This is a genomic window from Margalitia sp. FSL K6-0131 (assembly GCF_038008735.1).
Taxonomy (GTDB): Bacteria; Bacillota; Bacilli; order Bacillales; family Bacillaceae_C; genus Margalitia; species Margalitia shackletonii.
This window is the reverse complement of record NZ_JBBOZS010000001.1, coordinates 4151414-4382099: the sequence shown is the minus strand read 5'-3', so window position 1 is coordinate 4382099 and position 230686 is coordinate 4151414. Positions and strand designations below refer to the sequence as shown.

At 37.0% G+C, this 230686-nt stretch carries 214 protein-coding genes, 15 tRNA genes, 3 rRNA genes, 5 pseudogenes, 1 riboswitch and 3 other annotated features (2 of these 241 cut by a window edge); of the genes and pseudogenes, 165 read left to right on the top strand and 72 right to left on the bottom strand.

What is annotated here, in order from left to right; genetic code table 11:
• Positions 1 to 2: pseudogene (locus tag NSQ59_RS21460) on the bottom strand (IS110 family transposase); it reaches 1140 nt to the left of the window's first position.
• Between the two features lie 397 nt (positions 3 to 399).
• On the opposite strand from NSQ59_RS21460, the gene NSQ59_RS21455 reads away from it, so the two are divergent.
• Positions 400 to 555: a hypothetical protein gene (locus NSQ59_RS21455; RefSeq protein WP_340832705.1), complete on the top strand. Its 156-nt coding sequence runs from the start codon at positions 400 to 402 to the stop codon at positions 553 to 555.
• A gap of 130 nt (positions 556 to 685) precedes the next feature.
• Positions 686 to 814, top strand: a complete 129-nt coding sequence (locus NSQ59_RS21450; RefSeq protein ID WP_268888305.1) for a hypothetical protein — start codon at positions 686 to 688, stop codon at positions 812 to 814.
• A gap of 29 nt (positions 815 to 843) precedes the next feature.
• Here NSQ59_RS21450 and NSQ59_RS21445 read toward each other — a convergent pair whose 3' ends face one another.
• Positions 844 to 1203 (bottom strand): darcynin family protein, encoded by a 360-nt coding sequence (locus NSQ59_RS21445; protein ID WP_055742113.1) that lies wholly within the window; start codon positions 1201 to 1203, stop codon positions 844 to 846.
• Between the two features lie 174 nt (positions 1204 to 1377).
• On the opposite strand from NSQ59_RS21445, the gene NSQ59_RS21440 reads away from it, so the two are divergent.
• The 3 genes from NSQ59_RS21440 (at position 1378) to NSQ59_RS21430 (ending at position 3939) form a co-directional block, all read left to right on the top strand.
• A complete protein-coding gene (locus tag NSQ59_RS21440; protein ID WP_055742112.1) occupies positions 1378 to 1671 on the top strand; it encodes an antibiotic biosynthesis monooxygenase family protein in 294 nt (97 codons plus the stop codon).
• 168 nt (positions 1672 to 1839) lie between these two features.
• Positions 1840 to 2388, top strand: a complete 549-nt coding sequence (locus NSQ59_RS21435; RefSeq protein WP_126650083.1) for a GrpB family protein — start codon at positions 1840 to 1842, stop codon at positions 2386 to 2388.
• A 282-nt stretch (positions 2389 to 2670) separates the two neighbouring features.
• A complete protein-coding gene (locus tag NSQ59_RS21430; RefSeq protein ID WP_340832702.1) occupies positions 2671 to 3939 on the top strand; it encodes an acyl-CoA thioesterase/bile acid-CoA:amino acid N-acyltransferase family protein in 1269 nt (422 codons plus the stop codon).
• Between the two features lie 897 nt (positions 3940 to 4836).
• Here the strand turns inward: NSQ59_RS21430 and NSQ59_RS21425 are convergent.
• Positions 4837 to 5184: pseudogene (locus NSQ59_RS21425) on the bottom strand (hypothetical protein); the annotation flags it as partial.
• 71 nt (positions 5185 to 5255) lie between these two features.
• On the opposite strand from NSQ59_RS21425, the pseudogene NSQ59_RS21420 reads away from it, so the two are divergent.
• Positions 5256 to 6838, top strand: a pseudogene (locus tag NSQ59_RS21420) (IS3 family transposase).
• Between the two features lie 101 nt (positions 6839 to 6939).
• Here NSQ59_RS21420 and NSQ59_RS21415 read toward each other — a convergent pair.
• A complete protein-coding gene (locus tag NSQ59_RS21415) occupies positions 6940 to 7155 on the bottom strand; it encodes a hypothetical protein (protein WP_340833208.1) in 216 nt (71 codons plus the stop codon).
• 382 nt (positions 7156 to 7537) lie between these two features.
• On the opposite strand from NSQ59_RS21415, the gene NSQ59_RS21410 reads away from it, so the two are divergent.
• The 7 genes from NSQ59_RS21410 to NSQ59_RS21380 all read left to right on the top strand — a co-directional run bounded on the left by NSQ59_RS21410 (position 7538) and on the right by NSQ59_RS21380 (position 15516).
• A complete protein-coding gene (locus NSQ59_RS21410; RefSeq protein ID WP_340832700.1) occupies positions 7538 to 8572 on the top strand; it encodes a threonine aldolase family protein in 1035 nt (344 codons plus the stop codon).
• A gap of 41 nt (positions 8573 to 8613) precedes the next feature.
• Complete coding sequence (locus NSQ59_RS21405) at positions 8614 to 10218, top strand: PucR family transcriptional regulator (protein ID WP_445669219.1); 1605 nt, start codon at positions 8614 to 8616, stop codon at positions 10216 to 10218.
• Positions 10219 to 10337: 119 nt separating this feature from the next.
• Positions 10338 to 11606: a cytosine permease gene (locus tag NSQ59_RS21400; RefSeq protein WP_340832698.1), complete on the top strand. Its 1269-nt coding sequence runs from the start codon at positions 10338 to 10340 to the stop codon at positions 11604 to 11606.
• Positions 11603 to 12706 carry a DUF917 domain-containing protein gene (locus tag NSQ59_RS21395; RefSeq protein ID WP_340832697.1) on the top strand — a complete coding sequence of 368 codons (1104 nt, stop codon included), beginning with the start codon at positions 11603 to 11605 and terminating at the stop codon, positions 12704 to 12706. The genes NSQ59_RS21400 and NSQ59_RS21395 overlap by 4 nt, the downstream gene beginning before the upstream one ends.
• Complete coding sequence (locus NSQ59_RS21390) at positions 12699 to 14249, top strand: hydantoinase/oxoprolinase N-terminal domain-containing protein (protein WP_055742084.1); 1551 nt, start codon at positions 12699 to 12701, stop codon at positions 14247 to 14249. Before NSQ59_RS21395 ends, NSQ59_RS21390 begins: the two co-directional genes overlap by 8 nt.
• Before the next feature lie 119 nt (positions 14250 to 14368).
• Positions 14369 to 14911, top strand: a complete 543-nt coding sequence (locus NSQ59_RS21385) for a GNAT family N-acetyltransferase (protein WP_055742083.1) — start codon at positions 14369 to 14371, stop codon at positions 14909 to 14911.
• A gap of 167 nt (positions 14912 to 15078) precedes the next feature.
• Positions 15079 to 15516, top strand: a complete 438-nt coding sequence (locus tag NSQ59_RS21380; RefSeq protein ID WP_340832695.1) for an MMPL family transporter — start codon at positions 15079 to 15081, stop codon at positions 15514 to 15516.
• A gap of 293 nt (positions 15517 to 15809) precedes the next feature.
• On the opposite strand, the gene NSQ59_RS21375 is transcribed toward NSQ59_RS21380, so the two are convergent.
• A complete protein-coding gene (locus NSQ59_RS21375; RefSeq protein ID WP_055741904.1) occupies positions 15810 to 17384 on the bottom strand; it encodes an IS1182 family transposase in 1575 nt (524 codons plus the stop codon).
• Positions 17385 to 17727: 343 nt separating this feature from the next.
• On the opposite strand from NSQ59_RS21375, the gene NSQ59_RS21370 reads away from it, so the two are divergent.
• Together NSQ59_RS21370 and NSQ59_RS21365 are read left to right on the top strand one after the other, a co-directional pair.
• Positions 17728 to 18078 carry a PadR family transcriptional regulator gene (locus NSQ59_RS21370; protein WP_055742081.1) on the top strand — a complete coding sequence of 117 codons (351 nt, stop codon included), beginning with the start codon at positions 17728 to 17730 and terminating at the stop codon, positions 18076 to 18078.
• On the top strand, positions 18065 to 18796 hold the full coding sequence (locus NSQ59_RS21365; RefSeq protein ID WP_055742080.1) for a permease prefix domain 1-containing protein: 732 nt from the start codon (positions 18065 to 18067) through the stop codon (positions 18794 to 18796). The genes NSQ59_RS21370 and NSQ59_RS21365 overlap by 14 nt, the downstream gene beginning before the upstream one ends.
• Before the next feature lie 162 nt (positions 18797 to 18958).
• On the opposite strand, the gene NSQ59_RS21360 is transcribed toward NSQ59_RS21365, so the two are convergent.
• On the bottom strand, positions 18959 to 20896 hold the full coding sequence (locus tag NSQ59_RS21360) for a hypothetical protein (RefSeq protein WP_055742079.1): 1938 nt from the start codon (positions 20894 to 20896) through the stop codon (positions 18959 to 18961).
• The gene (locus NSQ59_RS21355) at positions 20889 to 21119 is read right to left on the bottom strand and encodes a hypothetical protein (protein WP_152982454.1); all 231 of its coding nucleotides are present in this window, start codon (positions 21117 to 21119) and stop codon (positions 20889 to 20891) included. Before NSQ59_RS21355 ends, NSQ59_RS21360 begins: the two co-directional genes overlap by 8 nt.
• Before the next feature lie 690 nt (positions 21120 to 21809).
• On the opposite strand from NSQ59_RS21355, the gene NSQ59_RS21350 reads away from it, so the two are divergent.
• The 8 genes from NSQ59_RS21350 to pepF all read left to right on the top strand — a co-directional run bounded on the left by NSQ59_RS21350 (position 21810) and on the right by pepF (position 31404).
• Positions 21810 to 22166 carry a PadR family transcriptional regulator gene (locus tag NSQ59_RS21350; protein ID WP_055742077.1) on the top strand — a complete coding sequence of 119 codons (357 nt, stop codon included), beginning with the start codon at positions 21810 to 21812 and terminating at the stop codon, positions 22164 to 22166.
• Entirely contained in the window at positions 22150 to 22710 is a 561-nt protein-coding gene (locus NSQ59_RS21345) for a DUF2812 domain-containing protein (RefSeq protein ID WP_055742076.1), read from the top strand. The genes NSQ59_RS21350 and NSQ59_RS21345 overlap by 17 nt, the downstream gene beginning before the upstream one ends.
• 42 nt (positions 22711 to 22752) lie before the next feature.
• Positions 22753 to 23637 carry an ABC transporter ATP-binding protein gene (locus NSQ59_RS21340; RefSeq protein ID WP_055742075.1) on the top strand — a complete coding sequence of 295 codons (885 nt, stop codon included), beginning with the start codon at positions 22753 to 22755 and terminating at the stop codon, positions 23635 to 23637.
• Between the two features lies 1 nt (position 23638).
• Positions 23639 to 24850 (top strand): ABC transporter permease, encoded by a 1212-nt coding sequence (locus NSQ59_RS21335; protein ID WP_055742074.1) that lies wholly within the window; start codon positions 23639 to 23641, stop codon positions 24848 to 24850.
• Positions 24851 to 25289: 439 nt separating this feature from the next.
• On the top strand, positions 25290 to 26051 hold the full coding sequence (locus NSQ59_RS21330; protein WP_055742073.1) for a MurR/RpiR family transcriptional regulator: 762 nt from the start codon (positions 25290 to 25292) through the stop codon (positions 26049 to 26051).
• Positions 26052 to 26361: 310 nt separating this feature from the next.
• Entirely contained in the window at positions 26362 to 27924 is a 1563-nt protein-coding gene (gene malX / locus NSQ59_RS21325; protein WP_055742072.1) for a maltose/glucose-specific PTS transporter subunit IIBC, read from the top strand.
• 16 nt (positions 27925 to 27940) lie between these two features.
• The gene (locus tag NSQ59_RS21320) at positions 27941 to 29122 is read left to right on the top strand and encodes a MalY/PatB family protein (RefSeq protein WP_055742071.1); all 1182 of its coding nucleotides are present in this window, start codon (positions 27941 to 27943) and stop codon (positions 29120 to 29122) included.
• Positions 29123 to 29595: 473 nt separating this feature from the next.
• Positions 29596 to 31404, top strand: coding sequence for an oligoendopeptidase F (gene pepF, locus NSQ59_RS21315; RefSeq protein ID WP_055742070.1), 1809 nt, complete (start codon positions 29596 to 29598; stop codon positions 31402 to 31404).
• Positions 31405 to 31722: 318 nt separating this feature from the next.
• Here the strand turns inward: pepF and NSQ59_RS21310 are convergent, their stop codons facing one another.
• Complete coding sequence (locus NSQ59_RS21310) at positions 31723 to 31932, bottom strand: hypothetical protein (RefSeq protein ID WP_055742069.1); 210 nt, start codon at positions 31930 to 31932, stop codon at positions 31723 to 31725.
• A 283-nt stretch (positions 31933 to 32215) separates the two neighbouring features.
• Between NSQ59_RS21310 and NSQ59_RS21305 the strand changes: the two genes are divergently transcribed.
• Both NSQ59_RS21305 and NSQ59_RS21300 read left to right on the top strand, forming a co-directional pair.
• Positions 32216 to 33184, top strand: coding sequence for a hypothetical protein (locus NSQ59_RS21305; RefSeq protein ID WP_055742068.1), 969 nt, complete (start codon positions 32216 to 32218; stop codon positions 33182 to 33184).
• Positions 33185 to 33372: 188 nt separating this feature from the next.
• The gene (locus tag NSQ59_RS21300; protein WP_055742067.1) at positions 33373 to 33906 is read left to right on the top strand and encodes a ClbS/DfsB family four-helix bundle protein; all 534 of its coding nucleotides are present in this window, start codon (positions 33373 to 33375) and stop codon (positions 33904 to 33906) included.
• A 212-nt stretch (positions 33907 to 34118) separates the two neighbouring features.
• Here the strand turns inward: NSQ59_RS21300 and NSQ59_RS21295 are convergent, their stop codons facing one another.
• Positions 34119 to 34538, bottom strand: a complete 420-nt coding sequence (locus NSQ59_RS21295) for a VOC family protein (RefSeq protein ID WP_055742066.1) — start codon at positions 34536 to 34538, stop codon at positions 34119 to 34121.
• 248 nt (positions 34539 to 34786) lie between these two features.
• On the opposite strand from NSQ59_RS21295, the gene NSQ59_RS21290 reads away from it, so the two are divergent.
• Together NSQ59_RS21290 and lepB are read left to right on the top strand one after the other, a co-directional pair.
• Positions 34787 to 35665, top strand: coding sequence for a sigma-70 family RNA polymerase sigma factor (locus tag NSQ59_RS21290; protein ID WP_055742065.1), 879 nt, complete (start codon positions 34787 to 34789; stop codon positions 35663 to 35665).
• A gap of 338 nt (positions 35666 to 36003) precedes the next feature.
• Positions 36004 to 36543, top strand: a complete 540-nt coding sequence (gene lepB, locus NSQ59_RS21285) for a signal peptidase I (RefSeq protein ID WP_055742064.1) — start codon at positions 36004 to 36006, stop codon at positions 36541 to 36543.
• A 130-nt stretch (positions 36544 to 36673) separates the two neighbouring features.
• On the opposite strand, the gene NSQ59_RS21280 is transcribed toward lepB, so the two are convergent.
• The gene (locus NSQ59_RS21280; protein ID WP_055742063.1) at positions 36674 to 37369 is read right to left on the bottom strand and encodes a LuxR C-terminal-related transcriptional regulator; all 696 of its coding nucleotides are present in this window, start codon (positions 37367 to 37369) and stop codon (positions 36674 to 36676) included.
• 183 nt (positions 37370 to 37552) lie between these two features.
• Between NSQ59_RS21280 and NSQ59_RS21275 the strand changes: the two genes are divergently transcribed.
• From NSQ59_RS21275 to ltrA, 12 genes are all read left to right on the top strand, one after another.
• Positions 37553 to 39178 carry a flavin-containing monooxygenase gene (locus tag NSQ59_RS21275; protein ID WP_055742062.1) on the top strand — a complete coding sequence of 542 codons (1626 nt, stop codon included), beginning with the start codon at positions 37553 to 37555 and terminating at the stop codon, positions 39176 to 39178.
• 44 nt (positions 39179 to 39222) lie between these two features.
• Positions 39223 to 39957, top strand: a complete 735-nt coding sequence (locus NSQ59_RS21270; protein ID WP_340832688.1) for an SDR family NAD(P)-dependent oxidoreductase — start codon at positions 39223 to 39225, stop codon at positions 39955 to 39957.
• A gap of 131 nt (positions 39958 to 40088) precedes the next feature.
• Positions 40089 to 41060 carry an alpha/beta hydrolase gene (locus tag NSQ59_RS21265; RefSeq protein ID WP_055742060.1) on the top strand — a complete coding sequence of 324 codons (972 nt, stop codon included), beginning with the start codon at positions 40089 to 40091 and terminating at the stop codon, positions 41058 to 41060.
• A gap of 250 nt (positions 41061 to 41310) precedes the next feature.
• Positions 41311 to 41934, top strand: a complete 624-nt coding sequence (locus NSQ59_RS21260) for a TetR/AcrR family transcriptional regulator (RefSeq protein ID WP_055742059.1) — start codon at positions 41311 to 41313, stop codon at positions 41932 to 41934.
• Entirely contained in the window at positions 41931 to 42065 is a 135-nt protein-coding gene (locus tag NSQ59_RS21255) for a hypothetical protein (protein WP_340832685.1), read from the top strand. The genes NSQ59_RS21260 and NSQ59_RS21255 overlap by 4 nt, the downstream gene beginning before the upstream one ends.
• A gap of 52 nt (positions 42066 to 42117) precedes the next feature.
• Positions 42118 to 43629 (top strand): DHA2 family efflux MFS transporter permease subunit, encoded by a 1512-nt coding sequence (locus tag NSQ59_RS21250; protein ID WP_055742058.1) that lies wholly within the window; start codon positions 42118 to 42120, stop codon positions 43627 to 43629.
• 357 nt (positions 43630 to 43986) lie between these two features.
• Positions 43987 to 44946 (top strand): LacI family DNA-binding transcriptional regulator, encoded by a 960-nt coding sequence (locus tag NSQ59_RS21245; protein WP_055742057.1) that lies wholly within the window; start codon positions 43987 to 43989, stop codon positions 44944 to 44946.
• 50 nt (positions 44947 to 44996) lie between these two features.
• Positions 44997 to 45323 (top strand): YnfA family protein, encoded by a 327-nt coding sequence (locus tag NSQ59_RS21240; protein ID WP_055742056.1) that lies wholly within the window; start codon positions 44997 to 44999, stop codon positions 45321 to 45323.
• Between the two features lie 86 nt (positions 45324 to 45409).
• The gene (locus NSQ59_RS21235) at positions 45410 to 45781 is read left to right on the top strand and encodes a hypothetical protein (RefSeq protein ID WP_055742055.1); all 372 of its coding nucleotides are present in this window, start codon (positions 45410 to 45412) and stop codon (positions 45779 to 45781) included.
• 171 nt (positions 45782 to 45952) lie between these two features.
• Entirely contained in the window at positions 45953 to 46450 is a 498-nt protein-coding gene (locus NSQ59_RS21230) for a hypothetical protein (protein WP_055742054.1), read from the top strand.
• 195 nt (positions 46451 to 46645) lie between these two features.
• Positions 46646 to 47515, top strand: coding sequence for a putative RNA methyltransferase (locus NSQ59_RS21225; RefSeq protein WP_235950776.1), 870 nt, complete (start codon positions 46646 to 46648; stop codon positions 47513 to 47515).
• Between the two features lie 603 nt (positions 47516 to 48118).
• Positions 48119 to 49378: a group II intron reverse transcriptase/maturase gene (ltrA, locus tag NSQ59_RS21220; RefSeq protein WP_055737770.1), complete on the top strand. Its 1260-nt coding sequence runs from the start codon at positions 48119 to 48121 to the stop codon at positions 49376 to 49378.
• 52 nt (positions 49379 to 49430) lie between these two features.
• Here ltrA and NSQ59_RS21215 read toward each other — a convergent pair whose 3' ends face one another.
• The gene (locus tag NSQ59_RS21215) at positions 49431 to 50156 is read right to left on the bottom strand and encodes a MerR family DNA-binding transcriptional regulator (RefSeq protein WP_055742053.1); all 726 of its coding nucleotides are present in this window, start codon (positions 50154 to 50156) and stop codon (positions 49431 to 49433) included.
• A gap of 163 nt (positions 50157 to 50319) precedes the next feature.
• On the opposite strand from NSQ59_RS21215, the gene NSQ59_RS21210 reads away from it, so the two are divergent.
• From NSQ59_RS21210 to ant(6), 3 genes are all read left to right on the top strand, one after another.
• A complete protein-coding gene (locus tag NSQ59_RS21210; protein WP_055742052.1) occupies positions 50320 to 51198 on the top strand; it encodes an alpha/beta fold hydrolase in 879 nt (292 codons plus the stop codon).
• A gap of 414 nt (positions 51199 to 51612) precedes the next feature.
• The gene (locus NSQ59_RS21205) at positions 51613 to 52026 is read left to right on the top strand and encodes a YjdF family protein (RefSeq protein WP_055742051.1); all 414 of its coding nucleotides are present in this window, start codon (positions 51613 to 51615) and stop codon (positions 52024 to 52026) included.
• A gap of 871 nt (positions 52027 to 52897) precedes the next feature.
• The gene (ant(6), locus tag NSQ59_RS21200) at positions 52898 to 53761 is read left to right on the top strand and encodes an aminoglycoside 6-adenylyltransferase (protein ID WP_055742050.1); all 864 of its coding nucleotides are present in this window, start codon (positions 52898 to 52900) and stop codon (positions 53759 to 53761) included.
• 133 nt (positions 53762 to 53894) lie between these two features.
• On the opposite strand, the gene NSQ59_RS21195 is transcribed toward ant(6), so the two are convergent.
• From NSQ59_RS21195 to uvsE (NSQ59_RS21185), 3 genes are all read right to left on the bottom strand, one after another.
• Entirely contained in the window at positions 53895 to 54710 is an 816-nt protein-coding gene (locus NSQ59_RS21195) for a class I SAM-dependent methyltransferase (RefSeq protein WP_235950823.1), read from the bottom strand.
• Between the two features lie 13 nt (positions 54711 to 54723).
• Positions 54724 to 55158, bottom strand: coding sequence for a MarR family winged helix-turn-helix transcriptional regulator (locus NSQ59_RS21190; protein WP_055742048.1), 435 nt, complete (start codon positions 55156 to 55158; stop codon positions 54724 to 54726).
• 220 nt (positions 55159 to 55378) lie between these two features.
• Entirely contained in the window at positions 55379 to 56344 is a 966-nt protein-coding gene (gene uvsE / locus NSQ59_RS21185) for a UV DNA damage repair endonuclease UvsE (RefSeq protein ID WP_055742047.1), read from the bottom strand.
• Between the two features lie 133 nt (positions 56345 to 56477).
• Here uvsE (NSQ59_RS21185) and NSQ59_RS21180 point away from each other — a divergent pair, with 133 nt between their 5' ends.
• Complete coding sequence (locus tag NSQ59_RS21180) at positions 56478 to 56663, top strand: hypothetical protein (protein WP_055742046.1); 186 nt, start codon at positions 56478 to 56480, stop codon at positions 56661 to 56663.
• Between the two features lie 7 nt (positions 56664 to 56670).
• Here NSQ59_RS21180 and NSQ59_RS21175 read toward each other — a convergent pair whose 3' ends face one another.
• Positions 56671 to 57036, bottom strand: coding sequence for a carboxymuconolactone decarboxylase family protein (locus NSQ59_RS21175; RefSeq protein ID WP_055742045.1), 366 nt, complete (start codon positions 57034 to 57036; stop codon positions 56671 to 56673).
• A gap of 155 nt (positions 57037 to 57191) precedes the next feature.
• Between NSQ59_RS21175 and NSQ59_RS21170 the strand changes: the two genes are divergently transcribed.
• The gene (locus NSQ59_RS21170; protein ID WP_055742044.1) at positions 57192 to 57482 is read left to right on the top strand and encodes a hypothetical protein; all 291 of its coding nucleotides are present in this window, start codon (positions 57192 to 57194) and stop codon (positions 57480 to 57482) included.
• A 39-nt stretch (positions 57483 to 57521) separates the two neighbouring features.
• Here the strand turns inward: NSQ59_RS21170 and NSQ59_RS21165 are convergent, their stop codons facing one another.
• Complete coding sequence (locus tag NSQ59_RS21165) at positions 57522 to 58103, bottom strand: M15 family metallopeptidase (protein WP_083489519.1); 582 nt, start codon at positions 58101 to 58103, stop codon at positions 57522 to 57524.
• 219 nt (positions 58104 to 58322) lie between these two features.
• Here NSQ59_RS21165 and NSQ59_RS21160 point away from each other — a divergent pair, with 219 nt between their 5' ends.
• On the top strand, positions 58323 to 58799 hold the full coding sequence (locus tag NSQ59_RS21160; RefSeq protein WP_055742042.1) for a hypothetical protein: 477 nt from the start codon (positions 58323 to 58325) through the stop codon (positions 58797 to 58799).
• An 85-nt stretch (positions 58800 to 58884) separates the two neighbouring features.
• Here the strand turns inward: NSQ59_RS21160 and NSQ59_RS21155 are convergent, their stop codons facing one another.
• Positions 58885 to 60129, bottom strand: coding sequence for an aminopeptidase (locus NSQ59_RS21155; RefSeq protein WP_055742041.1), 1245 nt, complete (start codon positions 60127 to 60129; stop codon positions 58885 to 58887).
• A 269-nt stretch (positions 60130 to 60398) separates the two neighbouring features.
• Between NSQ59_RS21155 and NSQ59_RS21150 the strand changes: the two genes are divergently transcribed.
• The 7 genes from NSQ59_RS21150 to NSQ59_RS21120 all read left to right on the top strand — a co-directional run bounded on the left by NSQ59_RS21150 (position 60399) and on the right by NSQ59_RS21120 (position 68013).
• Positions 60399 to 62021, top strand: coding sequence for a catalase (locus NSQ59_RS21150; protein ID WP_445669218.1), 1623 nt, complete (start codon positions 60399 to 60401; stop codon positions 62019 to 62021).
• Positions 62022 to 62302: 281 nt separating this feature from the next.
• Entirely contained in the window at positions 62303 to 62782 is a 480-nt protein-coding gene (locus tag NSQ59_RS21145; RefSeq protein ID WP_055742040.1) for a GNAT family N-acetyltransferase, read from the top strand.
• A gap of 73 nt (positions 62783 to 62855) precedes the next feature.
• A complete protein-coding gene (locus NSQ59_RS21140) occupies positions 62856 to 63440 on the top strand; it encodes a histidine phosphatase family protein (RefSeq protein WP_340832672.1) in 585 nt (194 codons plus the stop codon).
• Complete coding sequence (locus tag NSQ59_RS21135) at positions 63430 to 63885, top strand: GNAT family N-acetyltransferase (protein WP_055742038.1); 456 nt, start codon at positions 63430 to 63432, stop codon at positions 63883 to 63885. Before NSQ59_RS21140 ends, NSQ59_RS21135 begins: the two co-directional genes overlap by 11 nt.
• 164 nt (positions 63886 to 64049) lie before the next feature.
• Positions 64050 to 64805: an SDR family NAD(P)-dependent oxidoreductase gene (locus NSQ59_RS21130; RefSeq protein ID WP_340832669.1), complete on the top strand. Its 756-nt coding sequence runs from the start codon at positions 64050 to 64052 to the stop codon at positions 64803 to 64805.
• A 28-nt stretch (positions 64806 to 64833) separates the two neighbouring features.
• Positions 64834 to 65265 (top strand): MarR family winged helix-turn-helix transcriptional regulator, encoded by a 432-nt coding sequence (locus NSQ59_RS21125; RefSeq protein WP_055742036.1) that lies wholly within the window; start codon positions 64834 to 64836, stop codon positions 65263 to 65265.
• A 1455-nt stretch (positions 65266 to 66720) separates the two neighbouring features.
• Positions 66721 to 68013: an MFS transporter gene (locus NSQ59_RS21120; RefSeq protein WP_340832667.1), complete on the top strand. Its 1293-nt coding sequence runs from the start codon at positions 66721 to 66723 to the stop codon at positions 68011 to 68013.
• 476 nt (positions 68014 to 68489) lie between these two features.
• Here the strand turns inward: NSQ59_RS21120 and NSQ59_RS21115 are convergent, their stop codons facing one another.
• Both NSQ59_RS21115 and NSQ59_RS21110 read right to left on the bottom strand, forming a co-directional pair.
• Positions 68490 to 69029, bottom strand: coding sequence for a hypothetical protein (locus NSQ59_RS21115; protein WP_055742034.1), 540 nt, complete (start codon positions 69027 to 69029; stop codon positions 68490 to 68492).
• Between the two features lie 163 nt (positions 69030 to 69192).
• Positions 69193 to 69558, bottom strand: coding sequence for a hypothetical protein (locus NSQ59_RS21110; RefSeq protein WP_340832665.1), 366 nt, complete (start codon positions 69556 to 69558; stop codon positions 69193 to 69195).
• A gap of 307 nt (positions 69559 to 69865) precedes the next feature.
• On the opposite strand from NSQ59_RS21110, the gene NSQ59_RS21105 reads away from it, so the two are divergent.
• Positions 69866 to 70051: a hypothetical protein gene (locus NSQ59_RS21105; protein ID WP_055742032.1), complete on the top strand. Its 186-nt coding sequence runs from the start codon at positions 69866 to 69868 to the stop codon at positions 70049 to 70051.
• 183 nt (positions 70052 to 70234) lie between these two features.
• On the opposite strand, the gene NSQ59_RS21100 is transcribed toward NSQ59_RS21105, so the two are convergent.
• Positions 70235 to 70846 carry a sterol desaturase family protein gene (locus NSQ59_RS21100; RefSeq protein ID WP_340832663.1) on the bottom strand — a complete coding sequence of 204 codons (612 nt, stop codon included), beginning with the start codon at positions 70844 to 70846 and terminating at the stop codon, positions 70235 to 70237.
• 150 nt (positions 70847 to 70996) lie between these two features.
• Here NSQ59_RS21100 and NSQ59_RS21095 point away from each other — a divergent pair, with 150 nt between their 5' ends.
• Positions 70997 to 73213, top strand: a complete 2217-nt coding sequence (locus NSQ59_RS21095) for an ATP-dependent helicase (protein WP_340832662.1) — start codon at positions 70997 to 70999, stop codon at positions 73211 to 73213.
• A gap of 253 nt (positions 73214 to 73466) precedes the next feature.
• Positions 73467 to 74876 (top strand): S-layer protein, encoded by a 1410-nt coding sequence (locus NSQ59_RS21090; RefSeq protein WP_340832660.1) that lies wholly within the window; start codon positions 73467 to 73469, stop codon positions 74874 to 74876.
• Positions 74877 to 75120: 244 nt separating this feature from the next.
• On the opposite strand, the gene NSQ59_RS21085 is transcribed toward NSQ59_RS21090, so the two are convergent.
• Positions 75121 to 76365 carry an ATP-binding protein gene (locus tag NSQ59_RS21085; RefSeq protein WP_055742028.1) on the bottom strand — a complete coding sequence of 415 codons (1245 nt, stop codon included), beginning with the start codon at positions 76363 to 76365 and terminating at the stop codon, positions 75121 to 75123.
• Positions 76366 to 76632: 267 nt separating this feature from the next.
• Here NSQ59_RS21085 and NSQ59_RS21080 point away from each other — a divergent pair, with 267 nt between their 5' ends.
• The 18 genes from NSQ59_RS21080 (at position 76633) to NSQ59_RS21000 (ending at position 90611) form a co-directional block, all read left to right on the top strand.
• Positions 76633 to 76782: a hypothetical protein gene (locus tag NSQ59_RS21080; RefSeq protein ID WP_340832657.1), complete on the top strand. Its 150-nt coding sequence runs from the start codon at positions 76633 to 76635 to the stop codon at positions 76780 to 76782.
• Positions 76783 to 76787: 5 nt separating this feature from the next.
• Positions 76788 to 76988 (top strand): hypothetical protein, encoded by a 201-nt coding sequence (locus tag NSQ59_RS21075; RefSeq protein WP_055742026.1) that lies wholly within the window; start codon positions 76788 to 76790, stop codon positions 76986 to 76988.
• 26 nt (positions 76989 to 77014) lie between these two features.
• Positions 77015 to 77458: an ASCH domain-containing protein gene (locus NSQ59_RS21070; protein WP_055742025.1), complete on the top strand. Its 444-nt coding sequence runs from the start codon at positions 77015 to 77017 to the stop codon at positions 77456 to 77458.
• A 17-nt stretch (positions 77459 to 77475) separates the two neighbouring features.
• Positions 77476 to 78477 (top strand): phosphotransferase, encoded by a 1002-nt coding sequence (locus tag NSQ59_RS21065; RefSeq protein ID WP_340832654.1) that lies wholly within the window; start codon positions 77476 to 77478, stop codon positions 78475 to 78477.
• 40 nt (positions 78478 to 78517) lie between these two features.
• The gene (locus NSQ59_RS21060; RefSeq protein ID WP_340832652.1) at positions 78518 to 79141 is read left to right on the top strand and encodes a histidine phosphatase family protein; all 624 of its coding nucleotides are present in this window, start codon (positions 78518 to 78520) and stop codon (positions 79139 to 79141) included.
• Between the two features lie 703 nt (positions 79142 to 79844).
• Positions 79845 to 81470, top strand: a complete 1626-nt coding sequence (locus tag NSQ59_RS21055; protein ID WP_340832650.1) for a peptide ABC transporter substrate-binding protein — start codon at positions 79845 to 79847, stop codon at positions 81468 to 81470.
• A 130-nt stretch (positions 81471 to 81600) separates the two neighbouring features.
• Positions 81601 to 82536, top strand: a complete 936-nt coding sequence (locus NSQ59_RS21050; RefSeq protein ID WP_340832648.1) for an ABC transporter permease — start codon at positions 81601 to 81603, stop codon at positions 82534 to 82536.
• Positions 82537 to 82541: 5 nt separating this feature from the next.
• On the top strand, positions 82542 to 83480 hold the full coding sequence (locus NSQ59_RS21045) for an ABC transporter permease (RefSeq protein WP_340832646.1): 939 nt from the start codon (positions 82542 to 82544) through the stop codon (positions 83478 to 83480).
• Positions 83481 to 83525: 45 nt separating this feature from the next.
• Complete coding sequence (locus NSQ59_RS21040) at positions 83526 to 85559, top strand: ABC transporter ATP-binding protein (RefSeq protein WP_340832644.1); 2034 nt, start codon at positions 83526 to 83528, stop codon at positions 85557 to 85559.
• Positions 85560 to 85789: 230 nt separating this feature from the next.
• A complete protein-coding gene (locus NSQ59_RS21035) occupies positions 85790 to 86329 on the top strand; it encodes a hypothetical protein (RefSeq protein WP_340832643.1) in 540 nt (179 codons plus the stop codon).
• 366 nt (positions 86330 to 86695) lie between these two features.
• Positions 86696 to 87556 carry a GNAT family N-acetyltransferase gene (locus NSQ59_RS21030; RefSeq protein WP_055742015.1) on the top strand — a complete coding sequence of 287 codons (861 nt, stop codon included), beginning with the start codon at positions 86696 to 86698 and terminating at the stop codon, positions 87554 to 87556.
• A gap of 121 nt (positions 87557 to 87677) precedes the next feature.
• Positions 87678 to 88289, top strand: coding sequence for a TetR/AcrR family transcriptional regulator (locus NSQ59_RS21025; protein WP_340832642.1), 612 nt, complete (start codon positions 87678 to 87680; stop codon positions 88287 to 88289).
• A 267-nt stretch (positions 88290 to 88556) separates the two neighbouring features.
• The gene (locus tag NSQ59_RS21020) at positions 88557 to 88832 is read left to right on the top strand and encodes a GNAT family N-acetyltransferase (RefSeq protein ID WP_340833184.1); all 276 of its coding nucleotides are present in this window, start codon (positions 88557 to 88559) and stop codon (positions 88830 to 88832) included.
• A 62-nt stretch (positions 88833 to 88894) separates the two neighbouring features.
• On the top strand, positions 88895 to 89173 hold the full coding sequence (locus NSQ59_RS21015) for a hypothetical protein (RefSeq protein ID WP_055742012.1): 279 nt from the start codon (positions 88895 to 88897) through the stop codon (positions 89171 to 89173).
• A 5-nt stretch (positions 89174 to 89178) separates the two neighbouring features.
• The gene (locus NSQ59_RS28010) at positions 89179 to 89370 is read left to right on the top strand and encodes a GNAT family N-acetyltransferase (protein WP_126649979.1); all 192 of its coding nucleotides are present in this window, start codon (positions 89179 to 89181) and stop codon (positions 89368 to 89370) included.
• Positions 89371 to 89414: 44 nt separating this feature from the next.
• Complete coding sequence (locus NSQ59_RS21010) at positions 89415 to 89876, top strand: ParB N-terminal domain-containing protein (RefSeq protein ID WP_126649974.1); 462 nt, start codon at positions 89415 to 89417, stop codon at positions 89874 to 89876.
• A gap of 249 nt (positions 89877 to 90125) precedes the next feature.
• Positions 90126 to 90365, top strand: a complete 240-nt coding sequence (locus NSQ59_RS21005) for a hypothetical protein (protein WP_055742010.1) — start codon at positions 90126 to 90128, stop codon at positions 90363 to 90365.
• A 69-nt stretch (positions 90366 to 90434) separates the two neighbouring features.
• Positions 90435 to 90611 (top strand): DUF4083 domain-containing protein, encoded by a 177-nt coding sequence (locus NSQ59_RS21000; protein ID WP_340832638.1) that lies wholly within the window; start codon positions 90435 to 90437, stop codon positions 90609 to 90611.
• Between the two features lie 149 nt (positions 90612 to 90760).
• Here NSQ59_RS21000 and fabF read toward each other — a convergent pair whose 3' ends face one another.
• On the bottom strand, positions 90761 to 91996 hold the full coding sequence (gene fabF / locus NSQ59_RS20995; RefSeq protein WP_340832637.1) for a beta-ketoacyl-ACP synthase II: 1236 nt from the start codon (positions 91994 to 91996) through the stop codon (positions 90761 to 90763).
• A 111-nt stretch (positions 91997 to 92107) separates the two neighbouring features.
• On the opposite strand from fabF, the gene NSQ59_RS20990 reads away from it, so the two are divergent.
• Positions 92108 to 92989 carry a helix-turn-helix transcriptional regulator gene (locus tag NSQ59_RS20990; RefSeq protein ID WP_055742008.1) on the top strand — a complete coding sequence of 294 codons (882 nt, stop codon included), beginning with the start codon at positions 92108 to 92110 and terminating at the stop codon, positions 92987 to 92989.
• A gap of 356 nt (positions 92990 to 93345) precedes the next feature.
• Here the strand turns inward: NSQ59_RS20990 and NSQ59_RS20985 are convergent, their stop codons facing one another.
• The 3 genes from NSQ59_RS20985 to NSQ59_RS20980 form a co-directional block, all read right to left on the bottom strand.
• Positions 93346 to 93858, bottom strand: coding sequence for a CBO0543 family protein (locus tag NSQ59_RS20985; RefSeq protein WP_055742007.1), 513 nt, complete (start codon positions 93856 to 93858; stop codon positions 93346 to 93348).
• Positions 93859 to 94024: 166 nt separating this feature from the next.
• Positions 94025 to 94333, bottom strand: coding sequence for a TIGR04104 family putative zinc finger protein (locus tag NSQ59_RS28005; protein WP_445669217.1), 309 nt, complete (start codon positions 94331 to 94333; stop codon positions 94025 to 94027).
• A gap of 243 nt (positions 94334 to 94576) precedes the next feature.
• A complete protein-coding gene (locus NSQ59_RS20980) occupies positions 94577 to 95173 on the bottom strand; it encodes a hypothetical protein (RefSeq protein ID WP_340832634.1) in 597 nt (198 codons plus the stop codon).
• A gap of 393 nt (positions 95174 to 95566) precedes the next feature.
• On the opposite strand from NSQ59_RS20980, the gene NSQ59_RS20975 reads away from it, so the two are divergent.
• The 3 genes and pseudogenes from NSQ59_RS20975 to uvsE (NSQ59_RS20965) all read left to right on the top strand — a co-directional run bounded on the left by NSQ59_RS20975 (position 95567) and on the right by uvsE (NSQ59_RS20965) (position 97876).
• Positions 95567 to 96421 (top strand): DUF6612 family protein, encoded by an 855-nt coding sequence (locus NSQ59_RS20975; RefSeq protein WP_055742004.1) that lies wholly within the window; start codon positions 95567 to 95569, stop codon positions 96419 to 96421.
• Between the two features lie 58 nt (positions 96422 to 96479).
• Positions 96480 to 96764 (top strand): annotated as a pseudogene (locus NSQ59_RS20970) (FtsW/RodA/SpoVE family cell cycle protein); the annotation flags it as partial.
• Positions 96765 to 96922: 158 nt separating this feature from the next.
• The gene (uvsE, locus tag NSQ59_RS20965; RefSeq protein WP_126647403.1) at positions 96923 to 97876 is read left to right on the top strand and encodes a UV DNA damage repair endonuclease UvsE; all 954 of its coding nucleotides are present in this window, start codon (positions 96923 to 96925) and stop codon (positions 97874 to 97876) included.
• Between the two features lie 33 nt (positions 97877 to 97909).
• Here the strand turns inward: uvsE (NSQ59_RS20965) and splB are convergent, their stop codons facing one another.
• Both splB and NSQ59_RS20955 read right to left on the bottom strand, forming a co-directional pair.
• Positions 97910 to 98938 (bottom strand): spore photoproduct lyase, encoded by a 1029-nt coding sequence (gene splB / locus NSQ59_RS20960; RefSeq protein ID WP_340832630.1) that lies wholly within the window; start codon positions 98936 to 98938, stop codon positions 97910 to 97912.
• The gene (locus NSQ59_RS20955) at positions 98931 to 99212 is read right to left on the bottom strand and encodes a transcriptional regulator SplA domain-containing protein (RefSeq protein ID WP_235950753.1); all 282 of its coding nucleotides are present in this window, start codon (positions 99210 to 99212) and stop codon (positions 98931 to 98933) included. The genes splB and NSQ59_RS20955 overlap by 8 nt, the downstream gene beginning before the upstream one ends.
• A gap of 97 nt (positions 99213 to 99309) precedes the next feature.
• Between NSQ59_RS20955 and NSQ59_RS20950 the strand changes: the two genes are divergently transcribed.
• The gene (locus NSQ59_RS20950) at positions 99310 to 99468 is read left to right on the top strand and encodes a hypothetical protein (protein ID WP_161809307.1); all 159 of its coding nucleotides are present in this window, start codon (positions 99310 to 99312) and stop codon (positions 99466 to 99468) included.
• A 304-nt stretch (positions 99469 to 99772) separates the two neighbouring features.
• Positions 99773 to 100519 (top strand): polysaccharide deacetylase family protein, encoded by a 747-nt coding sequence (locus NSQ59_RS20945; protein ID WP_055742000.1) that lies wholly within the window; start codon positions 99773 to 99775, stop codon positions 100517 to 100519.
• Positions 100520 to 100625: 106 nt separating this feature from the next.
• On the opposite strand, the gene NSQ59_RS20940 is transcribed toward NSQ59_RS20945, so the two are convergent.
• The 3 genes from NSQ59_RS20940 to NSQ59_RS20930 all read right to left on the bottom strand — a co-directional run bounded on the left by NSQ59_RS20940 (position 100626) and on the right by NSQ59_RS20930 (position 105316).
• The gene (locus tag NSQ59_RS20940) at positions 100626 to 100973 is read right to left on the bottom strand and encodes a potassium channel family protein (protein ID WP_055741999.1); all 348 of its coding nucleotides are present in this window, start codon (positions 100971 to 100973) and stop codon (positions 100626 to 100628) included.
• Between the two features lie 667 nt (positions 100974 to 101640).
• Positions 101641 to 103992, bottom strand: a complete 2352-nt coding sequence (locus tag NSQ59_RS20935) for an FdhF/YdeP family oxidoreductase (protein WP_055741997.1) — start codon at positions 103990 to 103992, stop codon at positions 101641 to 101643.
• A 49-nt stretch (positions 103993 to 104041) separates the two neighbouring features.
• Positions 104042 to 105316 carry an L-lactate MFS transporter gene (locus NSQ59_RS20930; protein WP_055741996.1) on the bottom strand — a complete coding sequence of 425 codons (1275 nt, stop codon included), beginning with the start codon at positions 105314 to 105316 and terminating at the stop codon, positions 104042 to 104044.
• 405 nt (positions 105317 to 105721) lie between these two features.
• On the opposite strand from NSQ59_RS20930, the gene NSQ59_RS20925 reads away from it, so the two are divergent.
• The 3 genes from NSQ59_RS20925 (at position 105722) to NSQ59_RS20915 (ending at position 108780) form a co-directional block, all read left to right on the top strand.
• A complete protein-coding gene (locus tag NSQ59_RS20925; protein ID WP_055741995.1) occupies positions 105722 to 107113 on the top strand; it encodes an MATE family efflux transporter in 1392 nt (463 codons plus the stop codon).
• Positions 107114 to 107171: 58 nt separating this feature from the next.
• Positions 107172 to 107993 carry a GNAT family N-acetyltransferase gene (locus NSQ59_RS20920; protein WP_340832624.1) on the top strand — a complete coding sequence of 274 codons (822 nt, stop codon included), beginning with the start codon at positions 107172 to 107174 and terminating at the stop codon, positions 107991 to 107993.
• A 259-nt stretch (positions 107994 to 108252) separates the two neighbouring features.
• Positions 108253 to 108780 (top strand): CBO0543 family protein, encoded by a 528-nt coding sequence (locus NSQ59_RS20915; RefSeq protein ID WP_126647398.1) that lies wholly within the window; start codon positions 108253 to 108255, stop codon positions 108778 to 108780.
• A 360-nt stretch (positions 108781 to 109140) separates the two neighbouring features.
• On the opposite strand, the gene NSQ59_RS20910 is transcribed toward NSQ59_RS20915, so the two are convergent.
• The 4 genes and pseudogenes from NSQ59_RS20910 to NSQ59_RS20895 all read right to left on the bottom strand — a co-directional run.
• Positions 109141 to 109767 carry an isochorismatase family cysteine hydrolase gene (locus NSQ59_RS20910; RefSeq protein WP_055741992.1) on the bottom strand — a complete coding sequence of 209 codons (627 nt, stop codon included), beginning with the start codon at positions 109765 to 109767 and terminating at the stop codon, positions 109141 to 109143.
• 381 nt (positions 109768 to 110148) lie between these two features.
• On the bottom strand, positions 110149 to 110517 hold the full coding sequence (locus NSQ59_RS20905) for a DoxX family protein (protein WP_126647397.1): 369 nt from the start codon (positions 110515 to 110517) through the stop codon (positions 110149 to 110151).
• A 34-nt stretch (positions 110518 to 110551) separates the two neighbouring features.
• Complete coding sequence (locus tag NSQ59_RS20900) at positions 110552 to 110950, bottom strand: SRPBCC family protein (protein ID WP_340833183.1); 399 nt, start codon at positions 110948 to 110950, stop codon at positions 110552 to 110554.
• Positions 110951 to 111043: 93 nt separating this feature from the next.
• Positions 111044 to 111277: pseudogene (locus tag NSQ59_RS20895) on the bottom strand (ArsR/SmtB family transcription factor); the annotation flags it as partial.
• A gap of 356 nt (positions 111278 to 111633) precedes the next feature.
• Here NSQ59_RS20895 and NSQ59_RS20890 point away from each other — a divergent pair.
• Positions 111634 to 111972, top strand: a complete 339-nt coding sequence (locus tag NSQ59_RS20890; RefSeq protein WP_126647395.1) for an ASCH domain-containing protein — start codon at positions 111634 to 111636, stop codon at positions 111970 to 111972.
• Positions 111973 to 112417: 445 nt separating this feature from the next.
• On the opposite strand, the gene NSQ59_RS20885 is transcribed toward NSQ59_RS20890, so the two are convergent.
• The gene (locus NSQ59_RS20885; protein ID WP_340832620.1) at positions 112418 to 112624 is read right to left on the bottom strand and encodes a hypothetical protein; all 207 of its coding nucleotides are present in this window, start codon (positions 112622 to 112624) and stop codon (positions 112418 to 112420) included.
• A 586-nt stretch (positions 112625 to 113210) separates the two neighbouring features.
• Between NSQ59_RS20885 and NSQ59_RS20880 the strand changes: the two genes are divergently transcribed.
• From NSQ59_RS20880 to NSQ59_RS20865, 4 genes are all read left to right on the top strand, one after another.
• Positions 113211 to 113615, top strand: coding sequence for a hypothetical protein (locus NSQ59_RS20880; protein WP_340832618.1), 405 nt, complete (start codon positions 113211 to 113213; stop codon positions 113613 to 113615).
• Positions 113616 to 114117: 502 nt separating this feature from the next.
• Entirely contained in the window at positions 114118 to 114870 is a 753-nt protein-coding gene (locus NSQ59_RS20875; protein ID WP_340832616.1) for a peptidoglycan-binding protein, read from the top strand.
• A 306-nt stretch (positions 114871 to 115176) separates the two neighbouring features.
• Positions 115177 to 115569, top strand: a complete 393-nt coding sequence (locus tag NSQ59_RS20870) for a globin domain-containing protein (protein ID WP_340832614.1) — start codon at positions 115177 to 115179, stop codon at positions 115567 to 115569.
• 87 nt (positions 115570 to 115656) lie between these two features.
• Positions 115657 to 116112, top strand: coding sequence for a DUF2269 family protein (locus NSQ59_RS20865; RefSeq protein ID WP_126647392.1), 456 nt, complete (start codon positions 115657 to 115659; stop codon positions 116110 to 116112).
• A 230-nt stretch (positions 116113 to 116342) separates the two neighbouring features.
• Here the strand turns inward: NSQ59_RS20865 and NSQ59_RS20860 are convergent, their stop codons facing one another.
• The 6 genes from NSQ59_RS20860 to NSQ59_RS20835 form a co-directional block, all read right to left on the bottom strand.
• Positions 116343 to 116810 carry a CBS domain-containing protein gene (locus NSQ59_RS20860; protein WP_126647391.1) on the bottom strand — a complete coding sequence of 156 codons (468 nt, stop codon included), beginning with the start codon at positions 116808 to 116810 and terminating at the stop codon, positions 116343 to 116345.
• A gap of 79 nt (positions 116811 to 116889) precedes the next feature.
• Positions 116890 to 117180, bottom strand: a complete 291-nt coding sequence (locus tag NSQ59_RS20855) for a putative quinol monooxygenase (RefSeq protein WP_340832611.1) — start codon at positions 117178 to 117180, stop codon at positions 116890 to 116892.
• Between the two features lie 76 nt (positions 117181 to 117256).
• Complete coding sequence (locus NSQ59_RS20850) at positions 117257 to 117664, bottom strand: hypothetical protein (protein ID WP_340832609.1); 408 nt, start codon at positions 117662 to 117664, stop codon at positions 117257 to 117259.
• A gap of 434 nt (positions 117665 to 118098) precedes the next feature.
• Positions 118099 to 119214 carry a hypothetical protein gene (locus tag NSQ59_RS20845; protein ID WP_055741979.1) on the bottom strand — a complete coding sequence of 372 codons (1116 nt, stop codon included), beginning with the start codon at positions 119212 to 119214 and terminating at the stop codon, positions 118099 to 118101.
• Between the two features lie 72 nt (positions 119215 to 119286).
• A complete protein-coding gene (locus tag NSQ59_RS20840) occupies positions 119287 to 120129 on the bottom strand; it encodes a hypothetical protein (RefSeq protein WP_340832606.1) in 843 nt (280 codons plus the stop codon).
• Positions 120130 to 120418: 289 nt separating this feature from the next.
• A complete protein-coding gene (locus NSQ59_RS20835; protein ID WP_340832604.1) occupies positions 120419 to 121942 on the bottom strand; it encodes an ATP-binding protein in 1524 nt (507 codons plus the stop codon).
• A 213-nt stretch (positions 121943 to 122155) separates the two neighbouring features.
• Positions 122156 to 122265, top strand: a riboswitch (TPP riboswitch).
• Positions 122266 to 122369: 104 nt separating this feature from the next.
• On the opposite strand from NSQ59_RS20835, the gene thiM reads away from it, so the two are divergent.
• The 4 genes from thiM to NSQ59_RS20815 all read left to right on the top strand — a co-directional run bounded on the left by thiM (position 122370) and on the right by NSQ59_RS20815 (position 125205).
• Positions 122370 to 123182 (top strand): hydroxyethylthiazole kinase, encoded by an 813-nt coding sequence (thiM, locus tag NSQ59_RS20830; protein ID WP_340832602.1) that lies wholly within the window; start codon positions 122370 to 122372, stop codon positions 123180 to 123182.
• 10 nt (positions 123183 to 123192) lie between these two features.
• Complete coding sequence (gene thiD / locus NSQ59_RS20825) at positions 123193 to 123999, top strand: bifunctional hydroxymethylpyrimidine kinase/phosphomethylpyrimidine kinase (protein WP_055741975.1); 807 nt, start codon at positions 123193 to 123195, stop codon at positions 123997 to 123999.
• Complete coding sequence (gene thiE / locus NSQ59_RS20820; RefSeq protein WP_340832601.1) at positions 123996 to 124649, top strand: thiamine phosphate synthase; 654 nt, start codon at positions 123996 to 123998, stop codon at positions 124647 to 124649. The genes thiD and thiE overlap by 4 nt, the downstream gene beginning before the upstream one ends.
• 67 nt (positions 124650 to 124716) lie before the next feature.
• Complete coding sequence (locus NSQ59_RS20815; protein WP_340832600.1) at positions 124717 to 125205, top strand: NUDIX hydrolase; 489 nt, start codon at positions 124717 to 124719, stop codon at positions 125203 to 125205.
• Between the two features lie 22 nt (positions 125206 to 125227).
• Here NSQ59_RS20815 and NSQ59_RS20810 read toward each other — a convergent pair whose 3' ends face one another.
• Positions 125228 to 126616 carry a protoporphyrinogen oxidase gene (locus NSQ59_RS20810; protein WP_340832597.1) on the bottom strand — a complete coding sequence of 463 codons (1389 nt, stop codon included), beginning with the start codon at positions 126614 to 126616 and terminating at the stop codon, positions 125228 to 125230.
• 373 nt (positions 126617 to 126989) lie between these two features.
• Here NSQ59_RS20810 and NSQ59_RS20805 point away from each other — a divergent pair, with 373 nt between their 5' ends.
• Both NSQ59_RS20805 and NSQ59_RS20800 read left to right on the top strand, forming a co-directional pair.
• Positions 126990 to 129206: an alpha-galactosidase gene (locus NSQ59_RS20805; RefSeq protein WP_055741972.1), complete on the top strand. Its 2217-nt coding sequence runs from the start codon at positions 126990 to 126992 to the stop codon at positions 129204 to 129206.
• A gap of 519 nt (positions 129207 to 129725) precedes the next feature.
• On the top strand, positions 129726 to 131693 hold the full coding sequence (locus NSQ59_RS20800; protein ID WP_340832595.1) for an acetate--CoA ligase: 1968 nt from the start codon (positions 129726 to 129728) through the stop codon (positions 131691 to 131693).
• Between the two features lie 91 nt (positions 131694 to 131784).
• Here the strand turns inward: NSQ59_RS20800 and NSQ59_RS20795 are convergent, their stop codons facing one another.
• From NSQ59_RS20795 to NSQ59_RS20780, 4 genes are all read right to left on the bottom strand, one after another.
• Positions 131785 to 132339: an IseA DL-endopeptidase inhibitor family protein gene (locus tag NSQ59_RS20795; RefSeq protein ID WP_340832593.1), complete on the bottom strand. Its 555-nt coding sequence runs from the start codon at positions 132337 to 132339 to the stop codon at positions 131785 to 131787.
• A gap of 117 nt (positions 132340 to 132456) precedes the next feature.
• Positions 132457 to 132996 carry a hypothetical protein gene (locus tag NSQ59_RS20790; protein WP_340832591.1) on the bottom strand — a complete coding sequence of 180 codons (540 nt, stop codon included), beginning with the start codon at positions 132994 to 132996 and terminating at the stop codon, positions 132457 to 132459.
• A 15-nt stretch (positions 132997 to 133011) separates the two neighbouring features.
• Positions 133012 to 134286: a TolB family protein gene (locus NSQ59_RS20785; RefSeq protein WP_055741968.1), complete on the bottom strand. Its 1275-nt coding sequence runs from the start codon at positions 134284 to 134286 to the stop codon at positions 133012 to 133014.
• Positions 134283 to 134786 carry an RNA polymerase sigma factor gene (locus tag NSQ59_RS20780; RefSeq protein ID WP_126647379.1) on the bottom strand — a complete coding sequence of 168 codons (504 nt, stop codon included), beginning with the start codon at positions 134784 to 134786 and terminating at the stop codon, positions 134283 to 134285. Before NSQ59_RS20780 ends, NSQ59_RS20785 begins: the two co-directional genes overlap by 4 nt.
• A 345-nt stretch (positions 134787 to 135131) precedes the next feature.
• On the opposite strand from NSQ59_RS20780, the gene NSQ59_RS20775 reads away from it, so the two are divergent.
• From NSQ59_RS20775 to NSQ59_RS20760, 4 genes are all read left to right on the top strand, one after another.
• A complete protein-coding gene (locus tag NSQ59_RS20775) occupies positions 135132 to 136538 on the top strand; it encodes an amino acid permease (RefSeq protein ID WP_340832588.1) in 1407 nt (468 codons plus the stop codon).
• A gap of 140 nt (positions 136539 to 136678) precedes the next feature.
• Complete coding sequence (locus NSQ59_RS20770) at positions 136679 to 138223, top strand: MDR family MFS transporter (RefSeq protein ID WP_055741965.1); 1545 nt, start codon at positions 136679 to 136681, stop codon at positions 138221 to 138223.
• Between the two features lie 151 nt (positions 138224 to 138374).
• On the top strand, positions 138375 to 138686 hold the full coding sequence (locus NSQ59_RS20765) for a helix-turn-helix domain-containing protein (RefSeq protein WP_055741498.1): 312 nt from the start codon (positions 138375 to 138377) through the stop codon (positions 138684 to 138686).
• 74 nt (positions 138687 to 138760) lie between these two features.
• A complete protein-coding gene (locus NSQ59_RS20760) occupies positions 138761 to 139639 on the top strand; it encodes an IS3 family transposase (protein ID WP_244885895.1) in 879 nt (292 codons plus the stop codon).
• A gap of 387 nt (positions 139640 to 140026) precedes the next feature.
• On the opposite strand, the gene thrB is transcribed toward NSQ59_RS20760, so the two are convergent.
• Genes thrB through NSQ59_RS20745 form a run of 3 tightly spaced genes read right to left on the bottom strand, consistent with a single transcriptional unit; the run spans position 140027 to position 143303 of the window.
• Entirely contained in the window at positions 140027 to 140959 is a 933-nt protein-coding gene (thrB, locus tag NSQ59_RS20755; RefSeq protein ID WP_055741964.1) for a homoserine kinase, read from the bottom strand.
• The gene (gene thrC, locus NSQ59_RS20750) at positions 140956 to 142011 is read right to left on the bottom strand and encodes a threonine synthase (RefSeq protein ID WP_055741963.1); all 1056 of its coding nucleotides are present in this window, start codon (positions 142009 to 142011) and stop codon (positions 140956 to 140958) included. The genes thrB and thrC overlap by 4 nt, the downstream gene beginning before the upstream one ends.
• A 5-nt stretch (positions 142012 to 142016) precedes the next feature.
• Positions 142017 to 143303 carry a homoserine dehydrogenase gene (locus tag NSQ59_RS20745; RefSeq protein WP_055741962.1) on the bottom strand — a complete coding sequence of 429 codons (1287 nt, stop codon included), beginning with the start codon at positions 143301 to 143303 and terminating at the stop codon, positions 142017 to 142019.
• Positions 143304 to 143652: 349 nt separating this feature from the next.
• Here NSQ59_RS20745 and ilvE point away from each other — a divergent pair, with 349 nt between their 5' ends.
• From ilvE to NSQ59_RS20690, 11 genes are all read left to right on the top strand, one after another.
• Positions 143653 to 144555, top strand: coding sequence for a branched-chain-amino-acid transaminase (gene ilvE, locus NSQ59_RS20740; protein ID WP_055741961.1), 903 nt, complete (start codon positions 143653 to 143655; stop codon positions 144553 to 144555).
• A gap of 146 nt (positions 144556 to 144701) precedes the next feature.
• Positions 144702 to 146402, top strand: a complete 1701-nt coding sequence (ilvD, locus tag NSQ59_RS20735) for a dihydroxy-acid dehydratase (RefSeq protein WP_055741960.1) — start codon at positions 144702 to 144704, stop codon at positions 146400 to 146402.
• A gap of 482 nt (positions 146403 to 146884) precedes the next feature.
• A complete protein-coding gene (ilvB, locus tag NSQ59_RS20730; protein WP_340832581.1) occupies positions 146885 to 148600 on the top strand; it encodes an acetolactate synthase large subunit in 1716 nt (571 codons plus the stop codon).
• Positions 148597 to 149118 carry an acetolactate synthase small subunit gene (gene ilvN, locus NSQ59_RS20725; protein ID WP_055741958.1) on the top strand — a complete coding sequence of 174 codons (522 nt, stop codon included), beginning with the start codon at positions 148597 to 148599 and terminating at the stop codon, positions 149116 to 149118. Before ilvB ends, ilvN begins: the two co-directional genes overlap by 4 nt.
• A gap of 293 nt (positions 149119 to 149411) precedes the next feature.
• The gene (gene ilvC / locus NSQ59_RS20720) at positions 149412 to 150440 is read left to right on the top strand and encodes a ketol-acid reductoisomerase (protein ID WP_055741957.1); all 1029 of its coding nucleotides are present in this window, start codon (positions 149412 to 149414) and stop codon (positions 150438 to 150440) included.
• Positions 150427 to 151974 (top strand): 2-isopropylmalate synthase, encoded by a 1548-nt coding sequence (locus NSQ59_RS20715; RefSeq protein ID WP_055741956.1) that lies wholly within the window; start codon positions 150427 to 150429, stop codon positions 151972 to 151974. The genes ilvC and NSQ59_RS20715 overlap by 14 nt, the downstream gene beginning before the upstream one ends.
• A gap of 208 nt (positions 151975 to 152182) precedes the next feature.
• Complete coding sequence (leuB, locus tag NSQ59_RS20710; RefSeq protein ID WP_055742495.1) at positions 152183 to 153292, top strand: 3-isopropylmalate dehydrogenase; 1110 nt, start codon at positions 152183 to 152185, stop codon at positions 153290 to 153292.
• Positions 153293 to 153330: 38 nt separating this feature from the next.
• Entirely contained in the window at positions 153331 to 154740 is a 1410-nt protein-coding gene (gene leuC, locus NSQ59_RS20705) for a 3-isopropylmalate dehydratase large subunit (protein WP_055741955.1), read from the top strand.
• A gap of 26 nt (positions 154741 to 154766) precedes the next feature.
• Positions 154767 to 155351, top strand: coding sequence for a 3-isopropylmalate dehydratase small subunit (gene leuD, locus NSQ59_RS20700; RefSeq protein WP_055741954.1), 585 nt, complete (start codon positions 154767 to 154769; stop codon positions 155349 to 155351).
• A 55-nt stretch (positions 155352 to 155406) separates the two neighbouring features.
• Entirely contained in the window at positions 155407 to 156351 is a 945-nt protein-coding gene (gene ilvA, locus NSQ59_RS20695) for a threonine ammonia-lyase (RefSeq protein WP_445669246.1), read from the top strand.
• 133 nt (positions 156352 to 156484) lie between these two features.
• The gene (locus tag NSQ59_RS20690) at positions 156485 to 157630 is read left to right on the top strand and encodes an HAD family hydrolase (RefSeq protein ID WP_340832574.1); all 1146 of its coding nucleotides are present in this window, start codon (positions 156485 to 156487) and stop codon (positions 157628 to 157630) included.
• Between the two features lie 47 nt (positions 157631 to 157677).
• Here NSQ59_RS20690 and serA read toward each other — a convergent pair whose 3' ends face one another.
• Both serA and NSQ59_RS20680 read right to left on the bottom strand, forming a co-directional pair.
• Positions 157678 to 159294 (bottom strand): phosphoglycerate dehydrogenase, encoded by a 1617-nt coding sequence (gene serA / locus NSQ59_RS20685; protein WP_340832572.1) that lies wholly within the window; start codon positions 159292 to 159294, stop codon positions 157678 to 157680.
• The gene (locus NSQ59_RS20680) at positions 159287 to 160444 is read right to left on the bottom strand and encodes a pyridoxal-phosphate-dependent aminotransferase family protein (RefSeq protein ID WP_055741951.1); all 1158 of its coding nucleotides are present in this window, start codon (positions 160442 to 160444) and stop codon (positions 159287 to 159289) included. The genes serA and NSQ59_RS20680 overlap by 8 nt, the downstream gene beginning before the upstream one ends.
• A gap of 61 nt (positions 160445 to 160505) precedes the next feature.
• Positions 160506 to 160720 (bottom strand) — a binding site (T-box leader).
• Positions 160721 to 160946: 226 nt separating this feature from the next.
• On the opposite strand from NSQ59_RS20680, the gene NSQ59_RS20675 reads away from it, so the two are divergent.
• The 4 genes from NSQ59_RS20675 (at position 160947) to NSQ59_RS20660 (ending at position 162892) form a co-directional block, all read left to right on the top strand.
• Positions 160947 to 161399, top strand: coding sequence for an AraC family transcriptional regulator (locus tag NSQ59_RS20675; protein ID WP_055741950.1), 453 nt, complete (start codon positions 160947 to 160949; stop codon positions 161397 to 161399).
• A gap of 371 nt (positions 161400 to 161770) precedes the next feature.
• Positions 161771 to 162115: a PadR family transcriptional regulator gene (locus tag NSQ59_RS20670; protein ID WP_055741949.1), complete on the top strand. Its 345-nt coding sequence runs from the start codon at positions 161771 to 161773 to the stop codon at positions 162113 to 162115.
• Positions 162112 to 162633 carry a DUF2812 domain-containing protein gene (locus tag NSQ59_RS20665; protein ID WP_055741948.1) on the top strand — a complete coding sequence of 174 codons (522 nt, stop codon included), beginning with the start codon at positions 162112 to 162114 and terminating at the stop codon, positions 162631 to 162633. The genes NSQ59_RS20670 and NSQ59_RS20665 overlap by 4 nt, the downstream gene beginning before the upstream one ends.
• Positions 162634 to 162655: 22 nt before the next feature.
• Positions 162656 to 162892: a MarR family transcriptional regulator gene (locus tag NSQ59_RS20660; RefSeq protein ID WP_055741947.1), complete on the top strand. Its 237-nt coding sequence runs from the start codon at positions 162656 to 162658 to the stop codon at positions 162890 to 162892.
• Positions 162893 to 162941: 49 nt separating this feature from the next.
• Here the strand turns inward: NSQ59_RS20660 and NSQ59_RS20655 are convergent, their stop codons facing one another.
• A complete protein-coding gene (locus NSQ59_RS20655; protein WP_055741946.1) occupies positions 162942 to 164096 on the bottom strand; it encodes an MFS transporter in 1155 nt (384 codons plus the stop codon).
• Between the two features lie 437 nt (positions 164097 to 164533).
• Between NSQ59_RS20655 and NSQ59_RS20650 the strand changes: the two genes are divergently transcribed.
• Positions 164534 to 165298 carry a MerR family transcriptional regulator gene (locus NSQ59_RS20650; protein WP_340832568.1) on the top strand — a complete coding sequence of 255 codons (765 nt, stop codon included), beginning with the start codon at positions 164534 to 164536 and terminating at the stop codon, positions 165296 to 165298.
• A gap of 43 nt (positions 165299 to 165341) precedes the next feature.
• On the opposite strand, the gene NSQ59_RS20645 is transcribed toward NSQ59_RS20650, so the two are convergent.
• Complete coding sequence (locus NSQ59_RS20645) at positions 165342 to 166211, bottom strand: DUF2268 domain-containing protein (RefSeq protein WP_055741944.1); 870 nt, start codon at positions 166209 to 166211, stop codon at positions 165342 to 165344.
• Between the two features lie 431 nt (positions 166212 to 166642).
• Between NSQ59_RS20645 and NSQ59_RS20640 the strand changes: the two genes are divergently transcribed.
• From NSQ59_RS20640 to NSQ59_RS20630, 3 genes are read left to right on the top strand one after another with little or no spacing between them, the layout of a single operon-like run.
• Positions 166643 to 167974 (top strand): spore germination protein, encoded by a 1332-nt coding sequence (locus NSQ59_RS20640; protein WP_055741943.1) that lies wholly within the window; start codon positions 166643 to 166645, stop codon positions 167972 to 167974.
• Positions 167975 to 167990: 16 nt separating this feature from the next.
• Positions 167991 to 169079, top strand: coding sequence for a GerAB/ArcD/ProY family transporter (locus NSQ59_RS20635; protein ID WP_055741942.1), 1089 nt, complete (start codon positions 167991 to 167993; stop codon positions 169077 to 169079).
• On the top strand, positions 169072 to 170163 hold the full coding sequence (locus NSQ59_RS20630) for a Ger(x)C family spore germination protein (protein ID WP_055741941.1): 1092 nt from the start codon (positions 169072 to 169074) through the stop codon (positions 170161 to 170163). Before NSQ59_RS20635 ends, NSQ59_RS20630 begins: the two co-directional genes overlap by 8 nt.
• Positions 170164 to 170172: 9 nt before the next feature.
• On the opposite strand, the gene NSQ59_RS20625 is transcribed toward NSQ59_RS20630, so the two are convergent.
• From NSQ59_RS20625 to murB, 3 genes are all read right to left on the bottom strand, one after another.
• A complete protein-coding gene (locus NSQ59_RS20625; RefSeq protein WP_055741940.1) occupies positions 170173 to 170835 on the bottom strand; it encodes a DNA alkylation repair protein in 663 nt (220 codons plus the stop codon).
• A 64-nt stretch (positions 170836 to 170899) separates the two neighbouring features.
• Positions 170900 to 172369 (bottom strand): thiamine pyrophosphate-binding protein, encoded by a 1470-nt coding sequence (locus NSQ59_RS20620; RefSeq protein ID WP_340832564.1) that lies wholly within the window; start codon positions 172367 to 172369, stop codon positions 170900 to 170902.
• Between the two features lie 227 nt (positions 172370 to 172596).
• Positions 172597 to 173511: a UDP-N-acetylmuramate dehydrogenase gene (gene murB, locus NSQ59_RS20615; RefSeq protein WP_055741938.1), complete on the bottom strand. Its 915-nt coding sequence runs from the start codon at positions 173509 to 173511 to the stop codon at positions 172597 to 172599.
• 316 nt (positions 173512 to 173827) lie between these two features.
• Positions 173828 to 174086: a binding site (T-box leader), on the top strand.
• A 44-nt stretch (positions 174087 to 174130) separates the two neighbouring features.
• Positions 174131 to 174565: a binding site (T-box leader), on the top strand.
• 48 nt (positions 174566 to 174613) lie between these two features.
• On the opposite strand from murB, the gene trpE reads away from it, so the two are divergent.
• Genes trpE through trpA form a run of 7 tightly spaced genes read left to right on the top strand, consistent with a single transcriptional unit; the run spans position 174614 to position 181024 of the window.
• Positions 174614 to 176050, top strand: a complete 1437-nt coding sequence (gene trpE / locus NSQ59_RS20610) for an anthranilate synthase component I (RefSeq protein WP_055741936.1) — start codon at positions 174614 to 174616, stop codon at positions 176048 to 176050.
• Positions 176031 to 176627, top strand: coding sequence for an anthranilate synthase component II (locus NSQ59_RS20605; RefSeq protein ID WP_055741935.1), 597 nt, complete (start codon positions 176031 to 176033; stop codon positions 176625 to 176627). The genes trpE and NSQ59_RS20605 overlap by 20 nt, the downstream gene beginning before the upstream one ends.
• The gene (gene trpD / locus NSQ59_RS20600) at positions 176611 to 177636 is read left to right on the top strand and encodes an anthranilate phosphoribosyltransferase (protein ID WP_055741934.1); all 1026 of its coding nucleotides are present in this window, start codon (positions 176611 to 176613) and stop codon (positions 177634 to 177636) included. Before NSQ59_RS20605 ends, trpD begins: the two co-directional genes overlap by 17 nt.
• Entirely contained in the window at positions 177637 to 178413 is a 777-nt protein-coding gene (gene trpC / locus NSQ59_RS20595) for an indole-3-glycerol phosphate synthase TrpC (protein ID WP_055741933.1), read from the top strand.
• A 19-nt stretch (positions 178414 to 178432) separates the two neighbouring features.
• Complete coding sequence (locus tag NSQ59_RS20590; protein ID WP_340833181.1) at positions 178433 to 179038, top strand: phosphoribosylanthranilate isomerase; 606 nt, start codon at positions 178433 to 178435, stop codon at positions 179036 to 179038.
• Complete coding sequence (gene trpB, locus NSQ59_RS20585; protein ID WP_055741932.1) at positions 179035 to 180231, top strand: tryptophan synthase subunit beta; 1197 nt, start codon at positions 179035 to 179037, stop codon at positions 180229 to 180231. The genes NSQ59_RS20590 and trpB overlap by 4 nt, the downstream gene beginning before the upstream one ends.
• Before the next feature lies 1 nt (position 180232).
• The gene (gene trpA, locus NSQ59_RS20580; protein WP_055741931.1) at positions 180233 to 181024 is read left to right on the top strand and encodes a tryptophan synthase subunit alpha; all 792 of its coding nucleotides are present in this window, start codon (positions 180233 to 180235) and stop codon (positions 181022 to 181024) included.
• A 140-nt stretch (positions 181025 to 181164) separates the two neighbouring features.
• Here trpA and NSQ59_RS20575 read toward each other — a convergent pair whose 3' ends face one another.
• From NSQ59_RS20575 to NSQ59_RS20555, 5 genes are all read right to left on the bottom strand, one after another.
• Positions 181165 to 181371, bottom strand: coding sequence for a hypothetical protein (locus tag NSQ59_RS20575; protein ID WP_055741930.1), 207 nt, complete (start codon positions 181369 to 181371; stop codon positions 181165 to 181167).
• A gap of 12 nt (positions 181372 to 181383) precedes the next feature.
• On the bottom strand, positions 181384 to 182658 hold the full coding sequence (locus NSQ59_RS20570) for a helix-turn-helix transcriptional regulator (RefSeq protein WP_055741929.1): 1275 nt from the start codon (positions 182656 to 182658) through the stop codon (positions 181384 to 181386).
• Positions 182659 to 183099: 441 nt separating this feature from the next.
• On the bottom strand, positions 183100 to 184380 hold the full coding sequence (locus NSQ59_RS20565; protein WP_055741928.1) for a histidine--tRNA ligase: 1281 nt from the start codon (positions 184378 to 184380) through the stop codon (positions 183100 to 183102).
• 1460 nt (positions 184381 to 185840) lie between these two features.
• Entirely contained in the window at positions 185841 to 186035 is a 195-nt protein-coding gene (locus tag NSQ59_RS20560; protein WP_055741927.1) for a YfhD family protein, read from the bottom strand.
• Positions 186036 to 186121: 86 nt separating this feature from the next.
• Complete coding sequence (locus NSQ59_RS20555) at positions 186122 to 186241, bottom strand: YfhE family protein (RefSeq protein WP_083489512.1); 120 nt, start codon at positions 186239 to 186241, stop codon at positions 186122 to 186124.
• Between the two features lie 142 nt (positions 186242 to 186383).
• On the opposite strand from NSQ59_RS20555, the gene recX reads away from it, so the two are divergent.
• Both recX and NSQ59_RS20545 read left to right on the top strand, forming a co-directional pair.
• The gene (gene recX, locus NSQ59_RS20550; protein WP_055741926.1) at positions 186384 to 187178 is read left to right on the top strand and encodes a recombination regulator RecX; all 795 of its coding nucleotides are present in this window, start codon (positions 186384 to 186386) and stop codon (positions 187176 to 187178) included.
• A 101-nt stretch (positions 187179 to 187279) separates the two neighbouring features.
• Positions 187280 to 187603, top strand: a complete 324-nt coding sequence (locus NSQ59_RS20545; protein ID WP_055741925.1) for a YfhH family protein — start codon at positions 187280 to 187282, stop codon at positions 187601 to 187603.
• 28 nt (positions 187604 to 187631) lie between these two features.
• Here NSQ59_RS20545 and NSQ59_RS20540 read toward each other — a convergent pair whose 3' ends face one another.
• The 3 genes from NSQ59_RS20540 to NSQ59_RS20530 form a co-directional block, all read right to left on the bottom strand.
• Positions 187632 to 187787, bottom strand: a complete 156-nt coding sequence (locus NSQ59_RS20540; RefSeq protein WP_083489511.1) for a YpzG family protein — start codon at positions 187785 to 187787, stop codon at positions 187632 to 187634.
• Between the two features lie 255 nt (positions 187788 to 188042).
• Positions 188043 to 188207, bottom strand: coding sequence for a small, acid-soluble spore protein K (locus NSQ59_RS20535; protein WP_055741924.1), 165 nt, complete (start codon positions 188205 to 188207; stop codon positions 188043 to 188045).
• A 113-nt stretch (positions 188208 to 188320) separates the two neighbouring features.
• Complete coding sequence (locus NSQ59_RS20530) at positions 188321 to 189304, bottom strand: metal-dependent hydrolase (RefSeq protein ID WP_055741923.1); 984 nt, start codon at positions 189302 to 189304, stop codon at positions 188321 to 188323.
• Positions 189305 to 189889: 585 nt separating this feature from the next.
• Here NSQ59_RS20530 and mutY point away from each other — a divergent pair.
• Complete coding sequence (gene mutY / locus NSQ59_RS20525; protein ID WP_055741922.1) at positions 189890 to 190990, top strand: A/G-specific adenine glycosylase; 1101 nt, start codon at positions 189890 to 189892, stop codon at positions 190988 to 190990.
• Positions 190991 to 191258: 268 nt separating this feature from the next.
• On the top strand, positions 191259 to 191891 hold the full coding sequence (locus NSQ59_RS20520; protein WP_340832553.1) for a Vat family streptogramin A O-acetyltransferase: 633 nt from the start codon (positions 191259 to 191261) through the stop codon (positions 191889 to 191891).
• A 64-nt stretch (positions 191892 to 191955) separates the two neighbouring features.
• Here NSQ59_RS20520 and NSQ59_RS20515 read toward each other — a convergent pair whose 3' ends face one another.
• Complete coding sequence (locus NSQ59_RS20515; protein ID WP_055741920.1) at positions 191956 to 193374, bottom strand: glutamate synthase subunit beta; 1419 nt, start codon at positions 193372 to 193374, stop codon at positions 191956 to 191958.
• A 157-nt stretch (positions 193375 to 193531) separates the two neighbouring features.
• Positions 193532 to 198088, bottom strand: coding sequence for a glutamate synthase large subunit (gene gltB, locus NSQ59_RS20510; RefSeq protein WP_055741919.1), 4557 nt, complete (start codon positions 198086 to 198088; stop codon positions 193532 to 193534).
• A 131-nt stretch (positions 198089 to 198219) separates the two neighbouring features.
• On the opposite strand from gltB, the gene NSQ59_RS20505 reads away from it, so the two are divergent.
• A complete protein-coding gene (locus NSQ59_RS20505; protein ID WP_055742492.1) occupies positions 198220 to 199125 on the top strand; it encodes a LysR family transcriptional regulator in 906 nt (301 codons plus the stop codon).
• Between the two features lie 236 nt (positions 199126 to 199361).
• Here NSQ59_RS20505 and NSQ59_RS20500 read toward each other — a convergent pair whose 3' ends face one another.
• Positions 199362 to 199532: a hypothetical protein gene (locus tag NSQ59_RS20500; protein ID WP_163258600.1), complete on the bottom strand. Its 171-nt coding sequence runs from the start codon at positions 199530 to 199532 to the stop codon at positions 199362 to 199364.
• A gap of 480 nt (positions 199533 to 200012) precedes the next feature.
• Here NSQ59_RS20500 and NSQ59_RS20495 point away from each other — a divergent pair, with 480 nt between their 5' ends.
• The 4 genes from NSQ59_RS20495 to NSQ59_RS20480 all read left to right on the top strand — a co-directional run bounded on the left by NSQ59_RS20495 (position 200013) and on the right by NSQ59_RS20480 (position 203618).
• Positions 200013 to 200213 (top strand): gamma-type small acid-soluble spore protein, encoded by a 201-nt coding sequence (locus NSQ59_RS20495; RefSeq protein ID WP_055741918.1) that lies wholly within the window; start codon positions 200013 to 200015, stop codon positions 200211 to 200213.
• A 515-nt stretch (positions 200214 to 200728) separates the two neighbouring features.
• Entirely contained in the window at positions 200729 to 200980 is a 252-nt protein-coding gene (locus NSQ59_RS20490; RefSeq protein WP_055742491.1) for a YgaB family protein, read from the top strand.
• 196 nt (positions 200981 to 201176) lie between these two features.
• Positions 201177 to 201707 carry a nucleoside tri-diphosphate phosphatase gene (gene ntdP, locus NSQ59_RS20485; protein ID WP_340832549.1) on the top strand — a complete coding sequence of 177 codons (531 nt, stop codon included), beginning with the start codon at positions 201177 to 201179 and terminating at the stop codon, positions 201705 to 201707.
• Positions 201708 to 201869: 162 nt separating this feature from the next.
• The gene (locus tag NSQ59_RS20480) at positions 201870 to 203618 is read left to right on the top strand and encodes an ABC transporter ATP-binding protein (RefSeq protein WP_055741916.1); all 1749 of its coding nucleotides are present in this window, start codon (positions 201870 to 201872) and stop codon (positions 203616 to 203618) included.
• Positions 203619 to 203690: 72 nt separating this feature from the next.
• Here NSQ59_RS20480 and NSQ59_RS20475 read toward each other — a convergent pair whose 3' ends face one another.
• Together NSQ59_RS20475 and NSQ59_RS20470 are read right to left on the bottom strand one after the other, a co-directional pair.
• Entirely contained in the window at positions 203691 to 204776 is a 1086-nt protein-coding gene (locus NSQ59_RS20475) for an FUSC family protein (protein WP_055741915.1), read from the bottom strand.
• 334 nt (positions 204777 to 205110) lie between these two features.
• Complete coding sequence (locus tag NSQ59_RS20470; RefSeq protein WP_055741914.1) at positions 205111 to 206397, bottom strand: glutamate-1-semialdehyde 2,1-aminomutase; 1287 nt, start codon at positions 206395 to 206397, stop codon at positions 205111 to 205113.
• A gap of 189 nt (positions 206398 to 206586) precedes the next feature.
• Here NSQ59_RS20470 and NSQ59_RS20465 point away from each other — a divergent pair, with 189 nt between their 5' ends.
• The 5 genes from NSQ59_RS20465 (at position 206587) to perR (ending at position 209969) form a co-directional block, all read left to right on the top strand.
• Entirely contained in the window at positions 206587 to 207006 is a 420-nt protein-coding gene (locus NSQ59_RS20465) for a potassium channel family protein (protein ID WP_055741913.1), read from the top strand.
• 117 nt (positions 207007 to 207123) lie between these two features.
• Positions 207124 to 207597, top strand: a complete 474-nt coding sequence (gene bcp, locus NSQ59_RS20460) for a thioredoxin-dependent thiol peroxidase (RefSeq protein WP_126647338.1) — start codon at positions 207124 to 207126, stop codon at positions 207595 to 207597.
• Positions 207598 to 207936: 339 nt separating this feature from the next.
• A complete protein-coding gene (locus tag NSQ59_RS20455; protein WP_340832543.1) occupies positions 207937 to 208887 on the top strand; it encodes a D-2-hydroxyacid dehydrogenase in 951 nt (316 codons plus the stop codon).
• Position 208888: 1 nt separating this feature from the next.
• Positions 208889 to 209437, top strand: coding sequence for a cob(I)yrinic acid a,c-diamide adenosyltransferase (locus NSQ59_RS20450; protein ID WP_340832541.1), 549 nt, complete (start codon positions 208889 to 208891; stop codon positions 209435 to 209437).
• 85 nt (positions 209438 to 209522) lie between these two features.
• Positions 209523 to 209969, top strand: coding sequence for a peroxide-responsive transcriptional repressor PerR (perR, locus tag NSQ59_RS20445; protein WP_055741909.1), 447 nt, complete (start codon positions 209523 to 209525; stop codon positions 209967 to 209969).
• An 84-nt stretch (positions 209970 to 210053) separates the two neighbouring features.
• Here the strand turns inward: perR and NSQ59_RS20440 are convergent, their stop codons facing one another.
• The gene (locus NSQ59_RS20440; protein WP_055741908.1) at positions 210054 to 210413 is read right to left on the bottom strand and encodes a YgzB family protein; all 360 of its coding nucleotides are present in this window, start codon (positions 210411 to 210413) and stop codon (positions 210054 to 210056) included.
• A 290-nt stretch (positions 210414 to 210703) separates the two neighbouring features.
• Here NSQ59_RS20440 and NSQ59_RS20435 point away from each other — a divergent pair, with 290 nt between their 5' ends.
• The 19 genes from NSQ59_RS20435 to NSQ59_RS20345 all read left to right on the top strand — a co-directional run bounded on the left by NSQ59_RS20435 (position 210704) and on the right by NSQ59_RS20345 (position 218197).
• On the top strand, positions 210704 to 211579 hold the full coding sequence (locus tag NSQ59_RS20435; protein ID WP_340832539.1) for a nucleotidyltransferase-like protein: 876 nt from the start codon (positions 210704 to 210706) through the stop codon (positions 211577 to 211579).
• 231 nt (positions 211580 to 211810) lie between these two features.
• Positions 211811 to 213361 (top strand): 16S ribosomal RNA (locus NSQ59_RS20430).
• A 187-nt stretch (positions 213362 to 213548) separates the two neighbouring features.
• Positions 213549 to 216483: ribosomal RNA gene (locus NSQ59_RS20425) — 23S ribosomal RNA — on the top strand.
• Positions 216484 to 216596: 113 nt separating this feature from the next.
• A 5S ribosomal RNA gene (gene rrf / locus NSQ59_RS20420) occupies positions 216597 to 216713 on the top strand.
• Together the 16S, 23S and 5S rRNA genes with 15 tRNA genes alongside form the textbook arrangement of a ribosomal RNA operon.
• Positions 216714 to 216722: 9 nt before the next feature.
• Positions 216723 to 216797, top strand: a tRNA-Asn gene (locus NSQ59_RS20415).
• A gap of 3 nt (positions 216798 to 216800) precedes the next feature.
• Positions 216801 to 216893, top strand: a tRNA-Ser gene (locus tag NSQ59_RS20410).
• Between the two features lie 9 nt (positions 216894 to 216902).
• Positions 216903 to 216977, top strand: a tRNA-Glu gene (locus tag NSQ59_RS20405).
• 21 nt (positions 216978 to 216998) lie between these two features.
• A tRNA-Val gene (locus NSQ59_RS20400) sits at positions 216999 to 217074 on the top strand.
• Between the two features lie 18 nt (positions 217075 to 217092).
• Positions 217093 to 217166: transfer RNA gene (locus tag NSQ59_RS20395), tRNA-Met, on the top strand.
• A gap of 4 nt (positions 217167 to 217170) precedes the next feature.
• Positions 217171 to 217247, top strand: a tRNA-Asp gene (locus tag NSQ59_RS20390).
• Positions 217248 to 217270: 23 nt separating this feature from the next.
• Positions 217271 to 217346: transfer RNA gene (locus tag NSQ59_RS20385), tRNA-Phe, on the top strand.
• A 162-nt stretch (positions 217347 to 217508) separates the two neighbouring features.
• Positions 217509 to 217584: transfer RNA gene (locus NSQ59_RS20380), tRNA-Thr, on the top strand.
• Between the two features lie 9 nt (positions 217585 to 217593).
• Positions 217594 to 217677 (top strand) — tRNA-Tyr (locus NSQ59_RS20375).
• Between the two features lie 7 nt (positions 217678 to 217684).
• Positions 217685 to 217758 (top strand) — tRNA-Trp (locus tag NSQ59_RS20370).
• A gap of 11 nt (positions 217759 to 217769) precedes the next feature.
• Positions 217770 to 217845: transfer RNA gene (locus NSQ59_RS20365), tRNA-His, on the top strand.
• A 26-nt stretch (positions 217846 to 217871) separates the two neighbouring features.
• A tRNA-Gln gene (locus NSQ59_RS20360) sits at positions 217872 to 217943 on the top strand.
• A 6-nt stretch (positions 217944 to 217949) separates the two neighbouring features.
• A tRNA-Gly gene (locus NSQ59_RS20355) sits at positions 217950 to 218024 on the top strand.
• 8 nt (positions 218025 to 218032) lie between these two features.
• A tRNA-Cys gene (locus tag NSQ59_RS20350) sits at positions 218033 to 218106 on the top strand.
• 9 nt (positions 218107 to 218115) lie between these two features.
• Positions 218116 to 218197 (top strand) — tRNA-Leu (locus tag NSQ59_RS20345).
• 323 nt (positions 218198 to 218520) lie between these two features.
• Here the strand turns inward: NSQ59_RS20345 and NSQ59_RS20340 are convergent.
• Positions 218521 to 219111 carry a transposase gene (locus NSQ59_RS20340; RefSeq protein WP_340832537.1) on the bottom strand — a complete coding sequence of 197 codons (591 nt, stop codon included), beginning with the start codon at positions 219109 to 219111 and terminating at the stop codon, positions 218521 to 218523.
• Positions 219033 to 219959 carry a hypothetical protein gene (locus tag NSQ59_RS20335; RefSeq protein WP_340832535.1) on the bottom strand — a complete coding sequence of 309 codons (927 nt, stop codon included), beginning with the start codon at positions 219957 to 219959 and terminating at the stop codon, positions 219033 to 219035. The genes NSQ59_RS20340 and NSQ59_RS20335 overlap by 79 nt, the downstream gene beginning before the upstream one ends.
• A gap of 345 nt (positions 219960 to 220304) precedes the next feature.
• Between NSQ59_RS20335 and NSQ59_RS20330 the strand changes: the two genes are divergently transcribed.
• The 9 genes from NSQ59_RS20330 to NSQ59_RS20290 all read left to right on the top strand — a co-directional run.
• The gene (locus tag NSQ59_RS20330; protein ID WP_340832533.1) at positions 220305 to 221333 is read left to right on the top strand and encodes a hypothetical protein; all 1029 of its coding nucleotides are present in this window, start codon (positions 220305 to 220307) and stop codon (positions 221331 to 221333) included.
• Positions 221333 to 222946, top strand: coding sequence for a hypothetical protein (locus NSQ59_RS20325; RefSeq protein ID WP_340832532.1), 1614 nt, complete (start codon positions 221333 to 221335; stop codon positions 222944 to 222946). Before NSQ59_RS20330 ends, NSQ59_RS20325 begins: the two co-directional genes overlap by 1 nt.
• A 958-nt stretch (positions 222947 to 223904) precedes the next feature.
• On the top strand, positions 223905 to 225881 hold the full coding sequence (locus NSQ59_RS20320) for a S9 family peptidase (RefSeq protein ID WP_340832531.1): 1977 nt from the start codon (positions 223905 to 223907) through the stop codon (positions 225879 to 225881).
• Positions 225882 to 226096: 215 nt separating this feature from the next.
• Positions 226097 to 226501: a GNAT family N-acetyltransferase gene (locus tag NSQ59_RS20315; protein ID WP_340832529.1), complete on the top strand. Its 405-nt coding sequence runs from the start codon at positions 226097 to 226099 to the stop codon at positions 226499 to 226501.
• Positions 226502 to 227118: 617 nt separating this feature from the next.
• Positions 227119 to 227391: a hypothetical protein gene (locus NSQ59_RS20310; RefSeq protein ID WP_055741067.1), complete on the top strand. Its 273-nt coding sequence runs from the start codon at positions 227119 to 227121 to the stop codon at positions 227389 to 227391.
• Between the two features lie 79 nt (positions 227392 to 227470).
• Entirely contained in the window at positions 227471 to 229405 is a 1935-nt protein-coding gene (locus tag NSQ59_RS20305) for a DUF2075 domain-containing protein (protein WP_340832527.1), read from the top strand.
• Between the two features lie 263 nt (positions 229406 to 229668).
• Positions 229669 to 229830, top strand: coding sequence for a hypothetical protein (locus tag NSQ59_RS20300; protein ID WP_163258581.1), 162 nt, complete (start codon positions 229669 to 229671; stop codon positions 229828 to 229830).
• Positions 229823 to 230137, top strand: coding sequence for a type II toxin-antitoxin system PemK/MazF family toxin (locus tag NSQ59_RS20295; protein ID WP_055741065.1), 315 nt, complete (start codon positions 229823 to 229825; stop codon positions 230135 to 230137). Before NSQ59_RS20300 ends, NSQ59_RS20295 begins: the two co-directional genes overlap by 8 nt.
• Before the next feature lie 183 nt (positions 230138 to 230320).
• Positions 230321 to 230686: the beginning of a DUF2399 domain-containing protein gene (locus tag NSQ59_RS20290; RefSeq protein ID WP_126649592.1), read on the top strand. It continues 912 nt past the right edge of the window; the window shows 366 of its 1278 coding nt (coding positions 1-366); it begins with the start codon at positions 230321 to 230323; its stop codon lies off the right edge, out of view.

Sequence of the window (230686 nt, the reverse complement as noted above, 5' to 3'; positions counted from 1 at the left end):
ATAAGGAAAAACCTCCAAAATAATGTCTATGGAAAGTGGAATAAGCTTGGTCAAACAGCATTTTTCTGTACGTGATCATCTTCAAGAGTTGAAGAGTCGACATAGGGGTGTACACAAGGCAAATTCCAAACAGTTTCTTATACAGGGTTGAACCACCACAAAAAGCCACGTAAAGATTACTTTCCATAGCATTAACCAGTATGGAAAAATGGACAAAAATAAAAACCCCAGCATTGAAATAATTTTCATGCCGGGGTGTGAGTGTAAAATCATGTATGTTTCTTATTCAGCTAACGAAAAAGTTTACTATATTTCCATTTGCACCCAATAAAGGGGTTGTTATGTTAAAATTAAAAAAGACATTGGATAATCCTAATAGGTGGGAGGAGGAATTTAATTATGGTTGTTGGCTTAATTGTCTTGGGAATTATTCTATTACTTTTAGGATTTTTAACGCCTATTGCTTCGGGAACAACAATTTTAATTTCTGTAATTTTATTTGTTATTGCAATTGTGCTCTCATTCAAACAAAGACGGGGGCAAATACCTGATTAAACCAAACTGTGTTTTCGTTTAACAGATGGTTGCTAGGGCAGCCATTTTTTTATTGAACTTAAAGGAAAGGTTACTTGAAGAAGAATGGTAATATAAAAAGTAATGAAAATTTATATAACGGGGTGAGAAGATGAGCCTTGGAATGGTACTAACTGGTACAAGGGTTAAAGATCCAGCTGCAGCTGCCAATTCGAATAACGAGGCAGGATACTATAAGAACAATGATACCTTTAGATTAACAAAAAAGGGAATGAAATGATTCATCCCTTTTGTTGCAGCTAGACATTATTATTCTGAATCCATTTCTAAAACTTCTTCCTCAAATTTTTGATAGGCATTTTGGACACCCATAATAACTTTTTTAATTTTAAAGTAACCATTAGAATAGGCATATGTATCTCGTATTTCTTCCCACATAAAATGATACATTTTTAAATCTGATGTTTCACATAGAATAAAATCGGTGTAGGTACCGTCTCCAAATGCATCAGCGTCAAAAAATTTTACCTTAACGTGTTCGTTGTATTTTCTAATTATTGAATATAAATCCTCTGCAAGCTCTCTTCTTTTTTCACGAGGTAAAGCTAACCAAGATGGATAAAACTCTAATAAAACTATAATACCGTGATTTAAATTGGTTTTAGTCATTCCGTTGCCTCCTTTTAATTTACTTAAACACCATTCGATTATACTAATTTTCGGTAATTTTTGATAATAAGGCATTCCTTTAACAATGGATGTATTTTTTTATTGTAGTGGATAGTTGAATAAAAGCGGATAAATAACGTAGTAATGTTATACTTTCAAAAAGGGGGAATTTCGTTGATTTTGGAAGCTGTTTTACTGCAAGTTAAAAAAGGTATGGAAACAGAATATGAAGAAGCATTCCGTGGTGCATCGAAAATTATATCCTCTATGAAAGGTTACATATCTCACGAATTACAGCGTTGTATTGAGGTTGAGGGGAAATATTTACTACTGGTAAAGTGGGAAACATTAGAAGACCATACAGTTGGATTTAGACAATCTAACGAGTATCAAGAGTGGAAAAAACAATTACATCATTTTTATAACCCCTTTCCTACAGTTGAACATTTTGAGAAAGTGAAGCTTTAATATTGTTCTTAAACTGTCTTGTACGCTTCTTCAATAACGAAGGGTCGTTTTTTTCTTATTGAAGTAAAGGGCAGTTTAGTGGAGGAAGGATTTCGTTTTTTATTTGACGAAGTATACTTTTTCAAGGTATAAATCTAAAATCTGAAAGAATTTGGGGGTTATATCTAGATGTCAGTGAAAAAGAATAATCAGTCTGGTATTGAAATATTTCCTTACGAAGAAAAATGGGAAAAAACATTTTTATCAATAAAAGATGTTCTGAAAAATAATTTAGGCGATTTAATAATATGCGTGGAACACGTTGGAAGTACATCAGTTAAAGGACTTGGGGCGAAACCAATTCTAGATATAGACGTTGTAATAGAAGATTATAGCGTTCTTCCTACTGTTATAAATAGACTCGAAAAGATAGGATATTATCATCAAGAAAATTGGAGTTTTGAGGGAAGAGAAGCCTTTGGAAGAAAAGATCAATTAGTTCCTTGGGATGGAAAAAATACACATTGGATGGAACAACACTTATATGTGTGTAATAAAGATAGTACAGAGTTAGCTAGACATTTGTTATTTCGAAATTATCTCCGTAACAATCCAGAGGCAGTTTCTGAATATGAACAGTTAAAAAATCTCTTGGCGAAAACCGCAAGTGACCGAGCTACTTATACCGAGGGTAAAACTAAATTTGTAACTATGATATTGGAGAAAGCAATAAGGTAATGTAAATGGATAGAATTGTTATGATTGTTTTTTCTCACCTATGTTTGGTTTTGAAATATTGTACTTTAACTTTCAAAAGCGTTAATCCAAGAAGGATTAATACCTTTTTATGTTAAAGTTTCTTCTTGTGCTAAAGGGGCAGGTTACTTAAAAAATTGTAACTCTTTTATTGGATAAATTAAAGAATTTTGTTAATTATTCAAGGAATATTTTTAACTAATTTAGAATTTATATATTATGGTATTGATATATTCAAACCATTTGAAAGGAGGAGAAGTATTAATGTCATTAACACATAAACCAAGAATAAGCGTAAGTAATTTATCATCTCTAATTGATGAGCCTATAAATATTAAAATTTTAGGGGTTCCACCAAGAAAAGAAGTTACAATTAAAGCTAAAAGAGTTTCTAATGGAGAAAAGACATTCCATTTTTCTTCGTATGCTACTTTTCTTTCAGATGAACAGGGTACTATTGATTTAAATGAACAAATTCCATTAAATGGGTCATATTCAGTTAAAGACGGAATGGGATTATTTTGGTCCCTTGAAATTATTAAGATAGAAGATAATACAAATAAAAAATCTATAAATCCACCAGTTTTGCCTCCCCAATCATTTACACTATCACTTGAAATTGATAATGAAATAGTTGATGAAATAACAATTAAAAGGCTTTGGAAAGCAGAAAATATTTCAAGAGAATCTATTAGAGAAAATGGAATAGTCGGGACCTTTTTTCATAACGAAGATGGTAAACCTTATCCAGCAATAATTATTTTAGGTGGTTCTGAGGGGGGATTAAATGAATTTTTGGGAAGTTTATTAGCGTCCCGCGGTTTTACAGTTTTAGTTCTAGCTTACTTCGGGTTAGAGCATTTACCAAAGCGTCTTGTTGAGATTCCTCTTGAATATATTGAAAAAGCAATTGATTGGTTAAAGGAGCGTCCTGAGACTCAAAAGGGTTGGTTAGGAATTCACGGAGTCTCAAGAGGTAGCGAACTAGCTTTATTGTCGGCAAGTTTATTTCAAGATATTAAAGCTGTTGTTTCTTTAAATGGTTCTGCAATTCTATTTAGCGGAATTGTACCTTGGTCAGATGAAGAAACATTGCCGCCAGCTTGGGTATACAAAGGAGAACCATTTCCATATGCATCAGCTCAAAACCCTACTAAAATAGCACTTGAATGTCTAGAAATGTACAAAGAAAGAAAAGGGAATCCTCTTGTTAAATGGTATAAAGCATTAACTTCGGACTCTGAAGTTGTACGACAAGCAACTATTAAAGTTGAAAAAATTAACGGTCCTATTTTATTAATATCAGGTAAAGAAGATATAACTGTTGAATTTTCTCGTAAAGCAATTGAGAGATTAAAGGAATTTCATTTTAACCATCAATTTGAACATCTCATTTATCCAGGTGCAAATCATTCATTAGGGATTCCTTACGTATATTATGGTAATGGTAAGAAAAAAGAAACAGCATTTGCAAGTGCCGATTCTTGGAAAAAAACTATTAAATTTTTTGCGGAAAGTTCATCAAAAAGATAAATAACCTTCTAATTGTTTTAACGGGAGCTAGGGCTGGTGATTAATGTGAAATCAGCAGCTTTTTTGTTGCTCAACTAAAGGGGCAGCATTCCTGTAATAAGAGAGATTTGGTTTAAAGTTTGTGAAAGAATGTACTTAAACAATAGGGTGCTTTAGTTAAACAAGAATAAATAATAAAGACATACAAAAAACACCGTACTAATTTCGGTGTTTTTTGTATGAGATTTAACTTGTTATTACCCCATATAAATTTAGTTTTATACTTCAAAACTGAACTCGTTAACATGACTGTGGCTTTATCTATCGCCTCTAATTTAGTTTTCAAAGGCTATAAATTAGGAGCTTGTAATAAGGTTTTAAATTAAAAATAAACTTGAAATATTAAAGCCATCCTTAGGGGCTTTTTAAATATATGAATTAATTAGGGGGCAATGGACAGATGTTAACGGATATTTTTGTACAGCAATTTTTCAATGATATTAAATGATTAGAGTTAGTGGACTCATGCTACCCGGATCAAAGCCACCAAATCTCGAAGTTTATAAACTACGTTTAGGTAATCTAAGGTGAATTAAATATAGATTGTTAAAAATTGTACTTACGCTAACGGGAGTTTAGTTTAATAAGTATCCTTAAACTAGAACATTTTCTATAACGATTAATTACAGAAAAAAATCCTCCATCCAATATGGATGAAGGATTCATAGAAGGAGATTTAATAACTATTTGGAGGAATTGGTCATCGACCGTCCATTACTAAAGATGGTTATCGGTAACAGGTAAAAATGTAATTGGTAATTGGATTATTGGTTTTACCGTTTGCAATTACAATTGTACTTGAGTACACAAAAACATCTCCTTCTATGCCTTGAAGTGGAGTCTCACCGCTTCAAGGTTTTAGAAATATTTTTCACTATCAAAATTTAATTCTATGGAATAGTTTTTGGCATTAATTAAATTAGACAGTCGATTAGCTTGGCGTTCAATTTCTAAACCTTGTAACCGATACATTTCTGGATCAAACATCGCAACTTTAAGAAGAGATACACCCTCACCATAAGAATAAGGAAACTCCTCTTTAGGTGCTGTGCCGTATACCTTATATTTCCGAGCTTTAGCACGTAACTGGGTAGCGAGTTCTATTGCTTCAACAATCGTAAATGATTGATCATTAAAAGCAATTTCGTTTTCGATATTCGCTTTGTACATGAGTTTGTCAAGTATACGAAAATCTTTTCGGACTTCCCCCTCTGTTAGGATAGATGTCGTAGACAACTTTAGTGTATAGTTTAATTAACACACGGAGGTTGATCGACATGAAAAGTAATAATGGGAAACGATATACGGAGGAAATGAAAGAGTCCATTCTTAAGAGAATGATGCCCCCCAATAATGAATCTGTAAGTCAGATAAGTAAAGAACTCGGAATTACTGAACCCACTCTATATAAGTGGAGGAAAGAGGCTAGAATAGCTGGAAACCCCACTCCGGGTGATGGAAAAGTCTCTGAACAGTGGAGCAGTGAAGATAAATTTTTGATTGTCATGGAAACATACGCAATGAGCCAGGCAGATTTAGCAGAGTATTGTAGAAAAAAAGGACTATATAAAGAACAAATTGAAGCATGGCGTGATTCTTGTCTAAACGCAAACGGTCGGGAATCTAATCAATCAAAGCAGTTGAATCAAGAATTAAAGGAAGAGAAAAAACGTGCAAAAACGTTAGAAAAAGATTTGCGTAAAAAGGAAAAAGCATTGGCAGAAGCCGCAGCCCTATTACTTCTCAGAAAAAAGGCCCAAGCGATCTGGGGGGACCAAGAGGACGAATGATTAACCCGTCAGATCGCGCACTAGCAGTAGAACTCATCCAAGAAGCTAACCAAAATGGTGCGCGATTAGCCTTGGCGTGCAAAGAATTGAACATTAGTGTACGTACGTATGAACGGTGGATTTCAGAAGGAGGAATTAAGGAAGATGGGCGTCCGATTGCATCACGTCCAGAACCGAAAAATAAACTAACAAAGGAGGAAAAACAAGAGATATTAGAGGTTGTCAAAAAAGAGGAATTTGTGGATTTACCACCCACTCAAATTGTGCCGAAATTAGCCGATCAGAGTATTTATATTGCCTCTGAATCTAGTTTCTATCGAGTGCTTCGTAAGCAAAATATGCAAAATCATAGAGGAAGAAGTAAAAGACCTGAACGAAGACTACCAGAAAGCCATTTGGCAACAGCACCTAACCAGGTTTGGACATGGGATATTACATGGTTAAAAGGGCCGGTGAAAGGCATGTTTTACCGACTCTATTTAATTATCGATATTTTTAGTAGAAAAATAGTAGGTTGGGAGATTTGGGAAACAGAGGAGTCACAATACGCTGAGGAGTTAATGAAAAAGACGGTAATTAGCGAGAAAATTCAAGGAAGGCCACTGGTGTTACATTCCGACAATGGGAGCCCTATGAAAGCCGCAACATTCCAGGTCCTACTTGAAAAACTGGGGATCCAAAGCTCCTATTCAAGACCTAGGGTAAGTAATGATAATCCCTATTCTGAAGCGATGTTCCGGACTCTAAAATATCGACCTGAATTCCCGTACAAGGGATTTGAAACCCTTAAAGCTGCACGTGAATGGGCATTAAAATTTGTGAATTGGTATAACTGTGTACATTTGCACAGTGGAATTAATTTTGTGACGCCAGAGCAATGCCACACAGGTGCCCATACGGAGATACTAAAAAAGCGCAAAAACGTTTACGAATTAGCGAAGCAAAAGCACCCAGAGCGTTGGTCACGCTCAACTAGAGACTGGAGTGCACATAATTCGGTGGCTCTAAATCCTATGAAAGAAAAAATAGAAAAGGAAGAAACAAAATCGCCTCACTGCGGACAAGCTTGAAAATACCCTTTTCCTTCTCATCAAAGAACAGAATGAATTCTGTTCTTTGATGAGAAGGCCACCAAGCGAAGCGCGGTAGTAAAACCCCAAACGTTCTTACACTAGCAAACAAGTGAAATGCGACAACTATCTTGACAAACACCGACTTCTTCTAAATCTAGTTCGACATCAGTTAAAGTACGAACTTGTTTCGGAACTTTACTTCCTTTTTCAATTTCTATAAAAGCTACACGATCCATTTCTTCTTCTAATTCATGTATTCTTTTGGATAATAAGCTCTTTAATTTTACAGCTTCAGCAAGAGAAATATTAGGCATGGCATTAGCTCCTTATATAAATATACATATACTGTGTTTTGAGATTATCATTCTATCAAAAATCTTTCAACAGTAAGAAAAGAAGGACATAACATATTAGTCATATAAAATATGTTATGTCCTTTATTGATTTACCTTTTTTGCATTTAAGTCTTGGTTTTATTTTTCTTATCTAAAGTGGATATCTCCTTTACTTTATATTTTCTAACTTCTTACATTTAACAATATTAAACTCCCCAGGAAGCATAAAAATTTTCCTGCAATTCGATGATGTTGTATTAATGATAAAAAAGTAATTTTTGATTTTGGCACATTACAGTAGTAAAATTTGATAATCAATACTTGAAATTTTCAGGATATATAATGTCTAGGGGTGAATGTAATGATTAATTTCCAGAGTGACTATTTAGAAGGATGCCATCCGAAAATTTTAGATAAATTAATAGATACAAATTTTAAGCAATCTTCTGGATATGGGAATGATGAGTATTCTAAGAATGCCATTCAAAAAATAAAAAAAGCTTGTAAAAAAGAGGATATAGATGTTCATTTTCTTGTAGGTGGAACGCAAACCAATTCTATTGTTATTGCATCCGTTTTGCGGCCGCATCAAGGGGTAGTAAGTGCAACTTCCGGGCATATAGCTACGCATGAAGCAGGCGCAATAGAGGCTACTGGACATCAAGTACTGACACTTCCTAGTGAAGATGGGAAAATTCTGGCCGAACAGGTAAAAGAAATGTACGATGAGCATTGGAATAATCCAATGCATGAATCAGCTGTCCAACCAGGGATGGTATATATCTCTAATTCTACCGAAAATGGTACTTTTTATTCGAAAGCAGAACTTGAATCATTAAGCAAGGTTTGTCGGGAACTAGGCCTTCCATTATTTTTAGATGGAGCAAGATTGGGGTATGCTTTGACAAGCCCAAATAATGATTTGACACTTGAGGATATTGCAAATTTATGTGATGTCTTTTATATTGGAGGCACAAAATGTGGAGCTCTGTTTGGAGAAGCAGTTGTCATATGTTCGGATCCATTAAAAAGAGATTTTAGGTACATCATGAAACAACGTGGTGGGTTGCTTGCAAAAGGCAGACTATTAGGTATCCAGTTTGATGTCCTCTTTGAAGACGATTTATATTTTGACATTTGCGGAAGCGCAGTAAACTATGCATTACAATTAAAACATGCATTTGAGGAAAAAGGGATCAAATTATATGGAGAGTCGCTTACGAATCAGCAATTTCCGATCCTAACTAATACACAACTGGACTATTTAAGTAAGAAATATGGTTTTGAAGTTTGGAGTAAGATAAATGAAGATAATACGGTAGTTAGATTCTGTACAAGCTGGGCAACAAAAAAAGAAGATATCGATGCACTAATTGATGATATAGGGTTAATGTGAAGGGGAATTGATACATATTAACATAAAATAGTACAGAAGAGGTGGTGAATGAAAATGGGGTAACGGTAAAAGATTTGCTGCAATTGCCATCCCTTAGGGGTGCAGAGGTGCTGACCGGTAAAAATAATCTTAATCGAACCGTGTCATCTTTATCTGTGTTAGAAGTTTCGAATGTAGATTTTTTCTCTAACATCATCCAAACGGTTCAAGAAGAGTGGTATGCAGAAGAGCTTGTCATTAGCTCTTTTTATTCCATTAGAGATAGTGTACAAAAACAATGCGAGACCATTCAGCACTTACATGATTTAGGGGAATTAGGTCTCATTTTATATTATGTGGGAATTGTTTTGCCAGAGATACCAGAGGAGGTACTACAATTAGCAGACTCTCAAGACTTTATTATTATTTGTATGCCTAAAAACGATTATTCTCTTCGTTATAATGAAGTGATCTATGAAGTGATGGAAGCGATTGTGAGTAATCAGACCGTTAATGATAGCTTTGTTAAGGAGACGCTAGAAAAGGTTTCCTTATTGCCAGAACATCTGCAGAGTGTGGAAATTACTCTTAAAATGTTATCTGATCGCCTGAAAGCAAATATTCTTTTGACGAATACACATTACGAGATTGTGAACCAAGTAATGTGGCCACGCAATTCATCTTTAGATGTTTCGAAAGTTATTGAGGAATTTTTGCAATCCAATCTGAATAATAGAAAGGAGTACCAAAAATTAGATAAAAGTGTTCCAGCTTGTTTCATTGAGTACAAGAGTATTCACCAAAAAAACGGAGAGCTCCTTTATTTGTTTCTGATTAAGGAGAATTCAAAATTGCCTGCTAAGACCATTGAAAAAGTTAGTGAAGTAGTACAAGTCGCGATTAATCTATGGGGAGACAAGCATGATGAAGTAAGCGAATATGCTTTAGTAAAAGCGATAATCAATGATGAAAGTGAAAAAATGCGCAGATTAGGTAATTTGCTTCACATCGATGTCTCTGCTATTCAAATGATGTGGATGGTTTATATTAACGATCTCTCAGAAGAAAAGGCTATAAGAGAAGAATTAGAAGAGCAGCTTTCGAAGTATTACAACACTAGAGTGATTCAAATCATTGATGATTGTATTATTGTTCTTTTAGGGAATTGTTTATATAAATACCACGAGTTTGAAATAGCTACCGAGTTTATTGAAACGACGAATTATATCTCTCAAATATCCGAAATTGTTTATTCTCCGAAAATGAAAAACACGCAAGATGTACGTCGCATGTATCAATTGGTCAATAATGTAGGGAAGAAAGTCCACCTAATCTATCCAATGCGTAAATTATATACGGCAGCTGAAATTAGGTCGATGAAGCGCGCCATTGATTTGAGTAAACAAGGAGAAGAAATGATTGAAGAATGCTTTTCCGTCATTGCTCCCATTTTAAATGATAAAGAGTCATTAAAGACTTTAATGACTTTTCTCTTGGATGCGAATGGGGATTTCGACAAGTGTGGGAAACTCCTTTTTATTCACAAAAATACCGTGAAGTATCGAATCAATAAGATTAGTGAATTAATTGGAAATGATGTAACGATTTTTTCTGAATTCTACGATGTGTATATAGCTTGTATGATTTATCGATTAATTACTGGTTAGAATCATCCGCTGTTTTGTCGGAAATGACAAAATTGCGGATTTTTTTTTCATTTTAGAAAAAGACTTGCGTCCATACCTTCTTTTATAATAAGGAAAATCAAGAACTAAGGAGGGGCAATATGAGAAAAAATGGAGAGAATCAGTCGTGGTATAGTCTGGGGATTATCTGGGCTGGAGCGATGATTTGCATACCGAGTCTTTTAGTAGGGAATACGCTTATTTCTGGTATGAGCCTATCTAAGTCATTATTCGTAGCTTTTGTAGGGTATTCCATAGTAGTACTCCTCATGATTTTGCAAGGGATTCAAAGCAGTGATTTAGGAAAGCCAACCGTTCAAGTTGCAGGACAAGTGTTTGGTAACAAAGGATCTCGGACGATAATATCGATTATTCTGGCGGTTGCTTGCTTAGGCTGGTTTGGAATTCAGGCCAATGTTTGTGGTGCTGCGGTAGCAAATTTGTTAGCCGTGTACCACATGAATATGCCCGTTCCGTTAGCTTCTTTCTTAAGTGGCTTGGTGATGGTTATTTCAGCAATTTACGGTATTAAAGTGCTGCGTGTATTAAGTTATATTGCCGTTCCTTTATTAGTTGTAATTTGTGCATTTGGGTTAATTCAAACATTGACTGGAGATCATTTACAAATTATCCAGAACTACAAGCCTAAAGGGAATATGAGTTTTATGAATGGGCTGGCAGTAACGATTGGATCATTTGCATTAGGTGCAGTTATAGCGGGTGATTATTCACAATTTTCCAACAAGCGTTCAGATGTTTTGAAGGCAGCAATCTTTGGAATTATACCAGCTGGTGTATTTATGATTGGCATCGGTGCTGTTTTATCAATCGCCTATAAAACAAGTGATATTACTGCTGTCTTTATGGATATAGCCACACCATTTATTGGTGGTATTGCTTTGATTTTAGCTACATGGAAAACAAATTTGGTGAATGCGATCTCAGGTGGATTTGCGCTCATAAATGTTTTTAACATTTCCAAGCAAAAAGAAAAAATGGCGGTTGGAATTGCAGGTATGGTTGGGACATTGCTTGCTGTAGTAGGTATATTAAATTACTTTACACCGATTATGTCGATTTTATCAGCGATGATTCCACCAGTCGCAGGTGTCATGATTGCCTCTTATTGGGTGATGAACAAAGGGGATAAAAATAGTTGGAGAGAAGTGGAAGGCGTAAACCGCTTAGGTATTTATTCTTGGCTTGTTGGTGCTGTTATTGCAAGTATTCCAGTTGTTTTCTCTTTATTCCCTGGTTTGCCGCAAATACCTAACCAGCCCTTGATTGGGATTATCATTTCATTTGTTATTTATTATTTCGGACATCGTATATCTGTACAAAAAACAATTATGTTGGAGGAAAATAGATGAGATATTTAGATAAAGAAGCTATAGAAAATATTGCGATAGGAGCAGCCTTCCTAGGGACAGGCGGAGGAGGAGATCCTTATATAGGAAAGTTGATGGCTCTTTCTGCCATTGAAAAAAATGGACCAGTTAAATTGTATTCAGTAGATGAAATAGAAGATGAAGACTTTTTTATTCCAGCTGCAATGATGGGGGCACCTTCTGTATTAATAGAAAAATTCCCACGTGGAGACGAGTTTGTTAAAGTTTTTCAAAAGCTGGCTAAGTATTTAGGAAAAGAAAAGATCACAGGAACGTACCCAATGGAAGCTGGCGGGGTTAATTCGATGATTCCGATTGTGGTAGCGGCCCAACTGGATTTACCACTCATTGACTGTGACGGTATGGGAAGAGCCTTCCCGGAATTACAAATGGTGACATTCAACTTGGATGGTATTTCGGCAACACCGATGGCGATTACGGATGAAAAAGGCAACATCGGGATTTTCGAAACGATTGATAATAAATGGACGGAACGCTTAGCCAGGACAGCAACGGTTGAGATGGGGGCCAGTTCTTTAGTTAGTTTGTATCCTACAACCGGCGCACAGATCAAGAAGAGTGGAGTCCATAATATCATTACACTTTCTGAAAAAATCGGTAAAATTATTGCATCAAAAGATAAAGACGCGAACGAGAAACTTCAAGAATTACTAAATTTAGTTTCTGGATATGAATTATTCCAAGGGAAAATTGTCGATGTTATTCGAGAAACGAGGGGTGGATTTAACCTTGGGAAAATGAATCTGGAAGGAATTGAAATAAATAAAGACGAAAATATGAAGGTCCATTTTCAAAATGAAAATCTTATCGCAGAAAAAAATGATCAAGTTGTCGGTATGACCCCGGATTTGCTTTGTCTAGTAGATTATGAAACTTTATTACCTGTTACAACAGAAAGTTTAAAATATGGAAAACGCGTTCGAGTGCTAGGATTGCCAGCTCATGAAAAATGGAGAACGGACAAAGGAATCGAAACAGCAGGTCCAAAATACTTTGGGTATGATTATGATTATGTTCCAATTGAGGAATTGGTTAAAAAGGTGGTAGTTGAAAATGTATAAGATTGGAATTGACGTTGGTGGAACGAATACAGATGCGATTATTTTAGATGAAAATCACAATCTGATTCATAATGTTAAATCACCAACAAGTTTAGATATTAAAACGGGCATTGAAACAGCTTTACGAAACTTATTAAAAGAAGCAGATATCGATAAGACGAAAATCACTCATGCGATGTTAGGGACAACTCAGTGTACAAACGCTATAGTAGAACGTAAAAAACTAGCTCAAGTTGGTGTGATCCGTCTAGGATATCCTGCTACTGCTTCTGTTCTTCCATATACAGCTTGGCCGAAAGATATGATTGAAAAGTTATCAGGGAATTATGCTCTGGTACATGGCGGGTATGAGTACGATGGGCAAATATTGAGTGAACTTGACGAACAGGAAATTAAAACAATTCTAGGTGAATGGCAAGATAAAGTGGAATCGATAGCTATCGTCGGAGTGTTTTCCTCCATCAAAAATGATCAAGAACTCATGGTTCGAGATATGATACATGAAGTATATGGAGAAGAATTTCCGGTATCTTGTTCTTCATTAATTGGTTCTGTTGGTTTAATTGAACGTGAAAATGCGACTATATTAAATGCGGCCTTATGCAAGGTAATTGAAACGACAACAAATGGGTTTGTGCAGGCGTTAGAAGAAGAAGGAATTTTTGATGCGGAAGTATATTTATGCCAGAACGATGGCACCTTGATGTCCATCGAATATGCTAAACAATTTCCTATTTTAACGATTGCATGCGGTCCAACTAATAGTATACGTGGTGCTTCCTATTTAGCATCAATCAAAAATACCATGGTTCTTGATGTTGGTGGTACGACCTCCGATATTGGAGTCTTACAAGACGGTTTTCCAAGAGAGTCATCTGTAGCAGTTGAAGTCGGCGATATTCGCACAAATTTTAGAATGCCGGATATTATTTCTGTTGGTCTAGGCGGCGGAAGCATTGTTCGAGCAGATAATGGCAGGATCACGGTTGGCCCAGATAGCGTTGGATACATGATTGGGCAGGAAGCGCTTGTCTTTGGTGGGAAAACCCTTACTACAACAGATATTGCTGTTCGTTTAGGCATGGCTGATGTAGGGGATAAGAGTTTAGTATCACATATAGAAGAACAGTTCGCCAAAGATGTACTATCAGTAATTTCTTCTTTAGTGGAGCAAGCCATTGATAAAATGAAAACTTCATCAGAAGACATTCAGCTCGTTCTAGTAGGTGGCGGAAGTATCATCATTCCGGATACTATACGCGGAGTATCCCAAATTATTAAACCTGAAAATGGGGATGTAGCAAATGCAATTGGTGCATCCATTGCTCAAATCAGCGGGCAATATGAACAGATTTATATCTATTCTAAAGAACCACGCGAGGATTCATTAAAAGACGCTCAAGACAAAGCGGTGAAACAATCCGTATTAGCTGGAGCGGTTTCTGAAACGATTGAATTAGTGGAAGTGGAAGAAACTCCGCTTGCCTATCATCCGGAAAATGCAACAAGATTAAGAGTGAAAGTAGTAGGGAAAATGAAATAAAACAAAGGGACGTTCCTTGTGTTTTCAAAAAACACAAGGAACGTCCCTTTGTTTATCTGTTTGGAGTAAAATGAATTTAGTAATAGGTTGCAAACAAATCTTTTTCAAGGAGGATAAAGATGAATACTAAATTATTTCATTCATTAGAAGGGGAAAAGATTTATTTCAAAGCTTTAAGCACAGAGGATGCACAAGAGATACATAGCTATGCATCAGATCCTGAAGTGTCTATATTTATCGGTTGGAATTTAATGAATTCATTGGATGAAACTCGCGAGTACATTGAATTAATGTTAAATCGTGAAGCGGAAGGTACCCATCTGTATGCATCTATTGTTCTAAAATCCACTAATGAAATTATCGGAACAGCCATGATCTTCAATTTTGACAAAGAAGCAAACAAAGCCGAAATCGGTTATATGCTTCACAGAGATCATTGGGGGAAGGGGTATGGGACAGAAATTGTTGCATTGATGACTGATTTTGCATTTCAATCACTTCATCTTCACAAGCTATATGCATATGTAGTGGATGCAAATATTGGTTCAGCTCGTATTCTTGAAAAGAACGGATATGAGTTAGAAGGTAGATTAAAAGATAACTATTTTATAGAAGATAAATATTACGATGCTCTGTTCTTTGGAAAAATTACAAATCAGTAAAAACAAAGGGACAACCATCTTGTTTCTAAATTGACAATTTAGGAATTTATCGATGATAATAACGCTTTAGGTAACAGTTACACCAATTCTGGTAGTGATCCTAATTATCAAGCATTGAAGCAAACGATTAATCAATTATCCACTTCATTAAACCAGATAACACCTCAATGGATACACGAGTAGACTACAGCATATTCTTAATGATGCGCTTTAAGGAATATCCGCATCTCTCACCTAAAGAGGCAATTGTGTTAGCATCTAAGCACACAGGTGGAGTCATTATATCAGCAGTCATCATACTGGGCGGTACCTTTGCGACCCTGATGCCTGCTGGAATAGTACCTTTATCTGAATTGTCTATAGCTGTCATTACTGGTCTGATAGTCCTTTGCTTTGTACTGCTTCCTATCTTTATTCCGGCATTAATTGCACTTCCGGATGCATTGGCAAATGTAATGACTAGAAAAAAAGGAAGAAGTTTTAAAAGTGGCGGAAGAATAATTAGTTTTCTTACCTCAAGGAATAAAATGTCCTTGGGGTTTTTTTATTGCTTTATTGTGCTTGATGTTTCAAACATAAAGGATAAAAAAGTAACGAGTAATTAGATAAACACAGTTTACTTGTGAGGTGGAAAACGGTAAATCGAATCAAATAAATTTCACACTCCAATTCATTGTTATTGCACAGTCTAAAAAAGACTTATCTCTAAGTAACGGGTTCTGTTTTGAAGTACAAAAACATAATTCGCACCTTATTTCACACGTTAAATAACATTGAAAATCGCAGTAAAATAATATTAGAAGAAGAGGCTGGGACATAACTAGCTTCAAATAGTGAGAAAGGTGAATTTGAGGGAACTCAAATTCACCTTTCTCTATTTTTGCGTTTAAATTTTCTATTACCTTAGTTGTTTGGCAGTGAATTTTCTTAAATTCACTGCCATTAACGCAAGGCCCATTTCGTTTTCTACCTTCGATTTTCCTCGTACAGAAAATCGAGCGAAACGCAAATTAGCCTTCAAGAATCCAAAAACTGGTTCCACATCGATTTTGCGTTTTCGATAGATGGCACTCGTTTTCTCTTCTGAAAGCTTCGCTCTTACATATTCTTTTTGCTGTTCCCATTTTTCATTCACCATTAGTTTTCGATTGTTGCCTTCTTTTGCTTTTGTACAGGATGAACGGAATGGGCATCCCGAACAGTCTTCGCACTCGTAGATTTTGAACTTCCGTTGGAAGCCTGTACGGTCATTTCGGACTGAATGATATTGATATTCAAGACGTTTCTGATTAGGGCATGTATAGGTATCTGTTTCTTTATCATACTTCCAGTTGTCGGGATTAAAAGTGTTTTGTTTGTACTTTTTCTTTTGTTCCTTCAAATACATATTATATGTAATAAGTGCTTCTCGTTTTCTTTTCAAAAGGATATCATTAAAGTTTTGTTCACTACCATAACCTGCATCTGCGACAATGTGTTTCGGTAACTCGAAATAATGCTGCTCGATCTCATCTAAAAATGGAATTAACGTACGCGTATCTGTTGGGTTTGAAAATAAACTATAGGCAAGCGCGTATTGGCCCTCCGTTGCGATTTGTACATTGTAACCAGCTTTCAATTGTCCGTTTTGCATATAATCATCTTTCATTCGCATAAATGTCGCATCTGGATCTGTTTTAGAATAGCTATTACGCGTGCCAAAGATTTCAATGTCTTGTTGGTATTTCTGTTTTCGCAGGACAAAATCAATCAACTGTTTTCGCACTTGTTTTGGGTATTTCCGTTCATTTCTTAAAGCTTTTCGTTCTGGAACGTCTGATGATGCTTCTATTTGTTTATCATACTCGGTTACGACATCGTCCACTTTTTGAACCAATTGAGCGAGTTCTTCCAATGATAACTGTTCATCGCTTTCACGTTCCATTTCAGGTATAATTTCATTTTCAAGCAGTTCATTGTATAGCTGGTTTGACTTTTCAATTAAACTTTGATGATATTTCTCAATCGATTTCTTCCAGACAAACGTAAATTTATTCGCATTCGCTTCAATCTTTGTACCATCGATAAAAACCGCTTCTTGATCGATAAGTTTTTCTTCGATCAATTGGCAACGAAATTGGACGAAACATTGGCGAATTAAATCTTTCACTTCTGATTGAACACGGAATCGGTTGATGGTGCGGTAGCTTGGTTGATAACCTTGAGCTAACCACATCATACGGATACTGTCTTTTAATAGGGCTTCCATTTTGCGTCCTGAAAAGATAGATTGCGTGTAAGCACATAAGATAATTTTAAGCATCATGCGTGGATGGTAGGCAGGGCAGCCATTATTTCGCAGAAATGGTTCGAACGCTTCAAGAGGGATGCTTTCAACTAAATGATGGACATGGAAGGCAATATCATTTTTTTGTAATTTTACTTCTAAATCTAAAGGCAAAACTAATTGATTCATGGTATAATTTTTAAACATAAGGATCCTTCTTTCTGTATAATTTTGTTGTGGTGACTTAATTTTATCAGAAGCGGTCCTTATTTTTATTCAAAAAATAATCAAAGCCGGTGAAATTTTACTTGTCGTAAAATTTCACCGGCTTTTTCATCTCAGAGGCGGGTTTTGTCCCAGCCTCTCTTTATATGGGGGTTTGAATTTTTAGAATGTTTTATGGAGATTTGTATTGAACTTGAAACAAGAAGTTGGTGAAGATTTACACTTAACGGAGGTTAATTAAACAAGGAATAATAAATTTATATAAATAATACCTTGTATTATAGAGTACATTGTAATATATTTTATTTATATGGAGGTGTAAATTTTGGAAGTTAATAAAGAGGTTTTAAAAGGGCATATAGATACTTTGATTTTATCCCTTTTACATAAAAAAGATATGTACGGTTATGAGCTAGCTAAATTTGTTAGGGATAAAAGTGAAGAACAATTCGAAATAAAGGAAGGCACACTCTATCTTTCTTTGAAAAGATTGGAAAAAAACGAATGGATTGAATCATATTGGGGTGCTGAACAAGGACCAGGGGGGAGAAGAAAATATTATAAACTTACCTCACTTGGAGAAACGTGTTTTGAAGAAAAACGTTCAGAATGGCGTTTTGTAAAAAAAATAATGGATTCTTTTTTGGAAGGAGGAACCGAAATTGAGACAAATTGATGTATTTATAGATTCAGTTTATCAAAATTTTGACGGAAATAAAGAAGATATAAACGAATTAAAAATAGAAATGAAGAACCATTTATTAGAGGCTGTACACGAATTAAAATTAGAAGGCAAAACAGAAACAGACGCAGTGAAGATTGCGATTGAACGTTTCGGTGGAGAAAAAGAAATTCAAACAGTTATTGGTCAATTATTTGTTGCACAAAAACTATTTGCAAGAAGATTACTCTATTGTGCATTATTTTTTCTTGTTTTGAGCCTCCTTATATTTGGTACCATTATGTCTATTGAAAAAATCAATCAGAATGAACGACATAAAATAAACAATGATATTTCTATGATTTTAAGCGACGTTAACAGTACCATTTCAAAGGAAAAGCAAGATAAAATTAAGTCTTTGATTCAAGGAACAGACCAGGTTTCGAAAGTTGAAATTTACAATATAGAGAATATAGCAGACAGATTTAATTATCCCGGTACAGCAAAACCAGAGTTTAAATACGAAAGAAAAATATGGGCACCAAAAACCCGGTTCATTGACTTAAATCGAGAAGGTAATGGGGATGATAAATGGTTTATCTTTATTACTTATAGGAGTATTGATAATTTAGCAGTTTTATCCCTATTGGGTATTGTTTTTTCTATTCCTTTATTTTTAATATGGGGAATTATAAATGTTTATCATAGAAGGAGTGTCATATTTAAATCGTAAAAGTCGTTGTTGAACGAACGGGTTGCTTTAGTTGAAGATGACATAAATTAGAAAACCGGCTCGAACTAAAATTTGAGTCGGTCTTGTTTGTTAATCCAGATTCAGTTCAGTTGTTTGCCAGTGTTTTTTTTCTATCCACCTAGATATTCTTTTGTGTCCCTTTTATCGTTTGTATATAATGTCTTCCCACTTATATACCTTGTTTGCGATTCCTAAATGTTGTGCCGGAGTCTTTTCCAAATTTCCGATTTTAACGGGTTGACAAAAGTTATAAAAGGTACGGAGAATCGTAATGCTCATTTGTGCATACTTTGGATTGAAGTTACTGTAAATATAGGATTTCCCGTCACCACGAGAAGTCACTAATGGTCTTTCTAATACAGACAGGCACCTTCTTATTTCCTGCAAAAAGGCATTAACGGAGTTGTCGTTAACTTTATCAACAAACTGTGCAAGGATTCGAGTTGGTAAATGTGTCATATCAGTTAAGCAATCGATTATTCTTTTCCCTCTATCTTTCATACCAAGTGGATGTTCAATCGGATTTTTGATGTAACAGTTGTAGGTATCACCATTTGAAGTGAAATTCTCCTTATGGAATTTGTGTGTCTTAAGTTGTTCCTCTAAGAAGTAATATGCTAAAAGCTGTACATCTTTTTCTTCAATACCTTTTAATTTTCCCCATTCCCTTAAGTCTCTAATTGATTGAATATATTCAGTAAACGCGTCAGTTCGTGAAAGAGTCTTATTTACTCTGCAAATAAATAAATAAGCATATTTTTTCTTTATTTCTTCCGTAAAGATACGATTTATAGAAGTAATCAATGAATTATCGTCATCCGTAATAAAACGCCACTTCGGAGAATTAATTATTTGTTTAATTAGCCAGAGGTGTCCCATTGTTGTATAAGTCTGATTAACGTGTAATCCATCAACATATACAAACCTCTTATTGTATTCCTCTAGCTGCCGGAAATACTCTTGCGTTGTTTGAGTATCATTTTGAGTAGGCTTTATTGGATGTATCCCATATTGATTAAAACGAGCATTTTTACTTAAAAAGTCATTTAAATGATCGTCTTTGTAAAATAAGGTATCGTCTAAAATTTGTTGTTTTGTGATTTCCCAATCAAAACCAACATCGGCTCTAAAAACATACCGTGAATGATGTTCACTACTAATCACGACTTGGGTTGGCAATTGTTTTTCCGCTGAAGAAGGCTTGGATTTAATGGATTCGCCCTTTTTTCTAACATTGTTTAATACATACATCATCTTATCTGTATTTACCCATATTTCATCGAACGCCTTCTTCTCAAAAGCTCTCTTTTCTCTGGTCTCTAAGAATTCTAGGCAACATCGATATAACCACTCAAGTTTAGAATAATAAGTACCTCGACCCATCTTTAATAAATGGCAAGTTCTTGATACAGCAACGTGATTAACCAAGTGATCTGCAAATTTAACTAATACATCATTTCTTTGCTGGTGATACCCTGTATTACGTTTCTTATCTGGTAATACATTAGTTAATTTTTTACAAGTTTTACACTGATATCGTTGTGAATTCGAGGTACTGGTTCCCCTTTTGTAAAAGTCTTTTGGATTTGAAAAAGGCGTTGTCTTTAAAGGGCAAGTTTCTTTATGAAAAACATAGTCAGGTTCAATTGGTACAACATTGTTAATTCTGTTTAATCGTTCAATTTCAGTAGCCACTGACCAATTTGACATAGTACGTGTTGTACAATTCAGTGACGGAATTCCACCTGGATCTCGATTATCATTTCCGCAAATGATAACCTTATCAGCATCGTTACCCGACAATTTATACCTCTTAGCTTTTCCTTTGTAATTCATTTGTTCCAAGCCATAATGTTTGCAAAATGGATTCGCACAGTGATTCACTTGTATTGTGTATGTCTTCCCATTTAACTCGAGTTTAACAGGTTGAAAAATTCCTTTACTAAAGCGTGCTCTGAATTGTTTCGGTGACAGTTCATCATATAAACTGTTTCTGTCGTATAATTCATCTTCCGAAAAAGGGCTATCAATCTGCAATAGTGCATCATTTGCAGTGGCCAATCTCTTCATCTTACTCATTAGCTAAACCAAACTCCTTCTTAATTCGGATATTGTTTCTTAAAGAATTAATGTGTTCAATAAATCCTTCATCCTCCAATAAATTTTGAAGGAATTCTTCTAACACTTGGCTATCTGTCAGGCCGGTATAAATTGCATAGTAATTAACGAGTTTACGGGTTTTTTCAGATAGCCTATATTCAATGGGTTCTACTTTAGAGTATTTAGGTTCTATAAATTTCACTGATTTCACTTCCTTTAAAAGTAAATTAACACAACGGTCAATTCGAGTGGAAAAAAGATAATGTATTAGCAGCGTTACAGAACTTTCTGTAACATCCATTTTTTATGTGCGATTTGGTATACCAAATCGCACCCCAATTATTAAAAAATCCATTTATATCAATAAAAAAAGGGTATCCAAATCGTTGCGATTTGATACCCTTTTTCATATACTTTTTAGGATTTTGTACTCGAAAACAGAACCCGTTAATCTCTAAGCCTTTTTTTTTATTTTTTTTACTAAAGCAACCGTAAGTTGTACAAGTTCATTAGACGCTAAAGCGAGTTTGATAAATAAGCGGAGAAATTTCTCTTATTGAGGAAATAACACTGAAAATACCTTAAATAGACGGAAGGATTCCGATTATTGACTCGAAAAATGTGAAAATGGGTGATTTTGCTTTGCTTAATCGGAAAACCTCCGCTTATTTATCCCGAACCGAGTTCTATTCTGCAGTCTAACCGGAAAATTTCCGCTTATTTTAAATATCTCTCACCTCTAAAGTAAACCGTTATAAATAGATACGATTCTTTTTTTGTTTAAACCAATTTTGATGAAAAGGATTGACAAATAAAATGGTAAATTTTATTATATCAATTAATGATATATCCATTATGGATATAAACTAAAAAGTACGGAAGGTGTTTTTTTTTGTCCAGAACAAATTCGATGGAAATGAACCAGTTAACCGATCCGGCTTATTACATTATGCTATCAGTGCTGGAGGCAAAGCATGGATATGCCATTATGAAATATATAGAAGAACTTACAAATGGTGATTTTACGATTGGGCCGGCAACTCTATATACCTTACTGAAGAAACTTCAAAACGCCGGTTTCATTGTCCAGGATGAAACGGACGATGACCGTCGAAAAACATATACAGCAACGGAAAAAGGAAAGGCACTTTTGTGCAGCGAGATTAAAAGGAGAAAGCAAATGGTGGAACATGGTATAGAAGCGTTTAAATCTTTAAAGGGGGCTGGTGAACATGATATGGAAAGATAAACGTTTCATTATTGGAAGAGGGTTAGCCTTTTCCGAAACAAAGGAAATGCAACATCTAAGTAAACTGGCAGAGGAAGGTTGGTTTCTGGAATCTCCAGCATTTTGCGGTTTTGGGTATAAATTATGCAGAGGAGAAAAACAAGAGCTTCAATATTGCATCGATTATCAAAAACTGACAAAAGAAGAAAGTATTGATTATTTTGATATGTTTGCAGCAGCTGGGTGGAATCATGTTATGACAGTAGGGAATGTTATTCACTATTTTACTGCTGCTCCTGGGACGAAACCTATTTATTCCGACCAGACAACTTTATTGGAAAAGTATAAACAAGGGAAAGTGAATTTAGGTTTTACAAGCATTATCTTTGTCTTTCTTACGATTCTCATGAACCTGATGGGGCGATTGGTTGAGATAGAAAAGGTTCAGCAGATATTCCAGGGCTTGTTTCATATTTTCCTTGTAGTCACGATTCCGGTATTGATGACGTACTCTGCTTTCCTATTAAAATTATGGAGATTAAGACAGTCAAATTATCATTACTGAAATCTAGTTTTTAAGAAATAAATAAAGGGGAGAATCAATTAAATGGGGTTAAACATTTATCAATTAAGTAAATCCTTCGGGGAAACAAAAGCAGTTCAAAACTTAAACATTTCCTTAGAGAAAGGGCATGTACTCGGTCTTCTTGGAAGAAATGGTGCAGGAAAAACAACTACTATAAAAATGCTGCTAGGTTTGTTAACGCCAGATCAAGGTGAGATTACATGGGAAGATGGGCGACTTGACCGATCCAAGGTTTCCATCGGCTATCTTCCTGAAGAGCGTGGACTGTATTTAAAAAGTAAAATAAACGAACAACTTCGCTATTTTGGTGAACTTGAAGGAATGAGCCGTAAACAAGCCGATGATGCAATTGACTATTGGCTGGATAAACTTGATATAGCTAAATATAAAACCAAAAAGGCTAGTGAATTATCAAAAGGGAACCAACAAAAAATTCAATTAATCGCAACATTAATGCATAATCCGGAATTGATAATTTTAGATGAACCATTTAGTGGGTTAGATCCTGTGAATGCTAATTTATTGTCTTCCATCATAGAAGAGCAAATCACAGCTGGAAAAACAGTGATCCTGTCCAGTCATCGCATGGAGCAAATTGAAAGTTTTTGTGAACAAATTTGTTTAATGAAAGAGGGAGAGGTCATCGTTAAAGGGCGATTGGATGACATTAAACAAAATTATGGGTATCGCAATCTATCACTATCAAGCAATAAAACTATTGAAACTGCACTTAATGAATGGAATATACCTTTTGAAACAAAACAAGCAGATATCGTTATTAGAGTTAGGAATGATAAAGAAGCAATTCAGCTTTTGAACCGATTCGAAGTTCATTCGATTCCAATTCGTAACTTTAAAATGCTGGAGCCTACATTAAACGAAATCTTTATTGAGAGGGTGGGGTAATATGGGGAAATTTATGACGGTTTTTAAGTTTCACTTGAGAGAGGCCATAACATCAAAGTCTTTTATCATTGGCAATCTAATTACGCTGATTATCATAGTTGGTATTTTCGGCTTTAGCCATTTCTCCTCGAAGGAGTCAAAGGATAAAGTGGCGTTCATCAATTCAACTACCTATCAAACTAATATTAAACAGTTAAACAAAGGATTGGATTCTGTAAAACTTGTTTCTGGGGAAAAAAGTAGTATCGGGAAATTAAAGCAACAAGTGAAAGCTGGAGACCTTGATGGCATTGTGGAAGTAAAAGAAAAGAACGGTTCACCTGCCCTCTCGTATACGTATAAATCTTTTGCTGATCAGGAATTAGTTGCGATTTTAACACAGAAAGTCCAGCATATCGGCATCAATAAAACAATTACAGATTCAAAGGTAGACCCAAATGTTGCAACAAAACTCCTAGCACCAATTCCTGTAGAAAGTATTGCCTTAAAAGATACGACTGGAACGGTTGGAATTGTTTATATTTTTGTGTTCCTAATGTACTTGCTAATCCTTGGCAGAGGTCAAATGATTGCCAATACTATTACCGCGGAGAAAGCTTCTCGTGTTATGGAGATCATGATTCCGAAAGTGAAGCCTATCTACATGATGTATGGAAAAATATTGGTGCAGTTAGTGATCGGATTAGCGGACATTGTTGTGATGATCCTTGGGTTTCTTATTAGTTACTCTTTAGGTTGGTTTAACGGAAAACAATTTTCATTGCTAGGCTTTCATATCGATTTAAGTAATTTAACGCCATTTATCATCGTATGCTTTATTATTTACTTCATATTAGGATTTTTACTGTATGCGATTGGCTATGCCGCAGTTGGAGCGGTTGTAAGCAGAACGGAAGACTTAAGCTCGGTTTCTTTCCCGATTATTTTATGTATTATGGCAGCTTTTTTTGTCGGAATGACGTCCATCTTTTCTCCGGAATCGACACTTGTTACTGTATGTTCCTACATTCCGATTACATCACCGATTGTAACATTTTCAAGAATATTATCAGGTGAAGCAGGCTACATGGAGATGGGCATTACCATTGTAATTCTTTTAGCCAGCATTGCACTCCTTAACTACGCAGCAAATCGAATTTACTTGAATGGGGTTATGAATTACAGTGGAAAAGTAAAATTTAAGGATGTTGTCCAAATGGCGCAAAAACATTAGATGAAAGTGCTTGACCCCCGGTGCGTAAATACTTTTATTACCGGGAACCAAGCACTTTTTTTAGTTTTTTATGAAAAATTTTGGATGTTATTAAAACTATTAGTCTATCTTTTACGAATATATAACTGAGAGGATAAATCTACTAGGATGAGGATCAGAGATATGAGTAATGAAGGGAAATGGATAAAACAGATTCAAAAGAAATTGGATGAGAGTGCCTCCAATAATCTAGTTGCATTGATAATTTGAGGTAAATTACATCAGAAATTAACAGAGAATAAACTTCACCGAGATTTGGACCGTGTCATTATGTCGCCTTTCATGAACTTTCAATTCTGAAAATGATATATAATAAAAGAAAAGACAAAGGGAGAGTAACTATTATAACGTACTATATCATAGGGGTGGTACTCTTAATCGTAAAGTGTGGTGGAGAACAGTGAAAACTTTCTTAAAGCGTTTATCACAACGAAGAGATCAATTAAGTCAATTAGAGAAACAAGTTTTGGACTATATTTTAGTCAATCCCAATCGTGTCGTTCAGTCCAATGTAAATGAGCTTGCAAAAGAATTGTTTGTTTCTACTGCAACAATTAGTAGAACCTGTAAGCAATTAGGTTACGATGGTTTTCAAGATTTAAAATATACATTGAGTAGATATGTAGAACAGGATACAGAAGATGAAAATTATGTTGCGTCCAATTCGTTATTAACTCATATAGACCGTGTGAGAAAGGAAATGGAGCAAACACTGAATCATCTAAGTGAAGAAAAAATACAAAGAGCGTCAGTTTTAATAAAAGAAAGTCGATTTGTTGAGTTTTTTGGAGTGGGAGCTTCACTTCCAGTTTGTGTCGAGGCTGCTAGAAAGCTCACCTTTTCAGGACGAATTTCCAGTGCACGCGAGGATTGGGATGAGCTCAGAAGTGTGGCCCATGCCTTATCCTCCAATGATTTAGCTATTTTAGTATCCTACAGTGGTGAAACCTTACATATCCTCGAGTATGCAAATATTTTAAAAGAGCGAAACGTAAAAACCATTGCTGTGGTAGGAAGACAAAATAGTAGGTTACAACAAGAAGTAGATCTTACCTTTCATGCATTCATTGCAAATGGATATTATGGAGAGTTAGATATGAGTTCTAGATTTCCATTAAGTATTATCTTGGATTTTATTATTTTGGCCTATATGCAACAATAGTAGAAAAGAGGTTCTGGTTAAACTAGAACCTCTTTTTTTCTGGAAATCAGGGTGGAAATCTCGAATTACTTGGTTATGAATGTAAGCACGGTACAAAAAATGTAGGCGTATACAATAAGTATGAAAGCGATTGCTCCTGCATTTTAATCAAGTTATGCTATTCCTATAAGTTGATAGAATACGAACAGACAAGAATACGATGGAAATGATACGTTCCACTTTCTAGATAGTTAATCATGAATGTGGTGCATACGGGAATGAATCAATAGAAGACAACCCACATTTCCATAAAAAAGGAGAGTAGAACGGCATGAATAAGAAAAGCAAGAAATCACATTTTTGGGAGTTTTTTCAAGGATTGGGGAAAACTTTTATGCTCCCAGTAGCGTTATTAGCATTCATGGGCTTACTTTTAGGAATTGGAAGTGCTTTTACAAGTCCCTCAACGATTGAAGTTATCCCCTTTTTAGGAAATCCTGTTTTACAAATTATCTTTAGTTTTATGTCTACTATTGGTGGCTTTGCCTTTACCTATTTACCTGTAATGTTCGCAATAGCTATTCCGCTGGGACTTGTCAGATTTGAAAAAGGTGTGGCTGCCTTTTCTGGATTTGTTGGTTATGTAGTTATGCAATTATCAATTAATTTTTATTTAACACAAACGCATCAACTTGCTCCAGCGGATAAATTACGTGAGGCTGGACAAGGAATGGTCATGGGGATTCAAACCTTAGAAATGGGTGTCCTTGGTGGTATTATTGTTGGGATTATTGTTTATCTATTGCATAATAAATTTTACGACATTCAGTTACCAGATGCTTTCGCCTTCTTTGGTGGAGCACGATTCGTCCCGATTATTTCTGCGATCACCCTATCGATTGTGGGGATTCTCATACCTATAATTTGGCCAATTTTTGCATTAGCAATAGCTGGAATTGGAACAATCATTCAAAAATCGGGCGCATTTGGCCCCTTCCTGTTCGGTGCCGGAGAGCGATTGTTACTACCATTCGGGTTACACCATATTCTTGTTGCCATGATTCGTTTTACACAAGCGGGAGGAACACAAGTGGTAGATGGTCAAACCGTATCCGGTGCATTGAATATATTCTACGCACAATTAAAAAGTGGGGGGCAAATTAGCCCTTCCGTAACAGCCTTTTTATCGCAAGGTAAAATGCCATCGTTTATGTTTGGATTACCCGCAGTTGCATTAGCAATCTATCATACAGCACGACCTGAAAATCGTAAGAAAATAAAGGGTCTCTTAATTTCTGGTGTAATTGCTTCTGCTGTAACTGGAATTACCGAACCGATAGAGTTTCTATTTTTGTTTATATCTCCAGTGTTATACGGAATCCATGTTGTATTGACAGGATTAGGTTTTATGGTGATGTCTTTACTTGGAGTCACGATTGGAAATACAGATGGAGGTGTGTTAGACTTTATCATCTTTGGGGTTCTACAAGGAGCCTATACAAAATGGTATCTTGTTCTTCTAGTAGGGGTGATCTGGTTTGCCATCTACTACAGTGTTTTCCGGTTTGCAATTACCAAATTTAATTTGAAAACACCTGGACGTGAAAAAATTGCTGAAGATATCGGTGAGGGAGAAATCGCCTACAAGAAAAAAGGAAAATATGATGTGGAAAGAATTTTAGGCGCAATAGGCGGAAAAGAAAATATCGAATCATTAGATAACTGTGTTACACGCCTACGTCTTGTTGTGGATGATATGAGTAAGGTAAATCAACCTGTCTTAAAAGAGTGCGGAGCCCTTGGAGTAGTTGTACTTGATGAACACAATGTACAAGTCATTATTGGAACGCAGGTAGCTTCTGTTAAAACTCAATTAGACAAATTGGTATTATAAAGAAGGTTTGAATAACATGAAATATATATTTGATGAAGTAGTAAATCGGCTAGATACCTATTGTACGCAATGGGATTATATTGAGGATCGATTTGGAGAAAAGGATCTTTTACCATTCTCGATATCAGATACGGATTTTCTCTGCCCCCCCGAAATACTTTCAGCATTAAAGAAACGTATTGAACATGGAATCTTTGGATATACAAGGTGGAATCATAAGGAGTTTAAGGGTGCCATTCAACAATGGTATCGAAACAGATTTTCTACATCGATTCACGATAATTGGATTGTCTATAGTCCAACAGTTATTTATACTGTTTCAAAGCTTATTGAACAGTTATCAGAAGAGGGAGATCATGTTGTTATCCATACTCCTGCATATGATGCTTTTTATAAAGTGGTAATGGATAATAACCGTGTTTTTTCAGAAAGTAAGCTACTATATGAAAATCACGCCTACTCTATTGATTTTGAGGATTTAGAGGAAAAGCTGGCACATCCTCGTTCCAAAGTTTTTCTATTATGCAGTCCTCATAATCCGACCGGGCGTGTTTGGACGAAAGCAGAATTGAAAGAAATGATTACTCTATGTAAAAAACATCAGGTCTATGTGATTTCGGATGAAATTCATATGGATATTGTTCGCAAACCTCATGTGCATGTTCCGATAGTGAAGGTTGCAGAAGATCTAGATTTTGTATGCATTTGCACGTCAGCTAGTAAAACATTTAATGTTCCAGGATTAGGAGGATCGTATGCGATTATTCCAAATCAAAATATAAAGGAGAAGTTCTTAATTACCTTAAAGAACAAAGATGGACTTTCTTCAACAAGTACTTTAGGTGCTATTGCATTGATGACTGCTTATCAGGAAAATAGTCAATGGGTGGATGAAATGAATCAATATATTGAAAAAAACATGGAATTGATAAAGGAATTCCTAGATAGGTATATCCCTGCAGCACATTTAAAGATTCCAGAATCTACCTACTTAGCGTGGATTGACATTTCCCAGCTCCCCTATACTGATGAACAACTACAAGATGCACTGATTCACCATGGTAAAGTAGCGATTATGCCGGGGGAAGTATACGGAACAGAAGGGAAAGGTTTCCTGCGAATGAATGTAGGCTGTCCATCATCAAAGGTTATCGACGGACTCCAACGATTCAAAATGGCAATTGATTTTCTTGGGTAAAATAAAGCATGTTGAAGCAAGGGGACAATTCTCTTGCTTCTTTTGTGATATCTGGGGGAGAAATTTCGTAAAATAGTGAGATCCATGTTTAATGGTGACGAGATGATTCCGGTAAAAAAAATAGCAGCTAGTCCTACAGAAAACTGGCCAAAAAAATATTCATAAATCCCTAGAAAATATAGAAACCAGCCGGTTAGCGTTGAAACCATAATAGAGATTTTTCTACTCATCCCTTGTTGTTTATTCTTCCATAGAAAATGTCCAATAACAGGCACACATGCTGTGAAAAATGAACCAAATAAAAAATAAGTCAAGTTTGGAAAAGGAACTTTGAGTTTAAAAAAGGTTGTCAGTAATATGAAGGATATTTTTCAAGCGGAACTTTTCAAACATTCAGTTTTCTTGTACAATGTAAATATTAGTTTCGGAATACGAAATATTTTTCGGTAGCCAATTTGAAAAGGGGTATGTATATGACAGCTGTAAAAAACAAAACGTTGACTCGTTCTGAGGTTCCTTTGGAAAAAACCTGGGACTTGAGTGATTTATTTAAAACGGATGAGGATTGGAAAAAGGAATTAGAATCGATAGAAAACGATATCCACACAGTTACTCGATACAAAGGACGTCTTGCAGAAAATGCAAAAACTTTATTAGATTGTCTGCTTGCTAGAGATTCGTTATTAGAGCGGATGGTTCGTGTGATGACTTTTGCCAGCTTGCGTCAATCAGCAGATGGAACTGATTCTATGAATCAAGCAAATGCTGCACTTGCTGCCTCGATGTCTTCTAACGTTAGTGCAAGTATGTCATTCATTAATTCAGAAATTCTTGCAATATCGGAAGAAACGATAAAAGAGTATATAGAGCAAGAGGAAGGGTTAAAGGAATTTACCAAAACATTAATGGATTTATTGGAATTAAAAGACCATATGTTATCTCCTGATACGGAGGAAGTTTTAGCTGCTTTTGGAGAAGTATTGGATTCCCCGTATATGATTTATGAAAGAAGCAAAACATCTGATATGAAGTTCTCCTCCTTTAAGACAGATACTGGAGAGGAATACCCTTTAACTTTTAATTCTTACCCAAAATTTGAGGAATCATCTAATACAGAGCTCCGCAGAAAAGCATATGAGTCTTTTGTGAATACCCTTAATCAATACAAAAATACATATGCAGCTACGTATGCAACTGAGATAAAGAGACAAGTAATTGAAGCGAGATTGCGTAAATATGAATCCGTTACAGATATGCTATTGCATAGTCAACAAGTGACAAAAGAAATGTATCACAATCAATTAAATACGATACTAGAAGAACTTGCACCGCATATGCGCCGTTTCGCAAAGTTAAAACAGCGAGTATTAGGCTTGGATAAATTTTATTATAGTGATTTAAAAGCACCGCTTGATCCGGAATATGACCCTGAAATTACCTATGAAGAAGCATCTAAGCTCGTATTGGAAGCATTGGAAGTAATGGGGCCAGAATATATAGAAATTATGGAGCAGGGCTTGCGGAATCGCTGGGTTGATCGTGCAGACAATGTGGGAAAAAGATCCGGAGCATTTTGCTCAAGTCCTTACGGGGCACATCCATATATTATGATGACTTGGAGCAATTCCATGCGAAACGTGTTTACTCTCGCCCATGAATTAGGTCATGCTGGTCACTTCGTATTGGCTGGTCGAAACCAAACGATTTCCAATACTCGTCCTTCCAGATACTTTGTGGAAGCACCATCGACAATGAATGAAATGCTATTAAGCAAACATATTTTAAAACAGTCTGATGATGAAAATATGCGTCGTTGGGTTATTCTTCAATCATTAGGTACTTACTATCATAATTTCGTAACTCATTTACTAGAAGGAGAACTGCAACGCCGAGTGTATGATTTAGCTGAAAAAGGAACTCCGATAACAGCGAAAATTCTCTGCGAACAGAATCTAGAACTGTTAGCAAATTTCTGGGGAGATAGTGTCGAACTGGATGAAGGTGCAGGATTAACTTGGATGCGTCAGCCACATTATTATATGGGTCTATATCCATATACGTATTCAGCTGGTTTAACGGCATCTACTGCTGCAGCACAAATGATAGAGGAAGAAGGTCAGCCTGCAGTGGATCGTTGGATTTCCGTATTAAAAGCCGGTGGAACATTAAAACCGCTGGAGCTGATGAAATTAGCAAATGTGGATATGTCCACACCTGATCCGATTCGAAAAGCTGTCGCATATGTTGGATCTTTAATTGATGAATTGGAAAGAGCATTCTAATTGTATAAATCCAAGGAACATTTTCTAGTTTGGTGTTCGTTTTATAAAAAATATTGATAATATAAAGTTAGATTAAAATCCTGTTTTTGCAGGATTTTTTTTGTAACTATAGGGGGAGTATAGCTTCATAATGTGGACCAGTTTTACTTCGCAATTGCACCATGATGTGAAATTAATAGTGATAAATGTAGATGGATATTTTCTAATTCATATAGAGAAATTTTCTACCAATAAAAAGCATGTTTGAAATTTTCAAAATCAGCTTTTTTAACACCTATGAAAATAGCTAACTCCTAAGATTTTTACGCTCTCGTTTTTCTATGCTTTCTCTCTTTTTAGGATGAGGATTCCTCGTATAATTGCAAGTATTCCATTAATTATGGCACAAATAAGAATTATATAAGTAGTTGGTGCAATTTTTCCATCACCAATTGGACCAACTTTTGGAACAAAGAAAGTATAATAGCTACATCCTAGAGCAAATAATATAAGCGCGCTGCCAAGGATAATTAAAGCTTTTGCTTGCAAATATTTTCCCCCGTTCTTTAAAATTATTATTAATAATACTTACTCTATTACAAATTTTCTATTCAAAAAGTTTCAACTTACTCAGTTATTTCCTTAAAAAGTTCAGTATCTTGGATGTATAAACAAATAAAGGAACCTAAAATACTGCGTGTTAGAAGAAAATGCATAATAATAGATTCACATTTGATATACATTGCGAAGATACTGCAATTAACCCCGTTCTTGCACCAAAGGGGCAGGTTACAGAAGGATAACGTCGAAAGTAGACTTGGAGGCGGATTGTGTGTTTCAAATGAACCTAATAAAGAATTTAAAAGTTTCTTATGAAATAGTGCTATCGAATGACAAGAAGTTATTATGTCATACAATGGGGGGAAAAACAGTCATATTTGATACAGAAACTTGGGAAAAAGTTATAGAATTGAAAAAACCAAACAATCCGAGCCATCTTCGCTTTTCCCAAAATGATGAAATGTTGTACATAAAAAACACTGTCGGAACATTTTGTGTTTATGACACTAAGGAGTTTCAACTTATTAAGACAATTAAATCTGGAAAGTCTTTTCAAATAGTGGAAGGGAACTTTGCACTGCTTGAAAATCCATTTACTGTTCTTGATGTTCTTAAAATCAATGAGAAGAAACAGATTTGTACACTTAACATTGAAACAGGGAATTATCAGATATTAACTGAACTTGAAGGGACGCATATTGAATTTAATCAGTTTATCCCATACGATAATTCCTATTTATTTACGTTAAGTTATTTGGAAGGGGTAAAAGGTTATTTACGATATAATTTAATTAAGGTTGTAGACCCTTTAGTAAAACCATCTTATTCTATTGTAGAAAATTTAGGAATAACAAATTGGGTTTTGGTTTGTTATGTGCCCGTTCATCAAGTTTACATTTTTGTTCATCAAGACTATGAATTAACCATTATGGACGCTGAATTAAAAACCGTCTTAAAGAAATCAAATTTAACCGAAAATGGAGTTCAAAGTACCGATGAGTATTTTGTCCATCTAGCTGCTTCTTACGATGGCAGTTACATTGTTCTCACTTCAAGTAATAGGGTCTTTATATTAGGATTTGAAGACTTAACTCCTATTCAAATTGAAGAACTGGAATACGCCTGTTTTGCAGAATTTAGCAAAGATGATACTTATTTTCTTGTTGGTACTTGGTCAAAAGGCTTTGTATTAGAGAATAATCTTAAGGAATTAAACTTTAACACATCCTTATTTAACTAAAGGGTGCAAGAGTAAAAGAAGATGAGGTCGCTGCGGCGATCTATTTTGTTCTACTAAAGTGGAGTTTAATTAAAGGAATGGAATTAACTCCAATCAATAATATGGTAACTTCACCTCTGAATTTTTCGAATATTAATACAAGAGTATATACACTCGTGTTAATATATAGTAAAAAGTGAGGGAAATACATGATAGCGAAAAGTGACAAAGAACTTTTATTACATAATAGCGATAAAAATTTTAAATCATTGTTTGAAATAATTGAATCTGTACCAAGCAGAAAAAGGGGTATTTCTACTGAAACTGGGGAAAGAGATAAGAATTTTCGGGATGTATTAATGCATCTGTATGAATGGCATGCAATGCTTGAGAGATGGTATAGAGAAGGTATGGATGGAGATATTCCTTTTATGCCAGCACCTGGTTATAAATGGAGTACTATCAAGCTACTTAATATGCAGATTTGGGAAAACTATCAAGATGTAACATTAAATCAAGCCATAAAAAAATTGAAGTTAAGTCATGAAAGAGTAATGGAGCTAATTAAATTACACACCGATGAAGAACTCATAACAAAAAAATACTATAAATGGACAAAAACAAGTAATTTATATAGCTATTTCGCAGCAAACACTTCACATCATTACATTTGGGCAATAAAAAAATGTGAAGTAATTGCAAAGTATATACAGGACGGCGAAAAAGACAAGTATGTGAAATAATATCAGGTGCAGTAGTTGACCGCCACCTACATAATGTATAACTTGCGTGAATACAGTTTTGGTAAAAGAGTCGGTATTCTCACGCTAAGGATTACCGACTCTTTATGGTTTTTATATTCAGCTATCGTTTTCCGTTAGCCCACGGGTCTGCATGGTACAGATGATGCGAATAAGTTAACAGGTTTACTGCTAGTTATACTTACAGTAACGGATCATTGGCGTCCTTTGGCCAGGATTCGGAACGTAACACCGAATTTATCCGTAATATTACCGTAAGCGGGGCTAAAAAAGCTTGCTTGCATCGGATTGTTCACTTGACCGCCCTGCTTCAATGCTTCAAAATATTGGGTTGCCTTGGCTTTGTCATTCGTTTGAACAACGATGGTCACTTGCGTTCCCTTTTGGTAGCTGCTGCCGGTAACATTGTCGGTCAAATGAAGCTCTGATTCACCGATTTTCAAAACTGCGAAGCTTACCAAATCTCTTTTTTCCGGAGACAGCTCCTGATTTCCAGGTGAATCACCGAATCGCAGCGTATAAACAACCTTGGCATCCAGCGCTTTCACGTAAAAATCTATCGCTTCATTAGCGTTTCCGTTCATTTCAAGAAAAGGTATCAAACTCGTACTCATAACAAACATCTCCTTAGATTTAAATATTTTTTCTTGCTGGACAATGGTATCCACTTCTTTCTTTGTGGTCGGTTTTCCCTTGTCACTAACTATGTCGGAAGTCAACGAGGAAACGTGACCGATTGGTGAAAAAATTTTTTAGGATAAGAAACTTAAGAAAAGAATAATAGTTTACCTACTTGTGGTCACATCTGCTTAGTTTAGCTCGACATATAAGTAAAGAGGAAACGAAAGAAGGTATATGACATATGAACGATAATAATTGGCTTGTGGAACAATTCGAGGAATATCGGCAACACCTTCAGGCGGTGGCATACCGGATGCTCGGATCTCTGAGCGAAGCTGATGATGCTGTACAGGAGTCATGGATACGATTTAGCCGCTCCGATATTAGTGGAGTTGAAAATATAGGCGGATGGTTGACAACGATAGTCTCGAGGGTGTGTCTTGATATGCTGCGATCTCGCAAAACGCGGCGTGAGGAGCTTACAATGGAGAGTTTACCCGAGCCGGTAACTAGTCGCCAAGATGGAAGTGACCCTGAGCATGAAGCGCTGTTGGCCGATTCTGTTGGTCTTGCAATGCTCGTCGTCTTGAATAATTTAAATCCCGCCGAACGTATTTCATTTGTGCTGCATGATATTTTTGCCCTGTCCTTTTCGGAGATCGCTCCTATTATAGGGCGTAACGAGGTCGCAGCAAGAAAGCTTGCCAGCCGCGCACGCCGTCGGGTTCATGGTGCAAAAAAGACTGTGGATTCAGAAGAGCTGGATAGAAAGCGGAAACTTGTTGATGCTTTCCTGACTGCGTCGCGTACAGGAGACTTTGATAAACTTCTCGCGGTATTAGCCCCCGATGTCGTACTCAGAAACGACCCAGCATTTGCACCCGTTTCCACATCTACGTTGGTTCACGGTTCGCAAGCAGTCGCCAAACAATTCGCTGGTCGTGCTCAGGGTGCACGACCGATGCTTGTAAACGGATCTATAGGCGTTGTCGTAGCTCCTCTAGGTCGATTACTTTTCGTACTCGAACTGACGGTTGCGGATGGCAAAATCACCGAGATCGACATGATTGCCGATCAAGAGCGCATTAACCAGCTAGACTTAGCTGTTTTGAACAATTGAACAAAAGTATAAGAAATGCATTGTTGCTGTAGAGGATAATGCGTTTTATTCAAAAGATATGAGATATGATTTATTCGGTCTCAAAGGTATCCCTTTCGCGAACGGGCAGGTAACGGAGTCTATACAGAAATATTTTGAATGTAGTTATATGGGTTGATGATTTTAAAAAAAGATTGTTAATTGATAATAAAGTTTGATTAAAATCCTGTTTTGCAGGATTTTTTTCTTTAACTATGGGATGTTGAATAATATGGAAAAATCATACATTTAGGAGGGTTTTCAATAATAAAGAGAGAGTAGATAATTATTAGGATAATAACTGGGAGTTGATTTAACGAATGAAATCTAATTCAAAAGGTGAATGGAAGAGTTGGGGTAAAGCGTTGTTTCTTGCTTTAGGAATTGCTATTGTTGTAAGAACATTTCTATTTTCACCTTATGTAGTAGACGGTGAGTCTATGGAACCAACACTACATGATCACGAAAAAATGTTCGTAAACAAATTAAATTTAACCAATAGATTAAGTAGGGGAGAAATCGTAGTTATAAAAGGTAAAGAAGAATATTATGTTAAAAGAATTATTGGTCTACCTGGGGATACAATTTTAATGAAAAATGATAATTTATTTATTAATGGTGTTTTGGTTAAAGAACCTTATCTTTCTCATAATCTTAAATTAGCTAAACAAATGGGAAGTAAATTAACAGATGATTTTGGACCAATTACAGTTCCTAAAGATAAGTACTTTGTTATGGGTAATAACAGACTATATAGTAAAGATAGTCGTAATGGATTAGGGTATTTCTCTAAAGAACAAATAGTAGGTGAAAGCGAATTTGTTTTTTACCCTTTCTCACAATTAAGAAATACTAAGTAATTTCTATTCATTATTTAATTAGCGTGGGACAAGAGCTGGAGTTCATTTGACTATCAACTCTTGTTTGTATTGGAGTTAATCTCTTATGATAATTTTTTTGATAGTATATAATTTTGGAGAAACTAGTGGGCTAAGAAATTATTCCTTTTCGAAATAGCTCCCCTACCGCATGTGAGCGATTCTTAGCGCCAAGTTTTTTGATAGCTGACTTTACATACTGATTAACCGTTAAGTCACTAATGTCCATATAGTCAGCCATTTCCTTCGTGCTTTCTCCTGATGCGATTCTCCTCATCACTTCTAGCTCTCTTTTACTAAGTTGGTGTGTAACATCCTCTTTCCCTGCAAAGTTTATGACTTTTCCAACTAATTTTCCATACAAGGTAAAGGCAGAGAGCAGTTGTTCATCGATGATGGCATCCTCTTCGAATTCCGTACTGCATATATATCCAAAAACAAATGAATCAAAACATAAAGGTACAATGACAATAGAATTGTTGTCAGAAGGGATGGAATATTTGCTGCTCATTTGTTTAAGATATTCAAGGCCTGTACAATATTTAGCTTTCTTTTCGCTAATGGCGGAAAAGATAATGGGAAATGAACGAATATCGTCTCGAATTTCTCCAATATGAACCCCACCGGAAGAATGAAGGGAAATTACCCCTTCTGCAACAAAGCCAATTGGAGAGTATCTTAACAAAAAAGAATTAAGGACGGGGAAGATACTCAAATAAACCTCTAAAATATTTAATAGTTGCTCCTCATGACTTAAACTGGACTTCAGTCTTTGAATGGATCGTTCTATGGTATAGTTAGAGATCATTCTTTTACCCCTTTTTTAGGTATATAATACTCTAAAAATATGGAATATTCAAATCATTCCAAAGGGTCTATTCTTTAATTAGGAACATGAAACAACTGTTTCATGAAAGGAGGGAGATTCCTAATCGATGAAGTTGAATAGAATAGATTCATTATTATCCTAATTAAGGGAGGTATCAAGAAGATGACATCCAATCAAAAAGATAGCTTGGATGCAGTTGTCGTAGGTGCAGGATTTGCTGGATTATATATGCTTTATCGGTTGCGTGAGGCAGGGTTCACCACTCGTGTGTATGAAGCTGGGGAAAGTGTCGGCGGTGTTTGGTATTGGAATCGTTACCCTGGTGCCCGCTGTGATATAGAAAGTATCTATTATAATTACACCTTTTCAAAAGAACTCTATCAAGAATGGACTTGGACATCTAAATACCCGGAACAACCTGAAATATTGAGATACCTTAATTTTGTAGCAGATAAGTTCCATTTGCGTCAGGATATTCAGTTTAATACACGAATAACCGCTGCACACTATGAATCGGAAAGTAATAGATGGAAGATTTATATGAACGATGATGAAACCGTGTATGCAAAGTATTTTATCACTGGGATTGGCTGTCTGTCCGCTACTAATATTCCACATTTTAAAGGGCTGGATAGCTTTGAAGGTGAATGGTATCATACCGGACGATGGCCTCATGAAAAGGTGGATTTTAAAGGGAAGAAAGTTGGAATCATCGGTACTGGTTCAAGCGGTGTTCAGGCAATTCCTGTTATTGCAAAAGAAGCGGAACATCTAACTGTTTTTCAAAGAACACCACAATATACGGTACCAGCGAGAAATCATCTTTACGATCCTGAATATATAAAGCGGTCAAAAGAAAACTTCGAAATGATTCGAAAACAAATGCGAGAATCTACAAGCGGAAACGGATTTATATCTCGGGATCGTTCAGCATTGGATGATTCGCAGGAACAACGTTATCAAGTATATGAAAATGCTTGGAACGAAGGAGGATATGCATTCACGTCGACGTATAAAGACCTTTTTGTTAATGAAGAAGCAAATAAAACAGCGGCTGAATTTATCCGTACAAAAATTAAGGAGATCGTTTGTGACCCTAAGGTAGCGGAAAAATTATTGCCAAATTACTATTATGGTACGAAACGTCCAATCTTAGATACCAATTATTATGAGACTTTTAACCGAAAGAACGTTACTTTAATTGATGTAAAAAATGCACCGATTGAAAAGCTCACCCCAAAGGGACTTCGAACAGCGGACGCAGAATATGAGTTAGATATTCTTGTTTTTGCCACTGGCTATGATGGAATGACTGGTCCATTATTTAATATTGATATTCGTGGTAAGAATGGAGTCAAGCTGAAAGAAAAATGGGAAGATGGTTCAAAAGTAAGAACTTATCTTGGTCTTTCCACTGCAGGCTTCCCAAACTTTTTTACGATTACAGGTCCGGAGAGTCCTTCCGTATTGGTAAATATGCCTGCAGCAATTGAGCAGCATGTGGAATGGATAGCGGATTGTATCAGCTACCTCCAAGAGAATAACGTAGAAACAATTGAAGCAACAATCGAAGCAGAACAGAAATGGAGCAATCATTGCAGGGAAGTCGCGGAAATGACACTTTATGTTAAAACGGATTCCTGGTACACCGGTGCGAATATCGTCGGTAAACCACGCAGTTTTCTTATTTATCTTGGAGGGTTTGACGTATACAGAAAAATATGTGATGAGGTTGCATCGAATGGTTATAATGGGTTTCATTTATCTTCTTTAAAGATACAACATTAATGAAAATAGAAATTCAAAAAACTAGCAATTAATGGAGGGGTAAAATGTCTTTAACGCATGATGTAGCAGTAATTACTGGTGCTGGCAGTGGAATAGGAAGAGCTGTCTCATTAAAATTGGCGGATGGTGGAATGCATGTTGTAATGGTAGATTTAGATGAAAAAGGGGGAGAAGAAACACTGCGTCTTGTTAAAGAAAGAGGCGGGGAAGGTATATTTGTACAAGCAAATGTTTCGAGTAATTCGGATGTGGAGAAATACGTAGCAACTGCCATGGATGTGTTTGGAAGAATCGATGTATTTTTTAATAATGCCGGCATTTTAGGTGCGCCGGCTCGTTTAGCAGATTATAGTGAAGAGAATTTCGACCGGATTATCTCCGTTAATTTAAAAGGAGCATTTTTGGGACTTAAACATGTTTTAAAGGTAATGGAAAAACAGAAATCAGGGGTTATTATTAATACGGCTTCATCTGCTGGAGTTCATAGCACGCCATTTTTAGGAGGGTATTCTGCGAGCAAGCATGGTATCGTGGGGCTGACCAAAACTGCTGCGGTAGAATATGGACCAGAAGGAATACGGATCAATGCAATATGTCCAGGAGGGGTAACTACAAATATGACGAAAGGTATGGAAATGAATAACCCAGAGCAGAATGGCCCTCTGCAAAGACCAGCATCTCCTGAAGAGATTGCGAATGTGGTAAGTTTCCTGGCATCAAATGAGGCAAGCTACATGAATGGTTCTATTGTGACCATTGACGGTGGGTTAACAGCATAACAACTATTAACAGGATTAGTAACGTTTAAGCTAGATTATATGGGTGCAACAAAATGGAAACGCATACAATTCTAAATAGGATAATAGAATAGTAAAAAATAATGAATAAACTTGGTGAAGGAGAATGGATTGTGAAAAATAGAATTAATCCTGAATTGAAAGAAACACTAGAATTATTTCCACCACTTGATTTAGACAATGTCGAGGCTACCAGAAAAGCAATGGCTGAAAGCGCCGAAGCTTTTCCTATCCCCATAGATGAATCTGTTGCTATTTCAAACAGAATGGTACCCGGACCAGAAGACAATCCCTTTGTTCGCGTACGAATCTATGAACCGAAGAAAAAAAGAGAAACCTTACCGGGGTTACTATGGATTCACGGTGGGGGCTATGTCCTTGGAAATCCGGAAGGGGATGATGTATTATGTCAACGCTTTGTGAAAGAGGCGAATTGTGTCGTTGTTTCGGTTGATTACCGCCTTGCCCCGGAACACCGCTATCCAGCAGCGATAGAGGATTGTTATGCGGTGCTTAAATGGTTTTCCGAACATGCAGCAGAAGAATTAGGAGTAGACTCATCCAGAATTGGGGTTGGCGGGCAAAGCGCTGGAGGTGGCTTAACAGCGGCACTTGCATTATTAGCCAGGGATAGGAAAGGTCCGAATCTATGTTTCCAAATGCCGCTATACCCAATGATTGATGATCGCAATCAAACACCTTCAAGTTTGGAAATAACAGGACATATGATTTGGAATCATGATTTAAATCAAAAGGGATGGACCATGTACTTGGATGGGAAAAATGGAACAGAAGATGTATCCCAGTATGCTGCTCCAGCACGAGCGACAGATTTATCAAGCCTTCCTTACACCTATACATGTATAGGACAATTAGATCCATTTCGCGATGAAACACTGGAATACGTAACGCGCCTTTGCCGTGCAGGTGTTGATGTGGAATTCCATCTTTATCCTGGCTGTTACCATGGGTTTGAAGGTGTTGCACCTACTGCAGCAATTAGTCAGCGAGCTATTTCGGAATATGTTAATGCTGTTAAATATGTATTACATCATGCTCAGCCTGTTGGAAATAGTGCAGGTTAAAAAAAACATGACCTGATAAAGCAATTTAGCAAAATCCCACAAACAATTGTTTGTGGGATTTTGCTTTGAAAGTTCGTGCAACCTAAGATACAAGAAGAATATTGTGGAGCTTTAACATGGTGAAAATATTTATGTGAAAAAAATATGACACATTGTCATTTTAAGATTGACATGTGACATCGTGTCATATATAATTTTAATTTGTAATCACACATGACACGCTGTCACAAATCGAGGTGAGAGAGTAACGATGCCAAAACAAACGTTTTTTCATTTACCTAAAGATAAACAGGACACATTAATTCAATCTGCTAAAGAGGAATTTTCCAGAGTTCCATTACATGAGGCTTCTATCGCAAATATAATCAAGAATGCCTGTATTCCAAGAGGAAGCTTCTATCAATATTTTGAGGATAAAGAGGATCTATATTTTTACTTGTTAAATCAACTTTCACAAAAAAATGCGGAAAGATTCATTTCCGTTTTAAAGGAAAAGAATGGTGATATTTTTGAGACATTTTTTGAGTCCTTTCAATTCTCGATAAAGGTTCATAAAAACCCTGAACATAAAAGCTTTTTTAAAAATACCTTTTTAAATATGAATTATAAGCTTGAAAACACATTAGTGAATAATGTTTACGAGCAGAGTCAAAAAAAGCAGTATTTCGATATCATTAACTTAATCAATACCAAAAATTTAAACATAAAGGACGAAAAGGATCTGCACAATGTAATGAAAATTATGTTGGCAGTAACCTTCCATAATCTTGTTCAAATGTTCGGCAAGGAATTATCGGATGAAGAAGCATTAAAAAATTATATTGATCAAATGGAACTTATAAAAAGAGGCTTGTATAAGGAAGAGAACGAATGACCCTTGAAGAAAAGAAAAAGAAGAAAATGAATTTAAAAAAGATTGCAGAAAAACTTCAAGAAAAAGGTATCAACGTTCAGATTTGCAAACGACCTAGTTTTAAATGGATTAGCACGAAAATGCCTAGGTAGACTCAAAAGCAATATCCATTAAAAAAATGACAGAATAAGGAGATACAAAAATATGGATTCAGCAATACAACAAAAAAAACCACCGTATTTAATGCTTGCGATTTTATTTGTAGGAGCATTTGTTTCTTTTTTAAATAACTCGCTCTTAAATGTCGCACTGCCGTCTATTATGGTGGACTTAAAAATTAAAGATTATTCAACCGTACAGTGGCTTGCTACAGGTTATATGCTTGTCAGCGGTGTTTTAATTCCAGCGTCGGCCTATTTGATTACACGCTTTTCAAACCGCAGTTTATTTATTACAGCAATGACGATTTTTACATTAGGTACTGCAACAGCAGCTTTTGCTCCAAACTTTGGGGTACTGCTTACTGGACGTATGATCCAAGCTGCAGGCTCTTCTGTAATGGGACCTTTGTTAATGAATATCATGTTAGTTAGCTTCCCGCGTGAAAAACGTGGTACAGCAATGGGTGTTTTCGGACTAGTAATGATCACAGCTCCTGCAATTGGACCAACATTATCTGGTTATATTGTAGAGTATTATGATTGGCGTTTGCTTTTTGAAATGATTTTACCGTTAGCAGTGATTAGTTTAGTGTTAGGAATTTGGAAATCGAAGAATGTAATGGCACAAAATAAAAATGCAACGATTGATTATTTATCTGTTATTTTGTCATGTATCGGATTTGGCGGGCTCCTATATGGTTTCAGTTCTGCAAGTTCAGATGGCTGGACAGATAAAATTGTCTTGATAACATTAATTGTAGGAGCTATTGCCTTAGTTGCATTTATCGTTCGTCAATTAAAAATGAAAGAACCACTTTTAGATTTACGTGTATATAAGTACCCAATGTTTGCACTTGCATCTATCATTGCGATTGTAAACGCAGTAGCCATGTTCTCAGGTATGATTCTAACACCAGCATATGTACAAAGCGTCAGAGGTATCTCACCGCTTCATTCAGGTTTAATGATGCTTCCAGGTGCTATTATCATGGGGATTATGTCGCCGATTACAGGAAAACTGTTTGATAAATTTGGTCCGCGTATGCTTGCCGTGGTAGGACTTCTGGTAACAGCAGTTTCAACATTCATGTTAGCACACTTACAAGTTGACTCAAGTTACACCTATATTATACTTGTTTACACTCTTCGTATGTTTGGTATGTCCATGGTAATGATGCCAATTATGACAAACGGTCTAAATCAATTGCCAAACCGTTTAAATCCACACGGTACAGCAATTAACAATACAGCTCAACAAGTATCCGGTTCCATTGGTACAGCAGTTCTTGTAACAATCATGAACTCTGTTACAAAATCAAAAGCGGAAGACTTATTGGCAGCTGTTGACCCAGCAACCTTTACGAAAGCTACACAGGCATTGTTAACACAAAAAGCTTTATTAGCTGGAATTCAATACTCATTCTATGTAGCACTTGGCATTAATATTGTTGCTCTAATTTTAGCTTTATTTGTGAAACGTGTTGATGTAAGTAAGGAGGCTGTCAATAAGTTAAATCAACAAGAAAATACGAAAATGAAGCCAGAGACAATTTAATGAGAATTTATTAGTTTAATAGAAGTTATTGTGTGTGAGAGGGGAAAATTTCCTCTCTTTTTTTAATATATTCAAGAAGTTTCGGAAAAATAGTATAACAGGTAATACTTTAGGGGTTGCGTAGATTACTCTTTTTTTGTATAAAAAGAAGTGCTCTTAAACTTTAAGAACACTTCCGACAAAGAATTGTTACGCCGCAGATATGCGTTACGCCAATCCTATAAATAGGTTAAATTATGAAACTGGTTTCAGAGCAAGAAAAAGTTAATATCTTTTTTTATACTGAAAGTGCTCTTTACTAATTTTGGGAATGTTACAATGAATAATGAGATATATAAGTTTTTTAAAGGTGATAGCATGACAAATATTAAAGAACTGGCAAAAATGGCTGGCGTATCGGTCACGACCGTTTCCCGAGTATTGAATAATCACCCATATGTGAGTATAGAAAAACGGAAGGCCGTGTTAGAAGCAATTGAGAAAAGCAATTATCAAAAAAATATTAATGCTGTTCATTTAAGCACAGGAAGAACACAGCTTATAGGTGTTGTTTTACCATTCTCTGATCACCCATATTTCGCTCTGTTATTAAAGGGAATAGCCAAAAAAGCATTGGAAAACAATTATAAATTGGTCTTATTTCAAACGGAATATTTGGAAAGCAGGGAACTGGAAGCTTTACAAATGTTGAAACAAAAGCAAATCGATTCCTTAATCATTTGCTCGAGAGCTTGTGATTTATCTGTGATTGAAGAGCATTTACTATTCGGTCCAATTGTTCTTTGCGAAAATATTAAAAGTGAAAAGATTTCTACTACCTTTGTTAACCACTATAAAATTTTTCAAGAGGCATTAGAATATTTATATCAAAAGGGTCATAGGGAAATTGGTTACTGCATTGGCAGATTGACAGGAACTAGCAGCTATAAACGGGAAAGGGCATACAGAGATTTCCTTGAAAAATATGGCTTACCGTATCACTCTGAATATATTATGGATAAATGCCTCTATTTCGAGGATGGAGAAAAAGTCATCAATCAAATAAAACAAATGGATACTCCTCCTACAGCACTTTTGGTCACAAATGATCAGGTTGCTGCCGGAATTGTGATTTGTTGTCAAAAACAGCATATCTCCATTCCGGATGAAATTTCTATTATTGGTTTTGATAATGAACCAATAGCAAAAATGATGAATATTACTTCCATTGAAATTCCTCTTGTTGAAATGGGAATGAATCTATTTTTACAAGCAGTTAGCAGTGATATATCCAATAAGGAGTGGTCTGTTAAACTAATGGAAAGAGAGACAGTTTGATTTCATTTCGAGTTATAATATATGTTACATTACGCTAGAAAAGGTGAATTATGATTTATACTATCGTTTTATTTATCCTTGCCGGAATCGCAGAAATCGGTGGCGGGTACTTGATATGGCAATGGTTGCGCGAAGAAAAGCCATATTGGTACGGAATCATTGGCGGTATCATTTTGGTGCTTTACGGAATCATCCCTACCCTGCAAAAATTTCCTTCATTCGGAAGAGTATATGCAGCTTATGGCGGAGTTTTTATTATTTTGTCTGTTTTATGGGGATGGGGAGTGGATCGAAAAGCACCGGATACCTACGATTGGATAGGAGCAATCATTTGTTTAATCGGGGTATCCATTATGCTTTGGGGACCGCGGCATTGATTTATAAAGTTAAAGTGATGTTGGTGTTCGTGAATGGATAAAAACAGGAAAGATAAACGCATAAGTACTTATACTGGATTTTACTATTGGGATGGTATTTGCTTGTTAATATTATTGCTACAACATACTGGAAGCATTTTGGCTGGTGGTTTTTAGTAGTATGCTTTGTCGCGCTGATTATAGGACTTGGCCCAATTGAAAAAAGATTATCACGACTAGAGGAAAAGCGGTCACAGGAGAAGATTTTAAGCAGATATCCATTCGTCAAAGAATTACAAAATGGCCAAGTAATGACCATTGAAATGAAGAATGGAGAGAGGTTAGAAAATGTTGTTCTGCTCACTCGTGTGGAATCTGAATTATTGATAGTATCAAAAAGTGAAAAGGATCGAGATGTTGATGAAAAGAAAATTCAGACAATAAAGCTTAAACGTGTAAAGTCAATAAAGGTGCATTAATGTCAAAACCCATAGAATCTTTTCAGATCTTATGGGTTTTTTGATTTTTCTTTCGGTATATCGGATGAAACACTTCGAATCTGGAAAAAAATTCAAAATACATATAAGGAAAGTTATTGGATATTTTAACAAGAAAGAGAAGCTAGTTAAAGTGAAAAGGATGTCCAATTTATGTCAATGAAAATGCGAATATTCCTGAATATTGCGATGGTATTATTATCATGGTCAACACTGCCCTTTTATGGGTTACAAAATATGAAAAGATTTTTCCCAGTTTCCCTCCTAATAGGAGTTATAGAAGCAGTAAATGTTTTAATCGGGAAAAAGCGTAAATGGTGGGTTTTCTATCATAAACCAAACTCTTACTTGTTTAATGAATTCCCTTTTAATATTGGTCCTTTTTTAATCGGGTCCATGTGGATTCTGAAGTGGACATATGGGAAATTCTTTCGCTTTGTCTTACTAAATGCGATTGTTAATGCGTTCTTTGCATTTCCGTTTTCTGTTTTATCAAAGAAGATACGATATTATACATTGGTCCGTTTTAACCACTTTCAATTTTTTCTTTATTTCTTTTTAAAAGCATTTGTATTTTATTGGCTGCAATATCTTTATGAGAAAAAAACCACCAAACTCAGAGTAATTGCGATTACAAAAAAGACTTGTTAGAATAGTTAAAGGGAAGTATACTCCCTTTTTTAAATTCAAAGGAGTCCTTTTCTATGATTATTCAATTCATTCGTTATAGATAAAGAGAGGTATAGACATTCACGAGCCCGATTCATATTTTTTTGAGCATGATGATGAGGGTTTATTTGTCTATGCCTTTTTCATTTATCAAAACGAATGAATGAGGTGTCTTCTTTGAATCAATTGAATAAAAGAATACTAAGCGCAAAGCATGTAAGCAATTTTGAAAACATGTTCAAATGTCCAATATGTGGTTCTTCGATAAAGGTATTTGAATATAGAAGTTTGGTTTGTATTAATCGTCATACATTTGATTTTACTAAATATGGATATATCAATTTATTTCCTCGTCCAATCAAGACAAAATACAGTAAAGAGCTTTTCGAGGCTAGAAAACGAATTACTGAAAATGGTTTTTTTGGTCTTCTAACAGAAACCGTTGCTGAAAGTATAAAAAATCATGTTAAGAAAAAAGACGTGACAATACTTGATATGGGATGTGGGGAAGGGTCTCATCTTTCTCAACTTTGTGACAATATTGGTTCACACGTAACAGGATTTGGAATTGATATTGCGAAAGAGGGAGTTTTAATAGCATCAAAGTATCATTCGAATCAAATTTGGGCAGTCGCTGATTTAGCGAATACCCCGTTTCAGGATAAGCAGTTTGACGTTGTATTGAATATACTATCGCCATCCAATTATGCGGAATTTAAAAGAATAATAAAATGTGATGGTTTGGTAGTAAAGGTTGTTCCTCAAAATAACTATTTAAAGGAACTAAGAGAATTTTATTTTGATGATCCTGAAAAACAGTCTTATTCAAATACAGAAACAATCGATCGGTTCTGTGAGAGTTTTCAGCTCATTAACCGATCAAGGTTATGTTATTCGGTAAAACTAGAAAAGCCATTCCTGCCATCATTAATTCAAATGACACCTTTAACTTGGGGTGTTACAGAAGAGCGGGTGAATACTGTTTTACAGAAGGAGACCGTTACTATCACTGTCGATTTGGAGATACTGATTGGAAAGACATTTTAGAGTAAGTTGGAGAACGGATCCTATAATGGATTCGTTCTTATTGTGCGCCCGGCATGGGTGTAGTCTCTAGGGTGAAAGTCCCGAACTGTGAAGGCAGAAGTAGCAGTTAGCTTAACGCAAGGGTGTCCGTGGTGACGCGGAATCTGAAGGAAGCGAGCGGCAAACTTCCGGTCTGAGGAACACGAACTTCATACAAGGCTAGGTATCATTGGATGAGTTTGCAATACAAAACAAAGTCCTTTCTGCCGAAGGTGATACAAAGTAAATGAAGCAGATAGATGGAAGGAAAGATTGCACTCTTACCCGGGGAGGTCTGGTTGATACGCCAAGTACACTTGGTAACCTATCTAGTAATGGATAGCTGAACAATCAGAAGTCAGCCGAAGTCGTAGTACTTGGTTTGCTCGAGAGAATCAAGGAAGGACTGAACCATTTTAGGAGAACAAACACTCGGCAAACGGTTCTTTATGTATGAAAGCAGAAAATTCTTACGGAACCTACCTGAAAGGAAGAAATGGTGAATTCCATGGGGGACTTCGGGAGGGCTTAGTAAAGAACCCACTTAATGAGAATGTATTGTTCACGTAGAAAGGATAAATCTCAATGTTAATGGAACGAATGCTGTCACGGGAAAATCTTTTATTGGCATTAAAGCGAGTAGAAAAGAACAAAGGAAGTCATGGAGTAGACAATATGTCCGTAAAAGACCTACGAAGACATATTCTCGAAACGTGGGATACACTTAAAACATCCTTAATGGAGGGTACTTATCAACCTTCTCCTGTCCGTCGGGTTGAAATCCCAAAACCGAACGGTGGAGTAAGGTTATTAGGTATCCCAACCGTGACAGACCGTTTCATCCAACAGGCGATTACTCAGATTTTAACCCCTATCTTCGACCCGACTTTTTCAACACAGAGCTATGGTTTTCGACCAAACAAACGAGGTCATGACGGTGTTAGACAAGCGAAGAAATATATCGAAGAGGGATACCGATGGGTAGTCGACATGGACTTGGAGAAATTCTTTGATAAAGTCAATCATGATAGATTAATGCGGACTCTATCCAAAAGGATTCAAGACAGAACGCTCCTATCACTAATTCGGAAGTATCTACAGTCTGGCATTATGATTAATGGAGTCATAACGAAATCCGAGGAGGGTACGCCCCAAGGTGGACCATTAAGTCCTTTACTCTCCAATATCGTTCTAGATGAACTAGACAAAGAGTTAGAAAAGAGAGGGCACAAGTTTGTCCGATACGCAGATGATTGTAATATCTACGTAAAATCGAGAAGAGCCGGAGAGCGAGTAATGGACTCGATTACTACTTTCATTGAATTTACTCTAAAACTAAAGGTGAATCGAGAAAAGTCAGCTGTAGACAGACCTTGGAAAAGAAAGTTTTTAGGTTTTAGCTTCACATTTCATAAGAAACCGAAGGTGCGGATGTCAAACCAAAGTATTCAACGTGTCAAGAAACGGATACGAGAATTAACTTCAAGGTCAAAACCAATTCCAATGGATTATAGAATAGAGAAGCTGAATCAATATTTGATTGGCTGGTGCGGATATTATGCATTAGCAGATACACCCACTATTTTCAAAGAATTAGACGAATGGATTAGAAGGCGTCTCAGAATGTGCCAATGGAAAGAATGGAAGAAACCAAAAACCAAAGTAAGAAAACTCATTGGATTAGGGATTCCAAAAGAGAAGGCATACGAATGGGGAAACTCTAGAAAGAAATATTGGAGAATAGCCAGAAGCCCAATCCTACAGAAAACCCTCACAAACTCCTATTGGGAGATGCGAGGGCTGAAGAGTCTTTATGTGAGATATTCTCAACTACGTCAGACATAAATGGAACCGCCGTATACGGAACCGTACGTACGGTGGTGTGAGAGGTCGGGGGTTAGTCACCTCCTCCTACTCGATTAATAAATTTAATGGTTTTCAGCATGTTAATATAATTACTTAAATCCGCTATCCCTGCAAACTGTATTTGAAGTTTTTCATTCAGATTCCCCAATGCAAGAGTATAAGCTTGTTCAATCTTCTCCAAATTTTGTGTATCAAGCTCTTCCAACAATTCTCGCATATTTTCGATATAGTATATCGTTTTTCTTAAACTGCTAATAAGAAGAATTTTTCGTAATTCCGTTACGGAAAATATTCTGTATCCACTGTTCTTATCCCTTTTTGAACGGATTAGGCCCTCATTTTCCCAATGACGGATTGCTGAAGTATTGACCCTTGCTATCGCAGCAACTTCGCCAATACTCATATTATCTTTTACTTTTTCATGAATGGTGAAATCCGCGTTCTTTACCATAGTTAATATCTTTTCTACACGTTTCTTTTCTTTTTCCATTTCATACTGTTGTTCATTGATTAGCCAAAGAGCAGTATTAATATCTCGAGCTTTTATTTTCCTCATAACCTCGTAAACAATAGGAATTTCATAACCTTGAAGCAATGCTCGGACCGTTATAAATGCCTGAAAATGGAGCTTAGTGTAATATCTGTGGTTACTTTCCGTTCGGGGAACATCCGGAATTAGCCCTTGTTCTTCATACCTTCTTAAAGTGGTGGTGCTCACATTGAGAAATTCTGCAATTTGTTTCGGCGAATAGGTCATAGAACCATCACTCCACTCTTCCATCTTTAAAGTAAAACCTTCAAGTGCTACGTTAACATAACAACTCAAGAATAGCATTATTTCAGGACAAAAATAATGTAAAACTGAAAGATTGCATGAATGTTGTATAGTGAAAATATAAAGCGTTAGGAGGGGTTTTTCATTGAAAAAGATGGTGAGATTATCTAATGGTTCTGAAATGGAAGTAGGGTTAACCGGAAAAGAAGATGGTAGCGTAATCATGTTGCCAATAGCGAAAAAATCTGTTTATGGTCAAGAGGCAGAGACTCTTAAAATGTGGGGTGTTGATCCTGAATTAGGTGAACATTTTGTTGATGGGTTAGCAGATAATTTTAAAGTGTTATATTTTGATTATGAAGGCCATCTTTTAAGAACACCGAATTTTGACTATCTTACTCCTGAGCATATAACTAAAGATTTTTTGCTGATTGCAGATGAAATGAACGTTGATCAATTTAGTTATTATGGTTATTCTTGGTTAGCCTTAGCAGGTCTGCAATTGGCTATTCGCACAAATCGATTAGAGAGCTTCATTATGGGTGGATTTCCACCGCTTGACGGCCCATATAAAGAAATGCTGATTGTGACAGAAAAAACATACCAGCAGGCATTGGATAATCAGAATCTCTCTAATTCTGCAAGAGTTAAAAACGATGTGCCGGACACACCCGATGAAATTGATTGGGAGAATGTTCAAGTGGAATTAGATCCCAATCAGACGAAACAATTCGTAACCATGTATCAAAACTTAATGAATTTCGATGACAAATCGATTCAAAAACAATTAACCATACCTAGACTAGCTTTTGCTGGAGAAATGGATACCATCGTTTACGGAGAGAATTTTGGAAATGTAACGGTTGATATTGTGGGATTACTTACAAAAAATAAAAAAGAACTAAAACAGTTAGGATGGGATGTTGAAGTTTTAAAAGGCGAGGGGATGGATCATACAAAAGCCATGCAGCCGATTAATGTTTTACCGCTAATAAAGCCGTGGTTAGTAGAAAAGTTAATGTAAGGAGGATTGATCAATTTGAGTTTGGCGGACTCTCGTTCCGTTATCTGTGACAAAATGGGTTCAATTCGTATATTTGCGGACATTGGTTCCGTTATTTGGTGAAAAAGTAGTAGTTTTCTTATGTTTTTGCATTGATAACGGAATCAGTGTCCGCTAAGTAATTAAAATAGGGCTATTTTATGGAAATAGCGGATTCTGTGTCCGCTAAATTTACCGTTATTATTTCTTTGGATGAAATTTGGAAAAACTTTTTGACTATTCATTTTTAAAACTGCTAACATATTATCAGGTGGAATGAAAAAACACGATTCGGTTGGTAGTCCGGATGCATCCATTCTTTTGGATGTCAGTAACCTTCCCCTCCTCGGGATGTCCGTCATTCCATGAATTCAAGAGTAAGAGGAGGGAATCGTCATGAAATTGACGGTTTATTTTGATGGTCAGTTCTGGATTGGAGTCATTGAAATTCAGGAAAACAAAAGATTAAAAGCTTTTCGTTTTGTATTCGGTGCAGAGCCCAGTGATGTTGAGATTTTAGAATTTATCCATACCCGTTTACTACCTATCATGCAAAATAGTAAGCTTGCTGGGGTCAAAGCAAGCAGGATGATGAAGAAGGAGATTAATCCAAAACGTATACAGCGGCAAGTAGCCAAAGAAATGAAGAAAAAAGGGATATCGACAAAAGCTCAAGAAGCTATAAAGGATGATATCAAACAGCGGAAAGCGGAAGGGAAAAAGCTGAAAAAACAGCAAAAGGACGCTTTTCAACAAAAAAAGTGGGAACTCAAAAAACAAAAGGCAAAGCAAAAACATAAAGGACGATAAATGCTTTCTACTATTTTTGATGACTCATAAATCTTAAGCTAACACCTAAAAATTGAGATCAAGTCTAAGCAGGACATGATCTCCTTTTTTATGAAGGCATTTTTCTTAGCTTTTGTATACGAAAAGTTCTTGGTTACAACCTTATTTGCGTTAAAAATGAATAAACTAGTAAGAAAAGTGCCCAGAAAACAAACATGTTTGGGTTTATAACAACTGAGGAAAAGCAACAAAGAATACGAAAACAGCCATTATAAAACTTGAAGAGCAATCCGAGTTCAAGTGGTCTTTATAAGGTATCAAAAGCCCAACATGATGAAGAATCCGAATCCCAATGGTCTTTATAAGGAATCAAAAGCCCAATGTGAGGAAAAATCCGGATCCCAACGGTCTTTAGAAGGTATCAAAAGCCTAACGTGAGGAAGAATCCGAATCCCAATGGTCTTTATAAGGCAACAAAAGTCCAACGTGAGGAAGAATCCGAATCCCAATGGTCTTTATAAGGTATCAAAAGCCCAATGTGAGGAAGAATCCGAGTTCAAATGGTCTTTATAAAGTATCAAAAGCCCAACGTGAGAAAGAATCTGAATCCCAATGGTCTTTATAAGGAATCAAAAGCCCAATGTGAGGAAAAATCCGAATCCCAATGGTCTTTAGAAGGTATCAAAAGCCCGATGTGAGGAAGAATCTGAGTCAGAATGGTCTTTATAATGCAACAAAAGCCCTACTGTCAATATTAACATACCTCATTATAAGGGTTTACAGAACAATTAGGTGAATAGTCAACATTAATCTCTGATTGAATGAACGATAAAACGGGTTGGAAACCGGCAAAACAAGTCAAAAATTTAAAGACGATTGGAGGGTCCACATTATGAGAAGTGAAATCGAAATGATGAATATGCTTGTTGATTTTGCCAGAAAGGATGACAGAATTCGATTGGCAACACTAGAAGGATCACGCACAAACAAAAACATACCCCGTGATTCATTTCAAGATTATGATATTTCCTATTTTGTTACAGATATGGATTCCTTCAAAGAAAATGATCAATGGCTCGATGTATTCGGGGAGCGTCTAATGATGCAAAAGCCTGAAGATATGGAGCTTTTTCCACCGGAGTTAGGGAATTGGTTTTCTTATCTTATTCTATTTAAAGACGGAAATAAATTGGACTTGACCCTTATTCCCATTAACGAAGTAAACGAATATTTTTCTAATAGTGATGGTCTGGTAGAAGTGTTGCTTGATAAGGACTCTCTTATCAAAAATCGAGTGATTGCCAGCGATCGTCAATATTGGATAAAAAGGCCCACTGCAAGGGAATTTGATGATTGCTGCAATGAATTTTGGATGGTTTCTACGTATGTAGTAAAGGGATTAGCAAGGGAAGAAATCCTTTTTGCTATTGATCATTTAAACGAGATTGCCAGGCCTAATCTGTTACGGATGATGACTTGGCAAATAGGCTTAAAGCATGGTTATTCTTTTAGTGTAGGGGAAAATTACAAATTTATTAAACAATATCTATCAACAGAAGACTGGGAAGCATTACTATCCACTTATTCAGAAAGTAGCTATACAAAGATGTGGGAAGCATTATTCACTTGCTATAAGCTATTTAGAAAATACTCTAAATCTGTAGCAGAAGGTCTCGGCTATCAGTATCCGGAATATGATAGCGCTATTACGGAATACACGCAAAATATTTATAACTCACATAGTAATAAGTCATAAGAAGAGGGAATCAACGAAGACATGGTTGAATTCAATCTCGTTTTTGAGAAGCAATTGTTTATGAAATGTGAGTGGAATAAGATAGGTTTAACGGATTACCGGGAAGGACTCATTAAGGTGAGTCCGTTTGAAATTAAAACTTATACGAAAGCAATCTCATCATATTTCGGAAGCTTGGAATGAAGCCCATTGCAGCATAAAGGTAACGTTCTTTTAATGGGAGTTTATGAATGTATCTCGATTTAAATATGGACACAGCGGCATTCCTTTTGAGTTTTGAATTTAGCTGATCAACTTGACGAACATCATCCACCATCCATTTGTGCTCAGCTCCAGTCGTTTCTTTCAGACTTTCTTTTCCAGATTGGATGGCAAATGAATTCATGACATCAAAAGCAATCTGTCCATGTGGAAAAAAGCTAGTTATACGGTTAAGAAGCTCTTTTACTTCCGATTCTGTAAGATATTCCAAAACTCCTTCTGCAATGACCATTACTGGATTAGTTCTTGGAATTTGTTCCAACCAATCTAATTCTGTGATGGAGGAGGATATCATTTCATAACCATTTTGATTCGAATAAAAATGCTTGCGTATTTCCATTACTTCAGGAAAATCAACATCATACCAGCGGACAGTAGACGGCGGTATTATTCTGGAAACTCTTGTGTCGAGACCGCAACCAAGATTAAGTACAGTAGCATTAGGGTACCGTTCAAGAAATTCCTCTAACCATGTATCTAACTGTTTAGCCCGAATAACCATAAGATTGTTTCCAAAGCCATTCACTTTTTCAAAGTCATAATCAATTAAACTAGCTATTTCCGCTGCTTTTTTATCATGAAGAATGGTATTTTTAGAACGGCTGTCTAAGGCTTTAGCGTGCAAAGTGATTAAAAGGGTTTCCATTTCTTTTTCTAAAAACACTTTATGAGGTTTAGGTGTTACCATCATTAACCCTCCTTTAACAATCAGCTATCTTTGTTAACAATACATTAACCTTGTGCAGGGCAAATTTTAAATCTAATTGCTCTTCATCGCTTAACTTAGAAATGCTGTCAGTAAACTTTTGATAGATCTTCGTCCACTTTTTATCCTGAATATCCTGACCATTTTGAGTCAGAGAAACTAATACGGCACGCTTATCTTTAACGTCAGGCACCTTACTTACATATCCGCTAGCTTCTAAATCCTTAATGATATTGGTTAGTTGTTGCTTTGCAATATTTAAACCATTACTAATTTCTTTAAGATTCAATGCCCGTTGCTGCATGTATATATACTCTATAACATGATTCTGCATATGGGATAGTTCTACCGAATGCTTATTTAACTCACTAAAACTGCTGAATAAATTTGGAATTAAGGTGATGTATTCTTTCGCTATTTCATCAATCATTTTTTATTCTCCTTATGATTTAGTAAATATTATATTACCATTTTCGATTATAATCAAACTCAATATTGATATTTGGTAAAAAAATATTTACTAATATGAAAAGAGATCGGTTAGCCTCAGAAAAATGTTAAAAAGGGTTATATTTTATTCTTTGATGCAATCTCTGAAATGGAAATAATTTTGCAAACAAAAATGATAGGCAGTTGTTGGAAAATTTCTGTCATTTTATATAAAAAGATGATGCATCTATAATCTCTATATTCGGCCATCCTTTAATATCCTCCATTAATTTAAACAACGCCTTATCTTTCTGCTTGGCTTCAATCATACAATCAATTTGTGGAACGCTACCTTTGATTTGATTTAGAAATGTAAAAAACATAGTGGGATCTACATAATCTGAATGGTAACGGAATTCCTTTTCACTTTTTGGACTGGAAATATGCATTTTAATTGGAAGAGGCGAGCTTTCCCATGTTTTTACTACTCTGCTCCAGTTATCCTCCCAATGGATATGATGATGGTGGGCAAGATGGTGATGATAATCGAACACCAAGGGAATTCCTATTTTTTCACATAGATAAAGTGTATCGCCCAGAGTAAATGAAGTATCATCGTTTTCAAGCATAATTATATTTTGAATAGACTTCGGAACAAGCCCCCAATTGTCTACAAATCTTTCGAGTGACTTTTCTGTTTCTTTATAATTTCCCCCAACATGCAACACACAGCGATGGGTTGTATCAATGCCCATATTTTTTAAAAGTAAATAATGAAGCTTTAACGTCATGATGGAATTTTGAAAAATGCTTTTCTTTGGGGAGTTAATTAATACAAAATGATCTGGGTGAAAGTCTAATCGCATCTTGTTTTCTTTGGCATAGTCTCCAACCTCACGCAAAGATGGAAGTAACGGTTTCATATAATCCCAATCTAAAAGTTCTTCGTGATTTGCAAGTGGAATGAGACGGGAGGTTAGACGATAAAAGTGGATGTCGGAAGCGGCATTGTGCTTTAGCAATCTAAGTGTATTGTTTAAATTTATAAGGGCAATGCGCTCTAATTTACGAAGTGCTGCTTCCCGGTCCTTTATTTTTTGAAATTGAGAGAAAGTCATTGTTTTCGATGGGGAAGCATTTTTTAACTCCATGCTCATTGCGACATAGCCTAAACGTACAATCGTCATTATTTCACCTCTTTTTACATGTTATTCTCCTATATCATTTGAAATAGTTCAGATTGTATGTACCTAACTAATCTAAAAACACCATTCCCTCTGTAAATTCATACAGATATATAGGTTAGGGGAGGTGCCTATAATGGAAAAACACTCAATTGAAATTTTTATGTGGGTTACAGCTATATTTGTGGCAAGCTTATTAACTTTTCATTCTATTCTTCTATTATTTGCTTTTGTATTTGGGATGGCTGCATGCCAAGTTTACTTAAAAACAGGCATTCCTTCACCATCAAAAATCACCCAGCAGAAAGAGGGTGATCTTTGATTTAACACTATTGTTTCAATTGATTCAGTTCTTCTATACATTCTTGTACAAGTGTGACAGCCTGACTCATGGAAGCACCTCCGCCAAAAGCAGCAGTAACGCCTATGGCTTCAAAAATTTCCTCCTCTGTACATCCTTGATCTAAACAACCTTTTGTATGATAGATAATGCAGTATTCATCCTGGGAGTATAAGCTAATTCCTAATGCAATCAATTGTTTTTGCTTTTGGGATAAAACGCCCTCTTTAAAGCATTCTTGTGTAAATGCATTATAATGTTCGGCGAGTTTTGGCATTTTTTTCGTAAAAGTTCCTAATCCAACCTTATACTGATATAATGCTTCTTCTGTTGAATTCCTTGCTTCAAATTCCATTTAACATTCATCTCCCATGTTTTTGTCGTCCAAATTATTATGAACACAAAAGTTTGTTTAATTCCCATTTATAAAATTTCTTCCTATAAGCGTGGAATATTTTGCGAATGAATGCACACTATACTATTAAATTTTGAGGGAGAGAGGTTCGGTGTATGCAATTTTTGCTTATCTTTTTAAGCATCATTATTCCATTAGGAATGTATGCTCTCCAATTAAAATGGACAATCCTGCGATTCCTTTATAATATACTTGCGATTATTTGTTCTCTTTTATTTGGTAATATTGCTTCGCTAGCAATACTTGAAGTTATTAGAAATAACACGGTATTTATGACAACTATCCATGCTGTTTTCCTAAACATCGCTTTTTTAATAACAGGCGCCTATTTGGGAGTGTATCTGCTTTATCAGCTAATCCATGTGACAATCGCTCAAAGAAAGTAAAAAAAGAGGCATTGCCTCTTTTGATCGATTCATATTTCATTATTTAGATTCCGCCGTTAAAGAGGATTCATCCGGTCTTGCACCATTCTGTAAATCGGCAATGGACAAGCCAAAATCCATTTGCAGATGGGGATAATCTTTAAATTTAACCCAGTCCCCGCCCCAGGTGAAGCCTAAATTTTTCGCTAAATCTACAACCTCGTACCAGTCTGATTTTCCATTCTTATTACCATCATATTGCATATCCCAAATAATTTTCCCGGAAGGAGTTTTTAACGCGAAATCAACAGCAAGCCCATAATTATGATAGGATTCCCCGCCTTTTGCATTGGTCACAATATTTCCGCTGACCGTTCGCCCTTTTTTATAAAGTTGATCTTGATCTGCAGCACTTCGAAAACCATCTGTAATAACGACCGCGATTCCTTTTTTTGCTGCTTGTTGAATTAATTGATTCATCCTCTTTTTTACAACTGGATTTAACTCCGTTGGAAAAGAATCGGAATGGTTTTGTTTTTTGGGATTATCATGTTCTTGGCTGGATTGTATATAAAAGATCAATATTAACACGAGAGGAATAATGAATAAGAAATTTCCAATTCGTTTTTTCTGTTTTTTCAAAGCTAGTATTCCTTTCCGAACTTCAATTATATCGTTATCAGTGACGAAAATGGTAGTTTAATTGTTTCATGAATTTTAAGGGAATACAAGAATATGATTATTCCAAATCGTTATAGTATAAATTACTTGTTAAATTGGGACTTTTTTCTTATCTGTATTATATGATATTATTATTTTGTCTTTTCAGTATTTTCAATAATATTATGGGTGGGAGAACAAATGGCACATTACAAATTCGAAACAAAGTGGGTATTTGATGCGTCAAGTAGTGCAACAATGGATCAGGTGTGGGATGTTCTTCGCTCACATGAATATGAAAAATGGTGGGAGGGAGTTAAAGCAAAGGTTCTTGAGTCTGGGGATGAAAGTGGCATTGGAGAATTGCGGGAAAGCTTTTTTAAGACTAAATTACCGTATACTCTTTCCTTTAAAAATCGATTAACTGCATTGGAAAAGCCTCATTTAATTCAATTAGAGGCTTATGGGGAATTAGAGGGGACAGGTACTTACCACATTTCAAAGTCCAATAAGTTAATAGAAGTAATATATATTTGGGATGTTATTACTACAAAACATTGGATGAATATTATGGCACCTATTATGAGGCCAATGTTTAAGTGGAATCATGATCAGGTGATGCATCAAGGGGCTGTTGGGTTAGCAAAGCACTTAAATATGAAACTGGTGCAGGGATAATGGTAATTGTTGTAATCAGGAAAATGATATAAAAAAGAAGGGCAAGAAATAGGTTCATTTTTCTTGCCCAATAATTTTTAGAAGACTAAATTGCCCAGTCTCCATTTCGGAAAATCGGAACTACAGTGCCATCTTGTTTAATACCGTCAATATCCATTTTGTCAGAACCAATCATAAAGTCCACATGAACAGTAGAAGTGTTCATACCATTTTTCAGAAGTTCTTCCTCGCTCATTTTTGTTCCACCTTGAATGGTGGTTGGATATGCTGCCCCAATAGCCAAATGATTCGATGCATTTTCATCAAATAAGGTATTAAAGAAAATGACATTTGACTGGGAAATTGGAGATGGGTCTGGTACTAAAGCAACTTCTCCCAAACCTGTTCCACCTTCGTTGTCAAAAACCAATTTCTTAATAGCTTCATCGCCCTTTTCTGCGGAGATATCCACGATCTTTCCATCTTTAAAATGAACTTCAATGCCTTCAATCAAAGTTCCTGCATAGCTTAATGGTTTTGTACTGCGGACTACGCCGTCCATGCGGTGGGTATCAGGAGCGGTGAATACTTCCTCTGTTGGCATGTTTGCGATAAATTCTTCCCCTTTTGGATTATAGCTTTCCGCACTTGCCCATATATGGTTTTTAGGTAAGCCCAAGGTTAAATCTGTTCCTGGAGCTGTATAGTGCAATGCATCAAATTGGATTTCATTTAATTTTGCTGCTTTTTCATTCAATGTCTTTTTATGATTATCCCAGGCAGCAACAGGGTCTTCCTCATAGACTCGACAGACCTTGAAGATTTGATCCCATAGGGCATCCACTTGTTCTTCAGAAGTAGAAAGATTAGGGAATACATGTGCAGCCCATCCAGCGCCAGCAGCAGCTGCTACGGTCCATTTCAAATCATCATTTTGAGTAGCAACACGTTGAGCTTTGAATGCTTTACCAGCAACATTTTGATAAGCAGCTACTTTTGCAGGATCCGCTTCATTAAGTAAACCCGGATCACTTGACACAATGGATAGACGGCTTACACGGTGATTCAATACATGGTCTTCTGATTCCTCAATTTCATATTTAGGAATATTTGTTAAAACTTCTGTCGGTTGATGTAAATAATGCAGTTTGCTGATTTCGTCATCTGACCATTTCACAATGACTTTTTCCGCACCTAAACTATAAGCTTCCTTTGTGATTAATCTTGCCAAAGGAGCTTGATCAACCGTAATCGTCATCTTTACCCAATCTCCGGGCTGAACATTAATACCTTTTGCAACTAACAGTCTGGCATACTTTTGTAAGTTTTCTTCAAAATTAGGTAGAACCATTTTTTTACCCTCCACTTAGGAACAGGTCACTGTCCACTTTAATCAGAATATCATTCTCGTTAGTTTAACCGTGATATCAGTTTGATATTATACTCTATCTTTGTGTTTGAGTGTACTAATTTGTTTGAGAATTTCCTTTTTTCATTCAGTAAAAACTTTTTTAATAAGAGTGGATAAATACCAGATGACTAATTTTTATGTATTAGGTAATTATACTACTGGATTAATATGCTTATGAACCTTTAATCTATTCCGAAAAGAGGGCGATGATGATGGAAAAAGATTTATCAAAAAATCAAACGAATATGGAAGATGATGGTACGCTTACTAACCGGCAGGGACACCCAATTACAAATAATCAAAATATCAGAACCGTTAGTAATCGAGGGCCAGCAACACTTGAGAATTATGATTTTATTGAAAAAATCAGCCATTTTGATAGAGAAAAAGTACCGGAACGAATAGTACATGCTCGCGGTGCAGGTGCTCATGGATATTTTGAGACTTATGGATCGGTTGGAGATGAACCTGTTTCAAAATATACCCGTGCAAAAGTGTTTCAGGAAAAAGGAAAACAAACTCCAGTATTTGTCCGTTTTTCTACTGTTGTGAATGGTTTGCACTCTCCAGAAACGGTTCGTGATCCTCGTGGATTTGCTATTAAATTTTATACGGAGGATGGGAATTGGGATTTAGTCGGTAATAATTTGAAGATCTTTTTTATTCGAGATGCGATGAAATTCCCTGATATGATCCATGCATTTAGACCTGATCCCGTTACTAATATTCAAGATCCACGCAGGTTTTTTGACTTTTGTGCTAATTCACCAGAATCCTTCCACATGGTAACGTTCGTTTATTCCCCATGGGGAATTCCAGCAAATTATCGGATGATGCAGGGATCCGGGGTTAATACATACAAATGGGTAAACAACGAGGGAAAAGCTGTCCTTGTAAAATACCATTGGGAACCAAAACAAGGCATAAAAAATTTAACCGTTAAGGAAGCGGAAGAAATCCAGGGTAAAAACTTCAGTCATGCGACGCAAGATTTATATGAAGCAATTGAACGTGGAGATTATCCTGAATGGGAATTGTTTGTGCAAATTATGGAGGATGGGCCGCATCCTGAACTGGATTTTGATCCTCTTGATGATACAAAGCTTTGGCCAGAAGATCAATTTCCATGGAAACCTGTAGGCCGTATGGTGTTAAACAAAAATCCGGAAAACTTCTTTAATGAAGTGGAACAAGTAGCATTTGGGACAGGTGTCCTTGTGGATGGTTTAGATTTTTCCGATGATAAGATGCTGCAGGGAAGAACATTCTCTTATTCAGATACACAGCGTTATCGGATTGGGGCAAACTATTTGCAGCTTCCAATTAATGCGGCGAAAAAACGCGTTGCCACCAATCAGGAGGGCGGACAACTTCGTTATTTTAATGATAAAGCGCCTGGACAGAACCCGCATGTCAATTATGAACCATCCAGCATGGGCGGTTTGAAAGAAGCGGAGCAGGTAGGTAAAGAGTTCACCCCTCATGTAGAAGGGAATCTAGTCCGTGAATCAATTGATCGAAATGATAATACAAAGCAAGCCGGTGAAACTTACCGTCAATTTGAAGACTGGGAAAAAGATGAATTAATCAATAACCTAGTCAATGATCTCGCCATTTGTCCTAAAGATATACAGGATAAAATGATTGCACTGGCTGAGCAAGCAGATGATGAATATGGCAGACGCCTTAGAGAAGGTCTCTCTGAGAAAGCCAAAGAAATGAATAGCATGAAGATGGAGATTGGAGAGGAGATGCGTCCGCTTGGTTTCAAAAATGCTCACAAAGCAGTGCAAAAAGCAGTAGAAGAAGGACATGAGGCAGATCCGTATTAAGCGTGAAGTGGCTATGAGGATTTTTTCCTTGTAGCGGCTAATGCAGTTAGACAAGTTGTTATTTTTAAGTGGATTGAAGAAAGTCTTGCCATATATGGCAGGGCTTTTTAATTTGAGCTAAAGGCCTTTTTATCTACCTTGTTTACAATCGCAGTAATTTTTTCTTTGTATTGGATAGGGTATTTCGTTAAAATAACAAAAAGGAAAGATGATTCCGACTTTTAGGATATTTCCACTAAATAACGGCAGTTGGATAGGGAATTATCAATGGGGGAAAAAGAATGAAGATAGTTCAAACAAGTGAAATACCAAAACATATTGTAACGGAATTTTTTATAAAACATTGGGGCAGTCCTAAGATGGTAATATCCAGCGGTACTTATCAATGTGATGAATTAGATGGATATGCCGTTTTAGATGAAAATGAAAGAATAATAGGGTTAATAACATATATTATCTTTAAAAATGAATGTGAAATTATCTCATTAGACAGTACGGTTGAGAATAAAGGCATCGGCACAACATTAATTCAGAAAGTAGAAGAGGCAGTTAAACAAAAACAATGTAATCAAATAAAATTAGTGACAACCAATGATAATTTACATGCCCTGGGATTTTATCAAAGAAAGGGTTATAGATTAACTGAATTATATGTAGATGCGGTTGAGATTGCTAGAAAAAGGAAGCCAGAGATCCCCCTTGTAGCGGAAAATGGTATTCCTATTAGGGATGAAATATTACTGGTAAAAAAGTTGATATAATCGACCATTTAAATTTAATGCTACATATTTTATAAATCTAAACTACTAAATATAAATGAAAGGCAGTGATAGTATGTCCAAAACAATTTATCTTGTCCGGCATTGTAAGGCAGAGGGGCAAGCATTTGATGCGAAGCTAACGCCAACAGGAATGATGCAATCAGAGCTATTAACTGAATTTCTTTACGATAAACAAATTAATTCCATCGTTTCCAGTCCGTATAAAAGGGCGGTAGATTCCATTAAACCCTTGGCAAAAAGATTAAACTTACCTATTAATGAAGACAATCGTCTAGGGGAAAGGGTTTTAAGTTCCCTTGAACGGGACGATTATCTTGAAATGCTTGAAAACTCATTTAAAGATTTGGATATTTGCTACGAGGGTGGAGAATCAAGCAGACAAGCAATGAATCGTGCCATCGGAGTAATAGAGGATATTTTAAAGGGCTCTGCTAATAATATTGTAATTGCAACGCACGGAAATTTGATGTCCTTGATCTTAAAGCATTATGAACCATCCTTTGGGTTTAAAGAGTGGAAATCTCTATCCAATCCAGATGTATATTGTTTGAAATTTGAGGGTGATTCACCACAAATTGTCCGGATTTGGCAAGAAACTATTGCTGTACCACTTTCGGAGGTGTCTTATGGAAATTAAATTAGATGACTTAACAGGTACTGAAATAGCTGGTTTAATAATGGAGCATCTTCAAGGGATGGCATTAAATTCCCCGCCGGAAAGTATACATGCGCTGAATCTTGAACAATTACAAAAACCGGAAATTACCTTTTGGAGTGCATGGGAAGGAAATGAATTGACAGGATGTGGGGCACTGAAAGAGCTTGATCGCCATCATGGAGAGGTAAAATCCATGAGAACAGCCCAAGCACATATGCGGAAGGGTGTTGCAAAAAAAATGCTCCAACATATCATTGAGGAAGCCAAAAGGCGGGGATATGCTCGTCTTAGTTTGGAAACAGGCTCAATGGAGGCATTTGAACCAGCTAGAAAGCTTTATGCAAGTTTTGGATTTAAATATTGCAAGCCATTTGCAGATTATGTAGAGGACCCAAATAGTGTATTTATGACATTGGAGTTATGAATAATAGATGGATTTTACAAAATAGAATCAAGTAGGTAATTCCGCATGTTGGAATTACCTTTCTTTTTTTTTCTCTCTATTTGATGTAATTTACTATACAAAAAAATAGTTTACTATTAAACTAAAAATAGTTTAATAGTAAACTACTTTTAGGAGTGTTAAAAATGGGAAAATTACAAGACAAGGTAGTCATTATTACCGGCGGTGCCGGTGGTATAGGCAGTGGAATGGCTAAGGCAATGGTAAAAGAAGGTGCAATCGTTGCAATCGTAGATTTGAATGAAGAAACCGGTAAAGCAATGGAGAAGGAATTACAAGCGATTTCTCCAAAATCAATGTTTCTTCAAGCAAATTTAATGGATCGGGAAAATCTTGGACAAATTATTAAAAAAGTTGTTGATAAATACGGTAAACTAGATGTATTAGTAAATAATGCGCATGCTTCCAAACAGAAAACTATTGAGGAAACGACCCAAGAAGATTTAGATTTTTCATTCGGGACTGGATTTTATCCAACATTCTACCTAATGAAAGCCGCACTTCCTTATTTAAAAGAAACAAAAGGAAATGTGATTAACTTTGCTTCTGGTGCAGGTCTTGAAGGGCATACAACACAAGGTGCATATGCTGCGGCGAAAGAAGCAATTCGCGGTCTTTCACGTGTTGCCGCAAATGAATGGGGCAAATTTGGCATTAATGTAAATATCATTAGTCCACTTGCGAACTCACCAGGTGTACAAGCATGGGCAAAAGCACAACCTGAATATTATGAAGATGTAAAAAGTAAAATTCCAATGGGCCGTTTCGGTGATGTAGAAGAAGATATCGGCCGTGTAGCCGTCTTCTTAGCTTCAGAAGACTCTAAATATATTACGGGACAAACTATCATGGTTGACGGTGGCTCAATAATGCTTCATTAATATTCTCGGTTACTTGAGGAGGATTTATTTGCAACAAACAAGTATTTTTAAACTCATTCATGCAATTGAATTTATGAATAATGAAAACATTAAACGATTTACAAAAGCCTTTCCTTATCCGCTTGGTATTTCTCCCATTTTAGTATTGGGGGAACTCCAAACGAAGGGTCCGCAAAAACAAGTTGAACTTGCAGAGACGGTAGGATACACAAAGGGTGCGATGACCAGTATCGCTTCTAAGCTTGTAAACTTAGGGCTTGTGGAAAGATTGTATGATGAAAATGATCATCGCACTATTCGGCTAAACATAACAGCTGAAGGTGAAAAAGCATTAATAATAGCCCATGAAATTGGCAAAAAGGTCTTTATGGAGCTTTTTGAAGTATTGAGTGAAGAAGAGATAAATCAATATTTACGCATTCAAGAAAAATTAGTGAATGGTATTCAAAGCAGAAAATAGGTTCAATCTAAAAAAGAATGCAACTTACCCCCGGTGTGAATAAAACAGCGGGGGTATTTTCTTATGTAATTATCTTTCATACACGTGATGAAGGACACTGCATTCTAATATCCCGTTTAGGTTGTCCTTCATTGAGTACATGAAGGACATCACAATCGAAAATACGCATAGATATGTCCTTCATGGAGCATATGAAGGACAAGGCAACCGCAAATACTCATGGACCTGTCCTTCATGGAGCATATGAAGGACAAGACAACCAAAAATGTCCATGGATATGTCCTTCATGGAGCATATGAAGGACAATACAACCAAAAATGTCCATGGATATGTCCTTCATGGAGCATATGAAGGAAGACAAGACAACCGAAAATACTCATGGACCTGTCCTTCATGGAGCATATGAAGGACAACACAACCGCAAATGCCCTTGGACCTGTCCTTCATGGAGCATATGAAGGACAACACAACCGCAAATGCCCTTGGACATGTCCTTCATGGAGTTTATAAAGGACAACATAATTGAAAATCCTGTACTGTCATGAAATTTGTGTATTTATTTTATAGGGGCCAAGGAACTGTCCTTTAAGCGGGTTATAAAGACCAAAGGAATCAAATATTTTAAAGGAATGGTCCTTTAAGCGGGTTATAAAGACCAAAGGAATCAAATATTTTAAAGGAATGGTCCTTTAAGCGGGTTATAAAGACCAAAGGAATCAAATATTTTAAAGGAACTGTCCTTTAAGCGGGTTATAAAGACCAAAGGAATCAAATATTTTAAAGGAATGGTCCTTTAAGCGGGTTATAAAGACCAAAGCAATCAAATATTTCAAAGGGATTGTCCTTTATCCGGGTTATAAAGTCCAAAGCAATCAAATATTTCAAAGGAATGGTCCTTTATCCGGGTCATAAAGACCAAAGGAATCAAATATTTTAAAGGAACTGTCCTTTAAGCGGGTTATAAAGACCAAAGGAATCAAATATTTTAAAAGGGAACTGTCCTTTATCCGGGTCATAAAGACCAAAGCAATCAAATATTTCAAAGGAATTGTCCTTTATCCGGGTTATAAAGACCAAAGCAATCAAATATTTCAAAGGGATTGTCCTTTATCCGGGTCATAAAGACCAAAGCAATCAAATATTTTAAAGGAACTGTCCTTTAAAGGGGTCATAAAGACTAAAGCAATTTAAATATTAATATAAGGTCACTTGAAATCTAATGACTAAATTACATATTGTTTTTGCAAACTAATTTATGTAGGTCTGTTCAAGATGAAATAAACTAATGGAGAACTATTAGCTTGTGGAACATGTTTAAATAGAGATTACTAGAAGAAATTTCTTCATGTATGATATTTACAATGGATGATTATGTTAAAGTTGTAGAATGAGCTGACAAAATGGTTACGTTATAATCTCAAAGATGCACAAATAAATTTAAGTAGGTGAATATAAGTGTTGGCTAAAGAACAAAGTTCCGTTGAAAGTTTTATAGATTCACCCGAAAGTCTAAAAAAAATATATAAGCGTGTATTGTTCGTTGTGTGTCTATCACAGATTTTCGGTGGTGCTGGTCTAGCAGCAGGAGTGACTGTAGGGGCACTTTTGGCACAACAAATGCTTGGAACGGATGCCTATGCAGGAATTCCTACAGCTTTAATTACTTTAGGATCAGCAGGAGCAGCTATAACTGTTGGCAGAATTTCTCAACGTTACGGACGTCGTACAGGTCTTGCCACTGGTTTCATTGTAGGTGGAATCGGTGCAATTGGAGTTATTATTGCAGCCATGATAAATAGTGTAATTCTTTTATTTCCTTCTTTGCTGATTTACGGTTCAGGCACAGCAACAAATTTACAAGCTCGTTATGCAGGGACTGACTTAGCAAATAAAAAACAACGAGCAACTGCTATTAGTATTACGATGGTTATGACAACATTTGGTGCTGTTGCTGGCCCAAATTTAGTAGAAATTATGGGAAAATTCGCTCTACATATTGGTGTTCCGTCACTTGCTGGTCCATTCATTTTATCAGCTACAGCATTTATCTTAGCTGGTATTGTACTTTTTATTATGTTGCGTCCTGATCCATTAGATATTGCCAAAAAGATAGCAGTTTATAAACAGGAAAAAGAGAATGGAAATAAAGCAGATACCGTAAATATAGTAAGAAATAAAAGCGGTCTTATGGTCGGTGCAACAGTCATGGTTCTAACTCAAATTGTGATGGTTGCTATTATGACGATGACACCAGTCCATATGAAACATCATGGGCATGGTTTATCTGAAGTAGGTATTGTTATAGGATTTCATGTGGGTTCAATGTATCTGCCTTCACTTGTAACTGGCCTTCTTGTTGATAAAATTGGTCGAACAGCAATGAGTATAGCTTCGGGTATTACATTGCTGTTTGCTGGCTTACTAGCAGCATTAGCACCAAGCGATTCAATGGTTCTGTTAGTAGTTGCTCTTTCCTTACTTGGATTGGGATGGAACTTTGGTTTAATCAGTGGAACTGCACAAATAGTGGATTCTACAGAGCCTTCAACACGTGCAAAAATTCAAGGAACACTCGATGTTTTTATTGCATTAGCAGGAGCATCTGGTGGTGTTCTTTCAGGAATGGTGGTAGCTAATGCAAGTTATGCTGCATTATCTTTGAGTGGGGGGCTTTTATCATTACTTCTTTTACCTATTGTGATATGGTCTCGGAGGGGGAGATATAACAGAGTTTCTGAAAAAATTTAGCAGAATTTATAATTAAATTAAATTGAAAGCCTGTAATAAGGCTTTTTATTTTTAAACTTATAAATATGTATCTAGCACGTTAATAACTTTCATAACCGCTTGAAAACTTGGATGGAACGTTTCCAAGGAGTTGCAACAAAATATCTTGATAACTAAAAGTTTATCTTTAGGTCATTGATGTTTATCCCATACAAAAGGAGTTTAACATATTAAATATATAAAATATGTTAAACTTTTGTCATCAAATAATGCTGATTATGGCAGTTGTTTTATGATAAAAAAACTGAAAAGCAAGTAAATGCATAAAAACTTCCATATTTTTGGCTCTTTATTTTTTCCTTATTGTGTTAAAGTACCGGTTAATTGAGTAAGGAGTTGTATTGGAATACCTTCGTTATGTAGTTAATTACTAATAAAAACTACAGGGAAACAAGCAAAAGGTTCACCATTCTTGATAATCTAAAGTTTTGGTTAGTTCAATTTTCGTGCAAACTATGCCACACACTTTTAAAATATTGGGATAATACGCCTTCCCCTTGAAATCTATCTTCAAGAACATTTTGTACCTGATAAAATTCTTCCTTAAGTTTTTCCTGAGTATTAGGGGAGTTCCCTAAGTACGAATATCTATACACTGGTTCATTTGGGCATAGTTCATAAGCACGTTTTAACATTGAAATACCTTTTTCTTCCCAATGTTCGCAGTCACCGAAGTAATGCGGGAACAGTGAAATCATATAACCAAAACACCAAAGAAAATCCTCATTTGTCATAAAATTAGCTAATCCAAATTGGGTAACTTCATATAACACAGTCTCTAACTCATTAAAATCTACGTCTTTAATCCCCAGCCACCCATCTTCGACTAAGACATACCAGCAAAAGAAACCAAGTCGGATAACAACTTTTAAGTCTCTGGGGTGTTGCTTCCAATTTTTTATTAGGAATGATTTTGCTTCATTCCATCTTTCTTGGCTTTCTAATATATCAAGTTCCTTCCATCGCCAGTCAATCACAGTGATTCACCACCTATCCTGAATATTACTAGTCTAAAATCAAGTTGAACAAATGCTTATTTCAGCGTGTCAAAAATCGAATTATACAACTGTTGAAATGCTAAGAAGTGCATAATATAAAAGATCTCAAATTAGAGGTCAAAAAAATAAAATCATTTCAATATTATCGTTGATTTTTAGACTTATTATTTCGTAATATGACTCCGACTATAATGAGTGCGATTATTACAATAGCTGATATGAAATAGAAGTTAGAGATTACATTCATTATGTGAAAAAGTGCTTTATGAACATAAACAGCCTTTACCCAATGGTTATCTTCTTTTACTGCGATTGTAGTGGAAGTTGATGTCCCTTTTATTTCATAATACTTTGTTCCTTTTGGATAATAGTTTGAAGCATCCCCGTAATAATTTCCAGTCATATCATTTGGTTTGGTCTTTACTTCCCCTATGACTTTACCAATCTCACTGTCTTTAATTATTTCTTCTTGTTTAACTTCATAAACCCTTTCCATTCCAAACAACAAAAGGATAAGCCCAAGACAATGCTTGCACAGAGGAAGAAATCATAAATATTAATAATAGCGATAACAATGTTATTCTTTTCATAAGTAACTCCCAATGGTTAACTATTTTACTTCATCATAACAGAAAATTCTGGAAATGATAAATGAAACTAAAAACAATAATCTTTTAGAAAAGAGCCTTTCTTAATGAATAATTAATATTTAGATTTTTTTTAGATAATTGGAATTTTTAGTGCTATAATATGTAAAAAAAGGAATAAATACCATTATAATATTTTGACTAAGATTTTAAAAAGGAGTTTTTTTAATGCCACCGAAATTAAGCTATTTAGTTAATTTAGTAGTAACAGTAGTTTGTATAGTGATTTTTCCTATGTTTATATTAAAAAGTCATCCAATAATTGCGTTTATTTTAGGAGTAATTATAGCTACTATAATAAATTCAATATTAGGAGCAAGATGGAGGCCGTGGAAAACGATTAAATCAAATTAAATCGATTTTATCTTTAATAAGACATTCTTAAGTCAACAGATATACTGTTGGCTTTTTATTATGTGGGTATTTAGAAGTTAGGATCATTACTTTAATCGCGAACAGAAAAAATCACCATGTGGAAGATACTTTCCGATTACTTCGCTGTAAGGATGGCTGCAAGCTTCTCGAATACACTCTATCCTATGCACGCTTTTCCAAATCACGTGCCGTTTCACTCTTTGGAACGGCTTGGTGATCTTTATAGGTCCCAAAAACTTTATCAAAAGTCGGGCTTGTGACACCGTACCAGTAGTTTTCGTTTTTATAGTGATGCCATAGGTGGATTTTCTTCATGCGTTTGCCCCATGATGTTTTTGGGACGTATTCCTTATGAGCTATATAATGTGTCCATTCATAATACAAAAGGAAAGTGGAAATGCCAACAGCAAAAGCGACTGTTAAGATTACGTTTTGAATAACGAAAAAAGCTAGGAGAGAAATGATAACAATGTTTGGTAGGCTATACCATACAGGTAAAAACAATAATTTTAAATTACGAGGGTCAACATGATGATCATAATGAATTCTTTTGATGAATTTTAACATTAATGTGCTTTTAGGCGGCTTCATATGAAAAATAAAGCGGTGGATTAAATATTCCGCGAAGGCATAGCCAGCCATACCGATAACGATTGCCAACCACGTTGCCCATTCATCAAAACTCCTTGCGATAAAAATGATTCCGATTAAAACTAGCACATTCATTATTCGAACATGAATATCACCAAAAAACTCCTTTACATATTGTTTCATGCCCATTTCTCCTTTCTATTTGAAATAGCTTCAATAAGCAGGTTGTGCATTAGTAAAGCAACTGTTTTTTCTGATTAAATGTCTGTTCGTCCTCAAACAATTCACAGATGTTATAATAAAATAATAGTATTGGTGAAGGGAAAGTATGCAATGAAGGTAAGGAAAGATTTTTTTATCCGCAAGAAGAATGAAATAGGAGTGTCTCTGAATGAAGTACAGCGAAGCGCGGTGCTGCAAACGGAAGGGCCGCTGCTATTATTGGCATCCCCAGGGTCAGGGAAAACCACTACGATAATAATGCGCATTGGATATTTAATAGAAGAAAAAGGGATAGACCCTTCAAGAATTAAGGCGGTTACTTTTAGCAAGGCATCTGCTAATGATATGAAGGAACGTTTCAAACGCTTTTTTCCTCATCTTCCACCTGTTGATTTTTCTACTATCCACAGTTTTGCCTTTGAGGTGGTACGGGATCATTTCCGCAAAACAGGGGTTTCTTATCAAATTATTGAAGGTGATTTGAAAGAACAGGAAGCGGGAGATTTCAAGGATTCTCCATTACATAAGAAAATTATTCTTCGGAATATATTCAAATCTATTGTTGGCGAAAATATCACGGATGATCAATTAGACGAACTGACAACCTACATCAGTTTTATCAAAAATAAAATGATTCCCCTAAATAAATGGGAACAGGTGAAAGTGGATGTTCCAGAAGCAGAGAAGATCTTTCGGGAATATGAAGCATTCAAGAAATCGGGGTATCATAAGCTACTGCTCGATTATGATGATATGCTTGCCAATGCAGAGCATGTTTTGGAAATAAACGAGGAAATCCTACAATCTTATCAAGATCGTTATGATTATGTTTTGACTGATGAAAGTCAAGATACTTCGTTGGTTCAGCATGCTATTATTGAAAAATTAGTTAGGAAGCATCAGAATCTTTGTGTAGTTGCCGATGACGACCAGTCCATCTACAGCTGGCGTGGTGCGGAACCATCTTATCTTTTAAACTTCAAGCAAGTGTATCCAAATGCGAATATTCTTTTCATGGAACAAAATTATCGTTCAACAAAGGACATAGTAGATGTAGCAAATCAGTTTATTAAGCAAAACAAGAATCGTTATAACAAAAATATGTTTACCCAAAATTCTTCGCATCATCCGATCGAGATTAAAAGTTTTCCGAACTACTTAAATCAAGCAAAGTATTTAGTAGAGGAGATACGGAAGGCTGACAATCTTGCAGAGGTAGCGGTGTTATACCGAAATAATTCATCCTCCATTGCACTGATGAATGAGTTTGAACGTGCGGGAATCCCTTTTTACATGAAGGATGCGGATAATCGATTCTTTTCACATTGGGTTGTGGACGATATTTTAAATTTCATGCGAATGACGTTTACTGATAAGCGGACGGATATCTTAGAGAAAATTCATTTGAAATTTAACGGATATATCAGCAAAAAACAAATGGAGAAATTAAAAGAAATCCATAATAATGAATCCGTTTTTGATAATTTATTAAAATTTGTTCCGCTTCAAGATTACCAGGTGAAGCTGTTAACCGAAAGCAAAGAAACGTTTCAGGAAATGAAAGGGATGCCACCGCTGCATGCTATCAGAGTTATTCGGGAACGTTTGGGTTATGAGAAATCAATTGAAAAAATGTGTGAGCGACTGGGGTTTCGCAAAGAATATTTACTTGGAATCCTGAACACATTGGAGGAAATTGCCATTGGATTAGAGACGATGGAGGAGTTCGCCAGCCGTCTTAAGTATTTGGAGTCTGTTCTGAAAAATGCTAGGTTCAAAAAGGGGCAAAATGTAGTAACATTCTCCACTTTCCATAGTTCAAAGGGTTTGGAATTTGAAAGAGTATACATGATTGATCTAATTGACGGAATTATACCGACATCTGACGACTTAAAAAATGGAGCAGCGGGAGAAGGAGCCATGGAAGAGGCAGTCCGTTTGTTCTATGTTGGGATGACCAGAGCGAAAAAACATCTGGAACTCATCAGCTATAAAGAAAGAGATGGGAAAATGGTTCAGGAATCTCCATTCGTATTACAGGTAAGAAAAATTATTAATCCGGAATACGAAATCATGATTCAAGAAGATACAACTTCTTCAAAAACGAAAAGAGCAATAAAAGTAGGGAAGACAACCATTCCATATAATCCTAATGCAATCCGGGATCAAAAGGATATAACATCAGGAATGGATATCAAGCACAGGGTCTTCGGGCACGGAGTCATTATAAAATCAGACGGAGAAATGATTGAGGTTCGCTTTGCATCGGGTGTTAAAAATCTTGCATTAAAGACATGCTTGGAGATGGGGCTGTTAGAGCAAGTTTAAATAAATGGATTATTGTAGATAAAAAGGACTCAGTTGAATTGGGTCCTTTTATTATTCTTCATTTATTAATCAGTCTCTGAGTAAAAGATAATTTTCTTTACGGTTAATATTATTTCATATTGATTTTATATATTACAATAAGAATTTATTTGCCAGCAGTAGGTTTACAACTAAACAAGTTAAATGAAATTATTAAAGTGAGGGATTTTTCTAAAATACTAATTATTGTGAAATGACAGGTGAGATGACAAAGATGAGAAATGATAAAAAGATAGTTATTACTTTCATCATTATTATTTTATTAGCAGGTGCAGGGGGATACGGATTTATGAGTCATGCAAATGCTGTTAACGCGAATGAGCAGAAATTAATAGAAGAAATGAATACACAACGAATTCAAGCTGCCAAAGAAGAAATAATTAAATTATATGCAAATCCCAAAAAAGAGGCATTAGCCGCTGATTTATCAAAACAAAAAATAGACAATGCTTTGGAAAAAGTAAAATTAGTAAAAGACATCAAGCTAAAATCCTCAATGGAAAATGAACTTAGTAAAATTCTATTTCTTTTTAATTTCCAAAAGGAGATACGCGAGTTATTGGAAAAAGGAGTAATTGCAAATGATGTTAAATTAACACAAATAACAACGATGAATAATAATTTTGACCAAGTAAAGGTAATAAATTCTAGAATTGCAGATACATATAAAAGTAATGTTCAAATAATAAATTCCCAGTTTAACGCAATCCAGGCCGCAAATAAAAAGGTACAATCCCTTTTTTCGGATTATAAAACTTTAACCGTTAAAGGAAGTGTTTCTAAAGTTCAATATTCGGATGCAATGAAGATGGTCGATTCAATTAAGAATACGAAGGCAAAAAATGATCTTAAAAATCTATTGGAAAAAGTAAACACTGTTTTAGTATCGAAAGAAAGAAAAGATGCTGTTAAGGATAATATAAGTAAGCAGAATCCTTCTATAAAAGAAAAACAACAAGGCCCTAGCAATTCTTCAACAAAGGGCAAACAGCAAAAGACTGCTTCCATCTCTTCTACAAGCAGCAAAGTGATAAAAAAAGAAACAGGACTTGCTGCTATAGTGGCACGAAGTCAGACGGCAAAAAAGACAAATCAGATCGTTACAGTAGTAGCCAGTGGAACGAATGCTCAAGTGACACTTCTAGAAAAAAGGAATGGAACATGGGAAAAAGTAATAACAACAAGCGGGCACGTTGGGAGCCAAGGGGTAGGAACCGCTAGTGAAAGCCTTAGTAGAACGCCAAAGGGGAGTTACAGCCTTGGATTTGCTTTCGGAACGAGCAATCCCGGTACCCAATTACCATTTAGAAAAATTACTCCAAAAAGTTATTGGATTTCAAACGTAAAGGATCCTCACTATAATTCTTGGCAAGAGAGAACATCATCCAGTAAATATGATGAACATTTAGCCGATTATCCTATTCAATATCATTATGCAATAGTTATTAACTATCATAATGGTGTCGGGGGAGGTTCCGGGTTTTTCTTGCATTGTGATAATGGACGTCCTACAGCTGGATGCGTATCCGTACCTACAAGTGTTATGGCACAATTTATGAAGAGAATTCACTCTGGTGCCTATATTATTAATGTAACAAGTGAGAGCAGTTTAGCTAACTACTAATAATCTAAATATCGGGATATGATTTTGCTCAAAACAATAGAAGTAATTATGGAGAGAAGTAGGTAAAAATCCTGTTTCTCTTTTTTTGCTAGACATATTTAGCCTGGAGAAATGTATGCAAGTTAATATGAATACAATTGATTCATCAGATATTAGCATTTATTAAGCCAATAGAAGAAGTTTGAAGTAACGGGTACCAGCGGGAACAAAAATGGGACGATTCCCACTTCAAGGAGTCGTCCCATTAAGATTGACTGGGTATTTTTAAAAGAAAAGTCGTCCCTTTTCCTTTTTGACTATCGATTTCAATCGTCCCATTTACTTTATTGATGGTGCTGTATACCATGAGCATACCGAGTCCTGTTCCTTTTTCCTTCGTAGAATAATATGGTTTGCCTAAACGAGAAATTTGCTCTCGAGTCATGCCAATGCCCGTATCTTGAATTTTGATGATGATATGATGCTTTATTTCCGAGACATCAATCAGTAAAGTGCCGCCACCGGTGTCCTTCATCGCTTCAATTCCATTTTTATATAAATTAATTAAGCATTGTTGGATTTGATTTTGATCATATCTTGTATTAAGCGTGTTATTAAAATGAAATTGGACTTCCACTTGGTGCATACTAGCATATGGAATGATCAGATCTTTGGCATATTCCGTTTCTGCAAAGAAGTTCGAATAGACCATATTTTCAGATTGGGGTTTAGCAAAGGAAAGATAATTACTCACAATTTTCTCCGCTCGATTTAATTCTTGTAGAGATAATTCAATATATTTCCTTTCCTCCTGAGTGATGGTTTTTGATTTTTTTAAAAGCTGCAAAAATCCACTCGTAACCGTAAGCGGATTTCTAATTTCATGAGAAACGCTCGCTGACAACTCACTCACGACATTTAATCTCTCCGAGTGTATAAACTGTTCACGATTTTTCATATTCGTAATAATTTTCTCGATTAACACCATAATAACCAGCATTGCCCCTACGTTGGTTGTTATGGTTGAAATGGTTATATACCAGAAATCTCGATTTAGTTTTTCAAAAAATATACTTAAGGTGATCAAGTAAAATGCCACATTAAAAAAACATACAGCCCCCGCAAATAATACTCTACTTTTCGAATTCAATGGAACAAATTTACGATTTAATAATGGTATAATAAGGAAGACAACAGTCGAAAAGATCAAAGAATTAAGTGTCCCTTCTCCTCCGATGTAGGTTCGATATATATTTAATACGATATAGAGGGGAAAAGCATATTTGTAACCACCATAAAGGGCCATAATAATAAATGGGATGTATCGTAAATCAATAATAAAGCCAATGCTTAATTTAATAGGCACGGTGATACATAGAATCATTGTCGCCGCTGATAATAAAATTAGAATGATTTTATTATAAGAGTGTGGCCTATGCTCAAAAAATATTAAAAAGATTAAAACCGGAAACAGTAAAAATAAAAAGTTCAACAGTAAAGTTTCAAACAATGGAGTGTGCTTCCTTTCGGATCATATTCACAACTTCTATCTTACCAGAATTCGAAATTAACGTTAAGAAATACAAGGGGTTAGATTTTCTGTTCGATTACCGCACCATAATCCAAAGTGTTAGAAAATTAAAATTAGTGCATATAAAGGAAGGTAGGATACTGCTAATAGCAGGAATTAAAGGCAAAATGGTTATGCGTATTTTTAAAAGATTTGCTGCTTTTGTATCAAATCTTGGATTGAAAACAAGAGATGGGGAAAAGGATTGTGTATCAAACGATAAAAACATATTTTGAAAAATTAAGTGATCCAAATAAATACGTTCAAGACGAAGCATTCCAATATATTCTTTCTGTTACAGAGAAAGAAGTGAATTGGGCGTACGAGGTTTGGGTGGTACTTTACAAAAGGAGATAGTAACGTTGCATCTGGTAAACAGATTTATTTCCTGTAAATCTGAACAGAACTATACTTTAATACGCTGTGACATCATTCAAGGACTTAGGAAATTATATGACCATGTTCAAGACGAAATCATAAAAGATGCGGGATTAAGACTAATAGAGAGTGAAGAAATCCTAGAATATCGAAAAAAATACGCCGCTGAATGGAAAAATGTTTAAGAAAAAATGTAAAGGTGGAATAACAAATGAATCATGAAGCACAAATGTATTGGGATCATTTTTGGGGAAACAGGATAAAACCTCAATCTGTGAGTGCATGGCAATTTGGAGCAGATCCAGATAATCTTGCGCAATTGGTGGTAGAAGGAATTAAAACAGCCACATGTTCTGCCCATATCTTTTATGAATTGGAAAATGAACCACTTCCGACAACAGATGATTATAGCATTATATTAAACAGTCAGGATAAACCGGTAGCCATTATTAAAACAATAGATGTTAAGGTTTTACCAATGAATGAAGTCCCGGAAGAATTCGCTGTTGCAGAAGGTGAAGGGGATCGAACTTATCGATACTGGAAAGAGGCGCACGAAAAATTCTTTCAATCTGAACTAAAGAAAATAGGAAAAGAATTCAGAGAAGATATGTTGCTGGTTTGCGAGCGTTTTGAGGTAGTAGATATTAAATGATAGAAAACGAGGAATTGATGATAAAAACCATAATGAAGTCCCCCGAAAGTATTTATTTGGATATAAAAGATACTATAGAAAATTTATTTGGTTTGCACATATATACACGGGCGCAGTTCAGTTTGGGGTTACTAAATCTGAAGTGGAAAGTAGAGACCGAAGAAGGAATATTTGTTATTAAGCAGTTTAGTAAAGAACGATATGAGAAGTATGACCTAAAACAAGTTTCTTCAGAACAAAATATAGCCATTCAGGAACAATTAAGGCAATACGAAAACGGATCACCTTGCCCTAGAGTTTTAACACATAATGGAAACGTAATACATACCTCAACTAGTGGTGAACGATTTATCATTATGGAACATATGACTGGAGATAACATGCTGCCGGGAACGTTAAATGAAAATCAAATGTATAGCCTGGGGAAAATAACTGGGCACATGCACAATGTTTTTAACGATGGTACACATGGAGTTGCAAAAACTCCTAAATTTATTCCTCCAAGCCTTCAACAACGATTAGAACATTGGAAAACACTCTATCAAAGAGTGCAAAAAAACAATCCATTAACGAGATTAGTAGAAATGCAAATCAGAGCAACAGAACATTTTGATTTGGAATGGATTAGTTCTTCTGATCCAGGCTGGGCACATAGAGACTTGTGGGTAGACAATCTATTATTTAAAGGGGATCATCTATCAGCCATTCTCGATTTTGACCGTTTTGCATTCGATTATCCTGAATTGGATATTGCAAGAGCCATTATGTCTGGTGTATTGAAAGATAAGCAGTTTCATGGAAATTCCGCCATTGCCTTCATAGATGGCTATAAAACAAAACGTAAACTTAAGAGTGGAACTGTGGTTCGTTCTCTTCAACTATTATGGTATTTAGAAAGCGTTTGGTGGGTTACACCTCAATTAAATCAAGAAAGGTATCAAGAGGTTCAATTTCAAAATGAAATGACATGGTTAGCAGAAAATCTTTTGGAATTGTCTGAGATATTTGGGGATATTTAAGTGGTTCATAAGAACGAATTTATTAAAGTGAGGTAGTCTGATGATAATACTCTATATAACAAGACACGGTGAAACAGAATGGAATACGCAAAATAGAATGCAAGGATGGAAGGATTCCAACTTAACAGAGAACGGGATTAAAAACGCTATAGAATTAGGAGAAAGACTCAAGGATATATCTTTTTCCGCCATTTATTCTAGCCCCAGCGGAAGGACTGTAACAACAACTAAAATGATTTGTGGCGATAGAAATATTTCTATTATTTATGAGGATAATTTAAAGGAAATATTTCTTGGGGAATGGGAAGGAAAAACGAAAGAAAACATTAAAGAAAACTATCCAAATGACTACAATGCTTTTTGGAATTGCCCTCATCTGTATACCCCTGCACAAGGAGAAAGTATTGCTGATGTTAAAGAAAGGGTATTGAAAGTATTAGAACGTATCCAAAAGGAGCATTCATCGGGAAACATATTAATCGTTACCCATTCCATTGTTATTAAATGTTTATTTCTGATTTTTAAAGGTCTTTCAAACGAAAGACTTTGGGATCCGCCATTTATTCATGATACTAGTTTGACAGTAGTAGAACTAGATAAGGAGAATATTAGAATGGTCCTAGAAGGGGATATATCTCATAGAGGTGCGATAGCTACGAATTAGATGAGATAGAATAAGTAAATACTTAGAGGTGATCCAAAATTAATACCTTTTTAACCATATATAAAAATAAAATCGAGATTCAACAAAAATAAGCTTAATAAAAACAAATTTATATCGTTCTTGCAAATGACGATAATGGCGAGACAGTATTAACAAAAATAAGAAAACTATTAACCGCCACTTAAGAGATAGGTAGGGAGGACAGGTACCTCGTCCTTCTTTTTTTTGGATTTTGATCTATAAAACTCTCATGTTCATTCATGATCCATCGCACAAAATAGTTTTACCCTATATCAGTCCTTCTTCTTAAAAAATATGAATTTCTAATTTCATTTAAATAACTTGGGAAAAGGGACCTAACTAACCATCCTGATACAGATACAATGACCTATTTAAATTTTCAGATTCAGTTCCAAAACACAACTTTGGTCATAATTCAAACTATTTATAATATTTATAAAATTCTGTTGACCATCTTTCCGTAACTTTGTATAATATTTTTAATGTTAATCAATCTTACATATGTATTGGGAACTAGAATATTTAAGACATAATTGCATATATGTAAGGTTCATTAACGTATTTTTATGTTAGGAATGCTTAAACTCTATGAAAATCCAATTTTCACCATCATATGAGTGACTGCATCCTATTATTCTACTTTTTAGACAAGCTTTAACACTTTAAACTAAGGGGGAGTATGATGAGAAAAGCATGGATTAGTAGCGTTTCATTGGTTGTATTGCTAACACTCATACTGAGTGGATGTGGTGGTTTTACGTCTAGTAATGGAAATGGCGGCACTGAAAAAGCAAAAGATAGTGTTTTAAATTTAGCATTAGAATCTGATATTCCAGATTTGAACCAAGTGAAAACAACGGATGGAACCTCCTTCACTATTTTAAATAATACGCTGGAAGGTCTATATCGTTTGGATCAAAATAACCAGCCACAGCCGGCTATGGCAAAAAGCGTCGATATTTCAGATGATAAGCTTACGTATACTTTCCACCTAAGAGACGGAATCAAATGGAGCAATGGTGATCCTGTAACAGCAGCCGATTTTAAATATTCTTGGCTTAAAGCCTTGGATCCGAATACAGCCAGCCAGTATGCATTTATCATCGCTCAATTTGTAAAAGGTGCAGCGGATTATAATGCTGGAAAAGCGGATGCTTCAGCAGTCGCTGTTGAAGCAAAGGATGATAAAACACTTATAGTCACATTAAATCAGCCAACACCTTTCTTCCTAAGTTTAACTGCATTTGTCACGTATTTTCCCTTGAATCAAAAATTTGTTGAAAAAGTTGGATTTGACAAATTTGCACTTACAGCAGACAGCATCCTCTACAATGGTCCTTATGTTATAACCTCTTATGATCAAGCAAAAGGTGTCACTTTAAAGAAAAACGATAAATATTGGGATAAAAAGAATGTCCAAGTTCAGACAGTGAATATGGATGTTATCAAAGAAGCTAGTACAGCTTTGAATTTATATGAGTCTGGAAAATTAGATAAAGTATACCTTTCGTCTTCTGATGTTAATTCCTATAAAGATAAAGATGGCTTCGGAACAGAAACGATGTTTCGAACTTATTTCACACAAGTAAACATTAAGAAAAAGCCTTTTGATAATCAAAAAATTAGAAAAGCCTTTCAATTAGCAGTGGAACCGAAAATTTTAACGGATACCATTCTAAATAACGGATCATTGCCTGCAACGGGACTTGTTCCAGCAGGTATGAATGGTACAGATGGTAAAACTTACCGTGAACTTGCAGGGGATGTATTTAAACCAGATCTTGCAAAGGCAAAAGAATTATTAGCGGAAGGAATAAAAGAAAGCGGCCCACTTCCAAAGATTGAACTTATGGTATCGGATGATTCCGTATCAAAAGATACAGCAACATTCCTTCAAAGTGAATATAAGAAAAATCTTGGCGTGGATGTTTCTATTGTAACAAAGCCTTTCAGCGGCAGATTAGAAGCAATGCGTAATGGAGATTTTACGCTGGCAGTGAACAGATGGGGTGCTGACTATAATGATCCATTAACCTTCATGTACGAGTGGGATAATCCATCAACGCAATCTCGAGGTAATTATAACAGCAAGGAATATAATGCTTTAGTCGATGGAGCACAGGTTGAAAAAGATGAGAACAAGCGTATAGATATGTTTGTTCAAGCTGAGAAACTATTAATCGAAGATGGTAACATGACTCCGCTTTATTTTGATGGAAGAGCCTATATGATTAATCCAAAAGTCAAAGGATTAAAGATTGCTCCAGGAGCAACGCTAGAACTTAAATATGTAAAAATAGATAAATAACTCCGATTAGGAGGGGATCCTTCTATCCCCTCCTAATCTATTTCTACTAACAACATATGACTCCAGCAGATTAGGAGAAACTTTTACATTAATCGATTTTCTACCTTTAATGGAAAGATGAGGTGTTTTCATGAAAAAGTTTATTGGAATTAAAATCGTGAATATTATCGTCACGTTATGGATAATTGCAACCATCACATTTTTCTTAATGAAGATGCTTCCAGGTTCCCCTTTTAATGAGGAAAAGCTGGCCACTCTTTCACAGGAGCAACGAATTGAATTTTTGGCAAAGTACGGATTGGATAAACCAGTATATGTTCAATACGGAAGGTATCTAGAAAACTTAGTCAAAGGCGATCTTGGAGTTTCCTATTATTATAAAGGACAATCCGTTAATGAATTGCTTGCCAAACGTATTGTTCCATCTGCTTTATTAGGAGCACAAGCAGTAATTCTTGGATTGTCGATAGGACTTATTTTAGGGATGGTAGCTGCATTAAAGCATAATTCATTTTGGGATTATTTGACCATGTTTATTGCGGTAATAGGGGTTTCGATTCCAAATTTTGTTTTTGCCGCATTACTGCAATATTATGTTGGTTTGAAGTGGGGAATCCTGCCCGTTGCCTTTTGGGAAGGCTATGATAGCTCGATACTGCCAACCATTGCACTATCCTTAATGATTGTCGCTTTAATTGCTCGTTTCATGAGAACGGAAATGATAGATGTCCTGCAGCAAGACTATATTTTAACAGCGAAATCAAAGGGCCTAAGCGCATGGACAGTCATTATCAAACATGCCGTTCGTAATGCGATGATACCGGTTATCACCATTTTGGGTCCTGTTGCGGTAAGCATTTTAACAGGCTCATTAGTAATTGAAAGTATCTTCGGCATCCCTGGAATTGGTAGCTTGTTTGTGGATTCGATTAAATTTAATGATTATACAACGATCATGGGTGTAACCCTTTTCTACAGCGCGTTTTTCATTTTAACCATGCTCGTAATTGACCTTCTATATAGTGTTATTGATCCAAGGATTCGAATTAGTGGAGCAAAGGGGTGAGATAAATGGCGGAAGCAAACCGAAAAATGGATTCCCTGCCTAATGAATTGTTTCAAGTAGTCGGCAGGAAACATGAGGATATTGAAAAAATTTCGAGGCCATCATTATCCTTTATGAAGGATAGCTGGATTCGGCTTAAAAAAAATAAGGCTGCAATTATCAGCATAATTATTTTAGCCCTCATTATTATATTGGCTATTGTGGGTCCATATATGAATCACTATAACTATTATCAAACGGACTATTCTAAAACCTATCAGTCTCCTAATAGTGACCACTGGCTTGGAACGGATAAATTTGGACGGGATCAATGGACGCGGATTTGGGACGGGACAAGAATTTCGCTTTATATTGCTTTTTTAGCAAGTATTTTAGATTTAACGATTGGTGTTACCTTTGGAGCAGTATCCGCTTTATTTGGCGGCAAAGTAGATAGCTTTATGCAAAGAGTGATTGAAGTTTTAGTAGGAATTCCTCACCTTGTCATCGTGATTCTATTAATTATGATGATGAAACCAGGGATCATCACCATTACAGTCGCGATGGTTATCACAGGTTGGGTCAATATGGCGAGGCTTGTTCGTGCCCAGATTTTTAAGTATAAAAATCAGGAATTTATCCTCGCATCTCGCTCATTAGGGGCAGGCAATAAACGAATTATAATGAATCATATGATTCCGAATACGATTGGATTAATCATTATTAATATGATGTTTACAATTCCTAGTGCGATTTTTACCGAAGCGTTTCTTAGCTTCATTGGACTTGGTTTGCAAGAGCCTGCAGCCTCCTTGGGGGTACTGATTAACGATGGTTTTAGAGCGATGCGGAATCAATTTTATCTTTTATTATATCCAGCGATTATCATTACGGCATTAATGGTGTGTTTTAACTTATTGGCGGACGGATTAAGAGATGCCTTTGATCCAAAAATGCGGAAATAGATATGAAAGCCTATCATAATGAGAGTTTTTAGGGAGGCACAAAGTATGGAAAACATTTTAGAAGTGAAGGATCTCCATGTTTCTTTTAAAACATATGCCGGGACGGTCCGCGCTATTCGAGGTGTTAATTTTACCTTGAAAAAAGGGGAAACATTAGCAATCGTTGGCGAATCAGGATCGGGAAAATCCGTTACCTCCAGGGCTATTATGCGATTATTGCCGGAAGGAATTTCCTCTATCGATCAAGGGGAGATTTGGTTTAATGGGCAAAATTTAGTGCAGTTGTCCGAAAGAAAAATGCAGAGTATTCGCGGTTCAGAGATTTCTATGATTTTCCAAGACCCGATGACAGCTCTTAATCCAACGATGAAGGTTGGAAAACAAGTTGCGGAAAGTGTTATCAAGCATCAAAAATTAAGTAAAAGTAAAGCAAAAGAAATCGCAATGGAACTCTTTCAATTAGTCGGAATCCCCAATGCAGAAATGAGATTTAACCAATATCCCCATCAATTTTCAGGCGGTATGCGTCAACGTATTATGATTGCCCTTGCCTTGGCATGTAATCCGAAAATTTTAATAGCTGATGAACCGACAACTGCCTTAGATGTTACCATTCAGGCACAGATTTTAGATCTATTAAAGGATATTCAGAAAAAGACGGGAACTGCGATTATCTTAATTACACATGACTTGGGGGTAGTAGCGAATATTGCAGATTCCGTAGCCATTATGTATGCAGGGAAAATTGTTGAAAAAGGCACTGTGGATGATGTTTTTTACGATCCAAAGCATCCATATAATTGGGGACTGCTTAGTTCTATGCCAAGTTTAGATACCACAGGCGAATTAATTTCCATACCTGGTTCTCCGCCGGACTTAATGGATCCGCCAAAAGGCGATCCGTTTGCTCCAAGGAACGAATATGCATTGGCTATTGATTATGAGCTAGACCCTCCGATGTATAAGGTTTCTGAAACCCACTATGCAGCAAGCTGGCTGCTCCATGAGAAAGCGCCTAAAGTTACTCCTCCTATTACGGTGAATGAAAAAGGCATTACATTGGTTAAAAAAGATGAATCATCCGTTGCTTTAATGGAACGTCATCCATCCAATGAACCAATTATGGAAGTGAAAAACTTAACGAAGTATTTTACATTAGGTGGACAAATTATGTTAAAGGCTGTAGATAATGTTAGTTTTCAAATTATGAAGGGGGAAACATTCGGACTTGTAGGAGAATCAGGATGCGGCAAATCTACAACTGGTCGAACGATTCTAAAGCTATATGAAGCTACAGGTGGAGAGGTAATTTTTAATCAGCAGCCGATACATGGTAGTTTAAACAATACAGAAAAAAATCGCGTTCATCGGAAAATGCAGATGGTGTTTCAGGATCCTTATGCATCCTTGGATCCACGTAAAACGGTGGAAGATATTATTGCAGAAGGGATGGATATTCATCATTTATATGAAACCAAGAAAGAAAGAGCGGATAAGGTTCAGCAATTGTTGGAACTGGTAGGACTTCAAAAAGAGCATGCGAGCAGATATCCGCATGAGTTCTCAGGAGGACAGCGTCAACGTATTGGGATTGCCAGGGCCCTTGCGGTGCAGCCGGAGTTCATGATTCTTGATGAACCGATTTCCGCACTGGATGTTTCCATTCAAGCGCAGGTAGTAAATCTTTTAAAGAAGCTCCAAAAAGAAAAGGGGTTAACCTACCTGTTTATTGCCCATGATTTATCGATGGTAAAATACATCAGCGACCGTATTGGTGTAATGTATTTAGGAAATATAGTGGAAATGGCCCCATCAGAAGAACTATATCGTGAACCATTACATCCTTACACACAAGCGCTACTGTCGGCTATTCCAATACCAAATCCAAAGGTAGAACGCCGCAGGGAACGGATTGTCCTAAACAGTGATCTGCCAAGTGCAATCGATCCACCATCCGGCTGCCGATTCCGCACACGCTGTCCAATCGCCACCGAAAAATGCAAAGAAGTTCCAGAATGGCGCGAAGTCCGCGAAGGCCGCTGGGTCGCATGCCATTTCAGCGAAGCCCTAATGAAATGACGTCGGAGAGATAGGTCCATCATCCGCTTTTTTAACAAGTGCGGAAATGGAGCGAAATGTTTTAAGTCCCGTTCCTTGAGTGCAATACAATATTATCAATTTATCGAAAAAAATCTCTATCCTCCGATAGAGATTTTATTTTCGCATTCTATCTTAAGGTAGATGATTATTGGAGGTTTTCAAGGTAAGATAGTAACAACAAAAATATTTGTTTAAAAATGGAGGGTACGATGAATCAGCATTCATACAATATTATTTTTATTATCGCTTTAATTTTATGGATTATTTATAGACGTGTACGACGAAATATTGGGTGGCAACATTTGAATCAAGGGAAAATGTTATTTAGAATGATTTTATTTTTTATTATTGGACTAATATTTTTCGCAGCCGGGATTGCCCATCCAGTCAGCTTAATATCTGACATTGTCGGAATTATTTTAGGAATTATTCTTGCTTATTATGGTTCATCCATAACTACTTTTGAGCAAAGAGAAGATCGTTTATATTACCGTCCTAATATTTGGATTGGGAGCATTGTTACTTTTCTATTTCTTGCTCGGTTTGTTTATCGATTTTACGGAATATTCGTAGGCGGAACCTATGCAAAGTTACAACAAGGGCAACCGAATGATTTTCAAAATATCGGTTACTCAGTAGGCAATTCCTGGACTTCAGGGCTAATGCTAATCATGTTTGCTTATTATATTGTCTACTATATGATTTTGCTAAGAAAACAGAAACAGATCCCCCATTTAGAAGGAAAATAATACAGAATTGAGAATCCGACTAATGAGTAGTTGTCATAAGCAGTAATTGTCAACGAATCATTATGGGAAAGCATTGGTTCTTATGAGGTTGTCCCCGTCCTATTTGGACGGGGAACTTTTTTACGTTAAATTTTTTTGCATTTTCCACAACTAAAAGTTCTGTTTTTATCGAAGAGACATAATTAGACGAATAAAAACGTTTATAAAGAGAGGAGTATCATTCATTAAATCGAAGGTTATTAAATGATAACTCCAAAAGTTATGATTATTTGCGCTATACAATTTCGGAACTCTCAGATAAAATAAAAACTATATAGTCGGTTTTTTTAGAAATTTAAAAACAAATATTAAAAAGGAGTGGAGTATATGGTGGCTAATAATACTCAAATTCGGTATGAAAAATGTTCAGCTGTAGAGGATCGTTTTATTTTTCAAGCGTTTATGGATGGCTTTTCTGATTACATAGTAAAATTTCAATTTACAATGGAAAGTTTTCTTAGTCGTTTTTTTGGCCCAGAAGGTAACAGTCGAGAAATTTCCTTTATTGCTTTTGATCAGGAACAACCAGTAGGGGTTATACTTGGTGGGATTAAAAATTATGAGTCAATAAAAACGCTGAGATGTGGGGCTCTGGCTATTCACCCTAATTACAGAGGGAAAAAAATCAGCCAAAAATTAATGGAACTCCACGAGGAAGCAGCAATCCAACAGGGATGTAAACAATTATTTCTTGAAGTGATTGTAGGTAATGACCGTGCAATAAATTTTTATCAAAAATTAGGTTATGAAAAAATATATGACATTGTCTATTATACGAATACCGAAGCGAAGCAATTAAATACACATTCTGTTTTCAATGTGGAAAAAATAGATTTTGCGGAGTTTAAGAAAAATATACAAGAATGGAATTATCATATTAATTGGCAAAATGACCTAGAATTTATTGTTCAAATTCCAACTAACCACTATTATGCTGTCTTTGAAAATGGAAGAACTGCAGGTGCTCTCTCGATAGGAGAAAGCGGAAATATTAACTTTTTAATGGTGGATAAGGGCTTTAGGGGAAAAGGTATTGGAACAAAACTTTTACAAGAGGCAGTTAAAGACCTTCAATTAACCAAAATGTCAGCTGGATTTCCAAATAACAGTCTGCTTGAAGGTTTCTTTAAAAAGCATGGTTTTACGAAAGGGTCTTTACAACAGTATGAAATGTATAAGTTGATTTAAAAATATGATATTTACTTAGTAGCGGAAATTATACTAATTTCTTAGAAATGGCAAAAATATAATGCATTTTAACCTGAAAAAACATTAAATGGTTTTCAGTACTAGATTAGGAGATGGTTAAATGCCAAAGGTTTCTGAGTCTTATAAAGAAAAAAAGAGACAGTTAATTATGGAAAATGCATTAATTTTATTTGGAGAAAAAGGGTATGAATTAACGACCATAGATGATATTGGATTAAAATCCGGAATTAGTAAAGGAATGGTTTATACTTATTTTAAGAGTAAGGAAGATCTATATATTACTTCCATGCAACAAAGGACAAACCATACATTTAGTAAGTTGCAAGAACGGTTTAAAAAATTTAGTTCAGCTGAAGAGAAAATTGTTGAGCTATTACGTGTCTATAGAGAAGCTGTTACTACAACTGAGGAATGGACTAACATTATTCGAGTTGACCTAGAATTTTGGATTAATTCATCAAGATATGATCATTTAAGAAATATTATGAAAGAGCATTTTAAAAATCAAATGCTACATTTCCTGATCCAAATAATTCAAGAAGGCCAGAAAAATGGAGAATTCAAAAGAGAGGTAGAAACTGAAACGTTTGCAAGTTTATTTTGGGCAATGCTTGATGGTATTTGCTTACATTATGCTGTAATAGATAAGGAATATGATTATAGAGGTAATTTTTTACTTGCAGAAAAAATGATTCTGCAATATTTAAAATGATTATAAAAAATATTTACTATCAATATTTCGTATGGAGAAGGGTACTGTTCTATTCCTGCTGTAGAACGGTACCCATTCTTTAGTAAAACCGATAAAGTCCTCAAAAATTAATTGTAAAAAGAGGATATCCTATCCAACCTCTAGCTTCTTCTAAAAAATTGAAACAATCTTCCTAAATATCACGTAATATAGTACAAACGATTTTTGAGGTGTTCGGGTGATTCAACATTCTATGATAGGCAATGGTTTTAGTGGCTATGGCAGTGAATTAGAGAATATTCGCTTGATGTATACAGAAAAAAGGGGATTGCAACGAATATCATTATAGAGTTGGAAAAAGCAGCTTTACAAAAGGGGGCTAATACGATCGGTATTGGTGTAGGTCTTTTTAAGGACTACGGAAGTGCACAGAGACTATATACGAAATTGGGATATATTCCAGATGGGAATGGAATTCAATATGATGGTAAACCAGTTCAGAAGGGTACATATGTTTTTGTAGATGATGATTTAGTTTTATATTATACGAAAAAATTGGTTTGAGTTTATTGGAAAATGAATGGTTTCTTTTATACTTTAAGTATTTAAAAAAGGGTGAGCTATAAATGAATTTATCCATACGTGACGCAAATGAAGAGGATATTCAGGATATTATCCATCTTAGAAGACAGCTGGATGATTATCATGTTAAGTTGAGACCGGATGTATTTATTAATGAAAATTTATATGATGAAAAAGACGTTAAGCAATATTTCCAGGCAAAAAAGTCAAAAGTTATCGTGGTGGAAGATCTAATGACGAAAGAAATAATTGGTTATTCCGTTTTAAACGCTGAGAATGTAGAAAAAAAGTCTATTTTAATAATAGATCCTTCCTTTATGTAAACGAGATTTCTATAAGAAAGGATAGGAGAGGGAAAGGTATCGGTAAATTCGTTTTTGAATATATTATTGATTATGCAAAAAACATGGGCGTTGAATCGATAGAATTAGATGTTTATGAATGTAATGAGACTGCTGTGCATTTATATAAATCAATGGGAATGAATAATAGATATAGTCGGATGGAATTAAAGCTATAATTCTTATTACAAGAAAAATTTGGACGTGTTTTAGGGGGGCTTTCATGCAACTTTTGACATTTAGTGTGGAAGAAGCAAAAAATTTTTCTGAACAAGGATGTATGGAGGAATGGGTACATATTTTCCTTAAAACTGTTGGAGAAAATAAGGAATTTTCAAACGGATTAAAACTAGAAAGACGATATTGGCTAGGTCCAATATTGATTTCGTTGAACGAAATCAATAGGTGCTGTGGGCCAGAGGGAAACATGGAATATCAAGTTCCAAATACAGAATGGGAAAATCAGATAAAGAAATTTTGTGAAATGCTGGAGAAAGGGTGGGAGTGCCCGCCTTTAATCGTCCAGCATCAATCAGGAAAATTAATCATCAATGATGGAAACCATCGTTATGAAGCAATGAAAAGGCTAGGATTTAAAGAGTGTTGGGTAATTTTATGGGATACAAAAACACCTGAGCATATTAATAAATATGTTGATGACTCTTATTGTCGAAAAAAGGTTTGAAATATTGACAACGGATTGCAGTCAATGTAAGATTCTAGTGAATATGAATCTATAATAATAAATTTTTCTTTTAATAATATAATCATTTTTCAACACGAGTAAAACAAAGATATATATCTAGTTTTTCTTGTGTTTTTTTATTATAGACATTTTGTCTCTTTATATATGAAGTCTTGTTTGTTTGAAAATGCTTTATCCTGAATCTTTTTACGATGTGAAACGTATTTATTGTTAGGAGGAGGGATGCGCATGAAAAAATATATATTATTTTTTGGAGTGTTTGTGTCTGTATTTCTGGTATTGCAGATTTTTTCCGGGATGCTGCTAACATTGTTTTACACACCAAGTATATCTTTGGATGGCAATGCAGCATTATCATCCACTGTAGAATTTGGTAATATTAACATTATTCCAACCATTATCTTTGCGTTTATCGCATTAGCAGCATCATTTATAAGTACCAAACTTCTAAGCAAAAAGATGGGATAGAGGGACAGGTCCCTCGTCCCATTTTTTCTAAAGGGTCTTAAAATGATTCGACCATGAAAGGAGACATATATGCACGGTCATTTAAATACTGGGGATATTATTTTTCAATTATTTACGTTTTGTATCCCAATTGTTTTTTTAGTTTTTATTATTAGTTTTATTGTTTCTAATAAAAAAAGGAAAAAGCAATTAAAACGGATAGAGGAAAAATTAGATTTACTGCAAAATAAGGATAGTTTGGAATAGGGGACAAGTCTAGATCCAAGTTCCTCTCTACTCATATTCATACGTAAATGAGTTGGGACAACGAACCTGTCCCTTCAGACCATTCTGAAGAGCCTGTTTTGAAATTCAGGCCCTAAAAATGGTCATACAACTAATTTGTATCAGGGTTATTATTCATATTTTTTTAATAGGATAGCCGAGTTATGTCCGCCAAATCCAAAAGAGTTGGACAATCCTATGTTCAATGTCATTTTCCTTGCCCCCTCTGGAACATAGTCCAAGTCACAATCCGGGTCTGGATTTTCCAAATTAATAGTTGGTGGAACAATATCTTCCCTTAAGCTTTTGACTAGGGCAATTGCTTCGACTCCTCCAGATGCTCCAAACATATGCCCAATCATCGATTTGTTGGCCGTAACAGGAATGCGATAAGCATTATCTCCGAACAACTTCTTAATAGCGAGTGTTTCGGAATAATCGCCCACCTGTGTACTTGTTGCATGTGCGCTAATTACATCAATTGATTCCGGTGATAAATTAGCTTTTCTTAATGCACTTTTCATTGCCATATAGGCACCAGTTCCTTCTGGATGTGAAGCTACCATGTGGTAGGCATCTGAACTCGCCCCATATCCAATCACTTCACATAAAATAGGTGCATTTCTTCGCATGGCATGCTCTAACGATTCAAGAACTAATATTCCCGCACCTTCACTCATAACAAAACCATCTCTTTTTGCATCGAAAGGCCGACTAGCCAAAGCAGGTTCTTCATTCTTTGTTGATAAAGCTTTCGCATTTCCAAAGCTTGCTAATGACAAAGTGGTAATGGCTGCCTCTGCACCGCCTGCAATCATTACATCAGCATCCCCCATACTAATGAGGTTGAATGCCTCACCAATAGATGTGTTTCCTATCGAACATGCTGTAACTGGGGACAAAGATGGACCAAGCGCACCAAATTTAATACTGATTTGGGCTGCTGCAGCATTTGGAATCATCATTGGTACTAGAGTAGGGCTTACCCTATTAGGGCCTCTTTCGTTTAGAATATTTACATTATCGATTAAGGTTTGGATTCCTCCGATTCCAGAACCAACATATACCCCAAATCTTTCACGATCTAATTGATCCAGATTTAATTGAGAACTCCTGATTGCTTCTTCTGCTGCTGCAAGGGCAAACTGACTAAAGCGATCTAAGTGTCTTGCTTCTTTTGCTCCCCATCTTTCTTTGGCATCGAAGTTACGAACAATTCCTCCGATTTTTGTTTTAGAATTAGAAACATCAAAAGTATCAATGGTAGATATTCCTGATTTGCCATTTAATAAATTTCCCCAGAAGGTTTCAACATCATTTCCTAATGGAGAGACTACACCCATTCCAGTAATTACAACTCTTTTCATTGTAATACCTCCTAATTTTTTCTTTTTCTTTATTTTAACTCGCCATTATCCTATTACAAGTTGTGGTTTATCCTAGTATAATAAGTACTAGGAAAGGTTAGGTGGGTTGAATTGAATAGGGAAACAAGATTGCAGGCACTCTCTGATTTTTTAAAAACAAAGCGTTCCAAAATTAATCCTCAAATGGTTGGACTACCAACCGGTACCCGTAGACGAACACCTGGTCTAAGAAGAGAGGAAGTAGCGCAAATTGCGGGTGTCAGTACAACATGGTACACATGGTTAGAACAAGGAAGAGATATTCATGTATCGACATCTGTTTTAGATGCTATTTCGGATGCATTGCTTTTAAATAAAGATGAAAAGAAGTATTTGTATGCATTAGCTTTTGAAGAGATTGCCGATTCTGAGTTTACTTTGGAACAGGAGACACTTATCAGCCCCTCTTTAAAAAAAATATTAAGGGAGCTTCGAAATTGTCCTACGATTATCACGGATAGAAGATGCCAAATAGTCGGATGGAACGAGTCGGCAGCTCATGTTTTTTTAAATTTTGAAATCATTCCGCCAGAAGAGAGAAATTTAATAAAGTTGTTATTTTCGAGAAGAGAATTAAAGAGTTTGGCAGTGAATTGGGATCATTTTGTAAAAGGGTTTATCGCTATTTTCCGTACATACTATGGCAAATATGTTGCAGACGAATGGTATTCTAGTTTTATCTCAGACATGGAACAAGCTTATCCTGAATTTCAGCAGTTTTGGAATGAAAGTGAAGTAAGTTCAGCTCCAGAATTGTTAATTGAATTTCGACATGCGAAGGCAGGAAAGATGGTGTTTAATCTTACATCTCTGCAAGTACAAGGAAATAATGATTTAAGATGCAGTGTATATACTCCAGTCGAAAATTCTGGAACAGAAGAGAAGTTAAAACGTTTAATGGAAATTTTCGAGTATAATGATTATGACTTTGAAGACAATGGATCAAGAAATTGATCTGTGTCTTTTTTTATACAAAAATATTGATTAAAGCAATATAACTTTTCTATTTTTCGAATTACATAACCGATAGAAAAGTTTAATGCTTTTTTTTGAACTAAAGCCCCCTTTACTTTAAGTACAATACTTCACAAACTATAGAAATTTATTACAGGAATGCTGCCCCTTTAGTCGAATAAAAAAAAGCCACCAAATTGGCAGCTGAATCTTTAACATTCTTGCCCACGTTAGTTCAATGTCTTCAGGAGAACAAACAACAAAACTATCGGGTTGTCTCTAAAGCCATTAATAGACAATCCCACACGCTGCCAGTTTACGGCGCAGAAATGTAGGTGGATAGATAAATACATTATTTATTTCATTTTGCTAACAGGGACTTTAAATAGTAATAACAATCCTACAATTATTAGTACTGAAAGACCGTAGGCTAATAATGGCTTTTTATAATGGAGCCGTATAAAAGGCACTTGAACAAGATAAAAAATTACAGACCACCCGAAATTCCAACCATTATGGTAACTCATTAAACCCATTTTGTAGTTTACTAACTCCACGACAGATAAAAGGGTTACCCAGAAAATGATCCAGGCAACCTGTTTTGCCCATCCAATTGGATATCGTCCTAAATATATAAATACAATGGACGGATAAGAAAGAAAAGTTACAAGCAGATTGTTAATAGTATGATTCGGAATAATATCAGTAGGGTTATATTCCCACATCGGATAATTATAAGTAAGAAAGTTATATAACAAGTCAAGTAGAATAACAAAGAGAAAGGTGGACTGATACTTCTTCCAATTCCTCCAATCTCCCCAACGCCATGCCGCAAGAATCCATAACATCATGCGAAAAATAATGTACATTTGCACCATCCTATTTCTAATAAAAACTAGCCGTTCTATTATGGCTTATTTTTATTAGAAATATTAGTTCCGATTGTTGTACTAAATTGACCCTTTTGTTCAATAAGAAAAGCCGCTTAAATGGCAGCTTGATCTTAAACTCTTGCCCCCGTTATTTGAAGAAAGACTACCACATCGGATCATCCTTATTACTTAACTTATATAGAAATGGCATCCAAATAAGTACTAAAGCAAATGCAACTAATTCAAAAGTTAATATAAAGTATTTAGATATGCCAAATGATACTAACGGTACAATCAATAAAGGTATAAATACAACAAATAAGCTTAATTGATTTCTTGATTTTTTTGAAACGTATTGGAATGAATCGCAGGATGGACACCTTAACTTGTTTTTAAAAGTAAACATTTTTACAAAAGTTTCTTTCCAACTCCACTTGTAGCCACATTGCTGACAGATCGGTATTTGAAACAACCCCTTTCAAGCAACCTTATATTATAAATTATAACATTCCTTTCTGACTAACCTAAAAAAAATTAGCATAAATATCCATTTATTTTGAAAATGAGTTACTCCACAAAACGCTAGATTGTTTAAATTAGTTAATGACGATTGTTCAAGTAAACTGGTAGATGATCTTTTACTCTAGCTCCCTTTAGTACAATAATAACTTCAATAAAAAAGGCATTAATCCTTGGATTAATGCCCTCATTCGTTTTAATAAGAACCTACAAAGTACCAATGTTTGTCTAATTTTTTTATTTCTTTAAAGTCTCCATCAAAAACCGTTTTTAAAGGTTTTTGGTCATTGGGTGAATAAACAAATCCTGTTAAACTATCTAAAATTCCTCGAAAGGTAAAGAAAAGGATGGTAAAGCTATCACCAGTTTTCACTGCAATAACATCTCCGCCACCTTTGGAAAGATGGGTGTATTGTTTAGGTAAGTGGATAAGTGATGGACTGTCTGGAACACTATACTTATACTTTCCACTTACCACCTTATCTACAACTTCTTCTCTTTCAGATTTATGCATTTTAAAATCTAAATCAAGCATAGTCTGCGTAAAAGGAAAGTAAAACAAGATAATGATAGTGACAGCTTGGATTACGAATGGCTTCCAATTTTTATATTTGAACAGTTGCACTATGGCTAGAACGGTAATCACAATAAAAAAAACGAAAAGCACTAACCAAAATGGGAACATTAAGAAGGGCGTTATTATTTCAACAATACTCCATTGGAAAAAGCCATTTAAAATAACTAAGAAACTACTAAATAACGATAAAAGTAATAATTTTCTTTGACGTTGCAATTTTTTCCCTCTTCCGATTTAATATATCTGCAGGTTCATTTTATAGATAAAAGAAATTATAATCTAATGGAATACTAAGGAATACCTCATTAAACTAACAGCAACCAAATTGGCAGCTGGATCTTTAACTCTTGCCCCTTTAACTGGAACAAGCAATCTATCTTGGTCTCCTTCTATTTAATAATTCAAGACTCTAGTTAAGCTAACCAGAAAATCTTATAGATAAGTGAGAATAAAAACAAACTTTATTATCAATCCTTTTTATAAAAATGCAAATATTCATCTGTATTAATGTCCAATAAGGACTTTCTTCCTATTATTGGATTTTTATGAAACCATTTTAGATCAGGAGCGTACATATAAATGATCACATAAGGGGGGAATAAACTTTTTATGAAAAAGTTAGTAATGAGTTTTGTTTCGATTTTGTTGTTATTTAGTTTAGCTGCTTGTGGACAGCAGACTGCCGATCCAGTCGATTCAAAGACCAAAAAGAAGGAAAGTCTAACACTTGCACAGGTGTTTGCAAAAACAACGGAAGCATCTAAAGATTTAAAAAGTGTTCATTCTGAAATGGAAATTGATCAAAATATGAATATTCCTGGTCAAGATTCAACAATGGACACTCATTCAAATTTATCCGTTGATATCGTTTTAAATCCAATGGCAATGCATCAAAAAATGAAAATGGATATCAAAGGCGGGGATGCATCCGTTCAGGACCAAGGGATGGATGTTGAAGCATATTTAGCGAAAGAAGGTTTCTTTCTCTATGATCCGACAACAAAACAATGGATGAAAATGCCGGAAGAGCTTTCTAAGCAAATTTTACAAATGCCTGAACAGCAAGCTAACCCTGCTGAGCAACTAAAACAATTACAGAAATTCACAGATGACTTCTCCTTTAAACAAAACGATACTCAATTTATTTTGAATCTGAAAGCATCGGGTGAAAAGTTCGACCAATTTTTAAAAGAAAATGCCAAAAAGTTAATGCCTGATGCACTCAAACAAAGTGCAGATGCCTTTAACAATATCAAGTTTAAAAATGTAAATTACGAAATTTTCATCGATAAAAAGACATTTAATATCACAGCATTAAATATGAAACAAGAAATGGAAATGGCAATGGAAGGTCAAAAATTGACACTCAAACAAGAAATGAAAGGCACATACTCTAACTACAATCAACTGAGTGAAATTAAAGTACCTCAGGAAGTTATTGATAATGCCAAAGAAATGAATTAAGCAAGGTAATATCCAGTAACCGCAGTGGTTACTGGATTTTTTAGTGGAACGGAGGAATGTTATTCTTTTCCTAATTCTCTCTCTATTTATAGCAAGAATTATTATTGTGACTTTAAAAATAAACGATTCTTACGGTAAGCTTTTGCTTATTGGAGCCCTAGCTGTATATGGAGTTCAGTTTGCTACTAATATTCTCATGGTCATTGGCTTATTCCCACTGACTGGTATTTCTCTTCCATTTATCAGCTATGGTTTGATGCCGATTTTACTAAATGCTGTTTTAATAGGAATTGTTTTAAGTGTATATCGGAGAAAAGATTTAATCATATATCGAAAATACTAACGATCATAAGGACACTGGAAATGTTTGCGCATTAACAATGTCCTTTTTGTTTTGTCCGGTTTCAAATTGAGTTTAGGATTATTACCTAAGTTGGAAATACTGAAAATGAATGATAGAAATACTCTTTGAATACTAATAATGAAAAAAAGAGGAAACAAATGAAAATTCGCTTTGGATATGTAGCAAATGCTTTAGGTCTATGGAATGCCAGCCCGTCAAAATCACTAACATTTTCACGCTTTTCCGCTTTACCTAAGAATGAGCGCTTGGATAAGTTAAAAGAAGTTACTGCACAAAATTTACAACATACCAAAAGAATACTGCATTATAATATTGCACATGAAATTGAACTGTATCGATTCTCCAGTTCCCTTGTTCCTTTAGCTACCCATCCGGAAGTATTATGGGATTATATTACCCCGTTTAAAAACGAGTGGGAGGAGCTTGGACAATTGATCCATCAATTTCAAATGCGTCCAAGCTTCCATCCAAATCAATTCACGCTTTTTACTAGTCCAAAAGTGGAAGTAACACAAAATGCAGTGAAGGATATGGAATTTCACTATTCTATGCTTCAAGCGATGAATGCATTGGAAAGAGGGCTTATTAATATCCATATTGGTGGCGCATATGGGGATAAAAGGGTGACATTGGAACGTTTTCATCATAATTTAAAGAGCTTACCGTATGAAATAAAAAAAGTAATGACACTCGAAAATGATGATAAAACTTATGATGTAAAAGAAACTTTGGAAGCGTGTGAAAAAGAAAACATCCCAATGATTTTAGATTATCATCATTATATGGCGAATAAGGGTGAAGTAGATCTAGCTTATTATTTATCACGCATTTTTAAAACATGGGAAGCTCGTAATATGGTTCCAAAAGTCCACATCTCTTCTCCGAAGGCAGAGAATGCATTTCGTTCACATGCTGATTTTGTTTCTCTGGAATTTGTGCTTCCATTTTTTAAAATAGCTAAAGAAAGGAATCAAGACTTTGATGTTATGATAGAAGCTAAACAAAAAGATAAGGCAATGCTAAAACTAGTTGAAGACATTGGAGCTATACGAGGAGTTAAACGAATAAGTAGTTCAGTTGTAGAATGGTAATAGAAAAGGGGACCAATTTGTCCCCTATTGGTTTTAAGTAAAATATTCAATCTTCGCATCGGGAAAATATTTATGAATATAACCACCTAATGTATCTTTTATGTCCTCTTGTTCTTCATTTGTGTAGACATATTTTCCCATACCGTATTTACCCCATTTCCATTTTCGCTTTGATTCATCCAGTTCGAGCTTTGTCATTGGATAATTCTCTTGGATAACACGCTTAGCCGGCTTGGTAAATCGATGTTGGATCATTTCAAAGGTTAAATCCTTTCTTGCATTGGATGGTAATGCTGCATCCAGTTTTTCAAATAATTCTTGATAGCCCTTTTTCCAATCATCATGTATGTAAATTGGAGCAACGATAAACCCTAATGGGTAGTCTGCATCTGCCACTTTGACTGCTGCCTCAATCCTTTCATCAAGTCTAGAGGTACCTGGTTCAAAATATTTTATAATATAGTCATCATTTACACTAAACCGAAATCGTGTTTTACCATTATGTTTTGCATCTAATAAATGGTCAACATGGGCAAATTTAGTAACAAATCGAAGCTTGCCATATTCAGATGCTCCGAAAAACTCAATGGCTCTTTTTAAAGAATGAGTAAGATGATCTAATCCTACAATATCGGATGTACAGGAAGCCTCAAAACGAGTCATTTCCGGTGCTCTTTCTTTCATATATTCTTCTGCAGCATTAAAAATTTCGTCCACATTTACATACGTTCGAATATATGGCTTGCTTCCCATAGTCGTTTGTAAATAACAATAATGACAGTGCCCCATACAGCCAGTTGCTAAAGGAATAGCATATTCTGCAGAAGGCTTGGAGGTATCAAATTTCAATGTTTTCCTCAACCCAATGACAAGGGTGGACTTGGCAATTCGATATTTTTGAAAATGATTCTCTCCAGGCAAGTTGCGAATTTGATTATGGGAGGTTGTTTGTCGTATTTCAATTCCCATTGATTCAAATTTAGAAACCAGTTCTTTTCCAAGAGGATATTCAAGAGCTTGTGGTTCTACATATACAAGCTGCGGCACAAAAGGCTTAACCATAAAACTCCTCCGGGTATCCAAATGCTTCGTGATATGCTTGTTCTGCATCCGCTTCCGATTGAAATACGGCAAATTCATCTGATAACGGATAATATGTTTCGTGTAAAAATAATGCTAGTTGATTGGGGTCCTCTGGATTTTGTACAACTGCAGCTTGTTGCACATTGGCAACGTCTTGTGCATGGGGATTACGAATAATCACATAAACAACTTCACCTGGTCTGATTGTCTGATTGTCTGCCATTTTATCACCTATTTTCTCATTTAAATTCATTGAAAGTATTCCATACTGCTGTAAATTTATGTGGGAACAGTTAGGATATTTTTGTACATAATGAACAAAATAGTTTTCATAAGGTGGTGATTTTTTTATGAAAAATGATAAGAAACAACAAAACCAATCCAACCATTCACAAGAAGGCGCGGGGTCTACATATCATAAAAATCATGCAGGACATTTACCGGACTACGGGGCGAATGATATCGACCCCAATGCCAGTAATGCCAAACGAAATGAGAATGCACAATAACAAAAACGCCTATTTGGCGTTTTTTTTTATAGGTTTTAAAAAAATGCTTGAAAGTTGTCAATTAAGATTGGTCTGAAGGCAAAAAACACAGAGGAAGATGTTCTTCATGAAGGTAATGAAGGCCCAAAGGAAGAAGGATCTTGAAGAAAATGTCCTTCATAAAGGTTATGAAGACCAAAAGCAAGAAGGCTCCCGAGGAAACTGTCCTTCATAAACCAGTCTGATGGGTAAATTCCTTCAAAATAACTCTAATAAAAACCAAAACTCTTGAAACAATAAGGAAAAAAGTAAAGCGAGGATTTTTATGAAAAAAATTGCGATATTTTCTTTCTTCCTTTTTGTATTATTTCTATCAAATCCAGTTTCTGCAGCTAAAAAAGTTCCTATATTGATTTACCATTCCATTGATGAATTTCATGATCATGGTTCAAAAGAGTTATATGTAACTCCGGAAAATTTTGAGGATCAAATGAAATATTTACGAGACCATGGCTTTACATTATTAACCTTTGAACGTTGGAATGAGATTTATAACGTAAGAAAACCAATTTTTATTACATTAGATGATGGGTATAAAAATAATCTAAACGCCTTCACTATTTTTCAAAAGTTGCAAACACAAAACTTTAAACCTACTGCTACATTTTTTGTTATTTCTGATTTTGTTGGCAGATCAAATCGATTGTCTGAATCTGATTTAAAAAAGCTGGCTGATTCGGGACTAATCTCCATCCAGTCACATACCGCTACACATCCTGATTTAACAAAAGTCACTGACTATCCATATCAACTTAAGAGTTCTAAAGATAAAATTCAGAACATAACAGGGAAACCGGTTATCGCTCTAAGCTATCCCTATGGAAGTTATAATCCAAAAGTTTTAGATGAAACGAAAAAGTACTATCAATATGGACTTACAACCATCCCTGAACTTTATTCACAAAGAAAATTAAAGGATGAAGCTTATCTCTTGCCTAGAATTTATATTAAATATTCTACTGATTTAGAGGAGTTTGCAGAGATTGTGGAAGGGGGAAATAGAGTTCGATAAAACTAAAAAAGGTCTTCCTGTTTAATAGTGGGAATGTGTTTTGGAAGTTATATTAACGTACGAAAAGATAAATGAAAAGGAGAGGAACATTCATCATCAAGATGATTTATTCTTCTCCTTTTTTGCTAATCTTTGTTTTTGAAATAAATATTCCTTTTGAAATCTTTTGGATAAAACCAATGACTAAGCCAATTCCAGTAAATATATATATTATTGTAAAAATCTTTCCGAGTGTCGTTTCGGGTGAAAAATAAGGATGTCCAATTGTAGTAAGGGTAACGATGCTAAAATATAATGAATCAATAATCGATAAGTGTTCCACCTCGTGATAAAATATCGTTCCGGACAAGATAATGGCAATAGTTAGTATAAGCAATACCTTAAATTCTTTATCGTGGAAAGTATGGATAATCCCTTTAATAAGGCGGGATAAAGTTAAGAAGAAGGAAATCAATGAATATCACCTCCGTATGTTGTTAGACTAGTTTCACCATAAAAATTCAATCTATTGATAAGTAATTCAACAAGATTATCATGCCCAAATAGGAAAACAACTTTACAGAGGAAGTATTGTGCCCTAAATCAAGAGTGACCAGGGAAAATGGGAAAAATAGAGGAAGAATCGTGCCCGGAATCTGGAGAGTGCAAAGAAAATGGGAACGATAGAGGAAGAATCGTGCCCAGAATCGGGAGAGTGCAAGGAAAATGGGAACGATAGAGTAAGAATCGTTCCCGAAATCGGGAGAGTGCAAGGAAAATGGGAAAAATAGAAGAAGAATCGTGCCCAGAATCGGGAGAGTGCAAGAAAATGGGAACGATAGAGGAAGAATCGTGCCCGGAATCGGGAGAGTGCAAGGAAAATGGGAACGATAAAGGGAGTATTGTGCCCGAAATCGAGAGTACACCAGGGAAAATGGGAAAAATAGAGGGAGTATCGTGCCCAAAATCCAGAGCGCCCTGACAAAATGGGAACAATATATTTTTTATCTAGGGATCAAGGAAAGATTTAATAAGAATGGACATAAAAAACAGGCATCTACAGAAAGATACCTGTAATATTTCTTAAAATGAAGATGATACGTGATAAGAAAGGAAATTCACATTAAAAAGGTGGGACCAAGCTAACCGATTTCTACTTCTAAATCCTCGATGCGTTTTTCTACATATTTTGTGTCTTTGTGGGCGTGGAAGCTTTCTGCCTTTTCGACAATGACTGCCGCGTTATATTCTGGGATGCCGGCATATTTTTCATATACTCCTTTTGGAATCAAGACGTTTCCCTCTGGCCAAAAGACAAGAAGGTTGCTGCGTTGAGTTTCTGCATATTTGGCACGGCCGTGAAAATAGCCAAATTTGTTGTATACGACGATTGCTTCTCCCTCAGCGATGTTTAATTCTTTGGCATCCTCTTCATTGATAAGGACATCGTAGCGATCGGCATTGTTAAATGCGTCTGTCTCATCATAAATCATGGAATTGAATTGCTTTCCTCTTCGGGTCGTGACATAGAAATGGCCCTCTGGCTTACGCAGCTCAGGAAGTTCGATAGCCAACAGGTTGCCCCGACCATCCTCGGTTGGACATATTCCATCCTCACATAGCCATGCACCGCCCCATTGAAAGACATCGCCTTTTTTATTTAAATACTGAATTCCATCGTAATTTGGATTTGCAATGGCAATCTCCTTGCGAATTTGCGAAGCATCGGTGAAATTCATGAGTTCTTTGGCTTCCGGTTTCACTCGTGCAGCCAAATCCACATAAATTTCCCACTCAGACCTTGCTTCCTCAATGCGAGGCCCTTTAATTTCCGGTGAAAAATATACCATTCTCTCTGTAGAGGTAGATGTTCCGCCGCCAGGCTGTTCATAACGTGTCATCGCTGGCAAGACGATCACTTCCTCTTTTGCATCTACAAGAGTGGATGTGTTGAAAATGATATCCTGATGAACACGTAGTTCAACGTTTTCCAAGCATTCCTTGATAAAGTTTGGATCAGGCATTGTTTCTAAGAAATTGCCTCCGGATGTATAAAAGACCTTCAATTTTCGTTCATGATCATTTGGGAGCATGGCGTTTTCTATGGAAACTCCAACAATATCCCCTTGCCATCTAGGAATCTCAAATCCCCAAATTTGTTCCATTCGAGCGATGTTATCCTCTTGAAAATCACCGCCTGGTAAAACAAATGGGTCAGCGCCCATTTCACCAGAGCCCTGTACACCGGAATGTCCGCGTATCGGCATCACTCCGCAGTGTTCTCGGCCAATAAATCCGCGTAGCATCGCCAAATTCGCTACTTGGGAAATATTATCGGTTCCAAATCGATGCTGAGTTAGTCCCATGGACCATACAAACACTGCGCTTTTGGCAGAGGCTAGTAATTCAGCAAACTCTGCCATCCGTTCTTTTGTGAGTCCCGAAGACTTCTCTAATATATCCCAGTCCTGCTTCTTTACATGCTCCTGCAATTGATTAAAGCCATTCGTATGTGCTTCCACAAAATTATAATCAATAGCTGAGCCCTTTTCCTTTTCCTCCATTTCAAACCATTGCTTCATCACACCATTCATAAAAGCAATATCTCCGCCAATATTCACTTGGTAAAAATCATCTGCTATTTTGGTTCCGAATAGAGCTGAATCAGGAATCGACGGCACCCAATAACCGTCCATCGCCGGCTCACGGTAAGGATTGATGACAATAATTTTTGTTCCTTTTCGTTTTGCCGCATACATGTATTTCGTGGAAACCGGCTGATTATTAGCCGCAACCGAGCCCCAGAAAACAAGGACATCCGTTCCAATCCAATCCATGTAATTACAGCTCGACGCCCCGATTCCAAGAGAACGCTTTAATGCGGTTTTGCTTGGAGAGTGACAAATGCGGGAGGCATTATCGATATTATTTGTCCCTAAGAATCGTGCTAGTTTAGCAGCAGTATAGTACACTTCATTTGTAATTCCACGGGAAGTTAAATAGAAAGCTAGTTGTTTCGGATCAATAGATTTTATTTTTTTTGCAATCCGATTCAAAGCCTCATCCCACGTTATTCTTGTAAAAGTACGCTCTCCTTTTTTCCTGGATAGGGGGTAGGGGATGCGTCCTAGCTTACGCAATTCTGTACTATTATATTTTCTTAGATCCTCAATATCACTGTGGAGAATTTCTTCTTTGATGGCAGGCATCGTATTCAATCTCAGCACATTTAATCGTGTTGTACACAGATGCGGCCCAGTTAGAGTTTGATCATGTAATCCAGCGACTCCAAGTGCACATCCGTCACAAACACCCTGAGTTAATATTCTGGCAGCATAAGGAAGATTGTCGCGATTATCCCAGACAACCTTTAACGTATCACGAATATGCTTTGGTTTTACCTTTCCAAGCCCAAACGGTACTGGGCTTACCCAATGCTTTGGTGCAGGTGTTATTGGTAATTTTATCGGTCCTTGATGTTTTGTTTTTCCCATTTTGACCACCTTTGCTTCATTTTCATTATAAAATTTCCGCGGGAATATGCTATAAATTAACTGGTTTTCCGGTGGAGCCTTGCACTGCTTGATTTTCTTTTAGTTTCCGAATATCCACACGTATGACCAAAGAGATAATGAGCGATACAATAAAGAATCCAGCAAAGAAGGTTAAGCTATTTGCATAGCTTCCTGTTGTATCCTTAATCCAAGCAGCGAATAGAGGCCCGACAAGTCCAGCGGCTGCCCATGCTGTCAAAATATATCCATGAATGGCTCCCAGCTGTTTCGTGCCAAATAGATCGCCGATATAAGCCGGAATTGTGGCAAACCCGCCGCCATAACAAGTGTAAACAATAGCTAACATAATTTGGAATAAAATAGATATCGTGGTGTGCGGTAATAAGGCGAATAAGATAATTTGTAAAACGAAAAAGGTTGTATAGGTATTAGGACGGCCGAAATAATCGGAAATAGAGGCCCATCCTAATCGGCCGAATCCGTTAAACAATCCAAGTACGCCGACAAGTGCTGCAGCTTCTGTCGTGGTCAAACCAATACTCTCTTGTGCGAGTGGCTTTGCCGCAGATAAAATGGCAATTCCACATGTTGTGTTAATAAATAACATGATCCATAGGTAATAAAAACGTGATGTTTTGATAGCTTCATTTGCTGTTAATTGTGATAAATCGGTAGCGAGTCGCGTATTATTTTTCATAGTTGCTTCATTAAAGCCTTTAGGTTTCCAATTTTCTGCAGGTTTTTCTAAGTATAATGCCGATATGGTCATGACAACAAAATAGGCAATTCCCAAGGAAAAGAAAGCGTTTGCAGTTCCGAACGATTTAATCAAAGCATCCATAATCGGACTGCTGATGGCTGCTGCAAAGCCAAATCCCATAATGGCTAAACCTGTTGCAAGTCCGCGCCTATCCGGAAACCATTTTACCAATGTGGACACTGGTGCAATATATCCGACACCTAAACCAATTCCACCAAACACTCCATAGAAAATGTACAATAATGGCAATGAACCAAAATGAACAGCAATGCCTGATCCGAAAACTCCGACTCCAAAGAAAATAGCTGCTAGTAAACCTGCTTTTCTTGGTCCGTGTTTTTCCACAAAATGTCCTAAAAATGCTGCAGAAAGTCCCAGGAATAGAATAGCAATACTAAATGTCATTTGTACTTGACTTGCTGACCACCCAAACTGGCTAATAAGAGGGTTTGTAAAATTACTCCATGCGTACACGGACCCGATACAAATGTGGATACCGACTCCTGACAATGCAATCAACCAACGATTTTTTGCCTTTTTCAAACAATTTCCTCTCCCTTATTCGACTTATTTTGTGTGAAAAAAGGGTTGGTCTTTCTACTTTTAGAAGTTTTAAGAAAAAGGATTAATGAACAGATAAAGTAAATCGGCCAACATTTACTTACTGTGAATGGAGTGGACTACATATGTGTTAGTTCTAAAATTTCGAAATATTTTCACACAATTACATTATATCACTTGACAATTGAAAACATGAACAGTATCTTTGTGAATTTCTGCAATTTTAATAGAATATGAGAGTTTATTAATATAATTACTGCCTTGATTCGACTGGTGTCCATCTTCATAAATGAATAAGGAATCATGGAAACTTTTCAAATAATAACACTTTAAAGCATAAATCTGATATATAATGGTAGGTAATGAAAAAATTAAGGGGTAACATCTATGAATCAAACATATAACAATAAAGAAAAAATTAAACAAATTTTCATCTTATTAATCCCGATTTTAATCACACAACTGGGTATGTTCTCAATGGTGTTCTTCAATAATATTATGTCAGGCAGGTACAATTCTTCCGATTTGGCAGCTGTTGCAATCGGCTCCTCCATTTGGAATCCTGTTTTCACTGGATTAAGTGGGATATTGCTTGCGGTGTCTCCAATCGCTGCTCAGCAGCTGGGGGAAAAGAAAAATAAGGATGTATCATCTACCGTGGCTAATGGAATCTATCTTTCTGTTATTATTGGACTCTTAGTAATTCTGCTAGGCTTTTTTTTGTTGAACCCAATTTTACACATGATGCATTTAACTGACAAAGTAGAGGAAACAGCACGTGATTATTTGATTGGCCTTGGCTTTGGAGTTGTACCTTTATTCATTTTTAATGTATTACGGTCTTTTATTTATGCATTAGGGAAAACACGCATAGTGATGGTGATATTACTAATTTCACTGCCCATAAATTTCTTTTTTAATTTTGTGCTTATTTTTGGGAAATGGGGCTTTCCTGAGCTTGGCGGTGCAGGAGCAGGATATGCGACATCTATCACTTATTGGTTTATAGCGGGGATAACGGCATTTATTATAAAATCACAGCGACCGTTTTCCTTGTATAAGGTTTTTCCAAAGATAAAAATGTTTTCGGCAAATATGTGCAAAGAAATTTTAAAAATTGGGGTTCCAATGGGATTGTCTACCTTTTTTGAAACAAGCATGTTTGCAGTGGTAACCATCTTAATCAGTAAATTTAGCATCACAACGATTGCGGCCTATCAATCGGCGCTTAATATTGTTTCTTTCCTTTATATGATTCCCGTCAGCATTTCATTGGCAATTACCGTTTTGGTGGGATACGAAGTAGGAGCAAAAAGATACAAAGATGCACGGGCCTACAGCTGGCTTGGAGTTTGTTTATCCATTGTTATGGCGCTTTTTACCGGACTCCTTGTTGTCATATTTAGATATCAAGTCGCTGGTTTCTATTCCAATGAAACAGCTGTTATTAACTTGACTGCACACTTTTTAATTTTCGCCTTGTTTTTCCAAATCTCTGATGCGATTCAGGCTACCGCTCAAGCAGCCTTAAGGGGATATAAGGATGTGAATCTATCGTTTATTTTGACGCTCATTGCTTATTGGTTCATTTGTTTGCCGGCGGGATATGTGTTAGCCAATTTTACAGGTCTTGAAGCGAGGGGATTTTGGATCGGATTAACAATAGGATTGCTTGCAGCAGGCATATGTTTATCCATTAGGCTTTTGTATATTCAAAAAAAGAAATTTGCCAGTTTCCAAAATAAAAATGTGCTTGATGTAATGGCAAAGGATTTTTAAATAAGTGAGACTTTATATGTCGGTAAGTAGAAAAAAAGGCGGTTTGGGGGAATAATGAATGTTAAGCAAAAAACAATTAGGGGAAATCAAACAGCTGCAGCTAGCTTGTGAACAGGAAGAAGCCATTCATTTAAAATTAAATTGGGATATGCTGGAGCTGCGAAATGATCAGGAGCTGACAGATTTTTTTCATTATGAAAATGAAAAACTTGTTGGATTTTTAGGGATGTACAGTTTTGGCAATAAAGTAGAGGTTTGCGGAATGGTTCATCCCCACTATCGTTGTAAAGGAATTTTTACAAGATTATTGAAAGAAGCATTGGCAGAAGTTAAAAAGCAAGAGGTAGAAGTTGTTTTATTAAATGCCCCGGCTAATTCTTATTCGGCGCAATGCTTTTTACGCACAGTTCCATGTCAATTATCTTTTTCAGAGTATCAAATGAAATGGACAGAGATTGATTTGGGCAATGAGCAACAGATTGTAATTAGAAAATCTACAGACAACGATCTGGAAACTGAAATTCAATTGGATGTGGAATGTTTCGGTTTTAAAGAAGAGGAAGCACGAAACCATAGCAAGCGTATTAGAAAGGAAAACACGCAAAGTTACTACATTATAGAAGAAGACCAGCAACCAGTTGGGAAAATCCGCGTGCAGCATTTGAATGGAGAAGCATGGATATATGGCTTCGCTATTTTTCAAAAATATCAAGGACAAGGAATTGGAAGAAAGGCTTTGAAAAGAATTATTCGTGAACAGCATGCATTAGGTTATCCGATTTTTCTCGAGGTAGAGACGGAGAATGAAAATGCCCTAAAATTATATCAGTCATGTGGATTTAAAACGGTGGATGGGCAGGATTATTATCAATTAAATTAGGAATTTAATGAGATTTAAATCAATTTATGAAAATTATATGAGGATCTATAGAACAGTATTTAGTGGTACTGTTCTTTTTTGTTTAGAATCAGGTAACCGATGATTTGCCAGTTGCTGAATATATTTACTTGGCAATAACATATGGAAAAAGTTTTTTCAAAAAAATATTTAAATGATATTGAAGGTGATGATTTTAGGGTCATACTAAATGTAAATAATTTGAATTTGGAACTATTTATATGTTAAACGAGGTGGACCAATGATTGCCATATACGGTCTAATATGGTTAGCTGCAGGGTGGAAGTGGGGAGATTGGAGAAATTGGAAAAAGTATTATTCAACGATTTTATATTTTATTTTGGGAGATTTCATCTATCAATATTTTTTATATGACAACTACCCAATGTGGATATATACTTCTCAAGGTATCGATAAGCATGCGGGGCTAACACATACGCATATATTTTTAATCATAATGATAATCAAATATCCTGCAACAGCACTTATTTATTTATCAAAATTTCCTTTACATAGCCGATTAAAGCAATTATTGCATATTATTGTTTGGGTAGTGATCTATGCTATTAATGAACAAATCGATATTTACAACCATTTTATTAAATATGAAAATGGCTGGAGCTTTTGGTGGTCTGTATTTTTTAATACGGTCATGTTTATTCTATTATGGGTTCACTATCGCAAGCCCCTTCTTGCATGGGGGCTATCCATTGTATTTATCGTATTTCTCTGGCAAGTCTTTAACGTGCCTTCTACTGTGTTTAGGTAAGTTTCAGAAGTTAAATATATGTGCGCCATATATGGAGGGCTAATTTAAAGCATATATTTTTCAAAATATAGAGAGTGAGACCGAAGTACGGATTTTCAAAAGAGTAATCGTTGCTTACTGGACCTTAGAATACGGTTCATAAAAGCTTATATTGAGGACAGAAACATAGAAAATGTAGGGTAACGTTGGATTAAATAATAATCACGACAAATTATTGAACTTAACGGTGGATTTCCTTTAGTAGGGGATGCTTTTATTGAAGTAAAGGGAAGTTAAGTAAACGAAGAATGAATTAAACGGTTTTGGGGTTAATAGTGGCTTTTATATTGCTTCCCCTATTTTATATACTTATTTTTATAATTACATATTTAAAATTGCTTCTTGTGTTGTCCATGTAGCACTGCTGAAAACTCGGTAGTTTGTAATGGCAGCTTGAAAATCGTTTTCGCTAATCGTAGCAGTAGCATCGTAAACAACTGCTGTCTTGAAACCATTCTCAATTAAATCTCTCATATGTGATTCTACACAAACATTTGATAATACCCCTGCTAAAATCACTTGTTCTTTTCTGCGTTGTCTTAATTGATATACAAGATCATTCGTCTGGGGACTGGCCACCTTGTGTGGTGTTGCAATGACAGTTGTTTTGTCCCATATATAAGGGGCTAAAGATGGGACATAATCAGCTTCCGGAGTAGGAGGAGTATATTGGTTTAATTTTTGATAGACACGAAAATTAATCAACATTTCTTGTTCGTTACCTGTAAACTGCCAATCGTAGTCATGTGGATATAAAAAATGTGGAGAAACAAAGAGTTGATAACCTTTACTATGAGCTACACTTAAAAGGAGTTCCAAATTGGATAATGTATTATTTTGTTTAATGTTAGCTTTCGTCAAATGATAACCTCTGCCTCCAGGAGACAAAAAGTCATTTTGAGGGTCTGTAATAACAATTGCGGTGTTCACAGGGGTTGGTTTAAACATAAAGCTGTTCACCACCTTTTAATTATTTTCTTTAAAAGAATATATGAAATAAATCGCTAAAGCATTCACTGAAATTCAGCGTTTTTAAATTCTTGTCTAACACGAAAGATTGTGAAATATTAAAGTGGAGTTAATGGAAGAGGAAGGTTTAATTTAAGTACATTTCTTCACTAGGTATAAAGGAAAGCCGAAATACCATTTTGTATATTCGGCTTTTTCTATGTTTACATTTCCATTTAATATCGACATCAATCTGTTTTGTCGATCATGTCATTGTTTTATTTGTTATATGAATAATTTACCATTGGATGCAGTAAGAGTGATTCTAAGCTGGCTACTCTTTTTGACGAATGGACATCAGGTGCTCGTTATTCACTCATCTTATGAAAATGGATGTTGCAGATAATCTGCATTTAGGATTACTAAAAGGATATTCAATACAGCAAACATAAGGGCTGGTGCTGTTTTTCCAAACGAATCTTTGACCCTAATATGTGCAAAGCATGCCAATATCATTGTAATTCCAAGCCAGATACCTGCCCATGCGACAGGACCCCCAATCCAGTAACCGACGATAAGTAGGATTGCACCTATTAATTGAACAAAACCAGTTATAACACGAAACCATTGAGGTAATCGAATTTGATTAAAGATATCAACCCAATATTTGGCCCCTATGATTTTAGCAACACCTGAAAAAGCATAGTATAAAACCAACAAACTTTGAAGAATCACGGAAAATATAAACATATTGATTTCCTCCCCTAATGGTTAATAAAATGTGTTACAGCTCAGTTAACACTTGTTCGAGTTTACCACCCATTAATACCCATCCTTGTTTGGCACCATGGTACGCATGCCCTTCCTTTTCGAATCCAGTTTGCTCAAGATGCAAATGAGTCGTTTTATCTACTTCTTTCAACGTCCAAGTAACGGTAGTACTTTCTCCTGCGGTAATCCAAGTGTAAGATAGTTTATTTGGCTGATCCACAACAAGTACTTCGGAATTGACAATCCCATCCCACACTTCATTCGGCTTTGTTCTGAATTGAAATTTATGACCAACAATCGGTTTAAAATCATTATCCATAACCCATTTCGCAAGAATCTTTGAGTCTGTTAAAGCCAGCCATACACGTTCAATGGAACTGTTAAACTGAAAATCTAATGAAACTTTAGGCATTTCTTCTTCCTCCTGTAATAGTTGATGTAAAAGCATTATTTTTTCATTCCAAAACTTTGTGTAATAAGTTACCCAATCTTGAATTTCCTGAAGAGGTGCCGCATTTAGACGATATCTGGTTTCCCTGCCAACTTTTCGGCTGATGACAAGTCCAGCATCCTTGAGAATGGTCAAATGTTTAGAAACTGCCGTGCGGCCAATTTGAAAATGAACAGTTAATTCATGAAGTGGCATTTCAGCTACATTTGCTAACAAATCCAGTATCTTGCGTCTCGAAGGATCAGCAACAGCGTCATAAACATCTCTCGTTGTACTTTTCTCTTTCAATACACCCTCCTCCTAGTTTTAAGCTGCTTAATACGCCACCATTAGGTGTCTTAATTTCTAATTTCATAATAAGACACCTATCAGTGTCCTGTCAAAATAATTTTTGTAAGAATATACTACATTTTTCGACAAATGCATTTGGATGAAAATTCATAGCAACTAAGGAGTGATTCTTTAATATGTTTAAGGTGGCGTTAATTGCAGGATTCATGCTTTTTTTGTTGAAGTTAAGTAAGAATGTAGTCATCTCACATTTTTTGTGGGGAAGTTCTGCTTCATGGATGGCTAATGAGACAGGCTAATTACAGAAGGATGTATAAATAAAAGTGTTGAAACATAAAGAGAGGCGAAGAATAATGATGCATCAAATGGGGTTATATGGCGAATATTTTGAAGCAATCAAAAAAGGGAAGAAAAAGGTTGAAGTCCGCTTAAATGACGAAAAAAGAAGAAAAATTAAAATAGGGGATACAATTAAATTTGTTAAGGTGCCTGAACAAGATGAAACCTTGCAAGTTCAAGTAACAGAACTCAGAACATACAATACATTTAAAGAAATGTATGAGTCTATTCCTTTTGAAGATTTTGATTGTGAAGGTTGGTCAATGGAAGAAATGGTTAACGGAACCTATGATATTTACACACTAGAACAAGAAAGAGAATGGGGATCATTAGCGATTACAATTAAATACTAATCCGATGTTACTCCGCTAAATGACAGGATTGTTCCCACATTTCCGAAGAATTTTCGAGAATAAAATAGACTTAATCACTTTTCAATTTGACAGATGGCGGGAGTTTTGTAATTGAAATTGGAATTTGTTCTCCAGAAGAAATTACCCATCACTTGGGAGAAAAAGTTCCTCCCAATAGAGTCACGGCACACGATTTAAATCCTGATAGAAGGTAAGGTTAAAGGGGAATGTTGGCGAATGGTTTAGGTAAGACGTAAACAACTTATTTGGAGATATTTACGAAAAGCTTGCTAATAAAGTGTGGACTCAACTAAAGAAGGCTGAAGAACATTCGAAACTAATCACATGAATATAAGATGATTGAGTTATACAGTGGGATTGCTGCGGTAATCCCATTTTTAAACAGGGAGATTAGTTGTGTTGACACAAACTACTACAAATGGACTCAAGACTTGCCAGCCATTACTATACCAATGATTATAAGGAGTAATCCAATTAGAATTGCCCCACTTCCAATAGAAAATATGAAATCAAATATAAATGAAATAGTACCCAATGTTTTATTTTTATATGATTTAGCTACAAAAACAAAATAAAAGATAGCTGAAATAATAAGAACCAATCCTAATAAAGAAAGTAAAAGCCAAGTCATACACGAACAACTCCAATAAATTTGTACTTCTTACATTTTAGCATTTTTTAATGGTAAAAAATCAATTATGGAACAGTACGAAGAATATGTGTCACATAGACCGGGAGAGAGGGCACATAGACTTGAGAAAGGGTCACATTAAATTGGATGGAGGGAGTGAAAACCAGTGGGGGTACACAAAAAAGAATATGTGTCACATTGACCGGGAGAGAGGGAACATAAATTTGAGAAAGGGTTACATTAAATTGGATGGAGGGAGTGAAAAACTGGTCGGGGTACATAAAAAAGAGCATGTGTCTCATTCACGCGGAAAGAGGGCACATAGACTTGAGAAAGGGTAGCATTAAATTGGGTGGAGGGAGTGAAAAACCAGTGGGGGCACACAAAAAAGAATATGTGTCACATTGACCGGGAGAGGGGGCACATAGATATGCGAAAGGGTCATATTAAATTGGCTGGAGGGAGTGAAAAACCAGTCGGGGTACATATAAAAAAATGTGGGTCACATTGACTCGGGAGAGAAGGCACATAGATTTACGGAAGGGTTACATTGATTTATCGGTATTTACTAAATAGGAGTGGTATATTGAAAAAATTTATATTTCTCATTTGTTTCTCACTAATTTTTTTAGCAAGTTGTTCTCAAGTAGTTGGTATGCATAACAAAGGATTAGAGAAATCTATTAATTCTGCTTTGGAGAAAGAAAACGTGACGGAATTAAATTTTATTTCTCTAACGGAATTCGATTGGGATAAAGCATACCTAATAACCCCTTACTCTGATCAACAAACCATAAATAAGCAACTGGGGGTTAAATTTAAAGATCCAGCTAATATGAATTATCGAGATGATATATATTTGCTTGTATTTCTTGATAACAATAAAGTAGTTCAGTATGTTGAAATACCAACTAAATATGGACAGCTGATGCTTGGAAGTAAAGATGGTTTTACGCCGTCAAATGCAATCATAAAGATACAAAAAAAATAGTAATTTACTAAATGTACTAAGATGTCTCTTAATATTTACTTAATATCAATAGAAAGATTGTGAAGTAATGCATTTAAAGTAACGGGTAGCGTTAATCAAAGGATTAACGTTTTTTTGTGAAATTTAGGAAGAATGTAGTCATTTTGCATTTTTTGTGGTGAGGCTTTGCTTCATGGATGGATAATGAGAAAGGCTACTTAAAGAATACCATTTTAATTCGAAGAAATGGGTCTTTAATACTACTGAAGTTTTCTTAGTCCGTATAACTAGGATTCCAAGCATTATCGTACACACTCTATGAATTGTGAGTATATTACTAAAATTGAAAATGAGATTTTAGACTTATTTACAGTTCATTTATATTGGGTTAATTTGGAAAAGTGGAAAAATTTTATTTTGGTGAAAAAAGCAAATTATCCCCAAAGTTGGAATATTCATAAAAGCGTAGTTCCCCTGCCAATTTAAAATTAATTAGGATATTTTTGAAAGGGAAGGAAGGTAAATGAATTTGAAAAAAGCAGGTAGTACAAAATTTAAAAAAACACTGATATCTTTCGTATCATTGGTTGTGCTTTCAGTTTTCACCCTATCTAGCGCTTCTGCTTCAGTAATTGGAAATGACTATCCTTACAAGGGTAAAAGTGGAGTCGATCCATGGGGATTCTATAAGGGAGAGTGTACCTCATTTGTTGCTTGGCGAATGAATCATTTGGGTGCAAAATTCTCTAATAACATGAAAGGCGGCCATTTCGATAACGCAAAATATTGGGCAGGCAATGCAAAAAGAATCGGTTTTAAAGTTGATCACAAACCGAATGTTGGGGCGATTGCCCAATTCACCGGAGGAAAGTATGGTCATGTTGCTTATGTAGCAGAAGTAAAAAATAATGGAAAAACAATTAAGATAGAAGAATATAACCATGTATACAGGCATGGCTACAGTGTCCGGACGATTTCGGTATCCAGCGTTAGTAACTTTATTCACGTTCCTCTATCAAACACTAAGCCTACTAAGGCACCACCATTCCCAGGCACTCAGTACTTTAAGCCTGGCGCAAATAACAAATATGTCACAATGCTTGGTCAACAACTTGTAAAAAAAGGATATGGCAAATACTATAAGTCTGGTCCTGGTCCTAAGTGGAGTGATGCAGACCGACAAGCAGTTGCAGCATTCCAGAGAGCACAAGGTTGGACCGGTAAGGATGCAGATGGTTATCCTGGGCCTGAGACTTGGAAAAGGCTTTTTAAATAATGATGTTGTTGCACTAGGTTAAAAACTCCTTTCAAATTATTTGGAAGGAGTTTTTTTATTTAAGGAAAATTGCAACCCCAATGGACTGTTTCTCATTTATTGTTTATAAAAAAAGCCGGCTCAAGCCACAGTTTAGATACTTTCTAAGTCCGTTTTGATTTAATTCATTTTAGGGTTAAAGTCACAGCAGTCCTGACACCATATGTATTTTTGATAAAAAATTCTCCAATTTGTAATTTATATTACGGTGGTGGATAAGTAATTAAGTATATAATAGAGACACAATCACTTTTGGAGGAATCAATCATGGAGCCTCGGTTACAAACACTTTATGAGCAAATTGGCGGGGAGACGATTGAAAGATTGGTAAAGTCATTCTATCCTAAGGTTTATGCCGATCCAGATTTAAGTCCTATATTTCAAGGGGATATGAATGAAATAATGCGAAAGCAAAGGATGTTTTTGACACAGTTCACAGGCGGCCCTACATTATACAGTCAGGAATTTGGTCCTCCTGCCATGAGGCAGCGTCATTTGCCGCATGAAATTACCCCAAAGCGCGCGCAGTGTTGGCTGAGATGCATGTGGGCCGCTTTTCAAGATGTAGGCTTAGATAAGCATCCTACTGGTCTATTTTTCTTTGATAGATTGAAACAAGTTGCCGCCATTTTGGTTAATTCAACGGATACTGATGCTTGAGAGGGGGAGCGTTTTAAAAGGCTTCTCTTATTTTTGTTTTCTTATTCCATGCTCCCAAAAATAGATGTTGGAAAGGAGGAACCCGTTTTGTTCACATTATATAAAATACTTGTTTTTATACATATTTTTTCTGCCATACTTGGTATGGGACCTGGGTTTATTTTAAGCAGACTTGTAAAATCTGCTAGGAATATGACTGAACTAAGGCATGCATATGCGATAAAACATAATCTGCATATTTTTGTTATGATAGGTGGTACTTCTCTGCTCATAACAGGGTTATTAATGGGTGCGATCAATCCTTCACTTTTCCAAGCGGGATGGTATTGGACTAGTTTAATTCTTTTTTTTATTGCGCTTGCAATGGGACCAATTGTTTTAAAACCGAAGTCAAAGCCTATTAAAAGTCTATTAGAAAAAACAAGCGGTGAAGAAATTCCAAAGGAATATTATCCGTTATCGAAGGTTCTTTTTTCACTTGAACGTCTTATCAATATTCTCTTTTTAGTGATTATTGCATTGATGATATTGAAGCCATTTTAAAGGTAAGAATCGCCTTTTTTGTTGATATACGCGGAATAATTGCGTAGTTGAATTTTTATCCCCTAGAGGACGCTTATATAACCTTTGCACAAAGGGAGGAGCTTAGAAAATGGGGAAATCTTCATCAGCATTGGCTCATATGGCGGAAGAAAGACAACAGCTTAGTATGAAATTTAGTGTATGAAATAAACGTGGAGGCAAGAAATGTTTTCTTTGCCTCCACGTTACTATTATAAGGACTGAAGAATATTTTTTTGTATCGTTCTAATAACATCCCCGCGACTAATGACACCAACAACTTTATGATCATTATTAATAACCGGGATTTTTTTGAAGTGGTGTTTTGCTAAAAGATTTAAGACAGTTTCTATCTCATCATTTTCTTTTACAGTAATTAGCCCCTGTTTTTTGGCTAGCTTAAAAAGTGGTTCATCCTTTAGGTTAGCAAGAATATTTTCTAATTTTCCTTTTTCTAATGTATAAGTCATAAGGTTATAAAAATCGTATACAACGGTATCCTTTGGCTTAATACTTCTCAAAACATCACCGTCACTAATCATACCAACTAATTTTCCATCTAAATCAACAACTGGAACTCCGCCGATTTTATATTTAACCAACGTATTTAACAGGTGTTTAATGCTATCGTCCTTCCTGACGGTAATGACATCATGAATCATAAAGTCTTTAACCTTCATTTTGTGGACCTTCTTTCAACATTATGTTAGTAATAAGTCTTTACAGTTTAATTATAAATCTTTAGAGCAATTTTCACACTTATTTATCTCCTACAATATGTACGTCAAGATTAATTGGTTCTGATAAAAACTCCTTTGAAGCTTGTATAAAGTGAACAAAATGTTCACTGTTCTTATGGCTTTCTACCGCTTCTTTATTCCTCCATTTTTCTAAGGTAAGAAATGTATTTGGCTCATCAGTTGCTTCAAATAGACGATATTCAAGATTGCCTTCTTCTGCTTTTGACTGCTCTACAGCTCGTCCTGCCTCTTCCAAAAAGGCAGCCCTGTATTTCGGTTTTATTTTTAAAAAACCATGAATGATAATCATTGAAAATTTCCTCCTTATGACATCTATTTTGTCTTTACATTTTCCTTAACGGGGAAAATATATTCGAAAAGATACTTTAGATTACACTAAGAGGAACTGCTTCCGGATATAACTCATCACATAAAAGTTCCGCACCCAAATTTGGTGCGGAATTATATTTGTTAAAATAAGAAGCCTGATGTACGTCTTCTACTAGAACGTCTACTGCTAGAACGTCTTCTACTAGAACGTCTTCTACTAGAACGTCTTCTACTAGAACGTCTACTGCTGGAACGTCTTCTACTAGAGCGTCTACTGCTAGAGCGTCTACTGCTAGAACGCCTACTGCTAGAGCGTCTTCTACTAGAACGCCTACTGCTAGAGCGTCTTCTACTAGAACGCCTACTGCTGGAACGTCTACTGCTAGAACTGCTGCTGCTGGAACGTCTTCTACTAGAACGTCTTGAAGAGCTTCTCCTGCGACGCCTTGAAGTAGGTCCAGCAAACATTTCGTTATTACCTTCTGGGAATTCAGTCATGAACTTTGTTAATTCTGGATCAAGGTTACTATATACTTCTTGAATCTCTTCTTGGTTTAGCATTTCCACCTGTATACCCCTTTCTTTGCATTGTTAATTTGATACCTTCGTTTGGTCCGAATGCTGAAGGTACTTGTCATTCAATAAATGAATGGAGTGAACACTACATGTTATGCTATGAGATTAATCATGGTTTTAGGCATTCATAACTTATTTTTAAAAATTCCGCTCTAGTACAAGTTTTAAGTGGAAAAAGTAAAATCAGAAGAAGTAAGAAATTATTTTTAGGAAGGGGCGAAGACATAAGGGAAGAGAAGGAACGTTATATTAGTAAAAACAAAAACATCCCCTTATACAGAGAATTTGTTCTGTAAAGGGAATGTTTTTTTATTTATTCGTATTATTCTTCTGTAGAATCCTGATTTTCGGAAACGAAATCTTTATCTTCTATGTTTGTCAATGTTTTATTGTCAGTAGCTTCATCATTATCATCGGAAACAACACCGGCTTGATCAGAATCATTTTTGTCTTCGTAAACTACTCCGGCACGCTCAGCGTCATCATTGTCTTCATCAACAATACGGGATTGCTCATCATTTTTGTCTTCGGAAACAACACCGGATTGCTCATCATCCTTGTCTTCAGAAACAACACCGGTTTGCTTATCATCCTTGTCTTTGGAAACAACACCTGTGTGGTCAGAATCCTCTTTGTCTTCAGAAACAAGATCAGATTGTTCATCATCCTTATCTTCAGAAACAACACCTTTTACGTTCTCGTCGGAAACTACGGTTTTATCGTCATTGCTGTTTTTGTCTTCAGATTTGCTATCCGTTTTTTGATCTTCTGATACTTCAGAGGAATGATCCATTTCTTCATCGGTTGCAAGAACTGCAGAGTTAGGTGCTGCGTGTAATTTTGCGTTTTCACTAGCATGCTCAGCTGCTTGAGAGTGGATTTTATTTGCATGAGATTTGTTTTCTTTATGCTTTGTTTTAGACTCCACTTCCTTAGTCTTTTGAGCTTTATCCGCATCTCTATGGTGTTTTGCAGTTTCCATGACAGTGTTGTCTGTAGGAGAATCCTGTTGAGCACCTTGTCCAGATTTAGCTTGTTCCACGGCATGAACAGCCGAATTAGCTGCTGCATGCAATTTTGCCATTTCGCTTGCATGTTCAGCTGCTTGAGAGTGAATTTTATTAGCAATAGATTTATTTTCTTTTACTAAAGGTTTTTCACTGCGCTCCTTCATTGCCTTAGGATGTTCTGCATGATGATGTTTCTTCGGTTTATCTATTTTTACTACATCCACATCTACTTTAGCTTTCACTTTTGCATGATGTGCAAAACCTTTTTCATGTAAAGAAATGGCTGCTTCCCTTTTTACATGGTGGTTATCATGTTTGCTGAAGCCTGCTGCTTCACTATTATGTCCTCCGATCAATACACCGATAGATAAAGCTCCAGCTAATGCCATTGATTTAATTACAGTTGAACTTTTAATATTTACTTTCATTTTTATTTCGCTCCTTTTTTATGCTTTACTGTTATTTTTACTTATCCATTCAGTATGCTTATAAAAAAGGAACTATTTAGGCGGCTGGACTGGCGGAGCATTTGTCCATTGGTTACATAACTCATGTGAGCGGGAAATAAATAACCGATCAAAGCTAGGCAATTTATAATGTCCCCATTCAAACCATCCTGCAATACTCATTGTGCTGGTCCCTATATTATACCTGTCATTAGAGCCGCCAGTTGAATTATTGCCTCCAAGTGTTGTTGTGGTAATAATCTGAATATCTTGAGGCAGTTTTTTAACTGGGACAGGTGAATCTTTTTTAGGTTTGGAAACCAAATTACTTGAATCAGAGATTCTTGTGGATAGGGACTTTTTAGCCTTCACTGTTTTCCTAATACTTGAAACAGAATCAGGTTTCTTTATTATCGTGACCTGTTTTTCCATATGTGGTTTCAAGTTAGGAACAGACTTTTTCTTTACATCCATTTCTGGTTTTTCTGTCTTGACCCGATGAATCATTCCGGAAACAGATGAATTTTTATTTTTATTAGTCTTGAAATGTCCCTTTTTAAGACCTGGATTTTTCTGTTTTTGCTTATCTTTGGCATGGATGATGTTTCTAGCATGCCCGTTTTTTAATCCGTTGACTGCCTTTTTAGCGACATTTGGTAAAGATTTATGGACCAGGTTAACCTGGTGATGATCCTTTTTTTGCTTTTTCTTGAGATGTTCTTTGGAACTGTTTAGGTTATTCCCAAATCCATTACCCTTAAGACTGGATACGACCGGAATCGTCTTTTTGTCATTAGAAGCAGGGGCATGATCATTTTTGTCCGCCAGTACAACACTGGGGAAACATAGGGCCGCACCAATAATTAAACCTTTTAATACAAATCTCGGGAAGTGCATCCTTTCACCTCCTTTCAGAGAATCTAGACTGAAACTACTCTTCATTAGGATTTCTTACGAAAGACAATAATCTTTATGGAATGCTTTTATAAAGAATTACTAAAAAGCTTGTCACTTTTTGTCCGTTTTCAATATAAATAGATCTATTTACCTGTATTTTGATAAGAAAATGACATTTTAATAGATATATTGTTATTTTTGTTAAAATAAAAAAAAGGACCCTAAGATCCTTTTTGAAATTCATTTATCTTTTTGATCGGATTTACCTGGAAGCTCAAAAAGAAACCGTTTAAATGTTATTAAGAAGAGGAAAGGATATATGAAAGGTGGTTCCTTTATTCAATTCACTTTCCACCATAATGGTTCCACGATGATTTTCAATAATTTTATAGCTGACCATTAACCCTAACCCATTTCCATTTTCCTTTAATGTGTAGAAGGGTTCTCCTATTTTAACGACTTGTTCAGGTAACATCCCAATTCCGTTATCTTGTATGGAAATCATTACATTTTCCTCGTCCAATGAGCTGGAGATCTTAATTTTGCCCCCATTAGGTAATGCATCAATAGCGTTTTTAAGCATATTCAGAAATACTTGAGCTAATTGATTTCTTTCTCCGTAGATGAGAATGTCGTTATCGTGATATGCTTCGGTAATTTCAACATTTTTCATAGCGGCTTCCGCGTTGAGTAAATGAACGACATTCCTTATGATATCGACTAGGTTGCAATTATTAAATTCAACAGTATGCGGTTTCGCGAACACCATGAATTCGTTCACAATAAAATTAATGCGGTCAATTTCCTCTAATATCGTTTTAGAATAAAGATATTTCTTCTCATCTGAAAAATGGTCAAGAATTTGAACAAAACCGCGAATGGTAGTGAGAGGATTGCGGATTTCATGTGCAATCCCAGCTGCCAGTTCACCAACCAACGATAACTTCTCGGTCTTGCGAAGCATTTCTTCGGTATTTTTTTGCTCAGTAATATCATGTTGAATGGAAAAATGCTGAAACGTGTTCCCGTTGCGATCTTTAAACGGCACTATAGTGCAATCAACCCAATAAAGACTGCCATCTTTTGCTTTGTTACAAATTTCTCCTTTCCAAACCTTGCCTTGTTTTATATATTCTCGTATTTCTTGAAAAAATTCTTCCGTGTGATAGCCGGAGTTTAAAAGATTGTGATGGTTTTGCCCTATTAGTTCTTCTTCCTTGTATTTCGTTATGTCGCAAAATTTTTGATTAGCATATTTAATAGCATCCTCCTTATCCGTAATAACAAGGATCGTTGCCTCTTTCAATGCATTTTTTAGATCATTTAGTTCACGCAAAGTGATATTTTCTTCTGCCAAACATGAGGCATATTGACGCAATTCTTTTATGATGAGCGGATTCATTTGGTTTGAAAAAATAGTAGATGCTTGCTGTATAAAAGAATCTATTTTTTTCATTACTTGAAATAGAACCTGTGGAGAGATGCTGCAGTTGTTTATCTCTTCTTCTAAAAAGTCCATAATCACCGATTTATAATGATGGCTCGGAAAAAGATATTGCTTTTGAAGTCGTGTATGAAATATGTACGTTTTTTCTAGTAACAATCTTGCCCATTTATTCATCATGAAATGAGTGGATTCTATATTCTGGGAAAGAGAATTACCAAGACAATGAAAAAACACTTCTTGGATAGATGTAAGATTTTGGAGTAAATGAAAATGTGGATCATTGCTTTGTTTTTCCTGTAGATTTTTCGCTAATAGGTGGCAATGATCCATTAACTTTTGACCAATCCGTTTCAATTCCTTATCCATACCCTCCACCTCTTTCAACAATAGTCTCTTTGTACCATTAAATTTTGACAACAAACCACAAAATCCCTTTTTTTTGTGCCTGTTACCACAAATGGATGTTAAGGGTGTCAGGGACCACTTGTGTACAAATTATACGATGGACGCGCAACACTGTTTAATTGCTTTACATATTGAATTCTGCGGGATATGATAAGTACAAAGAATAAAAGTTTTAAAGACTACTAGGGGTGCCCTAATTTGGGCTGAGAGAAAAACAGGAAGTTTTTTAACCCTTTGGACCTGATCTGGTTAATACCAGCGGAGGAAAGTAGTGGAGTGAAAAATGTTTTTTCTCTTACTAATGATGCCAGGTCCTAAAGAAGGAGCTGGCTTTTTTGTATTTCCCCCAGGAACACGACCCAGAATATGACTTTGAGGAGGATGAAAAATGGATAAGGTATTAATTGGAGACATTTTACACAATGTGAGGAAGGAAAATCCGCTTGTTCATAATATTACGAATGTGGTAGTGACAAATTTTACGGCCAACGGACTTTTGGCATTAGGGGCGTCTCCTGTAATGGCATATGCTCCTGAAGAGGTGGGGGACATGGCTAAGATTGCCGGTGCGCTAGTTTTAAATATGGGAACGTTAAATTCAGAAACGGTAGAATCGATGATTATTGCAGGAAAGTCCGCTAATGCCCACGGGGTTCCGGTCATTTTTGATCCGGTTGGAGCAGGCGCAACACCGTATCGAACCGAGATGGCAGGTAGGATTATGAGAGAAGTAAAGATTTCCATTATAAGAGGAAATGCAGGGGAGATTGCTAATATCGCAGGTTTTCAGGCAGAGGTGAAGGGAGTAGATGCAGGGAATGTCCAAGGAAATCAAATAGATCTTGCTATCACCGCTGCTCGTAAACTGCAAACGATTATCGTAGTAACTGGAAAAGAGGATGTAATTACGGATGGTACCACAACCTTTGTGGGTCGAAACGGTCATCCGATATTAACGAAAGTAACAGGCACAGGTTGTTTGTTAACTTCTGTAATTGGTGCTTTTGCTGCTGTTGAAAAAAATCTATTGGCTGCAGCTGCCTCTGCCGTTACAGCATATGGAATTGCTGCTGAATTGGCAGCAGAAAGAACAGCTTCCAAAGGACCGGGAAGCTTTCAAATGGAGTTTCTAGATCAGCTTGCATCTGTTTCAGGTCAACATGTAATCGAAAAAGCTTTCATTGAACAAAGAGAAGGGTAGGTGCCGGAAAATGAGAAAAGCATTAACAATAGCAGGCTCCGATAGTGGTGGAGGAGCAGGTATTCAGGCGGATTTAAAAACGTTCCAAGAGCTTGAGGTATATGGAATGTCAGCCATCACAGCAATAACCGCCCAAAATACATTAGGAGTTCAAGCAGTTTATCCCTTATCGGTGGAGGCGGTAGTAGAGCAAATTCGTTCCATAGCAGATGATATTGGGGTGGATGCCCTAAAGACAGGAATGCTGTTCAACGCTGATATAATCCAAGCGGTTTCTGAGCAAATCATCTTAAATAACTGGAAAAATATCGTTATAGACCCTGTGATGATTGCGAAAGGAGGAGCCTCTCTATTGCAGCAAGAAGCAGTATCCGCATTGAAAAAGAAGCTTATCCCGTTATCATTGATTATCACTCCGAATATTCCGGAAGCGGAAGTGATTATTGATATGGAAATAAAATCAATAAAAGATAAAGAAGAAGCAGCGAAAAGATTCATTGAATTAGGTGTAAAAAATGTTGTTATTAAAGGCGGACATGACACGGATCCGTTAGAGACAATGGATCTTTTTTACGATGGATATGAATTTGCTTATTTAAAGTCAAAAAGAATCAATACGGAAAACACTCATGGAACCGGTTGTACCTTTTCGGCAGCTATTACCGCAGAACTTGCCAAAGGCAAAAAGGTGTATGATGCGGTTGTAACTGCAAAAGATTTTATCCAAGCGGCAATTGAAGAAAATATTCCACTTGGAAACGGACATGGTCCAACGAATCATTGGGCATATAAAAAAAGGAGCAGTTTGATAAAATGACGAGAATCGATTCGGATAGTTTAAGAGATATATTAAAATTATATTTTATTATGGGCAGTACAAATTGCTATAAAAGTCCTGCAAGTGTACTGAAGGATGCTATTGCTGGCGGGATCACCTTATTTCAATTTCGCGAAAAAGGAATAGACGCTTTAACGGGCGACGCGAAATTTGCACTTGCCGAGGAGCTACAGACCATCTGCAAAGAACATGGGATCCCATTTATTGTGAATGATGATATTGACTTAGCCATTTCCTTAGAGGCTGACGGGGTACATATTGGCCAAGAGGATGCACCGGTGGATGAGGTTCGTAAAAGGATTGGAGATAAAATTCTAGGAGTTTCCGTTCATACGATGGAAGAAGCATTGACATCAATGGAAGCTGGTGCAGATTATTTTGGTGTCGGCCCGATTTTTCCTACTAAAACAAAGGAAGATGCGAAACCAGTCCAAGGCGTTCAGCATATTCAACATTTCCGGGAAAAAGGTATCACTATTCCTATGGTAGGAATCGGCGGTATTACAATGGAAAACGCACTTAAAGTTATGAAAGCAGGTGCAGATGGGGTTTCTGTCATCACCGCGATCAGCCAGGCCACCGATATTACCAAGGCAGCACAGAGGTTAAGAAAACAAGTAGAGTACTAGAGAGCGGGTACCCCTGCTCTTTTTTGCTATAATAAAGGAAAAGAAGTTGGTGAAGGGGGAGAGATTCTTGGAGTACAAATATACCATTTGCTTTATCAAAAAAGGAGAGCAAATTCTTATGCTCAACCGCATTAAATCACCCTGGATGGGGATATGGAACGGTGTCGGCGGGAAGATTGAGAAAGGCGAAGAACCGAAAGAGAGTGTTTTAAGGGAAATAATGGAGGAAACAGGTATTCCGTTAAGTGATGTTGAATACAAAGGAGTTGTCACTTGGATTGTAGATGGTTCGATAACCGGGGGGATGCATGCATTTCTGGCGGAAGTTCCGAAAGATTTTGAGTACCATACTCCGATTAGTACGGATGAAGGTATACTTGATTGGAAGAAAATATCGTGGATTCTGCACCCAGATAATCTGGGTATGGCAAATTTAAAATATTTTTTACTGAAAATGTTAGAGGATTCGAATACATATAATCATAAATTTGTATATGAAAATGGGAATGTCGCGGATTATTCGGCTGAACCAATGGAGGAATTTGTAAACGTCTAAAGATAAAATAAAAAGCGGAGATTTACTCCGCTTCTGCTATTTTCCTCGCTGTGTTTTTCCCATTCATGATGCAATCGGCAATTCCTACCCCATAGTAAGAACAACCTGCAAGGATGATATTAGGGTACTCAGCGGCTAATTTGCCATTTAATGCCTCGATGGTTTTGCGATGGTTTAAATGATATTTCGGCATTTTATCCAGCCATTTGGTTACCTCGACACTAATCGGTTTTCCTGTAATCCCTAGACTTTTCTCCACATCCTTCAGTGCAACCTGAACCAAATCTTCCTCGCTAAGGGTGCTGATATGTTCAAACACTTCCGGATTCGTATTTTTATAAAATAGTCTCAACAATAAGTTGTGATTTTTAGAAGTGTGTTCCCACTTCCGACTTGTCCAAGTACAGGCATTGCAGGTTAAATCACTGTTTTCCGGAACGATAAAACCAGTCCCGTCAGCAGGGAGCTTTTCATCCGGAATATCAAATCCTAAATAAACACTTATTAGGGAAGAACTTATTAGCTCATCAAAAATTGAATTTAATTCCTCATTTTTTAAAAGAGATTGGGCCACCGAATGCGGCGTACTTAATACTACATAATCAGCTTCTATTTGTTCATGATTGGAAAATTGTATAAAGTATTGTTCTTGATCTCTTACAACCGCAGTTGTCGGTACCCCTTTTAAAATTTCCACATCCGTTAGTTCTGATTCCATTTTGTCAATTAATGTGGAAAGCCCATTTTTGAACGATACAAATTTCTTATTGTCCGATGATTGAAATCTTGCTTTATTTTCTGAGAGCCCACGAATAATGCTGCCGTATTGATTTTTATAGTCAAGAAGATATGGCAGGGTAGTCGCAATTGTCAGCTCATTTAATTTACCAGAATATACGCCGGATAAAACGGGGGCAATTTGATTTTCAACCATTTCTTTTCCTAAGAAGCTTTCAAGAAACAAACCGATAGAGCTATCTTTCGTAAAAGTTGTGTTTTCCGTTGTAAAATCCTTTAAAGCCTCATTTTTCCCATCTTCGGAGATCAATTCACTGCTGAACAATGCTTCCTTGCTCATTGGAATTCCAAAAACAGTATCATCCGGAATCGGTTTTAATTCATTATGATGATAGATATAAGATTTTCCAGTAGAGTTATGAACGATTTCATCGTGCAGATCTAGTTCATCCAGTAAAGCAGCTGCTCCTTCTTTACGGGCAACAATAGAATCTGCGCCGGTCTCCATAATGAATTCACCATTTTTTATGGACCTGATTTTTCCACCTAATGTGGAATTTGCTTCTATCAATGTTAATTTCATATCTAATTGTAAGGATCTTTTTAATTGTTGCAGATAGTACATGGTGGAAAGTCCGGTGATTCCACCGCCAATGACAACGACTTTTTTCAAGTTGTTCACTCCTCGAATGCTACAAACCTATAAATACTTTTTTATTTAAAAAATTATTTAATCGATCTAGTCTCTGTCTAGCTCCAGCGCCTATCGGCTAGCGGATTTCTCCGTCTCCTCCCTACGATAAGTCAACATCAGCTCGTGGACTACCTCACTGTGTTTCCTTTATCTCAGTCGAAGACTACGAAATCCGTACGCCGATGAGCAAGGCGCTTACGCTTTTCTTAATTATAGTCCACTTTTAGCGCTTTTCCAAAATGTGAATTTGTACACAATGTGAAATATCATCTTTTCAGGTTAAATGCAGGAATTCATACTTCATTTGCAAAATATATAAACTAATAGTTTTGGTGACAAAGGAGGAGACCTCATGCCTATCTTTTTTAATAAGCACTCAAAAGAATTTCATTTGCAAGGAAAGGATAATAGCTATATTTTTACGATTTTAAAAAATAACCAGCTAGGGTCTTTGTATTATGGGAAAAGAGTTAGGCAGCGTGAGTCGTTTGAACATTTATTGCGAATGGAAAAACGAGGGATGACTGCCTATGTTTTTGAAGGGGATTCCACTTTTTCATTAGACATCGTTAAGCAGGAATATCCTGCATATGGAACTACTGATTTCCGAGAACCTGCTTATCAAATCCTTCAGGAGGATGGAAGCAGGATAACTAATTTTGAATATAGGTCCCATAAAATATATGAAGGCAAGCCGAAGCTTAAAGGACTTCCCGCAACCTATGTTAACAAGGATGAAGAAGCGGCAACATTAGAAATTACTCTTTACGATGAGCTGATCCACGTAGAATTGAAATTACTCTATACCGTTTTTGAACATTTGAATGTGATTACACGAAGTGCAGCTTTTATCAATCATGGAAATGAAAACATCCATATTACAAGAGCGATGAGTGCCAGTGTTGATCTTTTTGATGCCGATTTTGAGATGATCCAGTTGTCAGGTGCTTGGGCGAGGGAAAGGCATGTGTTTAGGAGAAGACTTGCTCCCGGTATTCAGAGTATTTCCAGTACAAGGGGGACAAGCAGTGCACAGCAGAATCCTTTCCTTGCTTTAAAAAGAATGGATGCAAATGAATTTCAGGGGGAAGTTTTTGGATTCAGCCTAGTGTATAGTGGGAATTTCCTTGCCCAGGTTGAAGTGGACTCCTACGATGTGACTAGAGTAACGATGGGAATTAATCCGTTTGATTTTGGATGGCTTTTAAAAAAAGGTGAGTGTTTTCAAACACCAGAGGTCGTTATGGTTTATTCGGATCAAGGACTAAATGGGATGAGTCAAACTTACCACCAATTGTACCGAAAAAATCTTGTAAGAGGTGTCTGGAGAGATAAAGTAAGACCAGTATTAATCAATAATTGGGAAGCAACGTATTTCAAGTTTAATGAGGAAAAAATTTTAGATATTGCAAAAACCGCGAAAAAACTTGGAATCGAGCTGTTTGTTCTGGATGATGGCTGGTTTGGAAAAAGAAATAATGATAAAACTTCCCTTGGAGACTGGTTTGTAAATAAGGAGAAGCTCCCGAATGGAATAAGCGGATTAGCCAAAAAAATAAAGAAACTTGGAATGGATTTTGGCCTATGGTTCGAGCCTGAAATGGTTTCAAAGGAAAGCCAGCTATATCATCAGCATCCTGATTGGTTAATCCATGTACCAAATCGTCGGCTTTCCCATGGAAGAAACCAATTTGTTCTCGATTTTTCAAGGAGTGATGTGGTAGATCACCTTTACAATGCCATGTCGAAAATTTTAAGAGAAGCGCGGGTATCCTATGTGAAATGGGATATGAACAGAAATATGACGGAAATTGGTTCGGCTGTGCTGCCTGCGGAAAGAAGCATGGAGGTTGCACATCGTTATATTTTAGGAGTCTATGATTTATATGAAAGACTGATAAATGAATTTCCGCATATACTATTCGAATCCTGCGCCAGCGGGGGTGCCCGATTTGATCCGGGGATGCTTTATTATGCACCGCAAACATGGACAAGTGATGATACCGATGCTATTGAAAGGCTGAAAATTCAATATGGAACATCATTTGTTTATCCTCTAAGCAGCATGGGGGCACATGTTTCTGCGGTTCCAAATCATCAGGTGCATCGTTACACGAGTCTTAAGACAAGGGCAGACGTTGCTTACTTTGGAGTTTTTGGATATGAATTAGACATCACCAAATTATCACATGAGGAAAAAGAAGAAATCAAAAAGCAAGTAGCTTTTTATAAAGGAAATCGCGAGCTCTTGTTAAACGGAACTTTCTATCGATTAATAAGTCCATTTGAAGGTGATGGAAATGTAACAAGCTGGATGGTGGTTTCTGAAGATAAGAAAGAGGCGATTGCTGCATATTATCAAGTTCTAAACCAACCCAATTCTGGATTTAAAAGAATCTATTTTGAGGGATTAGATAAGGATCTGGAGTATCGAATTGAAGGTTTGCCAAGAACTTATTATGGAGACGAGTTAATGTATATTGGATTGGATATTGAAAAGAAGAATGCAAGGAAAGAGGAGTTATTAGACTTTCAATCTTGGATTTATAAAATAAAGGCTGTTCATTAAATTTTTTTACTGGTATACCCAGATGTAGGACATTTTTCTTGGTAAGCAGTTGGGATTTGTCCTTCATAATGCAGATGAAGGACATTTCTCTTGGTAAGCAGTCGGGATTTGTCCTTCATAATGCAGATGAAGGACATTTCTCTTGGTAAGTCGTCGGGATTTGTCCTTCATAATGCAGATGAAGGACATTTCTCTTGGTAAGTGGGCGGGAAATGTCGTTCATAATGCGGATGAAGGACATTTCTCTTGGTAAGTCGGTGGAAAATGTCCTTCATACCCCAGATGAAGGGTGTTTTCTATTTATTCTTAAACGGGCATGGTTTGTCTTTCATCCTTAATGCTCAAAAGACCAACTTAGAGAAAAATCCGGATCCCACTGGTCTTTACATGTATAAATATCTTATTACTAGAATCCAAGGTGACATCCAATGCCTTCCTTAGATATTTATTGCAATAATGAAAACGCTATCTTATAATTATTAGAAATATTCTGTTTATTACATAGAGGAGGTCTTTCGCATGGATGTCACCGGAATTCAGCAAGTCGTCTCAAATAGTAAACTCGTATTTCCGAAAAAGGAGAAAGAACAGTCAACGGCACTTGGAAGTTCTAAAGCTTTTGAAGAACTATTAAAGCAATCTCAAGAAAATCCTGTGCAGTTTTGGGATAAGGTTGCGAAGGAGTTAATGTGGTATGAGCCATGGGAGGAGACGATTACCGGTGAGCTGCCCGATTTTCGCTTTTTTAAGGGTGGAATAAGTAATCCTTGTTATAATCTGCTTGATAGACATATAGAAAACGGTGCTGCAAACCGGACAGCCCTTATTTGGGAAGGGGAAAACGGTGACACGAAATTTTTTACCTATCAAATGCTTCTAGCAGAAGTGAACCGTTTCGCAAATACTTTAAAAACTTTTGGTGTTGGCAAAGGAGATGCTGTTGCTGTCTATCTTCCAAATTTAGCAGAGGCATTTATTGCCATTCTTGCTTGTTTCCGCATTGGAGCTGTATATAATGCCATTTTCTCCGGATTTTCGGAGAAGTCATTGAAGGATCGACTTGTTCATTTTAAACCGAAAGTGATTGTTACAGCTGATGCGGGCCTTAGGCGCGGAAAACAGATTCCTTTGAAAGAAAAGGTTGATAATGTCATAGCTGATATGAGCTACGTTAATGCGGTGATTGTCGTGGATCGCTTAGGAACCGAGCAAAAGATGGTGCCGGGCAGGGATTATTCGTGGCATGAAATAAGAAAAACGGCTAGCATCATTTGTGAACCGGAACATATTGAGGCGAATGAGCCAGGGATTGTCTTTTATACAAGTGGGACAACCGGCAAGCCAAAAGGTGTTGTCCACTCCGGAATGGCATTCGTCGTACAAAACTATATATACGCTAAATATCATATGGATCATCGCCACGATGATGTTTTCTGGTGTTCCGCAGATATCGGTTGGCTGACCATGCATATATGGGGGATTGCTGGTGCATTAGCTAATGGTGTTACGACTTTAGTATATGAAGGGGCGCCGGATTATCCGGAGCGGGATCGATTCTATCAAATTATCGATAAATATCGTGTCAATAAGTTGTTTACCGCACCGACAGCTCTAAGGATGCTGAAAAGTCTTGGAGAAAAGGCGATGGAGCCTTATCATCTTGAATGCCTCGATGTTATTTCCCTTGTTGGGGAACCTTTTGACCCAGAGACGTGGCAATGGACTCATGACGTGTTAGGAAAAGGGGATATTTGCGTCAATAATACATGGGGGCAAACCGAGACGGCGGGTTGTCCGTTGGCTGGAGCGGCATGGCTTACACCAATGAAGCCTGGATCCGCAGGGGTTCAATTCCTGGGGGCAGACGTTGATGTGGTGGATAATGACGGCAATTCTGTACCGCCTGGCGTTTTAGGTAATTTGGTTATTAAAAAACCATTTCCAATGTTATGCAGAACATTATGGAAGGAGCCCGAGCGCTACTATAATGCCTATTTTAGTCAAGTAGAAGGCTGTTATTTTGCCAGTGATCTTGCCTTGAAGGATGAGGACGGTTATTTTTGGGTGGTCGGACGTTCCGATGATGCTTTTAATGTTGCCGGACACCGATTAAGCACCATGGAAATGGAAAGTGCCGTTCTGGAATGCAAAGGCGTATCTGAAGTCGCTGTGATTGGTGTTCCTGATAAAATTAAAGGTGAGGTTCCTCTCGTATTTGTTAAATTGTCTGAAGGTGCTAATGGTAGTGATGAGTTAAAGAACCAAATTAGTGAGAGCATTGTTAGTAGCATTGGTCAAATAGCCAGACCTAAGCAGATTTTATTTACCGAGACATTACCGAAAACAGTCAGTGGAAAAATCATGCGTAGATTATTAAAAGAAATCATCTTAAAAGGCAGTGTAGCAGGGGATGTTACAGGTCTTGAAGATCCATCTACAGTAGAGCATATTAAGGAGCTTGTCGCTGCAAAGGTTACAAGAGAATAGAAAAAAAGGCTGTTATTATGAGAAAGCATAGTAACAGCCTTTTTTGCAGAAAGAATTCGGTAAACTGGCCGACTTCCTCCCCTCAAAATTTTTATCTAACTGCATCAAAATCGTTAATCTGCCATTTCCCTCTCACTTTAACAAAGGTTACATTTTGCTTAAAAGTTTCTACAATTTTATTATCAATCGGAACTGGAACGGTAAATTGATATAAGCGTACATCCTTTCGTTGATATATCAACTTTGCTTTTGCGTTCTTCCAATCTGCTAAACTGCCGCCATCGGCATCAGGCTGTGCCATTTTTCCTTTATATACTATAAAATGATACTTTTTAAATGCTTTATCAATGGCATTTAAAGTGAAAACTTCATTCATGTAATTCACAAGCTTGGTTTTCGTGTCGAATTCACTGCAAAAATATCGATAGTATTGGCCTTTATTTTGAAAAGATCTTGAAGAACAAAAGTAATTTTCCGCCTTAACATTGTGGCCCCCCATGACACTCCAAAAATGTTCCCGTGCACTAAGAGCAAGTTTCATTGCTTTAGAGCTTGTTAGATCCCCAGAGGTTGTTTGGGCTGATGCTCCAATACTGAAAGCAAATAATGCAATGGATGTTATGAACACCATAAATATTCTTTTCACTTTTTCTTCCCCCTTTTTATTTTTTCATTAAATAAAACGGTCCACTGATAGTAAAAGTTACAGTGGAAGCTATTTTTTTATAAAAGAAAAAACGCCATAAATCGTGACGTTTCTTCATTATTTCATTAAAGCTGTTTTGGCTATGTTTAATGCATCGTTTTCATTTAGTACAGCTAAATCAAAATGCAAATCATACGCTATTTTTTTCTCCGGAAGCATATAAAGAATATGAATTTCCTTTGCATTTTCTCCATTTGTTGTATCTCTTTGCAGAATAACGGAATAAGTTTTAAATGATAAATCCGCTATCTTCTTTTTCTGGATAATAGTACTTTGATTTGGCAGGAGACTTTCAATGGAATCACTAAACCCTAGCCCATCCAATCCCCCAATTAATTTTCCGTTTGTTTGAAAGGAGGTAGAATCCAGTCCATTTTGAATGCTCCAGCTTTTTGGCAAGGATAAAATAATATGATCCAATTCTAGTTTTTGCATCTCAGAATTACTCTGAGCTGGCTGTTTTCCTTTAGAAGTTGAGGTTGTAGCTTTTACAGCTGTCTCTTTTGTAAGTGGTTTCGCCACTTCTTTGTTAGAGCTTGAACAACCTGCAAGGGGTAAAAGTATTGTGAGCATTATAATCATTAATCTTTTTCTCATATTCCTATTCCTTTTCTATTTAAATTGTAAATCCATTTGATAAAGACTGAAATGATTGCCTGTCTCTTGTTGCGTATTCCGAGAAAAAACAATGCTTTTCCCATCTTTAGACCAATTTGGCTGCCAATCACTGTACAAACCACTGGAAACGTATTGAATAGGTGTTTTAGGCGGATTAGCTTTCACTTCTTTTCTCCACACGGCTAATTGTGCCTCATCTATTTTCCCTTTTGTCAGCTGGGAACGTTTATGTGTATTTACATGAATGGCCCAAATTTCTCTTAATGAGGTTTGAATGGTTGCAAGACTGTTAATTTTTTCTGTAATTTTGTCATATTTACTGTATACAATAAACTGCCCATCAGGGGACCAGCTTGATTCCATCCCATTTGTCAGTTTCTTTGCAGCCGATCCATCAACAGCAATCGTCCACACTTCATCGTTATTTTTTGTAAAAGAAAGCATTTTTCCATCAGGCGACCAGCTGGGATCTTTCCCATTTGTCAGTTTCTTTGCATTTGTCCCATCTTGATTAATGATCCAAATTTCTTGTTTTGAAATGTCAAAACCGTGTGGTGATCTCGGTTTGGTCACTGTTTTAGTAAAAGCAAGCTGTTTTCCATCAGGTGACCAAGCAGGTGTGTCATCATTTTCATTCCTATTGGATGGAATAATCACTTTTTGAATATTGGACCCATCCTTATGCATCTTCCAAATTCCAGCAGTTTCATTTTTATAACCGGAAAAAGCAATCATTGAATCGTCTGGTGACCAAGCAGGATCTCGCATATATAGAAATGAACCTATTGAGAATGCTTTTTTTTCATTTGTTTTTGGATTCCAAATCCAAATCTTTTCGTTATTACCAAAGCCGATAAGAGAATGGTTATGAATATAACTTGGATTTTCTACTTCATTTTGTCCTAGAGGAATTAATTCTTTAGTATTAACAACTGAAATTTCATTTGCACTTACAAAAGAATGAGAGAATTGCTGCCATACTATGCCAATAATCAATAAAAGCGTTGCTGCAAGCGGGAACCATCTGGATAATCCCCATTTATTCACTTTTTTCCTTAAGGGCATTGGCTGTTCGATTGATCTAATTTTTAAAGCTACACTTTCAATAAAATCATCAGAGGGCAACTCCACTTCCTGTAATCGCTTTATTTGATTTACCGTATCAAATAATTCATCCATATCTTCTTCATGATTATGTGAATAATTTTGAGTATTGTTAATCGCATCGATATATTCAGAAAGACTATCCGTTTTGCTGGAATAGCTCATTTACAATACCTCCAATCATCATTTTTAAGTTGGTTGCGAATAAATTCAATGGCGCGAAATTGATTTACCTTAATATAGGATTCGGTCTTTCCTAGTAATTCAGCGGTTTTTTTGATGGAATAGCCTTGTAGAATTCGATACTTAATGATCTGCTGTTGATCTTCATTTAATAAGGATAATGCATATCTTACCTCGTCTTTGTCTGATATAAGTTCCTCAGGACCCTTTTCATCACTTTCGAACATTATGTGGGGTTCCATTTGTGTAGTGATGGGGCGTTTTTGTTTATTTCTCCAGCGATCAATCATTAAATTTCGGGCAATTGTTTTCAATAAGGCAATCACCGTCACATCTTGATCCTTGTAACGATGTTCGGAACGTATTGCTTTCATAAATGTTTCCTGCGTTATATCCTCTGCTTCCTCTTTATTGTTAGTTCGATAATAAATATAGAGATAGATTTCCTTCCAATGTTCTCTCCAAATTGTCTCCCAGTTCAAATCAAACGAACCCCTTTTGTATCAAAATCAAATCCTTCTAATGTCTCTACATGTTAAACGATATGAAAAAGTAAAAGTTACATAACAATAAAGATTTTCATTACTAGTTATCCAAAACTGATTATTAGTCTTTTTTGTTGCCTTTTGTTACAGAAAATGGGGAAATTTTATAAAAAAACATGAATCGGATTCCTATATTTTTCAAATAAATAAATTATTGGAATACAAAGTAGGAATTTCCTTCACAAAATTGTTGCGAAATAATTAGATTTTTATGATAATATAAAACATGCTAGCGTAATAGTTTTCAGATTATTTAAATTAATTTTTATATTGAGGTGCAGCATGGAAAGACATAAACTTTTTAGAAGAAAATCGATTTCAGAGTTAATTGCTCATTCGGAAAAGCCAGGATCAACTTTAAAAAAATCTCTTGGGGCTTTCGACTTGACGATGCTTGGGGTTGGAGCAGTAGTCGGGGCAGGTATCTTTGTATTACCAGGCAAGGTTGCATCGGAATATACGGGACCTTCCATCATCATATCATTTATCATTGCCGGAATTGCATGTGCTTTAGCAGCACTTTGTTATTCGGAATTTGCTTCTTCCGTACCTGTCGCAGGCAGTGCATATACTTACAGCTATGCAGTGTTTGGTGAATTAATAGCATGGGTATTAGGATGGGCATTATTATTGGAATATGGACTTGCTTCAGCGTCCGTTGCGAGTGGTTGGTCCTCTTATTTGCAAGGTCTGCTTGCGGGCTTTAATATTCATTTGCCGCATGCTTTATCAGGTGCTTTTAATCCCGCAAAAGGGACATTCATTGATTTGCCAGCAGTTCTCATTGTACTCATTATTGCTTTTCTCTTAACTTGGGGAATCCGTGAATCAGCAAAGGTAAATGCTGTAATGGTTCTTGTTAAAATTGCGGTCGTTGTTTTATTTATTGTCGTTGGTATTTGGTATGTGAAGCCGGTAAACTGGACACCTTTTGCTCCATTTGGCTTTCACGGAATTGTAACAGGAGCAGCTACCGTATTTTTTGCCTATATTGGATTTGATGCAGTATCGACTGCGGCTGAGGAAGTCAAAAATCCAAAGCGAAATATGCCAATTGGAATTATTGCGTCACTTTTAATTTGTACTCTGCTTTACATTATTCTTTCTAGTGTACTAACTGGTATTGTACCTTACACTAAATTACTTGGTGTTGGAAACCCGGTAGCGTTTGGCTTGGAGTTTATTCATCAAAATTGGGTAGCAGGATTTTTATCATTAGGTGCGATTGTCGGAATGACAACGGTTATTCTGGTTATGACCTATGGGGGAACACGCTTAGTGTATGCGATGAGCCGCGATGGTTTATTGCCAAAAGGATTGTCAAAGGTTAACAAAAAGACTAAAACACCGGTGGTTAATACTTGGGTATTTTGTATCATTATTGCCTTTTTCGGCGGATTTATTTCCTTGGACAAGCTTGCGGAAATGGTGAACATCGGTACTTTGTTTGCCTTTACGATGGTATCATTAGGCATCTTCTTCCTAAGACATATGAAGGAAAAACCGAAATCTGCATTTAAGGTTCCTTTGTATCCAATTTTACCAGCAGCATCATTCGTATTATGCCTTTATTTAATTTTTAACTTACAATGGATTACTTGGTTATCCTTTGGAATTTGGCTGGTAATTGGTTTAATCATTTATGGTTTTTATGGTTCTAGAAATAGTACTTTGCGAAATGAAAAGTAATAAATGTTAGTAGATTGTATTTAGTACGATACAATCTGCTTTTTTTATGTTATAAGCGAAAAAAACATCTCGAAGTTCATATTCAGTTCATAAACAATTTATATAATCCTTTTATCAAATGTTGAAAGGATTAGATACAGATGGAAAGTATTACAAAATATAAAGAACCAGTTTTAGCTAAAAAGAGTAATAAAATTCTTGTTATGGTTGGCTTAATAATTGGGCTAATTTTTTCTGAGTTGGATGAAACTGTTGTTAATACAGCGATGCCGACAATCATTCGTGACCTTGGCGGATTAGCAATGTATGGCTGGGTTGGCGGTGTGTATATGTTAACCATGGCAGCATTCATGCCCATATTAGGGAAATTAGCGGATTTAATGGGGCGCAAAAAAATTTATTTAACGAGTATGGCCTTTTTCATAGGTGGATCGATTGTCTGCGGATTATCACATTCTATGACGCTTCTTCTAATTGGACGCGGGATTCAAGGATTGGGTGCAGGAGGCTTAATGCCGCTTGCTATGACGATTTCAAGTGATCTTTTTCCGGTTGAACAGCGGGCAAAGGTACAAGGCTTTATGGGCCCGATTATGTTTATTCCAATGTTATTAGGGCCATTAATGGGCGGCTATTTTGTGGATCAAGTGAGCTGGCATTGGATTTTCTTTGTTAATATCCCTGTGGGTATTATAGCAGCACTTCTTTTAGCAGGAGGATTACGTGAATCGACTATTAAGAAAAAAGTGGTTATTGATTGGGGAGGGGCACTTCTGTTAATTTCCTCCATCGTTTCCTTGTTGATTACACCTGTCCTAATTGAAAATAATGGTTGCACCTGGGGGTCACCATTAATTATTGGCTTATTATGCTTGGGAGCAGTTCTAATTGGAATCTTTATTTGGGTTGAATCAAGAGTAAAAGAACCAATCGTTCCTTTGCATTTATTTAAAAACCGAAACATTCTTGTATTGTCTTTGATCGTTTTTACCGTAGGAATCGGCCTAATGGGATCCTTTTCTTCTTTCCCGTATTTTGCACAAAATGTGCTGGGACTTACTCCGACAGAGGCTGGTTATTTGACATTGCCAATGATGGTGGGGGCAGTTGGGTCCGCTATGATTAGTGGATTTTTACTAACTAAAGTACGATATCGTGAACTGTTTGGAATTGCATTTATCATGCCAATAATAGGTTTCTATTTATTTTCGCATATGAGTATCCATACAACCATCATTCAAATTATTATTTTCTTTTTCATTACAGGACTAGGATTAGGAGTTTTATTTGGAGGGGATAACCTCATTGTTCAGGAGTCTGTTGATAAAGAAAACAAAGGTATTGCGCTTGCCACTGTTCCATTGTTTCAAACGATAGGAGCAACAATAGGTGTAAGTATCTTTGGAAATTTGTTATCGTCAACTCTCACAACCAAATTACAAGGCTTAGGGGATAAGCTTCCGGAAAGTATGGCAGCAAATATGAAAAGCTTAGCTGCAGCAGGCGTGCCACATGGATTGCCGAAAGGACTCTTAACACAAATTAAAACATTGTTCATTGAGTCATTTCAGCATATTTACATGTATTCATTTGTGATTGCGATCATTGCGTTTGGCTTGAGTTGGTTTTTGAAGAAAGAGGTACTATCTCCGAAATCAGATGAAGAAAATTTGATGGAAGAATAGTCATCGAAGTTTGTTTGCCTGAATTATGTAGAGAAGTGCCTGAATTATATTGAACGACTTTTTAGCCCCCTTAATCATTTAGACACGATAATACCTTAGGTTTACACTTAATGTATAACATACAAAATGATTCATAGGGAGGTGAAGACCCATGCCTGGAAAGAAAATTGATGTAATTGAAGATGTAAAAAAGAAATATGTTCGGCTTGCGTTAGAAACGGGTAACCATTCTTCTATTGCCCGAAAGGCGGGAATATCAAGAGATACCTTTAGAAGGTGGATGAATGAATATAAAGATGAAATGCTTGATCTAATGGAAAATGAGGGTACAACCATATTATCTGATAACCCCACTAAAGGCGAACTACTAGAAAAGTATGAACAAGCGATGAAATTGCTTGGAGAAAAAGAACTGGAAGTTGCCATGTTAAAGAATTTAATAAAAAAAAACGAATCTCTATAAATTCAAAATTAGATGAAGTGAATCTTTGGGTTGCGGAAGGTTTTCCTGTAAAACAAACGATGAAGGCATTGGAGGTGAGTCGCTCTTTGTACTACTATCATCAGGATATTGAAACAAATGAAAAAATAGTAACGAAGCGAGGGCGTCCTAGTCCAGGTTATTCATTAAGAAAAGATGGATCTATGGTTTCCGACGAACAAATTGAAGAGCTTTTAATGGAAGGCATAGAAGGAGAAGAAGGAATCTATGGTTATCGTAAGTTAACCAATTATTTAAGGGTGGAACATAATCTAGTGATTAACTTTAAAAAAGTGTACCGATTATGTGATAAGTTAGGCATTCTACTGCCAAAGCGCAACGTTTCTCCTTCCTATCCAAGACGACTAGCTAAGCAGCACTCAATTACCGGACCCAACCAATTATGGCAAGTAGATATTAAATATGGTTCGATAGAAGACAGTGGCCGGTTCTTTTTTCTGGCAAGTGCCATAGATGTATTCGACCGTTGTATTGTAGGTTATTATCGAGGATCAACATGTAAAGCCGAGAACATTAATACAATGCTTCAAGAAGCCATTATACGGCGTCAGGTTCATTTGCCACAAGATGAAAAGGAATATAGTATCATTATTCGAACCGATAATGGTCCACAATTTGTAAGTAAAGACTTTGGGGAATTTTGTGAACTCCATAAAATTTATCATGAACGTATTCCCCCAAAATCACCCAATTTAAATGCGTATATAGAATCATTTCACAGTATCATCGAACGGGAGTGTTACCAACGGTACACCTTTGAGTGTTTTGATGAAGCGTATTACCGAATAGATGAGTATATGGAATTTTATAATCACCGAAGATATCATGGGAGTCTTCATTATCTTTCCCCTACTCAGTTCCATAAGAAATTTAACGAGGTAGGTAGTATGGAAGAAATGGTTATTAATTTGTAGTGAGAATAGGATGAGAGGAAATTGGCCCCTTATTTGGTATAAAAGCAGAACGAATTAGGAGCACGACTTGATATGGAGCAGCGCATGATAACCTAGTTGGTGAATACAGCTTCTTAAGAGGCTGGGTTCCTGGATAGAGAATCATGCGCGAAGAGGCTCCATGTCAAGTCGATATGATACTATCACAAAATTAGGCAAGACAGAGGGGGCAATTTCCATCTTAAACAAAAAAATAAAATACTGCGAAAAAGAAAGATAATAGGAGTATGTGTCTAAAATAAGGGGGCCAACCCGACGATGCCTGAATTGTTGTTCACACAGCTGAATAGTTACACTAGCAGCATAAAATGAAGCCCTTGCTCGGGAATATGGAGCAAGGGCAATTATTTATAAAGAATGGGATGATGAAATAGATTCAGAGATTTCTTTAGGGAAATTTTCTAAAAAAACAACTCCATGATTTACAGGCTTTAGCACATTGTAATGGTATTGCGGAAATTCCTCTGCAAAAAGCTTGGCAAAACCTTCTCCGCTATTTTTAGGAACAATGCTTATAATAGTGGGGCCCGCACCGCTTAATGCAGTTCCGAAGACTCCAATTGACCTGCCGAATGAAGTAATTTTAGGTAAGTCCGGAATAAGTGATTCCCGATACGGCTGATGAAAAAGATCACTTTCCATCATTTTTCCCGCTAACTGCCAATCATTCTGCAAAATCGCTGCAACCAACAGATTTCCAACACTGCTTCCTTTTATGGCTTCGGAAAAAGGCAGATGCTTGGGCAAAACTTGTCTTGATTTTTTTGTTTCCAGTTCGGTTTCCGGTATCATGGCAATTAGCTCAATGCTTGATGCGTCACAAACCAATGTGTCTGTTTCTGTATCCGAATGAGTGGAAATGGTAACCCCTCCATAAAAAGAGGCGGTGGTATTATCCGGATGGCCTTCCAGTAAACTTGCAATATGAGCTTTTTGTCGTTTTGAGAGGTGAAGCTGTAAAACAACATCCGCTATTTCAATCCCTGCAACAATTGCCGCAGCGCTGCTTCCTAATCCGCGGGCAAGGGGGATTTCACTATGCATTTCTATTTTTAACGGAGTCAACTCTTTTTTGAAAAGCTTGCTTGTATGAATAGCAGCAATATATATTAAATTTTCTTTGTAGTTTGGAAGCAAATCTGGCTGATTGATGAATTGGATACTCCATTCTTTGGCTTCCTTAAAAGATAGATATAAATAACGATTGACGGCCATTCCGATAGAGTCAAATCCTGGACCAAGATTGGAAGTACTCCCAGGAACTTTCAGGTAATATGTCATGACCTCACCTGAAGATGATGCAATAATTCTTCCTTCCCATTCGGGAGGAGAACAGGCTGAATATTTAATTGGTCCATCGCAGCAGCTGGGTCTTTTAGCCCATTTCCCGTTAAAACAGCTACAATTTTGCTGCCTTTTTGGATTTCACCTGTTTGTAATTGCTTTTTAATCCCGGCAATAGATGCACAGGAGGCGGGTTCTGCAAAAATTCCTTCCGATCTGGCAAGATCCTTGAAAGTTTCAAGAATCTCGTCATCCGATACATAGTCAATTTTTCCATTAGATTCATCCGCTGCGTTAACGGCTAATTGCCAGCTGGCAGGATTTCCAATCCGAATGGCGGTTGCAATCGTTTCCGGCTCTTTTATGACAGTATTTTTAGCTATGGCAGCAGAGCCTTCTGCTTCAAACCCATGCATTTGCGGCAAAGCAAATCCATGTAAATGATGATATTCTTTAAACCCTTTCCAATAAGCAGATATATTACCAGCATTGCCGACAGGAATAGCAAGAACATCTGGAGCCCCTCCCAATTGCTCACATATTTCAAAGGCTGCTGTCTTTTGTCCTTCAAGCCGATAAGGATTAACGGAATTAACTAAAGTATAACGGGAATGTTTAGAGGTATGTATGACTGTTTCAAGTGCATCATCGAAATTTCCGTCAATTTCATAGATTTGGGCACCATACATAACAGCCTGAGCTAGCTTACCTAATGCAATTTTTCCTTTTGGGATAACAATCAAACAATCAATTCCCGCACGTGCACAATAAGCGGCAGCAGCAGCAGCAGTATTTCCAGTTGAGGCACAGATCACTCCAGTGCTTCCATTTTCAATTGCCTTTGCAACGGCTAATACCATTCCGCGGTCCTTAAAGCTGCCCGTTGGATTTGCTCCTTCCACCTTAACAAATAATTCAACCTGCAAACGATTCGAAAGATTATTCAATCTTACTAAAGGTGTGTTTCCCTCCATTAAGCTAAGGAGGGGAGTATTCTCACTGATAGGCAATAACTCTTTATAATAATCTAGTAATCCCGACCATTTCATTTTTTTCATCCTTCCACACGATAATAGTTTTTCACATCATATACGACATCTAAATCTTTTAATTGCTGATAGGTTTGTTTGAAGATCCTTTCTTCAATTGCATGGGTAATAATGACTACTTCAGCAAGCTGTTGTTTGGGAATAGGCTCTTGGATAATTTGTTTGAGGCTTATTCTCCGTTCGTTTAAGAGACTAGTAATTTTTGAAAAAGCACCCGGCTGATCCTGCACATGCATACGAAAGAAATATTGATTTTTCATAGAATCCGGGGATTTACATTTCTTTTCATTTTTAGGTAGAAAAATATGGTGTCCATTTACACCAAGATTCATATTTTTTACAACAGAAATTAAATCGGACACAACCGCAATGGCTGTTGGCAATTCACCCGCACCAGGTCCGTAAAACATGGTTTCGCCAACCGATTTTCCATATACATAGACAGCGTTAAATTCGTTTTCTACGGCCGCGAGCGGATGATTAGAGGATAGTAGAGTCGGGCTGACCCTAATATCAATATACGGATCATCCAGTTCAGAAATACCGACGAGCTTCATCGTATAGCCTAATTTTTTGCTATAGTGAATGTCCTCTTGAGAGATTTCAGTAATTCCCTCGACACGCACATCTTCCAATGTAACGGGAACAGAATAGGCCAAGTGACTTAGAATGACCATTTTCCTAGCTGCATCTAGCCCTTCCACGTCCGATGTTGGATCTGCCTCGGCAAAACCTAAAACCTGCGCTTCTTGTAAAACCTCTTCATAACTGACAGATTCCCGATTCATTTTGCTCAATATGTAGTTCGTTGTCCCGTTGACAATTCCCATTATTTTTTGAATGCGGTCTGCAGAAAGACCATCTGTTAAAGTACGTAAAATCGGTATCGCTCCCGCAACACTTGCTTCATAATACAAATCACATTGGTAATCAGCGGCAGTTTCCAAAAGTTGAGTTCCATGTACGGCCATTAAATCCTTATTCGCAGTGATAACATGCTTTCGATTCTTTAATGCTTTGAAAATATAATTTTTTGCATCCTCAATTCCTCCCATTACTTCTATCACAATATCAATTTTAGGATTATCAAGAATATCATCAGGATCTAAAGTTAACCGATTATCGGCAAAGTTTATTTTTCTGGTTTTATCGATATCGCGGACAAGAACTTTTTCAATATGAATATTACTACCGGACTGTTGTTGCAGTTTTTCTTGTTCTTGTGTTAACAAATGGACAACACCAGTTCCGACAGTACCGAAACCTAATATTCCGACAGAAACTGAATTCATTATTTATCACTCCTGAGTTGTTCTTTTTAGAAAGACAATTGTATTTATATAATGGACATTATAAGCTGAAAATTATTTGTTTCACAACCCTTTTTTTACTAATCTTGCTGAAAAAGAAAAAATGAAAAAATTTTTTTTATGTAACAAATCGAATAGCATCAATGATGGAAGCGTTTACAAATTAACAGTTTAATCGGAATAGTCAAAAAACTTATCAAAAAGGGGTTGACCCTTAATTTTAAAAGGCGTATCATGGTCATCAATTAAATAATTTTCATAAAATTCTATTTAATGATCTTGCTCTTATTTTTAAAGAAAAAATTTAATTAGAAAGGGGACTTTGAGTGAAATGTCAGAGCAGTGGATTTTTCTAAATAACCGTTTTGTCAAAAAAGAAGAAGCCGTCGTTTCGGTTTATGACCATGGCTTTTTGTATGGCGATGGGGTGTTCGAAGGCATTCGCATGTATAACGGAAATGTTTTTCGACTTGATGATCACATGAAGCGGTTATATGAGTCAGCTCACTCAATCATGCTCCAAATACCATTTGAAAAAGAAGAACTTACGGAACTTGTAGTTGAGACATGCAGAAAAAACGGGCTGCAGGATGCATACATTCGTTTAGTCATCTCCAGAGGTGTCGGCGATTTAGGGCTTAACCCATATACTTGTAAAGAAGCCGGCGTCATTATTATTGCGGAGCCACTTGCCTTATTTCCGAAACGGTTGTATGAAACAGGAATTGAAGTGGTGACAGTACCGAGCCGAAGAAATCGTGCAGACGTACTAAGCCCAAAAGTAAAATCACTCAACTATTTAAATAATATTCTCGTAAAAATAGAAGCCAGTCTTGCCGGTGTCAATGAGGCTTTGATGATGAATGATCAAGGGTATGTTGCAGAGGCCTCCGGAGAAAACATTTTTATTGTCAAAGATGGGGTCATTAAAACACCGCCGGGATATGTCGGGGCGTTGGAAGGTATAACTAGAAACGCGATTATCGAACTGGCGAAAAATGCTCAGCTTGATATTCGTGAAGATGTTTTCACAAGACATGATGTGTATACAGCAGATGAAGTATTTCTAACCGGAACTGCGGCGGAGGTCATTGCTGTAGTGAAAGTGGATGGAAGACAAATTGGAAACGGAAAACCAGGGGAGATTACAAACCAATTACTTGCCCTATTCCGTGAAGCTGTTTCAGTTGATGGTACAAAGGTTTATCCACATAGTGAAGTTCAAGTTAGTTAATAAGGCTCTTTTCGTAAAAGTTGTCACTTACAGATGAATCTATTGTAAATAACAATTAAGCCGATACGAAAAGATGCCCCGACCCCCATTGAAGAATTTGTACAAAAAACAACAGTAAATGCGGGGAGAAAATTAGGAGTGATTGCATGAGAAGCGACATGATAAAAAAAGGGATAGATCGGGCTCCTCATCGAAGTCTCTTGCATGCAGCAGGAGTCAAAACGAAGGATTTGCATAAGCCGTTCATTGGTGTATGCAACTCCTACATCGATATTATCCCAGGTCACAAACATTTAAATACATTTGCGGAAGTGGTAAAAGAAGCGATATGGGAAGCAGGCGGTGTTCCATTTGAATTCAACACAATCGGGGTGGATGACGGAATCGCGATGGGGCATATCGGGATGCGATATTCTCTGCCGAGCCGCGAACTGATTGCAGATAGTGCCGAAACTGTTATTAACGCCCATTGGTTCGACGGGGTTTTCTATATTCCTAACTGTGACAAGATTACCCCGGGAATGCTGATGGCAGCGGCAAGGACGAATGTTCCAGCTGTTTTTGTATCAGGCGGACCGATGGAAGCAGGAAAATCAGAGGATGGAAAAACATTGTCACTTGTTTCCGTCTTTGAAGGAGTAGGGGCATACAAGACGGGAAAAATGAGTGCTGAAGAATTATTAGCTCTCGAAACAACTGCTTGTCCTACCTGCGGGTCATGCTCGGGGATGTTTACAGCAAACTCGATGAACTCTTTGATGGAAATTCTAGGAGTAACACCTCCAGGCAATGCAACGATTGTCGCAACATCTGATGAAAGACATCGCCTTATTAAAGAAGCAGTGGGTTATTTAATGAACTGTATTGAGAAGGATATTAGGCCAAGAGACATTATCACGAAGGATGCCATTGATGATGCATTCGCCTTAGATATGGCAATGGGCGGAAGCACCAACACCGTTTTACATACACTGGCCATTGCGTACGAAGCAGGAGTTGACTATGACTTAGAAAGAATTAATGAGATTGCAAAGCGGGTTCCTTATTTAGCAAAAATAAGTCCGGCCTCCGAGTACTCTATGCAAGATGTTCATGCAGCAGGTGGAGTCAGCGCAATCATTAAAGAACTTTGCAATGTAGAAGGAGCCATTCATCGGGATCGCCTAACCGTTTCGGGAAAAAGCGTCTACGAAAATGTAGAGGATGCAGAAATTCTTAACGATCAAGTCATAAGACGTGTTGAAAATGCGTATAGCCCTGTCGGCGGTTTATCTATTCTTTACGGAAATCTGGCTCCAGATGGCGGAGTCATAAAAGTAGGTGCCGTTGATCCAACTATCAAAACCTTCTTAGGTGAAGCAATTGTCTTTGAATCACAGGAAGAAGCTCAACACGGAATTGATAGCGGCTTAGTAAAAGAGGGGCATGTTGTAGTAATAAGGTATGAAGGACCAAAAGGCGGACCAGGAATGCCTGAAATGCTATCGCCTACTTCCTCCATTGCCGGGAGAGGGTTATCAACAAGTGTAGCACTCATTACAGATGGCCGTTTCTCTGGAGCAACAAGAGGTATTTCCGTAGGGCATATTTCCCCAGAAGCAGCGGAAGGCGGTCCAATAGCATTTGTAGAAAACGGGGATCAAATTTTTATTGATTTACCTAATCGAACTATTCAGCTTATGGTATCTGATGAAGAGCTTGAAGCTAGAAGACAAAATTGGATTCAGCCGGAACCGAAAATTACTAGCGGTTATTTAGCAAGATATGCAGCATTAGTGACTTCAGCCAATACTGGCGGAGTTTTGAAAATTGAATCATCGAATAAATCGTTGACGAGGATAAAGTGATAAGATCAGGTAATTCACAGAGAGTCGGGATGGTGGAAACCGATAATACTCCTTATCATGACATCGCCTCCGAGTGCTTATTTGAACATTGCAGTAGGATAAGCCGAGTGTTTCTACAGGAACACTTGTTAAAAAAAGAACAATTCATTTTGTTCATGAGGTGGCATTTGCAAGAATGTCATAAAGTTGGGTGGTACCATGGAAAGCAGCCTTTTCATCCCATGATTTTTGGTTAATTACAATACCATTATTCAGGATGAAAAGGCTTTTTTCTTTGGAAAAAAATATAAATTATTTTTTGAAAACAAAGGGATGATCACCATGGGAGCGGGAAAAATCCATTTGAAAATTGTATTAGCGTGATGCTTTCGCAGAATGCAAATCACCAAGCTATCATCAACTTTTACGCTATAAGTTTTGGAAACCCGCGGGTTCAATCAGCAAAGCTGGGATATGTTAGCAAATTGATAGGAGGGGAAGAAGTGAGTTCTAAAGCAAGAACGGAAGGCTATGTTGAAACAGCAGAAGTAAATGGTGCTGATCTTTTGATTCAATTAATTCAGGATCAAGGGGTCGATGTCATATTCGGATACCCGGGAGGAGCCGTTTTACCAATTTATGATGCACTCTACGGAAAATCCTTGAAACATGTATTGGCCAGACATGAGCAAGGGGCTATTCATGCGGCGGAAGGATATGCGAGAGTTACAGGCAAGCCAGGTGTCGTCATCGCTACTTCAGGACCCGGAGCAACAAATCTAGTAACAGGAATTACGGATGCCATGATGGATTCATTACCGCTGGTTGTTTTTACAGGACAGGTAGCTGGTTCTGTTATTGGTACTGATGCTTTTCAAGAGGCTGATGTAATAGGGATTACAACACCGATAACAAAGCATAACTATCAGGTTCGTGATGTGAATGATCTGCCAAGAATGGTGAAGGAAGCATTTCATATTGCTGTTACAGGTCGACCAGGTCCTGTTCTGATTGATATTCCTAAAGATGTATGTTCACAAAAATTGGGGCAGTCATCAGAGGCAGAGGTTAACTTACCTGGTTATCAGCCTAACTATTATCCGAATCCGCTCCAAATTAAGAAATTATCAGAAGCAATTTCACGTTCAGAGAAGCCGGTTATTTTAGCAGGAGCAGGTGTCCTTCATTCGGGAGCAGCTGAGTACCTTTTAGAATTTGCTGCAACTAATAACATTCCGGTAACTAATACATTACTAGGACTTGGAGGATTTCCGGCAAATCATCCGCTTTTTCTGGGCATGGCGGGAATGCATGGTACCTACGCAGCTAACATGGCACTATATGAATGCGATTTGCTAATAAATATTGGCGCACGTTTTGACGACCGATTAACTGGAAATCTTGCGCATTTCGCACCTAAGGCAAAGATATCCCATATTGATATTGACTCTGCGGAAATTGGCAAAAACGTAGACACTCATATTCCAATTGTTGCGGATGCAAAGATGACCTTAATCAAACTTTTAGAAGAAGAGGGAGAACCTTCGAATACAGAAAAATGGTGCGAGAAATTAACGGACTATTCGGTGAACAACCCACTTTGGTACAGCAAGGATAATGAATACCTCATCCCGCAGCGTGTGATTGAGCTCATCCACCACTATACACAAGGTGATGCTATTGTAACGACAGATGTCGGCCAACACCAAATGTGGGCAGCACAATACTATCAATTTACCGAGCCGAATAATTGGGTAACCTCCGGTGGGCTTGGAACGATGGGATTTGGCTTCCCGGCAGCGATCGGTGCCCAATTAGCCAAACCGGATAAAAAAGTGGTAGCGATTGTCGGAGATGGAGGCTTCCAAATGACATTGCAGGAGTTATCCGTGGTGAAGGAGTTAAACCTTCCGATAAAAATTGTCATTTTAAATAATCAAGCATTGGGAATGGTGAGACAGTGGCAAGAAACATTTTATGAGGAACGATATTCTCACTCACTAATCCCTGTTCAACCGGATTTTGTAAAGCTTGCTGAAAGCTACGGCATACGTGGTGTTCGAGTGGAAAACGAAGAGGAGACAAAGGAATTACTGTCACGAGTATTAACAGATGATGAGCCAATTCTAATCGATGCCCGGGTGAAACAGCTTGAGAATGTATATCCAATGATTGCACCTGGTAAAGGCCTTCATGAAATGATAGGGGTGAAGCCATGAGAAGAATTGTTACAGCTACCGTGAGAAATCAGAGTGGTGTATTGAATCGAATAACAGGTGTTTTATCCAAAAGACAATTCAACATCGACAGTATCACGGTAGGTAGAACCGAAAACGAAGGTATATCGAAAATGACATTTGTTGTCCATGTGGATGATGACAGACAAGCGGAGCAGCTTACTAAACAATTAAACAAATTAATTGATGTAATCAAAGTGTCCGATATAACGGACCAGGCGATAGTTGCTCGTGAACTTGTTTTGATTAAAGTTTTGAGTAACGCACAAACAAGAAGCGAAATAGGTGGCATTGTTGAACCGTTCCGGGCTTCCATTATTGATGTTAGCCGGGAGAGCATTACCATCCAAGTAACTGGAGATACCGAAAAAATTGAAGCACTGATTGATTTGTTAAAACCATACGGAATAAAGGAAATTGCTCGTACAGGGTTAACAGCGTTTTTACGGGGATCACAAAAGGAAGTTACTAATCTATCTTCTTATTCCCTATTAAAATAGGGAACTGGGTAGATGTTGAAAATTGAATTCGTACCGATGAAAAATTCAGGGAATTGTGTAGAAAAAAAGGATAGAACTGATGAAAATCTCAGGAAAAACTTTAAAAAAAGTTAGCAAGCTGTTGAACCCGTTAAAAGTTGAGGAACATTCGAGGTAAATCGTGGAAAAAACGAGTGAAAACGCGGAACTTTTTCCGGAAAATGCGGAAAAAACAGTCAAACCGCTGAACCCAGTAAAAATCGCAGAACTAAGAATATACAACAAATAATATTGAAAAAAGGAGCAGATGAAAAATGGCTAAAGTTTATTATGATCACGATATTCAAGAGGAAGTACTAAGAGGAAAGAAAGTAGCGATTGTTGGCTACGGCTCACAAGGTCATGCACATGCACAAAATCTTCGCGACAGTGGTTATGACGTTGTAATTGGGTTAAGAGAGGGAAACTCCTGGAATCAAGCGGTTCAAGATGGTTTCCAAGTTAAATCAGTAAAAGAGGCTAGTGAAGAAGCTGATCTTATCATGGTTCTTCTGCCAGATGAAAAACAAACAAAAGTATACAACGAAGAAATTAAACCGGGACTTTATCCGGGAAAAGCTTTAGTTTTTGCACATGGCTTCAATATTCATTTCCATCAGATCGTTCCACCGGAAAATGTAGATGTATTCTTAGTAGCACCTAAAGGACCAGGACATCTTGTACGCAGAACCTACACAGAAAATGCTGGTGTCCCTGCGCTAATTGCAGTACACCAAGATGTTACCGGGGATGCTAGAGATCTAGCCTTTGCATATGCAAAAGCTATTGGCGGTTCGCGAGCAGGTGTTCTAGAAACTACTTTTAAAGAAGAAACCGAAACCGATCTATTCGGGGAACAAGCTGTACTTTGCGGAGGATTAACTTCTCTTGTTAAAGCAGGGTTTGAAACATTAACAGAAGCAGGCTATCAACCAGAAGTTGCTTATTTTGAGTGTCTTCACGAAATGAAATTAATTGTAGATCTCATGTATGAAGATGGGTTAAAAGGAATGCGCTACTCGATTTCGGATACAGCACAATGGGGAGATTTTGTATCCGGACCACGAGTAGTGAATGAAGAAACAAAAGAACGCATGAAAGAATTGCTGAAAGAAATCCAAACTGGTCAATTTGCAAAAGCCTGGATCCTTGAGAATCAAGCAAACCGCCCTGTTTTCAATGCAATCAATGAAAGCGAAAAGCAACACCCAATTGAAGTAGTAGGGGAGGAATTAAGGAAGCTCATGCCTTTTGTAAGCAGCAAAAAGGAACAGAAAGAGGCTGTTGCAAATGCGAAAAATTAATATATTTGATACGACGTTGCGTGATGGAGAACAGTCAGCCGGAGTTAATCTAAATGCCATTGAAAAGCTGGAAATTGCGAAACAGTTGGAAAGAATGGGAGTGGATATTATGGAAGCGGGATTTCCTGCTTCCTCCCAAGGTGATTTTCAAGCGGTAAAAACGATCGCATCCACTATTAAAAATTCATCTGTAACAGGTTTGGCCAGAGCAAACAAAAAAGATATTGACATAGCTTGGGATGCACTTAAATCCTCACAAGAACCGAGGATTCATATTTTCCTAGCAACTTCTCCGATACACATGACGTATAAACTTCGTAAAACACCGGATGAAGTTTTAGAAGCGGCAGTATCCGCTGTAAAATATGCGAAACAAAAATTTGCACATGTGCAATGGTCGGCGGAGGATGCCACCAGATCAGATAAATGGTTTCTGGTCAAAATCATAACGGAGGTCATTAAAGTAGGTGCAACCGTCATTAATATTCCGGATACTGTTGGATATATTACACCAAAAGAATATGGTGAACTTTTCACCTTTTTAAGAGAAAATGTTCCGAACATTTCCCAAGCTACTTTGTCCGCCCATTGCCACGATGATCTCGGAATGGCAACAGCGAATTCACTTTCTGCCATTGAGCATGGAGTAGGGCAAATTGAGGGAACCATTAATGGAATCGGGGAGCGTGCCGGTAATGCAGCGCTTGAAGAAATTGCGGTCGCACTTTATATTCGCCAGGATTATTACAAGGCGAAAACCACTCTAAAATTAGATGAGATCAAACATACGAGCCAGCTTATCAGTAAATTAACAGGTATGGCGGTACCTGCTAATAAAGCAGTAGTTGGTGCCAATGCCTTTGCTCATGAATCAGGAATTCATCAAGATGGTGTGTTAAAAGAAAAAACAACCTATGAAATTATTACTCCAGAACTAATAGGTGTTTCGTCAAACCGATTAGTGCTTGGTAAGCATTCAGGACGCCATGCTTTTAAGCAAAAAGCTATTGAACTAGGTTTTGATCTATCAGCTGAAAAACTGAAAGAGGTATTTGACGCTTTCAAAGCATTAACAGATAAAAAGAAAGAAGTTACAGATGATGATATCTTCGCTCTGCTAGCAGATAAACAAACAGAACCGGATGATGCCAAAAAATATGAGTTACAAAATGTTCAAGTGCAATACGGGACATCCAATATTCCAACCGCAACGGTTGTTGTCACAAATCCGGATGGACATTGCATTGAAGATGCATCAACAGGTTCTGGTAGTGTTGAAGCGATTTACAATACTTTAGGAAGAATGGTAGACGGTCAGGTAACTTTGGTAGATTATAAGCTTCAATCCGTCGGTTCAGGAAAGGATGCTTTAGCGGATGCCTTTGTTAAAGTTGTCTACCAAGGGGTGGAGTCCGGAGGCAGAGGCTCAGCCCAAGACGTGTTAGAGGCTTCAGCTAAGGCATATCTAAATGCAATCAACAGGGTAATCGTCCATAGTTTACAGGAAAAATACGAAATGAGTGTGAAAGGATAATTTTAAAGGCTCTTTTCTTAAACTTTGTTGCTATTGAAATATAAGTAAAAATCCGCAGTAGGATTTTTACGGTAATTTTCTGCTATCAAATGAAAAACGGAATGTAGAAAAGAGCGCGAATCCTATCCATTTCAAGGATTATATGCTTATTCGAAAAGCAACAATTTTTGCGAAAACAGCCATTCTAAAAACAGAGGGAGAGAGCTTCATGACAAAACGAATCGCAGTGTTGCCAGGTGATGGAATCGGGAAAGAAGTTGCAAAGGGAACCGTTCAAATACTGGAGGCTGTATTTGAATGCTTCCACCATGATTATTCCTTTGAAGAAGCTTTAATAGGGGGTGCTGCCATTGATGCGGAAGGGACACCACTTCCTGAAAAGACTTTGAAACTTTGCTTGGAAAGCGATGCGGTTCTCCTTGGAGCTGTTGGGGGACCTAAGTGGGATCAAAATCCGCCGGAGCTTCGTCCGGAAAAAGGCTTGCTTGGACTCAGAAAAGCACTTGGGTTATTCGCAAATTTACGTCCGGTAACAACCTATCCATCACTTCTGCATGCATCCCCTCTAAAAAAAGAGGTAGTGGATGGAGTGGATATGCTTATTGTTAGGGAACTGACAGGCGGAATTTATTTTGGCAATCCAAGCGGAAGAAGAGGAGAGCAAAACGAGGTAGCCGTTGATACTCTTGAGTACAGCAAGTCAGAGATTGAAAGAATCGTAGACAAAGCTTTTCAATTTGCTAGAAATCGCCGTAAAAAATTAACTTCTGTTGATAAGGCAAATGTTTTGGAATCAAGCAGAATGTGGCGTGAAATTGTCAATAAAACCGTGGAAAAATATCCGGATGTACAGGTAGAACATATGCTGGTCGATTCGGCAGCGATGCAATTAATTGCTAGACCTAATCATTTTGATGTCATCGTCACAGAAAACATGTTTGGAGATATTTTAAGTGATGAAGCTTCGATGATTACTGGATCTTTAGGAATGCTGCCTTCTGCAAGCTTAAGAGAAGATAATGTAGGTCTTTATGAACCAGTTCACGGATCGGCGCCAGATATTGCCGGTCAGGATAAAGCAAATCCGCTCGGAATGATTTTATCAGCTGCCATGATGCTCCGTTATTCCTTCCAGCTTGAAAAAGAGGCATCCATTCTGGAAGAAGCCGTTGCCAAAGTTTTAAAGGCAGGATATTACACAGATGACTTAAGGGTTCAAGGAGGAAAACGGGTCGGTACAAAGGAAATGATCGAGAAGGTGCTGGATGCAATCAATGAAAATCAGGCAATTTCAGGAATCTTAACTGCTTATATCTAAAGTAGTTTTTCATAAATTTAGAACGGAGGTATCAATATATGGCGAAAACTATTATTGAAAAGATTTGGGAACAGCATTTGATTCATCGTGAGGAGGGAAAGCCGGATTTATTATATATTGACCTCCATTTAGTACACGAAGTAACGTCACCGCAAGCGTTTGAAGGCTTAAGAATGAACAATCGCAAAGTAAGGCGGCCAGACCTCACGTTTGCCACCGTTGATCATAATGTTTCTACACTAAAAAGCAGGGTATCTACTGACCCTGTTTCCGTAAAACAAATGACAACACTTGAAAAAAATTGTGAGGAATTCGGTATTCCGCTTGCAGGAATCCATCATCCGGATCAAGGAATTGTCCATGTTATTGGTCCGGAGCTTGGCCTTACACAACCGGGCAAAACGATTGTATGCGGAGATAGCCACACCTCCACACATGGGGCATTCGGGGCAATTGCCTTTGGAATTGGAACAAGCGAGGTTGAACATGTATTAGCTACCCAAACCCTTTGGCAAAAACCGCCGAAAACCCTGCAAATCAAAGTGAATGGCAAACTTGGACTTGGTGTGACAGCGAAGGATCTTATTTTAGCCATCATAGCTAAATTCGGTGTCGATGTTGGAACTGGATATATTGCAGAGTATACGGGTGAGGCGATTCGAGAAATGTCGATGGAAGAACGGATGACTGTTTGCAATATGTCCATTGAAGCCGGGGCAAGAGCAGGCTTAATTAGTCCAGATGAAACAACAATTGCCTATTTAAAAGGAAGAAAGTACGCACCTAATGAAGATTTTGAAGAAGTAGCACAATCTTGGCTATCCTTGGCAACAGATGAAGGGGCTGAATATGATCGAACCATTGAAATTGATGCAGAATCGATTGAGCCCCAAGTAACATGGGGAACAAATCCTTCGATGTGTCTTTCCATCAATGATCACTTACCTGTACCAGAACAATTAGAAAATCTGGAGGAAAGCAAAGCGGCTGAAAAAGCTCTGCAATATATGGGTCTAGAGGGCGGTGCTCCAATTAGCGAAATTCCGGTAGACTATGTATTTATCGGATCTTGCACAAATTCTAGATTAAAAGATTTAAGGGATGCCGCCCAAGTGATTAAAGGTCATCATGTTCATGAAAATGTTACAGCGTTAGTCGTTCCCGGCTCTTTTCAAGTAAAAGCCCAAGCTGAATCGGAAGGGCTGGATAAAATCTTCATTGAAGCAGGGTTTGAGTGGAGAGAATCAGGTTGCAGTATGTGTCTTGCGATGAATGACGATGTGGTTCCTGCCGGCAAACGTTGTGCTTCCACTTCCAATCGCAATTTTGAAGGACGACAAGGTTCCGGGGCTAGAACCCATCTTGTAAGTCCTGCAATGGCAGCTGCTGCAGCAATATTTGGGAAGTTTGTTGATGTACGAAAGCTGGAGGAAAAAGTATTAGTCTAAGAAATAGGTGAAGGAGGTCGAAAATCTTGGAACCCTTTAAAAAAATGGATGGTCTAGTGTTCCCGTTAAACCGCAGTAATGTGGATACAGATCAAATTATTCCAAAACAATTTTTGAAAAGAATCGAGCGAAAAGGATTTGGAGAGTGCCTCTTTTATCATTGGCGGTTTGATGATAACGGTCAGAAAAAGTCGGACTTTCCATTAAATAACCCAAAATATGAAGGTGCCTCCATCCTTATTGCAGGTCCTAATTTTGGATGCGGTTCATCACGAGAACATGCGCCTTGGGCATTGCAGGATTATGGTTTTAAAGTAATTTTTGCGCCTAGCTTTGCAGACATCTTTTTTAACAACTGTTTAAAAAATGGAATTCTAGCAGTTACTTTACCTGAAACGGTAATCGCAAGTTTACTAGATACGGCAGAGAAGGAACAACTGCATCTTACGATCGACCTTGAAGAACAGCTTATTTATAATCAACAATTATCGATTGACTTTGAGATTGACGAATATCAAAAGCATATGCTGATCAATGGTCTTGATGAAATCGGGCTAACATTAGTCCATGAAGATAAAATTAAAAACTATGAATTAACAACAGGAAGGTGAATGAATTGGGGATTACTTGCAGACTAACCAAATAATTGAGGCATTTGAACATTTAATGAGTGTTGTCCACCGCACGCCTTTAAATGAATCGAAAACATTCAATGAATTAACAGGATCAAAGCTTTATTTGAAAATGGAAAACTTACAGCGTACAGGTTCATTTAAAATTCGGGGTGCCTTGAATAAAGTACTTTCCTTGAGCGATATAGCTGCTTCCAGAGGGGTTATTGCTGCTTCAGCGGGAAATCACGCCCAAGGTGTCGCATATTCAGCAGCCAAAAGAGGAATAAAAGCAAAAATCTTTATGCCGGAGGGTACACCTATCGCGAAGGTGAAAGCAACACAAGCTTATGGTGCGGAAGTAGTAATAACAGGAGAGTCTTACCAGGAGGCATACGAGGCTGCAGTTCTCACACAACAAAAGAACGGTGCGACCTTCGTCCATGCATTTGATGATTATGAGGTAATAGCTGGCCAAGGAACCATTGCACTTGAAATGGTCCAGCAATGTTCAGAATTGGATGCTATCGTTGTTCCAGTTGGGGGTGGAGGATTAATTTCCGGTGTCGCTACCCTCATTAAAAACTTATATCCAACGATCAAGATCATTGGTGTTCAATCGACCGGAGCTTTGGCAACCTATAACTGTTACCATGGAGTTGGGAAAACCCGGCTATTAAAAGTGGGTGGAATTGCAGATGGTATCCTGGTCAAGGAACCTGGGGAATTAACATTTCCTATCATAAACCGATATGTTGATAATATTGTTTCCGTAACGGATGAGGAAATTGCGCAAGCCATGATTATGATGCTGGAAAGAGAAAAAATGTTTGTAGAAGGCGCCGGAGCAGCTGCATTAGCAGCCGTAATTTCTGGGAAGGTAAGAATGGTAGGTAAGCATGTTGGTATTATCATTAGCGGTGGCAACGCTGATTTGGAAAAAATGCCACTCTTTACAAGTCTGGCAAATTCGATTCAATCCACCAGTAAAGTGGGATGAGGGACGGTTCCCTTGTCCCATTTTTTGATGCGATGGTGGAAAAGTTCCTTTTCCCTTTTTTTCAAAATCTAACGTGTATTTCACTTTACTGTGATAAACTAGTGAGATATAAGTGTGATAGGAGGATTCGTCGTTGGTTCAAACTATTTTATTTGATGTTGATGGTGTTTTATTGAGTGAAGAACGTTATTTTGATGCGTCTGCCCTAACGGTTTGGGAGCTTTTGTATAGTGAAAATTATTTAGGGATAGCTCCGGAAAAATTTAAAACAAGTTATTCTGATGAAGAAATCGCGAGCATTAGAAAACAGGTTTTTGAAGAAGCAGATCAGGTTTTGAAATTTTTTAAATCAAGAGGCTTAAATGCCAATTGGGATATGATTTATATCGCATTCAGTTATCAACTCATCCATCTTTTATCACAAATCAAGGATCAAGAACATTCACAAATAGTGAATTGGTTTGAAAATGAAATGGATAGAAAAACGTTGCTGGAAATAAAAGATGTTTTAAAACGATACAAGCTAGAGATCGATTTTAGTAAATTATTAGAGGATTTCAAAAAGTTCCCTCAAGCTAAACGAGAATTATTTATTGTTCTGGATAAGCTTGCCGAAGAGAAGCTAGGGGTCCAATCAGAGATTTTTAAACAAAAGGGATCGCTTTGGTCTATTTGCGAGCATTGTTCGCAGGAATGGTATGTTGGGGATAAGAATATTTTAGCCTCCACCGGGAGAGCATCTGTCCAAACCGGTAAAAAAGGATTTTTAGATGATGAAAAAGTGCTGGCAAAACCTGAGGAAATTGCAGATTTATTTCAATTCTTAAGAGAATCAGGCATTTCGATAGGAATTGGCACCGGGAGACCGGAATTAGAAACGATTGAACCATTTGCAGCATTAGGATGGCTGGATCAATTTGACGTTCAGCATATTGTAACAGCGGACGATGTATTAAAGGCGGAAAATACAAGGGGCAGTGGTATTTCATTGTCCAAACCGCATCCTTTTACTTATTTAATGGCACTGAAGGGGAAAGGTGCAAAAGTAGACGAGATTTTAAATCAAACACTTCCTATTGAATATGGCAATGAAGTATTAGTTGTCGGAGACTCTCTTGCTGATTTATTGGCTGCACAAAAAATGGGATGTCGATTTGCTGCAGTCTTAACAGGACTCTCTGGAAAGGATGCGCGGACCGAATTTGAAGAACACAACGCGGAAATTATCCTAGACTCGGTACTAGATATTAAGGAACTGATAACTAGCATATGTAAATAATAAAAAATACGATCTGGTGCATGACACCAGATTGTATTTTTTCTACATTAAAGAGTTGCTTCTTCCAGGGGATATCCGGAAGTTAGTTCAAGGATTTGGATGTCTTTGATGCCTTTTAAAGATTGGATTTCAATGGCCACCGGTCCATCTATTTTCTTATCTAAAGTGAGGATCATAATAGCCTCGCCACCCACAGCAGATCTGCCCACTTGCATAGTTCCAATATTTACGTTATTGTTACCTAGGATGGATCCCACACGGCCAATCATTCCCGGTATATCATGGTGTTTAATGTAGAGCAGATGTGTTTCCGGTTTTACATCAATTCGATAGTCATCAATTTTCACGATTCTTGCCCCTAGACCGATTAAGACAGTTGCGGCAACACTCACCTTTTCTCCATTTCTATATAAGGTTAGCTCAATATAATTGGAAAATCCTTTATTCGAAGCCTCTTTTTGAATTTGATAATGAACGCCTTGCTCTCTTAATAGATGAAATGCGTTAATAAGATTTACAGAATCGCTTAGGTGATGGGATAAAACTCCTTTGATAATGGAACGCGTCAGAAGGCTCGTATCCTCATCCAATAGCTCCCCGAAATAGGCAATTTGAATTTTCTCTGGTGCGGTTTTTAATAACTGTATCGCGATTCCAGCCATTTGCTCTCCGATTTGTAAGTAAGGCTGCATTCTTGCCTGAGATTCGCTTGTAATTTGTGGCATATTGACGGCAGAACGAATCGATTGGTATTCACATATATTGATGATTTCAGCACTAACCTCCAAAGCAACCTTTTCCTGCGCTTCTTCTGTAGATGCTCCGAGATGCGGAGTTACAATAACATTAGGATGTTTTAGTAATTCGAAATTTGCCGGCGGCTCTTGTTCAAATACATCGAGTGCAGCCCCTGCAACTTTCTCTGAATGTAAGCCTTCAAGTAAGGCACTTTCATCGATAATCCCGCCGCGCGCGCAATTAATGATTCGGACACCTTTTTTCATTTTCTGAATATAAGATTCATTCACGAGATCTTTCGTCTCTTTTATTAGTGGTGTATGAATGGTGATAAAATCAGAACGCTCGGCTATTTCATCTAAATTTGCTTTTGTAATCCCGAGTTTTTTTGCTCTCTCCTCGGTAAGGTAAGGATCATATCCTAAAATATTCATCTGAAAGCTTTTTGCACGCTTCGCAACCTCTGTACCGATTTTCCCCATACCGATAATGCCAAGCGTTTTTTCGTACAACTCAATCCCTTGATATTTTTTTCGTTCCCAATTTCCATTGACGGTAGATTGATGAGCATGAGGAATTTTTCTTGCCAAAGATAAAAGCATTGCCATGGTATGTTCTGTTGCGGCTATGGTATTCCCACCTGGAGCATTAATGACAATAATTCCTTTTTTAGTTGCAGCTTCTACATCGATATTATCAACGCCAACACCGGCTCGTGCGATAATTCTTAAGCGAGGTGCAACATCCATTAATTCCTTTGTTACATTTGTTTGGCTGCGTACAATGAGAACATCATAGTTTCCTATAATGGAAAATAGTTTATTCGGCTGCAGCTGATCATAACGATCGACCTCAAAATTCGGATGTTCATATAACGGAGTGAGCCCGCTCTCACTTATAGCATCAGTCACTAGCACTTTATACATTTTTACTCCAAACCTCCTCTGCTTTAGCTGTAGCCTTACCTAAAATATTCCTTCCCAACAGGCTCGATTGAATCATTTCCAATCCTGTCAGAACTCTTAAAATATCAAATGGAGTGCAATATCCCATATGGCCAATTCGCAGGATTTTTCCCTTCAAATGTTTTTGGCCACCTGCAATGACAATTCCAAACCTTTCCTGTAAGCCTTGCTTAATTGGAGCAATAGAATTTTCATTTGGTTTAATAGACGTTACCGTCGGAGAGGCAATATCATCTGCAACAAAAAGCGGAATATCCAGCTCTTGAAGCCCGCTGCGAAGCATTGACTTCAATAACTGATGGCGTGAAATTACATTTTCCAAACCTTCCTGTTCTACTAAGTTACATACCTCACGCATCCCCGCAATCAAAGACACAGCCGGTGTAAATGGAGTGGAGGTTTCTTCATAATAAGAAGTTAAGTACCTGTTTAAATCGAAATAAAAGCGCTTCGTCCTACAGTTTTTAACAACTTCCCGAGCCCTTTGATTTAAAGCAATAAAAGCTAATCCAGGCGGGAGCATAAGTGCTTTTTGCGATCCGGAAACAAGAATATCTATCTGCCAATCTTCCATATCGACCGGAACAGCTCCAATACAGCTGACACCATCAACAATAAAAAGGGCATCTGTATGCAGTTTTGTTATTGTTCCTAAATCTTTTATTGGATTTAATACTCCGGTAGATGTTTCGCAATAGGTGGCAAAAACAGCTTTAATTGGAACATCCAAAGATTTCAAATAGTTTTCTAATTGATCTGGCTCACATGCTTTTCCCCATTCAATATTTAAGCGGTGGACGCTCGCCCCAAACGCTTGGCAAATGTTTGCAAACCGATCGCCAAAAGCCCCAGTAACAATCACAACAACATGGTCACCATCTTCTACAATATTACATGCCGCTGCCTCCAATGCAGATGTACCAGTACCTGCCACTAGTAGAACAGGATCTTTTGCCCCAAAGATGGGCATAAGTCTTTTGGAAACATCCTCGAGTAAATGCGAAAATGCCTTACTACGATGGGCAATCATCGGCTCATTCATAGCCAGTTTCACACGCTCTGGTATTGGCGTAGGGCCTGGCGTGAACAAAAATTGCTGATTAAAAAGCATCCATTCATCATCCTTTCCTAAAAAATAAAAACGCCCCTCATAACAGACATTCCTGCCTATTATAAGGGGCGTGGGGAAACGCGGTACCACCCTCAATTTGTTACTTTATTTGTAAAGTAACCTCATAAAATAACGACATTCCTGCCGTTCTGACCTACTGTTATTTCAGCCAGCCGGTTCCGAAGTGCTCGGCATTTGAAGAAAAAGCATCGGTTCACAGCATCCACCGACTCTCTTTAGTCATTTTCTCCATACCATCTTCATCATTACCTTTTGCGTATATTAGACTGTTTAGAATATTCTATCCAAATGCTTTAGTTTTGTAAAGAGGTAAAATATTTTTTTTTGAAAAAGCTCTGTTAATCTTTAATGTTGCTTTTCCTATAAAAAAATTTATTTTAAAATTTTACAGAAAATTTAGATAAAATGAATGTATATATTTTTTAAGCGTGTTACATTCGAAATGTAACTAACAATCCATAAAGAAAGGAAGAAAAAACATATGAAATTCAAAGTAGAAATACTTCCAAACTATCGCATTGCTTATATGCGACGAGTTGGTCCTTATGGTCCTGCAAATATTGAGGTAATGGAGAAATTAAAAAAATGGGCTCATGAGAAAAAACTTCTTGAATCTGCCATTCTATTTGCAATTCCACAAGATAATCCAGAAACAACACCTCCAGATCATTGTAGATTTGATGCTTGTATTGTGATACCAAGTGATTATCAAGTCGATGATTCCGTTGTTCAAGGTGAAATTTCTGGCGGACAATATCTTATTTATGAGGTTAAACATACAGCAGAAGATATTCAAAAAGCATATTCTTATATTTTTTCATCTCTACAAAACAAGGAATATCAATTGGACAACAGACCAATTATGGAAAAATATATTGGTGATAGGATTAACAACCCATATTGCGAAATATGTGTACCCATAAAATCATTATAGTTTGCTTAGCTTGATCAGAGAAAAAATACAATGGAGAAGAACAAGAAGTTATCTACTGGTAACTTCTTGTTCGCATTTTGTATTTGAAAAGACACATATGACAGTTCGCGATTGTACAAGCTCAAAGTTCTGTGATTACTTGGCTAACAGATCATTTTAAATATCAAATTTTCCTTTAACAGAGCCTTTAGAACAGCCGTTGATGTAAAGGCAAAAAGATAAGTAAGTGAACGTTTACACATACAGTGATTGGAACATCAAATATTCATTTTCAGAACTATTGACAAAATAGAATAAACCAATTATTATATCGTTAACCGATATATCGTTCTACGGAATATCAGCTGTCGATATAATTTGGAGGCTTTATGATGTTAAGTGAAAAATTAATAAAGAAGTACCTTCCGCTTACTCATACCACTTACTATATTTTAGTTTCCCTTACCTCGCCGCTTCATGGGTATGGAATTATGCAAAAGGTGGAGGAACTTAGTGAGGGAGAGGTAAATTTAGGTCCTGGAACGCTTTATGGTGCGCTCAGTAAGTTGGAAAAGGATGGGTTAATCAAAAAATTAGCGGAAGAAGAAAATGATAGAAGGAAAAGTTATGTCTTAACGGATATGGGAAGGGAAATTAGCAGACGTGAATTTGAACGATTAAAAGCACTAGTAAAACAAACAGAACCATTTTTTACGAGTGAGGGTAAAGAGCAATGAGGAAACGGGTATTTAAATTATTTTTGGCATGGCAGGATGATCAGGAGAACAAATGGCTGGAAAAAATGGCAGAAGAGGGCTGGAAGCTTATAAAATATAATTTTTTAGTTTATACCTTTGAAAAAATGGAGCCTAAAAAATATATTTATAAGACAGATTTCAAAGCCAATCAAAAACATGATTTAACAGAATACTTGGCAATATTTGAAGATGCTGGCTGGGAGCATGTAACGGAATATGCAGGTTGGCACTATTTTAGGACGGAACCAGGAAAAGCGAAGACGTTAGATATTTATTCGGATACGAATTCAAAAATGGACATGTTTAAGAGGTTGCTTTACTTTTTATTAATGCCATTGATTGGGATTCTGCTCATTTCTTTTACGATTGTATTTAATTCAGGCTACTCTCATATAAAATTTATGATAGTTCTTAGAGTAGTGTATGTGATGTTAATATTTCTGCTAGGTTATTCTGTTCTAAACATTTTATATAAAATGAAACGGTTAAAAAATTGATTTAATAGGGAGTTAGATTAATATGAACTTGACCCAGCAGCAACAGACCGTATTGCTAGCATTAACCACTGAGTGGCAATCACCAAGGCAAATCTCTGAGCAACTTTCGCATGAAAATGGAGACCTATCTACTGTGAATCAATCACTTAAAGAATTAATGCGTGAAGGATTGGTGCAGACTAATCCACTTTTGTTCGGATTGTATCGATTAACTGCGCAAGGTGTGGATACTAAAGAAGAATTGGATAAGGATCAATGAGCTAGAAACGCTTAGGTTAACCTAAGCGTTTATTATATATTATTTAGCTCTAAATGACTTCAATCGCTTTTCGATAACGCAAATACATATAGGATCCAATGAAAATACATGGCAGTGCAACCACAGACATTCCTCCGAAAGCAAGGCCAGGGGAGTGGCTATAAAGGAAACCTCCTAAATATGTAAATATTCCAACGATAAATCCCATCCCAAGGGACGTGTAGACAGCTTGTGCCGCTGGGATGTCCTGTTGCTGCAGCTCTTCGTTTATTAAGCGAATAAAGGTATAGTGTGTTAATCCAAATGTGAGGGAATGAAAAAGCTGCATTACTATAAATACAATAGCAGATGGAAAAGCAAAAATCACAAGCCATCTTATCATGCAGGCGATACTCGCAATGATAAACATAACCGGTGTTGGCACTTTCCGAAAAATTCGATCTGCAAAAGAAAAGAAGAGTATTTCAGCCAAAACGGCGATATTCAAAATAAATCCGATATAAAATTTGCTGACATGCAGATCCTGTAAGTAAAGAAAACCATAATTGTTATAAGAAGCATGTGTACCTTGCAATAAAATAGCGATGACAAGTCCTAATAAGAATCTTTTCGACTTCAACAATCCACGATAAGAACTGCTCTTACTTCCGATTCTTTTCTGAATGGAAGGCGGAGATTTTACATTCGCCGTTGCCAGCATGACCAGCATCCCAAATGCCATAATAAAAAAGATGGCATGATCACTAAAAATAGATGTAATGATGCCTACCACAATCAGAGCGACCGTATAACCTATCGATCCCCAGCGCCTGCTTTTCCCATAATGGATGCCATCTGCTTTTACCATCATCGTTCCCGTGCTTTCCATTAAAGGAAGGATAAGCGGATATAAAATAGTGAAAATAACCATTACAGCGATAAGAATTTTCGGCGATGTAAAAGGCAAAAATAAGAATAATAGAATGGTAGAAATGAATGGAAACATTCTTAATAATAATGCAATCGACCGGTGGCGGCAAAATGCAGGAAATACCACTAAGGTTGAGATCGACCGTGAAATAAAGCCAGCACCTATAACGGCACTAGCGGCTTGAATCGTTAACCCCTTACTATCAACAAGCCATCCAGTCCAAAAAGGCATAAATACTCCCCAGGTAAAGAAAAAGGCAAAATAGTTAAGCGATAACCATGTTTGATTTTTCATACGGTCCCCTTTCTTTCTGCATTCGAGTAAGTAACGTTTAAGTCAATAACATGATACCACACCGTTTTTTTAGAAAATACAAATATTTGCATTTTGTTTTCATTGTTGAATGACAATAAAGTTGGTTAAAAACTTCAAACGTTTTATTCTATTAAAAAAAACATATTGTGGAAAAAGGAATCTTCGTACAAAAGTCGAAGTTATGATCTTACACACATTATTTTACGTCATCAAAAACGTTATATAGTAGAGAGGATTTAATTAAGTTTATCAATCACCCAAGAATGGATTTAAAAACTAAGGGTTATATAAATCCTAAGGATTATTGAGAAGCTATGGGGGCTTGAGTGACGTAAGGTTGAAGCGTATAATATATTACGAATTGAGCGAATATATAAAGATAAAAAAATCTTTAAAAGGAATTAGAGGGTTTTCTAATGAAAAAGAATTTTTTTACAGTTAAAGATGTGGTACGGATAACAGGTGTCACTGCTAGAACATTACATTTCTACGATAATATAGATTTATTAAAACCAATTCGCTTGTCTAATAATGGTTATCGAGCATATAGCAGAGAAGATTTGGACAGCCTTCGAACGATTTTATTTTTAAAAGAAATGGGTATTTCATTAAAAAAAATATCAGATATTATGCAACTAACGAAGCAAGAACAACTACAAATTTTAAAAATGCAATATCAAAAACTGCTCGCAAAACAACAACGCTTAGGTGAAATTGTTAGTGCCTTAGAGGATTACGTATCAGGAAAAGATATATTTAATTTGAATATCTTTAATAACTCACCAATTTTGCCACTACAAGAACAATATAGCCGTGAAGCCAAAGCGGTATTTGGTGAAACAGAAAAATACAAAGAGTATGAAAAGAATATAGAAAAACTATCTGATCGGGAAAAAGAAGATGTATATTACGAGTTTGGAAAAAACATGGAAAAAGTATTTAAGAAATTAGCAGAACAAATCCACAAACTTCCTTCCTCTAAGGATGTACAAAAACTAATAGTAGAATGGAAAAGTTACCTTGAACAAAATATGACTTGTGATACAGAAATTTTGATATGTATTGCTGAAACCTATACATCTGATGAGAGATGGAAAAAATATATCAACCAATTCAGTGATGAAGATTTGAGTGAATTTATTTATCAGGCAATTATGTATTATTGTAAAACGAGTAGGTAGTAATAAAGCATGCTGCAGATTCAGCACACTTTATTACATTAATTTAGTCTTCAAAATAGCCAGATGCCTTTATAACTTCATCTCCATCCATAACCGTAGCCTTTTCTATTGAAATACCTGTCTTTTTTAGATATGCCTGTATAGCATAATATCCTACAGCATAGCCTCCACAGAAAGGCATTCCAAAGTCTTGAGTCTCTGGCATCATTGGGTGCTTTCCAAATATATATTTACGAACTTCCATAAACCCTCTGACGTCTAGTGATTTTGAAATTATTCTTCTTGCGGTTTCCAAATCCGCTCCTTGTACAAGTCCATCTGTTACCCATGGGCCAATAAACTCTTCTCCAAACATACTTGCTGCAAAGCTTTCAGCCAAGCCTTCAATAGCAATGTATCTTCCAACTGTTACGTCAGTCATAAAATTCCACTTTGTATTATGGAAAAGCACATTGTGATGAAACTCATGAGTAATACATGCATTCAGCTTTGGCAGGTTCTTTTCGTTCGGATCTATCATTATTAATATATAGCCAGGTATAGAGCCCATACCCGTGTATCCTTGAAACATTGATAAGTATTCTGGGTTTCCTAAGAAGATCCCTACTACAACTTTTTCCGGTAATGGAATGCTGGCTTTTTCAAAGCGGGCGGCTGCAGCTTCAATTGTCCTTTTTGCATTATTCCAAGCATCAGTCTTTTCCAGTCTTTCTAACATTTCTATCATCTTTGATTCCTGGCCGGATAGCTGTATACACCCCATGGCTTCAGGTGTCTTAGGCATATGCATTATTTCAAACATCCGATTAAAAGGTTTTAATAACTCTCCGCTAAAAAATTCACTTCTCTCCCCTTCTGGCAAATTAAGCATTTCTTTATATAAATTTAATGTATCTTGTATGATTATTTCCATTAAAATCATCTCCTTATTATTCAATTGAAATAGTGACATCACTTAGAACAATTTCGATTATAGGCTATGACGTTACGTCAATGTCAACAAGATAATTAATAATCTATTATTGCACTTTGAAGAACCCTTTAATGGAGTAAGAGAAAAAGGCTTTTTCAATTAAAGTATCCGGTTGTGAAAATAAACTCCCAGATTTAAACGACTTTATTGTTACTTATTTAAAGAGTTATTCGGTAATTAATCCAAAAATTAAATAACTTTATTCTCCCCCTTCCATTTTAATGGACGGGGTAATGCGCATTTGGCGGTTTAAAATCAAACAACTTTATTGTAATTCATCATTCATTTCCGAAATTTCCTCCGTATATTTTCCTTTTCATGGATAAAAATATAAAGATAGCATCCATTATGAATTAAAGGTGAATGATTAGATGGCAATATCAACTTTTGAATTTTTAAAATTACAGCTAAGCGGAAGTGCCGATGCGAAGATTCAGCCATTAATGAAAAGTAATCAGCAGATTTTTTTGATATATTTAAAAAGCTTAAGTGATGGGGACAAAATCCAACAATTAGTGGTAAAGCCATATTTTGAAATGCAATCTATGGAGGATTATTGCTATTATTTGCAGTCGCTTGCAGACTATAAGGAATTTAAAGGTAATGATGCAGCGTTAAAGGATATTTTTCATGGAGGAGTAGCCGTTATCCTTCCTGGTCAAGTCGTTATATTAGACTTGAAATTTCAAACGAATAAAGAAGTTCTCGATGCTAGTGTAGAAACCACCATTCATGGGCCGCAAAAGGCTTTAAGTGAAAACTTAGAAGTGAATCTTAATTTAATTAGACAGCGCTACCATTCGAGTACCTTAATGGTCGAGTTAATGGGGGAAATCGGGTATAAAAGTAAAGTGCAATTAGCCCTCATTTACGATGAATCATTGATTAGAAAAGAAACCCTGGAAGAAATACGTAAGAAAATTAATGAAATTGATCGGTCAGTCATTCAAACCACGGGACAGCTGATGCGAAATTTTACTAAAAGAAGAACCTTATTCCCGACCTATCTTGTCACAGAGCGACCTGATCGTATTGCTTATAATCTGGCACTTGGGAAATTTGTTATTACCATTCAGGGGACCCCATTTACATTAATTGGACCAGCAGTTTTCTATGATTTTTTAAGTTCCATGGAAGACTTATATATGCCTTATTGGATTACCAAGTTTCTGGTAACCATTCGATACATCGGCCTTTTTATCAGTACACTGCTTCCTGCCGTCTATGTAGGGGTTACATCCTATAACCCCGAATTATTTCGGGTCCAGCTGGCGCTCACAATTGCTGGCAGCCGGGCAACCGTTCCTTTTCCATCATACTTAGAAGTATTATTTATGCTTTTAATGATGGAATTATTAGTGGAGGCAAGTATCAGGCTTCCAAAAGCAATTGGACCAACCGCAACAACCGTTGGCGGACTTATTTTGGGTACTGCAGCGACGGAGGCTGGTTTGGTTTCCAGCATTATGATTATTATTGTTTCCGCAGTGGCGATTTCAAACTTTGTTATTCCTATTAATGAAATGGGCTTTGCTATGAGAAATGTGAAATATGTTTTGTTATTTTTTGCGTCTATTAGCGGACTAATTGGTGTCATTGTAGGCTTGATTGGACTTCTCTTTTTCTTGGTCAATATTAACAGTCTTGGCGAGCCTTATTTGAAGGCATTTTACAGTGAACGAACGCGCAAAAAGCAAGTTTAAAAAGGAAGTCATATCGATGAACCGATACTTTTATTATTTGATCATTGTGAATATGATTACGAATGTCTTAACCTTTATTCCAAGGATTTTGTTGAACGAGCGTTTATCGGGAGGACTGCTCGCGATACCGATTGGAACCATAGTTGGGACGGGTTTAATGTATCTTTTTATAAAACAGATATCCCATTTTCCCGAAATGGGATTACCGGAAATATTAGAGAAATATCTCTCTAAATGGTTTAAAAACATTTATATATTCTTTAATGGTTTTATGTGGTTTCATGCGGGGCTCTTTACCTTGCTTTCCTTTATAACTATTACAAAAGTTTTTATCAGTCCGGATATGTCAGGTTTTCTTATTACTGGCATGTTTTTATTATTAATATGCTTTTCTATATTAATGCCTTCAAAAAAAGTTCTGTATGCAACAGAGTTATTGATTTTATTGAATATCCCGTTTATTTTACTAATTTTAATAAAAGCGATTTTTAATGATTATTTTAGCTGGGATTCTGTTCGTATTTTATTTACTCATTATCGGGAGATACCTACATGGTCCTCCATTTCTGCGGCCAGTTTTATCTACTTTGGTTTTGCTAATTTAATCATTTTCAATCGGGATTTTCAAAAAGTGAGTTTAAAGTGGATTTGGTTAATCATGCTGTTTGGACTGCAGGTACTGCTTGTTACAATGCTCGGTCCCATCGGATTTCATGGTGCGGTAAAAGGTGTTGAAAGTTATGTGTTTCCCTGGGTTAGCACAGCTGATTCTATGCGGATGGAGCTCGGTTTTGTGGAAAGGGTTCTCTTTATTTTTTTATTGCTGCATATAAATGTTTCATTAGTCAGCATTACCATTCATTGGCATGTGAGTATTGAATTATTTAAAAGCATTTTTCCAAAATTCAAATGGAAAGGGAAATACATTACAGGCTATATTATTTCGGCAATCTTTGCGGTACTCACCTTTATATTAGATGGGTTTTCGACGGAAGATACTAATTTTACGATTATGAAATCGTGGATAAATGGTTTAATCCCTGCCGCCATATTTATGAATTTTATCTTACTATTAGCTATTCGGAGGAAGAAAAAGAATGAATAGAAAATGGCTTCTTATTCCTTTAATAGTATTTGCCGTATTACTTGGTGGCTGTGGATTTAAGGATATTGATAAAAGATTTTTTGCGGTATCCATTGGGGTCGATAAAGGGGAAAAGAAAAGATATAGGGTTTCTGTGGAACTTGCTATTCCAAGCGGAGATCCGAAACAGCCCGGAGACAGCATTGTCTTCACAGAGGAGGCAGATTCCATTGCTGCGGCTATTGGCATTATAAAAGCAAATGCCGATAAAGAACTTGATTTTGGACATATGAACGTAATCATTATCGGAAAGGATTTAGCGAAGGAGAATTTATTTACGACGGTCGATTGGTTTTCAAGGAGAAGAGATATTCAAGAAATTGCCTGGGTAAGTATTTCTGCCTCGAAGGCGAAGGATATTTTAGAATATCATCCGAAGGGAGAATACATACCGAGTAATAATCTTCTTTTGCTTTTTGGTAATGAGGGTACGGAAACCCCTTATGTTATATCAGAATATCTTTTTAGCTTTTGGAGAGATTTAGCTGAGCCAGGAATTGATCCTGTCTTGCCAATCATCAAATATATAAAAGGTGAGAACACATTGGAAGTTCAAACAAGCGGGGTGATTCGAAATAAACATTTGGCTCTTGTGTTGAACAAGGATGAAACGATGCTTCTTAATCTATTCATCAAGCAAAAAGTAAAATCAGAACTTAATGTTACATCAAAGAAATACAATTTTACTATTGCCTCCAGTAAAGCAAAGGTAAAATATAAAATGAACACATCCGGTTCAGCCCCCATCATCGATATATTTGTATCGTTGAAAGGAAATCTGGAAGAAAAACATCGAGAGCATCAGAATGTAAATTTACATGTATATGAAAAAATAACGAATCAGCATTATAAAAAGAAATTTGAAAAACTCTTAACCAAATTGCAGAAGGAAAAAGTAGACCCAGTTGGCTTTGGGATGCGCTATGAAGCAACCCACCTAGGAGATGAGAAGGTGAAAATTTCCGAATGGAAGAGACTGTATCCACAAGCAAAGTTTAATGTTCACGTTACAACGAAAATAGATGGGACAGGCATTATTAAATAAGAACCTGTCCTATATGTATTTGCTCCCTTCTCTAATGCTTAGTTCTGGCAATGTATGGGACTGAATAAAATTTCTGACCGATTCAGGATTTGTTTTCGAATATTCTCTTAGTGCCCAGCCAATGGCCTTTTGGATGAAAAATTCTTTGCTGTCGGCATTGACTAAACAGTAACGGTAAAGAAGATCTGCATTTGTATTTGATTTATATTTTAGCTGAAAAAGAATAGCTGATCTTTTTAACCACATATTTTCATCAGTTGCCCAATTATCTATGTATTGCGGTATAATCTTAAGAAACCTGCTGGCAATTTCCCCGATGATGTGCGGTGCAATCGTATCGACTGTATCCCACCATGAATTCGTAGTAATAAGCTTTTGAAAAAATGGAATATGCTCGCTTGTAAATACTTTTTTATATTTTTGACAGTAACTAAGAGCTGCATAATGATATTCCCTTTCTTTAAAACTCCATAGTTGTTTTACAAAGTCTGGTGAAAATGGCATCTTATTTATTTCGGTTTCTGAAAAAAACTCCTTTAAAAGTTGATTTCGTTCGGGGGTCTTGATGCCCAGAAACGGTAAATGGTTCTTCATATAGCTTGCCATTGGAATGGCTTGCTCTGGATCCGCATGTTTTTCGAACTTGTCTACTAAGATTTTTATCTCCTGCATCGTTTTGAACTCCTGTTTTTTTCTTTCATCATACCGAAATATAGAAAATTAGCAAAATGCTTTTTTATTGGCTTGCCACTTTCTGTGTGAGAATTATAGCGTCCACAATTGAGCTTTTAAAACCGAAAACTTCTTCAATTTTTAAAACGGAATCGTTTAAAACGATGACGTCAAAGGAAAGTCCTAGTCGCTTCGCAGTTTCTAATTCTGCTGCGTTCGTTAAAAATCCTCCATCTCCTGTCAGACAAATAACCTGGTGATCCGGACAGGCTAATTTTGCTCCAATTGCACCGGGAAGGGAGATACCGATAGATGCTAATCCATTGGAGATAATTAATCTATTGGGGTTCTTTGGCTGAAAGGTGCGTGCCACTGAAACTTTATGGGAACCGACATCTGATATTATGATGGTTTTGTCAGTAGCGGCCATTTCCATAACATGCAATATATTCTCAATTGTAAGAGACAATGAAGCATAATTGGTATGATTCCAGCTTATATTGTAGGTTTTTTCCACGTGCATCTTTAAATTTCCAGACGGCATCCAGGTTTTAGAAGGGAGTTGGTAGGACTGAAAACTTTTCAACGTTTCCTTGGTATTCCCGACTAATTCCAATTGAACGGGATAATATTCATCTACCTCTGCAGGTTCTGAATCGATATGAAGAATGGCGATCTTTTTTCTGTTCCATTCTTTTGGCAACCTTTCGTGTTGATCATATCCAATTACAATAAGCAGATCTGCTTCCTGTAACCCCGGTAAAATTTCATCCTTTTCCATAAAACCAAATGTAAAATAATTTTGTTCATGTTCTTTCGGTAAAATTCCTTTAGCCGTAAAACTATGTGCCACAGTTGCTTGCAAAGTTTCGGCAAATGCTAAAAATTCATCTGCAGCGCCGCCTCGAATGACACCATTTCCAACCAGGATAAAAGGCTTTTTGGATTGTTGGATGACTTGATGAGCGGATAAAAATACTTCATTACTTGGGATGAAAATAGGCTCAGGCGAAACGGGAAGCTGAACTGGCGGGATGGATTGAATGGCTAAATTTTCCGGGAGTTCAATTGCAACTGCACCGGGTTTTTCCAACTTTGCAATACGAAAAGCTTTGCGGATAATTTCAGGAATGGCGGAAGCTTCCTTAATTTGTACTGCCCATTTTGTAACGGAATCCATTATCTGTATGACATCAAGATATTGGTGGGAATGCTTATGCTGCCTCTCTAACCCTGCTTGACCTGTGATAGCAACTACCGGGGAATGATCAAGTGTTGCGCTTGCAAGTCCCGTTATTAAATTGGTTGCACCCGGTCCAAGTGTTGCGAGGCATACACCTGCTTTCCCCGATAATCTACCGTAAACATCCGCCATAAACGCTGCACCTTGTTCATGGCGAACGGTTATGTATTGAATTTGCTTGGAACGTGACAATGAATCCGCTAAATCTAATGTCTCATTGCCGACGATTCCAAATATATATTCCACTCCTTCATTTTCTAAACATTGAACAAAAACATCCGTTGCTTTCATGCGGTACCCCCTTGATAAATTTGGTCCCGGATAGTTTTTGATATTTGCAGAAAATTATAAGCACATCTAAAAGGAAAAAGCCCACAAAATTTGTGGACTTTGTACTATTTGTAAAGGAAGTATAAAATTTTCTAACCGATGCAATGAACGTTTCTACGCCAACATCAAGTAAAATTACATTTCAAATTTAACTCATCCGTACGCTAAAGCTGCGGGTTTCCGCATTTTTAATCTTCACCAATAATTTTTACTTCTCTTTCTAATTCTACATTGAATTTTTCTTTCACTGTTTTTTGGACATGGCGTATTAACGCAATATATTCTGAAGCGGTGGCATTATTTTTATTGACAATAAAGCCCGCATGCTTAGTGGAAACCTCAGCTCCCCCGATGCTTGTTCCTTGCAGTCCGCTATCTTGAATCAGTTTACCGGCAAAATAACCCGGTGGCCTTTTGAAGACACTTCCACATGAAGGATATTCAAGTGGCTGTTTGGATTCACGGCGAAACGTGAGATCATCCATAACTGCTTTAATATCTTCGTAATTGCCCGGTTTAAGTTGAAATACTGCCTCCATGACAATGTCGCGGTTTGCTGCAATATTACTTGTTCGATAATCAAGCTCTAAATCAGCAGCTGTTCTTTTTTGGATATCGCCATTTCGATCCACTACGATAGCGTAGTCGAGAACGTCTTTTATTTCTCCGCCATATGCTCCGGCATTCATAAACAATGCTCCGCCGACTGTTCCCGGTATACCGCAGGCAAATTCAAGACCGGTTAATTTTGCATCTAATGCTTTACGGGATGCTTCAATAATGGCAGCTCCGCTTTCCGCAATTAATTTATCCCCGTCCACTTTAATGTTTTTAAAACGATTCAAAAGAATCACGATGCCGCGAATTCCGCCGTCCTTCACAATTAAATTAGAGCCATTCCCTAATAAGGTAAAAGGAATTTGTTCCTTATTCGAGAACTTAATGATGTTTTGTAATTCCACATAGGTGGAAGGTGTGACAAGAAAATCCGCTTTACCGCCAAGCTTCGTATAAGTATGATTTTTTAAATATTCATCCACTAATATGTTTTCTTTTTCTACAATTTCAAGTAAGTTATTATAAATTTGATGAGACTCTATCATGATAATCATTCCTTTGACGTAATTTTCGAATAATCTATCTATATAAAGTAAGAAATTTTTTACCCCTTAAACAAGCATTATAACAGTTTTCCATCACAAATTTTAGTCCTACAACACAAATTCAAACATACTGTAATATTATATAGGCAAATGCTCATTTGGTGTCAGGCACCGCAAATGGACAAATCGATATTTTGTCCTTCTATAGTGGACAATAGTTCTAAAAATATTAGTAGAATAAAATTTCTTTCTCCTCTTGACATTCTATTTTGAACGTAATAATATAATTAACAATAAATTTAAAAAAACTGAAAATTATGCAGCGTTGAAGAAGAAGAGTAATCCTTATGGACACTTTAGAGAGCTGGTGGTTGGTGTGAACCAGTGTGAATGTATGGATGAATGGGCTTCTGAGCTTCCAAACCGAAACTAAAATTTGAGCAGTAGGCTTTGGCGAATGTCTCGTCGTTACAAGAGACGGATATTACGATCTTTCTATTAGATCTTGATATTGTCAAAGTGAGCTGTTTTGTTCAGCTAATAAAGGTGGTACCACGGGTCCTCTCGTCCTTTTCGGATGGGGGACCCTTTTGTTGTTTCTGTAAAAAAACTAAATATAGCGAACTCTATGATTAAGAGGAGTATGTTTTATAAAAATCGTTGCAGAGAGCCGGTGATGGTGCGAATCCGGTACGATGGGTAAGACAGAATGGACTTATGAGAGGTTTCTTGAACGAAAGTAGGGAAACACGGAATTCCACCGTTAAAAGGATAGGGTATCGGAAAGAACAAATGCGTAAGCGCCTTGCTCAGCGGCTTATGGATTTCGTAGTCGCAGGCTCGAGATAAAGGAAACACAGTGAGGTAGTTCACGAACAAGTGAAAATAGCACTACCATTTTCAACTGATGTTGACTTATCGTAGGGAGAAGACGGAGAAATCCACTAGCCGCTAGGCGCTGAAGCTAGACGAAAACAATCCCGTACCCGAAAAAGCGGAAGGAGTGTATTCTCCTTCAACATGAGGTGGCACCGCGGTATGAATCGTCCTCTATAAACTCAGGCAAATTGCGCTTGAGCTTATAGAGGACTTTTTTATTTTCATGACAAAACCCATTTTAAAAATTAGGAGGTTCCCAGCTTTGAATCCAAATTACAAAATCACGACATTTAACGGTGATACCCTAACACCAATCGCCATTTACAATCGCCTGAATGGAAAAAAGAAATTTCTGCTTGAGAGCTCACTTCAACATGATGAAAAGGGCAGGTACTCCTTTATCGGTATGAACCCATACCTTGAGTATAAAGCGGCTCATGACCAAATAACGATTATTTCAAAGCAGCAAACTCTAAGAGAACAGGGGAAACCACTAGAAGTATTGAAAAAATACATTCCCAAACTAGAGGCAGAAATACCCTTTCCATTCTATGGCGGAGGTGTTGGGTATATAGGTTACGATACCATCCGTCAATACGAAAAGATTGGGGAAATAGCAAACGATACTATGAAAATGCCGGATATCCACCTCATGTTTTATCAGGAGGCAATCGTTTTCGATCACGTTTCTCAAACCGTTTCGATCATTTTATTAAATGCAGATCAAAAACGAACGGATGATGAGCTCACACAAATAACAGAGCAATTGAAGTTAACCATATTCACTGCCAACGACATTGTGGAAACATCAACATCTCCTGCCAAAATGAATTTTACACCAACCAAGACAAAAGAAGAATTCATGGAAATGGTTGAAAGTGCAAAGAAACATATTCAGCAAGGGGATATTTTTCAGGTTGTATTATCTCAAGCCTTAGAAGGGGAGGTAACAGTAGAACCCTTTCAGTTTTATCGAAAACTGCGAAACGCAAATCCATCACCATATATGTTTTACATCGACTTCGATGACTACATTCTTTTAGGCGCCTCACCTGAAAGCTTGATAAAAACTAAGAGCGGGGAATTATCAACCAATCCAATTGCTGGAACCAGACCGCGCGGAAAATCTAAATTAGAGGACCGCCAGTTAGAACAAGAACTTCTTTCAGATGAAAAAGAACTGGCAGAACATAAAATGCTCGTGGATTTAAGCCGTAATGATGTGGGGCGCGTATGCGAAGCCGGCTCCATCACGATTCCAAAGTTTATGGAAATTGAACGGTACCAGCATGTTATGCATATCGTCTCTGAAGTAAAGGGCCGGCTAAAACCAAACTTATCCGGAATCGATGCTCTTGTTTCCTGCCTTCCAGCGGGAACGGTATCTGGGGCTCCGAAAATTCGCGCGATGCAAATCATCAATGAACTTGAAAAAAGAAAGCGCGGAGTGTATGCAGGAGCAGTAGGCTACATCAATGTGAACGGTGATATCGATTTTGCATTAGCCATTCGCTCCTTAGTGATAAAAGATAAAAAGGCCATTTTACAAACCGGTGCGGGGATTGTGTATGACTCTATTCCGGAAAAAGAATATGAAGAAACCATGAATAAAGCAAAGTCCCTATTGGAGGTAAACAGCTATGATCTTGTTAATCGATAACTATGATTCCTTCACTTATAACCTATATCAATATTTTCTGGAATTAGGTGAAGATGTTCAGGTAGTACGGAATGATCAAATAACGGTGGAGGATATCGAAGCACTCCAGCCGGAAGCGATTATTTTATCTCCTGGCCCAGGTGTACCGGAAAATGCCGGGATATGCATGGAGCTGATAAAAGCCTGTTATCGGGAAATTCCGATATTAGGAATTTGTTTAGGCCATCAGGCAATTGGGGCAGCCTTTGGAGCAGCAATCGTGCAGGCGGAAAATATTAAGCATGGGAAAACATCGATGATTTTACATTCCGGGCAAGGCTTATTCGAATATATGTCACAGCCGCTCGAAGTGATGCGCTACCACTCACTGGTGATTGAGGAGCAAAGCTTGCCTTTAGAAATCGAAGTGGTAGCAAATTCAATGGACGATAACGAAGTAATGGGAATCAAACATATTCGCTACCCATTGTACGGGCTTCAGTTTCACCCGGAATCCATTGGCACAAAATGCGGAAAAGCACTTATTCAAAATTTTTTACATGTTGTAAGGGGGCAAAGAAATGAGATCGTATCTTGAAAAAGTAATGGAGCACCAAAGCTTGTCTTATGAAGAAATGACAATGGCAGCTAATCAATTATTTTCAACGGATATATCGGATTCAGAAATGGGAGCCTTCTTAGCTGCTTTAAAAATAAAGGGGGAAACAGCTGAAGAAATTGCCGGTTTAGTAGAAGTCATCCGCGAAAAATCGCTGCAAATCGAACTGCCATTTCCATCCGTTATGGACAATTGCGGAACAGGTGGCGATGGATCAGGGAGCTTTAATATTAGTACAACATCTGCTTTTGTCATCGCTGGTGCGGGAATCAAAATTGCCAAGCATGGAAACCGCAGTGTCTCCAGTAAAACCGGCAGTGCGGATGTACTCGAACATTTAGGGGTGTCCTTAAACTTTGACCGTCATCAAATTGCGGAAATTCTTGATAAGAATGGAATTGCCTTTCTTTTTGCACCTAAGGTACATCCAAACATTAAGAGAATCATGAAGGTAAGGAAGGATTTAAAAATCCCGACGATCTTTAACTTAATTGGCCCTCTTACAAACCCTATTTCATTAGACACTCAGCTTCTCGGCATTTATCGAAGGGATATGCTCGAAATGATGGCACAGGTTTTACACCAATTAGGAAGAAAAAGAGCGGTTGTTTTAAATGGGGCAGGGTTTATGGATGAGGCTTCATTATCTGGTGAAAATCATCTCGTATTATTAAAGGAAGGAAAAATAACAAGCTTCACCTTAAATCCAAGTGATGTCGGTTTACCCGAATATGAAAATGAAGCAATTCGCGGCGGAAATTCAAAAGATAATGCCGATATTCTTCTTCAAGTTTTAAAAGGTGTAAAAGGAGCATATCGCGATACCGTGCTTCTTAACGCCGGGTTAGGTATTTTCGCAAATGGTTTGGCATCTTCCATTGAAGACGGAATTGCCTTAGCTGAAAAAAGTATCGATTCCGGAGCTGCTCTGCAAAAATTAGATTATTTAATCGAGTACAGCAAACATTTCGCAAAAGAGGTGATTTAAATGTCGTTTTTATCCAATATTTTAATCGAAAAAGAAAAAGAGGTTCAGTTACTAAAACAGCAATATCAACAGCACGGCCGAAGAAAAACTGAGCAGGAGAAATCAATGTATCAAACCTTCATGGAATCGAAGACCATGAATATAATTGCAGAAATAAAACGGGCATCGCCTTCCAAAGGGGAAATAAATGTAGGAATTAATCCTGTGGAACAGGCACAAGCATATGCCAAGTACGGTGCAAAAGCCATTTCCGTCTTAACAGATTCCGCCTTTTTTAAGGGCTCTATCGAGGATTTGGGTGCTGTAAGAAATGCTGTCGACTTCCCGATATTGTGTAAAGATTTTATTATTGAAGAAATTCAAATAGACCGGGCGAAAGAATATGGTGCAAATGTGATTCTTCTCATCGCTGCGGCGTTACCGAAGCATCGATTAAGTGAGCTTTATGAATACGCCTATTCGAAAGATTTGGAGGTTCTTTTAGAGGTTCACAATGAAACGGAGCTGATGATTGCTTTAGAAATAGGAGCTAATATCATTGGAATAAATAATAGGGATTTAAAAACATTTACCGTTGATTTAAGCGTAACAGAAAGGTTAGCAAAATTGGTGGACAGGGACGACATTCTTCTGATTGGGGAAAGTGGGATCCGAAATAGGGAGGATGTCGAAAGGATGATGCATGCTGGGGTAAAAGGAGTTTTAGTCGGAGAGACCTTAATGCGCTCGGATAATTTGAAAGATACATTAGCGGATTTAAAAATAGCATTCAACTAAGGGGCGTGTTTCTTTGGGAGTGAAAATTTGTGGAATTAAAACGATGGAAGCAGCAAAAGCAGCGGTTGATGCAGGTGCGGACTTTATCGGATTTGTTTTTGCGGAAAGTAAAAGACGAATATCGCCTGAGCAAGCGAAAAAAATGGCAGCTCACATTCCAAGCCATGTGAAAAAAGTCGGAGTATTTGTCAATGAAGATCAATCTACCATTCGCAAAATAGTTGCGCAAGTTGGTCTTGACTACATTCAGCTTCATGGAAATGAATCGCCGCAATTTGCTGAAAGTCTGCAATATCCAATCATTAAAGCATTTTCTTGTAAAAATTTTACACAAATAAATAACTATAGCTGTGATTATTATCTGATCGACGGTCCGAAAGCCGGCAGCGGGGAAACTTTCGACTGGACGGATCTCGAAATACTCGATTTGCCAAAAGATAAACTTATACTAGCAGGCGGTCTTACCGTCCACAACGTAAAGAACGCTATTTTAACTGTACATCCGGCAGCAGTGGATGTATCAAGTGGTGTTGAAACAAATCATGAAAAAGATCCAGAAAAAATAAAATCTTTTGTTCGAAATGCTACATTAGCATATCAACAATTAAAGGAGAGAAAAGAATGATTTCGAAAACATATCCAAATGAAAATGGCCGCTACGGTGAGTTTGGCGGAAGATTTGTACCAGAAACATTAATGACTGCAATACTGGATCTCGAACTAGCATATAAAGAGGCAATGGAGGATCCAGCATTTACGAAGGAGTTAGAATACTATCTTACTCAATATGTCGGCCGCGAAACACCTCTCTATTATGCTGAAAATTTATCAAAACGATTAGGCGGTCCGAAAATCTTTTTAAAAAGAGAAGACCTGAATCATACAGGTGCCCATAAAATTAATAATGCTATCGGGCAGGCATTATTAACAAAAAGAATGGGGAAAAGGAAGGTTGTTGCGGAAACCGGTGCGGGCCAGCATGGGGTGGCAACTGCGACAGCATGTGCATTGCTTGGGTTGGAATGTATTGTCTTTATGGGTGCAGAGGATATTCGCAGACAAAAGCTGAATGTATTTCGAATGGAATTGCTCGGTGCAAAAGTCGTAAGTGTTAACCAAGGAAGCAGTACTTTAAAGGATGCGGTGAACGAAGCATTTCGCTACTGGGTAAGTAATGTTGCAGATACTCATTATATTATTGGTTCTGTTGTAGGACCGCACCCATTTCCGCAAATTGTCCGCGATTTTCAAAGTGTCATTGGATCCGAGACGAAGAAACAAATCGTGGAACAAACCGGGAAATTACCAGATGCGGTGGTAGCATGTGTCGGCGGCGGAAGTAATTCGATGGGGATGTTCTATCCATTTGTAAAAGATACAGAGGTTAAGCTATTTGGTGTAGAAGCAGGCGGAGATGGAATTGAAACAGGCAAACATGCGGCGGCATTAACCGACGGGGAAAAAGGAATTTTACATGGAACAATGACATACTTGCTTCAGGATAAGGACGGACAGGTGAAGGAAGCCCATTCTATTTCGGCAGGCCTTGATTATCCTGGTGTTGGACCAGAACATAGCTATTTAAAAGAAATTGGTCGAGTTACTTATACATCCATCACAGATAAGGAAGCATTAGAGGCATTTGAAATCCTCTCCAGGACGGAAGGAATTATTCCGGCGCTGGAGAGCTCCCATGCGGTTGCTTACAGTATAAAGCTCGCTAAAGAAATGACGGAAGAAGAGACACTTGTTATTTGTCTATCAGGTCGCGGGGATAAAGATGTAGAAACCATTAAGAGTTTAATAGGAGGAGAGTAATATGGGGAAAAAGAAATTGTCGGATGCTTTCGCAAAGGTAAAGGAAAATAGTGATAAAGCATTTGTACCATATATTATGGCTGGTGATGGCGGTTTAAGCATTTTAGAAGAAAGGATTAACCTGTTAGAAAAACTAGGGGCAACAGCAATAGAACTAGGAATTCCGTTTTCCGATCCGGTTGCCGATGGGCCTACGATTCAAGCTGCAGGCATTCGCGCACTGAAGGAAGAAGTTACATTGTCTTCTATTTTACTAGAGCTGCAAAAGCTTAAAGGAACATATAATATCCCAATTGTAATCATGACATATTTAAATCCTATCTTTGCTTATGGAGTAAAGCGCTTTGCTGAGGATTGTACCAAAGCAGGTGTGGATGGGATTATCATTCCCGATTTGCCGTTAGAAGAGGAAGAGCTTGTGTCCTCGGAACTCGAAAAAGAGGAAATTGCCTTTATTAGGCTGGTCTCTATTACAAGCACGGAGGAGAGAAAAACAGAACTAGCAAACAAAACAGAAGGTTTTCTCTATGCTGTCACGGTTGCTGGAATTACAGGGACAAGGGATTCCTATCAGAATGATATTGGAGAATATTTATCCTCTCTAAAAGCAATTTCTAAATCTCCTGTGTTGGCCGGATTTGGCGTCGCTACTCCAGAGCATGTAAAACAATTAGGTCAGTATTGTGATGGGGTAGTAGTCGGAAGCAAGATCATTGATTTATTTCAGCATCATGATCTTGGAGGGATTCAAAAGCTGATTCAGGCTTCGAAATGCAATCCGGTTGTGGGATAAAAAAGGGTGCATGTCAGCTCCGACATGCACCCTTTTTTTTAGTAAATTACCGTAAGTACCATCAGCTAGCGGGGATAACTACCACGCTGTGACGACGAAATCCTTACGCTAGAGCTTCGGCCCTAGCGTATTTGTTCTTTTTATGCATTAATAATGAATCGAGTTTTGACAGGTGGTGGAAAGATAGGAGGGAAGCTCTCTCCCTCAGCTAATTTATGGACAGAATTTACATTTTTTCCTCCATTAATAGGTTCTGCAAATGAATGTGCTTTTCCATTTACAAACAGACCTCCAACAACTAAAGAAAATGTTAATGTACAACCAACTAATGCCTTTTTCAAATTCATCTCGGATTCCTCCTAAAAATTAATTATTTTTTCATATGCTGAATTTGCAATAGCAAAAGATGTAGCGGCTGATTTGTACTCATTTCTTTCTTGATAGTAGTCTCCTAATGTTTTTGCAAGAAGTACAATTCTTTGATACATTTTGATAGATTCGAAATATGGAATGGCCTCATTCAAAATAAAATCTTCGAAGCCAGGCGGATAATCATTTACTATATATTGATAAAACCTCAATTCAATCATTTGCTCTTTATATATTTCGGTAAATTGTTCATTGGATTGAAGTAAGTCCAGCCCTTCATGGAGCCACTTCTCAACTTGTTCCTTAAAGCCAATTTTATGGTATTCTTTGATTATATTAATGATTGTATTAATTTTATCTTCATTTATAGAAGGATTACTTTGCTCAAAGCTCTTCAGATAATGATCAATTGCTTCCTCTGATTTACCTAGCTTCGCTTTTAAATATCCTAAGTTATTTTCAACCTTAATGAGGATATCTATATAATTGGATGAAATAGCAAGCTGTCTGGCAAAATTATAATGTTTTTCAGCTTCCTTATAGTCTTGCATTCGGCGGTATATTACCCCGAGCATTAAGTGGCAATCGGTACATCTTCTCATTTGATAGCATTGTTGAAATATGGACAATGCTTCATCCATATGAAAGATAGATAGAGTGTTTTTATTAAGTCTGCCGAGTGTAAGGCCATACATGTAAAAAAGGTCAGCCTTTTCAATGTTGTAAAGTTCTTTTACTGATATTAAATAGTTTTTCGCATCCTTAAAGAATGGTTCTGCTTCAAGATATTGCCCTTTTAGATAGAAATAATTCCCCCGATATTTTTGATAGGAGAACTTTAAAATATCAGGCATATCATTTTGCAATGGAATAAAGAAATCAATGATTGTTTTTGCCGCTTCCAGGTCGTTATGAATTAAATGGTAGCGAATCAGATAAATATTATAGGTCATCACCACAAAAATATCATTGCTATCAGATATTCTTTCTTTAATTCTTTGATAATAAGCGTCTGAGTTCTGTGTGTCGTTTAGCAATAGGTAACGATTCCATTCCTCAAAAAGCTGTGCTAGATCATTATTTTGATAAGTCATAAACGGGATTTCTAGTTTGTCGCAAAGTTGGCTTAATAGTTCAATTGGTGGAGTATGATCGTTGTTTTCTATAGATGAAAGGTAAGGAACAGTAGTAATATCTTTGGCTAATTCTTCTAAGGACAAATTCTTTTGTAGACGGTAATAACGGATTCGAGTTCCAATGCTCATAAATTTTAACTCCCAGCTTCACTATATTTACATTATAACCCTAATATACGAAAAAATGGAATAATTCTTTTGTCCTAAAATATTGAAATTTGCAAATTTTTGTTACGAATCATACAGTAAATAGAAATATTCCATCTCTTTTTGTTCTATTATGATAGATTCTGTCTAATTCTTCAAGAAATTCGTAGGGATTTTATGCCATTTTTTGAATTTTATTTTCAAGATATATCCACGAAGTTTCTTTCCGAGAATTTAATTTACTTTTCTACAATTGAGTTATTTATCCATAATTTATACACAAGACTATTCATAATTCAGAAAAGGAGGAGGAACTTAGTCATTATCGCCACAAATCACCTTTTTTCAGTGAATTATTCGATTTAATTCCCTAAATTCCTCTTTCCGTTTTACAAAAACTTATTAAATGTAATCTTGGTCCGTTTAATAGGTAAAAGCTTCTGCTTTTTCTTCTCCAGTTATCATATCTTTAACTTTATATTGATTTCTTTGCACTTCTGCTTCTCCAATAATAATAACTTTCCGTATTTTATCTCTATTTGCTTTGTCCAATGCTTTTCCAATTTTTTTGTTGCCCATTTCCACTTCAACCTTAAAGCCTTTATTTCTTAAATCCCTCGCGACTAATAATGACTCCTTCCATGCATTAAGCGGAATGACATAATAATCGACAGAAGAAGCATTCTTTTTTATTTCGTCCGCTTGTAATAGGGCAGTGTAAATAACATCTAAACCAAATGAAATTCCAACGGTTGAAACCTTTTCGTTTGTTCCTAATAATCCACCTATTGCGTTATCGTATCTTCCTCCGCTGCCAATGCTGGATTTTAAAGTTTTATCCGTCATGAAAATTTCATAGATGGTACCTGTATATATTTCCAAGCCCCTTGCTAAAAATGGGTTAAAGATGCATTTGCTCGTAACCTTTAAATAGTCTAGATACGTTTCAAGCTCCTTTAGCTCATCTATTCCTGATTGAATGAGCGGATTCAATTCAGCAAACTTCTCAAAATAGGAATAGTCCGTATTATTTTCATTTGTTAAAAACCCTTTGATCGACTGAACCGTTTCGGTGGGCAGCCCTTGAGCAGCCAGCTCAGAGACAACGGCTTCCAAACCAACCTTTTCAAGCTTATCAAGGATTAATACTACTCGATTGATTTGATTAAAAGGTGTCTTAAAAGCTTGGAGCACACCGGTTAATAGCTTGCGATTATTGTATTGAATCGTAACATCCATATTTAATCTATCAAAAGCATCCAGTGCCATTATCATTAGCTCTGCTTCTGCTACCTGTGTCTGAACTCCCACAATATCTACATCACATTGTGTAAATTCCCGAAGCCTTCCAGTCTTAATTGGACCATCCCTAAATACTTTGCCAATCTCATATCTTTTAAAGGGCATTTTAATAGTTGGATTCATTGCTACTACTTTTGCGAATGGTATTGTTAAATCATACCTTAATGCTAAGTCCCTATTCCCTCTATCTGATAATGTATACATTTCCTCCAATATTTCAGCCCCGCCGCCATATTTAGAAGCAAGCAGCTCCTCATAATTTAATATTGGCGTTTCTAACGGTTGACACCCATATTGAATGAAGACATCCTCCAGATTCCTTCTAATCTTGCGACGAACCTCTTCCGCCACTGGTAAATAATCCTGTGTTCCCTTTACATTTTGATAATCCATTTTTTTCATTTTTCCAGCCTCCAATAATGTAGAAATAAATAAAAAAACCGCACAAGATTTAAGTGTTTATACTTAATCCATGCGGTTTAATGAGAAATAGCCTTCCTATTTGCGATTATTAAAAAATTCGAATAGCAAGGCTAATTGATATGATGATGGAATTGTGAAAATGCAATACTATTTTTGAAAATCAGCATTTTATTTCACCTCGAATTTCCCATTACTTTATCATACCTGCATTTAGATATCAATAATGATGTTGAGAAATTTTTATTACTTACTTAACCTTAAAAGTAAGTATTTTAGTCATTACTTTTTTTGTTCCTTTTTGGCGAACATCTACTGCGACTTTATTATATGGAATTCCACTATACGTTTTCTTGCTTGAATAATTTTGAACTGTGTCCCAATAAAATTCATTGTAAACTCGTAACTCCCTTTTCCTTTTGCAGTAAAATGGATTTTCGCCAGATTTTTAGGGATTATCATTTGTTAGCCAAAGTTTTTCTTATTAATAACGATTGATAAATTCCGTTAAAAACATATCTATTCATTATTAGGTGCTTATTTATTGATTCAGATGGTAATAGGTCAACTTATACTTCTTTTAAGAAAAATTAAAGGCAAGTGGTATTACAATGGCGATGATATTATCAAACATAACATTTCAATTGCTTGAAAACATTATTTAAATTTATATTGACCTTTATAATGCCTCGTGGGATTAAAAGGGTCAATATAAACTTCATAATTATTATCTTGATGGGAAAATATATGCTCTTGTGCAATTTGGAAATATACATTATGGAGGAATTTTTACGAAGAAAATTATAATTTTTGGCATTTTAGCATCCTCTGCTTATTTATAATTAAATGACCAGTTCTTCAACTAAACGCAAAGACAAATCAATTTTTGACAAAGAACGTCACTGCTAAAATCACCAATTATTTTTAAATAAGATGTGTTGTCCTTAAACGAAGTAAGCTAGAAAAAGGAAAATAAGCGGAAATCTTCCTGTTAAATGCAGAAGGAAGATCGTTTTTGAGTAAATAAGAGGAGATTTTCCGATAATGCAAAGTAAAATCTCCTAATTTGGCATTTTTCGAGACAATAAGCGGAATCTCTCCGTCTAATTATGCCTTTTTTTTTAATAATTACGATTTAAGCGGAATTTTTCCGTCTATTTATTGGATGGGGTGCTTGACCTGTTCCCTAACATAAACATAGATAAATCTAATAATTGATTACATAATTTGCAACGTTTTGGGTGTGACCAATAGCTATTGCCCACTTGTTAAAACCTGTGCTACATCTGTCGTATTTAAACTTAATAATCCTTGTCATAATAAGAAAAAGAAGCAAGCGGATTTAAATGCTAATCCGCTTGCTAAAAACTCTTGTTCTTTTTTATTTTTCTACCTCTAAACCGAACTATACTACTTAGAGAAATTTCCTACACTTTAACTTTTTACTTATTACGTTTATTATTCATTCTCACACGCTGATTAGCAGCATTAGCGCGAGCCTGTGCTTCTAAATCAGCTTGATCTGCTAATTCTTGAGAAAATTCTACATCGTTGCCGTCTGATTTTAAATTCTTTGGTACTTGTGGAAGTGAAGCTTTGTTTTTATCACGTGTTTTATGACCATGCGAGCGACCCATGTAGTTTTCCCCTTTCAAAAATGGGAGTTACGGAATCATCCGTTCATAGATAGAATGTGCATAATCATTCGGATTCAAACAGGAAGTTATTTACGGTTTTCTTCAAATCCACCAGCACGATCTGCTTTCCGAAATTCACGGGAATAAGTAACAGCCTGCATGCTTGAAAGATTGCTTTTCGTTTTAATCTTTTTATCCTTTGCCACATTTCTCATCCTTTCGGGTATAGTTTCAGTACTATTATTTCCTTAATTTAGGTAAAAATACTGTGAGTTGTAGAGGAAAGTGATAAAATAGGATTAACATTTAAAAAAACAATCTATCCATATAAGGAAGGTTGAGATAAACATGCCAATCATAACAAAAATTACAGTTCAAAAAAATCTTTCAGACCGATATAACATTTATCTTGATGAACACTATGCTTTTAGCGTTGATGAAGATGTATTGACTAGGTTTCAATTAAGAAAAGGGAAAGAGTTATCGGAATTAGATTTAACAGAAATTCACTATGAAGATGAAATAAGAAAAGGGGTTAACAGTGCCATCCAGTATCTTTCCTTCCGAATGAGGTCGGAAAAAGAAGTGGAGGAGCATTTAAAGAAAAAAGAATTTAATGAAGAAATTATTAAAGAAGTAATACATGCTCTATATAAAATGAATTATTTAAATGACTTAGAATTTGCTGTGGCATATGTACGGACACAAATGAATACCACTAAGAAAGGTCCGGAGGTAATCAAATTAGAGTTAAAAAATAAGGGAATAACAAATGACATGATCGAAACCGCTATTTTGGAATTTAAGGATGATCACGTCTTAAGCTCTGCTATTTCACTTGCTGAAAAAACGGTGAAACAAAATAAAAAGATTCCTGAAAAATTATTACGTCAAAAAGTGGAACAAGCTTTAATAAGAAAAGGGTATACAAAAGAAATAATAAAGGAAGCAATGACACAAATAACTTTTGAACAGGATGAGGATGCAGAACGGGAGATTTTAGAAAGTCATTGGTCCAAAGCACACAGAAAATACGAGCACTTGGAAGGGTTTGAGTACGAACAGAAAATCAAACAAGCTCTTTACCGTAAAGGTTTTCAAATAGAACAGATAGAGAGATTTTTAAGTGAAAAGGAGTTATAATGTTACAATAAGCATGTTGTTTGGTTAGGTGAAAAATCAACACTCTATAATATATATAGCAACATTGTTTTAACCAAAACTTAAGGTGGTAAGTCAATAAAATGGAAACTGAAAAAAGATACAGCGAGATGTCCGAATTTGAATTAAAGACAGAAATCGCCAGGCTAACGGAAAAGGCTAGAAAAGCAGAGCAGCTTGGAATTGTGAATGAATATGCGGTTTTAGAACGGAAAATAACAATGGCAAAAGCGTATCTTCTCAATCCAGAGGATTTTAAAGCTGGTGACGTGTATCAAATTGAAGGTGATCCGGGAGTTTATTTTAAAATCGATTATATAGATGGTGTTTTTGCTTGGGGATATCGTATGAGCGGGGGAAAGCAGCAAGAAGCATTACCAATTTCACTTCTTACACCATTAAAATAAAGAGCCAAAAGGCTCTTTATTTTTGGGCTTATGACTGTTTTCGCGTCTGATGCTCTAAAATAATTAAATCCTGTGACATCTTTGTTTCCCCATTTATTTGAGAATGGGCATGTTTTGGGGTATACCACCCGCGATTAAATGGACTAGCGGTTCGATTACGGTGAGTATTCAGCGATTTTCCCATTGCAAAAGCCCCTTTCCATTTTTCGCATTTTCTTCAACTGTTTATTCCGATTGAAACACCAGCTCTAAAAATGGTCATATCTAGCTACAGCGCCTATCGGCTAGTGAATTTCTCCGTCTCCTCCCTACGATAAGTCAACATCAAGTGAAATTTGAAGTGCCAATTTCACCAGCTCGTGAACTACCTCACTGTGTTTCCTTTATCTCGAGCCTGCGACTACGAAATCCATACGCTAGAGCTGCGGCGCTTTCGCTTTTAAATGGAATCAGATTTGCGATTACCTGACGCATGCATTCGCTCTTGTGGATGGGTATTGATCGTACCATCCGCGCGTGTAGATGCAAATTCTGCTTTTGCCCTAGGTTCACCCTCGAATTTATTATCATTTCCATATGGAAAACCTTTCGCTTTGTTTCGCATAAAAAGTTCCTCCTATATGTTAGTCCAGTACGTGAAAGAATCCAATCACGCATTAATAGTATGACTGATTTTTCATGAACATATGATAAAGAACCTGTTGAAATAGATGGAAGCTAGTGCGGAGCAACATCTAATTTTTTTCTTAATTTGTCCTTATTATAAATCCAGCCGGTGTAGGAACCTGTAATATTTAAATCCTCATCTAATTGGACGATTGCTACAAACGGATAGTGCCCTTTGCTTCGATAGCGTAAATCAATAAAGCGAACCTCATAAGAATGATCGTTTTTCTCCTTAACCTCCCATCTGAAAATAGGGGAGAAGGATAAGAAAGCAGAAAGGTTTTTATCCTTTTTGGCGGCTTCAATTTCTGGTGTTTGCGGCACAGGAATCTTTTTATACGTATCCAAAATCGTAATATCACGTTTGTAGGCTTTCCCTACATAAAAGCTATCATCGGTCTCCACAACAACTCTCCATTTATAATAACGCATGGTGGAAGCGACGATTATTTTCTTTGCATCTGGAATTTTCGCCTTTACCGCTTGCCGAACGGATCTTTGTTCTTGGAACCGAAGCAAATAATAAAAGAGAATGATGATATACATGGTTAAAAAGGTATATCCTGGGTGAAGACCAAATCCCCATAAAATGAGTCCGACTACATGGATACCAAAAATAAATGGATCAAATGTATTAATCATACCAAATGCCACCCATTTCATGGACAGGGGACGAACTGCCTGGGTACCATAGGCATTAAAGATATCTACAAAAACATGGAGGAATACAGCAAGAAAGGTCCAAAGCCACAAATGAAGCATATTGGCCCCCGGAATGAAGAGATGAACCAGTAAGGAAACTAAAAGCGGCCATAAAATAACCGCAGGAATAGAATGCGTAACTCCTCGATGATTACGTATATATACTGCATTGTTTTTAAATTTTAAAACGGTATCGATATCAGGTATTTGCGAGCCAATTATGGTTGCCAATAGAACACTATGTGTATTAACAGCATCTCCGGCAACGACGGGGTCTAAGGTGGCTAAGCCGCCTAAGGCAAACCCCATAACAAGGTGTGTTCCTGTATCCAATTCTATTTCCTCCTTAAGAAGGCGTAAAAAAGAGCTTTCTGTCGTTTGCAAAATTTTAAATTTAACTATGTGGATGACTTTTTTTAAAATTATTTAATAAGTATAGACTCTGTCTAGCTCCAGCGCCTATCGGCTAGCGGATTTCTCCGTCTCCTCCCTACGATAAGTCAACATCAGTTCGTGAACTACCTCACTGTGTTTCCTTTATCTCGAGCCTGCGACTACGAAATCCGTACGCCGATGAGCAAGGCGCTTTCGCTTTTCTTATAATGACTTTTCGCTTTTCTTAAAACATGATATGGTAGTAACGGTACAAAGGTAATGGAAAAACTGATATATCTGTATAATTGATAAAAACGACTAGATTAATGCTTTTCTTTGAAGAAAAGTTTCTTATCATTTAATTATTTGAGTTTAGTCTTGTCTGGCGTAAGTAGCCATCAGCTAGCGGGATTCTACGTCTTCTGAAGAACAACGCCGTGTTTGCGTTTGTCTCGTCGAAAACTACCAAATCTGTACGCTATCTTATTTAAATTGGACAACCTGTCCTTATTATATTCCTTTTTAGAAAGTGGTTTAACCCTTATGAGTGAAACTTTAAAAAATCTTAAGAATATGAACGTAAAATCATTTCAGGATGATTTAATAAGCTGGTTTGAAAGAGAGCAAAGAGATCTTCCTTGGAGAAAGGATCAAGATCCTTATAAAGTTTGGGTTTCTGAAATAATGCTGCAACAAACAAAGGTAGATACAGTTATTCCGTATTTCTTGAATTTTATTGAACAATTTCCCACACTTGATGAGCTTGCAGCTGCAGATGAAGAAAAAGTTTTAAAGGCATGGGAAGGCTTAGGTTATTATTCCCGTGTACGCAATCTTCACTCAGCGGTCAAAGAAGTGAAAGAAAAATATGAGAGCAAGGTTCCTGATAATCCAAAAGGAATATCCAGTCTTAAAGGTGTTGGGCCATATACGGCCGGAGCAATTTTAAGTATTGCATATGGAAAGCCGGAGCCTGCCGTTGACGGAAATGTCATGCGTGTGCTGTCAAGGATATTATCGATATGGGAAGATATTGCAAAACCATCCACTCGGAAAGTGTTTGAAGAAGCAGTTCGTCAGTTAATTTCAGAGGAAAATCCCTCCTATTTTAATCAAGCATTGATGGAATTAGGAGCGCTGATCTGTACTCCGACATCACCTTCATGCTTACTTTGCCCAGTTCGCGAGCATTGTTGCGCTTTTGAAGAAGGGACTCAAGGTGAGCTCCCGGTTAAAACAAAGAAGAAAAGTGTAAAGCACGTCGATCTTATTGCGGGGCTTTTAATAAATGAAGAAGGCAAAATCCTCATTCATAAAAGACCGAACAAAGGACTTTTAGCTGATTTATGGGAGTTCCCTAATGTTGAAAAAAGCCAAATCGTCCATCCAAGACGGGTTTTGGAGGACTTTCTTTTAGATGAATATAAAGTAAAAGGTGAAATTCAAACAAGATCCTTTGTGAAAATAGATCACGTATTTTCCCATTTAACCTGGGAAATTGAAGTATTTGCGGGTGAAATCATAGGAAAAGTAAATGAAACCGCGACATTAAAATTAGTGACAGCAGAAGAATTGGCCGAGTACGCGTTTCCTGTGTCACACCAGAAAATATGGAAAGAGTATCAAAATACAATAGAAAAATAGCAGGCAACCGTTGCTGGTATTAAGGAATGCTCTTTTCTTAAACTTTGTTGCTTTTATGTTGATGACGGCTTTATAGTCCCTAACTTAATAAGAAAGGTCTTTTCCCTTTACTTTGAATCACAGGCAGATTACCTGTGATTTTTTTAATGACCAAAAAATTCATAAGTATAGAAGGGAAAATTTGGGCCGAGGTGTAATAAAGATAGTAGAACATCAAGTAAAACACTGTATTCTCGTTATTTATATAACATGAAGGAGGGATTTTAATATGCAATATGGACCTGATCCTAATGCAATCTACCCCAATGAAGCAATTAAAAGTATATGCTATATTAAAAACGTTGTAACACGCTCGAATATTATTGTCGGTGACTACACATATTATGACGATATAGACGGTGCTGAAAAGTTTGAAGAGCATGTCACACATCACTATGACTTTATTGGAGATAAACTGATTATCGGAAAATTTTGCGCAATAGCAAAGGGCATTGAATTTGTGATGAATGGTGGAAACCATAGAATGCACAGTGTCACTACCTATCCATTTAACATTATGGGCAATGGTTGGGAGAAATCGACTCCAACACTGGCAGACTTACCCCTTAAAGGTGATACTATCATTGGAAACGATGTGTGGATCGGTCAAAATGTCACTGTAATGCCCGGTGTGCATATTGGTGATGGAGCAATCATTGCGGCCAATTCTGTCGTTGTAAAAGATGTTCCTTCTTACCATATTGCTGGTGGTAATCCCTGCAAAATAATGAAAAAAAGATTTGATGATGAACTCATTGACTATCTCCTTACTATTAAATGGTGGGATTGGCCCGCTCGTAAAATTTTTGATAATCTTGAAGCTTTATGCAGTGGGGATTTAACAAAAATGAAGGAAATTTAAGAGTTCACTATAAGCAAAATGGGAAGTCGAGAATAAGAATTCTTGGCTTCCCATTTTGCTTTTATTAACTATACAAATAACGATTTATTTCCTGCGCTGCTTTTTTTCCTTCTTGCATGGCCCAAACAATCAAGCTTTGCCCTCGTCTTGCATCACCTGCTGTATAAATTCCGTCATGATTTGTTTTAAAATCAACATCATTTGCGGATATTTTGTTTTGTTTTTTCTCGATATTGGGAAAGGTATCAGTTACACCATCAAAACCGATAGCAATAAGTACTAGATCTGCCTCCCAAAAACGGCTTTCCGTCTGATCATCCACTAGAAAAGAGGTTGTTTCTAGGCTTTTTACATTTCCATTCTTGTCGCCATGAAATGCTTTTGTTTGGATAAAATACTGTCTTGGGTCCATTCCAAACTTGCTTTGTGCTTCTTCGTATGCATAATCCAATGTAAATACTTGAGGATTCTCCGGCCATGGATTTGTTTTGGAACGAGCGGGTGGAAGCTTCCCATGCTTCCCGAACTGAACAACACTTTTACAGCCTTGGCGAATAGCAGTTGCAACGCAGTCAGCACCTGTATCCCCGCCGCCGATTACAATAACCTTTTTATCTTTGGCGTTAATACTAGGAATATATTGTTTATTAAGATGATGCTTTGTACTTTCCTTTAAGTATTCCATTGCAGGATGGATACCAGCTAGCTGCCGGCCGGTGATATCAAGTTCACGAGGTTTGTCAGCACCAGTACAAATTAAAACGGCATCATAATCCTTCCTTAATTCTTCTAAGGAAATATCAACTCCAATATGAGTATTTCCTTTAAATACGATTCCTTCCTTGCGAAGCAGCTCAATTCTGCGTTCAACATATTTTTTATCTATTTTCATATTTGGAATGCCATACATCAGCAGGCCGCCAAAGCGATCATCTTTTTCGAATACAGTGACATTATGTCCTAACTGATTTAAATCATCTGCCGCAGTAAGCCCGGCAGGACCTGATCCAATTATTGCAATTTTTTTAGTGGTTCTTTTACTCGGTTGTTTTACGTTTACCCAGCCTTCTTGAAAAGCCCGGTCAATAATGGCTTTTTCGATGCTCTTAATCGTAACAGGCTGACCTGGCAGACCGGCAGTGCAAGAACCTTCACATGGAGCTGGACAAGCCCTTGAAGTAAACTCAGGAAAATTATTTGTCTTTGCCAGCCGTTGATAGGCCTCCAGCCATTTTCCTTGATAGGCAAGCTCATTCCATTCTGGTATTAAGTTATATAATGGGCATCCGCTGGTGCTTGAATTAATAAGAGACCCGATTTGACAAAAGGGAGTCCCACAATCCATACAACGAGAGGCTTGTAGTTTTATAGCATCCTCCGAAAGCGGTTTTTGATACTCTTGCCAGTGCTTAATCCTCTCTAGTGGATGCTGTTCAGCAGGGTTTTCTCTTTGGATGTCGATGAATCCTGTTAAATGCCCCATAAATAATTCACTCCCACGAAAATTTTTAAAGGCTCTTTTCTTAAACTTTGTATTGAAAAGAAGCCTAGAATTCAAAACAAATTCCGAAAAGCTACGAAGCTGCCTTTTGAAAAGAAATCGGCAATATTGCCGATTTCTCCCGTTATTTCTAAAAAGGCTAAATAGTTTGGCTGTCTTGCAATGGAGATGAAAGTGCTTCAAGTTCATTCAATGTTTCCAGTAATTTTCCTTCTTTATTAATATTAAAAGCGGTAAGTCTTGCATCGACATACGATAATCCTCGATTTTGCAGATCATCAATCATCGCAGTCATATTTTTATATTCATGTGGGATAATCTTCACAAACTGTTTTTTCAGCTGTTTCCAATGTTTTAAAATCGTTTTTGCCTTTGGACTTCCAGTGTACAGGTAATGCTTGGAAATCATTTGATGAAGCTCTATTAGTTCATTTTCGAATGTAACCTGTTCTACATCCACAAGCTCTTGGTTAATATGTGGCAAGATGTCTTCATTAGCAGAAAAACCCTTGAAGATATAAGCGATTCCGCCGGACATTCCTGCAGCAAAGTTTTTTCCGATTGTTCCAAGAATGACTACCGTTCCGCCAGTCATATATTCACAGCCGTGGTCTCCAACTCCTTCTACTACAGCTTTAACACCGCTGTTCCGGACAGCAAATCGCTGACCTGCTACACCGCGAATGTATGCTTCACCGGAGGTTGCGCCAAATAAAGCGGTATTGCCGATAATGGCATCTACTTGTGGAATGCTCCAATTGTTATCTGGTTTAATGATCAGTTTGCCGCCAGACAATCCTTTTCCGACATAATCATTTGCATCACCCTCTAAGGTGATCGATAAACCTTTCGGGATAAAAGCACCAAGACTTTGCCCGGCAGAACCTTTTAATTGGATGTGAATTTGATCCTCTGGCAAGCCTTCCGCACCGTAATGCACAGATATTAAATTTCCTAAACTCGTTCCTACAGCACGGTCCGTGTTTTTAATATAGGATTGCAAAAAGGCTTTCTCGCCATTTCCAATAGCAGTATTTAATGCAGGAATAAGGAGACGCTGGTCAAAACGTTTTTCCAATTCGTGATCCTGTGTTTGTTGGATAGAAGTCTCCTTTTTATCGGACATTTTGTATAAAAGGTCGCTTAAATCAAGATGCTTTGCTTTCCAATGGGTGGTTACTTCCTCTTTTACGGTTAAAAGATTCGTCCTGCCGACTATTTCATCAAGGCTTCGATACCCGCATTTTGCTAAAATTTCGCGGACATCCTCAGCAATAAAATGCATATAGTTCACAATATGATCAGGGCTTCCTGCAAATTTTTCACGAAGCAATGGATTTTGCGTAGCGATTCCAACAGGGCAAGTATCTAAGTGGCATGCTCTCATCATGATGCACCCAAGAACAACTAGCGGGGCAGTGGCAAACCCGAATTCCTGCGCACCAAAGCATGCTGCAACTACAACATCCTTTCCTGTCATTAATTTTCCATCTACCTCTAAGGTTACTTTCTCTCTCAACCCGTTGAGTTGTAGGGTTTGATGTGCTTCTGATAATCCGATTTCCCAAGGGACACCTGTATGTTTAATGCTTGTTCTAGGTGAGGCGCCTGTTCCGCCGTCATGGCCGCTGATTAGGATGGTATCTGCTAATCCTTTCGCAACACCAGCTGCAATGGTTCCAACTCCAGCTTTTGCAACAAGCTTCACACTGATTTTTGCTTTCGGATTAGCGCTTTTTAAATCATAAATCAATTGGGCAAGATCTTCGATGGAATATATATCATGATGCGGAGGAGGGGAGATTAATCCTACCCCAGGCGTGGATCCTCTAACCTCAGCAATCCACGGATAAACCTTTTGGCCAGGCAGCTGTCCGCCTTCACCGGGTTTTGCTCCTTGTGCCATTTTGATTTGAATTTCGTCTGCATTTGTTAAGTAATAGCTTGTTACGCCAAATCTTCCCGAAGCAACCTGTTTAATGGCACTTCTGCGGGAGTCTCCGTTTGCATCTGTTTGGAATCGTTCAATTTCCTCGCCGCCTTCACCGCTATTGCTTTTGCCGCCGATTCGATTCATCGCAATTGCGAGCGCCTCATGTGCTTCTTTGCTAAGGGAGCCGTAAGACATTGCTCCGGTTTTAAACTTTCGCAAAATATTTTCGGCTGGCTCGACTTCATCAAGTGGAATAGGGGAGCGATCGCTTTCTATTTTTAAGAGACTGCGTATGGTTGTAAAAGGACCATCGTCATTCATGCTGACAAATTTTTTATAAACATCCTTATTATTTGTTCTTGCTGCCCTCTGAAGGGTGTGGATGCTTAATGGGTTAAACTGATGAACTTCCCCACCTTTGCGCCATTGTAATTCGCTTCCTGAATCTAATGTTTGATCATAATGTTCTATTTCGTCTGCAGCTTTTTTATGACGCATTAAGGTTTCACGGGCAATCTCCGGTAAACCAATTCCGCCAATTTGTGAAACTGTTCCGGTAAAGTATTGGTCCAGTACCTGCTGCGAAATTCCTAATGCTTCGAAGGCTTGAGCGCCGCGATAGCTTTGGATTGCGGATATCCCAACCTTGGACATAATTTTTATGACACCATTCAATAATGCGTGAAGATAATTTTGAACTGCCTGTTCGATGTTTAACGAAATATGTTGCTCTTCACATAGGTGGTAGATTGTTTCGTATGCAAGATATGGATGGATGGCATCAGCCCCATATCCAAGTAACATAGCCATATGATGGGAATCTCGCGCTTCACCCGTATCAACAATAATGCTTGCTTTCGAGCGGCAGCCATTTTTAATTAAATGATGATGGATGCTTGAAGTTGCAAGCAGGGAAGGAATGGCCGCATGTCTATCGTCTACTTTTTGATCGGATAAAATAATTAGTTCGTGTCCTGCTTGAATAGCTTGATCAACCTTAGAAAAAATCCTTTCCAAAGCCGATGCTAATCCATTTTCACCGCTTTCTGCAGGGAAAATAGTATCAATCTTTACTGCGTTCCAACTGGAATTTGTTAAAGTCCTAAACTGTGAAAAAGTTAAGAATGGATGATCCAGCTTCAGTTTACGCTTATCTTTTTTATAGCTTTCAAGCGGGTTAGAGCTTTCTCCTAACCAGGAAATCGTGGAAATAACACATTCCTCCCTGATTGCATCAATTGGCGGATTGGTTACTTGCGAAAATCCTTGTTTAAAATAATGGAATAAAAGCTGCGGTCTATCTGAAAGAACAGCAAGCGGTGTATCAATTCCCATTGCACCAGTTGCTTCCTTCGCTTCTGTTGCCATTGGCTTGAGCATTTTCATTAACTCTTCATACGTATAACCAAACACCTTTTGGTGAAAAAGAAGCTCTTTGCCAGTAAAGCTAGAAGTTAAATCAAAACGATCATCGTGTAATTCTTTAACAGTTTCCTTTAAATAGCTGCTATAAGGCTCTTCAAGACTAATCGTCTTTTTCAATTCATCATTTGGAATAATTCGTCCTTGTGACGTATCGACTAATAGTAACTCCCCAGGCTTTAAATGCTTTCGTTCTAATATCATGTCATTGTCAACGTCCACAACACCGACTTCAGAAGCAAATATGATCCGATCATCTCTCGTTATATAGTAACGGCCAGGACGTAACCCATTCCTGTCGAGGATAGCGCCAATCTGTATTCCGTCCGTAAATCCAAGTGCCATTGGGCCATCCCAAGGCTCCATGCACTGACTTTGGTATTCATAAAACGCTTTTAAGTAAGATGGCATTTCTTCATTTTGCTCCCATGGCTCAGGCACCATCATCATCACTGCTTTTGGGAGTGAAACACCTTTTAACAGTAAATACTCCAAAACATTATCGAAGATCGCCGAATCACTTCCAGATGGGTTGATCACTTCTAAACCAGAACTATTTTTAGCATTAAACCAGTTCATGTTCCCTTTAATGGTATTGATTTCTCCATTATGTGCGATGACACGGTTAGGATGTGCTCTTTCCCAGCTCGGAAAGGTGTTAGTGCTGTAGCGTGAATGGATAAGCGCTAGGGATGATGTAAATTTTTCGTCACGTAAATCAGAGAAATAAAGGGATAATTCTTCTGCAAGCAACATTCCTTTATAAACTACGGTACGATTTGATAAGCTAGGAATATACATTTCAGATTTATACTTTTGTTCTATTTGTTTTCTTAAAGAATACAACCTGGCAGGAAATTCCTCCAATTGCGTCGAGATTTGCGTGATAAAGATTTGCTTAATGCTTGGCTCTGATTTTCTCGCTTGTTCGCTTATTCGATCGGAAGACACGGGGACAGATCTGACTCCAAGAACAGATAATCCGTGTTTTGAAGATTCTTTATAAAATTCATTAAGTATTTCTTCGCTAACTGCATGATCTTGTGGTAAGAAGAGCATGCCAACTGCATACTCGCCTTGATTTGGAAGATCAAATGGGCATACTGAAGAAAAAAAGTCATGTGGAATTTGCAGCATGATTCCTGTTCCATCACTTGTTGATTTATCCGCGCTTTTCCCTGCACGGTGATCAAGTCGTTTCAACATCTCTAAAGAAGTGGACACTACTTCATGTGATGGGCGACCTTTTATATCTGCATAAAAACCGATACCACAGGCATCATGTTCGAATTCACTGCGATAAAGACCAGTAGTTTTTATAGGAGAACGAAACGTTTTCATAAGTTAACATTCCTTCCGTATTAAAAATGCCGAAGTGTTTGATAATTAAAAATTTTACTTTAAAATGATTCATCTATACAATATATAGTTAAGAATGAAATAATCTCAAAATGAGAATGGTTGTGATGAACGTGGAATTAAGACAGTTAATTTACTTTAACGAGGTCGCAAAAAATGAACATGTAACGAAAGCCGCAGATGAATTGCATGTTGCTCAATCAGCCATCAGTAGACAAATCAGCCTATTAGAAGCGGAATTGGGGGTAACATTATTTTTAAGAGAAGGAAGAAACGTCCGGTTAACTTCTATAGGAAAGATATTTTTGGAGCATGTCGAAAAAATTTTAAATGAAGTGGAAAAAACAAAAGAAAAAGTGGAAGATTATTTAAATCCTGAGAAAGGAGTCATTCGCTTAGGCTTTTCCACAGGATTATCCGTTCATACCTTTACTATGGTATTCACCCAGTTCCGAGAGTTGCATCCAAAATTGCATTTTCAATTATTACAAGGTACCACCCCATATTTAATGGATTTAATGGAAAAAGGTGAAATTGATATTGCCTTTGTTGCGCCTGTCCCAACCGACCATCCCATCGTGAAAGGGGATATTTTTTTCACAGAAAAAATGCTGTTATTGTTGCCAGAGCACCACGAGCTGGCCCATCTAAAAACAATTCGGATCAATCAGCTTGAACAGGAACGGTTTGTAACATTTCGCTCAGGGCTTCCGATTCGGGAAATGATTTTTAAAGCGTGCCAAAAAGCCGGGTTTGTCCCAACAATCGCTTTCGAAGGGGAAGATATGGATACAATTAAAGGACTTGTTTCAGCTGGGATCGGCATCGCCATATTACCGGAATTGGCTTTGTCCTATAACGTGCCAAAGGATGTTGTTGCGGTTGAATTAAATGGATCCGAGTTCTTTAGGCCAGTTGGCGTGATTACACCGAAGAAGAGAGAGCTTGCCCCATCAGAACAGCTCTTATACAAATTTTTAAAGTCTTTTTATGATCGGTTATATCGGTTTCAGATGTGAAAGTGCAATAGCTGATCTTGGCGTGCGGACACCAAATCCGTTATCTGTGACAAAATGGGGTATTTCCTTAATCTCGCGGACAATGGTTCCGTTATTCTATGAAAAAGTGGTGATTTCCATGTAATTTTTCATGAATAACGGAACTCATGTCCGCTTAGCTCATAAAATATGTTCATTTGATGAAAATAGCGGAACCAATGTCCGCATAATTTGATGTTGTATTCTATCTTTACCTGCTATCCGCGATGGGTTATTTCTTCTACTATTTCCCGATGGATTGTTAGGCCTTCCGAGTTTAAATACGGTGCTATTTGCTGCAGGGATTGATGAAAGTGTGAAAGCTCTTCATCTGTCCATTCCGTTTTTGATATCATTGACAATTGTGTCATGTCACGAATATTTTCCATCCATAAACACCCCTTATGCTTTTGAATATCCATAGTTTTCTTTGCTGGTTAGTTTGTTATTCATCTTTGGATAAATTGAACGATTTTTTGAAGATAATGTATACAAGCATTTTGTGCAGGATCCTTGTTTTTCATCGGTTTGTGCCAAAATATTAACCCCAACAAATTGAAAGGAGCGAAATCATAAATAAACGGACGGGCTTATATGATAAACAGCTTGAAAACTGTGTTGAATGGACTGAAATTGCCATCTAACGAACCGATTTGGGACCTTTTGACTACCGGTACTGTCTTCGAACAAAGAATGTTTAAATTCCAGTGAGCAAACCAAGCTATATATACAAAGCTGATGGGAGGCACATGACAGAAGCGTAAACACTAAAAATCTAATGACGAGAACGAATCATAAGAAATTTTTTCGCAAAAATTACATAACAACCATTCTGATTGGTTACATTAATGAGCGTGGAGGTGATAATCATGGCAAAGCAAACAAACAAAACACAATCTGGTACTAACGCTCAAGAAGTTAAACAACAAAATGCACAATCTGCACAAGGATCTCAAGGTTCTTTCGGAACTGAGTTCGGTAGCGAAACAGATGTGCAATCTGTAAGAAAAGCTAACCAACAAGCTGAATCTCGTAAAGCACAAAATTCTGGCAATGCTGGTCAACAATAATACAAAGTAAAGGGGCATCCAAATCGTGGATGTCCCTTACTCTTTTAAATTTAAGCTTGTGGATGAGTTTTTCTACAATTGTCTAGTCTAGCTCAAGCACCCATTTTGGGTTTTCTTCCGGTTAAATCGGGGCCATAAGAAATTAATTAAAAGCCTAACTTGAGGTGGAAATTCAGTCTAAGTGGTCTTTATGAGGAAACAAAAGGCCAACTGGAGGTGGAATCGGAAAGCGAATGGCCTTTATAAGCAATCAAAAGCCCAACCTAAGGAAAACCCCAAATCCAAATGGTCTTTTATAAGGAAACAAAAGCCCAACTTTCAACATTACCCCACCGACTTACCCAGTATTTAAAGAACAAACAGGTGAAAAATCAACAGTATCAATCTCAGGCGTAAACAACCATTTTTTATTCGACAAAACTGATTGGAAAGCGACATAACTAGTCAAAGGAATTCTTTTCATATTAAGCGAAATACATAATGAAGAGGAATGAATGAAAAGGATGGTGCGCAATATGAGTAATTTCAATCAAATTATTTCTGAACAAATGAAAACGATGGAGCAATTATTATATCTTCAATCCGAAATCGAAAGATGCCAAGAGCTTGAGGAAGAGCTGATAGAATTACAGAAGGAAGCAGAGCTTGAAAGTATAAAAAAAGAAATAGCTGATATGAAATGTGAATTGCGCAAAATCCAAAAAATATTTGAATCACAAACAGATGAAGTGATTCGTACATATCAAGAAACCAAAATCTTTGCATGAGGGTGACATCAATAATCGTCACCCTCTTTTTGTTTTAAATTTTCCAAAAAACCGTTATAATAATAAGAAAATCATTTTTAGGTATCGGTAAATACATATAACTTCGGAGTTTATTGACATCATTTTAAGATAATTATTTCTAAACAGAAAGGATGTATGGACTATTCATAAGACTACGACGAAAGAAGGGAGAATAATGAGGATTCCCACAGAAGGAGAAACCATTCAAATTCACAGCTACAAGCATAATGGTTTCATTCACAGGATTTGGGACGAAACAACGGTTCTAAAGGGAACAAAATCTCTCGTTATCGGTGGGAATGATCGAACCATTGTGACAGAATCAGACGGAAGAACCTGGGTTACCAGGGAACCGGCTATATGTTACTTCCATTCGGATCATTGGTTTAATATAATTGGAATGATTCGGGAGGATGGGATTTATTATTACTGTAACCTTGGATCGCCATTTGTGTATGACAGTGAAGCTTTAAAATATATTGATTATGATTTGGATATTAAGGTATTTCCTGATATGACCTATACTCTCTTAGATGAGGATGAGTATGAATACCACCGGAAACAAATGAGGTATCCGGATGTTATTGATCATATTTTGAAACGAAATGTGGACAACCTTGTTCGCTGGATCAGACAGCGCAAAGGTCCATTTTCACCAGACTTTATTGATGTTTGGTATGAAAGATATTTGACTTATCGCTCATAATTAAGGTTCTTTTTTAACTTTGGGAAAATGACCCGAAATTGAGTTTTTATAAGAAAACAACCTGAACAAATTAATAATTGACGCCGAAAAGGAGCACTATTCTAGTAGTGCTTTTTATTTTTGCGGTAAAATAGTATGGTCAAAAAAATACGGAGGGTTAAAGTGAGTAGTATTAAAAGATATTTAAAATTTGTTAAGCCATATAAGTTTCAAATCATCGGCACATTTATCATTGGAATTATAAAATTTGTTATCCCGTTACTTATTCCTTTATTCATTAAATATGTCATCGATGATGTGATTGGAAGTCATACACTAAATACGCATGAGAAAACGTCAAAGCTCATTTTTTGGCTGTCAATCATGTTGGGGATTTTTATTTTTGCTCGTCCTCCCGTCGAGTATTATCGTCAATACTTTGCTCAATGGACAGCAAGTAAAATTTTGTATGATATTCGCGATCGATTATTTACGCATCTGCAAAAACTCAGCTTTAAATATTATTCGAATACTCGAGGCGGGGAAGTTATTTCAAGAGTCATCAATGATGTGGAACAAACGAAAGACTTTGTTATAACAGGCTTGATGAATGTTTGGTTAGATACTTCTACTATCATCATTGCCATTTCCATCATGTTTAAGATGGATGTAAAGTTGACGCTTGTTTCTTTAATTGTTTTCCCGTTTTATATTGCATCGGTCAAATATTTCTTTGGGAACCTTCGAAAACTGACCCGCAATCGATCACAAGCATTAGCGGAGGTTCAAGGTTATTTGCATGAGAGGGTGCAAGGGATGGCTGTTATTAAAAGCTTTGCCATCGAAGACCATGAGCAAAAGCAATTCGCCAAGCGCAATTCCAACTTTTTGGACAAAGCATTAACCCATACAAGATGGACAGCAAAATCGTTTGCGGTAGTGAACACTATTACAGATATTGCACCATTGATTATTATTGGTTTTGCCGGTTATCAAGTTATCCAGGGGCATTTAACTGTAGGAACAATGGCTGCCTTTATTGCTTATATTGATAATTTGTACAGTCCATTACGCCGTCTAGTCAATTCTGGGACAACTTTAACACAAGCATTCGCATCCATGGACAGGGTTTTTGAACTGATTGATCAAAAATATGATATAGATGATCGTCCCGATGCTATTGAATGTAAAAATGTCCTTGGAAATATTAAATTTGACCATGTTAGCTTTGCTTATGACCAAAAAGAAGAGCCGGTTTTAAAAGACATCGACCTTGATATTCAAGTGGGAGAAACCGTCGCATTGGTTGGGATGAGCGGTGGAGGAAAGTCTTCTTTAGTAAGTTTAATACCAAGATTTTATGATGTCACAGAGGGGGCAATACTTCTTGACGGGACTGATATTCGCAGGTTTAAGGTCAGAAGCCTGCGAGACAAAATAGGAATGGTGCTGCAGGACAGTATCCTTTTCAGTGAGTCTATACAAGCGAATATTTTATTAGGAAAACCGGGTGCAACGACAGAAGAAGTGTATGAAGCTGCCAAAGCTGCAAATGCACATGACTTTATTTTAAACTTACCTAATGGGTATGATACGCAGGTCGGGGAACGCGGAGTGAAGCTTTCCGGCGGTCAAAAGCAGAGGATTGCCATTGCCAGAGTGTTTTTAAAAAATCCGCCAATATTAGTATTGGATGAGGCAACATCAGCATTAGACTTGGAAAGTGAGCATCTCATCCAAGAAGCACTGGATAAACTTGCGAAGGATCGAACCACTTTCATTGTTGCCCACCGCTTATCAACTATTACTCATGCAGACCGGATTATTCTTATCGAGCATGGACGAATCGTGGAAATGGGAACACATGAAGAGTTAATGGCAAAAAGGGGCCATTACTTTGATTTATTCCAAGTCCAACAATTGGATGCATAGAAAAGCGAAAACGACGGAAAAACCAATCTGGTGTTTATATGATACTGAAAAGCCGGCAAAAAGTTTGCCGGCTTAATCTTCATTTATTTCCTCTACCGTTACTTCATTTTTATCCTTATGAAAGGATTGAAAGCTATCGATAAGCTTTTCAAAATGCTCTAATTGCTCTTGATATTCAACGATAGCGGATAAAAGTCGCATAACATGGAACTTCTGTACTTGAGACAGACAATTCTCAGCCTCAATATCTTCTAGAAAAAGCTCCATTAATTGATTTCTTTGTTCTTCCAAAAGTTGAACAGATTCAATTTCAGAGTCCTTACGTATTTTTCCTAAGAATTTCAAAATTAATTTTTCATGATCACTCATGATAGCATCCAGTAATTCTTGTAATTGTTCATTAACCGATTCAGGAAGCTGGCGCAAATCCTGTTCGTACCGGTGGAGAATTTTTAATATATCAAAACTGCTTTGCAAAAGTATAACCATTTGTCGATAAACAACTGCTTTGCGTTGTTTATCAATGGTGGATTTTTTGAAATAGCTTCTCTCTTCCTTGTACATCGACAAAAAATCATTTACCCTAAGCATTCTTTCTTTTAATACAGTAATATCTTTTTTCAATAACTGATGTTCTGCTGCATGTCTGCTAGTTAATCTTACCCATCTTAGTACATCTTCCGTTACATTGGAGATACTATTATATAATTTTGTTTCATATTTTGGCGGCAAAAAGATTAAATTTACGATAAAAGCCGATAAAATTCCAAGCAATAAAGTGGAAAAGCGAATTCCAGCAAATTGTAAGAAATGTTCTCCAGGTGTTTCCATTAAGGCAATCATCGTTACAAGTGCAAGACTGACATTATTCTCCAGTTTAAGCTTTAACATAATGATGATAGTAATAATAGCACCGAGTCCAACAACGAGCACATTATTATTAAATATCATAACTAATACGACCCCAATAATCGCTCCAATCAGGTTTCCCTGAAGCTGTTCAATAATCGATAAATAGGATCGATATATAGTTGGCTTTATCGCGAAAATGGCTGCAATCCCGGCAAATACCGCGTTAGGCATATGTAACAATCGCGCTAAAAATAAAGCCAGTACAATAGCTATTCCCGTTTTAAAAATGCGGGCCCCAAGCTTCATGACAAAATAATTCCCCTTTAAATGCAAATAATAGTTTTTTTTATTAGTGTATGTTGCCGTTATTATCGGTCATCGGGTTACATCAAGCAAAACCACTCCAATGACCAGATATTTCATTTTCATTTACAACATCTACGTAATATACATTGGAAAGGTGAGAATATCAAGAGAAAAATTTAATAATTTTATTAATATCATACCCAACTACTATATATTTTGCTAAAAATACAAATCTTGTCCATGTTTTCGTGATAAAGAATGATGTGTGGGGAAGAGGGGAAGTATGCCGAGAATATAAAAAAACCTAAAAGCAAAGCCTTTAGGTTCTTCTTTATTATAGTTGGGAGAAGGCGTAATCAACTGCCTTAATAGTTTCTTTTATATCTTCTTCTGTATGAGCAGTTGTAATAAACCATGCTTCATATTTAGAAGGAGCAAGATTAATTCCTTGATGCAGCATCAGCTTGAAGAACTTCGCAAACATTTCTCCGTCTGTAGCCTCCGCTTGTTTATAATTTTCTACTTTTTCCTTTGTGAAATATACGGTTAATGCACCTTTTAAACGGTTAATGGTAATTGGTGTATTGTATTTCTTGGCAGCTTCCAATATTCCTTCTTCCAGCATAGCTCCTAAGAAATCTAATTGTTCATATACACCTTTTTCTTTTAAAACCTCTAAGCATGCGATACCAGCCAGCATCGATGCAGGATTTCCTGCCATTGTTCCCGCTTGATAAGCAGGTCCGAGCGGTGCTACCTTTTCCATAATTTCTTTGCGGCCGCCATATGCACCAATCGGTAATCCGCCACCAATGATTTTTCCCATCGCTGTTAAATCTGGTGTTACCCCAAGTAAGTTTTGTGCGCCGCCATACATAAAGCGAAAGGCTGTGATAACTTCATCATAAATGACGAGGGCACCGGCATTATGAGTTAGCTCATTCACTTGCTCTAAGAATCCTGGTTTTGGCTCAACAATTCCAAAATTGCCGACGATTGGTTCGACAAGTACAGCTGCAACTTCATCTCCCCATGTATTTAATGCTTCTTTAAAAGGTTCGATGTCATTGAAAGGAACCGTAATAACTTCCTTCGCAATATTTTTCGTTACACCTGCAGAATCTGGCATTCCAAGCTGAGAAGGACCGGAACCGGCTGCAACAAGAACAAGATCAGAATGCCCATGATAACAGCCTTCGAATTTAATGATTTTGTCGCGTCCAGTATATGCGCGGGCAACACGAATAGTGGTCATGACTGCCTCTGTTCCGGAATTCACAAACCGTACCTTATCTAATGCCGGCATTGCTTCTTTCAGCATTTTTGCAAAGGTTACTTCGAAAGGGGTAGGTGTTCCATATAAAACACCATTTTCAGCAGCGGTTTTAATCGCTTCCGTAATATGTGGATGGGCATGTCCTGTAATAATCGGACCATAAGCCGCAAGATAATCAATATAACGGTTATCGTCCACATCCCAGAAGTACGCTCCTTGCGCTCTTTTCATTGCAACCGGTGAGCCGCCGCCAACTGCTTTATAAGATCTCGAAGGACTGTTCACACCTCCGACAATATGCTGTAATGCTTCACTATGTAAAAGTTCAGATTGAGTAAAATTCATATGTATTCCTCCAATTATTAAATCCATTCTCCATTTTAGACCTTTAAGAAAATAGTGTCCAATTAAAGTTTTCATTCATAAATGTATTCGACACTACAATAAAATAGACTGACAAGCAGTTTTTGAACAAGAATATGTCAGCTTGATGTTCTTACCTCTAATTTGCGTAAAATAAAAGGAGCTATTTAAATGTATAATCTCCTCATCATATTAGTCATTCTGTGTATTTGCATGAGCCTGCGAACATTGTTTTTCTCGCATAAATTAAAAAATAAACAAATCTCTTTTGACAACTTTTTGTTCCTTGCTTTTGCCTATTGTGTCCTAATGATTGGGTTCGGCCTTATTTACCTGTTGCTTGAAATAAAGGGATATCACATCATCATCGATCATGGTGCAGACCTGACAGGTTCTTATTTTCATAAGCTGTATACCTCCCTTTATTTAAGTGCAGTAACATTATTTTCTGTTGGCTTTGGAGATGTGGTTCCTTTAGGAATCGGCAGAGCCATTGTCATAATAGAAGCACTGATTGGATATACCATTCCGGCTGCATTTGTCGTGAAAAGTGTACTTGACCATGATCAGGTAAGCTTCAGAAAAAAGTAGATGGTTTGCGTTAAAAGTTACATTTCGATAAGCTGAAGATAAGGTGATACTGCCATTTGGTAGTGGAGAACAACTGCCCGCTAATGCGGGATAAATATTTAGTAGGAGTTGAATTATATGTCCATTGAAATAGGAGCAAAAGCACCAGACTTCGAATTGCATGCAAATAATGGAGAAACGGTAAAACTATCCGATTTCGAGGGTAAAAAGCATGTTGTTTTGTATTTTTATCCAAAGGATATGACACCTGGTTGTACAACGGAAGCATGTGACTTCCGCGATGCATATAAGGAATTTTCCGATTTAGATGCCGTTATTTTAGGCATTAGTCCAGATGAGGTAAATTCCCATCAAAAATTCATTAATAAATACAGCTTACCTTTTCTTTTGTTAGCAGATGTTGATCATAAGGTTGCAGATGAATATGAAGTGTGGAAGCTGAAAAAGAATTTTGGAAAAGAGTATATGGGAATCGAAAGAAGTACATTCATTATCGATAAACAAGGGAACGTTGCGAAGGAATGGCGCAAGGTGAAAGTGGATGGACATGTCCAAGAAGCGCTGGCTTTTATAAAAGAAAATCTTTCTTAAGAGGTAAAAAAATTTATAGACGCTGTCTAGCTCCAAGTGCCAATTTCATTAGCTCGTGAACTACCTCGCTGTGTTTCCTTTATCTCGAGCCTGCGACTACGAAATCCGTACGCCGATGAACAAGGCGCTTCCGCTTTTCTTATTTGCCTATTTTAGTAAGATAGCGGCATTTGTCCACTCAAAACATGACAACGCACATACAGTATAGTAGGGCATACCTCCTCAGATAGTCTTTTAGGGTCGATTCATTCGGCCCCTTTTTTTATGTTTTCTAGAGCGGGTCAATTTTCACACATACATGGTACAATTAAATAAAATATTGAAGAAAAGGGGAAAACCATGAAAACGATCTTTACTTTTACACCGCCGGCTGAATTGATACAAGACCTAACCGACAGTTTTCCTAGCGAGGATTTTTCCTTTTATCCCGATATTCAACATGCAGAGAAGGAGCTTTCGAATGCGGAGGTCCTGGTGACTTATGGTGAGGATTTAACCGAAACACATATTCAACTAGCGGATCAGCTAAAATGGATAATGGTCACATCAGCTGGTCTTGAAAAAATGCCTTTGCAAGCGATAAAAGAGAAGGGGATTCTTGTTACGAATGCACGAGGAATACATAAAATTCCGATGGCAGAATTTACTCTGGGGCTTATGCTGCAATATGCCAAACAATTTCCTGTCATGCAAAAACAGCAGAAGGAGCATGTATGGAAAAAGGGACTGCCGATTTTTGAACTATCCGGACAAACCATATTGATTGTCGGAGCGGGGGCGATTGGAAGTGAGATAGCAAGATTAGCAAAAGCATTTGGAATGAAAACAATCGGTGTGAATAGCAGCGGAGAAAAACGAGATTATTTTGATGAAATGCAAACATTAGATTCCATGTATGAAGGGTTAGGTGCCTCTGATTTTATAGTGAATATTTTACCAAGCACATCAGAAACAAAGCATTTTTATCAAAAACATCATTTTAAAAGTATGAAAAATACAGCTGTTTTTATCAATATCGGCAGAGGGGATGCAGTAAAAACGGAAGTATTAATGGAAGTTCTGCAAGAAAAAATGATATCGCATGCGATTTTAGACGTATTGGAGGAAGAACCGCTGCCGGAGGAGCATCCAATTTGGAGCATGGATAATGTAACGATCACTCCGCATATTTCCAGCAATACAAATCTTTATCTTCCAAGAGCATTTGAAATATTAAAGCATAACTATCGTACATATACTAATAAACAAGAAGACTTTTTGAACGTGATTGATGTAGAAAAGGGGTATTAATGTGAAAATTTATACGAAAACCGGTGATAAAGGAACGACATCATTAGTTTATGGAACAAGAATCGCGAAAAACGATATGCGCGTGGAGGCATATGGGACTTGTGATGAAGCAAATTCAGCGATTGGTCAGGCAATAAGTTTTTTAAAGAAAGAAGATTTTCCGGAAAAAATGGAGGCGGAGGAAGTATTTCATAAAGTGCAAACTGCTCTCTTTCATGTCGGGGCGGAATTATCGACTCCGGGAAATAAAGAAGTAAAGTGGAAAATAAAACAAGAAGATATTGAGGAATTGGAGCATACTATTGATAAATGGGACTCGGCATTGCCGCCATTGAATAATTTCATTTTACCGGGCGGGCATCCGGCTGGTGCAGGCCTGCATTTCGCCAGAACTGTTGTAAGAAGAGCGGAAAGATGTGCTGTGTCATTAGAGGATGTAAATCCGTTGGTGCTCTCCTATCTAAATCGTTTGTCCGATTTTTTATTCGTAGCAGCCCGATTTGTGAATATGCGTCTTAATGAAAATGAAAAAACCCTTCATCAGTCCTGAAAACATTGACAGAAGTGCCTTTTACTTAGTACACTAATTATAGATATTATAAAGTAATAATAAATTCTTTTTAGGAAAGAGGTGCATGACGGTGTCTGAACATCAAATGAAGGAAGCCATTGAAACGTTAAAAGAAACGGGAGTAAGAATCACTCCTCAACGTCATGCGATATTAGAGTATTTAATTCAATCAATGACACATCCTACCGCGGATGAAATTTATAAGGCGCTTGAAGGGAAATTCCCAAATATGAGTGTTGCTACTGTATATAATAACTTGCGAGTATTTCGTGAGGTTGGTTTAGTAAAGGAACTAACATATGGAGATTCATCAAGCCGATTTGATTTTGTCACAACAAATCATTATCACATCATCTGCGAAGACTGTGGAAAGATTGTAGACTTCCACTATCCTGGACTGGATGAAGTGGAGCAGCTTGCTTCACATGTTACAGGGTTTAAGGTAAGTCATCATCGCATGGAAATTTACGGCACTTGTCCTGATTGCATGAAGAAACAAAATGTACATTAAAAAAGAATGGTTCGAGCCTTTACTCGAAACCATTCTTTTTTTGTTTTAGGAATGTTCATTTTTTTTACGTTAAATTCTTAATGCTTACATTTTTGTTGTCTGGGATTTTCGATTGTAGTTTTCATCGAATTCTTTTCCTTCTAAATTCGGGTCTAAGGTTAAAGGCTCACGGCAATGCATGCACATATCGACGCGTCCCAAAATTTTTGTTGGCTTGTTACAGTTCGGACAAACAACCTGCACCGCCTTTGTAGACAGCATTCCGATCCAAAAATACACGACAGTACTAGCAATGATCGACAACAATCCAAGAAGCATAAATATAGACATAACTAGGAAATGAGTTCTGAAAAAGATTCCGAAATACATGATGATAAATCCAACAAATATCAAACTTAACGCAAATGTGCGAATCTTATTGATTTTACTAGAGTATTTTGCCATGCTTGTCCCTCCTAAATGCTACTATATCATAAAATAAGGAAAGATGTAGACTAACAATTGGACATAATTAGTACTTTTAAAATAGCAGGAAATTTATTATCATTGTCGAAGTATAAAGAAAAGCAAAAAAGCATTTTGTTTCTCAACTTACGGTAGAAACACAGAGATCAGACATACTGATATTCCTAAAAACAGATAGACTGAAACTAACTGACATTTAAGCTATTAAATTCATGATACATAAAAATATACTTTCTTATACCCTATAAAGGATTTTGGAGGAATTAAATATGGAGGACATCCTTCGACCGATATATCAAGAAAGAGCAAGCCAAACAAATACACTCGGTGTTCTAATTATTGAAAAAGTACAGAATACGAGTGCAGTTACGGATACATTTGATGCAGTTTTATTAATTGTTGTGAAAGATGTGGAAACACCTGTCTTTATAAAGCACTATACTTATGAGGACAAAAAAGCCTCTTTGCATATTGTCAGAGAAGATCAACTCCGAGAATGGCTGCTGCTCGGGACGAATCGGAAAATAGTAGAGTGGATTCTGCACGGAAAAATATTATTTGACCGCAATGAGTATATGAACAACTTAAGAGATGAGCTTCAGGATTTTCCTTTTTATGATCGAAAAGTCAAAATCGGTCTTGAATTTGCGAAGCTGGTTCGCAGATATATGGAAGGAAAGGCGTTTTTTGATAACAGTCAGTACTTAGATGCCTATAATCATGTAGCACATTCCCTGCATCATTTGGCACGTCTTGCTGTAATTGAAAAAGGCTTTCATCCTGAAATAACGGTATGGAATCAAGTAAAACAAATGGAACCGGAAATATTTAAGCTTTATGAGGAATTGGTTACGAGTGATGAGCCTATAGAAAAGAGATTAGAACTTTTGTTTATAGCAAGTGAATTTTTAATTCATTCCAGAACACGATTTGGTGCCTCACATTTAATTGAAATTATGAAGACGAAAGATGAATGGACGATTAATGATCTTATTTCACATCCGGAATTAGAACATTATGATGTAGACTTAAGCATGCTATTAGAATTTCTACTAGATAAGCATTTTATTGATGAAGTTAGAATTCAAACAAAAGGATATGATATATATCACCGTCATTACTGTGTTTCAAAAAAATTATTGTAAAATATTAATTTATGTATTGACGATTGATTTTATTCTTGGTATATTAATAAACGTCGCTGCAAGATGTTGAAAAACGCAGCGGCGAAGAAAATAAAAAAAGTGTTGACAAGAAAGAAACACTTTGATAAGATAATAAAGTCGCTGTCACGAAAGAGTGACGGAAATTGATCTTTGAAAACTGAACAGAACGAAACGTCAATGTTTTGAAATTTATGAGCTATATCAAACACTTTTTTGGAGAGTTTGATCCTGGCTCAGGACGAACGCTGGCGGCGTGCCTAATACATGCAAGTCGAGCGGACTTTTAAAAGCTTGCTTTTAAAAGTTAGCGGCGGACGGGTGAGTAACACGTGGGTAACCTGCCTGTAAGACTGGGATAACTCCGGGAAACCGGGGCTAATACCGGATAACTTCTTTCCTCGCATGAGGAAAGATTGAAAGATGGCTTCGGCTATCACTTACAGATGGACCCGCGGCGCATTAGCTAGTTGGTGAGGTAACGGCTCACCAAGGCGACGATGCGTAGCCGACCTGAGAGGGTGATCGGCCACACTGGGACTGAGACACGGCCCAGACTCCTACGGGAGGCAGCAGTAGGGAATCTTCCGCAATGGACGAAAGTCTGACGGAGCAACGCCGCGTGAGTGATGAAGGTTTTCGGATCGTAAAACTCTGTTGTTAGGGAAGAACAAGTATCGTTCGAATAGGGCGGTACCTTGACGGTACCTAACCAGAAAGCCACGGCTAACTACGTGCCAGCAGCCGCGGTAATACGTAGGTGGCAAGCGTTGTCCGGAATTATTGGGCGTAAAGCGCGCGCAGGCGGTTTCTTAAGTCTGATGTGAAAGCCCACGGCTCAACCGTGGAGGGTCATTGGAAACTGGGAGACTTGAGTGCAGAAGAGGAGAGTGGAATTCCACGTGTAGCGGTGAAATGCGTAGAGATGTGGAGGAACACCAGTGGCGAAGGCGACTCTCTGGTCTGTAACTGACGCTGAGGCGCGAAAGCGTGGGGAGCGAACAGGATTAGATACCCTGGTAGTCCACGCCGTAAACGATGAGTGCTAAGTGTTAGAGGGTTTCCGCCCTTTAGTGCTGCAGCTAACGCATTAAGCACTCCGCCTGGGGAGTACGGCCGCAAGGCTGAAACTCAAAGGAATTGACGGGGGCCCGCACAAGCGGTGGAGCATGTGGTTTAATTCGAAGCAACGCGAAGAACCTTACCAGGTCTTGACATCCTCTGACAACCCTAGAGATAGGGCGTTCCCCTTCGGGGGACAGAGTGACAGGTGGTGCATGGTTGTCGTCAGCTCGTGTCGTGAGATGTTGGGTTAAGTCCCGCAACGAGCGCAACCCTTGACCTTAGTTGCCAGCATTCAGTTGGGCACTCTAAGGTGACTGCCGGTGACAAACCGGAGGAAGGTGGGGATGACGTCAAATCATCATGCCCCTTATGACCTGGGCTACACACGTGCTACAATGGATGGTACAAAGGGCTGCGAGACCGCGAGGTTAAGCCAATCCCATAAAACCATTCTCAGTTCGGATTGCAGGCTGCAACTCGCCTGCATGAAGCCGGAATCGCTAGTAATCGCGGATCAGCATGCCGCGGTGAATACGTTCCCGGGCCTTGTACACACCGCCCGTCACACCACGAGAGTTTGTAACACCCGAAGTCGGTGAGGTAACCTTTTGGAGCCAGCCGCCGAAGGTGGGACAGATGATTGGGGTGAAGTCGTAACAAGGTAGCCGTATCGGAAGGTGCGGCTGGATCACCTCCTTTCTAAGGATAATGGAAAACCACTTACGTGGTTACAAGAAGACGTTTATAAGTTCTGTTCAGTTTTGAAAGGTCATCCTTTCAAAATATTTTTGTTCCTTGAAAACTAGATACTGATAGAAGAAACCAAGTAAAACCGAGAATCGCCACTTTATGGATTTATCCATTTTAAAGTAGTAATAACCTTATAGGTTAAGTTAGTAAGGGCGCACGGTGGATGCCTTGGCACTAGGAGCCGATGAAGGACGGGACTAACACCGATATGCTTCGGGGAGCTGTAAGCAAGCTTTGATCCGGAGATTTCCGAATGGGGGAACCCACTGCTCGTAATGGAGCAGTATCTTTACCTGAATACATAGGGTAATGAAGGCAGACCCGGGGAACTGAAACATCTAAGTACCCGGAGGAAGAGAAAGCAAACGCGATTTCCTGAGTAGCGGCGAGCGAAACGGAAGAAGCCCAAACCAAGAGGCTTGCCTCTTGGGGTTGTAGGACACTCTATACGGAGTTACAAAGGAACGGAGTAGATGAAGAGGTCTGGAAAGGCCCGTCAAAGAAGGTAACAACCCTGTAGTTGAAACTTCGTTCCCTCCAGAGTGGATCCTGAGTACGGCGGGACACGTGAAATCCCGTCGGAAGCAGGGAGGACCATCTCCCAAGGCTAAATACTCCCTAGTGACCGATAGTGAACCAGTACCGTGAGGGAAAGGTGAAAAGCACCCCGGGAGGGGAGTGAAAGAGAACCTGAAACCGTGTGCCTACAAGTAGTTAGAGCCCGTTAATGGGTGATAGCGTGCCTTTTGTAGAATGAACCGGCGAGTTACGATTTCATGCAAGGTTAAGCTGATGAAGCGGAGCCGCAGCGAAAGCGAGTCTGAATAGGGCGAATAAGTATGAGGTCGTAGACCCGAAACCAGGTGATCTACCCATGTCCAGGGTGAAGGTAAGGTAACACTTACTGGAGGCCCGAACCCACGCACGTTGAAAAGTGCGGGGATGAGGTGTGGGTAGCGGAGAAATTCCAATCGAACTTGGAGATAGCTGGTTCTCTCCGAAATAGCTTTAGGGCTAGCCTCAAGATGAAGAGTATTGGAGGTAGAGCACTGTTTGGACTAGGGGCCCTCATCGGGTTACCGAATTCAGACAAACTCCGAATGCCAAATACTTATGCTTGGGAGTCAGACTGCGAGTGATAAGATCCGTAGTCAAAAGGGAAACAGCCCAGACCACCAGCTAAGGTCCCAAAGTATACGTTAAGTGGAAAAGGATGTGGAGTTGCTTAGACAACCAGGATGTTGGCTTAGAAGCAGCCACCATTTAAAGAGTGCGTAATAGCTCACTGGTCGAGTGACTCTGCGCCGAAAATGTACCGGGGCTAAACGTATCACCGAAGCTGTGGATGGACACCTGACAGGTGTCCGTGGTAGGAGAGCGTTCTAAGGGCGGTGAAGCTAAACCGGAAGGACTAGTGGAGCGCTTAGAAGTGAGAATGCCGGTATGAGTAGCGAAAGAAGGGTGAGAATCCCTTCCACCGAATGCCTAAGGTTTCCTGAGGAAGGCTCGTCCGCTCAGGGTTAGTCGGGACCTAAGCCGAGGCCGAAAGGCGTAGGCGATGGACAACAGGTTGATATTCCTGTACCACCTCTTCACCGTTTGAACGATGGGGGGACGCAGGAGGATAGGGTAAGCGCACTGCTGGTTATGTGCGTCTAAGCAGTTAGGCTGGTTACGAGGCAAATCCCGTAACCGTGAAGGCGGAGCTGTGATAGCGAGGGAAATATAGTACCGAAGTTCCTGATTCCACACTGCCAAGAAAATCCTCTAGTGAGGTGAAAGGTGCCCGTACCGCAAACCGACACAGGTAGGCGAGGAGAGAATCCTAAGGTGAGCGAGAGAACTCTCGTTAAGGAACTCGGCAAAATGACCCCGTAACTTCGGGAGAAGGGGTGCTCTGGTAGGGTGCAAGCCCGAGAGAGCCGCAGTGAATAGGCCCAGGCGACTGTTTAGCAAAAACACAGGTCTCTGCGAAGCCGCAAGGCGAAGTATAGGGGCTGACGCCTGCCCGGTGCTGGAAGGTTAAGAGGAGGGGTTAGCGTAAGCGAAGCTCTGAATTGAAGCCCCAGTAAACGGCGGCCGTAACTATAACGGTCCTAAGGTAGCGAAATTCCTTGTCAGGTAAGTTCTGACCCGCACGAAAGGCGTAACGATCTGGGCACTGTCTCAACGAGAGACTCGGTGAAATTATAGTACCTGTGAAGATGCAGGTTACCCGCGACAGGACGGAAAGACCCCGTGGAGCTTTACTGCAGCCTGATATTGAATTTTGGTACAGCTTGTACAGGATAGGTAGGAGCCTTTGAAGCCGGAGCGCCAGCTTCGGTGGAGGCGTCGGTGGGATACTACCCTGGCTGTATTGAAATTCTAACCCGCACCCCTGATCGGGGTGGGAGACAGTGTCAGGCAGGCAGTTTGACTGGGGCGGTCGCCTCCTAAAGAGTAACGGAGGCGCCCAAAGGTTCCCTCAGAATGGTTGGAAATCATTCGTAGAGTGTAAAGGCACAAGGGAGCTTGACTGCGAGACCTACAAGTCGAGCAGGGACGAAAGTCGGGCTTAGTGATCCGGTGGTTCCGCATGGAAGGGCCATCGCTCAACGGATAAAAGCTACCCCGGGGATAACAGGCTTATCTCCCCCAAGAGTCCACATCGACGGGGAGGTTTGGCACCTCGATGTCGGCTCATCGCATCCTGGGGCTGTAGTCGGTCCCAAGGGTTGGGCTGTTCGCCCATTAAAGCGGTACGCGAGCTGGGTTCAGAACGTCGTGAGACAGTTCGGTCCCTATCCGTCGTGGGCGTAGGAAATTTGAGAGGAGCTGTCCTTAGTACGAGAGGACCGGGATGGACGCACCGCTGGTGTACCAGTTGTCTTGCCAAAGGCATCGCTGGGTAGCTATGTGCGGAAGGGATAAGTGCTGAAAGCATCTAAGCATGAAGCCCCCCTCAAGATGAGATTTCCCATAGCGCAAGCTAGTAAGATCCCTGAAAGATGATCAGGTTGATAGGTTCGAGGTGGAAGTGTGGCGACACATGGAGCTGACGAATACTAATCGATCGAGGACTTAACCAAAATAGAGCGATTCTCTTTACTTCTTCTTCTACAGTATTTAGTTTTGAGGGAATAAAATTCAATTTTATATTGAAATTATCCCAAAATCATATATAATAATATATGTCACATGGTTTGGTGGCTATTGCGAGAAGGTCACACCCGTTCCCATCCCGAACACGGAAGTTAAGCTTCTCAGCGCCGATGGTAGTTGGGGGCTCTCCCCCTGCAAGAGTAGGACGTCGCCAAGCTGGCATTATTCCACAGTAGCTCAGTGGTAGAGCTATCGGCTGTTAACCGATCGGTCGTAGGTTCGAGTCCTACCTGTGGAGCCATACGGAGAGCTGTCCGAGTGGCCGAAGGAGCACGATTGGAAATCGTGTAGGCGGGCAAAACCTGTCTCAAGGGTTCAAATCCCTTGCTCTCCGCCAGATATATGTGGCCCGTTGGTCAAGCGGTTAAGACACCGCCCTTTCACGGCGGTAACACGGGTTCGAATCCCGTACGGGTCACCATTAATATAAAAAGTAAATAACGGAGGATTAGCTCAGCTGGGAGAGCACCTGCCTTACAAGCAGGGGGTCGGCGGTTCGATCCCGTCATCCTCCACCATATAACATTTATAATCGTCGCGGGGTGGAGCAGTCCGGTAGCTCGTCGGGCTCATAACCCGAAGGTCGCAGGTTCAAATCCTGCCCCCGCAATAATGGTCTGGTAGTTCAGCTGGTTAGAATGCCTGCCTGTCACGCAGGAGGTCGCGGGTTCGAGTCCCGTCCAGACCGCCATTTTTTTAAAAAATAGGTACATAGGCTCAGTAGCTCAGTCGGTAGAGCAAAGGACTGAAAATCCTTGTGTCGGCGGTTCGATTCCGTCCTGAGCCACCATTTAATTTAATATGCCGGCCTAGCTCAATTGGTAGAGCACGATCGAATATGCTTCGAAGCATTGCTTCAGCGTACAGCTCGAGCTGCTACTTGAATAATCTTTCTGAGAGCTGGACGACAGGTATATTGCAATAACATATTAGCAGGTTATATCTTAATATTGCCGGCCTAGCTCAATTGGTAGAGCAACTGACTTGTAATCAGTAGGTTGGGGGTTCAAGTCCTCTGGCCGGCACCAGTAGGTTTCGGAGGGGTAGCGAAGTGGCTAAACGCGGCGGACTGTAAATCCGCTCCTTCGGGTTCGGCGGTTCGAATCCGTCCCCCTCCACCATTTTCATAGGGGCATAGTTTAAAGGTAGAACTAAGGTCTCCAAAACCTTCAGTGTGGGTTCGATTCCTACTGCCCCTGCCAATAAGATTATGGCGGCTATGGCGAAGTGGTTAACGCACCGGATTGTGGCTCCGGCATACGTGGGTTCGATCCCCACTAGTCGCCCCATAAAATTGTTAAATTAGCTTTATTATTGGGCTATAGCCAAGCGGTAAGGCAACGGACTTTGACTCCGTCACTCGCTGGTTCGAATCCAGCTAGCCCAGCTTTATGCGGAAGTAGTTCAGTGGTAGAACACCACCTTGCCAAGGTGGGGGTCGCGGGTTCGAATCCCGTCTTCCGCTCCAAACAAAATGGCGGCATAGCCAAGTGGTAAGGCAGAGGTCTGCAAAACCTTTACCACCGGTTCGAATCCGGTTGCCGCCTCCATAATATTGTGCCGGTGTGGCGGAATTGGCAGACGCGCACGACTCAAAATCGTGTTCCTTCGGGAGTACCAGTTCGACCCTGGTCACCGGTATCATAATAGTGAAAGTCCCTGATATGCATTTAATATAAAATGTATATCAGGGACTTTTTCTTTTGCATTATTTTTTGATACGATTAATTAGAAATCAAACATTTAATTATATTCGAGACATGTTTTAATAAAACGAGTGTCGGTTCGACTGCTTTGATTTTCCTCATCATTTATTTTCTGTATAAAGCAGAATATAAATGTCACACCCGAGTATAAATCTTTTCTCCAAGTCAAGACTATGAAAAAGTGTGTAGGTCTTGTTGGCAGAACAACTTATGTTGTTACAAGTATAGTTAAGATTATTTTAACTTATCTAACCTTAACTAGCCTAAGCAAGGCAAAGATAGATTATTTTTCACCCATAATATTTTTCTTCCATATGGCGCTTTTCCTAAATAGGTAAAGTTTTGAAGTTTATGCTTATAATAAGCAATATTTAATTTATATCCAACCTTTTTTCCGATATTGACACTTGAATTAATATCTCTCATTAAAAGGGTTCCACATTTTTCACATGTAAAGCTGCGAATTTGTGGCTCTCTTTTTCTCATGTATCCGCAAACACAACATTCTTTAGTAGTGTTAAATTCATCGGATATTAAAAAATATTTGCCACGTTTCGTTGCAACCCATTTTAAAATAGTACGAAATTTACCAATTTGTTCTTGGTTTAACATACTTCGTTTCATATTTTTATACGGTGCATGTTTATTGTTTGGAGTATAGTCACCAATTATAACTAGATCGTATCTATCGTATAAAGCATGGGCAATAGAATACAACGCTGTCTTAATTTGTTCTCGACGTTTGTTGTAAGCCCTATTTACTGCAGAGTTTAATTTATTCCATCGTGGACTGTGAATGGTATAAGAATTTCCATATTTGCTTTTTTCATTTTGTATTGTTTTTTGCAAATATCTCGTTTGGCTTTTATTTGATCTATTTTTTTGTCCCAATAATTAATCATTAGAAGTTTCTTAAACTCAATAGAATTACCTTCATAGTCAACACCGACAAAGAAATTCTTATGATTTGGATCCAAGGAAATCCATTTCAAATTATCTGGAATATTGGTTTCTTGTTTTATTAATGAAGGTTTTTGAGGTGAGGGTTCATTTAACTTTTTAGACTGTTTGCACTGAATTCGATATTTTGACATTGTTTTTTTATATTCCATTTCTGTCTTCGAGCGGCGTTCTACGGTGAAAATTGCAAAGAATTTATTCCCTTGTTGTTTGCAAAGGCTAAACGTTTTAAATTTTTCTTCATCACCTAACTCTACTTTTTCTTTCAACTTTCCAATAATCGAAGGATTCTTTTTACCTTTTTGTTTTGCTAATCCAGGTACATTGCCTAATGAAATAGAAACTGCTTTTCCTTCCTTTAGAATTTCCCATCCTTTGTTTGGTTCATCAAAAACTAGACTAAACCATTTATTCTTCCAGCTTCTGTGTTTAGGATATCTGGAATCACCTTTAAAAAAGCTCTTATAGGCTTTAAGCAATCTTGTAGATGGTTCCTTTAATACAGAGGAAAAGACTGAATTCAAAAATGGATGACTTTTCTTTAGAGAGACTCCATAATTACGCAGGTTTCTTCCTTCTAGTAGTTTTAAAGAATTATTATTTTCATAGTAATCCTTTTGGCAAGCATCTAATAGTTGATTATATAACCAATTGCAAATTTTGCTCTGTCCGTCTAGTATAATTTCATCATTTTTGGAGAACTCAATTTGAATTTTCTTGGTGTAGGTTAGGCTCATATTATTCACCTCCTTCATTACGAAACATATGTTCTATTATTTATATTAACAAATTCTATTTATATTTACAAATTTAAATCAATTGCAATTAATACAGTCTTTCCTTATTAGAAAATAAAATTAGTTAGGAATTACACAACGTTCGAAATGGAGAAAGTCTTGTTGTAATAAGTATTGAGAAGAGGAGTATGGAAATGTTGTTATAACAATTTATATTGGTTAAATAATGGATTCTTACACTTTTATTCGATCATCCGAACATTACCAGCATTTTCAAAGAACCTATAAAGATGGCAAGATATGTATTATAATGGAATTAATATATTAATTGAGAGGATTTTATCTATGCCATATACGATCCAGTCTTCGGAAAAACTTAGACCATCTGGTGCTGAATATGAAACGAAAGCACTTTTATACTTAATGAATTTCAGAGTAGATAGTCCGGAAGTCTATTATTATGTTGTAGATTTTTTTAATGATTTAACCGGCATGAATAGAACTGGCAGAAAAATGTGGGATATACAGTCGAAAGGTGCAAAAAGTTCTTCCCCTAAAACACTAGGGAAAGAACTTGTTACTTTATTTAAAAATTATAGAAGTGACTTTAATTTCGATTGTTTTGTATTATTTTTAGGTGGAGTTTCACCTACTGTAAGAGTAGACCAAACCAAAAATGTTTTTGATATTCAAAATATTCAACCGGAAGCGCTTAAAAAGATGAAACAGGGTTTATTAGAAGAGTGTAATGATAAAACTTACATAGATAATACGAACATTAGTGATAAAGAGCTAGATGAATTTATAAGTAAAATTCAATTTGTTGTTGATGATAAAAAGCCCTATGAATATGTGAAATCCATTATAAAAACCCATACAAAGTTAATTCCTAATGAAGAAGTATTAAATGGTATTTTTAATGAAATTAGAGATAAACAAGCAAGTAAAAAAAATTCCAGCGTCGTGGAAAATATTACAATTGAAACTTCACATGAAGCATTGAATTATTCAAGGCATTTAACTGCTGGAGAGATTAGATTATTAACAATTTCGCGGATTATTAACAGAGATCTTTTTGAGAAGGGACCTCCGTTGCCATTCTATCTTATTTTAAATAGTGTCCCAGATGAAAGGAAAAAAGATGTGATTTTAGAAAGTAGATTAGCATTATCTAGAGCATTGTTTAATAAAAATAACGCTAATACTTTTTGGAGACTATTTGAAAATACATATTCAACAATAATTCAAAATCCTTCGGACAATGTAAATGTTATTTATGATAAATTAGATCACGATATATTGGAACAATGTTACGATTTTGATGTGATTTCATTAAAGTATTTTATTTCTTTAATTAAGGATGGTATTGAATAATGTTAATAAAAAAAGTTGCTATTGGCAATGAGCAAGAAGCATTTATTGAAGATAGATTTTCTGAGAAAATGAATATTATTTCTAGTGAAGATAACAATAGAGGGAAGACTATTTTGATACAAGGAATGATGTACGCACTAGGCAATAATCCTGTATTCCCTTCAACCTTCAATTACACTAATTATTATTATGTAGTCGAATTTCTTCATAATAATACCATTTATAAAATCTGTAGAAACAAGGACTTATTTTTTATTCAATTCAATGAATCATTGTTGCTTTTTGAAAATGTATCGGAATTGAAGCGATATTGGCATAAAGATATAATGCATTTGCCGATAATAACAAAGAATAATTTCACACGAATAGTTGACCCTGAACTTTACTTGCAGGTTTCTTTTGTAGGGCAAGATAAAAAAGATACTTCTAATATTGCTAATAAAGGATTGTACAATAAAGAGGATTTCAATACTATGCTTTATTCTATAGCTGGAATAAAGCATAGTATTGCGGATTTTGATAACATTAACAACATAAAACGAAAGATTTCGAATTTAAAAGATGAGAAGAAACTTATACTACAGCAATCAAAAATTTTGAAATCCCAGAAGAAGCCTATTTCATATTTAAGTAGCGCTAATGACAGGATTAATTTTAAAAATCATCTTGAAAAAATTGAAAAAGTTAAAGATAAATTAACGGAATTACATAAAGATCGTAACAAAAATATAAATAGAAAATTAAAATGTGAAATAACAATTAAAGAATTAAATTCTTTAAATAGAAATTTAGAATCAGGTGAGTTAGTTTGTTTAGACTGTGGGTCCAATCATATTGGCTATAAAGCATCTCCTCAGCAAATGTATTCTTTTGATGTATCAACTCCGGAAATACGAAAACAAATCATAGAATCAATTAATAATAAAATTGATGATTATGAAGAAGAAGTTGAGCGTATAACTTTATTAATTAATAGTGAACAAGCTAAACTAAAAGAATTATTATCTGTTGAAGAAATTTCTTTAGAATCTTTAATTGCATATAAAGATGATGTGTATAGTGTTTCAGATGCTGAGAACAAATTAAATTCCATCGAAGATAATATAAACAAATTAGAAAATCAAATGAAAGAAGCCTCAAATGACATAGAAGTTGTTAAGGAGCAACAACATAACCTATTAAATGCAATTCTTAGCAAAATGAATGAAAATTATAAATTGGTGGATCCCTCGGGTAATTTGGAGTTCGATAGCATTTTTACTAAAAAAACAGAAGTTTATTCTGGTAGTGAACAAACTATTTATCACTTAGTAAAAGTTTATTCTCTAGCCAAAATACTAAATCATGATTATCCAATTGTTGTCGATTCATTCCGTGCAGAAGATTTATCGACTGAAAAAGAAAAAGTTATTTTAGATTTATTTCGCGAGTTGAATAATCAAGTAATATTTACAACCACATTAAAGAGTGAAGAAATTGGAAAATATGATAAAAAAGAGTTTGATTTTATTAATCATATTGATTATTCTAACCATTCTCCAAGTAAAATTCTCCAATCAAGGTATGTATACGAGTTTAAAAAAATCCTTTTGAATTTTTCTTTAAATATTTAATAAGTTAATTCATTAAGTATTTTAATAAGACTACTTGTCAATTGTAGTATAGTTGAAGTGTTTTTCACAATTTTTACACATAAAAAGTCGGAATCCTTGTAATATAAGGCTTTCCGACTTAATTTCGACCTCGACCACTATGTCATTCTTACGTTAAGCGGAAAACAAATATAGGATTAGTAAAGGAGTGAATAGCTTGAAAAATGAATTCCCATTAAATCAGGATACTGTTATATCCTGTACTGAATTAACCATTTTAGATTTTTGAAAATGGGGATTTTCCAATATACTTACTAACTCATTAAGAGGTATATTTGCTGAATTTTTAGTTGGTGCAACTATTGGATCACTAAACGATTCGAGAATAGTATGGGACGCCTATGATTTACAATACAAGAGTAAAAAAATAGAGGTAAAGTCCGCTGCTTATATACAATCGTGGTATAGTGGAAAACCATTCAAAATAAGTTTCGATATAAGTGCAAAGAAGGAGTACGACTACACAACAAATCAATACAGCCCGGAACCTAGAAGGAATGCAGATATATTTGTATTCTGTATTTTGAAAGAACAGAATGAAAACATTGTTAATCCAACAGACTCTCATCAATGGGAATTCTATGTTGTTTTAACAAAAGTTTTGAACCGACAATTACCAATTCAAAAAACGATTACCTTATCTTCTCTTCAAAATATTTCTGCACCCCTTATATTTAATCAATTAAAGAACACAATTGATAATTTAGATGAGTAAAAATTACTCATTTTATTTAATGTTTTATCCAAATGAATAGTGTAGAGTTTCGTCACCCAGGATGACAGGGATTTTTCCCTGCACCACGAGGGATAAGGTGCCTGACCCTCAGTCCCACTAAATAAACTTTTTAAGTTAAAGATGATTTTTTTAAACAAATGTCGAATAGATTAATAGATAAATATAAATTAGGAGGAGAAAGAAATGAGTAACAATGAGCTAAGGTATTTAACCATTGAAGAAGTTATATCATTACCTCAATTTAGGGATACAGCTATTTGTCCTGATGGAAAGAAAGTAGCCTATGTTAAGCAAACCTCGGACTGGGATGGTAACTCCTATCCGCAGCATGTTTGGGTTTATGATAGGCAAAAAGAGACACATTACCCTGTAACCGCTGGCAATATTGAAAGTATGCATCCACGGTGGTCCCCGAATTCTCAGCAGCTTGCTTATTTAAGTTTTGTAGGAGAAGGGGATAAAAAAAGAAAACAAATTTTTCTACATTCGAGTGATCAGGTTGACCGTATCCAAGTTACATATTCAGAAAATAATGTTGATAGTTTTAAATGGTCACCGGATGGAAAAGGAATCTTTTATATTACACAGCGCGGGGAATCAGAGAAACAAAAGAAGCGTAAGGAAATGTATGGTGAATTTAGTTATATAGATGAAGATTTTGAGTACAATATGCTTTATTATTTGGAAGTTGGAAATAGCCAAAATAGAATGTGGAACCATTATCCAAAAGATTTACGTGAAAAGAATGATGAAAAAGCCATTGCCCTAATAAGCGATTTAGATGTTCACATTCAGGGGTTTGATGTTTCTCCAGATGGGAAAAGAGTTGTATTTATTGGGACACCTACCCCTCGTATAATAGATCATCTTGAGCAGACTCTTTATATGCTAGATGTGGAGACGAAAGGAATCACCACATTAGATGTGTCACCACTACTTGCTGGGAATGTGTTATTTTCACCTGATGGTTCTAAAATTTGTTATACACGTTTTTTAGAGGAAAAAGCCTTTTTTAACAACATGATTCTAGAAACCTATCATTTGGAAAGAAAAGAAACGACTCGCCTTGCTAAGCAGATTGATGAGAATATTTTCCCTATTGTGTGGACAAATCGTGGTATTCTCATTTCCTGGCAAGCCAAGACAAATATTTTAGCAGGTCTTGTTTCAGAAGAGGATGAGTTACTTTATCTAGTTGACGAGGAAGACATGGTTGCGACTAGTCCAGCGATTACAACGGATGGGGATGTTTTTGTTTGCGTAAAAGCGACATCTGAACAAGCAGCCGAAGTTTATGTTAATGATCAGAAAATAACGGATCAATATAAGTTATATGAAGGAAAATTGAAAAGTAAGAAAGAAGTAATTAGCTGGAAAACGAAAGACGGGTTAGAAATTGAAGGAGTCCTTTCACTACCTGTCGATTACGATCCATCTAAGTCCTATCCACTGATCGTTGCTGTCCACGGTGGGCCGACTGGGACATCCTTTGCCACACCGACTACACACAAATATCAACCAATTGAATCATTTGTGGAAAAAGGTTTCTTAGTGCTTGAGCCTAATTACCGAGGCAGTGCTGGATATGGTGAGACGTTCCGAAAAGCGAACATTCGAAAGCTTGGGCTTGGGGACTATGAAGATGTTATATCTGGAGTTGACTACCTCATCGAAACAAGAGGTGTAGACCCTGAGAAAGTTGGTATTTTAGGATGGAGTCAAGGGGGATACATATCTGCATTCTGTGCCACTTATAGCAATCGATTTAAGGCAATATCTGTTGGCGCAGGAATTTCCAACTGGATGACTTACTATGTCAATACCGATATTACCCACTTTACGCGTTTCTATTTAGGATCGGATCCGTGGAAGGATGAAGCCATTTATCGCGAAACATCACCGATGACCTATATCAATAATGCCACCACACCAACTTTAATTCAGCATGGAGAAGTGGACCCGCGAGTTCCTGTTCCCAATGCTTATGAACTATACCGGGGTTTAAAAGACGTCGGTGTTGATACAAAGTTAGTGATATATAAAGGCATGCAGCATGGATCGACGAAACCAGGATTAAATCGAGCGATTCTTAAGCAGAATTTAGATTGGTTCTCTCATTATATTTTAGGAGAACCGCTGGATGAAGAACGGGTATATTAACAAAAGCTCTTTACGTAAACTTTGAATTAAGGTTGAAAAGATATCTGGTGAACAACAAAGTTTGCGAAAATAGTTAAAACTAAAAGGATTTTTAGATTTTATGTCGAACAATTGTATAGGATTCTAGAAATGCTTGGGGGACACTCTTTTGTTACTTTACTTTTGATACAAATCATCTGCCTAAAATTCTAAAACAAATTAGGAGATGGTATAGTATGATATTTAAAAACTCACTCGAGGGTATATCCTCTAATATGCTTAAAGGTTTCTTTGTAGGCTGGCCTAACCCGCCAAGTCCACAAACACATTTAAACCTCTTAAAAAAAAGTAGTAAAGTGGTTCTTGCGATGGATGATAATACGACTCAAGTAGTTGGATTTATAACCGCTATTAGTGATGGAATTCTTTCGGCTTACATTCCACTTCTTGAGGTTTTACCGGAATACAAGAATAAAGGTATTGGCAAAGAATTAGTCAAGCAGATGCTAAAAGAACTTGATAACATATATATGATTGATTTATGTTGTGACGATGACTTGGTTCCTTTTTATGAAAAATTCGGTATGATGAAGGGCAATAGTATGCTTTTTAGGAACTATCAAAGGCAATCAGGAAGTTAAAATAAGATTAAAATGAATACATGTAGTGTAACGAGTTCTCTTTTGAAGATAAAAAGTAAAAAAGGTTAAATAAGAAAACAAAAAAGCATGGTAATATAAATTCGCCATGCTTTTTGCGTCTCATTAAACTTGTATAAAACTAATTCAAAAGCAAAATCTTCCGAATAGATATTCTCTATCTAATAATTGAATTGCTAAAAACAGATATTTCATTCATTGATGTGCAAATTTTTTTGCATGGATGTCTGTTATAACAGAATGTTGATTCCACAGTGTTTGAAAAATAAACGGAATAATTCCGCTTAAATTTGGGAAATACCCATATTTCCTTAAAAATAAAGGAAGTTTTTCCGGTTATGTTATCCAATTCTTTGGATTTCTTCTTATTTAGAGCAAGTTAATCGGAAAATCTCCGCTTATTTCTGCTTCAAAAGCCTCCTATCTATACATTAACCGGAAAATCTCCGCCTAAAAAGCATGCATCTTAAGGAGTTAACTGTTTGAGAACAGCCCTAACGCTTTGTGTAGAGCTGTTTTTTTTTATAAAGAAAATCATTTTTCTATTATTTACAAAATAGTCTTAATATATGTATATTTGAATTTAGGGAGGGAGATTTTTGAAAAAAGTCATTACAACGATAATTATTGGGGTATTTTTCTTAACTTTTAGTGTGAATAGTGCATCCGCTCATTCCGGTAGAACAGATAGGTTAGGTGGACATTTTAGGACAAGTGATTGTGTTTATATGTTTCATCATCCGACAAGTAAAGTTTCGGGGAAATCAAAAGCTAAAATTGTTTCTCTTATAAAACAATATAATAGTAACTATAGATGTACTAGAACATTAACAACTAAAAAGGTGTTGTGGAATACAGTAAGACATAAATAGTATTACCCACCATATACGGTGGGTTTTTATGTATTATTAATGATATATAACTAGAATCGTAAATAGGGGATAGAAAACATTGATTATATATGAAGCTACTAAATCTGAATTTATTTCAGACGTTACAAATGAATTATTAGTTGAACGTTTATATACTTCTTATCAAGAAAAGATAGGTCGTACATCTAAGCAGGAAATTTTATCATGGGAGAATTCCCTCCAAAGAATGTCAAACGTTATGCAAGATAAGGATATCCCTCAGGATGCAGCAGTTGCCATAGAATTCAAAATTCCTAACACATCCAAACGCGTAGATTTTATTGTAGCTGGTAATGACGGAAAAAAAGATCATGTGGTGATTATCGAATTAAAACAATGGACAGAAGTAGAAAAAATAACAAGTAAGGATGCTCTAGTTAATACTTACCTCGGAGGTTCTAAAAGGGCTGTTACGCATCCTTCCTATCAGGCATGGTCATATGCCGCATTAATAAATGATTTTAATGAAAATGTTCAGAAACAACAAATAGAGTTAAAGCCGTGTGCATATTTACATAATTATAGAAAAAGTGAAAATGATCCATTAACAGATAAACATTATCAAGAGCATTTGATGAAAGCCCCAGTATTTGCAAAAGGGGAGATTCAGAAATTAAGAGATTTTATTAAAAAATATGTTCGGATAGGTGACCAAAATAAGTTGATTTATCAAATCGAGCACGGTAGAATTCGTCCTTCAAAATCTTTGCAGGATTCCCTTACTCTTATGTTAAAAGGGAATGAAGAATTTATCATGATTGACGAACAAAAAGTGTTCTATGAAGAAGCATTTCATCTGGCAATAGATTGTGTGAAAAATAATAAGAAACAAGTAATGGTCATTGAAGGTGGTCCTGGAACTGGAAAATCAGTAATGGCGGTTAATCTTTTAGTAAATCTGCTTAATCAAGATTTAATGACCTTATATGTTTCAAAAAATTCAGCGCCTAGAGAGGTGTATGCATCGAAATTAAAAGGCACAATCAGAAAAACGGAAATTGATAATTTATTTAAGGGATCGGGAAGTTTTACCGTTTCAAAATTAAATGAGTTTGATGTCATTATCGTTGATGAGGCGCATCGCTTAAATGAAAAGTCCGGTTTTTATGGGAACAAGGGAGAAAATCAAGTAAAGGAATTAATTCATGCATCAAAATTTACTATATTTTTTATTGACGAAAACCAAAAGGTAACCTTAAAGGATATTGGTAGTGTGGATCTAATTGAGAAATATGCAAAAGAGTTTGATGCTGATATTATCAGAGGAAAGCTAGTATCACAATTTCGGTGTGACGGATCAGATGCATACATTTCCTGGTTAGATGATGTTCTTCAAATTCGGGAAACAGCAAACAATGATTATTATGGTGTAGACTATGATTTTCGTGTGTACGATAACCCGCATGATATGTTATATGAAATTGAAAAATTAAATAAGGAAAATAATAAATCTCGAATGTTGGCCGGTTACTGTTGGGAATGGCCCACTGCTGAGAGAAATAATACAGAGCATAAAGATATCGTAATTCCAGAATTTGATTTTGAAATAAGCTGGAATCTACAAGATAGTATCTGGGCTATTGATCAGGATTCTGTTAGTGAAGCGGGATGTATTCATACCTCACAAGGTTTAGAGTTTGATTATGTAGGGGTGATCATTGGACCAGACATGAGATTTGAAAATCACGAAGTAATTACAGACTTCACAAAACGTGCAAAAACGGATCAATCTTTAAAAGGGATTAAGAAAATAGAAAAAGAAGATTCAGAACGAGCTAAAGCCATTGCAGATCAAATTATTAGGAATACATATCGAACTCTTATGACACGCGGACAAAAAGGCTGCTTTATCTTTTGTACTGACCCAATGCTGAACAATTACTTCCAAAACCGTCTTATAAAGACATTAGCATATGATGATTTATCGCCGAGTTTGGTATCTAAAGTAGCAGAGAATACAGAAGGTTATAATTAAAAACATTTATTTAAAATTGATATAGATTATCTATTGGCAACTAAATTGAGAACAATCCCCAAAATTTGGTGTCAACCCCTTAGTAAATTAAGTATAACGCACTAGGGGGAAGGCACCACAATTAAAATATATCCCCGAAAGATACTAGCTTCATCGATACTTTTACTTTACTCTGTTTTAACGTTTGCTTAATGTTTCATTAATATTTAATACTACTGTATAATTGATTAAAATCAATTTATTCAAAAATGAGGTGGTTATAAATGACTGCTGATGAGATCATGAAAGCAATTAAAGAAATGGATAATGGGGAACGGATAAAATTACTCAATATGTTATTTGATAATTACTTTGATAGCAGACCTCCTAAAGAGCAAATAATAAAAGAGAAAGAAGAAATGTTTTGGGGTAAAGAAGATGAGTAAGACAGGCAAACGCGGAGAGGTTTGGACTGTAGAGTTAAATGGAAAAAGAAGACCAGTCGTAATTGTGAGTAATGAAAATGTAATTGTAGAATTAGATCATTTGATTGCGACAGTTACAAGTCAACATGCAAGAAATGAATTTGATGTTATCATAGAATATTGGAAAGAAGCAGGATTAGATAAACCTTCTGTTGTCAGATGTTCAAAATTAAACACGGTACATTTTAAAGAGTTATTATTTAAAATCGGAAAGTTACATGAACATGATTTAGATAGAGTGTTAACCACAATACGAAGCTATTTTTAATTAATGTATTTACAAAATAATTGATGCGGGAAAGTGAGGAATTGCTCTCCCGTTTTTTACGTTGTTTGAAAGTTACATTCCCAAAATGAATATGTCCAATTTACATAAATTGTTATTTCTTTTGAAAGAAAGTCAATCCTTGCTCTATGATAAAATAAAAGTACGTTAGAGGGGGACTAAAGTTTGATAAATAATGCATGGAAAGATTATTTGTATGAATATATTTTATTGAAAAATGAGGAACTTAACTTACTAGATATTAGAGAGAATAATGGAATTATGGATATTCCTGTTGTAAAAAAGACTGCCCGAACTAGAAGGACGGTTGCGATGTTGACGGTGGGGGTTCATAACCAAAATGTTCCACCAGATAATTTGGTTAAAAATTTTACAAGCCCAAAGACAAAGAAACCATTCGAACTTACAAATGAAACGTATGAGTGGATTCGAAACGGATGGATCATTCGAGAGTATCGCTTGGCAAAAGACGAGCGAACGGTGAAAAGTGAACAGTATCGAATGGGCTTATCTTTATTCCGTTATAAAAAG

Excerpts from the sequence above, each read along its gene's own strand:
- NSQ59_RS21455 (WP_340832705.1), top strand. The coding sequence starts at position 400 with ATGGTTGTTGGCTTAATTGTCTTGGGAATTATTCTATTACTTTTAGGA.
- NSQ59_RS21450 (WP_268888305.1), top strand. The coding sequence starts at position 686 with ATGAGCCTTGGAATGGTACTAACTGGTACAAGGGTTAAAGATCCAGCT.
- NSQ59_RS21445 (WP_055742113.1), bottom strand. The coding sequence starts at position 1,203 with ATGACTAAAACCAATTTAAATCACGGTATTATAGTTTTATTAGAGTTT.
- NSQ59_RS21435 (WP_126650083.1), top strand. The coding sequence starts at position 1,840 with ATGTCAGTGAAAAAGAATAATCAGTCTGGTATTGAAATATTTCCTTAC.
- NSQ59_RS21430 (WP_340832702.1), top strand. The coding sequence starts at position 2,671 with ATGTCATTAACACATAAACCAAGAATAAGCGTAAGTAATTTATCATCT.
- NSQ59_RS21415 (WP_340833208.1), bottom strand. The coding sequence starts at position 7,155 with ATGCCTAATATTTCTCTTGCTGAAGCTGTAAAATTAAAGAGCTTATTA.
- NSQ59_RS21410 (WP_340832700.1), top strand. The coding sequence starts at position 7,538 with ATGATTAATTTCCAGAGTGACTATTTAGAAGGATGCCATCCGAAAATT.
- NSQ59_RS21400 (WP_340832698.1), top strand. The coding sequence starts at position 10,338 with ATGAGAAAAAATGGAGAGAATCAGTCGTGGTATAGTCTGGGGATTATC.
- NSQ59_RS21395 (WP_340832697.1), top strand. The coding sequence starts at position 11,603 with ATGAGATATTTAGATAAAGAAGCTATAGAAAATATTGCGATAGGAGCA.
- NSQ59_RS21390 (WP_055742084.1), top strand. The coding sequence starts at position 12,699 with ATGTATAAGATTGGAATTGACGTTGGTGGAACGAATACAGATGCGATT.
- NSQ59_RS21385 (WP_055742083.1), top strand. The coding sequence starts at position 14,369 with ATGAATACTAAATTATTTCATTCATTAGAAGGGGAAAAGATTTATTTC.
- NSQ59_RS21380 (WP_340832695.1), top strand. The coding sequence starts at position 15,079 with ATGGATACACGAGTAGACTACAGCATATTCTTAATGATGCGCTTTAAG.
- NSQ59_RS21375 (WP_055741904.1), bottom strand. The coding sequence starts at position 17,384 with ATGTTTAAAAATTATACCATGAATCAATTAGTTTTGCCTTTAGATTTA.
- NSQ59_RS21360 (WP_055742079.1), bottom strand. The coding sequence starts at position 20,896 with ATGAGTAAGATGAAGAGATTGGCCACTGCAAATGATGCACTATTGCAG.
- NSQ59_RS21345 (WP_055742076.1), top strand. The coding sequence starts at position 22,150 with ATGATATGGAAAGATAAACGTTTCATTATTGGAAGAGGGTTAGCCTTT.
- NSQ59_RS21340 (WP_055742075.1), top strand. The coding sequence starts at position 22,753 with ATGGGGTTAAACATTTATCAATTAAGTAAATCCTTCGGGGAAACAAAA.
- NSQ59_RS21335 (WP_055742074.1), top strand. The coding sequence starts at position 23,639 with ATGGGGAAATTTATGACGGTTTTTAAGTTTCACTTGAGAGAGGCCATA.
- malX (WP_055742072.1), top strand. The coding sequence starts at position 26,362 with ATGAATAAGAAAAGCAAGAAATCACATTTTTGGGAGTTTTTTCAAGGA.
- NSQ59_RS21320 (WP_055742071.1), top strand. The coding sequence starts at position 27,941 with ATGAAATATATATTTGATGAAGTAGTAAATCGGCTAGATACCTATTGT.
- pepF (WP_055742070.1), top strand. The coding sequence starts at position 29,596 with ATGACAGCTGTAAAAAACAAAACGTTGACTCGTTCTGAGGTTCCTTTG.
- NSQ59_RS21300 (WP_055742067.1), top strand. The coding sequence starts at position 33,373 with ATGATAGCGAAAAGTGACAAAGAACTTTTATTACATAATAGCGATAAA.
- NSQ59_RS21295 (WP_055742066.1), bottom strand. The coding sequence starts at position 34,538 with ATGAGTACGAGTTTGATACCTTTTCTTGAAATGAACGGAAACGCTAAT.
- NSQ59_RS21290 (WP_055742065.1), top strand. The coding sequence starts at position 34,787 with ATGAACGATAATAATTGGCTTGTGGAACAATTCGAGGAATATCGGCAA.
- lepB (WP_055742064.1), top strand. The coding sequence starts at position 36,004 with ATGAAATCTAATTCAAAAGGTGAATGGAAGAGTTGGGGTAAAGCGTTG.
- NSQ59_RS21280 (WP_055742063.1), bottom strand. The coding sequence starts at position 37,369 with ATGATCTCTAACTATACCATAGAACGATCCATTCAAAGACTGAAGTCC.
- NSQ59_RS21275 (WP_055742062.1), top strand. The coding sequence starts at position 37,553 with ATGACATCCAATCAAAAAGATAGCTTGGATGCAGTTGTCGTAGGTGCA.
- NSQ59_RS21270 (WP_340832688.1), top strand. The coding sequence starts at position 39,223 with ATGTCTTTAACGCATGATGTAGCAGTAATTACTGGTGCTGGCAGTGGA.
- NSQ59_RS21260 (WP_055742059.1), top strand. The coding sequence starts at position 41,311 with ATGCCAAAACAAACGTTTTTTCATTTACCTAAAGATAAACAGGACACA.
- NSQ59_RS21255 (WP_340832685.1), top strand. The coding sequence starts at position 41,931 with ATGACCCTTGAAGAAAAGAAAAAGAAGAAAATGAATTTAAAAAAGATT.
- NSQ59_RS21250 (WP_055742058.1), top strand. The coding sequence starts at position 42,118 with ATGGATTCAGCAATACAACAAAAAAAACCACCGTATTTAATGCTTGCG.
- NSQ59_RS21245 (WP_055742057.1), top strand. The coding sequence starts at position 43,987 with ATGACAAATATTAAAGAACTGGCAAAAATGGCTGGCGTATCGGTCACG.
- NSQ59_RS21240 (WP_055742056.1), top strand. The coding sequence starts at position 44,997 with ATGATTTATACTATCGTTTTATTTATCCTTGCCGGAATCGCAGAAATC.
- NSQ59_RS21230 (WP_055742054.1), top strand. The coding sequence starts at position 45,953 with ATGTCAATGAAAATGCGAATATTCCTGAATATTGCGATGGTATTATTA.
- ltrA (WP_055737770.1), top strand. The coding sequence starts at position 48,119 with ATGTTAATGGAACGAATGCTGTCACGGGAAAATCTTTTATTGGCATTA.
- NSQ59_RS21215 (WP_055742053.1), bottom strand. The coding sequence starts at position 50,156 with ATGACCTATTCGCCGAAACAAATTGCAGAATTTCTCAATGTGAGCACC.
- NSQ59_RS21205 (WP_055742051.1), top strand. The coding sequence starts at position 51,613 with ATGAAATTGACGGTTTATTTTGATGGTCAGTTCTGGATTGGAGTCATT.
- NSQ59_RS21195 (WP_235950823.1), bottom strand. The coding sequence starts at position 54,710 with ATGGTAACACCTAAACCTCATAAAGTGTTTTTAGAAAAAGAAATGGAA.
- NSQ59_RS21190 (WP_055742048.1), bottom strand. The coding sequence starts at position 55,158 with ATGATTGATGAAATAGCGAAAGAATACATCACCTTAATTCCAAATTTA.
- uvsE (WP_055742047.1), bottom strand. The coding sequence starts at position 56,344 with ATGACGATTGTACGTTTAGGCTATGTCGCAATGAGCATGGAGTTAAAA.
- NSQ59_RS21180 (WP_055742046.1), top strand. The coding sequence starts at position 56,478 with ATGGAAAAACACTCAATTGAAATTTTTATGTGGGTTACAGCTATATTT.
- NSQ59_RS21175 (WP_055742045.1), bottom strand. The coding sequence starts at position 57,036 with ATGGAATTTGAAGCAAGGAATTCAACAGAAGAAGCATTATATCAGTAT.
- NSQ59_RS21170 (WP_055742044.1), top strand. The coding sequence starts at position 57,192 with ATGCAATTTTTGCTTATCTTTTTAAGCATCATTATTCCATTAGGAATG.
- NSQ59_RS21160 (WP_055742042.1), top strand. The coding sequence starts at position 58,323 with ATGGCACATTACAAATTCGAAACAAAGTGGGTATTTGATGCGTCAAGT.
- NSQ59_RS21155 (WP_055742041.1), bottom strand. The coding sequence starts at position 60,129 with ATGGTTCTACCTAATTTTGAAGAAAACTTACAAAAGTATGCCAGACTG.
- NSQ59_RS21150 (WP_445669218.1), top strand. The coding sequence starts at position 60,399 with ATGATGGAAAAAGATTTATCAAAAAATCAAACGAATATGGAAGATGAT.
- NSQ59_RS21145 (WP_055742040.1), top strand. The coding sequence starts at position 62,303 with ATGAAGATAGTTCAAACAAGTGAAATACCAAAACATATTGTAACGGAA.
- NSQ59_RS21140 (WP_340832672.1), top strand. The coding sequence starts at position 62,856 with ATGTCCAAAACAATTTATCTTGTCCGGCATTGTAAGGCAGAGGGGCAA.
- NSQ59_RS21135 (WP_055742038.1), top strand. The coding sequence starts at position 63,430 with ATGGAAATTAAATTAGATGACTTAACAGGTACTGAAATAGCTGGTTTA.
- NSQ59_RS21130 (WP_340832669.1), top strand. The coding sequence starts at position 64,050 with ATGGGAAAATTACAAGACAAGGTAGTCATTATTACCGGCGGTGCCGGT.
- NSQ59_RS21105 (WP_055742032.1), top strand. The coding sequence starts at position 69,866 with ATGCCACCGAAATTAAGCTATTTAGTTAATTTAGTAGTAACAGTAGTT.
- NSQ59_RS21100 (WP_340832663.1), bottom strand. The coding sequence starts at position 70,846 with ATGAAACAATATGTAAAGGAGTTTTTTGGTGATATTCATGTTCGAATA.
- NSQ59_RS21095 (WP_340832662.1), top strand. The coding sequence starts at position 70,997 with ATGAAGGTAAGGAAAGATTTTTTTATCCGCAAGAAGAATGAAATAGGA.
- NSQ59_RS21090 (WP_340832660.1), top strand. The coding sequence starts at position 73,467 with ATGAGAAATGATAAAAAGATAGTTATTACTTTCATCATTATTATTTTA.
- NSQ59_RS21070 (WP_055742025.1), top strand. The coding sequence starts at position 77,015 with ATGAATCATGAAGCACAAATGTATTGGGATCATTTTTGGGGAAACAGG.
- NSQ59_RS21065 (WP_340832654.1), top strand. The coding sequence starts at position 77,476 with ATGATAAAAACCATAATGAAGTCCCCCGAAAGTATTTATTTGGATATA.
- NSQ59_RS21060 (WP_340832652.1), top strand. The coding sequence starts at position 78,518 with ATGATAATACTCTATATAACAAGACACGGTGAAACAGAATGGAATACG.
- NSQ59_RS21055 (WP_340832650.1), top strand. The coding sequence starts at position 79,845 with ATGAGAAAAGCATGGATTAGTAGCGTTTCATTGGTTGTATTGCTAACA.
- NSQ59_RS21050 (WP_340832648.1), top strand. The coding sequence starts at position 81,601 with ATGAAAAAGTTTATTGGAATTAAAATCGTGAATATTATCGTCACGTTA.
- NSQ59_RS21045 (WP_340832646.1), top strand. The coding sequence starts at position 82,542 with ATGGCGGAAGCAAACCGAAAAATGGATTCCCTGCCTAATGAATTGTTT.
- NSQ59_RS21040 (WP_340832644.1), top strand. The coding sequence starts at position 83,526 with ATGGAAAACATTTTAGAAGTGAAGGATCTCCATGTTTCTTTTAAAACA.
- NSQ59_RS21035 (WP_340832643.1), top strand. The coding sequence starts at position 85,790 with ATGAATCAGCATTCATACAATATTATTTTTATTATCGCTTTAATTTTA.
- NSQ59_RS21030 (WP_055742015.1), top strand. The coding sequence starts at position 86,696 with ATGGTGGCTAATAATACTCAAATTCGGTATGAAAAATGTTCAGCTGTA.
- NSQ59_RS21025 (WP_340832642.1), top strand. The coding sequence starts at position 87,678 with ATGCCAAAGGTTTCTGAGTCTTATAAAGAAAAAAAGAGACAGTTAATT.
- NSQ59_RS21015 (WP_055742012.1), top strand. The coding sequence starts at position 88,895 with ATGAATTTATCCATACGTGACGCAAATGAAGAGGATATTCAGGATATT.
- NSQ59_RS21010 (WP_126649974.1), top strand. The coding sequence starts at position 89,415 with ATGCAACTTTTGACATTTAGTGTGGAAGAAGCAAAAAATTTTTCTGAA.
- NSQ59_RS21005 (WP_055742010.1), top strand. The coding sequence starts at position 90,126 with ATGAAAAAATATATATTATTTTTTGGAGTGTTTGTGTCTGTATTTCTG.
- NSQ59_RS21000 (WP_340832638.1), top strand. The coding sequence starts at position 90,435 with ATGCACGGTCATTTAAATACTGGGGATATTATTTTTCAATTATTTACG.
- fabF (WP_340832637.1), bottom strand. The coding sequence starts at position 91,996 with ATGAAAAGAGTTGTAATTACTGGAATGGGTGTAGTCTCTCCATTAGGA.
- NSQ59_RS20985 (WP_055742007.1), bottom strand. The coding sequence starts at position 93,858 with ATGTACATTATTTTTCGCATGATGTTATGGATTCTTGCGGCATGGCGT.
- NSQ59_RS20975 (WP_055742004.1), top strand. The coding sequence starts at position 95,567 with ATGAAAAAGTTAGTAATGAGTTTTGTTTCGATTTTGTTGTTATTTAGT.
- uvsE (WP_126647403.1), top strand. The coding sequence starts at position 96,923 with ATGAAAATTCGCTTTGGATATGTAGCAAATGCTTTAGGTCTATGGAAT.
- splB (WP_340832630.1), bottom strand. The coding sequence starts at position 98,938 with ATGGTTAAGCCTTTTGTGCCGCAGCTTGTATATGTAGAACCACAAGCT.
- NSQ59_RS20955 (WP_235950753.1), bottom strand. The coding sequence starts at position 99,212 with ATGAATTTAAATGAGAAAATAGGTGATAAAATGGCAGACAATCAGACA.
- NSQ59_RS20950 (WP_161809307.1), top strand. The coding sequence starts at position 99,310 with ATGAAAAATGATAAGAAACAACAAAACCAATCCAACCATTCACAAGAA.
- NSQ59_RS20945 (WP_055742000.1), top strand. The coding sequence starts at position 99,773 with ATGAAAAAAATTGCGATATTTTCTTTCTTCCTTTTTGTATTATTTCTA.
- NSQ59_RS20935 (WP_055741997.1), bottom strand. The coding sequence starts at position 103,992 with ATGGGAAAAACAAAACATCAAGGACCGATAAAATTACCAATAACACCT.
- NSQ59_RS20925 (WP_055741995.1), top strand. The coding sequence starts at position 105,722 with ATGAATCAAACATATAACAATAAAGAAAAAATTAAACAAATTTTCATC.
- NSQ59_RS20920 (WP_340832624.1), top strand. The coding sequence starts at position 107,172 with ATGTTAAGCAAAAAACAATTAGGGGAAATCAAACAGCTGCAGCTAGCT.
- NSQ59_RS20915 (WP_126647398.1), top strand. The coding sequence starts at position 108,253 with ATGATTGCCATATACGGTCTAATATGGTTAGCTGCAGGGTGGAAGTGG.
- NSQ59_RS20910 (WP_055741992.1), bottom strand. The coding sequence starts at position 109,767 with ATGTTTAAACCAACCCCTGTGAACACCGCAATTGTTATTACAGACCCT.
- NSQ59_RS20905 (WP_126647397.1), bottom strand. The coding sequence starts at position 110,517 with ATGTTTATATTTTCCGTGATTCTTCAAAGTTTGTTGGTTTTATACTAT.
- NSQ59_RS20900 (WP_340833183.1), bottom strand. The coding sequence starts at position 110,950 with ATGCCTAAAGTTTCATTAGATTTTCAGTTTAACAGTTCCATTGAACGT.
- NSQ59_RS20890 (WP_126647395.1), top strand. The coding sequence starts at position 111,634 with ATGATGCATCAAATGGGGTTATATGGCGAATATTTTGAAGCAATCAAA.
- NSQ59_RS20885 (WP_340832620.1), bottom strand. The coding sequence starts at position 112,624 with ATGACTTGGCTTTTACTTTCTTTATTAGGATTGGTTCTTATTATTTCA.
- NSQ59_RS20875 (WP_340832616.1), top strand. The coding sequence starts at position 114,118 with ATGAATTTGAAAAAAGCAGGTAGTACAAAATTTAAAAAAACACTGATA.
- NSQ59_RS20870 (WP_340832614.1), top strand. The coding sequence starts at position 115,177 with ATGGAGCCTCGGTTACAAACACTTTATGAGCAAATTGGCGGGGAGACG.
- NSQ59_RS20860 (WP_126647391.1), bottom strand. The coding sequence starts at position 116,810 with ATGAAGGTTAAAGACTTTATGATTCATGATGTCATTACCGTCAGGAAG.
- NSQ59_RS20855 (WP_340832611.1), bottom strand. The coding sequence starts at position 117,180 with ATGATTATCATTCATGGTTTTTTAAAAATAAAACCGAAATACAGGGCT.
- NSQ59_RS20845 (WP_055741979.1), bottom strand. The coding sequence starts at position 119,214 with ATGAAAGTAAATATTAAAAGTTCAACTGTAATTAAATCAATGGCATTA.
- NSQ59_RS20840 (WP_340832606.1), bottom strand. The coding sequence starts at position 120,129 with ATGCACTTCCCGAGATTTGTATTAAAAGGTTTAATTATTGGTGCGGCC.
- NSQ59_RS20835 (WP_340832604.1), bottom strand. The coding sequence starts at position 121,942 with ATGGATAAGGAATTGAAACGGATTGGTCAAAAGTTAATGGATCATTGC.
- thiM (WP_340832602.1), top strand. The coding sequence starts at position 122,370 with ATGGATAAGGTATTAATTGGAGACATTTTACACAATGTGAGGAAGGAA.
- thiD (WP_055741975.1), top strand. The coding sequence starts at position 123,193 with ATGAGAAAAGCATTAACAATAGCAGGCTCCGATAGTGGTGGAGGAGCA.
- thiE (WP_340832601.1), top strand. The coding sequence starts at position 123,996 with ATGACGAGAATCGATTCGGATAGTTTAAGAGATATATTAAAATTATAT.
- NSQ59_RS20805 (WP_055741972.1), top strand. The coding sequence starts at position 126,990 with ATGCCTATCTTTTTTAATAAGCACTCAAAAGAATTTCATTTGCAAGGA.
- NSQ59_RS20800 (WP_340832595.1), top strand. The coding sequence starts at position 129,726 with ATGGATGTCACCGGAATTCAGCAAGTCGTCTCAAATAGTAAACTCGTA.
- NSQ59_RS20790 (WP_340832591.1), bottom strand. The coding sequence starts at position 132,996 with ATGAGAAAAAGATTAATGATTATAATGCTCACAATACTTTTACCCCTT.
- NSQ59_RS20785 (WP_055741968.1), bottom strand. The coding sequence starts at position 134,286 with ATGAGCTATTCCAGCAAAACGGATAGTCTTTCTGAATATATCGATGCG.
- NSQ59_RS20775 (WP_340832588.1), top strand. The coding sequence starts at position 135,132 with ATGGAAAGACATAAACTTTTTAGAAGAAAATCGATTTCAGAGTTAATT.
- NSQ59_RS20770 (WP_055741965.1), top strand. The coding sequence starts at position 136,679 with ATGGAAAGTATTACAAAATATAAAGAACCAGTTTTAGCTAAAAAGAGT.
- NSQ59_RS20765 (WP_055741498.1), top strand. The coding sequence starts at position 138,375 with ATGCCTGGAAAGAAAATTGATGTAATTGAAGATGTAAAAAAGAAATAT.
- thrB (WP_055741964.1), bottom strand. The coding sequence starts at position 140,959 with ATGACATATTACCTGAAAGTTCCTGGGAGTACTTCCAATCTTGGTCCA.
- thrC (WP_055741963.1), bottom strand. The coding sequence starts at position 142,011 with ATGAAATGGTCGGGATTACTAGATTATTATAAAGAGTTATTGCCTATC.
- NSQ59_RS20745 (WP_055741962.1), bottom strand. The coding sequence starts at position 143,303 with ATGAATTCAGTTTCTGTCGGAATATTAGGTTTCGGTACTGTCGGAACT.
- ilvE (WP_055741961.1), top strand. The coding sequence starts at position 143,653 with ATGTCAGAGCAGTGGATTTTTCTAAATAACCGTTTTGTCAAAAAAGAA.
- ilvD (WP_055741960.1), top strand. The coding sequence starts at position 144,702 with ATGAGAAGCGACATGATAAAAAAAGGGATAGATCGGGCTCCTCATCGA.
- ilvN (WP_055741958.1), top strand. The coding sequence starts at position 148,597 with ATGAGAAGAATTGTTACAGCTACCGTGAGAAATCAGAGTGGTGTATTG.
- ilvC (WP_055741957.1), top strand. The coding sequence starts at position 149,412 with ATGGCTAAAGTTTATTATGATCACGATATTCAAGAGGAAGTACTAAGA.
- NSQ59_RS20715 (WP_055741956.1), top strand. The coding sequence starts at position 150,427 with ATGCGAAAAATTAATATATTTGATACGACGTTGCGTGATGGAGAACAG.
- leuB (WP_055742495.1), top strand. The coding sequence starts at position 152,183 with ATGACAAAACGAATCGCAGTGTTGCCAGGTGATGGAATCGGGAAAGAA.
- leuC (WP_055741955.1), top strand. The coding sequence starts at position 153,331 with ATGGCGAAAACTATTATTGAAAAGATTTGGGAACAGCATTTGATTCAT.
- ilvA (WP_445669246.1), top strand. The coding sequence starts at position 155,407 with ATGAGTGTTGTCCACCGCACGCCTTTAAATGAATCGAAAACATTCAAT.
- serA (WP_340832572.1), bottom strand. The coding sequence starts at position 159,294 with ATGTATAAAGTGCTAGTGACTGATGCTATAAGTGAGAGCGGGCTCACT.
- NSQ59_RS20680 (WP_055741951.1), bottom strand. The coding sequence starts at position 160,444 with ATGCTTTTTAATCAGCAATTTTTGTTCACGCCAGGCCCTACGCCAATA.
- NSQ59_RS20675 (WP_055741950.1), top strand. The coding sequence starts at position 160,947 with ATGAAATTCAAAGTAGAAATACTTCCAAACTATCGCATTGCTTATATG.
- NSQ59_RS20670 (WP_055741949.1), top strand. The coding sequence starts at position 161,771 with ATGTTAAGTGAAAAATTAATAAAGAAGTACCTTCCGCTTACTCATACC.
- NSQ59_RS20665 (WP_055741948.1), top strand. The coding sequence starts at position 162,112 with ATGAGGAAACGGGTATTTAAATTATTTTTGGCATGGCAGGATGATCAG.
- NSQ59_RS20660 (WP_055741947.1), top strand. The coding sequence starts at position 162,656 with ATGAACTTGACCCAGCAGCAACAGACCGTATTGCTAGCATTAACCACT.
- NSQ59_RS20655 (WP_055741946.1), bottom strand. The coding sequence starts at position 164,096 with ATGAAAAATCAAACATGGTTATCGCTTAACTATTTTGCCTTTTTCTTT.
- NSQ59_RS20650 (WP_340832568.1), top strand. The coding sequence starts at position 164,534 with ATGAAAAAGAATTTTTTTACAGTTAAAGATGTGGTACGGATAACAGGT.
- NSQ59_RS20645 (WP_055741944.1), bottom strand. The coding sequence starts at position 166,211 with ATGGAAATAATCATACAAGATACATTAAATTTATATAAAGAAATGCTT.
- NSQ59_RS20640 (WP_055741943.1), top strand. The coding sequence starts at position 166,643 with ATGGCAATATCAACTTTTGAATTTTTAAAATTACAGCTAAGCGGAAGT.
- NSQ59_RS20635 (WP_055741942.1), top strand. The coding sequence starts at position 167,991 with ATGAACCGATACTTTTATTATTTGATCATTGTGAATATGATTACGAAT.
- NSQ59_RS20630 (WP_055741941.1), top strand. The coding sequence starts at position 169,072 with ATGAATAGAAAATGGCTTCTTATTCCTTTAATAGTATTTGCCGTATTA.
- NSQ59_RS20625 (WP_055741940.1), bottom strand. The coding sequence starts at position 170,835 with ATGCAGGAGATAAAAATCTTAGTAGACAAGTTCGAAAAACATGCGGAT.
- NSQ59_RS20620 (WP_340832564.1), bottom strand. The coding sequence starts at position 172,369 with ATGAAAGCAACGGATGTTTTTGTTCAATGTTTAGAAAATGAAGGAGTG.
- murB (WP_055741938.1), bottom strand. The coding sequence starts at position 173,511 with ATGATAGAGTCTCATCAAATTTATAATAACTTACTTGAAATTGTAGAA.
- trpE (WP_055741936.1), top strand. The coding sequence starts at position 174,614 with ATGACAAAACCCATTTTAAAAATTAGGAGGTTCCCAGCTTTGAATCCA.
- NSQ59_RS20605 (WP_055741935.1), top strand. The coding sequence starts at position 176,031 with ATGATCTTGTTAATCGATAACTATGATTCCTTCACTTATAACCTATAT.
- trpD (WP_055741934.1), top strand. The coding sequence starts at position 176,611 with ATGAGATCGTATCTTGAAAAAGTAATGGAGCACCAAAGCTTGTCTTAT.
- trpC (WP_055741933.1), top strand. The coding sequence starts at position 177,637 with ATGTCGTTTTTATCCAATATTTTAATCGAAAAAGAAAAAGAGGTTCAG.
- trpB (WP_055741932.1), top strand. The coding sequence starts at position 179,035 with ATGATTTCGAAAACATATCCAAATGAAAATGGCCGCTACGGTGAGTTT.
- trpA (WP_055741931.1), top strand. The coding sequence starts at position 180,233 with ATGGGGAAAAAGAAATTGTCGGATGCTTTCGCAAAGGTAAAGGAAAAT.
- NSQ59_RS20575 (WP_055741930.1), bottom strand. The coding sequence starts at position 181,371 with ATGAATTTGAAAAAGGCATTAGTTGGTTGTACATTAACATTTTCTTTA.
- NSQ59_RS20570 (WP_055741929.1), bottom strand. The coding sequence starts at position 182,658 with ATGAGCATTGGAACTCGAATCCGTTATTACCGTCTACAAAAGAATTTG.
- NSQ59_RS20565 (WP_055741928.1), bottom strand. The coding sequence starts at position 184,380 with ATGAAAAAAATGGATTATCAAAATGTAAAGGGAACACAGGATTATTTA.
- NSQ59_RS20560 (WP_055741927.1), bottom strand. The coding sequence starts at position 186,035 with ATGGGTCGCTCGCATGGTCATAAAACACGTGATAAAAACAAAGCTTCA.
- recX (WP_055741926.1), top strand. The coding sequence starts at position 186,384 with ATGCCAATCATAACAAAAATTACAGTTCAAAAAAATCTTTCAGACCGA.
- NSQ59_RS20545 (WP_055741925.1), top strand. The coding sequence starts at position 187,280 with ATGGAAACTGAAAAAAGATACAGCGAGATGTCCGAATTTGAATTAAAG.
- NSQ59_RS20540 (WP_083489511.1), bottom strand. The coding sequence starts at position 187,787 with ATGGGAAAATCGCTGAATACTCACCGTAATCGAACCGCTAGTCCATTT.
- NSQ59_RS20535 (WP_055741924.1), bottom strand. The coding sequence starts at position 188,207 with ATGCGAAACAAAGCGAAAGGTTTTCCATATGGAAATGATAATAAATTC.
- mutY (WP_055741922.1), top strand. The coding sequence starts at position 189,890 with ATGAGTGAAACTTTAAAAAATCTTAAGAATATGAACGTAAAATCATTT.
- NSQ59_RS20520 (WP_340832553.1), top strand. The coding sequence starts at position 191,259 with ATGCAATATGGACCTGATCCTAATGCAATCTACCCCAATGAAGCAATT.
- NSQ59_RS20515 (WP_055741920.1), bottom strand. The coding sequence starts at position 193,374 with ATGGGGCATTTAACAGGATTCATCGACATCCAAAGAGAAAACCCTGCT.
- gltB (WP_055741919.1), bottom strand. The coding sequence starts at position 198,088 with ATGAAAACGTTTCGTTCTCCTATAAAAACTACTGGTCTTTATCGCAGT.
- NSQ59_RS20500 (WP_163258600.1), bottom strand. The coding sequence starts at position 199,532 with ATGGAAAATATTCGTGACATGACACAATTGTCAATGATATCAAAAACG.
- NSQ59_RS20495 (WP_055741918.1), top strand. The coding sequence starts at position 200,013 with ATGGCAAAGCAAACAAACAAAACACAATCTGGTACTAACGCTCAAGAA.
- NSQ59_RS20490 (WP_055742491.1), top strand. The coding sequence starts at position 200,729 with ATGAGTAATTTCAATCAAATTATTTCTGAACAAATGAAAACGATGGAG.
- ntdP (WP_340832549.1), top strand. The coding sequence starts at position 201,177 with ATGAGGATTCCCACAGAAGGAGAAACCATTCAAATTCACAGCTACAAG.
- NSQ59_RS20475 (WP_055741915.1), bottom strand. The coding sequence starts at position 204,776 with ATGAAGCTTGGGGCCCGCATTTTTAAAACGGGAATAGCTATTGTACTG.
- NSQ59_RS20470 (WP_055741914.1), bottom strand. The coding sequence starts at position 206,397 with ATGAATTTTACTCAATCTGAACTTTTACATAGTGAAGCATTACAGCAT.
- NSQ59_RS20465 (WP_055741913.1), top strand. The coding sequence starts at position 206,587 with ATGTATAATCTCCTCATCATATTAGTCATTCTGTGTATTTGCATGAGC.
- bcp (WP_126647338.1), top strand. The coding sequence starts at position 207,124 with ATGTCCATTGAAATAGGAGCAAAAGCACCAGACTTCGAATTGCATGCA.
- NSQ59_RS20455 (WP_340832543.1), top strand. The coding sequence starts at position 207,937 with ATGAAAACGATCTTTACTTTTACACCGCCGGCTGAATTGATACAAGAC.
- perR (WP_055741909.1), top strand. The coding sequence starts at position 209,523 with ATGACGGTGTCTGAACATCAAATGAAGGAAGCCATTGAAACGTTAAAA.
- NSQ59_RS20440 (WP_055741908.1), bottom strand. The coding sequence starts at position 210,413 with ATGGCAAAATACTCTAGTAAAATCAATAAGATTCGCACATTTGCGTTA.
- NSQ59_RS20435 (WP_340832539.1), top strand. The coding sequence starts at position 210,704 with ATGGAGGACATCCTTCGACCGATATATCAAGAAAGAGCAAGCCAAACA.
- NSQ59_RS20335 (WP_340832535.1), bottom strand. The coding sequence starts at position 219,959 with ATGAGCCTAACCTACACCAAGAAAATTCAAATTGAGTTCTCCAAAAAT.
- NSQ59_RS20330 (WP_340832533.1), top strand. The coding sequence starts at position 220,305 with ATGCCATATACGATCCAGTCTTCGGAAAAACTTAGACCATCTGGTGCT.
- NSQ59_RS20325 (WP_340832532.1), top strand. The coding sequence starts at position 221,333 with ATGTTAATAAAAAAAGTTGCTATTGGCAATGAGCAAGAAGCATTTATT.
- NSQ59_RS20320 (WP_340832531.1), top strand. The coding sequence starts at position 223,905 with ATGAGTAACAATGAGCTAAGGTATTTAACCATTGAAGAAGTTATATCA.
- NSQ59_RS20315 (WP_340832529.1), top strand. The coding sequence starts at position 226,097 with ATGATATTTAAAAACTCACTCGAGGGTATATCCTCTAATATGCTTAAA.
- NSQ59_RS20300 (WP_163258581.1), top strand. The coding sequence starts at position 229,669 with ATGACTGCTGATGAGATCATGAAAGCAATTAAAGAAATGGATAATGGG.
- NSQ59_RS20295 (WP_055741065.1), top strand. The coding sequence starts at position 229,823 with ATGAGTAAGACAGGCAAACGCGGAGAGGTTTGGACTGTAGAGTTAAAT.